The 224,090-nt window shown below is 63.4% G+C and carries 227 protein-coding genes, 2 tRNA genes and 1 other RNA gene (1 of these 230 running past the window's edge); 115 read left to right on the plus strand and 115 right to left on the minus strand.

What is annotated here, in order from left to right; translation table 11 throughout:
• Nucleotides 1–331: 331 nt before the first annotated feature.
• A complete protein-coding gene (locus tag WBR68_RS16505; protein WP_050449203.1) occupies nt 332–808 on the minus strand; it encodes an Lrp/AsnC family transcriptional regulator in 477 nt (158 codons plus the stop codon).
• A 155-nt stretch (nt 809–963) separates the two neighbouring features.
• Here WBR68_RS16505 and hppD point away from each other — a divergent pair, with 155 nt between their 5' ends.
• Nucleotides 964–2,076, plus strand: coding sequence for a 4-hydroxyphenylpyruvate dioxygenase (gene hppD / locus WBR68_RS16510; RefSeq protein WP_050449202.1), 1,113 nt, complete (start codon nt 964–966; stop codon nt 2,074–2,076).
• 112 nt (nt 2,077–2,188) lie between these two features.
• On the opposite strand, the gene msrA is transcribed toward hppD, so the two are convergent.
• The 3 genes from msrA to ilvD all read right to left on the minus strand — a co-directional run bounded on the left by msrA (nt 2,189) and on the right by ilvD (nt 4,822).
• On the minus strand, nt 2,189–2,743 hold the full coding sequence (gene msrA / locus WBR68_RS16515) for a peptide-methionine (S)-S-oxide reductase MsrA (protein ID WP_127183459.1): 555 nt from the start codon (nt 2,741–2,743) through the stop codon (nt 2,189–2,191).
• Between the two features lie 74 nt (nt 2,744–2,817).
• Nucleotides 2,818–3,153, minus strand: coding sequence for a c-type cytochrome (locus tag WBR68_RS16520; RefSeq protein WP_050449200.1), 336 nt, complete (start codon nt 3,151–3,153; stop codon nt 2,818–2,820).
• On the minus strand, nt 3,137–4,822 hold the full coding sequence (ilvD, locus tag WBR68_RS16525; RefSeq protein WP_127183458.1) for a dihydroxy-acid dehydratase: 1,686 nt from the start codon (nt 4,820–4,822) through the stop codon (nt 3,137–3,139). Before ilvD ends, WBR68_RS16520 begins: the two co-directional genes overlap by 17 nt.
• 132 nt (nt 4,823–4,954) lie before the next feature.
• Here ilvD and lgt point away from each other — a divergent pair, with 132 nt between their 5' ends.
• The gene (gene lgt, locus WBR68_RS16530) at nt 4,955–5,743 is read left to right on the plus strand and encodes a prolipoprotein diacylglyceryl transferase (protein WP_050449198.1); all 789 of its coding nucleotides are present in this window, start codon (nt 4,955–4,957) and stop codon (nt 5,741–5,743) included.
• On the opposite strand, the gene WBR68_RS16535 is transcribed toward lgt, so the two are convergent.
• The 4 genes from WBR68_RS16535 to WBR68_RS16550 form a co-directional block, all read right to left on the minus strand.
• Complete coding sequence (locus tag WBR68_RS16535; protein WP_050449197.1) at nt 5,718–6,476, minus strand: SIMPL domain-containing protein; 759 nt, start codon at nt 6,474–6,476, stop codon at nt 5,718–5,720. The genes lgt and WBR68_RS16535 overlap by 26 nt on opposite strands.
• Nucleotides 6,477–6,568: 92 nt before the next feature.
• Nucleotides 6,569–6,753: non-coding RNA, 6S RNA (gene ssrS / locus WBR68_RS16540), on the minus strand.
• A gap of 33 nt (nt 6,754–6,786) precedes the next feature.
• Complete coding sequence (locus tag WBR68_RS16545) at nt 6,787–7,098, minus strand: cell division protein ZapA (protein ID WP_050449196.1); 312 nt, start codon at nt 7,096–7,098, stop codon at nt 6,787–6,789.
• Nucleotides 7,098–7,544, minus strand: coding sequence for a hypothetical protein (locus WBR68_RS16550; protein WP_050449195.1), 447 nt, complete (start codon nt 7,542–7,544; stop codon nt 7,098–7,100). Before WBR68_RS16550 ends, WBR68_RS16545 begins: the two co-directional genes overlap by 1 nt.
• 477 nt (nt 7,545–8,021) lie before the next feature.
• Here WBR68_RS16550 and WBR68_RS16555 point away from each other — a divergent pair, with 477 nt between their 5' ends.
• The 3 genes from WBR68_RS16555 to WBR68_RS16565 all read left to right on the plus strand — a co-directional run bounded on the left by WBR68_RS16555 (nt 8,022) and on the right by WBR68_RS16565 (nt 11,070).
• The gene (locus tag WBR68_RS16555; RefSeq protein ID WP_050449194.1) at nt 8,022–8,486 is read left to right on the plus strand and encodes a tripartite tricarboxylate transporter TctB family protein; all 465 of its coding nucleotides are present in this window, start codon (nt 8,022–8,024) and stop codon (nt 8,484–8,486) included.
• Between the two features lie 13 nt (nt 8,487–8,499).
• Nucleotides 8,500–10,005, plus strand: a complete 1,506-nt coding sequence (locus WBR68_RS16560; protein WP_050449193.1) for a tripartite tricarboxylate transporter permease — start codon at nt 8,500–8,502, stop codon at nt 10,003–10,005.
• Between the two features lie 159 nt (nt 10,006–10,164).
• Complete coding sequence (locus WBR68_RS16565) at nt 10,165–11,070, plus strand: NAD(P)-dependent oxidoreductase (RefSeq protein ID WP_050449192.1); 906 nt, start codon at nt 10,165–10,167, stop codon at nt 11,068–11,070.
• A 71-nt stretch (nt 11,071–11,141) separates the two neighbouring features.
• Here the strand turns inward: WBR68_RS16565 and WBR68_RS16570 are convergent, their stop codons facing one another.
• Nucleotides 11,142–11,771 (minus strand): FMN-dependent NADH-azoreductase, encoded by a 630-nt coding sequence (locus tag WBR68_RS16570; protein ID WP_230694763.1) that lies wholly within the window; start codon nt 11,769–11,771, stop codon nt 11,142–11,144.
• A gap of 200 nt (nt 11,772–11,971) precedes the next feature.
• On the opposite strand from WBR68_RS16570, the gene WBR68_RS16575 reads away from it, so the two are divergent.
• The gene (locus WBR68_RS16575) at nt 11,972–12,907 is read left to right on the plus strand and encodes a LysR family transcriptional regulator (protein ID WP_050449188.1); all 936 of its coding nucleotides are present in this window, start codon (nt 11,972–11,974) and stop codon (nt 12,905–12,907) included.
• Here WBR68_RS16575 and WBR68_RS16580 read toward each other — a convergent pair.
• The 6 genes from WBR68_RS16580 to WBR68_RS16605 all read right to left on the minus strand — a co-directional run bounded on the left by WBR68_RS16580 (nt 12,901) and on the right by WBR68_RS16605 (nt 18,949).
• Nucleotides 12,901–13,830 (minus strand): 2-hydroxyacid dehydrogenase, encoded by a 930-nt coding sequence (locus WBR68_RS16580; protein ID WP_127183455.1) that lies wholly within the window; start codon nt 13,828–13,830, stop codon nt 12,901–12,903. The genes WBR68_RS16575 and WBR68_RS16580 overlap by 7 nt on opposite strands.
• 111 nt (nt 13,831–13,941) lie before the next feature.
• On the minus strand, nt 13,942–15,477 hold the full coding sequence (locus tag WBR68_RS16585; RefSeq protein ID WP_050449186.1) for a tripartite tricarboxylate transporter permease: 1,536 nt from the start codon (nt 15,475–15,477) through the stop codon (nt 13,942–13,944).
• A 6-nt stretch (nt 15,478–15,483) separates the two neighbouring features.
• Nucleotides 15,484–15,912 carry a tripartite tricarboxylate transporter TctB family protein gene (locus WBR68_RS16590; RefSeq protein WP_050449210.1) on the minus strand — a complete coding sequence of 143 codons (429 nt, stop codon included), beginning with the start codon at nt 15,910–15,912 and terminating at the stop codon, nt 15,484–15,486.
• 265 nt (nt 15,913–16,177) lie between these two features.
• On the minus strand, nt 16,178–17,710 hold the full coding sequence (locus WBR68_RS16595) for a sensor histidine kinase (RefSeq protein ID WP_230694764.1): 1,533 nt from the start codon (nt 17,708–17,710) through the stop codon (nt 16,178–16,180).
• Nucleotides 17,707–18,396 carry a response regulator gene (locus WBR68_RS16600; RefSeq protein ID WP_050449185.1) on the minus strand — a complete coding sequence of 230 codons (690 nt, stop codon included), beginning with the start codon at nt 18,394–18,396 and terminating at the stop codon, nt 17,707–17,709. Before WBR68_RS16600 ends, WBR68_RS16595 begins: the two co-directional genes overlap by 4 nt.
• On the minus strand, nt 18,377–18,949 hold the full coding sequence (locus WBR68_RS16605) for an RNA pyrophosphohydrolase (RefSeq protein ID WP_006217428.1): 573 nt from the start codon (nt 18,947–18,949) through the stop codon (nt 18,377–18,379). The genes WBR68_RS16600 and WBR68_RS16605 overlap by 20 nt, the downstream gene beginning before the upstream one ends.
• Nucleotides 18,950–19,014: 65 nt before the next feature.
• Here WBR68_RS16605 and WBR68_RS16610 point away from each other — a divergent pair, with 65 nt between their 5' ends.
• The 10 genes from WBR68_RS16610 to WBR68_RS16655 all read left to right on the plus strand — a co-directional run bounded on the left by WBR68_RS16610 (nt 19,015) and on the right by WBR68_RS16655 (nt 28,056).
• Entirely contained in the window at nt 19,015–20,745 is a 1,731-nt protein-coding gene (locus tag WBR68_RS16610) for a proline--tRNA ligase (RefSeq protein WP_127183453.1), read from the plus strand.
• A gap of 58 nt (nt 20,746–20,803) precedes the next feature.
• Complete coding sequence (gene ybgC / locus WBR68_RS16615) at nt 20,804–21,226, plus strand: tol-pal system-associated acyl-CoA thioesterase (RefSeq protein ID WP_230694765.1); 423 nt, start codon at nt 20,804–20,806, stop codon at nt 21,224–21,226.
• Between the two features lie 2 nt (nt 21,227–21,228).
• Nucleotides 21,229–21,909 (plus strand): protein TolQ, encoded by a 681-nt coding sequence (gene tolQ / locus WBR68_RS16620; RefSeq protein WP_046807611.1) that lies wholly within the window; start codon nt 21,229–21,231, stop codon nt 21,907–21,909.
• Complete coding sequence (locus WBR68_RS16625; protein WP_050449183.1) at nt 21,909–22,370, plus strand: ExbD/TolR family protein; 462 nt, start codon at nt 21,909–21,911, stop codon at nt 22,368–22,370. The genes tolQ and WBR68_RS16625 overlap by 1 nt, the downstream gene beginning before the upstream one ends.
• A gap of 39 nt (nt 22,371–22,409) precedes the next feature.
• Nucleotides 22,410–23,579, plus strand: coding sequence for a cell envelope integrity protein TolA (gene tolA, locus WBR68_RS16630; RefSeq protein ID WP_050449182.1), 1,170 nt, complete (start codon nt 22,410–22,412; stop codon nt 23,577–23,579).
• Between the two features lie 16 nt (nt 23,580–23,595).
• Nucleotides 23,596–24,915 (plus strand): Tol-Pal system beta propeller repeat protein TolB, encoded by a 1,320-nt coding sequence (tolB, locus tag WBR68_RS16635; RefSeq protein ID WP_050449207.1) that lies wholly within the window; start codon nt 23,596–23,598, stop codon nt 24,913–24,915.
• Nucleotides 24,916–24,946: 31 nt separating this feature from the next.
• The gene (gene pal, locus WBR68_RS16640) at nt 24,947–25,447 is read left to right on the plus strand and encodes a peptidoglycan-associated lipoprotein Pal (protein ID WP_050449181.1); all 501 of its coding nucleotides are present in this window, start codon (nt 24,947–24,949) and stop codon (nt 25,445–25,447) included.
• A gap of 85 nt (nt 25,448–25,532) precedes the next feature.
• Entirely contained in the window at nt 25,533–26,219 is a 687-nt protein-coding gene (gene ybgF, locus WBR68_RS16645) for a tol-pal system protein YbgF (RefSeq protein ID WP_050449180.1), read from the plus strand.
• Nucleotides 26,219–27,262 carry a FecCD family ABC transporter permease gene (locus tag WBR68_RS16650; RefSeq protein ID WP_230694766.1) on the plus strand — a complete coding sequence of 348 codons (1,044 nt, stop codon included), beginning with the start codon at nt 26,219–26,221 and terminating at the stop codon, nt 27,260–27,262. Before ybgF ends, WBR68_RS16650 begins: the two co-directional genes overlap by 1 nt.
• Nucleotides 27,259–28,056, plus strand: a complete 798-nt coding sequence (locus WBR68_RS16655; RefSeq protein ID WP_050449178.1) for an ABC transporter ATP-binding protein — start codon at nt 27,259–27,261, stop codon at nt 28,054–28,056. Before WBR68_RS16650 ends, WBR68_RS16655 begins: the two co-directional genes overlap by 4 nt.
• 66 nt (nt 28,057–28,122) lie before the next feature.
• Here the strand turns inward: WBR68_RS16655 and WBR68_RS16660 are convergent, their stop codons facing one another.
• The gene (locus WBR68_RS16660; protein ID WP_050449177.1) at nt 28,123–28,620 is read right to left on the minus strand and encodes a YbaK/EbsC family protein; all 498 of its coding nucleotides are present in this window, start codon (nt 28,618–28,620) and stop codon (nt 28,123–28,125) included.
• 158 nt (nt 28,621–28,778) lie between these two features.
• On the opposite strand from WBR68_RS16660, the gene WBR68_RS16665 reads away from it, so the two are divergent.
• A complete protein-coding gene (locus WBR68_RS16665) occupies nt 28,779–29,588 on the plus strand; it encodes an alpha/beta fold hydrolase (RefSeq protein ID WP_230694767.1) in 810 nt (269 codons plus the stop codon).
• Nucleotides 29,589–29,620: 32 nt separating this feature from the next.
• Here the strand turns inward: WBR68_RS16665 and fusA are convergent, their stop codons facing one another.
• From fusA to WBR68_RS16685, 4 genes are all read right to left on the minus strand, one after another.
• The gene (fusA, locus tag WBR68_RS16670; protein WP_230694768.1) at nt 29,621–31,732 is read right to left on the minus strand and encodes an elongation factor G; all 2,112 of its coding nucleotides are present in this window, start codon (nt 31,730–31,732) and stop codon (nt 29,621–29,623) included.
• A 313-nt stretch (nt 31,733–32,045) separates the two neighbouring features.
• On the minus strand, nt 32,046–32,510 hold the full coding sequence (locus WBR68_RS16675; RefSeq protein ID WP_050449174.1) for a universal stress protein: 465 nt from the start codon (nt 32,508–32,510) through the stop codon (nt 32,046–32,048).
• A gap of 87 nt (nt 32,511–32,597) precedes the next feature.
• Nucleotides 32,598–32,942 carry a TIGR01244 family sulfur transferase gene (locus WBR68_RS16680; protein ID WP_050449206.1) on the minus strand — a complete coding sequence of 115 codons (345 nt, stop codon included), beginning with the start codon at nt 32,940–32,942 and terminating at the stop codon, nt 32,598–32,600.
• A gap of 29 nt (nt 32,943–32,971) precedes the next feature.
• On the minus strand, nt 32,972–34,387 hold the full coding sequence (locus WBR68_RS16685; protein WP_127186243.1) for an aminotransferase-like domain-containing protein: 1,416 nt from the start codon (nt 34,385–34,387) through the stop codon (nt 32,972–32,974).
• A 177-nt stretch (nt 34,388–34,564) separates the two neighbouring features.
• Here WBR68_RS16685 and WBR68_RS16690 point away from each other — a divergent pair, with 177 nt between their 5' ends.
• From WBR68_RS16690 to WBR68_RS16705, 4 genes are all read left to right on the plus strand, one after another.
• Nucleotides 34,565–35,485 (plus strand): DMT family transporter, encoded by a 921-nt coding sequence (locus WBR68_RS16690; RefSeq protein WP_127183450.1) that lies wholly within the window; start codon nt 34,565–34,567, stop codon nt 35,483–35,485.
• Nucleotides 35,482–36,126, plus strand: coding sequence for a LysE family translocator (locus WBR68_RS16695; RefSeq protein WP_230694769.1), 645 nt, complete (start codon nt 35,482–35,484; stop codon nt 36,124–36,126). The genes WBR68_RS16690 and WBR68_RS16695 overlap by 4 nt, the downstream gene beginning before the upstream one ends.
• 99 nt (nt 36,127–36,225) lie before the next feature.
• Nucleotides 36,226–37,113, plus strand: coding sequence for an alpha/beta hydrolase (locus WBR68_RS16700; protein WP_230694770.1), 888 nt, complete (start codon nt 36,226–36,228; stop codon nt 37,111–37,113).
• 100 nt (nt 37,114–37,213) lie between these two features.
• On the plus strand, nt 37,214–37,864 hold the full coding sequence (locus WBR68_RS16705; RefSeq protein WP_050449169.1) for a GntR family transcriptional regulator: 651 nt from the start codon (nt 37,214–37,216) through the stop codon (nt 37,862–37,864).
• Here WBR68_RS16705 and WBR68_RS16710 read toward each other — a convergent pair.
• Entirely contained in the window at nt 37,854–38,384 is a 531-nt protein-coding gene (locus WBR68_RS16710) for a multidrug/biocide efflux PACE transporter (RefSeq protein WP_230694771.1), read from the minus strand. The two genes, WBR68_RS16705 and WBR68_RS16710, sit on opposite strands and share 11 nt — an antisense overlap.
• Before the next feature lie 98 nt (nt 38,385–38,482).
• Between WBR68_RS16710 and WBR68_RS16715 the strand changes: the two genes are divergently transcribed.
• Nucleotides 38,483–39,364, plus strand: coding sequence for a LysR family transcriptional regulator (locus tag WBR68_RS16715; RefSeq protein ID WP_050449168.1), 882 nt, complete (start codon nt 38,483–38,485; stop codon nt 39,362–39,364).
• Nucleotides 39,365–39,382: 18 nt separating this feature from the next.
• On the opposite strand, the gene WBR68_RS16720 is transcribed toward WBR68_RS16715, so the two are convergent.
• A complete protein-coding gene (locus WBR68_RS16720) occupies nt 39,383–40,192 on the minus strand; it encodes a ChbG/HpnK family deacetylase (protein ID WP_230694772.1) in 810 nt (269 codons plus the stop codon).
• 37 nt (nt 40,193–40,229) lie between these two features.
• On the opposite strand from WBR68_RS16720, the gene WBR68_RS16725 reads away from it, so the two are divergent.
• Nucleotides 40,230–40,622 (plus strand): GtrA family protein, encoded by a 393-nt coding sequence (locus WBR68_RS16725; protein WP_050449166.1) that lies wholly within the window; start codon nt 40,230–40,232, stop codon nt 40,620–40,622.
• Nucleotides 40,623–40,655: 33 nt separating this feature from the next.
• On the opposite strand, the gene WBR68_RS16730 is transcribed toward WBR68_RS16725, so the two are convergent.
• The gene (locus WBR68_RS16730; RefSeq protein WP_083447520.1) at nt 40,656–41,756 is read right to left on the minus strand and encodes a glycosyltransferase family 2 protein; all 1,101 of its coding nucleotides are present in this window, start codon (nt 41,754–41,756) and stop codon (nt 40,656–40,658) included.
• Between the two features lie 235 nt (nt 41,757–41,991).
• On the opposite strand from WBR68_RS16730, the gene WBR68_RS16735 reads away from it, so the two are divergent.
• From WBR68_RS16735 to WBR68_RS16755, 5 genes are all read left to right on the plus strand, one after another.
• The gene (locus WBR68_RS16735) at nt 41,992–42,498 is read left to right on the plus strand and encodes a GNAT family N-acetyltransferase (RefSeq protein ID WP_127183447.1); all 507 of its coding nucleotides are present in this window, start codon (nt 41,992–41,994) and stop codon (nt 42,496–42,498) included.
• A 162-nt stretch (nt 42,499–42,660) separates the two neighbouring features.
• The gene (gene gltS, locus WBR68_RS16740) at nt 42,661–43,869 is read left to right on the plus strand and encodes a sodium/glutamate symporter (protein ID WP_050449162.1); all 1,209 of its coding nucleotides are present in this window, start codon (nt 42,661–42,663) and stop codon (nt 43,867–43,869) included.
• Nucleotides 43,866–45,368, plus strand: coding sequence for a TAXI family TRAP transporter solute-binding subunit (locus WBR68_RS16745; RefSeq protein WP_230694773.1), 1,503 nt, complete (start codon nt 43,866–43,868; stop codon nt 45,366–45,368). The genes gltS and WBR68_RS16745 overlap by 4 nt, the downstream gene beginning before the upstream one ends.
• Before the next feature lie 42 nt (nt 45,369–45,410).
• Entirely contained in the window at nt 45,411–45,677 is a 267-nt protein-coding gene (locus WBR68_RS16750; protein ID WP_230694774.1) for a hypothetical protein, read from the plus strand.
• 6 nt (nt 45,678–45,683) lie between these two features.
• Nucleotides 45,684–46,136, plus strand: a complete 453-nt coding sequence (locus tag WBR68_RS16755; RefSeq protein WP_050449160.1) for a YaiI/YqxD family protein — start codon at nt 45,684–45,686, stop codon at nt 46,134–46,136.
• On the opposite strand, the gene WBR68_RS16760 is transcribed toward WBR68_RS16755, so the two are convergent.
• Nucleotides 46,123–46,290: a tellurite resistance TerB family protein gene (locus WBR68_RS16760; protein WP_164741208.1), complete on the minus strand. Its 168-nt coding sequence runs from the start codon at nt 46,288–46,290 to the stop codon at nt 46,123–46,125. The two genes, WBR68_RS16755 and WBR68_RS16760, sit on opposite strands and share 14 nt — an antisense overlap.
• A gap of 61 nt (nt 46,291–46,351) precedes the next feature.
• Here WBR68_RS16760 and WBR68_RS16765 point away from each other — a divergent pair, with 61 nt between their 5' ends.
• Entirely contained in the window at nt 46,352–46,597 is a 246-nt protein-coding gene (locus tag WBR68_RS16765) for a hypothetical protein (RefSeq protein WP_127183445.1), read from the plus strand.
• Nucleotides 46,598–46,623: 26 nt separating this feature from the next.
• Here the strand turns inward: WBR68_RS16765 and WBR68_RS16770 are convergent.
• The 6 genes from WBR68_RS16770 to WBR68_RS16795 all read right to left on the minus strand — a co-directional run bounded on the left by WBR68_RS16770 (nt 46,624) and on the right by WBR68_RS16795 (nt 53,192).
• Nucleotides 46,624–46,698, minus strand: a tRNA-Val gene (locus WBR68_RS16770).
• A 61-nt stretch (nt 46,699–46,759) separates the two neighbouring features.
• On the minus strand, nt 46,760–47,482 hold the full coding sequence (dnaQ, locus tag WBR68_RS16775; RefSeq protein WP_127183444.1) for a DNA polymerase III subunit epsilon: 723 nt from the start codon (nt 47,480–47,482) through the stop codon (nt 46,760–46,762).
• A 3-nt stretch (nt 47,483–47,485) separates the two neighbouring features.
• Complete coding sequence (locus tag WBR68_RS16780; protein ID WP_230694775.1) at nt 47,486–50,602, minus strand: efflux RND transporter permease subunit; 3,117 nt, start codon at nt 50,600–50,602, stop codon at nt 47,486–47,488.
• 33 nt (nt 50,603–50,635) lie between these two features.
• A complete protein-coding gene (locus tag WBR68_RS16785) occupies nt 50,636–51,721 on the minus strand; it encodes an efflux RND transporter periplasmic adaptor subunit (RefSeq protein ID WP_050449157.1) in 1,086 nt (361 codons plus the stop codon).
• A 177-nt stretch (nt 51,722–51,898) separates the two neighbouring features.
• The gene (gene rnhA / locus WBR68_RS16790; RefSeq protein ID WP_050449156.1) at nt 51,899–52,360 is read right to left on the minus strand and encodes a ribonuclease HI; all 462 of its coding nucleotides are present in this window, start codon (nt 52,358–52,360) and stop codon (nt 51,899–51,901) included.
• A 52-nt stretch (nt 52,361–52,412) separates the two neighbouring features.
• Complete coding sequence (locus WBR68_RS16795) at nt 52,413–53,192, minus strand: class I SAM-dependent methyltransferase (RefSeq protein ID WP_050449155.1); 780 nt, start codon at nt 53,190–53,192, stop codon at nt 52,413–52,415.
• A 20-nt stretch (nt 53,193–53,212) separates the two neighbouring features.
• Between WBR68_RS16795 and gloB the strand changes: the two genes are divergently transcribed.
• The 3 genes from gloB to fabI all read left to right on the plus strand — a co-directional run bounded on the left by gloB (nt 53,213) and on the right by fabI (nt 56,367).
• Entirely contained in the window at nt 53,213–54,034 is an 822-nt protein-coding gene (gene gloB / locus WBR68_RS16800) for a hydroxyacylglutathione hydrolase (protein WP_127183442.1), read from the plus strand.
• Nucleotides 54,035–54,041: 7 nt separating this feature from the next.
• Nucleotides 54,042–55,457, plus strand: coding sequence for a transglycosylase SLT domain-containing protein (locus tag WBR68_RS16805; RefSeq protein ID WP_230694776.1), 1,416 nt, complete (start codon nt 54,042–54,044; stop codon nt 55,455–55,457).
• Between the two features lie 124 nt (nt 55,458–55,581).
• On the plus strand, nt 55,582–56,367 hold the full coding sequence (fabI, locus tag WBR68_RS16810) for an enoyl-ACP reductase FabI (RefSeq protein WP_050447163.1): 786 nt from the start codon (nt 55,582–55,584) through the stop codon (nt 56,365–56,367).
• A 43-nt stretch (nt 56,368–56,410) separates the two neighbouring features.
• Here fabI and WBR68_RS16815 read toward each other — a convergent pair whose 3' ends face one another.
• Nucleotides 56,411–56,809, minus strand: a complete 399-nt coding sequence (locus WBR68_RS16815; RefSeq protein WP_050447162.1) for an OsmC family protein — start codon at nt 56,807–56,809, stop codon at nt 56,411–56,413.
• Between the two features lie 158 nt (nt 56,810–56,967).
• On the opposite strand from WBR68_RS16815, the gene WBR68_RS16820 reads away from it, so the two are divergent.
• Complete coding sequence (locus tag WBR68_RS16820; RefSeq protein ID WP_230694777.1) at nt 56,968–57,660, plus strand: tellurite resistance TerB family protein; 693 nt, start codon at nt 56,968–56,970, stop codon at nt 57,658–57,660.
• 52 nt (nt 57,661–57,712) lie between these two features.
• Here the strand turns inward: WBR68_RS16820 and WBR68_RS16825 are convergent, their stop codons facing one another.
• The 3 genes from WBR68_RS16825 to WBR68_RS16835 form a co-directional block, all read right to left on the minus strand.
• Nucleotides 57,713–58,699: a tripartite tricarboxylate transporter substrate binding protein gene (locus WBR68_RS16825; protein ID WP_230694778.1), complete on the minus strand. Its 987-nt coding sequence runs from the start codon at nt 58,697–58,699 to the stop codon at nt 57,713–57,715.
• 9 nt (nt 58,700–58,708) lie between these two features.
• Nucleotides 58,709–59,593 carry a carboxylating nicotinate-nucleotide diphosphorylase gene (gene nadC / locus WBR68_RS16830; RefSeq protein ID WP_050447158.1) on the minus strand — a complete coding sequence of 295 codons (885 nt, stop codon included), beginning with the start codon at nt 59,591–59,593 and terminating at the stop codon, nt 58,709–58,711.
• 82 nt (nt 59,594–59,675) lie between these two features.
• On the minus strand, nt 59,676–60,656 hold the full coding sequence (locus tag WBR68_RS16835) for an NUDIX hydrolase (protein WP_127183439.1): 981 nt from the start codon (nt 60,654–60,656) through the stop codon (nt 59,676–59,678).
• A gap of 177 nt (nt 60,657–60,833) precedes the next feature.
• Between WBR68_RS16835 and WBR68_RS16840 the strand changes: the two genes are divergently transcribed.
• From WBR68_RS16840 to WBR68_RS16855, 4 genes are all read left to right on the plus strand, one after another.
• Nucleotides 60,834–61,064: a hypothetical protein gene (locus WBR68_RS16840; RefSeq protein ID WP_050447155.1), complete on the plus strand. Its 231-nt coding sequence runs from the start codon at nt 60,834–60,836 to the stop codon at nt 61,062–61,064.
• 186 nt (nt 61,065–61,250) lie between these two features.
• The gene (locus tag WBR68_RS16845; protein ID WP_083447380.1) at nt 61,251–61,958 is read left to right on the plus strand and encodes a fimbria/pilus chaperone family protein; all 708 of its coding nucleotides are present in this window, start codon (nt 61,251–61,253) and stop codon (nt 61,956–61,958) included.
• Nucleotides 61,959–62,062: 104 nt separating this feature from the next.
• A complete protein-coding gene (locus WBR68_RS16850) occupies nt 62,063–64,498 on the plus strand; it encodes a fimbria/pilus outer membrane usher protein (protein WP_230694779.1) in 2,436 nt (811 codons plus the stop codon).
• A gap of 32 nt (nt 64,499–64,530) precedes the next feature.
• Nucleotides 64,531–65,142, plus strand: coding sequence for a hypothetical protein (locus WBR68_RS16855; RefSeq protein ID WP_230694780.1), 612 nt, complete (start codon nt 64,531–64,533; stop codon nt 65,140–65,142).
• Between the two features lie 40 nt (nt 65,143–65,182).
• Here WBR68_RS16855 and WBR68_RS16860 read toward each other — a convergent pair whose 3' ends face one another.
• The gene (locus WBR68_RS16860) at nt 65,183–65,884 is read right to left on the minus strand and encodes a response regulator transcription factor (protein ID WP_050447151.1); all 702 of its coding nucleotides are present in this window, start codon (nt 65,882–65,884) and stop codon (nt 65,183–65,185) included.
• Nucleotides 65,885–66,064: 180 nt separating this feature from the next.
• Here WBR68_RS16860 and WBR68_RS16865 point away from each other — a divergent pair, with 180 nt between their 5' ends.
• The 5 genes from WBR68_RS16865 to WBR68_RS16885 all read left to right on the plus strand — a co-directional run bounded on the left by WBR68_RS16865 (nt 66,065) and on the right by WBR68_RS16885 (nt 70,995).
• Nucleotides 66,065–66,784: a DUF1120 domain-containing protein gene (locus WBR68_RS16865; RefSeq protein ID WP_050447150.1), complete on the plus strand. Its 720-nt coding sequence runs from the start codon at nt 66,065–66,067 to the stop codon at nt 66,782–66,784.
• A gap of 184 nt (nt 66,785–66,968) precedes the next feature.
• Complete coding sequence (locus tag WBR68_RS16870; RefSeq protein WP_230694781.1) at nt 66,969–67,670, plus strand: DUF1120 domain-containing protein; 702 nt, start codon at nt 66,969–66,971, stop codon at nt 67,668–67,670.
• Between the two features lie 45 nt (nt 67,671–67,715).
• Nucleotides 67,716–68,420 carry a DUF1120 domain-containing protein gene (locus WBR68_RS16875; RefSeq protein WP_230694782.1) on the plus strand — a complete coding sequence of 235 codons (705 nt, stop codon included), beginning with the start codon at nt 67,716–67,718 and terminating at the stop codon, nt 68,418–68,420.
• Nucleotides 68,421–68,718: 298 nt separating this feature from the next.
• Nucleotides 68,719–69,312, plus strand: coding sequence for a hypothetical protein (locus tag WBR68_RS16880; protein WP_230694783.1), 594 nt, complete (start codon nt 68,719–68,721; stop codon nt 69,310–69,312).
• A gap of 603 nt (nt 69,313–69,915) precedes the next feature.
• Complete coding sequence (locus tag WBR68_RS16885) at nt 69,916–70,995, plus strand: DUF4062 domain-containing protein (protein ID WP_230694784.1); 1,080 nt, start codon at nt 69,916–69,918, stop codon at nt 70,993–70,995.
• A gap of 587 nt (nt 70,996–71,582) precedes the next feature.
• Here the strand turns inward: WBR68_RS16885 and WBR68_RS16890 are convergent.
• Nucleotides 71,583–72,650, minus strand: a complete 1,068-nt coding sequence (locus tag WBR68_RS16890; RefSeq protein WP_230694785.1) for a phage portal protein — start codon at nt 72,648–72,650, stop codon at nt 71,583–71,585.
• A complete protein-coding gene (locus tag WBR68_RS16895; protein WP_230694867.1) occupies nt 72,647–74,398 on the minus strand; it encodes a terminase large subunit domain-containing protein in 1,752 nt (583 codons plus the stop codon). The genes WBR68_RS16890 and WBR68_RS16895 overlap by 4 nt, the downstream gene beginning before the upstream one ends.
• A 161-nt stretch (nt 74,399–74,559) precedes the next feature.
• Here WBR68_RS16895 and WBR68_RS16900 point away from each other — a divergent pair, with 161 nt between their 5' ends.
• The 25 genes from WBR68_RS16900 (at nt 74,560) to WBR68_RS17020 (ending at nt 92,630) form a co-directional block, all read left to right on the plus strand.
• The gene (locus WBR68_RS16900) at nt 74,560–75,417 is read left to right on the plus strand and encodes a GPO family capsid scaffolding protein (RefSeq protein WP_230694786.1); all 858 of its coding nucleotides are present in this window, start codon (nt 74,560–74,562) and stop codon (nt 75,415–75,417) included.
• Between the two features lie 30 nt (nt 75,418–75,447).
• Nucleotides 75,448–76,488 (plus strand): phage major capsid protein, P2 family, encoded by a 1,041-nt coding sequence (locus tag WBR68_RS16905; protein WP_230694787.1) that lies wholly within the window; start codon nt 75,448–75,450, stop codon nt 76,486–76,488.
• Nucleotides 76,488–77,258 carry a phage terminase small subunit gene (gene gpM / locus WBR68_RS16910; RefSeq protein ID WP_230694788.1) on the plus strand — a complete coding sequence of 257 codons (771 nt, stop codon included), beginning with the start codon at nt 76,488–76,490 and terminating at the stop codon, nt 77,256–77,258. Before WBR68_RS16905 ends, gpM begins: the two co-directional genes overlap by 1 nt.
• Nucleotides 77,259–77,351: 93 nt before the next feature.
• On the plus strand, nt 77,352–77,822 hold the full coding sequence (locus tag WBR68_RS16915; RefSeq protein ID WP_230694789.1) for a head completion/stabilization protein: 471 nt from the start codon (nt 77,352–77,354) through the stop codon (nt 77,820–77,822).
• Entirely contained in the window at nt 77,822–78,028 is a 207-nt protein-coding gene (locus WBR68_RS16920; RefSeq protein WP_230694790.1) for a tail protein X, read from the plus strand. The genes WBR68_RS16915 and WBR68_RS16920 overlap by 1 nt, the downstream gene beginning before the upstream one ends.
• A gap of 4 nt (nt 78,029–78,032) precedes the next feature.
• Complete coding sequence (locus WBR68_RS16925) at nt 78,033–78,395, plus strand: putative holin (protein ID WP_230694791.1); 363 nt, start codon at nt 78,033–78,035, stop codon at nt 78,393–78,395.
• Nucleotides 78,392–78,691: a phage holin family protein gene (locus tag WBR68_RS16930; RefSeq protein WP_230694792.1), complete on the plus strand. Its 300-nt coding sequence runs from the start codon at nt 78,392–78,394 to the stop codon at nt 78,689–78,691. Before WBR68_RS16925 ends, WBR68_RS16930 begins: the two co-directional genes overlap by 4 nt.
• Complete coding sequence (locus tag WBR68_RS16935) at nt 78,684–79,490, plus strand: N-acetylmuramidase domain-containing protein (RefSeq protein ID WP_230694793.1); 807 nt, start codon at nt 78,684–78,686, stop codon at nt 79,488–79,490. The genes WBR68_RS16930 and WBR68_RS16935 overlap by 8 nt, the downstream gene beginning before the upstream one ends.
• Nucleotides 79,487–79,909 carry an Rz-like lysis system protein LysB gene (gene lysB / locus WBR68_RS16940; protein WP_230694794.1) on the plus strand — a complete coding sequence of 141 codons (423 nt, stop codon included), beginning with the start codon at nt 79,487–79,489 and terminating at the stop codon, nt 79,907–79,909. The genes WBR68_RS16935 and lysB overlap by 4 nt, the downstream gene beginning before the upstream one ends.
• Complete coding sequence (lysC, locus tag WBR68_RS16945; protein WP_230694795.1) at nt 79,803–80,024, plus strand: Rz1-like lysis system protein LysC; 222 nt, start codon at nt 79,803–79,805, stop codon at nt 80,022–80,024. Before lysB ends, lysC begins: the two co-directional genes overlap by 107 nt.
• On the plus strand, nt 80,008–80,511 hold the full coding sequence (locus WBR68_RS16950; protein WP_230694796.1) for a phage tail protein: 504 nt from the start codon (nt 80,008–80,010) through the stop codon (nt 80,509–80,511). The genes lysC and WBR68_RS16950 overlap by 17 nt, the downstream gene beginning before the upstream one ends.
• The gene (locus WBR68_RS16955; RefSeq protein ID WP_230694797.1) at nt 80,504–80,968 is read left to right on the plus strand and encodes a phage virion morphogenesis protein; all 465 of its coding nucleotides are present in this window, start codon (nt 80,504–80,506) and stop codon (nt 80,966–80,968) included. Before WBR68_RS16950 ends, WBR68_RS16955 begins: the two co-directional genes overlap by 8 nt.
• Before the next feature lie 52 nt (nt 80,969–81,020).
• The gene (locus WBR68_RS16960) at nt 81,021–81,656 is read left to right on the plus strand and encodes a phage baseplate assembly protein V (RefSeq protein ID WP_230694798.1); all 636 of its coding nucleotides are present in this window, start codon (nt 81,021–81,023) and stop codon (nt 81,654–81,656) included.
• The gene (locus WBR68_RS16965) at nt 81,653–82,009 is read left to right on the plus strand and encodes a GPW/gp25 family protein (protein ID WP_230694799.1); all 357 of its coding nucleotides are present in this window, start codon (nt 81,653–81,655) and stop codon (nt 82,007–82,009) included. Before WBR68_RS16960 ends, WBR68_RS16965 begins: the two co-directional genes overlap by 4 nt.
• 1 nt (nt 82,010) lies before the next feature.
• A complete protein-coding gene (locus tag WBR68_RS16970; protein ID WP_230694800.1) occupies nt 82,011–82,928 on the plus strand; it encodes a baseplate J/gp47 family protein in 918 nt (305 codons plus the stop codon).
• Between the two features lies 1 nt (nt 82,929).
• The gene (locus WBR68_RS16975; protein WP_230694801.1) at nt 82,930–83,550 is read left to right on the plus strand and encodes a phage tail protein I; all 621 of its coding nucleotides are present in this window, start codon (nt 82,930–82,932) and stop codon (nt 83,548–83,550) included.
• Complete coding sequence (locus WBR68_RS16980) at nt 83,547–84,896, plus strand: phage tail protein (protein WP_230694802.1); 1,350 nt, start codon at nt 83,547–83,549, stop codon at nt 84,894–84,896. Before WBR68_RS16975 ends, WBR68_RS16980 begins: the two co-directional genes overlap by 4 nt.
• 483 nt (nt 84,897–85,379) lie before the next feature.
• A complete protein-coding gene (locus WBR68_RS16985) occupies nt 85,380–85,754 on the plus strand; it encodes a phage tail protein (protein ID WP_230694803.1) in 375 nt (124 codons plus the stop codon).
• A 306-nt stretch (nt 85,755–86,060) separates the two neighbouring features.
• A complete protein-coding gene (locus tag WBR68_RS16990) occupies nt 86,061–87,242 on the plus strand; it encodes a phage tail sheath protein (protein WP_230694804.1) in 1,182 nt (393 codons plus the stop codon).
• Nucleotides 87,243–87,299: 57 nt separating this feature from the next.
• Nucleotides 87,300–87,815, plus strand: a complete 516-nt coding sequence (locus tag WBR68_RS16995) for a phage major tail tube protein (protein WP_230694805.1) — start codon at nt 87,300–87,302, stop codon at nt 87,813–87,815.
• Between the two features lie 23 nt (nt 87,816–87,838).
• Complete coding sequence (locus WBR68_RS17000) at nt 87,839–88,207, plus strand: phage tail assembly protein (RefSeq protein WP_230694806.1); 369 nt, start codon at nt 87,839–87,841, stop codon at nt 88,205–88,207.
• Between the two features lie 8 nt (nt 88,208–88,215).
• Nucleotides 88,216–88,332, plus strand: coding sequence for a GpE family phage tail protein (locus WBR68_RS17005; protein ID WP_230694807.1), 117 nt, complete (start codon nt 88,216–88,218; stop codon nt 88,330–88,332).
• Nucleotides 88,333–88,335: 3 nt separating this feature from the next.
• Nucleotides 88,336–91,074 (plus strand): phage tail tape measure protein, encoded by a 2,739-nt coding sequence (locus WBR68_RS17010; protein ID WP_230694808.1) that lies wholly within the window; start codon nt 88,336–88,338, stop codon nt 91,072–91,074.
• Between the two features lie 9 nt (nt 91,075–91,083).
• A complete protein-coding gene (locus tag WBR68_RS17015) occupies nt 91,084–91,539 on the plus strand; it encodes a phage tail protein (RefSeq protein WP_230694809.1) in 456 nt (151 codons plus the stop codon).
• Between the two features lie 71 nt (nt 91,540–91,610).
• Nucleotides 91,611–92,630 carry a contractile injection system protein, VgrG/Pvc8 family gene (locus WBR68_RS17020; RefSeq protein WP_230694810.1) on the plus strand — a complete coding sequence of 340 codons (1,020 nt, stop codon included), beginning with the start codon at nt 91,611–91,613 and terminating at the stop codon, nt 92,628–92,630.
• An 11-nt stretch (nt 92,631–92,641) separates the two neighbouring features.
• Here WBR68_RS17020 and WBR68_RS17025 read toward each other — a convergent pair whose 3' ends face one another.
• Nucleotides 92,642–92,935 carry a hypothetical protein gene (locus tag WBR68_RS17025; protein ID WP_230694811.1) on the minus strand — a complete coding sequence of 98 codons (294 nt, stop codon included), beginning with the start codon at nt 92,933–92,935 and terminating at the stop codon, nt 92,642–92,644.
• A gap of 117 nt (nt 92,936–93,052) precedes the next feature.
• A complete protein-coding gene (locus WBR68_RS17030; RefSeq protein WP_230694812.1) occupies nt 93,053–93,460 on the minus strand; it encodes a helix-turn-helix domain-containing protein in 408 nt (135 codons plus the stop codon).
• Nucleotides 93,461–93,610: 150 nt separating this feature from the next.
• Between WBR68_RS17030 and WBR68_RS17035 the strand changes: the two genes are divergently transcribed.
• The 8 genes from WBR68_RS17035 (at nt 93,611) to WBR68_RS17065 (ending at nt 98,923) form a co-directional block, all read left to right on the plus strand.
• Entirely contained in the window at nt 93,611–93,778 is a 168-nt protein-coding gene (locus tag WBR68_RS17035) for a hypothetical protein (protein ID WP_230694813.1), read from the plus strand.
• Complete coding sequence (locus tag WBR68_RS31495) at nt 93,775–94,062, plus strand: ogr/Delta-like zinc finger family protein (protein WP_370641241.1); 288 nt, start codon at nt 93,775–93,777, stop codon at nt 94,060–94,062. Before WBR68_RS17035 ends, WBR68_RS31495 begins: the two co-directional genes overlap by 4 nt.
• Nucleotides 94,055–94,453, plus strand: a complete 399-nt coding sequence (locus WBR68_RS17040; protein ID WP_230694814.1) for a hypothetical protein — start codon at nt 94,055–94,057, stop codon at nt 94,451–94,453. The genes WBR68_RS31495 and WBR68_RS17040 overlap by 8 nt, the downstream gene beginning before the upstream one ends.
• A 79-nt stretch (nt 94,454–94,532) precedes the next feature.
• A complete protein-coding gene (locus WBR68_RS17045) occupies nt 94,533–94,766 on the plus strand; it encodes a hypothetical protein (protein ID WP_230694815.1) in 234 nt (77 codons plus the stop codon).
• 2 nt (nt 94,767–94,768) lie between these two features.
• The gene (locus tag WBR68_RS17050) at nt 94,769–97,477 is read left to right on the plus strand and encodes a toprim domain-containing protein (protein WP_230694816.1); all 2,709 of its coding nucleotides are present in this window, start codon (nt 94,769–94,771) and stop codon (nt 97,475–97,477) included.
• A 2-nt stretch (nt 97,478–97,479) separates the two neighbouring features.
• A complete protein-coding gene (locus WBR68_RS17055; RefSeq protein WP_230694817.1) occupies nt 97,480–97,749 on the plus strand; it encodes a hypothetical protein in 270 nt (89 codons plus the stop codon).
• Entirely contained in the window at nt 97,746–98,663 is a 918-nt protein-coding gene (locus WBR68_RS17060) for a DNA cytosine methyltransferase (protein ID WP_230694818.1), read from the plus strand. Before WBR68_RS17055 ends, WBR68_RS17060 begins: the two co-directional genes overlap by 4 nt.
• Nucleotides 98,660–98,923: a helix-turn-helix transcriptional regulator gene (locus tag WBR68_RS17065; RefSeq protein ID WP_230694819.1), complete on the plus strand. Its 264-nt coding sequence runs from the start codon at nt 98,660–98,662 to the stop codon at nt 98,921–98,923. The genes WBR68_RS17060 and WBR68_RS17065 overlap by 4 nt, the downstream gene beginning before the upstream one ends.
• Here WBR68_RS17065 and WBR68_RS17070 read toward each other — a convergent pair.
• The 6 genes from WBR68_RS17070 to ribD all read right to left on the minus strand — a co-directional run bounded on the left by WBR68_RS17070 (nt 98,910) and on the right by ribD (nt 107,287).
• The gene (locus WBR68_RS17070) at nt 98,910–100,181 is read right to left on the minus strand and encodes a tyrosine-type recombinase/integrase (protein WP_230694820.1); all 1,272 of its coding nucleotides are present in this window, start codon (nt 100,179–100,181) and stop codon (nt 98,910–98,912) included. The genes WBR68_RS17065 and WBR68_RS17070 overlap by 14 nt on opposite strands.
• A gap of 189 nt (nt 100,182–100,370) precedes the next feature.
• Nucleotides 100,371–100,461: transfer RNA gene (locus WBR68_RS17075), tRNA-Ser, on the minus strand.
• A gap of 143 nt (nt 100,462–100,604) precedes the next feature.
• On the minus strand, nt 100,605–102,158 hold the full coding sequence (locus WBR68_RS17080; RefSeq protein ID WP_050447147.1) for a SpoVR family protein: 1,554 nt from the start codon (nt 102,156–102,158) through the stop codon (nt 100,605–100,607).
• Entirely contained in the window at nt 102,155–103,414 is a 1,260-nt protein-coding gene (locus WBR68_RS17085) for a YeaH/YhbH family protein (protein WP_050447146.1), read from the minus strand. The genes WBR68_RS17080 and WBR68_RS17085 overlap by 4 nt, the downstream gene beginning before the upstream one ends.
• A 12-nt stretch (nt 103,415–103,426) precedes the next feature.
• Nucleotides 103,427–105,343, minus strand: coding sequence for a PrkA family serine protein kinase (locus WBR68_RS17090; RefSeq protein ID WP_370641244.1), 1,917 nt, complete (start codon nt 105,341–105,343; stop codon nt 103,427–103,429).
• A gap of 792 nt (nt 105,344–106,135) precedes the next feature.
• A complete protein-coding gene (gene ribD, locus WBR68_RS17095; protein ID WP_050447144.1) occupies nt 106,136–107,287 on the minus strand; it encodes a bifunctional diaminohydroxyphosphoribosylaminopyrimidine deaminase/5-amino-6-(5-phosphoribosylamino)uracil reductase RibD in 1,152 nt (383 codons plus the stop codon).
• A 196-nt stretch (nt 107,288–107,483) separates the two neighbouring features.
• On the opposite strand from ribD, the gene WBR68_RS17100 reads away from it, so the two are divergent.
• Nucleotides 107,484–108,047, plus strand: a complete 564-nt coding sequence (locus WBR68_RS17100) for a cysteine hydrolase family protein (protein ID WP_230694821.1) — start codon at nt 107,484–107,486, stop codon at nt 108,045–108,047.
• Between the two features lie 17 nt (nt 108,048–108,064).
• Nucleotides 108,065–109,027 (plus strand): GlxA family transcriptional regulator, encoded by a 963-nt coding sequence (locus WBR68_RS17105; RefSeq protein ID WP_230694822.1) that lies wholly within the window; start codon nt 108,065–108,067, stop codon nt 109,025–109,027.
• A gap of 41 nt (nt 109,028–109,068) precedes the next feature.
• Here WBR68_RS17105 and nrdR read toward each other — a convergent pair whose 3' ends face one another.
• From nrdR to tyrS, 4 genes are all read right to left on the minus strand, one after another.
• Nucleotides 109,069–109,548 carry a transcriptional regulator NrdR gene (gene nrdR / locus WBR68_RS17110; protein ID WP_050447139.1) on the minus strand — a complete coding sequence of 160 codons (480 nt, stop codon included), beginning with the start codon at nt 109,546–109,548 and terminating at the stop codon, nt 109,069–109,071.
• A gap of 220 nt (nt 109,549–109,768) precedes the next feature.
• Entirely contained in the window at nt 109,769–111,019 is a 1,251-nt protein-coding gene (gene glyA, locus WBR68_RS17115) for a serine hydroxymethyltransferase (protein ID WP_050447138.1), read from the minus strand.
• Nucleotides 111,020–111,347: 328 nt separating this feature from the next.
• Nucleotides 111,348–112,001, minus strand: a complete 654-nt coding sequence (locus WBR68_RS17120) for a YbhB/YbcL family Raf kinase inhibitor-like protein (RefSeq protein ID WP_050447137.1) — start codon at nt 111,999–112,001, stop codon at nt 111,348–111,350.
• Nucleotides 112,002–112,073: 72 nt separating this feature from the next.
• Nucleotides 112,074–113,303, minus strand: a complete 1,230-nt coding sequence (gene tyrS / locus WBR68_RS17125; protein WP_127183409.1) for a tyrosine--tRNA ligase — start codon at nt 113,301–113,303, stop codon at nt 112,074–112,076.
• 256 nt (nt 113,304–113,559) lie between these two features.
• Here tyrS and WBR68_RS17130 point away from each other — a divergent pair, with 256 nt between their 5' ends.
• The gene (locus WBR68_RS17130) at nt 113,560–114,969 is read left to right on the plus strand and encodes a M23 family metallopeptidase (protein WP_050447135.1); all 1,410 of its coding nucleotides are present in this window, start codon (nt 113,560–113,562) and stop codon (nt 114,967–114,969) included.
• 79 nt (nt 114,970–115,048) lie between these two features.
• Entirely contained in the window at nt 115,049–116,182 is a 1,134-nt protein-coding gene (locus WBR68_RS17135) for an anhydro-N-acetylmuramic acid kinase (RefSeq protein ID WP_342490506.1), read from the plus strand.
• A gap of 86 nt (nt 116,183–116,268) precedes the next feature.
• On the opposite strand, the gene erpA is transcribed toward WBR68_RS17135, so the two are convergent.
• The 12 genes from erpA to pmbA all read right to left on the minus strand — a co-directional run bounded on the left by erpA (nt 116,269) and on the right by pmbA (nt 127,590).
• Nucleotides 116,269–116,640, minus strand: coding sequence for an iron-sulfur cluster insertion protein ErpA (gene erpA / locus WBR68_RS17140; RefSeq protein ID WP_006217313.1), 372 nt, complete (start codon nt 116,638–116,640; stop codon nt 116,269–116,271).
• Nucleotides 116,641–116,726: 86 nt separating this feature from the next.
• Nucleotides 116,727–117,476, minus strand: coding sequence for a DUF6776 family protein (locus WBR68_RS17145; RefSeq protein WP_370641242.1), 750 nt, complete (start codon nt 117,474–117,476; stop codon nt 116,727–116,729).
• A gap of 46 nt (nt 117,477–117,522) precedes the next feature.
• Entirely contained in the window at nt 117,523–118,587 is a 1,065-nt protein-coding gene (gene argC / locus WBR68_RS17150) for an N-acetyl-gamma-glutamyl-phosphate reductase (RefSeq protein ID WP_050447133.1), read from the minus strand.
• Between the two features lie 213 nt (nt 118,588–118,800).
• Nucleotides 118,801–119,193, minus strand: coding sequence for a 30S ribosomal protein S9 (rpsI, locus tag WBR68_RS17155; protein ID WP_006217310.1), 393 nt, complete (start codon nt 119,191–119,193; stop codon nt 118,801–118,803).
• A gap of 9 nt (nt 119,194–119,202) precedes the next feature.
• Nucleotides 119,203–119,631, minus strand: coding sequence for a 50S ribosomal protein L13 (gene rplM, locus WBR68_RS17160; RefSeq protein ID WP_006217309.1), 429 nt, complete (start codon nt 119,629–119,631; stop codon nt 119,203–119,205).
• A gap of 318 nt (nt 119,632–119,949) precedes the next feature.
• Entirely contained in the window at nt 119,950–120,660 is a 711-nt protein-coding gene (locus WBR68_RS17165) for an ABC transporter ATP-binding protein (protein ID WP_050447132.1), read from the minus strand.
• Between the two features lie 55 nt (nt 120,661–120,715).
• Nucleotides 120,716–121,504, minus strand: a complete 789-nt coding sequence (locus WBR68_RS17170; protein WP_050447131.1) for an ABC transporter ATP-binding protein — start codon at nt 121,502–121,504, stop codon at nt 120,716–120,718.
• Nucleotides 121,497–122,378, minus strand: a complete 882-nt coding sequence (locus WBR68_RS17175; protein ID WP_050447130.1) for a branched-chain amino acid ABC transporter permease — start codon at nt 122,376–122,378, stop codon at nt 121,497–121,499. The genes WBR68_RS17170 and WBR68_RS17175 overlap by 8 nt, the downstream gene beginning before the upstream one ends.
• A 3-nt stretch (nt 122,379–122,381) precedes the next feature.
• Nucleotides 122,382–123,263, minus strand: a complete 882-nt coding sequence (locus tag WBR68_RS17180) for a branched-chain amino acid ABC transporter permease (protein ID WP_050447129.1) — start codon at nt 123,261–123,263, stop codon at nt 122,382–122,384.
• A gap of 172 nt (nt 123,264–123,435) precedes the next feature.
• Complete coding sequence (locus WBR68_RS17185; RefSeq protein WP_050447128.1) at nt 123,436–124,590, minus strand: ABC transporter substrate-binding protein; 1,155 nt, start codon at nt 124,588–124,590, stop codon at nt 123,436–123,438.
• Nucleotides 124,591–124,850: 260 nt separating this feature from the next.
• Complete coding sequence (locus WBR68_RS17190; protein ID WP_230694823.1) at nt 124,851–125,945, minus strand: TRAP transporter substrate-binding protein; 1,095 nt, start codon at nt 125,943–125,945, stop codon at nt 124,851–124,853.
• A 280-nt stretch (nt 125,946–126,225) separates the two neighbouring features.
• On the minus strand, nt 126,226–127,590 hold the full coding sequence (gene pmbA / locus WBR68_RS17195; protein WP_230694824.1) for a metalloprotease PmbA: 1,365 nt from the start codon (nt 127,588–127,590) through the stop codon (nt 126,226–126,228).
• A 58-nt stretch (nt 127,591–127,648) separates the two neighbouring features.
• On the opposite strand from pmbA, the gene yjgA reads away from it, so the two are divergent.
• The 6 genes from yjgA to WBR68_RS17225 all read left to right on the plus strand — a co-directional run bounded on the left by yjgA (nt 127,649) and on the right by WBR68_RS17225 (nt 132,804).
• Nucleotides 127,649–128,200 carry a ribosome biogenesis factor YjgA gene (gene yjgA / locus WBR68_RS17200; protein ID WP_050447125.1) on the plus strand — a complete coding sequence of 184 codons (552 nt, stop codon included), beginning with the start codon at nt 127,649–127,651 and terminating at the stop codon, nt 128,198–128,200.
• 33 nt (nt 128,201–128,233) lie between these two features.
• A complete protein-coding gene (locus WBR68_RS17205) occupies nt 128,234–128,911 on the plus strand; it encodes an alpha/beta hydrolase (protein WP_050447124.1) in 678 nt (225 codons plus the stop codon).
• Nucleotides 128,912–129,433: 522 nt separating this feature from the next.
• Entirely contained in the window at nt 129,434–130,450 is a 1,017-nt protein-coding gene (locus WBR68_RS17210) for an ABC transporter substrate-binding protein (RefSeq protein ID WP_050447123.1), read from the plus strand.
• Complete coding sequence (locus tag WBR68_RS17215) at nt 130,450–131,262, plus strand: ABC transporter ATP-binding protein (RefSeq protein WP_050447122.1); 813 nt, start codon at nt 130,450–130,452, stop codon at nt 131,260–131,262. The genes WBR68_RS17210 and WBR68_RS17215 overlap by 1 nt, the downstream gene beginning before the upstream one ends.
• Before the next feature lie 3 nt (nt 131,263–131,265).
• Nucleotides 131,266–132,102 carry an ABC transporter permease gene (locus WBR68_RS17220; RefSeq protein ID WP_230694825.1) on the plus strand — a complete coding sequence of 279 codons (837 nt, stop codon included), beginning with the start codon at nt 131,266–131,268 and terminating at the stop codon, nt 132,100–132,102.
• Between the two features lie 9 nt (nt 132,103–132,111).
• Nucleotides 132,112–132,804, plus strand: coding sequence for a cysteine hydrolase family protein (locus WBR68_RS17225; RefSeq protein WP_230694826.1), 693 nt, complete (start codon nt 132,112–132,114; stop codon nt 132,802–132,804).
• A gap of 53 nt (nt 132,805–132,857) precedes the next feature.
• On the opposite strand, the gene WBR68_RS17230 is transcribed toward WBR68_RS17225, so the two are convergent.
• Complete coding sequence (locus WBR68_RS17230; RefSeq protein WP_050447118.1) at nt 132,858–135,299, minus strand: bifunctional acetate--CoA ligase family protein/GNAT family N-acetyltransferase; 2,442 nt, start codon at nt 135,297–135,299, stop codon at nt 132,858–132,860.
• A 119-nt stretch (nt 135,300–135,418) separates the two neighbouring features.
• On the opposite strand from WBR68_RS17230, the gene gltX reads away from it, so the two are divergent.
• Nucleotides 135,419–136,825: a glutamate--tRNA ligase gene (gltX, locus tag WBR68_RS17235; RefSeq protein WP_050447116.1), complete on the plus strand. Its 1,407-nt coding sequence runs from the start codon at nt 135,419–135,421 to the stop codon at nt 136,823–136,825.
• 187 nt (nt 136,826–137,012) lie between these two features.
• On the opposite strand, the gene WBR68_RS17240 is transcribed toward gltX, so the two are convergent.
• From WBR68_RS17240 to WBR68_RS17250, 3 genes are all read right to left on the minus strand, one after another.
• Nucleotides 137,013–138,212 carry an MFS transporter gene (locus WBR68_RS17240; protein ID WP_050447114.1) on the minus strand — a complete coding sequence of 400 codons (1,200 nt, stop codon included), beginning with the start codon at nt 138,210–138,212 and terminating at the stop codon, nt 137,013–137,015.
• A gap of 106 nt (nt 138,213–138,318) precedes the next feature.
• Nucleotides 138,319–138,825 (minus strand): hypothetical protein, encoded by a 507-nt coding sequence (locus WBR68_RS17245; RefSeq protein ID WP_050447113.1) that lies wholly within the window; start codon nt 138,823–138,825, stop codon nt 138,319–138,321.
• Nucleotides 138,826–139,014: 189 nt separating this feature from the next.
• Entirely contained in the window at nt 139,015–139,914 is a 900-nt protein-coding gene (locus WBR68_RS17250) for a LysR family transcriptional regulator (protein WP_050447112.1), read from the minus strand.
• Nucleotides 139,915–140,054: 140 nt separating this feature from the next.
• Here WBR68_RS17250 and WBR68_RS17255 point away from each other — a divergent pair, with 140 nt between their 5' ends.
• Both WBR68_RS17255 and WBR68_RS17260 read left to right on the plus strand, forming a co-directional pair.
• Nucleotides 140,055–140,897 carry an alpha/beta hydrolase gene (locus WBR68_RS17255; RefSeq protein WP_230694827.1) on the plus strand — a complete coding sequence of 281 codons (843 nt, stop codon included), beginning with the start codon at nt 140,055–140,057 and terminating at the stop codon, nt 140,895–140,897.
• Between the two features lie 85 nt (nt 140,898–140,982).
• Nucleotides 140,983–141,948, plus strand: coding sequence for a Bug family tripartite tricarboxylate transporter substrate binding protein (locus tag WBR68_RS17260; RefSeq protein WP_230694828.1), 966 nt, complete (start codon nt 140,983–140,985; stop codon nt 141,946–141,948).
• Nucleotides 141,949–142,009: 61 nt separating this feature from the next.
• Here the strand turns inward: WBR68_RS17260 and WBR68_RS17265 are convergent, their stop codons facing one another.
• Nucleotides 142,010–142,459, minus strand: a complete 450-nt coding sequence (locus WBR68_RS17265) for an Lrp/AsnC family transcriptional regulator (protein ID WP_046806515.1) — start codon at nt 142,457–142,459, stop codon at nt 142,010–142,012.
• 130 nt (nt 142,460–142,589) lie between these two features.
• Between WBR68_RS17265 and WBR68_RS17270 the strand changes: the two genes are divergently transcribed.
• The 5 genes from WBR68_RS17270 (at nt 142,590) to WBR68_RS17290 (ending at nt 152,415) form a co-directional block, all read left to right on the plus strand.
• Nucleotides 142,590–146,096, plus strand: coding sequence for an indolepyruvate ferredoxin oxidoreductase family protein (locus WBR68_RS17270; protein ID WP_230694829.1), 3,507 nt, complete (start codon nt 142,590–142,592; stop codon nt 146,094–146,096).
• A gap of 303 nt (nt 146,097–146,399) precedes the next feature.
• Nucleotides 146,400–149,330 (plus strand): ribonucleoside-diphosphate reductase subunit alpha, encoded by a 2,931-nt coding sequence (locus WBR68_RS17275; protein ID WP_050447109.1) that lies wholly within the window; start codon nt 146,400–146,402, stop codon nt 149,328–149,330.
• Nucleotides 149,331–149,349: 19 nt separating this feature from the next.
• Nucleotides 149,350–150,546 (plus strand): ribonucleotide-diphosphate reductase subunit beta, encoded by a 1,197-nt coding sequence (locus WBR68_RS17280; protein ID WP_127183404.1) that lies wholly within the window; start codon nt 149,350–149,352, stop codon nt 150,544–150,546.
• Between the two features lie 347 nt (nt 150,547–150,893).
• Nucleotides 150,894–151,706 carry a histone H1-like DNA-binding protein gene (locus WBR68_RS17285; RefSeq protein ID WP_230694830.1) on the plus strand — a complete coding sequence of 271 codons (813 nt, stop codon included), beginning with the start codon at nt 150,894–150,896 and terminating at the stop codon, nt 151,704–151,706.
• A 148-nt stretch (nt 151,707–151,854) separates the two neighbouring features.
• Nucleotides 151,855–152,415 (plus strand): YggT family protein, encoded by a 561-nt coding sequence (locus tag WBR68_RS17290; protein WP_050447105.1) that lies wholly within the window; start codon nt 151,855–151,857, stop codon nt 152,413–152,415.
• A gap of 40 nt (nt 152,416–152,455) precedes the next feature.
• Here WBR68_RS17290 and WBR68_RS17295 read toward each other — a convergent pair whose 3' ends face one another.
• The 13 genes from WBR68_RS17295 to WBR68_RS17355 all read right to left on the minus strand — a co-directional run bounded on the left by WBR68_RS17295 (nt 152,456) and on the right by WBR68_RS17355 (nt 163,958).
• Entirely contained in the window at nt 152,456–153,901 is a 1,446-nt protein-coding gene (locus WBR68_RS17295) for a D-alanine--poly(phosphoribitol) ligase (protein ID WP_230694831.1), read from the minus strand.
• A 16-nt stretch (nt 153,902–153,917) separates the two neighbouring features.
• Entirely contained in the window at nt 153,918–155,045 is a 1,128-nt protein-coding gene (locus WBR68_RS17300) for an MBOAT family O-acyltransferase (protein ID WP_050447103.1), read from the minus strand.
• An 8-nt stretch (nt 155,046–155,053) separates the two neighbouring features.
• Entirely contained in the window at nt 155,054–155,206 is a 153-nt protein-coding gene (locus tag WBR68_RS17305; protein WP_127183400.1) for a hypothetical protein, read from the minus strand.
• Complete coding sequence (locus tag WBR68_RS17310; protein WP_230694832.1) at nt 155,203–156,390, minus strand: D-alanyl-lipoteichoic acid biosynthesis protein DltD; 1,188 nt, start codon at nt 156,388–156,390, stop codon at nt 155,203–155,205. The genes WBR68_RS17305 and WBR68_RS17310 overlap by 4 nt, the downstream gene beginning before the upstream one ends.
• On the minus strand, nt 156,368–156,607 hold the full coding sequence (locus tag WBR68_RS17315) for an acyl carrier protein (RefSeq protein WP_050447101.1): 240 nt from the start codon (nt 156,605–156,607) through the stop codon (nt 156,368–156,370). The genes WBR68_RS17310 and WBR68_RS17315 overlap by 23 nt, the downstream gene beginning before the upstream one ends.
• 372 nt (nt 156,608–156,979) lie before the next feature.
• Nucleotides 156,980–157,483: a glycine zipper 2TM domain-containing protein gene (locus WBR68_RS17320; RefSeq protein ID WP_050447100.1), complete on the minus strand. Its 504-nt coding sequence runs from the start codon at nt 157,481–157,483 to the stop codon at nt 156,980–156,982.
• A 205-nt stretch (nt 157,484–157,688) separates the two neighbouring features.
• Nucleotides 157,689–158,630, minus strand: coding sequence for a carbohydrate kinase family protein (locus WBR68_RS17325; protein ID WP_050447099.1), 942 nt, complete (start codon nt 158,628–158,630; stop codon nt 157,689–157,691).
• 12 nt (nt 158,631–158,642) lie between these two features.
• Nucleotides 158,643–159,941, minus strand: coding sequence for a DUF3426 domain-containing protein (locus tag WBR68_RS17330; RefSeq protein ID WP_230694833.1), 1,299 nt, complete (start codon nt 159,939–159,941; stop codon nt 158,643–158,645).
• Nucleotides 159,942–159,968: 27 nt separating this feature from the next.
• Complete coding sequence (gene prmA, locus WBR68_RS17335; protein ID WP_230694834.1) at nt 159,969–160,895, minus strand: 50S ribosomal protein L11 methyltransferase; 927 nt, start codon at nt 160,893–160,895, stop codon at nt 159,969–159,971.
• Between the two features lie 95 nt (nt 160,896–160,990).
• On the minus strand, nt 160,991–162,337 hold the full coding sequence (gene accC, locus WBR68_RS17340) for an acetyl-CoA carboxylase biotin carboxylase subunit (protein WP_050447096.1): 1,347 nt from the start codon (nt 162,335–162,337) through the stop codon (nt 160,991–160,993).
• A gap of 9 nt (nt 162,338–162,346) precedes the next feature.
• On the minus strand, nt 162,347–162,802 hold the full coding sequence (gene accB / locus WBR68_RS17345) for an acetyl-CoA carboxylase biotin carboxyl carrier protein (protein WP_050447095.1): 456 nt from the start codon (nt 162,800–162,802) through the stop codon (nt 162,347–162,349).
• Between the two features lie 90 nt (nt 162,803–162,892).
• Nucleotides 162,893–163,327 (minus strand): type II 3-dehydroquinate dehydratase, encoded by a 435-nt coding sequence (gene aroQ, locus WBR68_RS17350; protein WP_230694835.1) that lies wholly within the window; start codon nt 163,325–163,327, stop codon nt 162,893–162,895.
• Nucleotides 163,328–163,424: 97 nt separating this feature from the next.
• The gene (locus WBR68_RS17355; RefSeq protein WP_230694836.1) at nt 163,425–163,958 is read right to left on the minus strand and encodes a TlpA family protein disulfide reductase; all 534 of its coding nucleotides are present in this window, start codon (nt 163,956–163,958) and stop codon (nt 163,425–163,427) included.
• A 153-nt stretch (nt 163,959–164,111) separates the two neighbouring features.
• On the opposite strand from WBR68_RS17355, the gene mpl reads away from it, so the two are divergent.
• The 8 genes from mpl to WBR68_RS17395 all read left to right on the plus strand — a co-directional run bounded on the left by mpl (nt 164,112) and on the right by WBR68_RS17395 (nt 172,879).
• Nucleotides 164,112–165,482 (plus strand): UDP-N-acetylmuramate:L-alanyl-gamma-D-glutamyl-meso-diaminopimelate ligase, encoded by a 1,371-nt coding sequence (gene mpl / locus WBR68_RS17360; protein ID WP_230694837.1) that lies wholly within the window; start codon nt 164,112–164,114, stop codon nt 165,480–165,482.
• A gap of 25 nt (nt 165,483–165,507) precedes the next feature.
• Nucleotides 165,508–166,110 carry a YqiA/YcfP family alpha/beta fold hydrolase gene (locus WBR68_RS17365; protein ID WP_050447091.1) on the plus strand — a complete coding sequence of 201 codons (603 nt, stop codon included), beginning with the start codon at nt 165,508–165,510 and terminating at the stop codon, nt 166,108–166,110.
• 77 nt (nt 166,111–166,187) lie between these two features.
• Nucleotides 166,188–168,080, plus strand: coding sequence for a ribonuclease catalytic domain-containing protein (locus WBR68_RS17370; RefSeq protein WP_127183394.1), 1,893 nt, complete (start codon nt 166,188–166,190; stop codon nt 168,078–168,080).
• A gap of 211 nt (nt 168,081–168,291) precedes the next feature.
• Entirely contained in the window at nt 168,292–169,188 is an 897-nt protein-coding gene (locus tag WBR68_RS17375; RefSeq protein ID WP_230694838.1) for a TonB family protein, read from the plus strand.
• Nucleotides 169,185–170,048, plus strand: coding sequence for a shikimate dehydrogenase (aroE, locus tag WBR68_RS17380; RefSeq protein WP_230694839.1), 864 nt, complete (start codon nt 169,185–169,187; stop codon nt 170,046–170,048). The genes WBR68_RS17375 and aroE overlap by 4 nt, the downstream gene beginning before the upstream one ends.
• Nucleotides 170,049–170,053: 5 nt before the next feature.
• Nucleotides 170,054–170,779 carry a monofunctional biosynthetic peptidoglycan transglycosylase gene (gene mtgA / locus WBR68_RS17385; protein ID WP_050447088.1) on the plus strand — a complete coding sequence of 242 codons (726 nt, stop codon included), beginning with the start codon at nt 170,054–170,056 and terminating at the stop codon, nt 170,777–170,779.
• A gap of 91 nt (nt 170,780–170,870) precedes the next feature.
• Nucleotides 170,871–172,049 carry an LPS export ABC transporter permease LptG gene (lptG, locus tag WBR68_RS17390; protein ID WP_050447087.1) on the plus strand — a complete coding sequence of 393 codons (1,179 nt, stop codon included), beginning with the start codon at nt 170,871–170,873 and terminating at the stop codon, nt 172,047–172,049.
• Entirely contained in the window at nt 172,046–172,879 is an 834-nt protein-coding gene (locus WBR68_RS17395; RefSeq protein ID WP_050447086.1) for a symmetrical bis(5'-nucleosyl)-tetraphosphatase, read from the plus strand. The genes lptG and WBR68_RS17395 overlap by 4 nt, the downstream gene beginning before the upstream one ends.
• Before the next feature lie 244 nt (nt 172,880–173,123).
• On the opposite strand, the gene WBR68_RS17400 is transcribed toward WBR68_RS17395, so the two are convergent.
• The 6 genes from WBR68_RS17400 to WBR68_RS17425 form a co-directional block, all read right to left on the minus strand.
• On the minus strand, nt 173,124–173,849 hold the full coding sequence (locus tag WBR68_RS17400) for an amino acid ABC transporter ATP-binding protein (protein WP_230694840.1): 726 nt from the start codon (nt 173,847–173,849) through the stop codon (nt 173,124–173,126).
• A complete protein-coding gene (locus WBR68_RS17405) occupies nt 173,846–174,562 on the minus strand; it encodes an amino acid ABC transporter permease (protein WP_050447084.1) in 717 nt (238 codons plus the stop codon). Before WBR68_RS17405 ends, WBR68_RS17400 begins: the two co-directional genes overlap by 4 nt.
• Before the next feature lies 1 nt (nt 174,563).
• Nucleotides 174,564–175,265 (minus strand): amino acid ABC transporter permease, encoded by a 702-nt coding sequence (locus WBR68_RS17410; RefSeq protein WP_050447083.1) that lies wholly within the window; start codon nt 175,263–175,265, stop codon nt 174,564–174,566.
• Nucleotides 175,266–175,292: 27 nt separating this feature from the next.
• Nucleotides 175,293–176,120: an ABC transporter substrate-binding protein gene (locus tag WBR68_RS17415; protein WP_127183389.1), complete on the minus strand. Its 828-nt coding sequence runs from the start codon at nt 176,118–176,120 to the stop codon at nt 175,293–175,295.
• 63 nt (nt 176,121–176,183) lie between these two features.
• Nucleotides 176,184–177,401 (minus strand): aminotransferase class I/II-fold pyridoxal phosphate-dependent enzyme, encoded by a 1,218-nt coding sequence (locus tag WBR68_RS17420; protein ID WP_230694841.1) that lies wholly within the window; start codon nt 177,399–177,401, stop codon nt 176,184–176,186.
• On the minus strand, nt 177,398–178,072 hold the full coding sequence (locus WBR68_RS17425) for an RraA family protein (protein ID WP_230694842.1): 675 nt from the start codon (nt 178,070–178,072) through the stop codon (nt 177,398–177,400). The genes WBR68_RS17420 and WBR68_RS17425 overlap by 4 nt, the downstream gene beginning before the upstream one ends.
• Before the next feature lie 214 nt (nt 178,073–178,286).
• Here WBR68_RS17425 and WBR68_RS17430 point away from each other — a divergent pair, with 214 nt between their 5' ends.
• On the plus strand, nt 178,287–179,177 hold the full coding sequence (locus tag WBR68_RS17430; RefSeq protein WP_050447079.1) for a LysR family transcriptional regulator: 891 nt from the start codon (nt 178,287–178,289) through the stop codon (nt 179,175–179,177).
• Nucleotides 179,178–179,189: 12 nt separating this feature from the next.
• Here the strand turns inward: WBR68_RS17430 and WBR68_RS17435 are convergent, their stop codons facing one another.
• From WBR68_RS17435 to WBR68_RS17460, 6 genes are all read right to left on the minus strand, one after another.
• The gene (locus WBR68_RS17435) at nt 179,190–179,930 is read right to left on the minus strand and encodes a lysophospholipid acyltransferase family protein (RefSeq protein ID WP_050447078.1); all 741 of its coding nucleotides are present in this window, start codon (nt 179,928–179,930) and stop codon (nt 179,190–179,192) included.
• The gene (locus tag WBR68_RS17440; protein ID WP_230694843.1) at nt 179,927–181,264 is read right to left on the minus strand and encodes a dihydroorotase; all 1,338 of its coding nucleotides are present in this window, start codon (nt 181,262–181,264) and stop codon (nt 179,927–179,929) included. Before WBR68_RS17440 ends, WBR68_RS17435 begins: the two co-directional genes overlap by 4 nt.
• Nucleotides 181,261–182,286: an aspartate carbamoyltransferase gene (locus WBR68_RS17445; RefSeq protein ID WP_230694844.1), complete on the minus strand. Its 1,026-nt coding sequence runs from the start codon at nt 182,284–182,286 to the stop codon at nt 181,261–181,263. Before WBR68_RS17445 ends, WBR68_RS17440 begins: the two co-directional genes overlap by 4 nt.
• A gap of 22 nt (nt 182,287–182,308) precedes the next feature.
• Nucleotides 182,309–182,710, minus strand: coding sequence for a Holliday junction resolvase RuvX (ruvX, locus tag WBR68_RS17450; RefSeq protein ID WP_050447168.1), 402 nt, complete (start codon nt 182,708–182,710; stop codon nt 182,309–182,311).
• Nucleotides 182,703–183,290, minus strand: coding sequence for a YqgE/AlgH family protein (locus WBR68_RS17455; RefSeq protein ID WP_050447075.1), 588 nt, complete (start codon nt 183,288–183,290; stop codon nt 182,703–182,705). Before WBR68_RS17455 ends, ruvX begins: the two co-directional genes overlap by 8 nt.
• 148 nt (nt 183,291–183,438) lie before the next feature.
• A complete protein-coding gene (locus WBR68_RS17460; RefSeq protein WP_003814980.1) occupies nt 183,439–183,603 on the minus strand; it encodes a rubredoxin in 165 nt (54 codons plus the stop codon).
• A 162-nt stretch (nt 183,604–183,765) separates the two neighbouring features.
• On the opposite strand from WBR68_RS17460, the gene WBR68_RS17465 reads away from it, so the two are divergent.
• From WBR68_RS17465 to hemL, 3 genes are read left to right on the plus strand one after another with little or no spacing between them, the layout of a single operon-like run.
• Entirely contained in the window at nt 183,766–184,575 is an 810-nt protein-coding gene (locus tag WBR68_RS17465) for a hydroxymethylpyrimidine/phosphomethylpyrimidine kinase (RefSeq protein ID WP_127183384.1), read from the plus strand.
• Entirely contained in the window at nt 184,572–185,237 is a 666-nt protein-coding gene (gene thiE, locus WBR68_RS17470) for a thiamine phosphate synthase (protein WP_050447073.1), read from the plus strand. Before WBR68_RS17465 ends, thiE begins: the two co-directional genes overlap by 4 nt.
• Nucleotides 185,238–185,242: 5 nt before the next feature.
• The gene (hemL, locus tag WBR68_RS17475; protein WP_050447072.1) at nt 185,243–186,520 is read left to right on the plus strand and encodes a glutamate-1-semialdehyde 2,1-aminomutase; all 1,278 of its coding nucleotides are present in this window, start codon (nt 185,243–185,245) and stop codon (nt 186,518–186,520) included.
• Between the two features lie 59 nt (nt 186,521–186,579).
• Here hemL and WBR68_RS17480 read toward each other — a convergent pair whose 3' ends face one another.
• A complete protein-coding gene (locus WBR68_RS17480; RefSeq protein ID WP_127183383.1) occupies nt 186,580–187,347 on the minus strand; it encodes a lytic transglycosylase domain-containing protein in 768 nt (255 codons plus the stop codon).
• A 245-nt stretch (nt 187,348–187,592) separates the two neighbouring features.
• Here WBR68_RS17480 and WBR68_RS17485 point away from each other — a divergent pair, with 245 nt between their 5' ends.
• Entirely contained in the window at nt 187,593–189,383 is a 1,791-nt protein-coding gene (locus WBR68_RS17485; protein ID WP_230694845.1) for a DUF342 domain-containing protein, read from the plus strand.
• A gap of 37 nt (nt 189,384–189,420) precedes the next feature.
• Here the strand turns inward: WBR68_RS17485 and WBR68_RS17490 are convergent, their stop codons facing one another.
• Genes WBR68_RS17490 through WBR68_RS17515 form a run of 6 tightly spaced genes read right to left on the minus strand, consistent with a single transcriptional unit; the run spans nt 189,421 to nt 195,209 of the window.
• Nucleotides 189,421–190,227, minus strand: a complete 807-nt coding sequence (locus WBR68_RS17490; RefSeq protein WP_050447070.1) for an SDR family oxidoreductase — start codon at nt 190,225–190,227, stop codon at nt 189,421–189,423.
• A gap of 13 nt (nt 190,228–190,240) precedes the next feature.
• Complete coding sequence (locus WBR68_RS17495; protein WP_050447068.1) at nt 190,241–190,849, minus strand: cysteine hydrolase family protein; 609 nt, start codon at nt 190,847–190,849, stop codon at nt 190,241–190,243.
• Nucleotides 190,849–191,382 (minus strand): aromatic-ring-hydroxylating dioxygenase subunit beta, encoded by a 534-nt coding sequence (locus WBR68_RS17500; protein WP_050447067.1) that lies wholly within the window; start codon nt 191,380–191,382, stop codon nt 190,849–190,851. The genes WBR68_RS17495 and WBR68_RS17500 overlap by 1 nt, the downstream gene beginning before the upstream one ends.
• A complete protein-coding gene (locus tag WBR68_RS17505) occupies nt 191,373–192,716 on the minus strand; it encodes an aromatic ring-hydroxylating dioxygenase subunit alpha (protein WP_230694846.1) in 1,344 nt (447 codons plus the stop codon). The genes WBR68_RS17500 and WBR68_RS17505 overlap by 10 nt, the downstream gene beginning before the upstream one ends.
• Nucleotides 192,717–192,725: 9 nt before the next feature.
• Nucleotides 192,726–193,970, minus strand: coding sequence for a dienelactone hydrolase family protein (locus WBR68_RS17510; protein WP_230694847.1), 1,245 nt, complete (start codon nt 193,968–193,970; stop codon nt 192,726–192,728).
• Nucleotides 193,971–194,030: 60 nt separating this feature from the next.
• The gene (locus WBR68_RS17515; protein WP_050447063.1) at nt 194,031–195,209 is read right to left on the minus strand and encodes an ABC transporter substrate-binding protein; all 1,179 of its coding nucleotides are present in this window, start codon (nt 195,207–195,209) and stop codon (nt 194,031–194,033) included.
• A gap of 277 nt (nt 195,210–195,486) precedes the next feature.
• Between WBR68_RS17515 and WBR68_RS17520 the strand changes: the two genes are divergently transcribed.
• Nucleotides 195,487–196,473, plus strand: a complete 987-nt coding sequence (locus WBR68_RS17520) for an AraC family transcriptional regulator (protein WP_230694848.1) — start codon at nt 195,487–195,489, stop codon at nt 196,471–196,473.
• Nucleotides 196,474–196,490: 17 nt separating this feature from the next.
• Here WBR68_RS17520 and WBR68_RS17525 read toward each other — a convergent pair whose 3' ends face one another.
• The 17 genes from WBR68_RS17525 to WBR68_RS17605 all read right to left on the minus strand — a co-directional run bounded on the left by WBR68_RS17525 (nt 196,491) and on the right by WBR68_RS17605 (nt 216,537).
• Nucleotides 196,491–196,898: a RidA family protein gene (locus tag WBR68_RS17525; RefSeq protein ID WP_050447060.1), complete on the minus strand. Its 408-nt coding sequence runs from the start codon at nt 196,896–196,898 to the stop codon at nt 196,491–196,493.
• 50 nt (nt 196,899–196,948) lie between these two features.
• The gene (locus WBR68_RS17530) at nt 196,949–197,374 is read right to left on the minus strand and encodes an acyl-CoA thioesterase (protein WP_050447059.1); all 426 of its coding nucleotides are present in this window, start codon (nt 197,372–197,374) and stop codon (nt 196,949–196,951) included.
• 34 nt (nt 197,375–197,408) lie between these two features.
• Nucleotides 197,409–199,049 carry an AMP-binding protein gene (locus WBR68_RS17535; protein ID WP_230694849.1) on the minus strand — a complete coding sequence of 547 codons (1,641 nt, stop codon included), beginning with the start codon at nt 199,047–199,049 and terminating at the stop codon, nt 197,409–197,411.
• Between the two features lie 61 nt (nt 199,050–199,110).
• Complete coding sequence (locus WBR68_RS17540) at nt 199,111–200,280, minus strand: acyl-CoA dehydrogenase family protein (protein ID WP_230694870.1); 1,170 nt, start codon at nt 200,278–200,280, stop codon at nt 199,111–199,113.
• A gap of 2 nt (nt 200,281–200,282) precedes the next feature.
• A complete protein-coding gene (locus WBR68_RS17545) occupies nt 200,283–201,140 on the minus strand; it encodes an enoyl-CoA hydratase family protein (protein WP_230694850.1) in 858 nt (285 codons plus the stop codon).
• Between the two features lie 42 nt (nt 201,141–201,182).
• Nucleotides 201,183–201,974, minus strand: coding sequence for an SDR family NAD(P)-dependent oxidoreductase (locus WBR68_RS17550; protein WP_230694851.1), 792 nt, complete (start codon nt 201,972–201,974; stop codon nt 201,183–201,185).
• Nucleotides 201,971–204,322 carry a bifunctional salicylyl-CoA 5-hydroxylase/oxidoreductase gene (locus WBR68_RS17555; RefSeq protein WP_230694852.1) on the minus strand — a complete coding sequence of 784 codons (2,352 nt, stop codon included), beginning with the start codon at nt 204,320–204,322 and terminating at the stop codon, nt 201,971–201,973. The genes WBR68_RS17550 and WBR68_RS17555 overlap by 4 nt, the downstream gene beginning before the upstream one ends.
• A gap of 928 nt (nt 204,323–205,250) precedes the next feature.
• On the minus strand, nt 205,251–207,824 hold the full coding sequence (locus WBR68_RS17560) for a sensor domain-containing protein (protein WP_230694853.1): 2,574 nt from the start codon (nt 207,822–207,824) through the stop codon (nt 205,251–205,253).
• A 39-nt stretch (nt 207,825–207,863) separates the two neighbouring features.
• Entirely contained in the window at nt 207,864–208,664 is an 801-nt protein-coding gene (gene siaD / locus WBR68_RS17565) for a biofilm regulation diguanylate cyclase SiaD (protein WP_050447053.1), read from the minus strand.
• Complete coding sequence (gene siaC / locus WBR68_RS17570; RefSeq protein ID WP_050447052.1) at nt 208,661–209,038, minus strand: biofilm regulation phosphoprotein SiaC; 378 nt, start codon at nt 209,036–209,038, stop codon at nt 208,661–208,663. The genes siaD and siaC overlap by 4 nt, the downstream gene beginning before the upstream one ends.
• A 40-nt stretch (nt 209,039–209,078) precedes the next feature.
• A complete protein-coding gene (gene siaB / locus WBR68_RS17575; protein ID WP_050447051.1) occupies nt 209,079–209,618 on the minus strand; it encodes a biofilm regulation protein kinase SiaB in 540 nt (179 codons plus the stop codon).
• Between the two features lie 23 nt (nt 209,619–209,641).
• Nucleotides 209,642–211,630, minus strand: a complete 1,989-nt coding sequence (gene siaA, locus WBR68_RS17580) for a biofilm regulation protein phosphatase SiaA (RefSeq protein WP_230694854.1) — start codon at nt 211,628–211,630, stop codon at nt 209,642–209,644.
• Between the two features lie 238 nt (nt 211,631–211,868).
• Nucleotides 211,869–212,573, minus strand: coding sequence for an ABC transporter ATP-binding protein (locus tag WBR68_RS17585; protein WP_050447165.1), 705 nt, complete (start codon nt 212,571–212,573; stop codon nt 211,869–211,871).
• Nucleotides 212,573–213,361 (minus strand): ABC transporter ATP-binding protein, encoded by a 789-nt coding sequence (locus WBR68_RS17590; protein WP_050447049.1) that lies wholly within the window; start codon nt 213,359–213,361, stop codon nt 212,573–212,575. Before WBR68_RS17590 ends, WBR68_RS17585 begins: the two co-directional genes overlap by 1 nt.
• The gene (locus WBR68_RS17595) at nt 213,358–214,323 is read right to left on the minus strand and encodes a branched-chain amino acid ABC transporter permease (RefSeq protein ID WP_050447048.1); all 966 of its coding nucleotides are present in this window, start codon (nt 214,321–214,323) and stop codon (nt 213,358–213,360) included. Before WBR68_RS17595 ends, WBR68_RS17590 begins: the two co-directional genes overlap by 4 nt.
• Nucleotides 214,323–215,243 (minus strand): branched-chain amino acid ABC transporter permease, encoded by a 921-nt coding sequence (locus WBR68_RS17600; protein ID WP_050447047.1) that lies wholly within the window; start codon nt 215,241–215,243, stop codon nt 214,323–214,325. Before WBR68_RS17600 ends, WBR68_RS17595 begins: the two co-directional genes overlap by 1 nt.
• A 130-nt stretch (nt 215,244–215,373) precedes the next feature.
• On the minus strand, nt 215,374–216,537 hold the full coding sequence (locus WBR68_RS17605) for an ABC transporter substrate-binding protein (protein WP_230694855.1): 1,164 nt from the start codon (nt 216,535–216,537) through the stop codon (nt 215,374–215,376).
• Between the two features lie 338 nt (nt 216,538–216,875).
• Between WBR68_RS17605 and WBR68_RS17610 the strand changes: the two genes are divergently transcribed.
• From WBR68_RS17610 to WBR68_RS17640, 8 genes are all read left to right on the plus strand, one after another.
• Nucleotides 216,876–217,370: a MarR family winged helix-turn-helix transcriptional regulator gene (locus tag WBR68_RS17610; RefSeq protein ID WP_050447045.1), complete on the plus strand. Its 495-nt coding sequence runs from the start codon at nt 216,876–216,878 to the stop codon at nt 217,368–217,370.
• A gap of 61 nt (nt 217,371–217,431) precedes the next feature.
• The gene (locus WBR68_RS17615) at nt 217,432–218,472 is read left to right on the plus strand and encodes a hypothetical protein (RefSeq protein WP_050447044.1); all 1,041 of its coding nucleotides are present in this window, start codon (nt 217,432–217,434) and stop codon (nt 218,470–218,472) included.
• Nucleotides 218,473–218,584: 112 nt separating this feature from the next.
• On the plus strand, nt 218,585–219,811 hold the full coding sequence (gene argJ / locus WBR68_RS17620; protein WP_230694856.1) for a bifunctional glutamate N-acetyltransferase/amino-acid acetyltransferase ArgJ: 1,227 nt from the start codon (nt 218,585–218,587) through the stop codon (nt 219,809–219,811).
• A gap of 717 nt (nt 219,812–220,528) precedes the next feature.
• Nucleotides 220,529–221,395, plus strand: a complete 867-nt coding sequence (locus tag WBR68_RS17625) for an ATP-binding protein (protein ID WP_230694857.1) — start codon at nt 220,529–220,531, stop codon at nt 221,393–221,395.
• The gene (locus tag WBR68_RS17630) at nt 221,388–222,350 is read left to right on the plus strand and encodes a Nudix family hydrolase (RefSeq protein WP_050447041.1); all 963 of its coding nucleotides are present in this window, start codon (nt 221,388–221,390) and stop codon (nt 222,348–222,350) included. The genes WBR68_RS17625 and WBR68_RS17630 overlap by 8 nt, the downstream gene beginning before the upstream one ends.
• A 325-nt stretch (nt 222,351–222,675) precedes the next feature.
• A complete protein-coding gene (locus WBR68_RS31500; protein WP_420042482.1) occupies nt 222,676–222,870 on the plus strand; it encodes a DUF7259 domain-containing protein in 195 nt (64 codons plus the stop codon).
• A 3-nt stretch (nt 222,871–222,873) separates the two neighbouring features.
• Nucleotides 222,874–223,536: a TetR/AcrR family transcriptional regulator gene (locus tag WBR68_RS17635; protein WP_050447040.1), complete on the plus strand. Its 663-nt coding sequence runs from the start codon at nt 222,874–222,876 to the stop codon at nt 223,534–223,536.
• A 7-nt stretch (nt 223,537–223,543) separates the two neighbouring features.
• On the plus strand, nt 223,544–224,090 hold the 5' end (the start) of the coding sequence (locus WBR68_RS17640) for an N-acyl-D-amino-acid deacylase family protein (protein WP_230694858.1). 971 nt of this gene lie beyond the right edge of the window; only the first 547 of its 1,518 coding nucleotides appear in the window; its start codon is at nt 223,544–223,546; its stop codon lies beyond the right edge, outside the window.

Raw genomic sequence — 224,090 nt, forward strand, 5'->3', positions numbered from 1 at the left:
TACCGCTTGGCTGCCAGACATCTATCTACTGGTGGCTTTGCGGCAGGCCGGGTAGGTTTCCTTGCGGATCGCCTGCTTGTTGGCCTGTTGCGCTACTCCTGGCTTCGCGGTTCAAAAACTGCCTGAACTGCGAAGGAGCGAGACTATAGCACGGAAATTTCTCACGGGTGATCTTCATGACACCCAATTTGCAAAAAGATGAAGAGTTATGGGGACGATTCCAATTTTTCACGGTGTTGCTACATATTCCGCCTAGGACGCCCATCCGTCTCCGCTGTATGTAGATCCCCCCTATATATAGAGAAGGCACGCACCGTACCCACTCCTGTTATCAAAGCCTGAGCTCAGTCGTCTCCTTGATCTGTTGCAGGGCGAAGAAAGAGCGCATGTCCACCACTGCGGGGTGTCGCATCAAAGTGTCCATGGCGAACCGGGAGAAGTGCGCCAGGTCAGCGACTTGTATTCGAAGTAGATAGTCCATGTCACCGGACATCGCATAGCACTCGACCACTTCCGGCCAGAGCTGCACGTCGCGCGCGAAGTCGCTCATCGGGGCGTGACTGGAGCCGCTGTGCTTGTTCAAGCGGATGTTGACGTACGCAAGCAGGCCGAGCCCCACCTTCTCGGCATTGATCAGCGCCACATACTTCTTGATGAAGCCCTTCTCTTCCAGGCGGCGCACCCGACGCAGGCATGGACTTGGTGACAGCGATACGCGATCCGCCAGCTCTTGATTGCTGAGCCGGCCATCGCGCTGCAATTCAGCCAAAATCCTTAAATCTGTCCTATCAAGCTCGATATCAGACATTTATTGCCCTTTATTTGATTTTCATGGCCATATTATTGCTCAACGTTTGCACTTTTACGCCATATTTGCAATTGTCTGCCCGCCAATCCTTCCTACAATCTTCCTCTAGACTTGAACAACAAGTCGTCCTGAAAACGAAGCAAGGGAGCAGACTTATGAGCAGCGCATTCCAACCCTGGGAAAACCCGATGGGCACAGCCGGGTTTGAGTTCATCGAATATGCCGCGCCGGACCCCGCTGCGCTACGCAAGGTGTTCGAATTACTGGGCTTCAAGGCCATCGCCAAACACCGCCACAAGGACGTCACGCTGTACCGCCAAGGCGGCGTCAATTTTTTGATCAACGCAGAACCTGATTCCTTCGCCCAGCGCTTCGCGCGTCTGCATGGGCCATCCATCTGTGCAATCGGGTTCCGCGTGCAAGACGCGAATGCAGCCTACAAGCGGGCGTTGGAACTGGGCGCTTGGGGTTTTGATTCGCACAGCGGCCCGATGGAACTGAACATTCCGGCCATCAAGGGTATCGGCGACTCGCTGATCTACCTGGTTGACCGCTGGACGGGTAAGGAAGGCCATGGCGGGATTGGTGATATCAGCATCTATGACGTGGACTTCGTGCCGGTGGATCCTGGCAATGCCCAGGCAGACCTGAACCATCGTGGCGCCGGCCTGACGCTGGTGGACCATTTGACGCACAACGTGCACAAGGGCCGCATGGCCGAGTGGTCAGAGTTCTACGAGCGCTTGTTCAACTTCCGCGAAGTGCGGTATTTCGATATTGAAGGCAAGGTCACGGGCGTGAAGTCGAAGGCCATGACGTCGCCTTGCGGCAATATCCGCATTCCCATCAATGAGGAAGGCACCGAGGAGAAGGGGCAGATCCAGGAGTACCTGGACCTGTACCGTGGCGAAGGCATTCAGCACATTGCCATGGCGACGGACGACATCTACAGCACCATTGAGGCGCTGCGCGAGTCGGGTGTGGTGTTCCTGGATACGCCGGAAACGTATTACGAACTCTTGGACCGCCGTCTTCCGAACCACGGCGAAGACGTTGCACGCCTGCAGAAAAACCGCATCTTGCTGGATGGCGCGCCGGGCGGCGGACTGCTGCTGCAGATCTTCACGGAGAATCAGATCGGCCCGATCTTCTTCGAGATCATCCAGCGCAAAGGCAACGACGGTTTTGGCGAAGGCAACTTCAAGGCCCTGTTCGAGTCGATCGAACTGGACCAGATGCGCCGCGGCGTGGTGAAGAGCGTCGAGTAAGAGCTTCCCCGCCAGTGCCCAAGTGCCCTAGCATCGGCACTGGCTTTGTAGCCTCACCTTATGGTGAGGTTTTTTTTGCCCGTTCGAACCGACCCGGGCGTCCACGCGGCAGTTAGCGCTGCAGACGATCCTGGAATTGCTTGCGGAACTTGGCAACCTTGGGTGCGATCACAAACTGGCAATAACCTTGCTCGGGGTGCAGGGCAAAGTAGTTGCTGTGGTAATCCTCGGCTTGCCAGAATTTGGCGGGCGCCAATAGCTTGGTGACGATGGGCGCATCGTAAACCTGTTGCGCCTCCACCTCGGCAATGACCGCTTCAGCTTGCTCACGCTGAGACTCGTTCTGCCAGAAGATTGCCGACTCGTACTGCGGACCGATGTCGTTACCCTGACGGCCCGGCGTGGTGGGATCGTGTGTGGCGAAGAAAACCCGCAGCAAGTCGCTGAAGGACAATTCCTTGGGATCAAATTCGATTCTGGCGACTTCGATATGGCCCGTATCCTTGCCGCACACCTGTTCATAGCTGGGGTTGTCGACATGCCCGCCACTGTAGCCGGGCAACACGCTCTTCACGCCGCGCAGATCGACGAAGACCGCTTCAACGCACCAGAAGCAGCCGCCGCCAAGGACGGCAACCTCGTTGCCCGGGGAGGGTTGTTCTGTCATGGCAATTCCTCATTCATAAAGGGCCGCGCCTTGCAGCCCAAGCCCGGCTTCACGCCGGGGGATCAAGATTAAGACTACTGTTTGGCCGGCGCCAGCGACAATATCCATTCGGCAAGCAGACGGGCATCTTCCTGACTGACATGGGTTTGCGCCGGCATGGGGACCGCCCCCCAGGCGCCGCGACCACCTCCACGTATCTTGCCGGCCAGATAATCCACCATGGCGTCGCCCTGCCCCGCATAACGTTCCGCCACACTCTTCAGCGGCGGTCCCACGCGCTTCACCTCTACCTGATGGCAGGCCATACAGGCCTTGCTCTTGGCCAGATCCAGGCCGGTCGTTTGCGCCTGAACCGCGCCTGCGCTCAACATGCAGGCGGTGGCCGCCCACAGACTAATCTTCAAATGCATCGGTGACTGCCCCACGGCTCGCGGTGCTGGCGAGCTTGCCGAACTTGGCAAGCACACCGCGTGTATAACGCGGCTTGGGCTGGACCCAGGCCTGACGACGAGCCGCCAGGTCTTCGTCGCTGATGTTGAGCTGCAGCAGCAGCTTGTGGGCATCGATGGTAACCGAATCGCCTTCCTGGATCAGGGCGATCGGCCCGCCCACGAAGGCTTCAGGCGCAACGTGGCCGACGACCATACCCCAGGTACCGCCGGAAAAGCGGCCGTCGGTGATCAGCCCTACCGTTTCACCCAAGCCCTGCCCCACCAAAGCGGACGTGGGCGCCAACATTTCCCGCATGCCCGGCCCGCCTTTAGGACCTTCGTAGCGGATCACCACCACATCTCCGTCGTTGATACGCTGGGCCATGATGGCCGTCATGGCGTCGTCCTCGGAATCGAAGACGCGCGCCGGACCAGTCATAACGGGGTTCTTCAGCCCCGTGATCTTGGCGACACAGCCTTCCGGCGACAAGTTGCCCTTGAGTATGGCCAGATGTCCCTGCGGATACAACGCACGGTCCAGCGGCATGATGACGTCTTGGTCCGCGCGCGGCGCATCGGGCACATCGGCGAGCGTTTGCGCGATGGTCTTGCCCGTGATCGTGACGCAATCGCCATGCAGCAGGCCGGCATTGAGCAACAGCTTCATGACTTGGGGGATGCCGCCCGCGCGATGCAGATCGGTGGCAACGTACTTGCCAGACGGCTTCAAGTCGCACAGCACCGGGACACGCTTGCGGATACGCTCGAAGTCATCGATGGTCCACGGCACGTCGGCGGCGTGGGCAATCGCCAGAAAATGCAGCACCGCGTTGGTGGACCCGCCCGTGGCCATGATGACCGACACCGCATTTTCGATGGATTCGCGCGTGATGATGTCGCGCGGACGCAGGTTGCGCCGGACCGCGTCGACCAGCACTCGCGCCGACTCGGCGGCCGAGACGACTTTTTCGTCATCTTCATTGGCCATCGTGCTGGAATACGGCAAGCTCATGCCCATGGCTTCGAAGGCGGAACTCATGGTGTTGGCGGTGTACATACCACCACAGGAACCAGAGCCAGGGATCGCGCATTTTTCAATCTGCTTGAAATCCGCCTCGGGCATGCGGCCCATCGTATATTCGCCCACGGCTTCGAAGACCGAGACAATGGTGAGATCCTTGCCCTTGTAGTGGCCCGGCTTGATGGTGCCGCCATAGACATAGATGCCCGGCACATTTGTCCGCGCCAAAGCGATCATGCCGCCCGGCATGTTCTTGTCGCAACCGCCAATGACCACGACGCCGTCCATCCACTGGCCTTGGGCGGCGGTCTCGATACAGTCAGCGATGACTTCGCGCGAGACCAGCGAATACTTCATGCCCTCGGTGCCCATGGACATACCGTCGGAGATGGTGGGGGTACCGAACACCTGGGGGTTGGCGCTGGACGAACGGATGGCGTCGATGGCTGCATCCGCCAAGCGCTGCAACCCGCTATTGCAGGGCGTGATGGTGGAATGGCCATTGGCCACGCCGATCATGGGGTTGTTGAAATCGGCTTCTTTGTAGCCCAGCGCGTAATACATGGCGCGGTTGGGCGCGCGTGCTACGCCTTCAGTGATGTGGCGGGAACGTTCGTTGTTCGGCATGGTCTGTCTCTCCTGTCGGCCGTCGGGGCGCGGACATGGCGAACGCACCCAGGAAGCTGGCTCGCTTGCATGCATGCGAATCTTCAGTGCTCGCCGGTTATTATCATTCAACTTCATTGTGTCGGGCAGAACATGCTGCAATATCCAAAATTCGACCCCGTAGCCTTGCAGATCGGGCCGCTCGCCATCCACTGGTACGGGCTGATGTATTTGGCGGGCTTCGCCCTGGTGTATGTGCTTGGCCGCCGGCGCATCACAAGCGGGCACACCACATCGCTGAACGTGCGCGACCTGGAAGACCTGATTTTCTATAGTGTGCTGGGCGTCGTACTGGGCGGACGACTTGGATATGTGCTGTTCTACAAGCCTGCCTACTATCTGGCGCATCCGCTGGAAGTGGCGTACTTGTGGCAAGGCGGCATGTCGTTCCACGGCGGCCTGATCGGCGTGATCCTCGTCATGCTTTTGTTTGCGCGGAAAAAGAAGCTGCCCTTTTTCGCAGTCAGCGATTTCATCGCGCCGTTGATTCCGCTGGGCCTGGGGTTCGGCCGTTTGGGCAACTTCATCAATGGCGAGCTTTGGGGCCGACCAACCGATGTGCCGTGGGCCATGGTGTTTCCCGGCAGCGGCGACGGGCTGGCGCGCCACCCATCCCAACTCTATGAGCTGGGCCTGGAAGGCATTGTGCTGTTTGCGCTGCTGTGGTGGTTTTCGAGCAAGCCGCGCCCACTGGGACAAGTGAGCGGGCTGTTCTTGATGGGTTACGGGACGTTCCGCTTCCTGGTGGAATTCACCCGTGAGCCAGACAACTTCCTGGGCCTGCTAGCGGGCGGATTAAGCATGGGACAGTGGCTGTCCCTGCCGATGGTCGCTTTGGGCGCCATCATGTTCAGCCTTACTGCAAAACGATCGTCCCGTTGACGGCGACGCTAACCGTGACGTCTCCCGCTTCCAGCGGGACGTCCGGGCTGTAGCCGCCAGAGGCGTCTTTGGCCATGGCCGCGCCAAGCATGCGCGGCATCGGCACGGGGCCGCCCGAGCCGCCGAGCTCCAGCTTGGACAGGCGGTAACCCGAAAAGCCGAACGCGTTGGCAGCAGCCAATGCACGATCCTTGAACGCTTGGGCCGCTTCTTTCAGCAGCTTGCGCTCTTCGGCTTCACGCGCTGGACGAGACAGCGAAAACCCGATGCTGGAAATAGCGGTCTTGTCCGACAGCTTGGCCGCCAGGGCAGCGGCTGCTTCAAAGTCCTTGGACTCCAGCACGATCTCGCCCTGACCGCGCCACGATGCAATCTTGCCCTTGCTATTCGTGTTGGGCCACACGTTGAAGCCACCCGTGCGGACTTCCACGCCCTTGGTGTCGCGCGCACGCTTGACCACATCGTCCAGCACCGACGTCAACTTCTTGCCGGCGGCGGGCTGGTCAGGCGCCTCAACCTCGGCAGACAAGGAAATGCGAACCGTGTCCTGCTTGACCTCCGACGAGGCCGCCGCTTGCAATGTCATTTCCGGCGAACGGTTCGTGGATTCCGCCATGGCCGGCGCATTGGGCGCCTGCGCCTGAGCGGATGCGGGCTGAACCGCAGCAATGGCGGCCACGGCTGCGCACGCTGCGCCGAGTTTCGTCAGCGAGAAAACAGGGTGTTTGAACATGGACGGGTCCTAGGAGGGAGGACAGAGAGAAAAAGAGGGGGATGGTTGTCGCACCCGACGCGGACCTGCGCTGTTGGCAGGCCCGCTGGGATAGATGCCCCGCCTGTGCCGTCAAGGCCGGCATCTCGAACCCTGAGGTTCAAGGTGGTCGCGTTCCGAAGAGCGTCGGGTTCGTCTACGAGAGACAATCACTCCAGCTCTGCACTCCCGCAACCAATATGCCAAAAGACATAGGTTCAGAGAATGTATGGCCTAGTCACGGACACGGCAGGGACAAACTGAAAATTCTTGAATACAGCGTTATGAACGTTTAGAGCAGTTTTTCCTGACCCGACAAGGCGTCATCGAGTACTGCGTTCATGTCCTCAATTCTACGCTTGAAGTCGCCAACCGCCAAACCCCCTAGCGGACCATCAGGCGCTTTCATGGCGAGCAGCTCGCCAGCGACTTGCAACGCGGCCATGACGGCAATGCGTTCGTTGCTGGAAATCTTGCCGGTTCCCTGGATGCGCAGCATCAGTTGGTCAACGTGGCGCACAGCGGCCATCAGCGTGGGCTTCTCTTCGGTGGAGCAAGCCAGGGAATAGTCGCGCCCTAATATGGTTACGTCTACGCGTTCCATCAGTGTTGCTCTCCAGACGGCGCGCCAGGCAAGCGGGCCAGCACGGCGTCAATGCGCTCGCGAGCCGAGGCGGCGGCCACGCGTAAGCGCTGTAGTTCGGTATCACGGCTTTGCAGGCTACCCTGCAATTCCGATTCGCGGGCAGAGAAACGCGCTTCAAGCGATTGGCGTTCGGCGGATTCTCGGGCAAGCTGCTCGCGCAAGGCGGCCTCAGCCTGCTGGGCTTGCTCAAGCATTGCGGTAACCGCGCCGTCGTGATCCTGAAGCTTGCTTTGCAACGTGGCGATGTCAGCGTCGCGTTCAGCCGCGCGCTGCTTCAGCACACGCTGTTCAGCTTCGAATTCGTTCAAGCGGAGGCGCAACGCATCACGCTCTGCGTGGAGTTGGCGGGTGCGTTGCACCAGTTGCCCGATGCGGGCGGCGAGTTGGTCTAGGTCTTGCAGCATGGGCGCTATCGTAAACCATCCTGAGGTGAACCGGGCCACTTCACGCAAGGTGAGAAACCCGGCAATATTCGGTAGGAAATGCGGTGTTGATTTGGGCGGCGCGAGACTAACCGATTCCGGCAGAACAAGAAAAGCGCCTCCTCCAAAATCCCCGCATCCGGCCGATCTGGCTTTCGCATTTCTTTCTATAAACTTTCACTTAGCTTTCAAAAAGCACTCATTCTTCCTGCGGCGTTACATCTTAGGCTCGGGAGTACCCGAATTCTAGGGAAAACCCCAGGCTTTCACCGAGCTTACAGGGTTTGCAGCATGGCAGGCGTCAATTACCATTCGCCCTTTCAAGAAGCCGCGCCGCCGCTTTCAGAATAACTAATGGCACCCCGAAGTGCCTTTTTTGTGCCTGTCACTCGCCTTTCGGCGAGTCCCATCCGGCTACAAACTTTTTATCTACATGCTGTAAATAGGAGCCAACCAATCATGCAGCTACGCAATCGACAGGACTTCTGGTCGGGGGTGATGTTCATCGCCCTTGGACTGGGATTCGCCTGGCAGGCCAGCAGCTACCAAATGGGTACTGCCGCCCGAATGGGCCCAGGGTATTTTCCTTTCTGGCTAGGCATTGTTCTGGCTTTGCTGGGCGCCATCGTGCTGCTTGGCTCACTTTCCAAGAAAGCCCACGAAACGCATGTCGACAAGTTCGACTGGCGCATCGTCTTTCTCGTCGTGGGTTCCGTGGTCTTGTACGGCTTCATCCTCAAGCCGCTGGGCATCTATCTTTCGGTATTCATCCTGGTTGTCGTCAGCAGCCTGGCCAGCCATGAGTTCAGCCTGAAGGTCGCCGTTGCCAACGCGATCTTCCTCGTGCTGTTCTCGTATCTGGCATTCGTCAAGGGGCTGGGGCTGATTTTCCCGCTGTGGCCGTCCTTTCTGGGCATGAACTAAGGAGCAACCGGTCATGGAATTGTTTGACAACCTATTGTTGGGTTTCTCGGTGGCGTTTACGCCCGAGAACCTGGCCTACGCATTGCTGGGCTGCATTCTGGGTACGCTGATTGGCGTGTTGCCAGGCATCGGCCCGGTTCCCACCATCGCAATGCTGCTGCCGATTACGTATGTGTTGCCCCCGATTGCCGGCCTAATCATGCTGGCCGGCATCTATTACGGTGCGCAATACGGCGGCTCGACGACCGCGATTCTTGTGGCGCTGCCAGGGGAAACGTCCGCGGTGGTTACCGTGCTGGACGGTCACCAGATGGCCCGCAATGGCCGGGCGGGCGCCGCACTGGCCATCGCCGCGCTGGGTTCGTTCTTTGCCGGTTGCGTGGCAACGCTGCTGTTGGCCGCGTTCGCGCCTCCGCTGGCTGAGGTGGCCTTCAAGTTCGGCCCCGCCGAGTACTTCTCGCTGATGTGCCTGGGCCTGGTCGGCGCCGTGGTGCTGGCTTCGGGCTCGCTGCCCAAGGCGATCGCGATGATCATCCTGGGCCTGCTGCTGGGCATGGTCGGCACTGACGTCAACTCAGGCGTTGCCCGCTACGACTTCGGCATTCCCGAACTGCAAGACGGTATCGACTTCGCCATCGTGGCCATGGGTGTGTTCGGCTTCGCCGAAATCATGACCAACCTGGAGCAGAAGGAAAACCGCGTCGACATCACCGACAAGATCGGCACGCTGTACCCGAACCTGCAGGAATTCAAGGAAGCCGCTCCCGCCGTGCTGCGTGGCACGGCCCTGGGTTCGGCATTGGGCATCTTGCCGGGTGGCGGTGCGGTGCTGTCGTCGTTCGCTTCCTACACCCTGGAAAAAAAGATCTCGAAGAATCCGGAACGCTTCGGCAAGGGTCATCCGGCCGGCCTGGCAGGCCCGGAATCGGCAAACAATGCTGCGGCACAGACGTCCTTCATTCCGCTGCTGACGCTCGGTATTCCGGGTAACGCTGTGATGGCGCTGATGGTTGGCGCGATGACGATCCACAACATTCAGCCCGGCCCGCAAGTCATGACGAGCCACCCCGAGCTGTTCTGGGGCCTTATCGCCTCGATGTGGATTGGCAACCTGATGCTGGTGGTGCTGAACCTGCCGCTGATCGGCCTGTGGGTCAAGCTGCTGAAAGTGCCCTACCGCATTCTGTTCCCGGCGATTCTGGTGTTCTGCACGATTGGCGTGTATTCGTTGAACTACAACGCGTTCGACATCTTCACCACCGCCATCTTCGGCATCATCGGCTACGTGTGGTCGAAGCTGAAGTGCGAAGGCGCACCGCTGCTGTTGGGTCTGGTTCTGGGCCCCATGATGGAAGAAAACTTCCGTCGTGCCTTGTTGCTGTCGCGTGGCGATTTCAGCACCTTCGTGACCCGTCCCCTGTCGGCTTCGTTGCTGGCCGTGGCGGCCTTCCTTGTGATCCTGGTGGCGTTGCCCGCCATCCGCAAGAAGCGCGAAGAGACCTTCGTCGAAGAAGAATAAAAAGCGGTCAGGCCGCCCATCGCGGCGCCTTGCCTCTTTCCAAAACCCCTAGGCTTGCCCCAGGGGTTTTTTTTTGATGGGCTCGCCGCCGGCTTTTGGATTGCGTTAAGGTTACTTCCCTAAGATTGACCTTACTCACATTGAGCGGAGCTTCCTGCAATGGCAACGATCGGAACCAAAAACTACGACGCGGTCGTAGCCCAGAAAGTCGCATTTCTCGGCCTGGGTGTCATGGGCCTGCCCATGGCCGGCCATCTGGCCCGCGCCGGGCACGACGTGACGGTATATAACCGTACTCCCGCCAAGGCCCAGGCATGGGTTGCGGAGTTCGGCGGCCGCCATGCGGGCACGCCGCGCGAAGCGGTGGCAGGTGCACAGATCGTCTTTGCCTGCGTGGGCAACGACGACGACCTGCGCAGCGTTGTGCTCGGACCCGACGGTGCGTTTGCAGGCATGGCGCCCGGCGCCGTGTTCGTCGACCACACCACCGCGTCGGCCGATGTGGCCCGCGAACTTTACGCGCAAGCCAAGGGCCTGGGCCTGAATTTCGTGGATGCGCCCGTGTCCGGCGGACAGGCCGGCGCCGTCAATGGTGCGCTGACCATCATGTGCGGCGGCGAAGAAGCGGTATTCGAAGCCATCAAGCCCGTGGCCCAGTGTTTTGGCCGCGCCGTGACGCTGGTGGGCGCGCCCGGTTCGGGCCAGTTGGCAAAGATGGTCAACCAGATTTGCATCGCCGGCCTCGTGCAAGGCCTGTCCGAAGCCGTGGCTTTCGGCCAAGCGGCCAAGCTGGACATGAAGTTGGTGCTGGACGTGATCAGCAAAGGCGCGGCGCAAAGCTGGCAAATGGAGAACCGGGGCGGCACCATGGTCGACGACAAGTTCGACTTTGGCTTTGCCGTGGACTGGATGCGTAAAGACCTGGGCCTGGTGCTGGCGGAAGCGCGCAACAACGGCGCGCGCGTGCCCGTGACCGCGCTGGTGGATCAGTTCTATGCCGATGTTCAGAAGATGGGCGGCGGCCGCTGGGACACGTCCAGCCTGGTGAAGCGGCTACGCGACTAGGCATTCAACATGCCGCAATGAAAAGGCGAGCCACAAGGCTCGCCTTTTTTCTGACACGCGAACAAGGCCGATCAGGCGGCCATGCCGTCTTGCGCCACGCCCAGCACCAGGGCATCGATACGCTGCTTGGCCAGCGTCACGCCTTCCAGCGCAGCCACTTCGCCCATCGCCATGCCTTCGGCGGCGATGAACGTGACATCGTCCATGCCAAGGAAACTGAGCATCTGACGCAGGTAGGGCGTCATCGTGTCGGACGGCGTGCCTTCGGCTTTGCCGCCACGCGCCGTCAGCACGAACACCTGCTTACCCTTGACGAGGCCTTCCGGCACGCCTTCGGGCGTATAACGGAACGTGACGCCGGCACGGGCTACGTGGTCCAGATAGCTCTTGAACTGGGCGGGCAGATTGAAGTTGTATACGGGTACGGCGAACACGATGCGGTCCGCTTGCATCAGTTCGGCAACCAGCGAATCGCTGAGCTCGACGATGCGTTGCTGCTCCACGCTACGGGCCTCTGCAGGGGTGAACAGCGCGCCGGCGGTATTGCCATCGAAGTACGGAATGGGCTGCGCGCCGAGGTCGCGGATTTTCACAGTATCGGCCGGGTAGGCGGCTTTGACGCGCGCCATGAAATGATCGGCCAATCCCGTGCTGTGGGAACGGTTGCCAAGAATCGAGGACAGGATGACAAGGGTCTTCATTGCGAATTTCTCCAGTGGTGGCCTGCCATGAGCAGGCGAGGGATCCGTCAACGCCACGTCCGATTCATAAGGGGTCTCGGACTGGGGCTGAGCGCCGGCTGGCGCTGGCAGATCCCGATTGCATGGCGTCACTGTAGACCGGTTCATTATCAACATAAACCCGGCTATGATGAACTATTCGTTCCAGGAATAGAACAATCATGCAAGATCTAAACGACCTCTACTACTTCTCCCAAGTGGTTGAACAGGGCGGGTTCAGCGCGGCGGCCCGGGCACTGGACATCCCCAAATCCCGCCTTTCCAGGCGAATTTCACATCTTGAGGAAAGCTTGGGCGTGCGCCTGCTGCAACGCACGACACGACGCCTGCGGCTGACCTCGGCGGGCGAACGCTACCTGCATTACTGCCGCGAAATGGCGGCCTCCGCGCGCGCTGCTGACGATGCCATGCGCCAATTGCAATCCGAGCCGGCCGGACCGGTGATTGTCAGTTGCCCCGTCTCCATTGCGCAGGATGTGCTGGCGCCCTTGTTGCCGGAATTCCTGGACGCTTGGCCAGCGATATCGGTGCAGTTGCTGGTGACCAACCGGCGCGTGGACCTGATCCGCGAAGGCGTGGACCTGGCCTTGCGCGTGCGGACCAAGCTGGATACCGACGCCGAACTAGTGGTGCGCCACCTGGGCACGGCGCGTGGCACCTTGGTGGCCAGCCCCGGCTACCTGCAACGCCATGGCACGCCGGACACCCCACAGGACCTGGCATCACATACCACGCTGAGCTTTTCAGACCCGCAAAACGAAGTGCGCTGGCCACTGCGCAATGACAAGGGCGAAGAGCTGCAGATTGAACTCAAGCCGCAACTGTCGTGCAACGATTTCATCGTGCTGACCGAGGCTGCGGTGCGAGGCCGCGGCATTGCCCTGCTGCCCTCCATCGCCACACAAGAGGAATTGCGCCGGGGCCAATTGGTGCAGGTGCTGCCGCAATGGCAATCGCCGGAAGGCATCGTGCATTGCATCTATCCGTCTCGGCGCGGGATGATGCCGGCGGTCAGGACGTTGCTGGATTTTCTGTCGCAACGCCTGCCGTCGATGTATCAGCGGCTGGAAAAGGCCCCAACGCCCCCGGCTCAGTAGCCCCGTGCGCGTTCGACCACACCGGTGATGGCTTCACCGCGCATCAGTTGCGCGACCTTGCCGGCGATTTGCTCGATGCTTTCATCACGCAGCGTGCGCGCGGCGATGTGCGGCGTGACGTGCACGCGCGGATCGCGCCAGAAGGGATGATCGTTGGGCAGCGGCTCGGTGTGGAACACATCCAGTGTGGCGCCGGCGATCTCGCCCTCTTCCAACATTTGAACCAGGTCGTCTTCGACAAGGTGTTCGCCGCGGCCGACGTTGACCAGGTGCGCATCGGGCAGCAATTGCGACAGCGTGTCGCGATTCAGGATGCCGTGCGTGTCGGGCGTCAGCGGCAACACGTTCACCAGGAAGCGCGTTCTGGCCAAAAAGGCTGGCAAGGCGGCTTCGCCCGCGAAGGATTCCACGCCGGGCAAATCGCGCGGGGACCGCGACCAGCCGGCGACGGGATAGCCGAATTCAGCCAGCGTCTGCGCCACGCGTGCGCCCACCTGCCCCAGACCCAGTACGCCAACGGGCCAGTCCGCCTGGCGCGTGCCTTCACGGGTATCCCAGTGTTGGCGCGCCTGCGCCTGATCGAACGCTTCAAAATCACGCGACACACGCAGCAACGCGTATAGCGCGTATTCGGCCATTTGCACCGACATGCCCGCGTCTTCCAGGCGCACGATGCGAACATGCGCAGGAATCTCGGGCATCTTCAGCAGAGCATCAACGCCCGCGCCCAGATTGAACAGCGTCGAGATGCCGGTTTCGTGCTTGAACAGTTCCACGGGCGGGCGCCAGACCAGCGCCACTTCAGCCCCCGAGGGCGGGCCATCGGGGTTCCACACCGAAATGCGGCAGCCGGGCATTGCGGCTTCCAGGCGCGGCACCCAGACATCGGGATCGTGGAGGGGGCAAGCAAAAAGGATATGCATGGTGGCGGTTCTGCAAGGCGTTTTCGAAGCTGCAAGCATGCAGGATGACGCCCTACAAATCAAACGGCCCGGCGTGAAGCCGGGCCGTCGCCGTGACGGCGCAGCGCCCGTTCAGGCGGTTTGCGGGACCTCGGGCTTGCTCTTGTCCTTGCCCTTGCCTTTGCCACGTCGCGCAAAGGCCCAGAGCTGCAAAATGACCAACAAGGCGCTTGCTCCGATGAACCACGCACTGATGGGGCGCTCAACGAACACCGCAAGGTCGCCGCGTGACAGCAGCAGCGCGCGGCGGAAATTTTCTTCCACCATCGGCCCCAGCACGAAGCCCAGCAAGATGGGAGCCACCGAGAACTCCAAGGTCATCAGGATTGCGCCGATCACGCCAAACGCCAACACTTCCCAAATCTGGAAGAGGCTGTTCTGGGTGCTGAACACGCCCACCGCGATGAAGAATAGTGCGGACGGGAACAGGTAGCGATAAGGCACTTGCAGCAGTTTGACCCACACGCCGATCAGCGGCACGTTCAGCACCATCAGCAGGACGTTGCCGACCCAGAAGCTGGCGATCAGGCCCCAGAAAATGTCCGGATGCTCGGTGATCAACTGCGGCCCCGGCTGAATGCCCTGAATCAAGAGTGCCCCCAGAATCAGCGCCATCACCGCGTCACCCGGAATGCCCAGGCTCATCGTGGGGATGAAGTCCACCTGTGTCTTCGAGTGCGACGAGGCCTCCGGCGAGGCCACGCCGGCAATCATGCCGGTGCCAAACTTCTCGGGCGTCTTGGAAATCTTGCGTTCCAGCGCGTAGGCGACGAACGTCGTAATGGTCGGCCCCGTACCCGGCATGGCGCCAAACAGCGTACCCACCGCCGTGCCGCGCACCATAGGCCAGAACGCCGTTTTCAGTTCCTGCCTTGACGGTCGCATGTCCCTAATACGCAGCTTGGCGCCGCTGCCGATAATGGTCATGCGGTTGACGCTCATCAGGAAATCGGCCACGCCGAACAGGCCCATCGAAATAGCCACCAGCTCCAGGCCGTCGGACAAGTCCAGCAAGCCGAACGAGAAGCGGATGGTGCCAGTGTTCACGTCCGTGCCGACCACGCCGCACATCAGGCCGAAGAGCGTCATCGCCACGCCCTTGAGAGGTGAACCGCGCGACATCGTCGCCCCGGCCAACAGACCCAGCAGCATGATCGAGAAAATCTCGGTCGGGCCGAATTTGAACGCCACTTCCACCAGCAAGGGCGAAGCGAAAATCATGACGATGATGCCGACCGACGCGGCGAAGAACGAGCAGATCATCGTGATGCCCAGCGCCGTTCCCCCCTTGCCCTGCTTGGTCAATGGATAGCCGTCAAGGCAGGTCACCGCGTGTGGCGGGTGCGAAGGCAGGTTGAGCAGGATTGCGCCGATGGCGCCGCCATATTGCGAGCCGTAGAAGATACCCGCCAGCATCAGGATGGCGGGCACGGGATGCATGACGTAGGTAAGTGGCAACAGGATCGAAATTGCCGACAAAGCGCCCATGCCAGGCAGCACGCCGATCAGGTTGCCGACCAGCACGCCAAAGAACGACCACACCAGGTTATGCCACTGGAACGCAACCCCGAAGCCATACCACAGGTCCATCAAAGACTGAGAGATCATGGCACTTCAACCCCAACGAAACAGCGGCAACTGCAGTTGCAGCGCCCACCAGAACACGACGACCGCGATCGCGGACATCGCGATCGACAGCAGGATGGCTTGCTTGATGGTGTTCTTGCGATCACCCAACGCCGAGATGAAGACAATGGCAAAGGTGGCCGGCAACAGGCCGCCATACTCGCCCAGCAGCAGAAAGGCCAGGATGCCAAGAATGATGCAGACACTGCCACGCAGGTCGGGCAAGCCGTGGGCATGGCCGTCGCCCGGCGCGGGCGGCGTGGATTCGCCCGAGCGCGCGGAGACCGCGATCAACACGCCGGTCAAGGCAAGCAGCCCGCCCAGCGCGGCCGGAAAAAATCCAGGTCCCATGTGGCTCAATGTGCCGATGTGATAACCGCTGCCGCCGTATATCGCCCCCAACCCGATCAGGACCATCAGCGCTCCGCCGTAGTAGTCCTTTCTGTTGATATTTTTTTGCACTTGCTTCCTCCTTCCGGGTGCAGGACCGTGCTGGCCCTTGATGCGCCGCTCGACACGAGCCTCGCCCGGCCCTTTGCAACGAACCGGAGCGCAGATTACGGAGGGAAGCTGCTAATCCGCTTTCTATGCGCTGTCGCATTCCTGAATCCAGGGGTTATCCCTGACAGGAAAAAGCCGAAGAAAGGGGAAGCAGAGAAAAAATATTGAAAGCCAGGCGGCTTTATTGCTCGCCGTTCAGGTCCACATCCGCCGGACGCGGATACTGCGAGACCGTGGGCGCCAACGGCAGCCACAGCACTGACGCCAAGCCCATGCCGCCCTGCGCGTTGGGTTCGCCGTCACGCAATTCAATATCACCGTCATTGCGGCGGGCATAAGCCCGGGCAATCGCCAGGCCCAGCCCGGAACCTGACGACACCACGGGCTTGTCAGTACCAACCCGCTCGAAGCGTGCAAAGGCCCTGCCGCGCAACACGGGGTCCAGGCCAGGGCCGTTATCCGAAACAGACACTTCGGCACGATTTTCCAGGCGGCTGACCGATACCGTAATGCGCGCGCCCACAGGCGCGTAGTTGATGGCGTTGTGAACCAGATTGGACAGGGCCTCGTGCAGTTCGGCTTCGTTGCCCGACACTGACGCGGACGTTTCCTGCCCCTCTTCAGAGACCGCCTGTACCCAGCCCAGGTCCTGCTGCTTTTCATGAGCCAGGGGCAGGTACTGCAGGACGACTTCGCGCGACACCGCGTTCATATCGAGCAACTGCCGCGGCAACGGTTCCGCCTGGTTGGCGTGGGCCAAGGACAGCAATTGTTCGGTCAGGCGGCGGGTGCGGCCCAACTGGTCGACGATGGCGCGCAAGCCTTCGCGCGTACGCGCGGGATCGCGCTCGCGCAACGCGTACTGCGCCTGCGTCAGCATGATGGCCAATGGCGTGCGCAGTTGGTGCGAGGCGTCGGCCAAAAAATGGGACTGCTCGTCCAGCACGCGGCGATAACGGGCAATGTGATGATTCACGGCGTCGACCAGCGGTGCCACTTCGCTCGGCACGCGCGAGGCATCCAGCGGCGTCAAGTCATCGGGACGGCGGTTGCGGATATCGGCACGCAGCCGGCGCAAGGGCTTCAGCGCCCACGAGACACCCCACCACACCAGCACCACGACCAGAGCCAGCATGCGGGCATCGCGCAGGATTTCCTGGCGCCGCGCGTTATTCTCGGCTTCAATCCGCTTGCCCGTACTTTCGGCCACCACCACAAGCACCTGGCGGTGCAGGCCCTGATAGTAAAGATCGCGCACCACGGCCACGACCCGAACCGGGTCATTGCGGTAGACGCCGTCGTAAAAGACGGGCTGGCCGTTGGAACGCGGCCACGTCGGCGGCCGCGGCATTTCGGGCATGCCCAGGAGGGTCTTGCCCTGCTCTTTGGGTACGGTCGAGTCGTCCGGGATGGGCGGATCTATCTGTTCGATGCGGAAGTACTTGCGCAGCCCCGCCCGGGACTCCAGCATGACTTGCGCGTACAAGGGCGTAGCCACCTGCAGATTGCCGTCGGGCGTGAATTCCAGGCTGCTTTCCAACACGCGGGCGGGTTCCACCAGCGCGCTGTCATAGGCTTCGTTGGTGATCTCGGACAGCGTGCGGTAATCGTTCAGGCTGTCGATAACCAGCAACACCACCACGCCGGGCAGCAGCAAGATGATGAGCAGCGCGCGGATGCCGACGCGCGGCAGCCCGGGGATCCGCAGGCTCACTCAGATTCCGTGGATTCGCTGGCCACGCTTTCCAGCATGTAACCCAGGCCGCGCACCGTCACGATGCGCACGTCACTGCCGGCGAGCTTCTTGCGCAGGCGATGCAGCACGACCTCGATGGCGTCAGGATTGGCTTCGCTATCGTGAGTAAAGACCTTGCCGAAGAGCTGGGATTTGTCGACGGGATAGCCGCTGCGGGTCAGCAGCGCCGCCAGTGCCGCGTGTTCGCGCGGGGTCAGGAATAGCAGCGAACCGTCCAGGGTGAACGCCCGGCTTTCACTGTCGTAGGAAAGCGAACCGCATTGCAAGCGGGGATGCTGGCGACCACGGCTGCGGCGCACCAGGGCGGTCAGCCGCGCTTCCAGCTCTTCCAGGGCGAAGGGCTTGGTCAGGAAGTCATCTGCGCCCAGGTTCAGCCCACGCACCCGGTCTTGCAGCGCGCCCTGCGCGGTCAGCAACAGGACGGGCGTACGGTCGTCGCGGTTGCGCATTTCGCGCAGGACCACCAGCCCGTGCTTGTCGGGCAGGCGCAGGTCCATGACGATGGCATCATATTCGGTGCCGGCCATGAAGGCCTCGGCCGTACGGGCGTCGGCCGCGTGATCCGGGACAAATCCGCTTTGAGCAAGCGCGCGCATCAACCAGGACGCCATGTCCCGTTCGTCTTCAACCAACAATATGCGCATGACCGTCCGTTCCTTCGGGCAAATTCTCTGCTGCCCGCTGCCCATGCACGCGCTGGCGCAGATAGCGGGTTTCGTGATGACGCCGGAAGAGGATCGCCGACAACTCGTTCAAAGCCTGGGTATAGACGTCTCGCTTGAACTCGATCACGGCATCCAGCGGAACCCAATACTGGCTCCAGCGCCAGGCATCGAATTCCGGGTGCTGCGTCGCGCGCAGGCATACATCGCTGTCGCGTCCCACCAGGCGCAACAGGAACCAAATCTGTTTTTGTCCTTTATAGTGGCCACGCCACTCACGCCGGACGAAGTGATCGGGCACGTTATAACGTAACCAATCGCGTGTACGCCCCAAAATACGGACATGCTCGGGCTTCAAGCCCACCTCTTCATGGAGTTCGCGATACATGGCCTGCACCGGGCTTTCGCCATATTTGATGCCGCCCTGAGGGAACTGCCATGCATGTTCCCTGATACGCTTGCCCCAAAAGACCTCGTTTCGACTGTTGACGAGAATGATGCCGACATTGGGGCGGTAGCCTTCGCGGTCAAGCATGGGCCACCCCCACCGAATTCAATACAATTACGGTCGATTATACGTATCTGCTGCCACCTTTAAACATGCGCGCATCCAACTACCACATCAACACCCTCAAAGAAGCCCCTTCCGAAGCCGAAGTCGCCAGCCACCAGCTGATGACCCGGGCCGGAATGATCCGCAAACTCGCGGGCGGCATCTACACCTACATGCCCCTTGGGCTGAAGATCATCCGCAAGGTCGAGGCTATCGTCCGGGAAGAAATGAATGCGTCGGGCGCCATCGAACTGCTGATGCCGGTGGTGCAACCCGCCGAGCTCTGGCAGGAATCGGGCCGCTGGGAGCAGTACGGCGCCGAACTGCTGCGCATCAAGGACCGCCACCAGCGCGACTTCGTGCTGCAGCCTACGTCTGAAGAAGTCATCACCGACATCGCGCGCAATGAAATCCACAGCTATCGCCAACTGCCGCTGAATTTCTATCACATCCAGACCAAGTTCCGCGACGAGCGCCGTCCGCGCTTCGGGCTGATGCGTGGCCGCGAATTCACCATGAAGGACGCCTATTCCTTCGACCGTGACGAAGCCGGCGCCTTGAAGAGCTACGACACCATGTACGCCGCGTACATGCGAATTTTTGGCCGCTTGGGGCTGGAATTCCGCGCGGTGGCGGCTGACACGGGTTCCATTGGCGGCACGCGCAGCCATGAATTCCAGGTCATCGCCGACACCGGTGAAGACCTGCTGGTCTACAACGCCGACACCGACTACGCCGCCAACATCGAGCTGGCCGAAGCCGTAGCGCTGTACCCGACCCGCGGCGACGCCACCCAGGCCATGGCCGACGTCGCCACCCCTGGCGCGGCCAAGTGCGAAGACGTGGCCAAGCTGCTGGGGCTGCCGCTGGAAAAGACGATCAAGTCCATTGTGCTTGCCACCGACGGCGACAAGGGCAAGGTGGATATCTGGCTGCTGCTCTTGCGCGGCGACCACGAGTTGAACGAAATCAAGGCTGGCAAGCTGCCCGGGCTGGCGGGCTTCCGCTTCGCCACGGAAAGCGAGATCGTTGAGTACTTTGGCTGCAAGCCCGGCTACCTGGGCCCCGTCAAGACGGCCAAGCCCGTACATGTGATTGCCGACCGCACCGTCGCCCACATGGCCGATTTCGTCTGCGGCGCAAACAAGGAAGACTTCCACATCCAAGGTGTGAACTGGGGCCGCGACTTGCCCGAACCCGAGCTGGTGGCGGACCTGCGCAACGTCGTCGCGGGCGACCCGTCGCCGGACGGCAAGGGCACACTGTCCATCCAGCGCGGCATTGAAGTTGGCCACGTCTTTTATCTGGGCAAGAAGTATTCAGAAGCATTGAAGGCCACCTTCCTGGACGAAACCGGCAAGCCGGCCGTTCTGGAAATGGGCTGCTATGGCATCGGCGTGACGCGTATCGTGGGTGCGGCCATCGAGCAGAATCACGATGCGCGCGGCATCATCTGGCCGCGCGCGATCGCGCCTTTCGAGGTAGTGATCTGCCCTGTGGGCTGGGGCAAAAGTGAAACGGTGCGTGACACCGCCACCAAGCTTTATGAATCGTTGTTGGCGCGGGGCGTGGATGTCATTCTGGATGACCGCGATGCCCGCCCCGGTGTCATGTTCGCCGAGTGGGAATTGATCGGCGCGCCCCTGCGTGTAACAGTTGGAGAACGCGGCTTGAACGATGGTGTGGTGGAATTGCAAGCACGTCGGGAAACCGAAGCCGCCAAGATTCCGGTAGAGTCCGCGCTTGAAACGGTGCTGACGAAACTCGACACCCTTTAACCCTATAGTAGATACGGACTTCACCGCGTCCCGACCCGCCTCATTGTTTATTTGTACCGTGACCGATCCGAAGTCCAACGAATCCCGCCTGCAGGTCCGTGTCTATTACGAAGACACGGATGCGGGCGGGGTTGTCTTCTACGCCAACTACTTGAAATTCCTGGAACGCGCACGCACTGAGTGGTTGCGCGGCCTGGGAGTCAACCAGTCCGAACTGGCCACCCGAGAACAACGGCTGTTCGTTGTCCGCTCCTTGGACATGTCCTACCGGAAACCGGCCAAACTGGACGATTTGCTTACCATACGCAGCCGGATCACCAAACTCGGCCGCGCTTCGATACACTTCGCGCAGCGCGCGGAACGCGACGGGGAACTGCTTGCCGAGGGCAACATCCAAGTCTGCTGTGTCGATGCCATTCATATGCGGCCGACGGAGTTGCCGGCCGACGTTCGCGCAAAACTGGAATTCATTCAGGAATAACCATGCAAGTCACCAACGACATGTCGTTGCTTTCGCTGATTTCGCACGCCAGCGTGCCGGTCCAGCTGATCATGCTGATGCTGTTGGGCATCTCGATCATGTCCTGGACCTACATCTTCGCCAAGCGCTTGGCCATCAAGCGCGCACACACCCAGACCCGCCGTTTTGAAGACGACTTCTGGTCCGGCGGCGACTTGTCCATGCTGCAACAAGCGGTGGCTTCGCGCCGCGACGAACAAGGCGCCCTGGCCCGCATCTTCGATGCCGGCATGACCGAATTCCTGAAGGCGCGCCGCGGCAATTCCGCCGGTGACGCCACCGCCCTGCTGGACGGCCCGCGCCGCGCCATGCGCGCCGCCTACCAGCGCGAAATGGACGCACTGGAATCGCACCTGAACTTCCTGGCATCCGCCGGTTCCGTGTCGCCGTACATCGGCCTGTTGGGTACGGTCTGGGGGATCATGCACGCCTTCATCGGCCTGTCGAACATGCAGCAAGCCACGCTGGCTTCGGTAGCGCCGGGCATTGCGGAAGCGCTGATCGCCACCGCCATCGGCCTGTTCGCGGCTATTCCCGCCGTGGTCGCCTACAACCGTTTCACGAACGACATCGACCGCATCTCGATCCGTTTCGACAGCTTCGTCGATGAATTCCTGAACATTCTGCAACGGCAGGTGCGCTAATGCCCTCGGTAAGCTCACGCGGCAGGTCCGGCCGCCGCATGAAGGCCGACATCAACGTGGTGCCGTATATCGACGTGATGCTGGTGCTGCTGGTCATCTTCATGGTGACGGCTCCCCTTATCACGCCCGGCCTGATCCAACTTCCCTCGGTCGGGGCAGCTTCGGACGTGCCCGTGAAACCGTTGGAAGTCCAGATTTCGGAAGACGGCAAGATCGCCCTGCGCATGCGCGAGCCCGGCGCCACGATGCAGGACATCGCGCGCCCGGAGCTCGTGGCGCAGGTGCGTTCGCGTATTACCGCTGAAACGCCGGTGGTCATTGCCGCGGACGGCAAAGTGCCTTACGAGACGGTCGTGAAGGTGATGGACGAATTGCGCACCAACGGCATCACCCGCCTAGGCTTGCTGGTGGACCAATCCGCCGCCGGCACTTCCCAGCCCGCATCCGCGACTAAACGCTAACGCGCCGCCTTCCGCCGGCTTGGCCGGCATGCAACGCCCATGACGCCACCCATTATTCGACACCGCAGCGGCCCACCGGCCACCCCGCCTAACAACGACAACCGGAATGCGCTCATTCTGGCCGTGGCGGTGCATTTGCTGCTGCTGGTCGCCTTGATCTTCGGCGTGAACTGGCGCACTGAGGCCCCCGGCCCCGTCCAAGTCCAGCTCTGGGCCGAAGGCGATTCGCCGGACGCTCCGCCGCCCACGCCGCAACCCGAGGCCAAGCCGCAGCCGAAACCCGAGCCCAAGCCGGAACCCGAGCCCGAAAAGGCGCCCGAACCGCCGCCGCCTCCGCCGCCCCCTCCTCCGCCTCCCCCCGAACCCGAGGTTCAGGCGAAGACCGAGGAAGTCGACCCCGAAATCGCCATCCAGGAAGCGAAGAAGAAACGCGAGCAGGAAGAAAAGGCGCGTGAAGCCGCCGAGGCCAAGGAAAAGGCGCGTCTGGAAGAAGAGCGCAAGCAAGCCGAACTAGAAGAGAAGAAGCGCCTGGAACGGGAACGCCAGGCTGCCGAGAAGGCCGCGGCTGCCAAAGCGGCTGCGGAAAAAGCGGCCGCTGACAAGGCTGCTGCTGAAAAGGCTGCCGCAGAGAAAGCGGCAGCGGACAAGGCAGCCGCCGAAAAGAAGGCTCGCGAAGACGCCGCCAAGAAGGCTGCCGCCGACAAGGCCGCGGCTGAAAAGGCGGCGGCAGAGAAAGCCGCGGCCGACAAGGCAGCGGCAGCCAAAGCCGCCGCTGAAAAAGCAGCAGCCGAAAAGGCGGCCGCCGAGAAGGCTGCCGCCGCCAAGAAGGCCGCCGCGGACAAGGCGCTGAAGGAAGCATTCCGCAACGACGCCCTGGGCGCCGCCGGCATGCCGGGTGGCACAGCAGACCGCAATCAAGCGGGCGGTGGACGCGACAACGGCTATGCCGCGAAGGTCCGTGCTTGCATCCTCCCCGGCGTGGCTTACCAGCCTCCGCCCCGCAACGGGTCCGCGAATCCCACCGCACAATACCGGGTACAGTTAGGGACTGACGGGAAAGTGAACGGCGTGAACTTGACCCAATCTTCGGGGAATCCGGCCTTCGACCGCGCAGTCGAAACGGGTATCCGCCGTTGCAACCCCTTCCCGAAGCCCTCGACGGGCGGCTACGACAAGTTCATTGACGTAGTGCACAAAATGTATGATTGACAGGAGATTGATGAATATGACTCCCGCTTATAGCCGACGAGGCTCCCTCCTCGCTCTCTGGCGATCGTATGGGCTAGGTTTGCTGATGCTCGCGTTATGCCTGATGGTTGCCAAGCCCGCCCACGCGCAATTGCGCGTTGATATTTCCGGCACGGGCGCCACGCAGTACCCAGTCGCAATTGCCGACTTTGCCGTCGACGACACCCATGGCCGAGCCCTGGCAGAAGTGATCCGCGCCGACCTGACCCGTACGGGCCAGTTCCGCCTGATCAACGCCGCCGGTTCCGGTCTGAATGTCGACTCCCCCGTCGCCCACGACGATTGGCGCGGCAAAGGCGCCGACTTCCTGGCATATGGCAGCATCACGCGTGGCGCCGATGGCCGTTACGACGTGCGCTACCGCCTGGCCGACACGGTCAAGAAGGGGCAGTTGGATGGCGTGGCGTTCTCGGGCACCGAGCAAGAGCTGCGCCGCGTGGCCCACCAGATCGCCGACCGCATCTACGAGAAGATCACCGGCGTTCGGGGCGTGTTCTCGACACGTATTGCGTATGTGCTGAAGAAGGGCGCCACCTACGAACTGCAAGTGGCCGACGCTGACGGGCAGAATCCGCAGGTTGCCCTGCGTTCGCGCGAACCCATTATTTCGCCGTCCTGGTCGCCCGATGGTTCCAAACTGGCCTATGTAAGTTTTGAGTCCGGCAAGCCTGTTGTGTATGTGCATACGCTTGCCACCAGTGCGCGCGTGCCGGTTGCCAACTTCAAGGGTAACAACAGCGCACCCGGCTGGTCGCCCGACGGTTCCAAGCTGGCCGTGGCATTGACCCGAGACGGGCTGTCGCAAATTTACGTCGTTGGCGCGACGGATGGGTCCAATCCCACGCGAATTACGCGTTCTCCCGGGATCGACACCGAACCGACCTTTACGCCGGACGGGGCTTCCATTATCTTTACCAGTGACCGCAGCGGCGGGCCGCAGATCTACCAGACCGGCTCGACAGGTGGCGACGCACGCCGCCTCACGTTTAATGGTGGTTACAACATCTCACCCCGAATTTCCCCCGATGGATCGACGCTGCTGTACGTTGCAAGACGCGACGGCGCGTTTCGAATCGCGTCGTTGAACCTGTCCACAGGCTCCGAAACCTTGATCACTGATGGTCGTGACGATCAGTCGCCAAGTTTCGCGCCGAATGGCATGCAAGTCCTATACGCCGCCATTCAAAATGGTCGTAGCGTACTTGCGGGTGTTTCGAGCGATGGCCGCGTACGACAGACGCTTTCGGTACTGAACGGGGAAATACGTGAACCGACTTGGGGCCCATTTACCCGATAACACGTGTGACTCTCTTTGCAAAGGAACTATCATGAAGTCGCGCATTGCCAAAAGCCTGACCATTGCCGCTCTGGCCGCCACCCTGGCGGCTTGCAGCTCCGTCCCTCTCGACGATAAAGCGGGTCAGGGCGGAGGCGCTGGCCAAGGATCTTCGGCCTCTGGCCAAATCCTTGATCCCTTTAACCCCCAAAGCATCCTGGCGCAACAGCGCTCGGTGTACTTTGATTTCGACAGCTACACCGTGTCGGACCAGTACCGCGGCTTGGTCGAAACCCACGCCCGCTACCTGGCTTCGCACCAGCAGCAGAAGGTCAAGATCGAAGGCAACACCGACGAACGCGGCGGTGCTGAGTACAACCTGGCCCTGGGCCAGCGTCGTGCAGACGCCGTGCGTCGCATGATGACCCTGCTGGGCGTCAGCGACAACCAGATCGAAACCATCAGCTTCGGTAAAGAAAAGCCGAAGTCGACGGGTACGTCGGAAGCCGACTTTGCTGAAAACCGCCGCGCCGATATCGAATATCTGCGTTAAGCTTTTCGCTTAGTCCAAGAGCCCTACCACGCGTCGGGACGGTCAGCCGGCCGTCCCGACGTTTGTTTTTATACCGGGAATATTTATGCGCGATAACGTTCTGTCCCTGCGTCCTCTGATTGTGGCCACCGGCCTGGTGCTTGCGGCTCTGGCAGCGCCTGCTCACGCTTTTTCCGACGATGAGGCCCGCAAGGCCATCCTGGATTTGCGCCAGCAGGTTCAGCAGCAGAACGAGCAAAGCCAACGCGCCAAGTTGCAATTGGCTGACCAGATCCAAGCCCTGCAGCAGGAAATTGCCCAACTGCGCGACCAGTTGGAACTGGTGTCCCGCCAGCAGCCCAGCGCCCGTCCGGGCGCGCCTAGCAACACCAACCCGCCAGGCGCCTCCGCGGGCGATCCGCAAGAGCAGGCAGCCTATGATGGCGCGATGGACCTGTTCCGCAAGGGCCAGTACAAAGACGCCGCCGAGTCGTTGGCCGCCTTCACCGCGCTCTACCCCAACAGCCAGCTTGCCCCCAGCGCCCAGTTCTATCTGGGCAGCAGCCGCTACGGCATGAAAGACTTCAAGGGCGCCATCGAGCAGTTGACGGCCATGGTCCAGAAGTCTCCCGACAACGCGCGCGCGCCGGACGCCCTGCTGATCATTGCGGGTGGCCAGATCGAATTGAACAACCGCGCCGGCGCCAAGGCCACCTTGCAACGCATCGTGCGCGACTACCCGAACGCCCAGGCCGCCAGCACGGCCAAGAGCCGCCTGCAACTGCTGCAGTAATGGCGAGCGCCGCAAGCGCGGTCAGCGCCTACCGGCACATCGTGCGCCGCCGCGCAGGGCTTATCGCCCTGCTGCTGGCGGCGATTTTCATGGCGCTGCTGATCGACTTCACCATCGGGCCTTCCGGCCTGCCCTGGCGGGATCTTTGGCGCACCTTGACCACGCCCGCTTCCGCCGACGCGACGTACCGTGTGATTGTCTGGGACATCCGGTTGCCCTCCGCATTGATGGCGGCGCTGGTTGGCATGGCCCTGGGACTGGCCGGCGCCGAGATGCAGACCATCTTGAACAACCCCCTGGCCAGCCCCTTTACGCTGGGCGTGTCATCGGCCGCCGCGTTCGGCGCGTCGCTGGCGATTGTTCTGCAATTGGGCGTACCGGGCATTCCCGACGCCTGGCTGATCGCGGGCAACGCTTTCCTGTTTGCGATGCTGGCGGCGCTGTTGCTGGACGTGGTCGCACGATGGCGCGGCATGAACACCTCAGGCGTCGTGTTGTTCGGCATCGCGATGGTGTTCTCGTTCAATTCCCTGGTGTCGCTGGTGCAGTTTCTGGCCAGCGCCGAAGCACTGCAAAGCCTGGTCTTCTGGACCATGGGGAGCCTGTCCCGCTCGAATTGGACAAGCGCGGGGGTCGTGGCCCTGTCCATCATCATTGTCCTGCCCCTGGCGATGCGCCAGTCATGGAAGCTGACCGCGCTGCGGCTGGGCGAAGACCGCGCCGCCAGTTTCGGCGTTGACGTACGCCGAGTGCGGGTGGCGGCTCTGGCGCGCGTAAGCCTTTTGTCGGCCTTAGCCGTAGCGTTTGTCGGCACTATCGGCTTCATCGGCCTGGTGGCGCCGCACATCGCGCGACGGCTATTCGGCGAAGATCATCGCTTTTATCTACCCGGTAGTGCATTGGTGGGCGGCTTGATCTTGTCACTGGCGTCGGTCGTGTCCAAGAACCTGGTGCCCGGCGTGGTCGTGCCCGTGGGCATTGTCACGGCGCTGGTCGGCATTCCATTCTTTCTCGCGGTGATCTTGCGCCGCCAACTGCCATGACACGCGGTGCGGCCTTGAACGTGCATCAACTGAGTGCGGGCTATGCCCGCGACGATGTGCTGCATGCGCTGTCGATTCCGTCGCTGGCCGCGGGCGAAGTCACCGCCCTGCTCGGGCCGAACGGCAGCGGTAAATCGACCTTGCTGAAAGCCTTGGCGGGGCTGGTGCGCACCCGCGGCGGCAGTGTCTTGCTGGACGGGCAGGACCTAAGCCGACTGGGGGTGGGAGAGCGCGCCCGGCATCTGGTCTACCTGCCGCAGAGCCTGCCCGCCGCCGTGCACTTGAGGGTGTTTGAATCCGTGCTGGTCGCTGCGAACGCCAGCCGGCACGCGTCGACGCCTGCATTGGCTTTGACGGACATCGACCATCTGCTGGAGCGACTGGGCATTGCGCATCTTGCGCTGCACTACCTGGACGCGCTTTCCGGTGGGCAGAAGCAGTTGGTGGGGCTGGCGCAGGCACTGATCCGGCAACCCCGCGTGCTGCTCCTGGACGAACCCTTGTCCGCGCTGGACTTGAACTACCAGTTTCACGTGATGCGCCTGCTGAAACAGGAAACGCAGGAACATGGGCTGATCAGCGTCATCGTTCTGCATGACCTGAACGTGGCGCTGCAGCACGCCGATCGGGCGGTAATGATTCAACACGGTCGCCTGCACGCAGAAGGCACGCCGGCCGAGGTGATCACACCGGACTCCCTGGCCGCGGTGTATGGCGTGCAGGGCCGCGTGGAAGCGTGTTCGCGCGGACTACGGCAGGTGCTGATCGACGGGCTGGACGAGCACCCGCGCTGACATCGACGCTTGGCCGATGTGCTTGGCCGATGTGCCTGGCCAAGCACTTGGCCCACATAGGCGTGGTCAACCGCGCTGGGCCACATCCACCACCGGTGCGCCCGTCATGTCGGCAAGTTGCCGCGGCGTCAGGTTGAACACGGCATGCGGATGGCCCGCGGCGGCCCACAGGCTGTCGTAATTGAAGAGATCCGCGTCCAGCAGCATGACAGGTTTGACGGCGTGGCCGATGGGGCACACGCCGCCGATGGCGTAGCCCGTCATGTCGCGCACAAATTTGGCGTCGGCCTTGGCAAGCGCCCCCACCTGCTCCGCCACCTTGGCCTCGTCCACGCGATTCGCGCCGCTGGCAATGACCAACACTGGAGCATCATCGGACGCACGCCGAAAAATGATCGACTTGGCAATCTGCGCCACCTCGCAGCCCAGGCCCGCCGCCGCTTCCGCCGACGTTTTGCCAGTTTGCGGCAGGATCACAACCGGCTTGTCATGCCCGATTTCCAGCAACAGGCGGGCGACGCGTTGGGCGGATTCGGGCAACAGGGCAAGGGACTCAGGGGACATCGTGACAGACTCCATGGATACAAGACGGCAGCGGTGCAGGCGCTGCGTTCGGAAAGCCGACGCTGAGTTTATCAGCGCCGCCCCGGGGCGCTTGGGCAGATGGGACGCCGCCAGTGCCGGGCTAGAATGCGGACCTGGCCTTTCCGCTTTCTTCGCCCATGCGTTCCGAACCTGTCCTGCCCCTGCAAACCGCCCTGATAGGCGGCTACGCCATGTCCTACACCGAATACGGCAGCGGCGTGCCGCTGGTGCTGGTGCACGGGTCACTGTCCGACTGCCGCTACTGGAAGTCGCAGATGGCGCCGCTGGGCAAATCGTTCCGGGTGCTGGCCGTGTGCCTGCGCCGGTATTGGCCCGAGACCTGGGACGGCGAAGGCGAGGGGTTTTCCATTGAGCAGCACGCCGCCGACGTGTTGGAATTCATCGATACCGTGGCGGGCGGCCCTGCTCATCTGGTGGGCCATTCCCGCGGCGGCCGAGTCGTGCTGGAAGCGGCGCTGAGCCAGCCCGATGCCGTACGCAGCCTGACTTTGGCCGACCCGGGCCTGCCGCTGCCTGGCGGCGGCGACGCGCGCGGAGGCTTCCGCCAGCGGGCCTTGACGCTGATCCGCCAGGGCGAGGTCGAGCAAGGTCTGGCGCTGTTCGTCGACACCGTGACCGGGCCTGACACCTGGCAGCGCATGGTGCCCTGGTTCAAGGAAATGGTGCGCGACAACGTGGGCACGCTCTTCGGCCAGGCCGACGAACACCCCGAAGCGCTGACCCCGCAACAGATCCGCACCCTGAAGCTGCCCACGCTGTTGATCGGCGGGGCACTGAGCCCCGCCCCCTACCCCGCCGTGCTGGACGCCTTGTCGGAATGGCTGCCACAGGCGCAGCGCGTGACTGTGGTGGGCTCTTCCCATGGCATGAACCTGGGCAACCCGCGCGCCTTCAATGGCGCCATCCAGGAATTCATCGGCGGCTAAGGCTCAAGCGCTGCGCTACGCTGCGTAGGCGCTCAGCGCCCCGAGCCTTGCGCCGCGATGATCTCCTGCGCCACCTGGCGCGGCGCTTCGGCGTAGTGCTTGAACTCCATCGTGTACGTGGCGCGGCCCTGCGTCAGCGAGCGCAACGACGTCGAATAGCCGAACATCTCGGCCAGCGGCACTTCGGCACGCACGACCTTGCCACCGCCACCCGCAATGTCTTCCATGCCCTGCACCATGCCGCGCCGCGAAGACAGGTCACCCATGACGTTGCCCGTGAAGTCTTCGGGCGTTTCCACCTCGACCTGCATCATCGGCTCAAGCAAGACCGGGTCAGCACGGCGCATGCCTTCCTTGAAGGCCATTGACCCCGCCATCTTGAAGGCGTTTTCGTTGGAATCCACGTCGTGGTACGAGCCGAAGAACAGCGTGGCCTTCACATCGACCACCGGGTAGCCCGCCAGCACGCCCGCGTTAAGCGATTCGCGAATGCCCTTGTCGACTGCCGGAATGAACTCGCGCGGCACCACGCCGCCCTTGATGGCGTCGACAAACTCATAGCCCTTGCCGGGTTCTTGCGGCTCCAGCTTCAACACCACATGGCCGTATTGGCCGCGTCCGCCTGACTGCTTGACGAACTTGCCTTCGACCTCGTTGCAGACCTTGCGGATGGTTTCGCGGTAGGCCACCTGGGGCTTGCCGACGGTAGCCTCGACGTTGAACTCGCGCTTCATGCGGTCGACCAGGATTTCCAGGTGCAGCTCACCCATGCCCGAAATAATGGTTTGGCCGGATTCCTCGTCAGTGCGCACGCGGAATGACGGATCTTCCTGCGCCAGCCGGTTCAATGCGATGCCCATCTTTTCCTGGTCGGCCTTGGTCTTGGGCTCCACCGCCTGCGAAATGACGGGCTCGGGGAAGACCATGCGTTCCAGGATGATGATGTGGCCCGGGTCGGTCAGGGTGTCGCCGGTGGTGACGTCCTTGATGCCCACAGCCGCGGCAATATCACCCGCGTATACCTCGGTGATTTCGCGCCGCTCGTTGGCGTGCATCTGCAGGATGCGGCCCAGCCGTTCCTTCTTGCCCTTGATGGGGTTGTAGACAGAGTCGCCAGATTTCACCACGCCTGAATACACGCGGAAGAACACCAACTGGCCGACGAAAGGGTCCGTCATGATCTTGAACGCCAGGGCCGAAAACGGTTCGTTGTCGGCGGAATGGCGTTCAATCTCGCCGTCTCGTTCGTCGTGGCCCTTGATGGCGGGCACGTCCAACGGCGACGGCATGTAGTCGATGACGGCGTCCAGCATGGCTTGCACACCCTTGTTCTTGAAGGCGCTGCCACACAACATGGGCACGATCTCGTTGGCGATCGTGCGCGCGCGCAGGCCCTGCTTGATCTCGTCTTCCGTCAGGGTTTCGCCCGACAGGTACTTTTCAAGCAGGGTTTCGTTGGCCTCGGCGGCTTTCTCGACCATCTTGTCGTGCCACGTCCGCGCCTCGTCCTGCATGGCGGCGGGAATGTCCACGTACTGGAACTTCACGCCCTGGCTGGCGTCGTCCCAGATGATGGCCTTCATCTTGACCAGGTCGATCACGCCCTCGAAGTGGTCTTCGGCGCCCACGGGCAGTTGGATCGGCACGGCGTCGCCTTTCAGGCGCTCGGCGATCTGGCGCTGCACGCGCAGGAAATCGGCGCCCACGCGATCCATCTTGTTCACGAACGCCAGGCGCGGCACCTTGTATTTGTTGGCCTGGCGCCAGACGGTTTCGGACTGCGGCTGTACACCGCCCACGGCGTCATAGACCATGACAGCGCCGTCCAGCACGCGCATGGACCGTTCAACTTCAATGGTGAAGTCGACGTGGCCCGGGGTGTCGATGATGTTGATGCGGTGTTCGGGGTAGTTGCCCGCCATGCCTTTCCAGAAGGCGGTGGTGGCGGCCGACGTGATGGTGATGCCGCGTTCCTGCTCTTGTTCCATCCAGTCCATCACGGCGGCGCCGTCGTGGACTTCGCCGATTTTGTGGGTAATGCCGGTGTAGAAGAGGATGCGCTCGGTGGTCGTCGTTTTGCCCGCGTCGATATGGGCGCTGATGCCGATATTGCGGTAAAGCTCGATGCGCGTCTTGCGAGTCATGGCCTCTTCCTTGCAGTAACCACTAGGCAGTACGGCAAGCCCGACCGGGCGCTGCCGCGGCGGGCGCCATGCCGCGTTTCGTAGGGGGTAATGCGTAACCGCGCCCGCGCTGATGCGTGAATATTACGCGCCGCGCGCCAAGTTTCAAGCATTGCCACTACGGCCGACCCGGAATCCCGACGTCATGGCTCAGCGGCGCCCCCTGCGCGGCAATGACACGGGCGGCGCCCACAAAAAAGCCCCTCTTGCGAAGAGGGGCTGCGCGCGGCGCGCAGGGCGCGGCGGCGATCGGGTCAGGCGCGAACGCCTTGCCTTACTTCTTGTCTTCCTTGACGCGATACACCAGCACGGCGGTGGTGGCCAGCGACAGCACCTTGGCGGTGACGCTGCCCAGCAGCAGGCGCGACAGACCGCTGCGGCCGTGGCTGCCGATGAAGATCAGGTCGCAGCCGACGTCAGAGGCGGCTTGCACAATGCCGTCAGCCACGTTGAAGTTGGACACGGCGCGCGATTCGGACTTGACCCCGGCGGTATCGGCGCGGTCGGTGATCTGCTTCAGATACTTGTCGGCTTGCTCGGCCGATGCCTTCTCGTAGTCTTCATCGGTAATGGCGTAGGCGGCGGCCATGCCGTCAAAACCAATGGTGGCCGCGAAGGGCTGTGTCACATACAGCGCGACGACTTCCGCCCCGACCGAACGTGCGAAGGAAATGCCCGCGTTGGCGGCTTGGGCCGACAGAGGCGAACCGTCGGTGGGAATCAGGATCTTCTTGAACATCTTGCCTGCTCCTGTTTGAGAGGAATATTTATGCTACCGGAAAGCCACGCGGCTCACATCAATGGAATCCCGCGGGCTTGACGCGCGTCAACCTAATTGCTGGGCGGCGGCGAACAGGTTGGTGCAGCGCGTGCCGGTGCGGCAGTATGCCAGCACGGGGCCCGGCAGGGTGTTGAGCAATTCGGCAAAGCGCACCACGTCCGAAACCGTCATGGCGCTGCCCACCACGGGTTGGTATTCGATCTTCAGGCCAACGGCTTCAGCGGCTTTGGACACATCCGCGGCAGTGGGCTGGTCTGGACCGCCTTCGAAGTCGGGGCGGTTGATGATGACGCTTTTGTAGCCTGCGGCGGCAACGTCGGCCATGTCGTCGGGGCCGAGTTGCGGCGCGACGGCGAAGTTTTCAGTCAGGGGCTTGATCGGTGCGGACATGGCGGTTCCTTCAAATAGATAGCTGCACATTATTGATTGTAGGAGCCGTTTTGCGCGAAGAGTTTTTCCAATTGGGTCCAGATCCCGCGGTCATCGGCAATCGAGACGGAAAAACGCAGCATGGTCGACGGCGCCTGCGACGGTGAAAACAGCGTGCCCGGCGCCAGCAGCATCCCTTGGTCGGCAGCTTCTCGCGCCAGCACCTCGCTATCGCGTCCACAGTCGGCCCAGACGAACATGCCCGCGTTGGGCTCGTGCGGCACCGTCAAACCCAGCTTCAGCAGGCCTTTCAGGCACCGTTGGCGCGCCTCGTCCACGCGGGCGCGGACGCGCTCGATGTGGCGGCGGTATTGCCCTTCCATGAGAATGCGATGGATCACGCGCTCGCCGAGTTCGGGCGAGGTCAGGCCGGCAAGCATTTTAAGGTCGGCCAGTTTCTGCAGGATGTCGGGGTTGGCCGCGACAAAGCCCACGCGCAGGCTGGCGGCCAGCATCTTGGAATAGCCGCTGACCAGGATGACGCGGTTCAGTCGGTCAAGCACGGCCAGTTTCATGGCGCCGCCGGGATGCAATTCACCGTAGGTGTCGTCTTCGACGACCATGAAGTCGTGGCGTTCGGCGATGCGCAGGATGTCGTACGCCACGCCCGCCGACAGTGTGTGGCCGGTGGGGTTGTGCACGGCGCTGTTGATGATGAACAGCTTGGGCTTGTGCTCGGCGGCCAGTTGCTCCAAGCGGCTGATGTCCGGGCCGTCCGGCCCACGCGGCACGCCGATCAAGCGCGCGCCGAACGCGGCCAGTCGGCCAAAGATGACGAACCAGGCGGGGTCTTCGACCAGCACGGTGTCGCCCGGTTTGACCAGGTGCCGCGCAATCAGGTCCAGGCCATGCGTGACCCCGTTGGTGGTCAGCAGATTCAGCTCGGGGTGGGCGGGCACGCCGTCGTTCTGCAGCGACGCCGCAATCTGCTGGCGCAACGGCGCAAAGCCCTGCGGGTGCCCGTAACTGACCAGATGCGCGCGCACTGACCGGCCCACCGCGCGCACCGCGCCAGCCACCATTTCCGGATCCAGCCAGTCGGCCGGCAACAAGCCCGCCCCGCCCGGCATGCCCTGGGCGGCGGTTTCGCGAAACATGCTGCGCAACAGCCAGGCAATATCGATGCGTGCAGGCGGCGCGAGCGACGTGGCCGGCGCGGCGGCCACCGCCGCCAGGGGGCCGCTGCGCGCGCGGACGAAAAAGCCGGCCCCCCGGCGCGACTGCACCAGGCCTCGGGCCACCAGGCGGTCATACGCCTCGACCACGGTGAACCGGCTGACGCCCGACTGCTCGGCCATTTTGCGGATGGAAGGCAACCGCGTCCCCGGACGCAGGCCTTGCTCGTCGATGCGGCGCGCCAGGCCGTCGGCCAACTGCGTCACCAGCGAGGCATCGGCCTGCCGCACGGGCAGCCAGGGAAGAGAGGAAGCGGGGGGAGGTGCAACTGTCATGGGAATTTGACCAGGCCAGTGATTAAAGTGATATGCAAAGGTGTACCGGTACTGTACCGATAACTATGCGTAGAGTGACAGCAATACGGCGCGCCCGCAACGGGTGTGCGCCCTTTGTCTCCCGGTAATCACATGCCCCGTTCCGCTCTCTACCCGCCAGCCCAGGCTGAGTCCGCCGCGCCGCCCTCTGTATGGGAAGGCTATGGTTACGGCTTCCTGGGCGTCCTGGTGTTCTCCCTGACGCTGCCCATGACTCGTCTGGCCGTGGCCGAACTGGCCCCGCTGCTGGTCGGGTTGGGCCGGGCGCTGGTGGCGGCCGTACCGGCCATCGCCCTGCTTTGGGTGACGCGCAGCCGGCGTCCGAACCGGCAGGAATGGCCCGGCGTCATTCTGGCGGCCTTGGGTATTGTGGTGGGTTGGCCGCTGGCGTCGTCGCTGGCAATGCAGACGGTGCCGGCCGCCCACGGGGCAGTGTTCAACGGGCTGCTGCCGCTGTCGACGGCCGCCTTTGCCGCGCTGCGCAGCGGCGAACGGCCCTCTGCCGCCTTTTGGAGCTGGGCGATCGCGGGCGCGGCGTTGGTCACGGTTTATGCGCTGCGCCAGGGTGACGGCACCTTGACCACGGGCTACCTGTGGTTGCTGGTGGCCGTTGTGCTGGGCGGCATGGGGTATGCGGAAGGGGGACGCGCGGCGCGCACGCTGGGCGGTTCGCGCACCATTTGCTGGGCGCTGGCGATCAGCGCGCCCGTCGTCGCCGCGCCCGTCGGCTGGATGGCGGCGCAAGCCGTCTGGCCCAGCGCGGCCGTGGTGTCAGCTTGCGCGTATCTTGCGATCGGATCCATGTTTCTTGGATTCTTCGCCTGGTATCGCGGCCTGGCTGTGGGCGGCATTGCCCGGGTCGGACAAGTGCAGTTGCTGCAACCCTTTCTGACCGTCGTGGCGGCCGCATTGTTGTTTGGCGAATCCGTGGAGGCATCGACGTTCGTCTTCGCCGCTGCCGTGATCGCCGTTATTGCCGGCGGACGCCGCGCCATCGTAAGGACCCAAAAATGAATCTGCTCCCCACCAACTGGGGCGACGTGCCCCTGGCCTCCATGTCGCTGTTGGGGCCGCTGGCCCTGTTTGCGCTGGTCAGCTCGATTACGCCGGGGCCCAATAACGTCATGCTGGCGTCGTCTGGCCTGAACTTTGGCTTTCGCCGCAGCATGCCCCACCTGCTGGGCGTGAATCTGGGGTTCACCTTGATGATTTTCCTGGTGGGCATCGGGCTGGGCTCGGCATTCCAACGGGTACCCGAGCTCTACACCGTGCTGAAGTATGCGGGCGCCGTCTACCTGCTTTATCTGGCCTGGAAGATCGCCAACGCCGGCGAAATGGAAGATGGCGAAGCTCGCGGCAAGCCGTTCACGTTTCTGCAAGCCGCGGCGTTCCAGTGGGTCAACCCGAAGGCCTGGGTGATGGCGGTGGGCGTGGTGGCCACCTATACGCCGCAAAACGGCTTCTTCGCCAATCTGGTCATTGCCACGGTGGTTTGCGGCGTGGTCAACCTGCCCAGCATCGGCGTATGGGTCACCTTCGGCACCGCGCTGCGCCGCGTGCTGCACAGGCCCTGGGCGATCCGCGCATTCAATGTAGGCATGGCGCTGCTGCTGGTCGCCTCGCTGTATCCCGTGGCGCTGGACCTGCTGCGCTGAAGCCCAGGCCGCTGGCGCGCGCGGGGTGTTGACGGCCCCGGCGCATCCGGGAGTATGCTGACGGCGGAACCCAGCCGGCCCGACAGGGTCATATTTTCCATGCCCGCCCTGCCCCGCTTTTCGCCCCGCCGACTATTCATCGCCGCCCTGCTTGCCGCCGCCAGCGTGGTCGGCTGCTCGCAATTGGACTCCTGGCAACGCCAGACGATCTTTTCACCCCAGTCCGAACCACAAACGTGGTGGCGCGAACCTGCCGCCGGCACCGAGGTTTATGACCTGAAGCTGGCCAACGGTGACAAGATTCGCGCGTGGTACCGGCAAAACTCCCGGGCAAACGCGCCCACCGTGCTTTACCTGCATGGCGCGCGCTGGAACCTGAACGGCAGCGCATTTCGCATCGACGGATGGGCGCGCATGGGCTATTCGGTGCTGGCTATCGACTACCGGGGCTTTGGGGCCTCGACGCCGCGCCTGCCCTCGGAAGAAAGCGCGCAGGAAGACGCCATGGCGGGACTGAAGGAATTGGCCCGGCTGCAGCCAGACCCAGCGCGCCGCTTCGTCTATGGCCATAGCCTGGGCGGCGCCATCGCCATCGACCTGGCGGCCCGCCCCGAACAACCCGAATTTGCCGGCCTGATCGTGGAATCCAGCTTCACCAGCATCGGCGCCATGCTGGGCACTTTGCGCTGGGGAAAAGTGCCCGGCGCCGGGCTGTTGGTCACCCAGCCCTTTGATTCGGTGGACAAACTGGCGCGCATGCAAACGCCCATGTTGTTCATGCACGGCACGGCCGACCGCGTCGTGCCGCACACGATGAGCGACGAACTGTTCGCCGCCGCCCGCAACGTGGCGCCGGAGCTCAAGCGCTTGGTAAAAATCGAAGGCGCGTCGCACTCGGGCGCCTTCCGTAGCGGCCCTCAATACGATGCCGCCGTCAGAACCTTCATGCAGGACGCCTCGCGCGCCTATGCCAACAAGGAAGGCTAGGCTCCGCCTTCACGTGCGCCATTTCGCTAGGTTACGATACTGATCGGCGCAAGCTACTGGCCGATAGGCAATGGCGCAAGCCGAAGGAAAGCAACCATTCATGGCAGGAGCAGAGCCCAAGCGGCGCGCCGCGGACGTCGCCTACGACCAGATCGAAAGCATGATCGCCACGCTGCAATTGGAGCCGGGCAGCGCGGTCGTGGAAGCGGATCTGGTTGAGAAAACCGGCCTGGGGCGTACGCCGCTGCGGGAAGCGCTGCTGCGCATGGTGGCGGCTGGCCTGATCCGCCAGGAACCTCGGCGCGGCCTGCGCGTGTCGATGATCCAACTGGCGGACCACATGGACCTGATTCAGACCCGCCGCGCGCTGGAGCATCTGATTGCCGCCAACGCCGCGCGCCGGGCCACACCCGCGCAGCGCAGCCAGATCGTGGAATGCGCGACGCAAATGATCCGCGCCTCGGAAGGCGGCAACCTGGACGACTACATGCACGCCGACCAGTTGCTGGACCACGTCTGCCACACGGCCTGTCGCAACGAGTCGGCGGTGAACGCCGTTGAACCGTTGATCATTCAATGTCGGCGCTTTTGGTACGCCTATCAGCACGAAGGCGATATCGCCGAAGGGGCACGCCGCCACATGGCGATGGCTGAGGGCATCGCCACCGGCAATGAATCCGCCGCCATCAAGGGCGCGGATTCATTGATGGATTACTTGGAGATGTTCACGCGCAAGGTGATCAGCGCGTGATGCTGGCGGCCGCCGAAGGCACGGCGTCTGCGTGCTTGCCCCGGTTCAGCCACTGCATGACGCGAGGACGCGAGCGGTCGTAAGCCAGGTTGTAAAGGAAGGCATAGGGCAGGTAGAACAGCACCAGCGCGATGTCCAGCACGAAAGCTTCCCACAGGCTGATATTGAGCCACCAGGCCGCCAGGGGAATCACGATCAGGATCAGGCCCAATTCGAAGCCGAAGGCGTGAACGACGCGTACGCGCATGTTGCGGGTGATGCCCAGACGGTTTTCCACGCGGTCGAAGCCGGCGTTGTAGATCATGTTCCACACCAGGGCGATCCAGGCGATCACCGCGGTCAACACGCCCATTTCGAACAAGGACTTGCCCATGGCCCAGGCTGCGGCGGGCGCGCACAGGCCGATGGCCAGGATTTCGAACAGAAAAGCGTGAAAGAAACGTTCTTTCAGGGTTTTGCTGCCGGGGTTTTTGCTGCTAGGGGTTTTACTGCTTTGGGCTGGGGTTTTGGGGGTTTGCATCTTGACCCACCTACGGTCGGATTCACGGAACGGTGGCGATTTTCGAGGATTTTTCCGGTACGATAAAGATACTATCCATCGGAAAAACCGATATCACTATGCGCCACTCGCTTGAATCCCTGGCGGCCTTCGCCCAGGTCGCCTCCGAAGGTTCCTTCTCAGCGGCCGCGCGCAAACTGGGCAAAAGCCAGTCCACCATCAGCGAGACCATCGCCAACCTGGAGGTGGACCTGAATGTCACCCTCTTCAACCGCAGCCAGCGGCAGCCCGTTTTGACGGAAGCCGGCCAGGTGCTGCTGGGCCAGGCGTTGCAGGTGCTGGCCGCCAACGACCGCTTCAACCGCAGCGCCAATCAGCTGGCCGAGGGTCTGGAGCCCAGGCTGACCGTGGTGCTGTCGGACACGTTTCAATCAAAGACATTCGAGAATATGCTCAGCCAGATCGACCAGCGCTATCCGGCGCTGCGCTTCGAATGCCTGATTGCCGAATACGAAGACGTGGTGGCGCTGGTGCAGCAAGGCCGCGCACACCTGGGCTTGATGGCTGCACAGGACGACTATCCGCCCGACGTGGCCCACGCGACGCTATCCGAGCTTTCCGAGATCGTGCTGTGCGTGGGCCGCAACCATCCGCTGGCCAGCCAACCCAACGTCGGCACCGATGCGCTTGGTACGGAACGCGAACTGCGCCTGAGCACCTTCGAACTGGACGATAAAGACGCGGCGCCGCCCAACGCAACGTGGTCGGCGCCGGGTTACCTGATGCTGCTGGAAATGGCGAGCCTGGGCTTTGGCTGGGCTGAACTGCCCCGCTGGATGATTCAACGCTTTGGCCGCGAGCAGCTAGTGGAACTGACGGTGCCGGGTTGGCCCCGCCACATCCGCGTTGACGCCGTGTGGTCCACTCGCCGCGCCTTGGGGCCGGCTGGGGCCTGGCTGCTGGATAGCCTGACCCGCGACGCATCCCGGCAGGGTGCTTGACCCCCGCCCCGCCACCATTCAATGCGCGGGTAGCCGAGAGATCCGCACGCCATTGGCGTTCATCCAATCACCGAGCTTCGGGCTGACCAGTACGTCGAACTCGGCGCGGCGCTGGCTTGACATCGGGTTGCCGTCCTGGCTGCGCATGGCGGGATGGCACATCAGCAAGTCGCCGTCGCGCGCGTTGAACAGCCAGTGCTGCAACAGGTCCGCATAACGCCGCTTGCCGCCTTCGAATCCATACACGCCCAGCAGCCGGCGGTTGGTGCGCAACCCATCCCGACTGGCCTGGCGTGCCAACGCGCCCGCGCCCAGCGCCCCGATGAGGCGCGCCTTGATCGATTCCTTGAGTGGAATGCCGCAAAGCATGCCGGGGGCCGTCTGGCGCAACCAGGGTCGATGCGCGCCCTGGCGGCGCTTCAACTGCGACAGCACCTGATCGCGTATGCCCGGCAACTGATGCACGTGCTGATGGCCGTCGACATAATCCGGCACGCGGCCGAACGCGGCTTCAAACGCATCGAACTGCCGATTCAGTTGCGCCTGGACCCAACCCGCATCCAGCCGGCCCGCGTAGGCCTTGAATATCAACGTACCCAAGGAAGGCATGGGCTCGGCTCCGCCATCCAACGATTCGGACAGGTTCACATGCAGCCCGATATCGACGTTGCCATCGCGCAGGCGATGGGCGTTGGCGGCAACCGTGGGCCCCAGCGCCAGGCAACTTACCGCGCTGATCCGGCGCATGTCGGCCAGTGCAATCATGGCTTCATCGATGTCGGCATTCATGCCAAAATCGTCGCCGCAGACAATCACTCGCTTGCTCATTGCATTACCTCAAGTTTCCTGTTCACGCTGGCCATCAATGCGCCCCTTGCTTCACCAAATCAGCCTCTTTGTCGCCGTCGGATGTGCCGCGGCTGCAACCCATTGGGCGGTTGCCGTGGGCTGCGTCGAGGCCGTCGCCATGCCGCCCTTGGGCGCCAATCTGATCGGATGGCTGATCGCCTTCGCGGTGTCGTTCGCGGGACACTATCGGCTGACGTTCCAACACGCCCAGATTCCCTGGACCATAGCAATCCGTCGTTTCTTCTTGATTTCAGCCGTGGGCTTCGTCATCAATGAATCGGCGTATGCGTTGCTGCTGCACACCACCAACATCCGCTATGACGTTTTGCTGGCATTGATCCTGATAGGCCTGGCAGTCGCCACATTCGTGGCGAGCCGGCTGTGGGCCTTTCGCAGACCCGTCACCTGAGCAACGCGCGCCGGGATCAGAAGTGCGCCAAGGTCAGCCGCCGGGCTTGCCGGCGTCCGTGCTGGCGTCCATGGCCCGGCCACGACGTTGCCGCACCACATACAGCGGCCGCCCCTTGACCTCGTCAAAGATGCGCGCGACGTATTCGCCCACGACACCCAGCGAAATCAGGTTCACGCCGGCAAAGAAAAGGACAGCGGTAACGATGGTCGTCCACCCCGAAACGGGGTTGCCTGAATGCAGGTAATCGCCCACCAGATAGGCCGCGTAAGACATCGCCGCCAACGCGAAGACCACGCCGGCCAGGCTCACCATCCGCAGCGGCCAGGTGGTAAAGGCCGTCAAGCCGTCCAATGCCAGGCGAAACAGGCGCAGCCCGCCAAAGCGGCTGTCGCCATGCATGCGCTCGTCAGGGATGTAGGGCAACGCTTCGCCTTTGAAGCCGACCCAGGCGTACAGGCCCTTCATGAAGCGGGTACGTTCAGGCAAGGCGTTCAGCGCGTCCACGACGCCCCTATCCATCAAACGGAAATCGCCCGCGTGCGCCGGCACATCGATACCACGCGCACTGCTCAACAGCTTGTAGAACCAGCGTGCGCCGGATCGCTTGAGCCAAGACTCGTCCTGACGGGTCGCGCGCACGGCATAGACCATTTCCGCACCCGCCGCCCAACGGGCCAGCATCTGTTCGATCAAGGCGGGCGGGTGCTGCAGGTCGGCATCCAGGCTGATCACGGCGTCGCCGATGGCGGCTTGCAGCCCGGCGCTCAACGCGGCTTCCTTGCCGAAGTTGCGCGATAACTGCACATAGCGAAAGCCCGCGTGCTGCGTCCATTCGGCCATCAGCGATTCCGTGGCATCCGTGCTGCCATCGTCCGCCACGATGATTTCCCAGCGTGAGCACAGCGCAGACAGCCGGCCACGCAAGAGCGGCAACAAAACGCGCAGATTCTCTGCTTCGTTCAGGCAGGGAATCACGCAAGAAACACTACTGTCATATGGCACCACGACGGGCGCCACGTCTGGTGCGTTGGCGGACACGACTGCCCCGCCCGCGGACCAAGGTGTTTGCAGCGGGTACGGCTTGGTCAGCGGGCGCTGAGGAATCGGATCAGACCGGAAATGAAGATGCATAAGACGGTGGTCTAGAAATGCAGGGAATGCAATGACGCGAAGTATGGGCGGCGCTGCGTCGAATTTTCATGAAATGCCCCCGCGCGCGCCTGCCCACCGGCTGAAGGCAGCCCCGCAACCGCGTCTATGCGTCCCCGATTCACCACGCCGCGCGACGCGGTGTCCCGCTCCACATCGTTAAAATGCGCGCCAGTTTTCGTCTTTACAGGTTGTTATGCCATACCGAGTCCGACCTATGCTGGCCAGCGACGTGGACGGCATCTTGGATACCCAGGCCCTTGCCTATCCCGACTTTCTGCTGGAAAGCGCTGCGTTCTTTTTGAATCGCTTGCTGCTCGCGCCCGATCACTGCTGGGTGGCTTGCGCGTCAGATGACGACGCCCTGCTGGGCTATCTGATCTCGTATCCCTGGGACGCGGGGTTACCACCCGCGCTGGGCGTGGCGTTGACGGCGCTGCCCGCGCAAGCCGACCACTGGTTCCTGCACGACTGCGCCGTCGCGCCAGCCGCGCAGGGGCTGGGGGTGGGCCGTGCGCTATTGCACACGGCGGCCACGCGCGCCGTGGAATGCGGACTACAACGCGCAAGCCTGGTGTCGCTGGCGTCGGCGGCAAGCTACTGGCACCGCCACGGCTACCGCCCCCTGCCCGCCGCGCCCGATCAAAACGACTTGGCCTTGGCCGACAAATTGGCGGGCTATGGCCCTCAAGCCCGCTACCTGGCGCGCGGCCTCCCGCTGTAGCCGCCCTTTCCCGGACCTTGCAGCGCAAGGCCCGGCGCGTTGCCGCTTCTCATCTATACATCGCGACATCCGCGGTCGTAATATAGGGTCGCAATCCAGTGATGTGGCGGCAACGGTTCCGATAGTCTGACTTGCTGCGCCCCCGCGGGCGCGAAGGTTTATATGATCTCGCTTTCGCCCGTCCAATCTTTGCTAGCGTGCTGCCTGGTGCTTGTCATCGGCCGCGTGCTGACCACCCACATCGGCATCCTGCGCCGCTACAGCATTCCCGACCCCATCGTCGGCGGCCTGCTGTTCGCCATCCTGGCCTACGCCCTGGCTAACTGGGGCGGTGTTTCCGTCTCGATGGAAACCAGCATCCGGCCCACCTTGCTGCTGCTGTTCTTCGGCTGCATCGGCCTGACCGCAAACCTGAAACTGCTGGCCAAGGGCGGCCCCCGCCTGATCGCCTTTCTACTGGCGCTGATCCCTTTCCTGATCCTGCAAAATGCCGTGGGCCTCGGCATGGCCTGGCTGCTGGACATGCATCCGCTAATGGGTCTCTTGGGCGGCACCATCACCCTGGTCGGCGGGCATGGCACCGGCGCCGCTTACGCCACCCGCTTTGCCGACTTCAACAACATCCAGGACGTCATGGCGCTGGCCATGACATCCGCCACCTTGGGTCTGGTGCTGGGCGGCGTGGTGGGGGGCCCGGTGGCGGAATGGCTGATGCGCCGGCACAAGCTGGCCGGCAGCCTGGACCCGCAGGCAGATACCGGCAACAAGGTGCCAGACCTGGCCGAGCCCACGGAACCCGCCACCGCCGGGTCGTTCATCGTGTCGATGACGGCGGCGTTTGTCTGCCTTGTGGTGGGCGGCTATCTGGCGATGCTGGTCGAAGGCGCACCGGTCAGCCTGCCCAACTTCCTGTGGTGCCTGGCCACCGGCGTGCTCATCCGCAACGGCGGTGCGCGCCTGGGCCTGAAGCTGGACGACCGCGCCACCGAAATCATCGGCACCATCGCGCTGTCGCTCTTCCTGGGCATGACCATGATGACGCTGGACCTGTCCAGCGTGGCGCGGCTGGCCGGCCCGCTGGCCCTGATGCTGCTGGTGCAAACGCTGTTCTGCGCGCTCTATGCCGCCTGGGTGGTGTTCCGGCTGCTCAAGCGCGACTACGAAGCCGCCATCATGTCGGCAGCTTTCTGCGGCTTCGGCCTGGGCGCCACCGCCACCGCCATCGCCAACATGCAGGCTTTGACGCGCCGGCACGGCCCCGCGCCGGAGGCGTTCATCGTGGTGCCGGTCACGGGCGCATTCCTGGTCGACATCTTGAACGTCATCGTGCTGACGTCCTTGATCTCCTTGCCGTTCGTGGGAGGGATGTGACCATGTTCAAACGCCTTGTCCTGATCGCGCTCTGCTTGATGCTGGCCGCTTGCGGCCGCGCACCCGACGCCGATGCGCTACGTGCCGACGTCAACACCGCCCTGGCAACCACCTATGGCGAGGGACTGTTCCGCATCACGGACCTGAAACGCCGTGGCTCCGCCGCCGACAGCAATGCGCCCCCGGGCGAAAGCCGCCGTGTGGTGTATTACGACGTCGAACTGACCCTGGGGCGCGACATCGCGTTGGGCGCCTGGGACCAGCCCGGCGCCGCGTCGCTGGTGACCTTGCTGGGCGCGGGGCCACGCAGCATCATCGGCGTGAAATCTGGCGGCAACCAGGCCGGCGACCGTCTGGTGGCCCACGCCAGCGCCATCTATCGCCAAGAGGGCGATACCTGGAAACGCATTACGCCGGCGGGCTTCAAGGCAGCCGAAGCGCCGTCGCTGGACACCGGCGCCCCGCCGCCCGTCACCCGGCGATTGCTGGACGCCCTGGACCAGATCACCCATTCCGTCGCCTACAACGCGTCAAGCACGGCACAGAATGTGGTGCAGCAGGAACTGGAACGCTCGGTCGCGCGCATCAACGGCCGGTTGGCGCGCCTGCAACAAGGCTACCCGCTGGCGGGCGGCCCCGACGGTGGTGAATACGTGGCATTCGCGCGCGCCCTCAGCGCCGTGGCGCGCGCCCGCCAGATCCGCGTAACGCCGCTTATTACTGGCGGCGGCGCCGAGAACATCGCGCTGCTGCGCAGCGGCGACGCGGTGGTGGGGCTGGCGCAAGCCGACACCGCGCGCCTGGCCTATGAAGGCCGTGGCCCGTTCGCCGCGCAGGGGCCATTCGGCAGCTTGCGCGCGCTGGGCAGCCTGTATCCGGAACTGGTTCATATTGTGGTGCGCGATGACCCCGCATTGCAGGGCGTGCGCGACCTGAAGGGCAAGACCATTGCGCTGGGGCCGGAAGGTTCCGCCGTGCGCGCCACGCTGGAGGCCGTGCTGGCCGCCCACGGGCTGCAACCCGGGCGCGACTACACGGTGGCCGACACGCCTTTCGCCACGTCCCTGCCCGCGCTGAATGCCGGCACGGTGGACGCGGCGGCTCAGGTCATCGGCGTGCCCGCCACGCCGTTGCGCGATGCGCTGACCCAGGCGCAGTTGAAGCTGCTGCCCCTGGACCCTGCCGCGATCAAATCGTTGACGGCAAGCAACAGCGACCTGATGCCCTTGGAAATCGCGGCGGGCACGTATCCCAACCAGTCCGCGCCCGTCACCACCGTCGGCACGGCGGCGCTGTTGCTCACTACGGCAAACCTCACCCGCGACGAAGCGCTGGTGGTGGTGCGCGCCGTCTACCAGACCGGGCAGGACCTGCTCGCTGCCGGCTCGACCCAGGGCGCGCAGGTGTCGGTTGCCAATGCGCGACGCGGCCTCAGCGTGCCGCTGCACGACGGCGCCGAGGAAGGTTTGGCGGGGTTGGAGCACGCCAAGCCGCACTGATCGCGGATGCGCTTATGATTGCGCTCCTAATCAGGAATTCCCATGAATAAATTCGACCTCCAAAAAAACCAGGCCTTGAAATTGGCCGGCCAGCTCAAGCAGTCCGCCACCCCCGACCGCTTCGGCGTGGCGTCACAGGCACCCGACCGCCGTGAACAGCGCAAGCTGGATCAGGCGGCCGGCCTGGTGCCGTTTCCGCTGAAGCTGTCGCAGGCGCACGCCGACAAGCTGCGTGCCCTGGCGGCCGAGCGCGGTGTGTCCACGAATGAAATCGTGGCTGAAGTCCTGCAGAAAGCCTTGGGCGAATAAACCTGTATGCACATCTGGGTCGATGCGGATGCCTGCCCCGTAGTCATCAAAGACATTTTGTTCCGCGCGGCGCAGCGCTGGCAGGTGCCGTTGACCTTGGTGGCCAACCAGGCGCTATTCACGCCCCCTTCGCCGCTGATCCGCGCGGTGCAGGTGCCGCGCGGCTTTGACGTGGCCGACGCGCACATCGTCGAACGCGCGGAACCCGGCGACCTTGTGATTACCGCCGACATTCCGCTGGCCGCCGAAGTGCTGGCCAAAGGCGCAATGGCGCTCAACCCGCGGGGCGAGCGCTATTCACCTGAAACCATCCGCGAAAGGCTGGCGGTGCGCGACATGATGGAAGAACTGCGGGCCGCCGGCATCGATACGGGCGGCCCGTCCTCGTTCAGCCAGGCCGACCGCAAAGCGTTCGCCAATCAGTTGGATACCCTGCTGGCGCGCCTTAATAAAAAGTGATGTAGGCCTTGTACAAGATGGTGCCGATGGCCGTGATCAGGCCAACGCCCATCAGGCCCATTCCGATATTGCGGTCGCGAAAGCCGAAACCGACCAACATCATCGCCACACCCGTGACGACAATGATCAATATGGTGTTGTTGTGGGTATACATGGACGTCTCCCAGGCGCCGACAAGCGCCGCTTCCCTATGCACGGACAAGCGCCGTTGAAGGATGCTCTTCCGCGAGTTGCCGCAAAACAATCATAGGGATCTGGGGACACGATGGCGCACAACGGCAAGCGCCATGCTTGCGCCAAGTCAAGAAAACAAAAAAGCCAACCGGTTAGGGTTGGCTTGCTTTGCTTTTTTTTCCTTTCTTTTTTTCTTTCTTCGCTCTCCAGTTTTTCAACTGGTTTGCTGGTTCCAAATGACATTTGGCTTGGGCGGCAACAGCAATGAATTCATGGCAATGAATTGATTCCCGCGCAGCCTTCCAAGGGTCTTTGGTGGGTGGTACAAGTTTCGAACTTGTGACCCCTGCCGTGTGAAGGCAGTGCTCTACCACTGAGCTAACCACCCTGAAAGAGGCGAAATAATAGCATAGATTTAAAAACGTGCGCAAGCGGACTGCGGCGATTATTTACGCCGCCGCCACCGGCGCATCCAGCTTGCGCCACACGCACTCGCCACCCACCGACTTGTCCAGCGCGGCCAGATAGGCGTCATGCTCGGCCAGCTCTTCATCGCTGGCCTTCAACACGATCAGCCCCGACGCGTCAAACTTCGCCAGCACGATGCCGTCGCTGCCCGCGCCATCGTTGTCGTCGACATCGATCAGCAATGCGTCCTGCCCGCGCGTCATGGCCAGCCACACTTCCGCCAGCAATTGCGAGTCAAGCAATGCGCCGTGCAGCGTGCGGTGCGCGTTCGAAATGCCGAAGCGGTCGCACAGGGCGTCCAGCGAATTGCGCTTGCCCGGGAATAGCGACCGCGCGTGCAGCAGCGAATCGGTAATCGTCTCGCAGAATTCCGAGATCGGGCCGCGGCCCGTCTTGGCCAGTTCGGCGTTGAAGAACTTCACATCGAACGCGGCGTTGTGCGCGATCAGTTCCGCGCCCTGGATGAACTCGACGAACTTGTCCGCCACCTCGGCAAAGCGCGGCTTGTCGGACAGGAACTCCGTCGTCAGCCCGTGCACGGCCAAGGCCTCGGGGTCGCTATCGCGGTCCGGGTTCAGGTAGATATGGAGGTTATTGCCCGTGGGCATCCGGTTGACCAGTTCCACACAGCCGATCTCAACGATGCGGTGACCCTGTGCGGGGTCCAGTCCGGTGGTTTCCGTGTCAAAGATGATCTGGCGCATTACTTATTCCGACGCTGCGTTGGCCGAAGACGGCGGCGTGTGGGCACCCGGCGGCTGGGCCGGCGGGTGCTCCGCGCTACCGGCATGGCCGGGTTTCTTGCGTGCGGTGGCAATCAGCGTATAGGCCACCGGCACGACGAACAAGGTCAGTAGTGTACCCAGCAACAGCCCGCCCACCAGCACCCAGCCGATCTGCTGACGCGATTCGGCCCCGGCGCCCGTGGACAAGGCCAGCGGCACGGTGCCCAACACCATCGCCCCCGTCGTCATCAGGATGGGGCGTAGCCGCAGTACGCTGGCCTCGATCACGGCGGTGAACAGCTCCTTGCCTTCGTCGCGCAACTGGTTGGTGAATTCCACGATCAGGATGCCGTGCTTGGTAATCAAACCCACCAGCGTGATCAGGCCGATCTGGCTGTAGATCGACAGCGTGCCGCCCGTCAGCCACAGAGCCAGCAACGCGCCCGTCATGGACAGCGGCACCGACAGCATGATGATGAAGGGGTTGCGCCAGCTTTCAAACTGCGCGGCCAGCACCAGGTAGATGAAGGCCAGCGCCATGGCGAAGACCAGATAGATGCTGCCCGAGGAATCGCGGAACTCGCGCGACTGGCCGTCCAGGTCCGTGATGATGGTGTTGGGCAGCACGTCGCGCGCCACCTGGTGCATGTGCGTCAGCACCTCGCCCAGCGCGTAACCCGGCGCGACCGCCGCATCGATCTTTACCGCTCGCAGGCGGTTGAAGTGGTTCAGCGACTGCGGCGACACGCCTTCATGCACGCCCAGCAGGTTATCCAGCTGCACCATGCTGCCGTCGCGCGCCCGCACGTAGATGCCGGAAATATCCGTCGGGTTGGCACGGTCGCGCGGCGTCACCTGCACGATCACGTCGTACTGCTCGCCCTCGTCCTTGTAGCGCGTGACCTGGCGCCCGCCCAGCATGGACTCCAGCGTGCGGCCCACGGTATCCACGTTGGCGCCCACGTCGGCCATCTTGTCGCGGTCCACCCGCACCCGCAATTCAGGGGTATTCAAGCGCAGGTCCGTATCCAGGTTGAGCAAGCCGGGATACTTGCGCAGTTCGGTCAGGAAGACCTCGGTCAGACGCGCCAATTCCGGGTAGGACGCCTGGCTCATGATGATGAATTCGATCGGCTTGGACCGGGCAGACTGGCCCAGTGACGGCGGATTGGTGGGAAATGCCCGCACGCCGGGCAGGGATGCGAACTGTGGCTGCAACTGCCGGGTGATTTCCTGCTGCTTGCGGCCGCGCTCTTCCCAAGGCTTCAGGCGCAGGATGGCGGTGCCGTCCGTCACGGTGGGAAAGCCCACCGTGACCTGGCTGCCGCTGGCCTCGGGAATATCTGCATAGAACTTCTCGATGCCCAGCATGCTGTCCAGCGTGTAATTCAGCGTGGCGCCTTCCGGCGCATTGACGATGCCGAACACCACGCCACGGTCTTCCACAGGCGCCAATTCACTTTTCACCACCTTGAACAGCACGCCGCTGCCCGCCGCCACCGCCACGCCAATCACCACCACCAGCCAACGATGACGCAACGACGCACCCAGCAGGCGGCGATAGCCGTTGCTCCAGGCGTTAAGCCAGCCTTCGATCAGGTTGTACCAGCGGTTGTGGCTGCTTTGATGGCGCAGCAGCACCGAGCACATCATGGGTGTCAGCGTCAGGGCCACGAAACCCGAGACCAGCACCGCGCCGGCCAGCGCCAACGCGAATTCAATGAACAGCCGCCCGGTGCGGCCCGTGGCAAACGCCAACGGCGCGTACACGGTCACCAGCGTCATCGTCATGGCCACCACGGCGAACCCGATTTCCTTGGACCCACGCAGCGCCGCTTCCTTGCGCGGCATGCCTTCCTCGATGTGTCGGAAAATGTTCTCCAGCACCACGATGGCGTCATCCACCACCAGCCCGATGGCCAGCACCATGGCCAGCAGCGTGAGCGTGTTGATCGAGAATCCGAACAGGTACATCAGCGCGCAGGCCCCCACCAGCGAGACAGGAATGGTGACGATGGGGATGATGCTGGCGCGCAGATTGCGCAGAAAGAAAAAGATCACCAGCACCACCAGGACGATGGCCTCGCCGATGGTGTGGAACACGGAATCGATGGAACGCTCGATGAACACCGACGAGTCGTACGCGATGTTCAGCTTCATGCCCGCCGGCAGCGTCTCGTTCAGCCGCGCCACCTCCTCGCGAGCCGCCTTGGAAAGCTCAAGCGGGTTGGCGGTGGATTGCTTGGTAAGCCCGATATTGATGGCGGGCTTGCCGTTGAAGCGCGACAGTATGCGGTCGTTGGCCGCGCCGATCTCCACCGTGGAAACGTCGCGCAGGCGTACCGGGTAACCCTTCACGTTCGCGACAATCACGTCTTCGAACTGCGCGGGCGTTTGCAGGTCGGTCGATGACACCACCGAAAACTCACGGGCCCGCGATTCAATGCGCCCGGCCGGAATCTCCACGTTCTGGCTGCGCAGCGCGGCTTCCACGTCTTGCACGGTCAAGCCGTAAGCGGCCAGCTTGTCGCGGTCCACGTAGATGCGCATCGACGGCAGGCGTTCACCAAACACACGCACTTCCGCCGCCCCCGGCAGCACGGACAGCCGGGTCTTGATGTAGCGGTTGATGTAGTCGGACGTCTGGATCGCCGAATACGATCCCGCTTCCACCGCGATGTACATGATGGGTTGGGAATCGGCCTCGACCTTGCCGATGATGGGCTCGTCGATCTCATCGGGCAAAAAACGCCGCGCGCGCGAGACTTTGTCCCGCACTTCCGCGGCCGCCGCGTCGGGGTCGCGCGACAGGTTGAACTTGATGTTGATCAGGCTGCGCTCGGAGCGGCTGCGCGAGGTCATCACGTTTACGCCCTCAATGCCGGCCAACTGGTCTTCCAGCGGCTTGGTCACCTGGGATTCGATCACCTCGGGCGAGGCGCCCTTGTAGGTCGTATCCACCGAGACGATGGGTTCGTCGATCTTCGGATATTCGCGCACCGTCAGGCGCGAATACGAGATCAGCCCGATCAGGACAATGATCAGCGACAGAACCGACGCAAACACCGGCCGCTTGATGCAGGTTTCCGAGATACGCATTGCGTCACCGCTAAAAAGAGAGAGGGGCCGCGCTCACGAGCCGCCGCCGACGACGTTGACGGCGGCGCCGTCCGTCACGCGCTGTATGCCCGCCACCACAAGCTGGTCGCCCGCCGCCACGCCGGTCAGGATTTCCACGCGGCCTTCGCGGCGCTCGCCGATGGTGACTTCGCGCTTTTCGGCCTTGCCGTCCCTGACCCGGTAAACGTACTGCGTTTCACCCGACGGCGACAATGCGGCTTCCGGCGCCACCAGCGCCTTGTCCTGATTGAACAGCAACTGCACGCGGGCGAACATGCCGGGGCGCAGCACGGCGTCGTTGTTGGCCACCGTGGCGCGCAGCAGGATGGACCGGCCACCCGCGTCAACCAGCGGGCTGACGGCATAGACTTGCCCTTGGCGCTCCTGCCCCGGCAGCGCATCCAGGCGCAGCGTCAGTTGCTGGCCCACGCGCACCTTGCTCAAGTACATTTCGGGCACGCGGAAGTCCACTTTCAAGGGGTCGATCGCTTCCAGCGGCGCCAGGTCCTGCCCCTGGTTGACGTAGTCGCCCACGGACACGCTGCGCAAGCCCACGATGCCGGCGAACGGCGCCGAAATCGTCATCTTGTCCAGGCGCGCCTGCGCCAGCGCCACAGCCGCCTCCTGCACTTTCAGCGTGCTGGCGGACTCATCGCGCGCCTGCTGGCTGACGAAACCCTTGCCTTGCAATTCCACGGCGCGCCGGTAATGGCTTTGCGCCAGCGTCAGGTTCGCGCGCGCCTGCGCCAGTTCGGCGCGCGGCACGGAATCGTCCAGCCGGACGAGCACCTGCCCCCGGGTAACCGGCTGGCCTTCCTTGAATTCAATGGCTTGGATCCGCCCCACCACTTCCGGCCGCAGCACGACGGATTCATCCGACCGCAAGCTGCCCACGGCGGACAGGCCGCGCGCGAATGGAACTTCCTTGACGGCGGCAACCTCGACCCGAACAGGAGCGGAAGGCGCAGTAACGGGCTGGGCGGCGCTCTGGGTGGGCGGAGTTGGTGCGGGCGCAAGCCATCGCGGCACGAAAACACCCAACGCGGCCCCCACGGCCAACCCGGCCGCAACGGCGGCCAGCAGTACAGCTTTTTTCATGCGCGAATGTGGCTTTGATGCGGCGCGCCCCGGATTCCCCACTTGGACGACGCCGCAGGAACTGGAATGGGGGAAGGCACTGTAGCACCCGAATTTACATACTGGAACAATCCAGAAGCCGGATGAAAGAACTAAATCCGCCTCATCAGGCGGATTTCAGGGTATTCACCGATGCCCTCAGGCCCGCCGGGCCACTTCCACGCCCAGATTCGCCAACTGGTCGGCGCGCTCGTTGCCCTCGTCACCCGTGTGGCCGCGCACCCAGCGCCACGACACCTGGTGCCGCTGCACCTGCTCGTCCAGCGCCTGCCACAGTTCGGCGTTCTTCACTGGCTTCTTCTCGGCGGTCATCCAGCCACGGCGCTTCCAGTTCACCAGCCACTCGGTCATGCCCTTCATCACGTACTGCGAGTCCGTGTGGATGGTGACGACGCAAGTGCGCTTGAGCGCCCGCAGGCCTTCAATGACGGCCATGAGCTCCATGCGGTTGTTGGTGGTCTGGAGTTCTCCGCCATGCAAGGTTTTCTCGTGGCCACCGGCGCGCAGCAAGACGCCCCAGCCGCCCGGACCGGGATTGCCCTTGCAAGCCCCGTCGGTCCACATTTCCACTTTCTGGTCGATCGCTTTGTTGTCCTGCATGGTGCTGCTTTGTAGTCCTTGTTCGTGCAAAGTGAAACGTGCGCTGCCGCTATCAAGAGCGATCGAAGCCGTCGTCCGCCTGGCGGTTGACCACCACGGAAGCGGCACGCGCGCGCTTGGGCTTGGTCTTCCAGGCCGGCCCGATGATACGCATGCCGGCCACGCGCTTGACGGCCGACACCATATACACCGCGCCGCCCCGGCTCCACCAGCGGGCGCCGGCCGGCTCCAGGAAGCCCCAGCGCTGCAACCATTTTTCGCTGCGGCAGGCGGGCGCATAGCAGCCGAACTGGCTCTCTTCGACTTCCAGCGACAGCAGCTTGAACCAGTCTTTCAGGCGCGCCAAAGACACCTGCGACGAGGGCGGCTGCGGCAGCCAGGGTTCCATGCCGGGCATACGCGTGCGCGCGCCCCACATGCTCCAGGGGTTGAAGCCGGAAATCACCACCCGCCCTTCCGGCACCAGCACGCGCTCGACCTCGCGCAGCACATTGTGCGGGTCCTGCGTGCATTCAAAGGCATGCGGCAGGATCAGCAGGTCCACGCTTTGGGATTCGAATGGCAGGGCCTCGGGTTCGGCCAGCACCACCCGCGACTGCCAGTCAGCCACGCTTTCCGCCGACGGGGTTTCAGTGCCCACATAGCCCTTGAAAGGCATGCGGTTGGCGCGCAGCAGATTCATGTCGGCCAGGCCGACCTGCCAGGCATAATAGCCAAACACATCCGCGACAGCCGCGTCGAACTGGGCTCGTTCCCAGGCCAGGGCGTACTGCCCCGGTGGCGTCTGGAACCATTCGGCCAGTTCTACAATCGGCGGAGTTTCTTCTGCCACGTTCTATTCCTTCGAATCTCATGCAAGCCTTGACCGCCCCCGCAGGCGGCCGCGAGCAACATGCCGCGGTCTTGCCTCTACCCGCCTTTACCGACAACTACATCTGGGCCATCGTCCGTGGCGAAAACGCCGCCGTGGTGGACCCGGGCGAAGCGGGCCCGGTATTGCAATGGCTGGAGCAGGAAGGCTTGAGGCTGCGCGCCATTCTACTCACGCACCATCATGGCGACCATGTGGGCGGCGTGCTTGAATTGTCACGCATGGCGGACCTTACCGTATACGGACCCGCCCGTGAACGCCTGCCGCGCTGCGATGTCGCGCTGACCGAAGGCGACCGCGTGGCGCTGCCCGAACTGGACCTGGACCTGCGCGTGCTGGATGTGCCGGGGCACACCGCCGGGCACATCGCTTACACCGGCCGGGCGGCCGGAATAGAACCGGTTCTGTTCTGTGGCGACACGCTGTTTGCCGGGGGCTGTGGTCGGCTTTTCGAGGGAACTCCCGCGCAAATGCATGATTCCTTGGAAAAATTTTCCGTTTTACCGCCAGATACACAGGTTTTTTGCGCGCACGAGTACACTCTAGCGAACTTGCGCTGGGCATTGGCTGTGGATCCCGCCAATCGCACCCTGCTTCAGTGGTATCAGCGAGCCCAGCAATTACGAGCAGAAGGACTTCCCACGCTTCCGTCGACGATCGGCCAGGAACGCGCGACGAACCCGTTTCTGCGTACGCAGCAAGTCGACGTCATCCGTGCCGCAGCCAGCTGGGCCGGACACAATCAACCTACGCCGGTAGAGGTCTTTGCCTCCCTGCGTGAATGGAAGAACGATTTCAAGTGACCGCCTGATGAATCTATCCCGACTCCTTCTGCCGCTCATGGTGGCAGTCCTCGCCGGTTGCGCAGGAACCAAAGCCCCCGACAAAAACCTCACCACCAATTCCCAAGGGCGTTACATCGCCCGGGATACGTCCCGAACGGTTGACCTGACCAACCCGCCGAGCGACGCCTGGGACCGCATCCGCCGCGGTTTCGCCATTCCCAACCTGAACACCGAGCTCTCGCAGCAGTGGACCGAGTACTACGCGTCCCACCCCGAGTCCGTTCAGCGCATGGCCGAACGCGCGGGCAAGTACCTGTACTTCATCGTCGACGAAATCAACCGCCGCGGCCTGCCCACGGAACTGGCGCTGCTGCCCTTTGTGGAAAGCGCCTACAACCCCACCGCCCTGTCGCGCGCCCAGGCTTCCGGCCTGTGGCAGTTCGTGCCGGCCACCGGCCAGCATTTCAACTTGAAGCAGGACTGGTGGCGCGACGAACGCCGCGACCCCATCGCGTCGACCAACGCCGCGCTGGACTATCTGGAAAAGCTGTTTGAAATGCAGGGCGACTGGTACCTGGCGCTGGCATCCTACAACTGGGGCGAAGGCTCGGTGCAGCGCGCCATGGCCAAGAACGAAGCGGCTGGCCAGAACACGGACTACCTGTCCCTGAACATGCCCAGCGAAACCCGCAACTACGTGCCCAAGCTGCAGGCCATCAAGAACATCATCGCCGACCCGCAACGCTACGCGGTGTCGCTGCCCCCCGTGGGCAACACGCCCTACTTCGTGACGGTGCAGAAGAACAGCGACATCGACGTTGAAATCGCCGCCAAGCTGGCCGAAATGCCGCTGGACGAATTCAAGGCGCTGAACCCGTCGTTCAACCGCCCGGTCATCCGTGGCGACCACGGCCCGACCCTGCTGCTGCCGGCCGACCGCGTCGAAATCTTCAACGCCAACCTCACGAACTACAAGGGCGACCTGAGCGCCTGGAAGATCTATCACTCGCGCCGTGGGGAATCCTATGCCTCGATCGCGAAGCGCTTTGGCGTAACGCTGGCCGAGCTGCGCGAAACCAACGACATCAGCTCACGCCAGAAGTCCGCGTCGGGCCAGGCGCTGCTGGTACCCGGCGAACCCGGCAACGGTGGCGTGCAACTGGCGTCGCTGGCAGCGCCAGTGGGCGCGCTGGAGCAGGCGCCGTCCGACAACAAGGCAGCCGCCCCGCGTGGCCGCGCCGCGCCGGCCCCCGCCGCCCGCGTCGCCAGCGCACGCCCCAATGTGCGCACCCACAAGGTGCGTCAGGGCGACACGCTGTTCTCATTGGCCAAGCAATACGGCACTTCGGTCAGCACCCTGCGCGCCTTGAACAACATCAAGGGCAGCGCCCTGAAGATCGGCACGCCTTTGCGTGTGCCGGGCACCAACGCCCGCGGCTGATATTCGCCGCTCGTCAACACAGAACGGCGCCCCCAGTGGGGCGCCGTTTTTACACGTACGCGGAAGCCGCCAAACTCCTTAAAATGGGCGGTCTTTCTGCAGGAAAAAAACTAAAGGAACCATCATGGGCTTTCTCGCCGGCAAGCGCATTCTCGTTACGGGAGTGCTTTCAAACCGATCCATCGCCTACGGCATCGCGCGCGCCTGCCACCAGCAAGGCGCCGAACTGGCGTTCACCTACGTGGGCGACCGCTTCAAGGATCGCGTGGTCGAATTCGCTGCTGAATTCGGCAGCAAGATCGTGCTGCCCTGCGATGTGGCCGAAGACAGCCAGATTGAAGGCGCGTTCACCGAGCTGGCCCAACATTGGGACGGCCTGGACGGCCTGGTGCATTCCATCGGCTTCGCCCCCCGCGAAGCCATCGCCGGCAATTTCCTTGACGGCTTGTCGCGCGAAGGCTTCCGCATCGCCCACGACATTTCGGCTTACAGCTTCGCCGCCATGGCCAAGGCCGCGCTGCCGCTGATGGAAGGCCGCAATGGCTCGGTGCTGACCCTGACCTACCTGGGTGCCGAACGCGTGGTTCCCAACTACAACACCATGGGTTTGGCCAAGGCGTCGCTGGAAGCCAGCGTGCGGTACCTGGCCACGGCGCTTGGCCCGCGCGGCATTCGCGCCAACGGCATTTCGGCCGGCCCCATCAAGACGCTGGCCGCAAGCGGCATCAAGGACTTCTCGTCCATCCTGAAGTTCGTGGAATCGCAGGCGCCGCTGCGCCGCAACGTCACCATTGACGACGTAGGCAACGTGGCGGCGTTCATGCTGTCGGACCTGGCCGCCGGCGTCACCGGCGAAATCACCCATGTGGACGCCGGCTTCTCGACCGTCGTTCCGGGCATGGAAGACTGATTCTTGCCTTGGGCGGGGCGGCTTCCCCCGCCCCACGGCCGGTTCAAGCCGGCCGCGCCACCAGCGTGGACACCTGCACGTCCACGGCCGTCATCAACTTGTGGATCGGGCATTTCTCTGCCACCTTCAGCAGCTCGTCGATCTGGGCGTCCGACAGTTCACCGTGCAACGTCAGTTGGGCGGTAAGGCGGTACACGCCCTTGCGCTCTTCGCTAGCATCGCGCACCACCTCCACATCCACCGACGTCAGGGGCAACCCCTTGCGCTGTGCGTAGACCATCAGCGTCATTGCCTTGCAACCGCCCAGCGCCGTATCGAAATAATCATGCGGATCCGGGCCCTCGCCTTGCGGGTGCGGCATTGCCAGCGGCAAGTCGTGGCCCTCGGCCGTAGCGGTGAATTGCAATGTATTGGGCGCATTCTGGTGGACGCGGATGCTCATGAATTCGATCTCCTGGGTTCGGCATCCGTTGCGGACGCCGCAAGGCCAATTTGTAGCATCCGCCGATGTCACCGACACCTGACGGCAGGCTGAACTTATTTTTGCGCCGTCGGTCGGATATCCCTATCCGCAATTCACGAACTGACTTAGGGGGACGCATGAGCGCCAGACAACTTCTTGATCAATTGCTGCAATCGGGCCAAGGCCTGCTTTCGGACGCCACCAACCGCGTGCAAGGCGCGACGGGCGGCGCTGGCGGCGGCAAGGCTTCGTTCCTGACCGGTCTGGGCGGCGGTGCGCTGGGCGCGGGCGCGTTGGGCCTGTTAATGGGCAGCAAGAAGGCACGCAAGATCGGCGGCAAAGTCGCCATGTATGGCGGCATGGCCGCGCTGGGCGCGCTGGCCTATCGCGCTTATGGCGACTGGCAGCGCAACCAGGCCGGTGGCGCACAAGCCGCGCCCCCTCAAACCCTGGACCGCCTGCCCGCGCCCGAGGCCGAGCAGCACAGCAACGCCGTCTTGACCGCCATGATCGGCGCGGCCAAGGCCGACGGCCACATCGGCCCCGAAGAACGCGGCCTGCTCGAAACCGAATTGGCCAAGCTGTCATCCGATCCCCAAGACCGCCAGTGGCTGGAAACGGAATTGTCGCGGCCGCTGGACCCTGCGTCGGTGGCCCAGTCCGCCAAGACGCCCGAAATGGCCGCTGAAATGTATCTGGCCAGCCTGCTCGTCGTGGACGAGGAAAGCTATATGGAACGCGCCTACCTGGACGAACTCGCGCGTCAGCTCAAGCTGGAACCCGGCTTGAAGGAAAAGCTGGAACAGCACGCCAAGAGCGCGGTCGCCTGAACGGCTGAGAAGGCGTCGGCGCGGCGCCGACGCCATCAAACCCCACGATCTTTCAATCCGCGCGCAGACCGATGGATTCCGTCAACGCCGTATAGCGGTCGATGTCGGCGTTGATCATCGACTGGAACTCTTTCGGTGTGCTGCTGGCGGGCGTAAAACCTTGCTCGCGCAGCGCGGCTTGCGTCTCGGGCCGCCGCACGATCTTCGTCACGGCGGCGTTCAGCTTGTCGACCACCGCTCGCGGCGTGGCCGCTGGCGCCAGCAAACCATGCCACTGGTCCAGCGCGTAGCCCGCAATGCCCGCTTCGGCAACCGTGGGCACGGTGGGCATCAGCGGCGAACGTGCCGGCGACGTCACCGCCAACGCGCGCAGCTTGCCGGCGGCAATCAGCGGCGCCGCGCTGGACGCCGTCACGATACCCATCGCCACCTGACCGGCCGTCACATCTTTCAGCGCAGGGCCACATCCCTTGTAGGGCACTTGCTGCAACACGGCGCCGCTGGATCGCGCCAGCATTTCCCCAGCCAGGTGTTGCGGCGTGCCGTTGCCGCACGACGCGAATGGCAAGGGCTTGCCCGGCACGGCCACGGCCAGTGCATCGCCCAAGGTTTGCAGCGGTGATGCGGCCGGCACCACGAAGACGGACGGCACGAACGCCACGTTGATCACAGCGGCAAAATCCTGCTTGGGCGAAAAATCCAGGTTCCGATAGACCCCCGGATTGATGGCGAATGAACTGTTCACCATCAACACCGTATAGCCGTCTGGCGGCGCTTCGGCCACGGCGCGCGCGCCGATATTGCCGCTTGCGCCGGGCCGGTTCTCGACGATCACCGGCTGGCCCAGCTCTTCCTGCAGACTGGCGCCAATGCGGCGCGCCAGCAGATCGGTGCCGCCGCCGGGCGGAAATGTCACCACGATCGTGATGGCGTGATCGGGGTAGGTGGCGTCGGTCGCCGCATCGCCCGACGGAGAATTACCGCAGGACGCCAGCGGAACCGCGCACAGCGCAAGGCAAAGTCGAAGCAGGTTTTTCATATCGGGCTCTCAGGCGTCCAGGCCAATGTCCAGCACCTTGGCGCTGTGGGTCAGCCAGCCGACGGCAATCTGGTCCACGCCGGTGGCGGCCACCTCGGCGGCGGTCTCGGGGGTGATGCGGCCCGAGGCTTCGGTAACCGCGCGGCCCCGGGCCATGTCGACGGCGCGCCGCAAGTCGTCCAGGCTCATGTTGTCCAGCAACACCACGTCCACGCCTAGCGACAGCGCCACTTCCAATTGCGCCAACGTGTCCACCTCCAACTCGATCTTGACCATGTGGCCCACGCCCGCTCGCGCACGCTGTACGGCGTTGGCCACGCCGCCCGCCAGTGCAATGTGGTTGTCTTTGATGAGCACGGCGTCATCCAGGCCGAAGCGATGGTTGCTGCCGCCGCCCACTCGCACCGCGTACTTCTGCACGGCGCGCAAGCCGGGCAGGGTCTTGCGGGTGCAGGTAACGCGCGCGCCGTAGCCCGAAATGGCCCGTGCAATCGACGCCGTGGCGCTGGCCACGCCGCTCAGGTGGCACAGGAAGTTCAGCGCCACCCGCTCCGCGGTCAGCATCGCCCGGGCGTTGCCATGCAAACGCGCAATCTCGGTCCCGGGCGACAGGTCGGCGCCGTCGCGTAGCGATGCGCTGAACTTGATTTGCGGATCCATGGTTTGAAAAGCCAGGCGCGCCATATCCAAACCGGCCAATACGCCCTCTTGGCGGGACACCAGGCGCGTTTCCGCGACGGCGTCGGCCGGCACGATGGCATCGGTGGTCAAGTCGCCAGCGCGGCCCAGGTCTTCAAGCAAGGCTGCTTGAACCAGCGGCAAGAGCATGACATCCGGCAGAGGCGGAACCGTCAGGCGAAAGGCATTCGAAGGCACTTCGGCATTAATGCTCATTTTGAGTATTTATGAGTTAAAAAAAGGCGCGCAGAGATTGCGCACTAGTTATGCTAAATACGAGCATAAGCCTTGTCAAGCGTCACAAGGTGCGGGACAAGGGCAATTTGCTGCCGGCAATGGCGCGTTCCAGCAGCACGTCGCGCCGGAAACGGAACAGCTTGGCAGGCCGGCCCGCCGTGCCCGTGGCCATCTCGCCGGTTTCTTCCACCAGTGCCTGCTGCTCGATCAGGCGACGGAAATTCTGCTTGTGCAGTGCCCTGCCCGCCAAGGCTTCGACCGCCAATTGCAGTTGCAGCAAGGTGAATTGAGCCGGCATCAATTCAAACACCACGGGGCGGTATTTGATCTTGGCGCGCAGGCGCGCGATGCCGGTCGCCAGAATGCGGCGGTGGTCGTGGCGCATCGGTTCACCGGGCAACACGGCCTTGCCGTCGCCATGACCTCGCCGTGCCGCCTCGGGCACTGCTCCGGCTTCGAACAAAAGCTCGTAGCGCTGCAACACCATGTCCTCGTTCCAGGCGGCGCCGTCCAGGCCGAAGGTAATGGCGGCACGCTGCTGGCGGCGCGTGCGCACGGCGGGGTCGGCGGTGGCCTCACACCATTGCGCCAACCACGGCACGATCAGATCCTCGACCAGCGCGGGCGCGCCGGCACGCCGGTCTTCCCACGGGAAATAACGGTACCAGTCCTGCCAGCCAACCTGTGCCACGCCGGTTTCGCCGGCTTCGCGCGTCAGGCCCAGATAGCTGACCGACATGACGCGCGCACCCGACTCGTCGGATCGATCGCCGTCGGCAAAGGTGTAGAGCTGTTCCACATAGCCCAGCGGATGATGCGTCTGCGTTTCCACCCAGGCGCGCAGGCCCGCCTGTAAAGAGCGATGCGATAGTTCAAACGGCCCGGCCGGCAAGGCGCTTGCGTCATCCGTGGTCAACACGCGCGGCTCGCCGTTGGTCACGGCCACCAGCACGGCGACGAGTTCGGTATGGACGGAGCGTTCGACGGATTCGGTCAAGGATAGATGTCGCGAAGGGGTGGGCAAAGGGGTGAGCAAGCGCATTGCACAGGCCTGGCCGCGTATCGGCGAGGAGCCGGAATTATAAGGTTCCGCTGCTGCAACAGCCCCTTGCAAACGTGACAGGCCAGATGGCTGCGAGCGCGCGCTCAAGGTCTAAGATAAACCGCAGGTACACAGGCGCGTCGCCATCCTGGGACGCCCGCAAGCGGAGCAAGAGCCATGTTGAAAACTGCCCCCGACCCCCAAGCCCCGGCCAACCCCAAGGCCGTTGACCCACGCCCGCCCACCGACCCGCGCAAAGGTACGGAAACGCTACCGATGCCGGATCAGAGCAAGCAAGTGGCAGGCATGCCACGCGACGGACGCGCCATTGCGCAACCTGGAGAACCCGGCGTCATCACGCCCGAGGACGATGTGCTGGATACGTCCTACGAGAACCGCAAAACCTGACGCCGCGCGACGAACGATGATGCGCGGGCCGCTTGACGCGGTTGGCGTGCGGGCCGGACCGGCAACGGTTCGGCCCGCTGCACTTGAACACGCGAAATAGGCGTTCGCCTATATCAGGCGAACGAGCCGGTTTCTACACTGCTACGCTTTCAAGGCCCTTTGGGCCGATGCCTTAGCGATATCTCCATGTTCAAGAACACCTTCCCGCGCATCGTCGCGGCATCTCTATTCGCCCTCCTTTTCCCCGCCAGCCAAGCCCTTGCAATGGGCATTCAGCCTGAAACGTCGGTTGTGCTCGTGCACGAAAATACCGGCGAAGGCACGATCGGCATCAAGAATACGGGTGACGAACCCGTGCTGCTGATCTCCATGATCGAACACATTGCCGAAGACCAAGAAAATTGGGTCATGGTGTCGCCGCCCGCTGCCGTGGTGGCTCCCGGCAAAACGCAGTTGGTGCGCTTTTTGCTCACCCACGACAAGCCGCTGGACGCGCAGCGCATGAAGCGCGCCATCTTCGAAGGCATTCCGCAAACCGGTGAACAGGGCAACAAGCTGCACCTGACCATCAGGCAGGATCTTCCGCTGATCGCGCTGCCCAAGAAGATCGCCAACGACAATGCGCCGTGGCGCTCGCTGCAGTGGACTGTGCAAGACGGCAAGCTGACGGTGCACAACCCCAGCCCCTACATCGTGCGCATGGACCAACGCGTCAATGTGCAGCCGTCGGATCAGGCGCTGATCCTGCCCAAGACGTACGTCTTGCCGGGTGAAACGCTGCAGCTGGTCGGCACAGAGGCCCCCCTGCAAGCCGGACAGTCAAGCGTTCGCCTGTATCCCGCCAGCGTCTACGGCTATCAAGTCTCGTCCTTCGACGCGCCGATCAAAAACTGACGGCATCACTGCCCCCGCGGGGCATCAACACGCTTGGCCATGCTCGCAAGACCCGGCAACTGGGTCTTGCGGGCGTTGCGCGCCGGCTCCACTCGTGGCTTTTCATGTTCTGCAACCGCTTACGCAATGCTCGCGGTGGCGCCTTCGTCGCCGCGAGCCTCCTGCTGTGCCTGCACGGGGCTGCCATCGCGCAACCCGGTGCAGGCGGGTTCGACCTTGAAACCCTGAAAAGCCGCGGCTTGAATCCGGCCATCGCATCGCACTTCAAGAACGGGCCACAATTCATGCCGGGCCAACACACCGTGCACGTGAGCGTCAACGGGCGCAACGTCGGGCGCGCCCTGGCCACATTCGATACCGACGGCAGACTCTGCCTGAGTTCGGAACTGCTGACCTTGGCCGAACTGAAGGTGCCTGAAGCGCAACGCAGCGACCCACAGGCCTGTCCTGACGCATTTCTTCAGGCCTGGCCCACCACCACCATCGCGCTACAGCCCGAACGCATGACCGTGGACATCGTCGCGCCTCCCGGCGCAATGGACCGAGCAGCCACCGCCACGACCTATCAATCGGGGGGACGCGCCGCCATCCTGAACTACGACGTACTGTCCAGCCAGACGCGCCATCTCGGCGGCAAGTCGACATATCTGCAGGCCTATACCGAACTGGGCCTGAACGCGAACGATTGGATCCTGCGCAGCAACAGCACCTATTCCAATAACGGCGGGAAGTCGACGTGGAACCACGTCGATGCTTACGCCCAGCGTACATTGCCCTCTTGGCACACCACCTTTCAGGCGGGGCAAATCAATCTGCGCGGTTCGCTGTTTGCCGGCGTTCCCGTCAACGGCATGCAACTGTTTCCGGAAACCGCATTACAAAGTAGCGAACAGGAAGGCCCGCCCATCACCGGCATCGCCCACACACAGGCCCGAGTCGAAGTCTCGCAGAACGGCATTCCACTGGCGTCCGCCATCGTGCCCCCAGGCCCGTTCACCATGACCGATGTACTGCCCCGCTCATTGACGCAAGACCTCAAGGTTGTGATCCACGAGACCTCGGGCGAAGAGCGTGTGTTCTACGTGCCCGCGGCCGCGTTGCAGGTAGACCGTGTTGGCGCGCCCACTGGATTCACCGGCGGTTTGGGCACGCTGCGCCAAACGGATGCGGGAGGTGGCGGCTCCATGCCGGTCGCGGCGGCCGAATACGGCATCGCGTTGGGCAGGCGCGCCAACATCGCGGCCGGACTATTGCTGACCCAGGACTATCGGTCGCTCGGCGCCCGCTCGGATATGGCTCTGCCCGGCAGCATCCAGGCCGGCGTACAAAGCACTTTCTCGCAAAATTCGCGCACCGGGCGTAGCGGCTCGCAGCACATCGTGTCGGTCTCGGGGCAAGTGCTGCCGGGCGTGTCTTCGAACCTCTCGCTCTTGCGGCGCACCGACGGCTACAGCGAGGTGTTGGACAGCGCCAACAGGCCGACTAGCGGTACGCAGTGGTATCCGCATCTTCGCGAAGACCGTATCAAGCAACAGATCAGCGCAGGGTTGGGCTGGAGCGGATCCACGCTGGGCGGCTTCAATATGAACGTCAGCGAATCCCTGAGTACCCGCGGAAATTCATCGCGTCGCGGCATTTTCAGCTGGGGCAAGAGCTTCGGTCGGGCCAGCGTGTCGCTGTCTTTCGAACGCGACATGGGTTCCAGCCACCGCAATCAGGGCAGCCTCATGTATCTGAACCTGAGCTTGCCCTTGGGCAAGCAAAGGGTCAGCGCGTCGATGCAACGCCAGGACAGCGGCACAAGCTATGGCGTCAATACTGGCGCATCAATCAACGAGCGAAGCAGCTACACCCTCGCGGCCACCACCAGTTCTCACGGCCAGACCAGCTATTCCGGTTCGGTCGGTGTCAATTCGGCCTATACGCATCTGAACCTGGCGGCCAGCAGTTTCAAGGGCGGGTACAGCCATTCCGCACGCATGCGCGGTGGGCTGGTCGGGCACGCACATGGCTTGAGCTTTTCGCCCTACCGGGTGCAGGACACGTTCGCCATCGCATCGGTGGGTGGTCTGTCCGGCATACGCTTGAGCACGCCGGCGGGCAGTGTGTGGACCGACCTCTGGGGCCGGGCCGTCATCCCGTCGCTGCCTGCTTATCGTAACGGGCAGATCCAGGTCGCCACGACATCACTGGCGCGCAACGTGGACTTGATCAACGGCCGCTACAGCCTCGACCCGGCGCGCGGGTCGGTATCGGCCGTGGACTTCAAGGTGGTTACGGTTCGCCGTGCGTTGCTGACCGCCACCTACCCTGACGGCTCGCCGGTGTCCAAGGGCGCGGCCGTGCTGGATGCCAATGGCGTGTTCGTCACGCTGGTGGGCAGCGGCGGCCAGATCTTCCTGCCCGACATGCTGGCAGGGGCCACACCGTTCAGCGTGTCGCCCACGGAAGAAGCGTCGTGCACGCTCGAATTCGACATCGCCGACACACCCGACCTGAACGCGTTGTACGAGCGCACCCAGGCGACGTGCATCCCGTAGCCGCCCCATCCCGCTCATCGCAAAAGGAACCCATGACTCTCGCAAACTCTCGTCTCGTTCGATCGTGCCGGCCCGCGCTGGCGGTGGCAACGCTGCTCGTGACCGCCGCCTGGGCCACGCCCGCGGCGGCGCAAGCATCGCCCTTCCCGCCCATGATGCGCGGAGCAGCCGCGGCGCCGATAGCGGGCTGCATGATGTCATTCGGCCAAGCCACCGTCGACTACGGCAGTTTCACCGCCGGACAACTGACGTTGGACGGCAACCGGCGCTATCAGCTTGAGCCGCGTCTGGTGCCGTTGACCATCAACTGCCCTACTGCCCGCCCCATCGCACTGCGTCTGAACGCCACCGCAGGGCAACATGGCGCCACGAAATTCGCCAGCACCGGCGCGTTGCACATCGTCCTGAGTCACGTCCGGATCGACGGTGATGAAACCCGTCTGGTCAACCCAGACGCGCCTCATGGCGCCCAGCCCCGGATCTCCCTGCGGCCCGGCGACACGGTGATGTTGGAACATGGCCGTGCCGGACGCAGTCTTACCGCCCAGATTGCGTTGAACCCTGAAGTCGCCGATGCCGACGTTCGCGTCGCCGACCAGACGGTATGGTCGGCGACCTTGCAGCTTGAATTGGTGGACATGTAGCGCATGCCCGTTCACCATCCACGCGGTTGAATGCCGGCGCTTACAAAAGCCCGCACAGCTTGAACAGGCCGTTGTCCGTTGTGACCCCCAGCTTGCGATAGGCGGTGCCCTTTTGCGCGCTGATGGTTTTGGGGCTGCGGCCAAACTTGATCGCGATGTCGGAAATGGTCATCCCCGCGAGCAGGCAGCGAATCACTTCACGCTCGCGCCCAGACAACGATGCACCATCCAGCAGGCCGCTTGTCGAGGCGGACAAGGCAGGGTCGGCCGGCGTGTCTCGCGCCAAGGGCTCAATCTGCTCGGTGCTTGCGCCAGACAGCAGGTAAGTCATCTGGGGATCGCAGTAGGTACCGCCCGCCGCCACCTTGCGTAGCGCCAGCACGATTTCCTCTTCGCGCCCGCCCTTGCCCACAAAACCGTGCGCACCGGAACGCAGGGCCAACGCCACCGTGGCCGGATCGTAGAGCGCGGAGAACACCAGAATGCGCGCGTCGGGAAACTTGATGCGCAACATCTTGATCAGCGAAATGCCGTCGACTTCAGTCGGACCTAATGAGTAGTCGATCAACAGCACATCGACGGGTTGATCCACAAGCGTCCGGATCATGTCGCGGCTGGTCTCGAACTCGCCTATGACAAAGATGTCGCGGTTTTGCGACAGGTAGGCGGACATGCCAGCCCGCACCACCGGATGGTCATCCAGGATTGCGATGCGCAACGGATGAAAATTGGATGCTGACAATATGGAATTCCCCGGTAGAGCCCAGATTTTCCACTGTTTCTCGTTGAACGAAAAACCAACGTGGACAAATAGTAACGCAGCCGTTTACACAACCGTAATGAAGATTAGGCGCATGCCTATATCCTAAAAGTCATGCGTTTCCTAGAGTGATTCCTTTGTTCCACCAGAAACTGGATAGTCATGAATCACTCGGTACGCCCCCTGCCCGCTCTGCGATACCTCCTGGCCGCAAGCTTTTTGATCGCCGCCTCCGCCCAAGCCGCTCCCACCGCGGACCTGACAATCACCGGCCGCATCACCCCGCCGTCGTGCAACCTGTCGCTTGACGGCGGAGGCACCCTCGACTTCGGTGAGCACGCATTTAACTCACTCGTTTTCGACGGCACCAAACTTGACTCCAAAACAATTGGCCTGAACATCACGTGCGAGGGCAAGACGCGCGTCGGCCTGCACGTGGTAGACAACCGCGCCAGCAGCAAAGTTCTGAAAGCCTCGTTAAACGTCAATGCATGGGGGTCAAACAACGCCACCATCACCGACGCCTTCATCTTCGGCTTGGGTTCCGTTGCGGGACCCGACAGCACTCAAATTCCTATCGGCGGCTACATGTTCGGCTTCAAGGAAGGCGACGTCCAAGCCGACTTGAACAAAGCCACCGTCCTCTACAGCGCGGACAAACGCACCTGGCTCGCCGAGACCATACAGCGGCAGTTCATCAGCCCCAATTTCACCTACGCCTTCTTCGTGGGTTCGCCAGGTGCCGGTGCCACGCCTGCAGCAGTCGACTCGGTCACTGGCTCGCTTACCGTCACCCCGACGATCAACCGCGCCGCGGCTCTGCCGACCACCGAGGCCATTAACCTGAATGGCAGCGCCACGATCTCGCTGGTTTACCTGTAAGAAGGGTACCGCGGAGGGCGCGCTGTGGCGCACCCTCGCAATCGGGCAAGCCCTTGAAACAAGCGCAGCGTACGGCTGTGCGACCGTTGAAGGCCGCACAGCCTCGCTGCAATTGGGCAACGCCAGAACCAGCTCGTTCGCTGCCTCTCGAGGACGGCATTTGTTGACATCAGGAACGTTCATTATGAAAAATCAATTCTTCGTCGGCGTGGCGTTTGCCACGCTAGCTGCCGCATCGCACGCTGCCGGCAACAGCGATCTCAACGTGACAGGCAAGCTCACGCCGCCAGCATGCAACGCCCATTTTGGCGGCAACGCAACGCTCGACTTTGACTCCATCGTGTTCAACGCCTTGGACAACAATGGGACGAAACTGGGCAGCAAAGACACCGCTCTACAAATCAACTGCGGCGGCCCCACGCGCGTCAGTGTTGTCGCGCTGGATAACCGGGCAGGCTCGGGCATCACGATCCAGGAAGCCCCCAACCTGAACTGGCCGTACCAGAATGACGTGAATGGCCCCAAATATTCCTGGGGGCTGGGTTTTGCAGACGGCAAACAGATCAAGACAGGCGCATTGATTGCATTGATCACCCCGCAGACCACCACGGTCGACGGGGCGGTCCTGACCACAGCGGGAGTGCAGAAGATCCTGGCACGCCCCACAGGCAGTAATAGCTGGTCGGTTGCGTCATCGCATTACTCGCTCAACCTCAGCCCTGACTTTGAATACTCGTTCGGCCCGACAGGCGGACCCGCCGTACCGATTACGAACGCGCAGTTGGCGATCGGGCTCTCCCCCATGATCGGGCAACCATCAACCCTGCCCGCCGCGAACGAAATTCCGCTGGACGGTTCGATCACATTCACGTTGCGTTACCTGTAACCGCGATCCAACCTCACCCGCACGAACCTGCCCCCATTCGCTCACATGACGAAAACCCTGCCACGCCTTTGCGTCGGTCTGGCTCTGGCTGCGGCAAGCACCACGCATGCCGCCACTAACCAGGCCGATCTGGTCATCGGCGGCCAACTCACCCCGCCAGCCTGCAGCATGGGCTTTGGCGGGGCAAGCCCCGTCGACTTTGGCACCCTGCCCTTTCACAGTCTGAACCGCAATGGAACGCTGCTGCCTGAACAGCGTCCACGCCTGGAAATCGCGTGTGGCGGCCCCACGCGCGTCTCTTTCACGGTTCAGGAGAACCGTCCGGATACTGCCATCACGCGTCAGGAAGCCATCGCCAACGACATGCCATGGCCCTATCAAAATCCGCAGAACGGCACGCCTCACGCTTGGGGTTTGGGCCGTATCGACGATGTCAAGATCGGTGCCGTCGTGCTGCTGGTACGTCCCCACGCCACGGTGGTTGACGGCGTCCCGCCCTTCCAAAGTACGTCCATGGTCCTTTCCCGTCCACGCGGCAGCGCAAGCTGGCCTGTTCAGTCCGCCATAGACACCATCAACGTGAATCCGGCGGACGAATACTCGTTCGGCAAAGATGCCACCGCCATGCCCATCACGACAGTATCCGTCAGCTTGGCCGTGACACCCGTGTTGAACGGAACCACTGCCTTGCCGACGTCCAAGGAAATTCCACTGGATGGTTCGGTGACATTCACGTTGCGCTACCTGTAGCCTCGTGGCCCGTGGCCATACAAAAAGGCCCTCGACTTCATTGAAGTCGAGGGCCTTATCGTTTTCATCCCTACCGGATCGGTAGGGATTAGATGGTAATTACCATCAATGTTCTTGGCGGACAGAGGGTCACCCGCACATTCGTCGGCAACCCGCATGAGCCTTACGTTTAGCTTGTACGGGAAATCAAAAATACCCGCCGAAATACCTTCAGAGCATAAGGATAAGTGGGCCACTCACATCGCTACTATCCGCCCTTCGATTGGATAATGACCGCAATTCATTCTGGAGCGGTGTTGTGAGCGACATTAACGGCGCGTTGATCGCGGTGGGCGGAGTAATTTTCGGCGCTATAGCCACCAATTTTTTAGCTGAGGACTACCGCCGCCATCGAGACGGTACCGCGCTCGCAGCAGCAATCGCGGGCGAGCTTGCGGGACATTTCGGAGGGGCCGAAATGCTGAATCCCGCGCTTTGGACGCTTCGCCAAAAGGTAGAGGCGGGCGAACTTCCAAAGATGCCACCCCGCAACACCAGCGAGACGGTGCGCGATCTCATCTACGAGGCGAACGCAGGACGAATCGGCCTCCTGGGAACGGAACATGCTCGCGCGGTCGCTTACGCATATCAGAAGATCGCAGCGTTTCGCCAAGGCTTAAATGTCCTTGTTGACCACTGGAATGGGATGGACAACGAGGAGCGGCTCGGCCGCCTAAATTCCCTGCTCGTCATATTGGATGATGCCGCCGAAAAAGGGGCAGCGACGATTACTGGCCTGGAGGTCTACGCGTCTTCTGGCAACCTCAGAGGATGGCTGCGAACGTTCGCCCTATACCAAGTCGTGGCCACAAGGTTTCACGCGCGGCGTCAGAAGCCACCGACAGCCTTTTAATTTGACGAACCGGGCAACGGCGACGCCCGCGCCGCGCCAGGCGCCGCCGGCATGCACATATTGGCTAGGCTCGGCGGTCCAGAGGCGGGGCAGAAGAGGCGCGCACGTCTGAAACCAGCAGGCAAAAGCGGCGTTTCCAATATTTCGGGAGGGGCTGGGAAAAACCTAACCTTCCTAACCACACATAGCGAACAGCCCGGAGAACCTTTATTCATGCGGGTTTCCGGACTCTCGAAAAACCTAACCTTTTTCTAACCAAAGCCTAACCCGGTTAGGTTTCTATACCCTAACCTTTTAAAAAATAGATATCTATACAAATCAATGACTTACGGATTGGTTAGGATTTAGGTTAGGTGAGGTTAGGTTTTAACCCTAACCAATATTATTTATATAGATCAATGACTTAAATTATGTTTTCGCGCCCGGTTAGGAAGGTTAGGTTTTTCCCAGCCCCTCCCTCAATCTGCGAAAATTCCACGCTGGCCCCGTCAAAGACGCTCGGTCGCAGTCTCCTGTGCCTTGAACCGTCCCACACCTATCAATGTTTGGTAAAGACACAGCAAGCCGCCGGCCGCCTCATGTAGATTGTTTTGCGAATAGGGAATGAAGTTGGAAAAGCGATATCAAATCTTCGTCAGCAGCACCTTCCGCGATCTCGAACAAGAGCGACAGGAGGTGATGCATGCACTTTTGGAGCTGGACTGCATTCCTTCGGGAATGGAGCTATTCCCAGCCGCAGATGAGACGCAATGGAGTCTCATCCAACGGGTTATTGACGACTGCGATTACTACGTTCTGATCCTAGGGGGCAGGTACGGGTCAATCGGCCCGGAAGGCATCAGCTATACGGAGATGGAATATCGGTACGCCTTGTCGAAGAAAAAGCCGACGATTGCGTTTTTGCACCGGGACCCAGGAAAGATAATTGCGGACAACACCGAGGCCACAGCGGAAGGGAAGGCCAAGCTCCAGTCGTTCCGTGAATCCGTAGAGAAGAGGCTCTGCAAGCACTGGTCTAGTCCACAGGAACTCGGATCGGTCGTCAGCCGAAGCCTGATTCAACTAATCAAGTCCACTCCCGCCGTGGGGTGGGTTAGGGCTAATGAGTTGGCAGATCGAGAGGCCACCACTGAACTCCTTAAGTTGCGCCGACAAGTCGAAGAACTACAAAGCGAGCTTGACCGCGCTCGTACATCTGCCCCACGGGGATCAGAGGATCTAGCTCAGGGTGATGAATATCACCAAATTAAGTACGGGTTCCAGACCTACGATCGCCATTTCACCACCCAAAAATGGACCGCCCACTTTAGCGCCAGCTGGAATGAAATTTTTGCAGCTATCGCACCGTTAATGATCCACGAGGCGAGCGACGGAACATTAAGAAAGGCGCTAAACCTCTTCGTTCAACATAAGAACATGGAGCGCCTGGAAAAAACTAAGAAGTTTTCCGGACTCAAGCTGCAAGGGTTCGTGCTTCACCCGGACGACTTCCAAACAGTGAAAGTTCAGCTCCGTGCTCTTGGCCTAATTGCCAAGAACGACAAACCCAGAAGTGTTAAGGACGTCGACACTTATTGGACGCTCACCCCGTATGGAGACGAAGTGATGACCCGGTTGCGCGCCATACGTCGCCAAGAAGAAGACGAATCAACTATCAGCGACGAAGCAACGGCTGAAGACTAGGATTATTGACCCCGGCTACGTGTCGCAAAATTGCGTCGATCCTGCGTCGTTGTGCGTCATGTGGACATCGCGACCAGCGCCCCGCAGAGGCGCGCCAACCCTGGCGCCAAGGGGCGACGCATAGTCGAGTCTTTTCTTGCAGATTTAGCGCGCAGGCGCGGCGGGGGGAGAACTGCGCGCCAGACCTCGCAGCAGGCGAAATGCTGTATATTTATACAGTATTGCGAGACGCCCCATGGACTTCTTTGACCGACCACCACCCGCTCCCCTGCCTGCGGCCCGCATACGCGAGCTGTACGCCCGCAATCCCACCGCTGAGGCGTGCGCTATGGCGTGGGAGATTTGGCGCCTGCAGCGCGTCGTTGTGGCCCTTGAAGCGGGCTTGCGTAGCGCGGCCGGCCTGCGCCACCGTCAGGACATTCTTGACCGCATAGCGGAGCTGCAGGATTACCTGGTGGGAGAGCCGTGCTTGAATGAAGCGCACGCAGTAAAGCCAGGTGCGAAGCGCGGCGGGCAGCGCTAGAGCGCACGGCACAGACGAAAAAAAGCCCCGCATGCGGGGCTGATCGTCATCGAAAGCAGCGCCTTCAGATGAGGGGCGGACGAGTGCCGGCGTCGTCGTCGGTCTCGCCACCGACGACATAGGGCTTGAACTGCATTACCGGCACCCCAAGCCACGCATTCAATTCGGACAGTCTGGCTTGAAGTGGTGCAATCTCGTTGCGCGCGAACACCTGGGCAGCAGGCATCACAGCGCCAAATCCGCCCGTGTTGCCCGGCACGATGCCCATGAGCTGCGGTGGCACGCGGTGGGCCGCGAGCACATCGTCACGGGTGACCGCCTTGATGTTCAAGAATTCATCCTTCGCCGCCACCTCGCTGAGCGGAATAATCTGCATGCCGTCCTTTTTTCCGTTGGGTGAGTGGAGAAACAGATTGCGGAAGTTGCCCCGCCCTTTGGCGTTCTTCAGAGCCGTGCGGATGGAATCCACATCTTCCTGGCTGGCCCCGTCATCGGTGAAGTACATGATGAACCCGGCGTGACTACCGTTGTTGTAGTAGCGCCGCCGGAACAACGTGGCGCTCTCATTCAACCAGGCGCTTTGCAACGTGCTGAGATATTCGGGAAGCCCATAAACCTCCTGATTGATATCGGCCTCGCGCAAATGCCAGACACTGCCAGGTTCGAATGGATGCTCAATGCGCGAGTGCGGCACGAAGAAGTGGGTGCTAGGTTCCACACCTACGCGGGTGAATTTCGCCAGCGAATGACGCAAGCCAACCACCTTTCCCGTGCGACTAAGACGCCGCTCAATGAACGCGTTGCCAAAGGTCAGGAAATTAAGTGCAAGCTCCTTGACCGTGGCTGTGGGCAATAACGGATGCGGAATGTATGTGCTGGCCACAACGTTTGCCTTGAAGTAAATGGCGCTGCTGTGGTGCGTGCTGGCGCGGAAGGACTTGGCCAGGCCTTCAAAACTAACAGGCGGTTCATACCATCGCCCGTTGTCCAAGCACTCCAAGTAATCCAAAATGTCGCGCCGGTCCATGACGGGCACAGCGTCGTCAAACGAAAAGGTGTCCGCAGTCACTCGCGAAGCAACGCCGGCGCTGCGGGCCATTGGGGCGCCGTGATGATCGACAAGGGTACTCATGAATTGATCTCCAAGATTGTCCGGCCTGCGCTATCGCCCGCCAGGGATTCATAATCGAGCGAGTGCATGCACGCCCATGCAAGGTCCGCATGGCTCGTTTCTTTTGCGCGCCCGGCGGTATAGGTCACGGCGTTGCCGCTCGCGGTAACGGTCTTGCGGATAGCCATAAACGCGGCCGCGATATCGTTCATGCCCGCGTCAAACAGAAACCGGCCCGCGCGTATCAGCTCTTGCGCCTTGAGTACAAGACGTGTCTTCACTTCCGGGCTGTAGATGATCTTCCGCACGCGAGGAAAGAACTTTTTCACGAGCTGATAGACACCATGCCCCAGGCCTGTTGCGTCAATCGCAATGTCGACAACGTTGTATTGCTGCATGAGCTTCTTGATGCGGTCGGCCTGGTCCTCAAACTCTTCGCCGCGTAGCTGGTAACGCTCAAGGACGCGAAAGGGACCGCCCGGCTTCGTCGGCAAGGCCATGACGACAAGGCCAGCCGAGTCGCCGGATAGCGAAGGGTCGTAGCCAATGGAGACGGGATGCAGGCCATAACGCCGCAACCCAAACCAATTCACATCCGTCCAATCAACCATGGCATCGACCATGCACGATTGCATGACCTTCAACGGGAACACACTGGCCGTATCGTCAATGAACTCGCACATGAGCAGGTTGGCGAATTCATCTGGGCTGTATTCAAGCCTCAGCTCGTCGATGTCGAAGAGGTTGCAGCCCCCTGCCTCCGCGTCCAGGATGGTGACGATCTGCCGCCACTTCCGATCTGCTGCAAGCATGCCGTCCTTCAAGGTGGCATGGCCGACATCGATGGGCGCGCGCTCGGCTTTCGGACGGCGCTGGTTGAACTGGTCGCCGTTCCAGAGCTTGAAAGCCTCATGTGACATTGAGGACGGCGTACTGAAATACGTCTTGCGGTATTGCTTATGCAGCGCCATCGCGCTGGCGACCTTATTCAGCTCAGTGAAGCGGGGCACCCAAAAATATTCATCGAAATAGAAGTTGCCATGGTGGCCCTGGGCGGTGCGAGCGTTCGTGCCTAGAAATATGAGCTGTGCGCCATTTGGCAAAACGATGGGGTCGCCCTTCAAGTCTACGTCTGCATGCTCACGCGCGAAGGCAATGATGTACTGCTTGAAGACATGCGCCTGGGCCTTCGATGCAGACAGGAAAATTTGATTGCGCCCGGTGGCGATGGCGTCAAGCAAGGCTTCGCGGGCGAAGTACCAGGTCGCGCCAATCTGTCGGCTCTTCAGGATCATGCGGGTGCGTTGATCCGCGTTGCGGTGCCAGACCTTCTGGTAGCCAAAGATCTCGCGCTCGAAGGCCTGCAACAGCTTGGCCGCCTGTTCTTCGCTAATGGCGTTTCGCTCGGCCTTTTTCTTCGGGCTTGCGTTGCGGCGTTCGATATTCGGATTCAGATCCGATTCCCTGCCGCCGCTTTCATACCGGCGCACGCGCGTGGTGCGCTCAAGCTGGCGGCCTAGAAGGTCGATCTCTTTGAAGTCGATGCCTTCCTTGCGGTCCTTAGCGATCAGCGTGGCGAGCCTGGTTTCGAGGCTGCTTTCGATCTTCTGCGCTGCGGTCGCCTCGTCCCATTTATCGCGCGTCTTCCAGCTATGAACCGTCGTGCGCTTCTCACCCAGCTCACGGGCGATAGATGACACGCGCCACCCCATCCAGTAGAGATGTCGCGCGCGGCGGCGAGGGTCGAAAGGTTCCGTGATTTGCAACATGGTGGCCATGCTGCCGGGAATCTTCGCGCGCGCGTGAGAAGGGGTGTTGTCGCTGCGCGATGCACATCCTTACATCGTGGCGCGCACCCGGCACAGCGGCCAACATGGCAACACTGAAAGACCGCCACCACGCACATCAACCACTCAGCGAGATACCCGCCATGAGCAAGAAGTTTTTCCGCATTGCCCAGGAAGGCCAGACTACCGATGGCCGCGTCATCGAACGAAAATGGCTGCACGAAATCGCAGAGACCTACGACCCGAAGAAGTATGGCGCTCGCATCAATCTCGAACACATCCGGGGCCTGCTGCCGGACAGCCCTTTCAAGGCGTATGGCGACGTCTTGGCGGTCAAGGTGGAAGACAACGCCGAGGGCAAGGCGGAATTGTTCGCCCAGCTCGACCCAACCCCGGAACTGATCGCGTTCAACAAAGCGCGTCAGAAGGTCTACACGTCCATTGAAATTGATCCCGACTTCGCGGGAACGGGCAAGTGTGGACTGATGGGCCTGGCCGTTACGGACTCGCCCGCTAGCCTGGGCACCGACTATCTGGCTTTCTGCGCCGGCATCAAAGACCCGGCCAGCAGCCCGCTGGCACATAAGAAGCAGAAGCCCACCAACCTGTTCACCACCGCTGAGCTGGTGGCGCTGGACTTCAGCGCTGAGACGGCTGAAGAACCCGACGAATCCACGAAGACCTTTTTCGGAAACCTGGGCAAGCTATTCAGCTTCTTGAACGGCCAGCAGGTTCCGGCGACGAAGCCCGAACAGACGGCCAGCCTGCCGGCGGGCATGAGCGAATTTTCCGCCGAACTGCGCAAAAACCTGGAAACGTTCGCCACAGCCAAGGACGCCGAAATCAAAGCGGTGCGGGACGACTTGGCGACCTTCAAGAAGAGCGCCGTTTCGCGTGAAGAATTCGATGCGCTGCGCAAGGAACTCGACTCTACCGACCGCAACCACAACAAGCGCCCGACCGCGACCGGCGGTAGTGGTGAAGTCGAAACCGACTGCTAAGCCCAAATTCCCAATTCAGGAGCAACACCCATGCGTAACGAAACCCGCAAGCAGTTTGACAAGTACCGGGCGCGCGTCGCCCAATTGAACGGCGTATCCGACACGTCGGCGTCCTTCTCCGTTGATCCTTCCATCCAACAGACGATGGAGCAGAAAATTCAGGAAAGCTCTGCCTTCCTGACCTCCATCAACATGCCCATCGTCGTGGATCAGATCGGCGAGAAAATCGGCCTGGGCGTCTCCGGCCCCTCGGCCAGCCGCACCGACACAACGACGAAGAGCCGCGAAACGCGCGACATCACCGCCTTCGATCCGAACGGCTACCAGTGCGTCAAGACCAACTTCGATACGCACCTGAAATACGCCAAGCTCGACGCCTGGGCGCGGCACAAGGCCTTTCAGAACATGGTCCGTGACGCCGTGCTGAAGCGCCAAGCCCTGGATCGCATCATGGTGGGCTGGAATGGTACGCACGCCGCCGCTGACACCAGCTTGGCGCAATACCCGCTGCTGCAGGACGTCAACAAGGGATGGCTGCAAAAGATGCGCGAGCGCGCTGCGTCCCGCGTGATTAGCGAAGGCGCCGCATCGGGCAGCAAGGTCCGGATCGGCAAGGGCGGTGACTTCGCCAACATCGACGCCGCCGTTTTTGATCTGGTCACCGCGCTGGACCCGTGGTTTCAAGACGACACCGAGCTGGTCGCAATCGTCGGGCGCGGCCTGCTGCACGACAAGTATTTCCCGCTCGTCAACAACAGCGAGGCCGCCACCGAAAAGGTCGCCACCGACATCATCATGAGCCAGAAGCGTGTCGGCGGTCAGCGCGCTGTCACCGTGCCGTTCTTCCCGGCCGGCACCGTGATGCTCACACGCCTGGACAACCTGTCCATCTATGTGCAGGAAGGAAGCCGCCGCCGCCACATCAAGGAAGCGCCGGAGCGCGATCGCGTCGAATTCTACGAGTCGTCCAACGAAGACTATGCGCTGGAAGACTACGGTTGCTGCGCGCTGCTGGAAAACCTCCAGTTGCTGGACGCGGAAGGCAACCCCATCGGTGAAGGTGGCGAATAATGGCCGGCCTGGTCAAACGGCATCAGATGCGTGTGGCGGCGGCGCTCGCCGCTGCGGCGCGGCCGGCCGATGCCCCCGCCCCGACTTCCGGCCCCTATGAACTGATGATGCATGCGTTGGTGAACGACCGACGGACGCTCAAGTCGGTGCAGTCCATCGAACGCAAGATCGAACTCAAGCGCGAGATGCTGGGCAAGTACCGCGACTATGTGCAGGGCGTGCTGGGCGTTGACAAGGGCGGCCAGGACGATGTGATTGTCACGGTGATGGTGTGGCTGCTGGACACGCTGCAATTTCGTCCGGCGCTGGATATCGGTGCCTACGTGCTGCGTCACGACATCAAGCTGCCTGCGCACTACAACCGCGACGTTGCAACGCTGCTGCTGGATGAAGTCACGGATGCTGTCTTGGGCGGCCGAATGGCGCCAGACGAGCGCCTGTTCGATGAGCTGCTGACGCTCCAAGTGCTCACCGATGACCATGACGCGCCCGACCAAGCCCGCGCCAAGCTTCACCGCGTGATGGGTGAAACCCTCACGCACCTGGCGGGCGACCTGGCCGACGACGACGCCCGCCGCATGGCTGCCGCCGCGCTGCAGCACCTGAACCGCGCCAAGCAGCTCGACGCGGCGGTTGGCGTGGTCAAGCTCATCGAAAAGCTGGAACGCAAGATCAAGAAAGCCGAAGGCGGCGCGCCGTCCCAGGCCGGCGAGGAAGGCCAGCCGCCGACCGCGCCCGCCCGGGGGGAAGATGCGCCGCCCCAGGCATAACCGAGTGCCCCCAACGCACACGGCGGCGCGGGGCTGAAGGTGGGCATTGCCCGACCGGACGCCCCGCCCACCGCCGATCACTGACACGCAGAGATGAGCTTCGTCGCCACCACCCCCAAGCCTGCCAATGAGAGCACCATCGAGAACGATGGTTTCTGGCCTGACGTCAGCCCGTCTGACGCGCGCGCCGCTATGCGTCTGGACGACGGAACCGTGACAGCGGTTCGGCTGCGTCAAGCGCTAGTCACCGCGATTCTCGAAGTGGGCCGAGACCTGGTGGACTGGACCGAGGCACGCCGAGCCGAGGGGTATACGACGCTTGGCGACGTGCCAAGCCGTACGGTCATCGATGGCAAGTCAATGCTGCTGCACAGCTACATGCAAGCCGTCTACTGCTACGCCAAGGCCTCGCTTATCGAGCGCATGCCGGACTACGACGTATCGGCCGCAGGGCAGCGCAAGCAGGAAGCGTTGTCCGATGCGCCGGCTGATCTGCGGCGTGACGCACTGTGGGCAATTTCGCTCATCAAGGGCCGCTCGCGCAGCACGGTGGAGCTTATCTGATGCAAGTGCGCGCGCTCCAAGGTGACACCGTGGACGCCCTGTGCTGGCGGCATCTGGGCACCACGCGCGACGTGGTGGAACAAACCTACGAACTCAATCCCGGCCTGGCCGACCTGGGCGCGGTGCTGCCGCATGGCCAGGTCGTGACGCTGCCGGACACCCCCCCTCAACCATCGGCGGCGCCTGCCGTCAAACTTTGGGACTGATCCAATGGCCGAACCATCGACCGTATCGGGCGCCGTGGCCACCACGCTGGTATCTGGCGCGGCCCTGTCGCAAATTTTGCCCCTCATCGATGCCAACGCCGCCTTTGGCGCGGTCATGGGCGCGGCGCTGGTCGCAAGCACGAAGAAAGACCTCACCGCGTGGAAGCGCTTTGCGTCATTCCTCGTGTCCGGGTTGTGCGGCTACGGCGGGGCGGGTGAGATCGTGGCCCGCGAGCTGGCAAAGGAAACCTTTCTGCCCGCCTTGATCGGTGCCGTCGTCATCGTGCCGCTGGCGTTGAAGCTGCTGGCCAAGGCTCCGGACTTTGACCTAAGCGGCATTTTCCGCGCCTTTGGGGAAAAGAAATGACCGACCTGCACCACACCCCTTCCCTGTCCGCCATAGCCGTTGCCTGCGCCGTCCTGTATGCCCTGACGGCCGGCCGCTTCCTCTGGTATCGGCCCAATGGTGCGCGCCATCGCCGCGCCCTGTCTTGCTTGGCAAGTGTCCTGATTGCGGCCCTTTTGTGCCGCGCGGTAGAAATCCTGCTTCTGCGCTCCCCCGCAAGCGCTTCAGAGCTAGTCATTGCCTGCCTGCTTTGTGCATGCGCCTGGAGCGTGCGCGGCAACCTCGCAGCGCTCGCGCGGGGGGATTCCGATGTCTGACATCTTGCGCAAAGGTGACATTGGCCAGGCCGTGGCCGACCTTCAAGCCGATCTCCGCCGCGCCGGCTATGCCGTGGCGCGCACGTCGATCTATGACGACGGCACACGCGATGCGGTAGTAACGCTTCAAGCGGCCGCCGGCCTGGTCGTGGATGGCGTGTACGGCCCGAAGAGCCGCGCCGCGCTCGCAAACTTCGACGTTTCCCGCATGCTGCGCGAATCCGACCTGATCGCGGCCGCTGAGCGCCTGGGCGTATCCCTGGCCAGCATCAAGGCAGTCAACGAGGTGGAATCTCGCGGGCGCGGCTTTCTGGCCGATGGGCGGCCGGTCATCCTGTTTGAGCGTCATGTCTTTTGGCGGCAGCTCGCTGCCCACGGCGTGGACCCGACCCGGCACACCGAGCGCCCGGCAATCCTGAACCGTCAGCGCGGCGGCTACGCGGGCGGAGCAGCCGAGTATGTTCGGCTGGCCAGCGCCATGCAGATACATGCGGCGGCCGCTCAAGAATCGGCAAGTTGGGGAGCGTTCCAAGTAATGGGTTATCACTGGAATGCGCTGGGCTTCGCAGATATCGAGTCCTTTGTTGCGACCCAGCACCGCAGCGAAGGCGATCAACTGGCCACCTTCACCGCCTTCGTGCTGGCCGACACGGCGCTACACCGCGCATTAAAGGCAAGGAAATGGGCGCAGTTTGCCCGTCTCTATAACGGTCCTGCATACGCGGAAAACCTGTACGACACAAAGCTTGCCCGCGCCTATGCGCGCTTCGCGGGCGAGACGCTGGATGCGGCAACATGAGCGCCATTCTCCGAACCCTGACGCCCTACGCCATCTCCCTGGTGCTGGCCGCGCTTTTATGGTTTCAGCGCGGCCAGATCGAGAGTCAGGACATTGCCCTCAAGGCTTACGGCGAAACCCTCCAGAATCAGGCAAACGAGCTGGCAAGCCTGGCAGACCGGATCACGGGCCAGCGCTTAGACCTGATGCAGTTGGAGCGCACCCAAGACGAGTTTCGCAACGCGCTAGACCTGCGCACGTTCGACATCGAAAGGCTGAAAAATGAAAATCCGGAAGTTCGCAGTTGGGCTGATTCTCTGCTGCCTGATCCTATTGCAAGGCTGCGCGAACGTCCCGCCATCACCGGGGCCGCGGCTTACGCTGAATACCTGCGCACCCGTGACGCCGTGCACCCTGCCGGCGGCAGCGCCCCGCACTGACGGGGACTTGAATCTACAGATTGACCGCGTTGAGGCCGCCTGGGCGATCTGCGCGGCAAAGGTAGACAGCATCATCAAATGTCAGAGCGAGGCGGGCCATGCGCAAAGCCAATGAACTGCGTGAGTACCTGACTAGGCACAACCGCTTTTTGAGCGAAAACCCCGACCGGCTGCATGTATTCGTTGAGCAGGGAAGCGTTGTTAGCACCGCAAGCCGAAACCTGTCGCACGAATACCGATTCACCCTCACCATCGTGGTGACGGACTACGCCGGTCCCACCGATGCCATCATGCTTCCCTTGCTGGCCTGGATTCGGATCAAGCAGCCCGAGTTGCTGGCAAACAAGGATCGACGTGAAAACGCAATCAGCTTTGACGTGGAACTGCTGAATCACGACACGGCCGACGTAGAAATAAAACTGCCCCTAACAGAGCGCGTCGTCGTTAGGACGTCACCCGACGGCGGCGCACTCGTGGTCGAGCATGTGGACGAACCGGCCGACCCGGAAACACCCACCGAACTGGAAGAGATGGAGATCACGATTCCAGGCACCGATCCGATCACAGTCCACGTTCCCGCCTGGCCTCATCCGTATGAGTGACGACTTCAGCGACGTGCAGGCGTGGGCGGCGGCGCTAATGGCCCAGCTCCGACCGGCAGAACGCCGTCGCGTTAACCGTGCGGTCGCGGTGGAGCTTCGCCGTAGCGAAAGCTTGCGCATCGCCACCCAGCAGAACCCGGACGGCACGCCATACGCACCGCGCACCGCCAAGAAGAATCTGCGCAGCAAGGTCGGTGGCATTCGTCGCCGGATGTTCAGCCGGTTGCGCACCGCGCGTTACCTTCGCGTGCAGGCCACCGACACCGAAGCCATCGTTGGGTATACCGGCTCAATCGCGCGCATCGCGCTCGTTCACCAGGAAGGCCGCACCGACCAGCCCGCACCTGGTCAAAAGGCCGTCCGTTATCCGCGCCGCAAGCTGTTGGGATTTACGCGGCAAGAGCGTGAGGCAGTCCTAGACACCTTAGCGCGACACCTGGCAGGACATCAGCTGTAGAACGGCCATATACAAAGCGCGTTCCGTGCGCGCGCGAGGGCAGACCGGCAACATGACCGGTATGAACAGCGCCGCCGAACTATTCCGCCTCATCTCAAACTTGATCCGCATTGGCACGGTCTTTGCCGTTGACCTGAGCGTCCGGCCGGCGAAGGTCCGAGTTGCCTCCGGAGATCTTGAAACCACCTGGTTACCGTGGCTAGAGCTTCGCGCAGGCAAGACACGAACCTGGAATCCGCCGACCGAGGGGGAGCAAGTTATTGTCTTTTGCCCGGACGGCGAGCCCGCCGGCGGCGTGGTGCTGGCGGGTTTGAACTCTGAGGGCGTCCCAGCGCCTTCGGACAGCGAAGCCGAGCACGTCACCGAATACCCGGACGGCGCGCGCATCACCTATGACCACCAGACCGGAAAGCTCACTGCCGTGGGCATCGCAGCGGCCTTAATTGAAGCCAGCGAATCGGCCACCATCAAATGCCCCGAGATCATTCTTGACGGCAATGTCACCGTGACAGGGCTATTGGCCTACCAGGCCGGCATGGCCGGCAAAAACGGCAAGGGCAATAACACCACCATCGAAGGGAACATCACCCACGAAAACGGCGACCTTTCTTCCAATGGCGTTGTTCTTCACAAGCATAAGCACCGCACCGAGGGGTTGGACGCGCTCACCACGGAGCCGACGCGATGAGCTACATGGGCATGAATGCGGTCACGGGCCTGCGCATTACCGGCCGCGACCATCTCGCGCAGTCCATCAGCAAGATTTTGCAAACGCCAATCGCCACCCGTGTGCGGCGACGGACGTTCGGAGCGAAGGCCGCAGACATGATCGACACGCCCACTAACGGCGCGGCCATTCTGCAGTTGTACGCGGCAGCGGCCACGGCTCTGATGCTGTGGGAGCCGCGCTTGCGCGTGCGCTCAATGTCTGTAGAGGTGGACCCTGACCGGCCTGGGCGAGTCGTTTTGAACATCAATGGCGAAGCCGATACGGGAGACCGGATCGAAGACGTATCGGTCGCCACTACGCTGAGCGCCTGACATGGCAAACCCCAACATCATTGACCTTTCGCAGCTACCCGCGCCCGACGTCGTGGAAGCGCTGGACTATGAGCAAATCCTCGAAATCCGTAAGGCCCGCTATCTGGCGCTTTTCGCGCTAGAAGATCAAGACGCCATCGGCAAGGCGCTCGCCCTAGAATCGGAACCGCTGGTTGTCGTTTTGCAGGAGAACGCGGAGCGTGAGGTAATCGTTCGCCAGCGTGTAAACGACGCGGCGCGCGGGGTACTGCTCGCCTTCGCGCGTAAGAGCGACTTGGAACACATCGCGGCCGAGTACGGTGTTTACCGCCAGCTCATCCAGCCTGCGAACCCTGCTGCCGTGCCGCCTGTTGATGCGGTGTACGAGAGCGACGAAGAGCTGCGTGAGCGCGCCCAAATGGCCTGGGAAGGTCTGTCCACGGCAGGCCCGCGCGACGGCTACGTGTTCCATGCCCTGAGCGCTGACGGTTTGGTTGCCGATGCGACCGCGACCAGCCCCAATCCCTGCGATGTGCTTGTCTGCGTACTGTCGCGCAATGGCGACGGCACAGCAGAGTCCGAGGTCCTGGCCAACGTCGCAGCGACACTCAATGAAGAAGACATTCGGCCCATGGGTGACCGCGTGACCGTGCAGTCATCGGAAATCGTGCCGTACCGCGTTCGTGCAGTGCTGCACATGAAGGGCGAAGGGCCAGGCCGTACGGTGGCATTGGACGCCGCGCGTAACGCCTGCGCGGCTTACGTGAACCGTCCGAGGCGCGCAGGCGTGTCCGTGTGGCGCTCCGCCCTCACCGCCTCGCTGCACGTCGAAGGCGTGGATCACCTGGCGCTATTGGAACCGGCGGGCGATCTGGTACTGACGGCCTCGCAGGCGGCCACCTGCACGGGCATTGAGTTGTCCATCGCCGCAGAGGGCTGATATGGCCGAAAAGCCCACACTGCTGCCGCCGGCGTCGACCCCTGCTGAGCGCAGGCTTGCTCAAGTCGGCGCCGACATCGAAAACATCCCTTTGCCCATTCGCTCGCTTCGCCGTGCAGCGACTGCGCCGGCCGCACTGCTGCCCTGGCTTGCGTGGGAGCGGTCAGTAGACCGCTGGGACGATGCCTGGTCCCTAGCTGCTAAGCGCAAGGCGCTAGCGAACTCGTTTCGGATACACCAGATCAAGGGCACCATCGGCGCGTTGCGGCGCGTCGTTGAACCGCTGGGGTATCTGCTTGAGGTGACTGAGTGGCATCAGATGGTGCCCGAGGGCCAGCGCGGGACGTTCCGTCTCACCATCGGCGTTCTTGATGGCGGAATATCCGAGCCGATGTACTACGAATTGGGCAGGCTGATCGACTGCACGAAGCGCCTGAGCCAGCACATGATCGGGCTGGCCATCGCGGTGGAAGTCCGAGCGCCCGTGAATCACGGCATTGCGTCCTATGACGGCGACGAAATGACCGTCTATCCCTACCAACCCCAACCCGTGGAAGTTCAGGGCGGAGTATCCGCCGGCCTGGCCACGCACATCATCGACATTCTCACGGTGTACCCATGACAACGTTTTTTGGAATTCTGACCAAGGTCGGCGAAGCCAAGGAAGCCAACGCCAAGGCGCTGGGCGTCCCGGTTCTCATCACGGAAATGGAAGTAGGCGACGGCGGCGGTGTCTCGCCCACTCCCAACCGCGAGCAGACTGCGCTCATCGGATCGAAGCGCCGAGCGCTGATTAATCGTTCATTCGTGGACCCCAAAAACCCGTCCTGGCTCGTCGTGGAGCAAGTCATTCCTGAAACGGACGGCGGCTGGTGGATTCGGGAGCTTGGTTTGCGTGATGCTGACGGCGATCTGGTGGCGGTGGCCAACTGCCCGCCCACCTACAAGCCGCAATTGGCCGAGGGGTCGGCTCGCACGCAAGTGGTGCGCATGGTCCTGGTGATTACCAGCAAGGCCGACTTCACGCTAAAAGTGGATCCGGCGGTAGTGCTGGCCACACGCGAATATGTGGATGAGGAAGTAGCGCAGCGGCTTGGAAAGAACGAGACTGCCGCAGCGGCCATAAAGCTTGCTACCGCTCGAAAGCTATCCGTCTCGGGCGCCGCAAAGGCAGCACCTAAGAACTTTGACGGCAGTGCGGACGTTGACCTGGTGCTCTCCGATCTGGATATGGACACTGCAACGAAGGGAAAGCTGGCCGTGGTCCGTGGAGGCACGGGTTTGGCCTTAGTGCCGGATGGTCATGTGTTAGTCGGAAAAGAAGATGGAACGCTGCGCACCGCAACAATCGACTCGTTGCTGCCCGTTGGTCGATTTCCGCTCATCTTTTCCATCCTGGCACTGCCCTCGGAGAACGTCGGCCCCATCTTGGTCGCCGAGTGCTCAGAGATCTGGATATGGACCGAGACACAGTACTTCACGGGCTACCGGTCTCCCCTGTGCGGCCGCCCTATTGACGGACACACAGTGACGCCGCTGGCCAACGAGGTGGATGCAGTGGGCGGCCTCTTGCCGAAGGCGGAATATGCGCGGCTGTGGAGCTACGCTCAAGAAAATGGTCTTGTTGTTCCGCAGTCCACCTGGGCCGCAAACATAGGCGCGCACTATTTCGTGGACTACGACGCGAGCCAATTCCGCGTTCCAGACCTGCGCAATATGTTCCGCCGTTTCACTGGAACCGACGCTGATACTGCAAATGCGAGGGTGTTGGGCAGCAGACAAGGTGATGGATTGCGCAGCCATCTGCACACTTTGCCTAATGCCACCTGGGACGCGTTCAGCGGAACCTCGTCGATGGGGTCCGCTAGCGGTTCATCGGGCACTGTTATAAGTCGTTCGACTACGTCCGCTGGTGGTGCTGAAACCCGGCCGGTGAACGTTGCTTATCACCCACGTATCCATGCTTGATGTCTGCCTCACTGCAAATGCGAGAGGCTTGGGAACCTTGCAAGCGCAGGGCCTGCAACAGCACATCCACAACATAGCAAAGCGCATTAGTCCGAACCGTGTAGAGGCGGTTACGGGAACACAAGCCTGGGCCTTGCTGGACGGTTCGGGAATGACAACCGACGCAGCAGGAGGCCCAGAAACACGCCCGGTGAATGCCGCCTACCAACCCCGCATACACGCCTAGCTCAAGCATGGATTCTCGGATGGTAGGCGGCGTTCATGGGTCTCGTCTCGCGGCCCCCAAGGTAGGTCGCGCCGGACCCGTAGCTACTGTTGGAGACACCCGCGTATATCTGGGCGGACCCGATACCTCCGCCAGTTGCCGCCCATGTCTGATTCGATAGCCGGAAGGGGTTGCCATTCGTGTTTACCGACTCGGTCTGCACGCTTCCCATCGCCCTTGCATTTGCAGTGCAAATTTCACCAACAGGAGTAATACGTATGAAAGTTGTGCATCAGACAGATCCCAACGGCTTTTTTCTTCACGAGGTTGGCGCGAGCGAATTGGCGTTATCGCCGGGCGACTTCAATATTCCATTTGGCGCATATGTCGATGCCCCGCCCACTGTGCCCGCCGGCAAAGTCGCGCGCCGTGAAGGGGACCGCTGGGTCGTCGTTGACGACCATCGGAGTACACCGCTTTGGAACGTAGAGACGGCGCAGCCTTACAGCGTAGGTACGAGCGCAACGGTGGACGGGAAAGAGGTTCTGTACCCCGGCTATGGACCCATCCCAGCCTGGTTGACCGTGTTGGAGCCTGTTGCGCTACCGGCCGGCCCGGAAAACCCCGATCTAGCGGAACAACGCCGCGCCTAAGCGCAGGCGGTTTGCGCAGATTGGATAGCCGCGCGGCCTAAGCGAATCTGCGCGAGTTGACGCTTTCCTGACGGACTTCTTGCAAGCTTCTGCGCCAACTCTCTGCCGCGAGGGGGGGGGGGGTGCGGCTTTCCTGATGCGGCGTCGGCTAGGGTGCATGGCAAAAAAAACGAAGTATCCCCTGTGCTGTGTATCCCTCTTAGACAATGCAATCCCCGTGCGCGCGCGAGTGCCAGCCCTCAAACTGCAAGCCATACCCCGCGCATTGAAGAGCGGGATGTCGCTCACCATCAATGAGGGCTTTTCATGGCACTGGATCAATACCACCACGGCGTGCGCGTTGTCGAAGTTGACGGCGGCACGCGCCCCATCCGCACCGTTTCTACCGCCATCGTGGGCCTTGTGGCCACGGCCGAGGATGCGGACCCGGCAACCTTTCCCCTGAATACGCCCGTCCTGGCGACCAATATGGCTGCTGCCGCCGCCAAGGCAGGCACGCAAGGCACGCTCGCGCGTTCGCTACAGGCCATCGCATCGCAGACCAACCCCGTTTCCGTCATCGTGCGCGTGGAGCAAGGCGAGACCGAGGCCGAGACCACATCTAACGTCATCGGCGGCGTGGACCCCAACGGCCGATACACCGGTATGAAAGCGTTGCTCGCTGCCCAAAACTCTGGCCCGAAGGTCAAGCCGCGCATCATCGGCATCCCCGGCCTGGAGAACGCTGCAACCACCGCCGCCCTGGCAGAGACGGCGCAGAAGCTGCGCGGCTTCGGCTACGCCAGCATTACCGGCTGCAACACCATCGAAGAGGCGGCCGCGTTCCGCGAAGGCTTCGGGCAACGCGAACTGATGTTGATGTGGCCGGACTTCCTGGGTTGGGATACGCGCACGAATGCCGAAGGCATCATCACCGCATCCGCCGCCGCGCTGGGCCTGCGCGCAAAGCTGGACAAAGACATCGGCTGGCATAAGGTGCTGTCCAACGTCGCTGTCAACGGTGTCACGGGCATCAGCAAAGACGTTTTCTGGGACTTGCAAGACCCCGCCACTGACGCCGGCTATCTGAACGAGAAGGACATCACCACGCTGGTGAACCGTAACGGCTTTCGTTTCTGGGGTAGCCGGACTTGCGCCGGCCCCGAAAGCCTGTACCCGTTCGAGAACTACACCCGAACCGCGCAAATCCTGGCCGACACGATGGCCGAGGCGCATATGTGGGCCGTTGACGCGCCGCTGCATCCGTCGCTTGTCAAGGACATCCTGGAAGGCATCAACGCCAAGTTTCGACAGCTCAAATCCCTGGGCTACATCATCGACGGCGAGGCCTGGTACGACGAAGAGCCGAACACCAAGGAATCGTTGAAAAGCGGCAAGCTCATCCTCGACTACGCCTATACGCCCGTCCCGCCCCTGGAAGACCTGGCATTCCGCCAGCGCATTACCGACAGCTACCTGTTGGACTTCGCGCAGCGCATCGGCGCCTAACCCCCAAACGGCCGGTGCGGCGCGCGCCGGTCTATCTGAACCTCTGGAGCCAAACAAATGGGAATGCCCAGCAAGCTCAAAAACATGAACGTCTATAACGACGGCACCAGTTATGCCGGTGTCGCCACTTCCGTCACGCTGCCCAAGCTCACGCGCAAGATGGAAGCATTTCGCGGCGGTGGCCTGGGCGGCGCTGTCAAGGTGGACTTCGGCCTGGATGATGACGCGCTAAAGGTCGAATGGACGTGCGGCGGCTATCTCACGCAGATTCTCAAGCAGTACGGCTCGGTCGATGTGGCCGGCGTGCAACTGCGCTTTGCAGCGGCGTACCAACGCGACGACACGCAAGACGTAACGAGCGTGGAGATCATTGTGCGCGGTCGCCATTCGGAGATCGATCGCGGCGAAATGAAGGTTGGCGAGGACACCGAAATGAAGATGGTGACCGAATGCGTTTACTACAAGGAAGTAGTGGACGGCGAGACCCTCTTTGAGATCGATGTCGTGAACATGATTCACATGGTCGGCAGCGTCGACACCATGCAGGCCATCCGTACCGCCATCGGCCTCTAACCCTGAGCATCACTGGAACCATCATGACCGCCACCACCACCACCACCATTACCACCACCGAGCCGCAAGACGCCAACCAACCCGCGCCCGTCATCGACACGGACAACCTGAAATCCGTTGACCTGGACGAACCTATCAAACGCAGCAGCGGCGAAATCAAGCGGCTGCTGATCCGCAAGCCCAATGCCGGCGCGCTGCGCGGCGTGACCCTCATGGCGTTGGTGCAGGTTGATGTCCAAGCTCTGCGCACCGTGCTGCCGCGCGTGTGCGATCCCATCCTGACGCCGGCGGAGATCAACGCCATGGACCCGGCCGACCTCCTCAGCACGGGGGCAACGCTGGCCAGTTTTTTTATGAGCAAGGCGGAGCGGCTGGCTATCCAAACGCCGTAGAGGATGCCATGGCGGATGTGGCCATGGTCTTTCACTGGCCGCCCGCCGCAATGGACCCGATGGATCTGGCCGAGCTGGCCGACTGGCGCGAGCGCGCGCGCGTCCGCCACCAACCCGAGACGTAAACGATGGACAAGGCGCTACAGCTTCGCGTCATCGCGGCCCTGCAGGACAAGCTATCCGGGCCGCTACAGAAAATCAGGAAAACGGCCGGCACGTCCGCGCAGGGAGTCGCCGACCTGCGCGGTAAGCTCAAGCAGCTCACCGCCGCGCAGCGTGAGGTCGGCCAATTCCGCGAACTCACGAGAGGCCTGCAGTCCACGCGCGCGGAGCTGGCCGCAGCCCAGCAGCGTGTCGCCACGCTCGCCCAGCAGATGCAGGGCACCACGGCCCCTACTCGCGCCATGACGCGCGAATTCAGCCAGGCGGTACGTGTAGCGCAACAGCTAAAGGAGCGCCACGGGCAACAGTCCATTGAATTGCAGCGGCTGCGTGACAATCTCAGCCGCACGGGAATTTCCAGCTCCAACCTGGCGCAAGACGAGCGCCGACTGCGCCAACAGGTTGACCAGACCTCACAGGCGCTCACGCGCCAGACACAGAAGCTGCAGGCGGCCGCCAGCCATCAACAGAAGCTTACGGCGGCCAAGGAAAGGTATGGCGCGGGCAAGGCCACAGCCGGCGCGATGGCAGGGACCGGCGCGGGCGCCCTGGCCACCGGCGGGGCAGCGCTGTACGCCGAATCTCGTTTTATCCGGCCCGGCGTGGAGTTTGACGCCAAGATGAGCAAGGTTCAGGCGCTTTCGCGCCAGGACAAGGCCAGTGCGGAAATGAAAGCGCTTCGGCAGCAGGCCCGCGACCTGGGCGCCACAACGATGTTTTCCGCCACCCAGGCGGCCGATGCGCAAGGCTTTCTCGCCATGGCCGGCTTCAACGCCAAGGCAATTCTTGACTCCATGCCCGGCATGCTGTCGCTCGCCAAGGCTGGCGATACTGACCTGGCGCAAACCGCCGATATCGGATCCAACATCCTGACTGGCTTTAAGTTGCCCGCCGATCAAATGAGCCGCGTGGGCGACGTATTGACCGGCACCTTCACGCGCTCCAACACCAGCCTGTACATGCTGGGCGAAACCATGAAATACGTGGCGCCCGTGGCCGCTGGTGTTGGGCAAGACATTGAGACCGTGGCGGCGATGGCCGGCAAGCTGGGCGACGCCGGCATACAGGGCAGCATGGGCGGCACGGCGCTGCGCGCCATCCTGGGCCGCTTGGCCGCACCGCCCAAAGCAGCGGCCGACGCGCTGGACGGATTGGGCATCAGCACCAAAGACGCCGCCGGCAATCTGCGAGATATGCCGGCCATCCTGGAAGATCTGCACAAGAAGACCGAAAAGATGGGCAATGCCGAGCGGGCAGGCATTTTCAAAGCCATCGCCGGCGAGGAAGCATTTAGCGGCCTGCAGGTGCTTGTCGGCCAGGCCGGCACAGGCGATCTGCAGAAATTCGTCGCCACGCTCAAGCAATCGGCCGGTGAAGCGGACAAGACCGCCGGCACGATGGCCAATAACCTGGTGGGCGACCTGGATGAACTTTCCAGCGCATGGGAAGACGTGGGCATTCAGGTTGAAGAGCTACACGATGGAAGCCTCCGTAAGCTGGTACGCGGCCTGGCCGGCGTGGTCAGCAATGTTGGCGAGTGGATGAAGGCCAACCCCAAGTTGGCCAGCGCGCTCACGATGGGCGCCGCCGCCATCGCGGCTTTAATTGCGGCATTCGGCGCTCTCACGCTGGCTATGGCCGCCGTGCTGGGGCCGTTCGTAATGGTGCGCTTTGGGCTTTCCATGTTGGGCATTCAAGGCGGCAGCTTGCTGGGCGTGCTGTTCAACTTGGCCAAAGGCGGCTTTGGCTTGCTGGGCGGCGCCATCATGACCGTGGGCAAGCTGCTTATGGCCAATCCGATCGCGCTGGCGGTCATGGCCATAGCAGGCGCGGCGTACCTGATTTATCAGTATTGGGGGCCGATCAAGACCTTTTTCTCAGGCATTTGGGCTCAGGTTACTGCCACCTTCGACGCCACCATGCAATGGCTGCGGACCACGTTGGCCGCGCTAAACCCTATCCCGATTCTGTCGGTCGCCTGGAATGGATTAACGACCTTCTTCTCTGGCATTTGGGAAAGCGTGAAGGTCGCATTTAACGGCGGCCTGTCCGGCATTGGCGCCCTGCTGGTGAACTGGTCCCCTTTGGGTTTGCTGTACAAGGCGATTACCGGCGCGCTGGGAACGCTGGGCATTGAGCTGCCGGGTAGCTTCACGAAGTTCGGGTCCATGTTGATTCAAGGCCTTATCAACGGCATCACAAGCATGGGCGGCGCGCTCAAGGAATCCATTTCCAACATCGGTACCGGCATCGTCGGTTGGTTTAAGGAAAAGCTAGGAATCCGTTCGCCAAGCCGCGTTTTCGCCGAGATGGGCGGCTTCGTGTCCGAGGGGGCCGCTGTCGGGATCGAAGACCGCCAGCCAGCCGCCGTAAAGGCCGCCCAGGCGCTCGCCGCGTCCGTCGCCATAGGCGGGGCTATGTCGCCAGCGTCCGCCGCACTGGTGCCGTCTACAGCGGTGCTACCGCCGACCGCTGCGATGGCCAGCGACAGTAGCGCTCTGGCCCGGATCGATAGCCGGCCAGCGATGGCATCCGCGGCCGCTGGCAGAAGGCCCATCACGGTCCAAGGCGACACCATCACGATTCAAATCAACGGCACGGGCGCGAGCGCCAACGACATCGCCCGAGCGGTTGAAGAGACGTTGCGCCGCCGCGATAGCGATAAAGCCGCGCGCCTACGCTCCTCGTACCACGACACCGAATAGGACACCGCCATGATGATGGCCCTAGGCATGTTTATTTTTGGCCTACCGACTGCCGCGTACCAGACGCTCAAGCGTCAAACGGAATGGCGGCACCCCTCGAACTCACGGATGGGCGCGGGTCCTGCGTATCAATTCGTGGGCAAGGGCGAGGACACGCTCACGCTGGGCGGGACCATCATCCCGCAGCTTTTCGGCACCACCAGCAGTTTGCGCTTGCTTCGCCGCATGGGCGATACGGGAAAGGCATATGTCATGGTGGACGGCGTGGGCACCGTTCACGGCGCTTTCATCATCACGGGCCTGGACGATGAAAGCTCGATGTTCTTCGTGAACGGAGTGGCGCAGAAGGTCGATTTCACGCTCACCCTCAAATGCGTGGATGACTCTCAGGCGCGGCCGCTGCTTGATGACCTGCAAATTCCGATCGACAAGATGGACGGTTCGATTCTTGGCTGGGGGCTTTGATGGCGATCCAATCGACAGCCGGCCAGGTCAACCCGCGCGCCGAACATCCGACGCCCCTGTGGCGCGTCATCGTGGACGGCAAGGATATGACCGACAAAGTCGCGCCGCGCCTGATGAGCCTTTCGATTACGGAATGCCGATCCGACCAGGCCGACCAATTGGACCTGGTGCTAGACGATGCCGACGGCCGCCTGGCGCTGCCGCGCCGGGGCGCCTCGGTGCGCGTATACCTGGGTTGGAATGGTGCGCGCGGCCTGGTGGATAAGGGCACGTTTGAGGTGGATGAGGTGGAGTTTTCCGGCCCGCCGGACACCATCACCGTGCGAGCACGTAGCGCCGACATGAGCAGCGCGCTCCGCACGCGAGCAACGCGCAGCTTCCACGAGACCACCATCAAGGCCATCGTTGAAACCGTTGCCAAGGCCCACCAGCTCGCGTCGATCGTGGGCAGATTCGGCGATACGAAGATCGCGCATATCGACCAGACCGACGAATCAGATCTTGCATTCTTGAACCGCATCGGGAAGCGTTATGACGCCGTGGCGACTATCAAAGAAGGCAGGCTGCTGTTCATAGCCGTGGGCGCGGGCGATACAGCGAGTGGCAAGGAAATGCCCACCATCGAGCTGACACGCCGCGATGGCGACAGTATCCGGTATCACGTCGCGGATCGGGATTCCTATACGGGTGTGCGCGCATCCTGGCAAGACAAGGGCAAGGCAACCCGCCGTCACGTCCTGGCCGGCGTCATCGGCAACGCCAAGCGCCTGCGCCAGCTCTATGCGAGCGAAGAAGATGCGCTTGAAGCGGCGCGCGCTGAATGGGCAAGGTTGCGGCGTGGCATGGCCACGTTACGGTTTGATTTGGCGTATGGGCGGCCGGAGCTGGCTCCGCAAACGAAGGTGCGATTTGCAGGCATCAAGGAACCCATCAGCTCAACCGTATGGTTGCTGTCGAGGGTCACGCATAAGCTCGACGATAGCGGCCTCACGACAAGCGCCGAGGGCGAGACGATAGAAGCGGCAGACGCACGCAAGACGGACGAGGCCCAGCCTAGCGGCGACCTGCCTGCGGATGAGGACGCGGAATAGCCCGCGCCTCATTACCGCCCGACGTTCACCATCACATTAACCACCAGCTGCACCGCGCCAATCTGGATGTTGTTGTTTCCGGAGATTGTTTGACGCGGTGCAGTTTCACCAGCGAGCTGCAGGTTTCCATCGCCGTCAATGTGTTGCTCATTGGGCAATGGCTCCGATGACACATGCGCATTGCTGGCGTCTTTGGAGCGCTTCAACGCTTCGTAAAGCGTGCTCAACACATCGTCGTTTGGTTGAACCTGGTGAGGCTGATTGAGGATATGAACGTTGGAGTTAGGACCGTGAGGCTTATGCATTTCTTATCTTCCTACTGTGCTTCGCCAGCTCCATACAGACACATGAAACCGGATGCGCCTGCAGCCCTTGCCGGCTTATTAGGGCTTCACTGCCTCCTTTCCTTCACAGTCGAACCCCTACGCAGCTAGTTCCAGCACCAGCGCGACCAACTGATCCTGTGACGGCGCCGTCTGGGCTTTGCTGGCCCGGTACAACGCATCAGCCGCCTTGCGTTTCTTGGCCACGCTCATCTCCCGGCCCGTAGCTTCAAGGGCCATTTCCAATGTCTCCCACGCTTTCCCGTAGCGGTCTAAGTCCGCCTCTAGATCCTGTTGGGACAACGCCCGCGTACCGGTCACGATAAAAGCGACATCTGCACCGCCCTTTGAGACGAGTGCCAAAAACTCCGCATTGGGTACCTGTGCGCCCTTCTCCCATTCGACCTGCGAGCGTTTCGAGGCTCCACCAATTTCCGCGAATGCCTGTTGCGATAGACCCAGGCGTTCACGCTCTTCTTTCAGCCGCTGACCAATCTCAAGGCGCATTTTTATGCACTCCATATATTGACAAGTGCAGATTGCTGCACCAGAATCACACTGTTCCTCATCAAAACACAGTGTAACGCCATGAGACATAGAGATTCATCGTCTAAAGGTGCTAATTCCTGCACCCCGAGAAAGTTGGTTGGGCTGCGCATGAGCACGGAACAGGCCGCTCAGTTGAAGGACTACGCGGCCGCTGACAACCGCTCGATCGCGCAGTTCGCACTCATGATGTATCAGCGCGGGCTTTGCCAGTACGAAGCGGAGCGCTTGGCGCAAGCCCCAGACCGTCGTAAGAACAAGGCGCGGGCGCGAGCATGAATCAACTCGGCCAGCGGTGTCCCCATTGCGATACCTGGGCGACGGTTAGACACAGCGTTGAACTGTCGCCCACCGTCCGCGCCCTTTACTTCCAATGCCGTGCGCTTTTCTGCGGCCACACCTGGAAATCTCATCTGGAAATGGTCTGCACGGTCACGCCGTCAGCCGTCGCCCGTCCTTCGATAAACCTTCCCATATCGCCCAAAAGCGAAAACCTTCGCCTGCTGTCGGCCAGCAAAACTGATCCCCGCCAGCAGAGCATTTTTGGAGACCACGATGCATAGAACAGCCCTTTCCCTGGTGTCGGGGTCCGTTGACTGGAACCGCCCATTCTTGGCCGACCAGGCGCATCAGTTTTTGGCAGTCGAGCTAGAACAGGGTACCCGCCCCGCCGCCTTCCGCGACAACCTATTGCTTGAGCGCTGCACCGCGCACCTGATGGCGGTGGCCAACTGCTCGAAGCGCACGGCCGCGACCCAGGCCGCCCAGGCGATTGCCGAGGTATCGAGTGCCCGCAGCCGCCTCACGTTGGACATGGACCGCAGTACGAGCCATGCCCTTTTTGTCATTGACCGTGCGTCTGGCAGCACTCGCGTGATTTCCGCCGCAGAGCTTGCCGCCATTCTTGAAGCCCACGGCGCCGCACAGGCGTCCCGCCAAGCGCGGACCTTCTAACTCCCCTGCCCCTGCTTTCCGCCTTGCTGGCGGGCGTTCGAGCGCCCGCCACGGGTAACTGTTTTCAAAAGGAATGAATATGCCCGCCATCTCCGTGCATGCCCGCATCGAAACACACATGAACGACGACGAGGTAAAGGCCTTGGCCAAGCTGACCGAATATCTTGTTCGTGGCGCCTATGAACACGGTCAATCCCTCTTTCTTACTGCCGCCGCTGGCAATGCGGCCGTGTCTGGCCACATGCTGACCGCCACCTGCGCTGTCCACGCCGCCGCGATGCGCACCCTGCGCGAACGCAACCTGTCGGCGTAATCATGAAGCCCGATATTCACCGCGAAGTCATGGAGCGCTTGGCGGCTTTCGAGTTCAAGCCGTCAAACGACAAGGGCTGGCTGCGTCAAGGCCGCTGCCCCGCCTGCAACAAGAAAGAGCTGTACACGAACGCTGAGAATCCGTGGGTGCTGCGTTGTGGCCGCCTGAACAACTGCGGGTATGAAGGCCACGTCAAAGACCTGTACCCGGAAATCTTCGATCACTGGTCCACCCGGTACGCCGAAGAAGCCAAGACCAACCCAAACGCGGCCGCAGATGCGTATCTCATGCATGCCCGCGGCTTCGACATTTCCAAGTTGAAAGGCTGCTACACGCAGGAGACTTACCACGACCGTGAGAAGAACATCACGTCGGCAACGGTGCGCTTCCCCGTTGCGCAGTCGTATTGGGAACGCCTGATAGACCAGCCTAGCCGCTTCGGCAAGAAGAAGGCCCGCTTCAAGTATGGCGGCAGCTACATGGGCGAGTGGTGGACGCCGCCCGGGTTCGACATCGCCAAGGTTTCTGAACTGTGGCTTGTTGAAGGGATTTTCGACGCCATCGCGCTCTGGTCAGTCGGCATCCAGGCGGCGGCCCTTCTCAGCTGCAACAACTACCCGAGCGTTGCCTTGCGCGCCGTCGCGGACGCTCGCCCCAACAACTTGCCGCATCTGATTTGGGCACTCGACGGAGATAGCGCCGGTCGCGGCTTCATCCGAAAGTTCTTTGAGCGAGCCAGCGAAGAAGGCTGGACAAGCAAGGCCGCCATCATCCCGCAGGACGGGCGCGTAAAACGCGACTGGAACGACCTTTACCAGCTCGACCGCAATACCGAAGATCCAGCAAAGCAGCGTCTTTCAGCAGAGGGGCGCAAGCTCTATCTGCATCATGGCGCTGTATTGCTGGCAAAGTCCGCTACTGAAAAGGCTTTGCTGCTGTACGAGCACGACAACAGCCGCACCGAGTTCGATTTTGAATTTGGCAAGCGCCTGTACTGGTTCCGCATGGACATTGACGCCTATCAAAAGGCCATGGACCGTATCGGGAACGAGGCAAAGGAACAGCTCACGTCGGAAGAGCTACGCGCGCAGGCGCTGCGCGAGGCTGGCGGAATCCGGCCTATCTCCAATTGCTATCCGACGCCGCTCTACTTCCAAGAAAACAAGCTGACGGACGAGAGCTGGTATTACTTCCGTGTGGAGTTCCCCCACGATGGGCCGCCCGTCAAGAACACCTTCACATCATCCCAGGTTTCCACAGCCAGCGAGTTCAAGAAGCGTCTGCTTGCCATCGCGCCCGGCGCAATGTTCTCCGGGCAAGGCCACCATCTGGACAAGATGATGGAGCGCCGCCTTTTCAATATCAAGCGCGTCGAAACCGTCGATTTCATTGGCTACAGCCGCGAACACGGCGCTTACGTCCTCGGCCGCATCGCGGTCAAAGACGGACATATCTACGAAGTCAATCAAGAGGATTTCTTTGACATCGGAAAGCTGTCCATCAAAAGCCTGAATCAGTCGGTCATGCTTGCAATCAACAACGATCCGAACGAGTACACGACGGGTTGGCTACAGCACATTTGGACGGCCTTCGGCGCGAAGGGAATTGTGGCGGTGGCCTATTGGTTGGGTTCATTGTTCGCCGAGCAAATACGCCAAGCACAGAAGAGCTTTCCGTTTTTTGAAATTGTGGGTGAAGCCGGATCGGGCAAGTCCACCCTGATTGAGTTTCTTTGGAAGCTATTCGGGCGCAGCGACTATGAAGGTTTCGACCCATCCAAATCTACGACCGCTGCACGTGCGCGCAACTTCGCGCAGGTCGCTGGCCTCCCCGTCGTGCTTATCGAGTCCGACCGTGAGACCCTGGGCGACGAAAAATCGCACGTCAAATCCTTCGATTGGGACGAGCTGAAGACTGCGTACAACGGCCGCAGCATTCGTTCCCGAGGCGTGGCCAACGGCGGCAACGAAACCTATGAGCCGCCGTTTCGCGGTTCCATCGTTATTTCGCAAAACAACGAGGTAAACGCGTCCGTACCGATTCTGTCCCGTATCGTCCACATCAACATCGACCGGGCGGGCCAAAACGCGAAGACGCTCGCCGCCGCCGTCGCATTGGAAACCATGCCAACGAGCGCGGTATCCGGTTTTATCCTCGCGGCCACTAAGCGGGAAGCGGCGATCTTGGAGACGATCACCGATCGCTACCAAACGCACCACGACGCCCTCAGCGCCCGTGGCGACTTGAAGATGCCACGCATCGTAAAGTGCCACGCCCAGCTGATGGCCCTCGTGGACGCGCTTCGCCTAGTCGTGAAGTTGTCCGATGAGCAATACACGTCCGCCATGCGGCTCGTCGGCGATATGGCCGCCGCTCGCCAAGTCGTCATCAACGCCGACCATCCCATCGTGCAGGAGTTTTGGGATGCGTATGCGTATCTCAACGGCGATGACGAGTTGCAGCCTCACCTCAATCACTCCTGCGATGACGACGTTATCGCGGTCAACCTCAACGAGTTCATTGAGGTCGCCGCCAATCATCGCCAGCAGGTTCCGGCGCTGCGTGACCTGAAGAAGGTCTTGCGTACCAGTCGCAAATACAAGTTCCTTGAAGTGAAGACGGTGAAGAGCCGTATTCGTCAGCACAGCAGCCAGGCCGGCAGCAACAAGGCCTCGACGGTGTACTGCTGGGTTTTCAAGAAGGGGGCATAGAGATGCAAAAGCCCACCTCTGAACAACTCGCCCAGGCTCACGCCGAATCGGGCCTTCGCGGCACGCTGACGGACGCCATGCGCTCGCCCGTGCTGGCACGCTGCTTGGAAATCACCGCGCTGGCGCTGGCGCACACCCGTGCTGATCGCTACCGCCCGCTGCCGGCGGCGCCGCCTTCAACGCTCGCAATCAAAGCGCAATCCCACCGATTCAACACGCCGCGCCCCGATTTCAAACGTGCCTGCGCGGCAGACAAGGACGAACCACAATGAGAACTGCAATCGACCTCTTCGCCGGCCTGGGCGGCAACACTGAAGGCGCGCGCCGCGCAGCAGTGCGTGTCCTGTGGGCGGGCAACCATTCCCGCACGGCGGTGGATACGCATGCGGCCAACCATCCGGGTGCCATGCACGTTTGCCAAGACCTGCACCAAGCGGACTGGACGCAGGTTCCGGCACACGATCTTTTGATTGCATCGCCAGCTTGCACCGGCCACACGCCGGCGCGCGGAAAAGAACAGCCGCACCACGATGCAGCCCGCTCAACCGCTTGGGCTGTGGTGTCCGCTGCCGAATGTCACCGGCCGCCCTTCCTATTGGTCGAAAACGTTCCAGCCTTCGCAAACTGGCAGCTCTACGGCGCATGGTGCGCCGCGCTCATCACGCTGGGCTACGCCCTGTCGCCTGTAGTGTGGGACGCTGCAGATTGCGGCGTCCCGCAGCACCGCAAACGCATCCTCATCTTCGGCACACGGACCAAGCACCCAATCGAGCTGCCTACGCCGGCAGCGCCGCACCGCGCCATCAGGGATGTTCTCGACTTCGCCGCCGGGAGCTGGTCGGTAATCGACCGGCCGGGCCGGTCCGCCAGGACGCTTGCGCGGGTGCGTGCCGGCCGGCGCCAGTACGGCGACCGCTTTGTAATGCCTTACTACGGCTCAGGTTCAGGACTTACGGGCCGGTCGCTTGATCGACCTATCGGCACGATCACTACCCGCGCGCGCTGGGCGCTTGTTGATGGCCACCGCATGCGGATGCTCACCACGGGCGAAAACTGCGCCGCCATGGGGTTTTCGAGGTCTTACCAACTACCAGAGAGCCAGGCGAAGGCCTTGTTCATGCTGGGCAACGCCAACCCCCCGCCGCTGGCGGAATACGCGATCAATGCGATCAGGAGGCACGCATGAGCGAAGCGAAGAAACCGCGTCAGCGCCGGCTCCTGCCGCCTGAAAAGCTCCTTGCCGGTGCGCTCTACTCATGGACGGAGATTGAGCCATTCGTCCGCGTCAGCCGCGAGACGTGGCGCATGCGCGTCAAGGATGGCACCGCGCCGCCCAAGGTTCCGACAGGAGCGCGAGGGATCAAGTACCGAGGCATGGAGGTGCTGCGCTGGATTGATGACCCTATCAGCTACGAGGCGCCACGCCCATCTGCTAACCGTCGATAGGCATCAGCGGCTCGGGACGGCCCGCCGCGAGCTTTTCCACGTAGTCGGCCCACTGCTGCATGAACGCCACACGCTCGTCCAGAAACGCCGTCCGGTTGTAGGCCCGGCCCAACGGGTCTACAACCTTGTGGGATATCTGCAGCTCCAACACGCGCTCATCGGCCTTTAGGCGTTCGGCCGCAAGCGTGCGTGCAGATGCTCGGAAACCATGCGCGGTCATCTTCTTGGCGTAGCCCATACGCCGCAACGCGACGAGTATGGCCCCCTCCGACAAGGGCCGGTCCGTCTTCCGATTCGACTTAAACACCCACCCGGTATGCTCTGTCGCCGGCCGCAGCGCTTCTAAGATGCTGACGGCTTCTGTGGATAGGGGGACAAGGTGCGACTGCCAGCCAGTCCGCGTGATCTTCGTGTCTCCTTCCGCTCCGTCACGTTCGGCCGGTATCTCCCACATCGGCGCGCCCCAATTCTTGCCGGCCAGGTCGAATTCATCCCAGCGCGCCTCGCGTAACTCAGATGGCCGCTGGAACACCAGGGGCGAGAGCCGCAGGAGCGCCCGCGTCACCAGCTCGCCGCGATAGCTGTACATCTTGCGCAGCAGCTCACCAAAAGCAACAGGGTCCGTGATGGCGGCGAAATGCTGCGTTTTCGGCGTGATGACCGCACCGCGTAGCGCCTGCGTGGGGTCCGCCTGGGCTTTGTTGCGCGCCATGGCATAGCGGAACACCTCTCCGACGAAGCCGCGAAGCCTGCGCGCGGTCTCGGGAGCGCGGGCCTCGACCCGTTCAAGGATGGTCAGTATGTCGGCTGCAGTGATGCCGGCGATGGCCCGCCGGCCGATCCAGGGGAACACGTCCTTTTCCAGCTTGCCAAGCACCTCCTCGACGTAGCCGGCCGAGTTCCCCCGCGCGAGCTTTTTGGCCCACAGTTCGCGGGCCATACCTTCGAAATCATCAGCCGCAGCGGCACGGATGGCGTGCTTCTCCTGTTTGCGTTCGGCCATCGGATCGGCGCCGGCGGCCAGTTGCGCGCGCGCAGCCGCGTGCTTTTCGCGGGCGGACTTCGCAGACACGTCCGGGTACACGCCCAGGGCCATCGTCCGGTCTTTGCCGGCGTGCCGGTAGTTGTAGCGCCAGTAGCGCGTACCGTCGGGTTTGACGAGGATATGCAAGCCGCCGCCGTCGGCCATCTTGTAGGGCTTTTCCCTCCCCTTGGCGGCGCGGATTGCGGTGTCTGTCAGCTTGGCGAGCGTGGCCATATCTCCCCTATGAAAAACGGGTACTTTTTTTGGGTTTTGGCCCCAGGGGGCCGCGATACCCGCGAAAGTACCCGATTTATGAGGTTGCTTCTAGTGGTGCTTACTGGGCAAACCTGGGCAAGAAAAAACCCGCACAGCTAAGGCTGGTGCGGGTTTCAAGGCATTGCTGGGCAATACCGGTACAAATCTTGGCGGACAGAGGGGGATTCGAACCCCCGATACGCTTTTGACGTATACACGCTTTCCAGGCGTGCGCCTTCAACCGCTCGGCCACCTGTCCTAATCGGCAATTTCGTAGGTAAAAAGGCACTACGAAAATTGCGAATCCGCGATTCTAGCAGGTTTCGGCGCAACGCAGCAAGCCGAAGCACAAAGGGGGACGCACCGAGCGCTCTAGCTCAGTGTGCCCCCCCTTTTTACCTTTCAGTGCGAAGACGGCGGTTCCTGCTCGCGATAAGAGCTGACCGTGCCGTCCGGCTCGGTTTCTTCCAGCCTGACCCTGAAGCCCCACAGGCGCGCCAGATGCTTCATCACCTGCTCGGCATCCTCGCCCGCCAAGGGGCGGCCACGACTCTTCAAATGCCGCAATACCAATGAGCGATCCGAATCGCGGTTGAACCGCACCACCTGGATGTCCGGCACCTGGTTGTCGCGGTTGTGCTGCGCGGCCAGCAGACGGCGAATGTCGCGGTAGCCCTCGTCGTTGTGGATGGCGGCCACTTCCAGCTTCGGATTCGACTGATGGTCCGAGATTGCAAACAAGCGGAACTCGCGGATCAGCCGCGGCGACAGGTACTGCGAGATGAAGGACTCGTCCTTGAAATTGCGCATGGCGAAGTCCAGGGTCTTCTGCCAATCGCCCCCCGCAATATCGGGAAACCACTTCCGGTCTTCGGGCGTGGGCGCTTCGCAGATACGGCGGATGTCCGACATCATCGCAAAGCCCAGCGCATACGGGTTGATGCCGCCATAACCGCGTTCGTCAAAGCCGCGTTGGCTGACCACATTGGTATGGCTTTGCAGGAACTCCATCATGAAGCCGTCGTTGACCAGCCCTTTTTCATGCAAGCGGTTCAGGATGGTGTAGTGCCAGAACGTGGCCCACCCTTCGTTCATGACCTTGGTTTGCGTCTGCGGGTAAAAGTACTGGGCAATCTTGCGGACGATACGCACCAACTCTTTTTGCCAGGGCGCCAGCTTGGGCGAGTACTTCTCAATGAAGTACAGCAGATTCTCTTCGGGCTCCGGCGGGAACACCGACGTGTCGGTACGGGTGTCCTTGTCGGTTTCCAGGCGTGGCAACGTGCGCCACAAGTCGTTGTATTGCAGCCGCGCATGTTCCTTGCGCTCGGCCTGGCGCGCGGCCTCTTCCTTGAACGACATCGGCGCGGGCCGTTTGTAGCGGTCCACCCCGTGGTGCGACAGCGCATGGCAGGAATCCAGCAAGGCTTCCACCGCGTCGATACCGTAGCGGTCTTCGCACGACATCACATACTTGCGCGCGAATACCAAGTAGTCCAGCACCCCATCAGCGTCGGTCCATTGCCTGAACAGGTAGTTGCCCTTGAAGAACGAGTTGTGCCCATAGCACGCGTGCGCAATCACCAGCGCCTGCATCGTCATGGAATTTTCTTCCATGAGATAAGAGATGCACGGGTTGGAATTGATGACGATCTCGTACGCCAGGCCCTGCATGCCGCGCCGGTAGTACTGCTCGTTGCGGATGAATTCCTTGCCGTAAGACCAGTGTGGATAGCCGATAGGCAGCCCGGCCGACGCATAGGCGTCCAGCATCTGTTCCGAGGTGATCACCTCGATCTGGTTCGGATACGTATCCAGGCCGTACTCGGCCGCGACCTTGGAAATCGCGTCGTCATAGGACTGGATCAGTTCGAACGTCCATTCGGACCCTTGGGATATCGGCCGAGCGCCGCCGGCCGATCCCGGCTCCACGAGAGCACCCACGATGGCATTCATGCGGTTTCCTTCTTGAACAGGTCATGGAACACGGGAAAGATCTCGCCGCGATCGCAGATGCGCCGCATGACGAAATGCGGCTCCAGCTTCTGTTCATACTCGGCCCACAGGCTGCTCTTGCGAGCCTCTTGCGAGTCGGGAATTTCGATATAGGCGAAGTACCGTGTCGACGGCAGCAGATGCTCCGCCAGAAAGCGCGCGCTCTTGCCCGCGTCGGCGCCGAAAGAATCGCCATCACTGGCTTGCGCCGCGTACACGTTCCACCCCGAGGGCGGATAGCGCTTTTCCAGAATCTCGCGCATCAGCTCCAGCGCGGACAGCACGATGGTGCCGCCGCTCTTGGGGTCGTAGAAGAAGGTCTGTTCGTCGACTTCCTCGGCGTTATCGGTATGGCGGATGAAGACCAGGTCCACGTGCTCGTACTTACGCGACAGGAACAGGTACAGCAGGGTGAAAAAGCGCTTGGCCAAGTCCTTCTTGCCTTCGTCCATGGACCCCGAAACGTCCATCAAGCAGAACATGACCGCGCGCGCCATCGGAATGGCAACCGATACCCGATTGCGGTAGCGCAGGTCCAGGTCGTCCAGGAACGGCACGCGGGCAAGGCGCTCGCGACAGTCCTCGACCTCCTGCTCCAATGTACGGAGGGTTGCGGCGGGCGCGCCCGCTGCTTGGGCTTCGGCCAAGGCTTTTTCAGCGTCTTCAAGATCGGCGCGCGCTTTCACGTTCAGCGCAACGCGACGCGCCAACGATGACTTGAGCGTGCGGCTGATGCTCAACATGCTGGGCGAGCCGGTCGTGGTGTAACCGGCGCGCTGCCACTTCTTCTGGCTGACTTCGCCCAGTTGGTTGCGCGCCAGATGCGGCAGCTCCAGGTCCTCGAAGAACAGGTTCAGGAACTCGGCCCGCGACAAGCTGAAGGTGAATTGATCAACCGATTCGCCTTCGCCAGGGTCGGACCCGCCCTCGCCTTGGCCACCCTGCGGCCGGTCGATGGTGTCGCCCTTGGCGAACTCGCGGTTGCCCGGGTGCACCATCTCGCGATCCCCGCCCGAACCGTGGTGGAACGTGGGTTCGGAAATATCCCGGGCGGGCAGATTGATCTCTCCGCCTTGATCCATATCCTGAATGGAGCGGTCACGGATCATCCCGTGAACCGCCTTGCGGATCTGGTCTTTGTAGCGCCGCAAAAAACGCTCGCGGTTGACGGCGCTTTTATTGCGCCCGTTAAGACGGCGATCGATCAGTGAATTCATGATTCACCTCGCTCAGGAAGACTTCCTCACTCGGAGGTACCACTCGCACAGCAGCCTGACCTGCTTTTCCGTGTAGCCCTTTTCCACCATGCGATCCACGAAGCTCTGGTGTTTCGACTTGTCCTCGGCCGAAGCCTTGGCGTTGAACGAAATCACCGGCAGCAGATCTTCCGTATTCGAGAACATCTTCTTCTCGATCACTTCGCGCAGCTTTTCATAGCTGGTCCAGGTCGGGTTGCGGCCATTGTTATTAGCACGCGCCCGCAGCACGAAGTTCACGATCTCGTTGCGGAAGTCCTTCGGGTTCGCGATTCCAGCAGGCTTCTCGATCTTTTCCAGCTCGTCGTTCAACGCGCTGCGATCGAAGCTTTCGCCCGTTTCCGGATCACGGAATTCTTCGTCCTGAATCCAGCAATCGGCAAACGTGACGTAGCGGTCAAAGATGTTCTGGCCGTACTCCGAATACGATTCCAGGTAGGCGGTCTGAATTTCCTTGCCGATGAATTCCGCATAACGCGGCGCCAGGAACCCCTTGATGAATTCCAGATACCGGCGGCGGATCTCTTCCGGATAGTCTTCGCGGCCGATCCGTTGTTCCAGCACGTACATCAGATGCACCGGGTTCGCGGCCACTTCCGTCTGGTCGTAGTTGAAGACGCTGGACAGGATCTTGTACGCGAATCGCGTGGACACCCCGTTCATGCCTTCGTCCGTGCCAGCGTAGTCCTTGTATTCCTGCAAGGCCTTGGCCTTCGGATCCACGTCTTTGAGGCTTTCACCGTCGTACACGCGCAGCTTGGAATAGATGCTGGAGTTTTCGGGTTCTTTCAGGCGGGTCAGCACGGAGAACTGCGCCATCATGTCCAGCGTTCCCGGCGCGCACGGAGCGGCCGACAAGGAACTGTGGTGCAGCAGCTTTTCGTAGATGCGGACTTCCTCAGACACCTGCAAGCAGTAAGGCACCTTGACGATATAGATACGGTCAAGGAACGCTTCGTTGTGCTTGTTGTTGCGGAAGGTCTGCCATTCGGATTCGTTCGAGTGGGCGAGGATCGTGCCGTTGAACGGAATGGCGGAGAAGCCTTCCGTGCCCTTGAAGTTGCCTTCCTGCGTGGCCGTCAGCAAGGGATGCAGCATCTTGATCGGAGCCTTGAACATCTCGACGAATTCCAGCAGGCCCTGGTTCGCCAGACACAAGCCACCGGAATAGCTGTAGGCATCCGGGTCGTCTTGCGAGTGGCGGTCCAACTTGCGGATATCGACCTTGCCCACCAGCGAGGAGATATCCTGGTTGTTTTCGTCGCCGGGTTCGGTCTTGGCGATGGCCACCTGACGCAGCACCGAGGGGTTCAGGCGCACGACGCGGAATTGCGAAATGTCGCCGTCGAATTCCTTCAAGCGCTTGACTGCCCAAGGCGACATGATGCCCGTCAGGTAGCGGCGCGGAATGCCGTATTCCTTTTCAAGCGTGTCGCCAAAACGCTCCGGATGGAACAGGCCCAGCGGTGATTCGTTGACGGGCGAGCCCTTCAGCGCATAGATGGGATAGCTCTCCATCAGGGCCTTCAGCCGTTCCGCAATGGACGACTTGCCGCCGCCCACAGGGCCCAACAGATAGAGGATTTGCTTGCGCTCTTCCAGCCCCTGCGCGGCGTGTTTGAAGAACGCGACGATCTGCCCGATCACGTCCTCCATGCCGTAGAACTCCTGAAACGCCGGATAGCGCCGGATGGTCCGGTTGGAAAACAAACGGGAAAGACGTGGGTCGTTACGCGTATCCACGACCTCGGGTTCGCCGATTGCCGCAAGCATGCGCTCAGCGGGACTGGCGTACGCCATGGGATCACGTTTGGCGAGGTTCAGATATTCCTCAAGAGAAAGCTCTGACTCCTGCTCTCTTGCATACTGCGACTTGAAGCCTTCGACGATGTTTTGCACGGAAACCTCCTACAACACGCGAAAAATTCACTACGCCTACGTGTCCCCATTGTGCCTAAGTGCCTGCGCAATACTAGTCAAACTCGCATTTGGCATTTCCGGCCAGTTGTTATGTTGCTTTCGCCACACAGCAACCATGAAGCACGATCGGACCCTTATCGTTTAGGCTGCACGCGCCTGACACAAGTTCCGTCAGGGAATGCAACTTACGTGAATAAGTTAACTGGCTCGTCTTCAGCATATTGCTGTGGCAGGCACGCGTGGTGCGACTGCACATGAAATGGACAGCAATGATTTGAAGGGATGAGCGATATCCCGATGGATTCTTATGATTCGAGCAGTAGCCCGATGCGCCCGCCATGCGATGGCAGCGGACGTTCTGAAGAGCGCGTTGCGCTTCGTTCAGCAGCGTGCCGGTTCGGTTGTGAAATAGCGCCGATATCGCGGCACGGGAATCCGTGGTGACGAGGGCGTGTAGCGCGGTTCGGTGATGGCCGTATGCACGGAGCGCCAAGTCATGCGCCTATGCTAAAGCCAATTGACGGTTTTGTGGCAATTCATTTGGCGTAATGATCAAAATCGTAATGCGGGTTTTCAGCAAGGAAAACCACGCAAGTGAATCATTCGCAAACTTGCTGCAATTGCCGTGCCGAACGCGACGCAGGTCATCGCCAACCCGACTTTGCACGACCGCTTTAGCAGCCGTTGAGTCCGAGTGCTAGCACACGCGACCACGCCGCCATGGCCTGTGGCGTACGCTTGTGAAGCACTGCGCCGTGTGGATCAGGCAATTGGCGGCAACGCAACGCGCTGCATCAGCGTGCGCCAAGCGCCTTCCACGCGCGCGCGCAGACGCAGGTCCGCCCCCACCCGGGTGCTCTCGATGAATGCATAGCGTCGCGCGGCATCCAGATGCTCAAGCATCGGCAAACGAACCATGCCTGCGGCGTCACCAAGCAGCACGGGTGCCAGATACAGCAGCAACTCGTCCACGCAAGCCGATGCCACCAACGCCCCGCTCAAGCCCGCCCCGGCCTCCACATGCACTTCATTGAACTGTGCCTGCGCGAACCATTGCATCATGCCGGGCAGATCCACGCGGCCCGCCATCGCGCCCGGCAGCACCACAACTTGCACGTTCTTGTCGGCCAGGCGCGCGGCTTTGGCGGCGTCTTCACGCGCGGTGAAGATAATCACTTCAGCGCCATCGAACAAGCGGGCGGTTTCGGGGATGGCGAACATGCCGTCCACCACCGCCTTGCGCGGTTGGCGCGGCGTTTCAACGTCACGCACATTAAGCAACGGATCGTCTTTCAACACAGTGCCCATGCCGGTCAGCACCACGCAACTACGCGCGCGCCAGCGATGGCCGTCAGCACGGGCTTCGGGGCCGGTGATCCATTGCGACATGCCGTTATGCAAGGCGCTGCGACCATCCAGGGACGCCGCCATCTTCATCCAGACCCAAGGCAGGCCGCGGCTCATGCGCGAGATAAACCCCGCGTTGATCGCCAGCGCCTCTTCGGCGCAGACGCCTGTCGTCACCGCGATGCCCGCCGCGCGCAAACGGGCCAGGCCTTGGCCATTGACCAGCGGATTCGGGTCACCGATGGCCACCACCACGCGCGCCGGCTTTGCCGCCAGCACGGCATCCACGCAGGGTGGGGTGCGCCCGAAGTGACTGCAGGGTTCCAGCGTGACGTACAGCGTGGCGCCCGCCACCGTTTCGTTATGCGCGGCGGCGTCGCGCAATGCGCGGATCTCGGCATGGGGGCCGCCGGGTGGCTGGGTGGCCCCTTCGCCCAGCACCCGGCCATCACGCACAATCACGCACCCCACGCGAGGGTTGGGCGATGTGGTGTAAAGCACGCTTTCAGCCAGCGCCAGGGCGCGCCGCATCCAGAAGATATCGTCGGATTCGCTTGGGGTCGTCATGGCGGAATTGTATGTCTGGCCGCAGGTGTGCGGTGGACCTCCGGGCACTCGCACGGCGTATGCTGGCCCCAAGCGCGCCGGCCACCTGCATGTCCGTTTTGGGCCGGTATGTGGCTTGGGGCGATCTCGTTCAGGACCGATATGTCGCGCAGAATACGTTCGTACCCTTTAAAATCCTTGGCCAGGAGCCCGGAACATGAAGCAAGCACTGATCGTCATCGACGCACAAGAGTCTTTTCGCCACCGTCCGTTTTGGGACGAAGCCGAATATCCCGCATTTCTGACCAAGATCCAAGGGCTGATCGATTCAGCCAGCGCCCAGGGTATTCCGGTGCTTCAGGTGTTCCACAAAAGCCCGTCCGACGACGCCGCCAACCCGTTTTCCCTTGCCTCGGGACACGTCAGGACGCTTGAGGAATTGCGCATTTCGCCCACGGCCGTGTTCCACAAAACCGTACATTCGTCGCTGTATGCACAGGGCGAAGACGGCGCAACACTGCACGACTGGCTGCGTGAAAACGGCATCGAAGGCATCATCGTCAGCGGTATTCGTACCGAACAGTGCTGCGAGACGACATCGCGCCACGCCAGCGACGCCGGCTTCAAGGTGGTGTTCCCGACGGACGCCACGTTGACCTTCGCCATGCAAAGCCCCTCGGGCAAGCACTACACCCCCGCCGAGATCCGGGACCACACCGAGCTGGTGCTGAACGGCCGCTTTGCCCGCATCACCCACGCGGCCGACGCATTGGCCAGCTGAACAAGGCAAAGCCACGCATGGTTCCCGTGTATTTCGTCCTGACGCGGGGCATCGTCCTGCTGGACCTGGCGGGGCCCGCCGAAGCGTTCCGCGTCGCCGAAAAGCGATGCCCGGGAACATTTGAACAGCACTTCTGCGGCCCCACACCTGAAGTGGAAAGTGGTCTACCGGGCTTGAATCTGGCGCGCATCCGGCCATTACCGGCCGCTCTGCCCGCCAACGCGCTAGTCATTATTTCGGGCGTGGTAGACAAGCACACGCGCCTGGACTCGCCGGATGCGCACGCCATCATCGACTGGCTGGCCCTGCGCCACCCCGCGGACCAGTTCACGCTGATGACGGTGTGCGCGGGCGCGTTGTTCGCGGCCTCCGCCGGGCTGACCCGCCAGCGCGAGTGCACCACGCATCATTCTTGCCTTGCGCAATTGGCGGACATCGACCCCAGTGCGCGCGTGCACGACAACCGAATCTTCGTTGAAGACGGCAACCTGGTCAGCAGCGCCGGCATCACGGCGGGCATCGACCTGGCGTTGCATATGGTGGCGCGTCATTGCGGGCCGCGCGTGGCAAGCGAGGTGGCCCGCGACATGGTCGTCTACCAGCGCCGCGCGGGCACGGACTCCGCGCTGTCGCCGTGGCTGGAACACCGCAGCCACATGCACCCCGGCGTGCACCGCGTCCAGGATGCGGTGATCCGCAATCCGGCGGCGCCCTGGTCCGCGCAATCCTTGGCGGACCAGGCGCATACCAGCCCGCGCCACCTGACCCGGCTTTTTCGCGAACACGCTGGCTGTACGCCGATGGACTACCTCTATCAGATCCGGGTGGCGCTGGCACGCGACCTGCTGCGCGAAACGCGATTGGATCTGGAGCGCGTGGCGGAGAAGTCAGGATTTGGATCCGCGCAGCACATGCGCCGGGTCTGGCGCAAGTTCCAGCCGAATACGCCCAGCCTGGCGCGGTCGGCCCCCATGCAATAACGGCGCTGAAGCGCCGTTATTCGCGGGCGCGTGAACCGTGTTTATTCCTTGCGCAGCTTGCCGGGCAGCAGCGGCCCTTGCATTTCGCGGATGGCCTCGACGAATTCGCCAATGTCCTCGAAGCTTTTGTAAACGGACGCAAAGCGAACGTAGGCCACCTTGTCCAGCTTGCGTAGTTCGTTCATGACAAGTTCGCCGATATGTTCGGACGGCACTTCACGCTGGCCGCTGGCCAGCAGTTGTTCTTCGATACGCGCAACCGCCGCATCCACGTCTTCGGTGCTGACGGGGCGTTTGCGCAGCGCCAGGCTCAGGCTGGCGCGCAACTTGACGGGATCGTAGTCGCTGCGGCTGCCGTTGCGCTTCACGATGGAAGGCATGGCGAGCTCAACCCGTTCATAGGTGGTGAAGCGCTTGTCACAAGACAGGCAACGGCGGCGACGACGAATGGCATCGCCCTCTTCCGAGACCCGGCTGTCGACAACCTGCGTTTCGGCATGGCCGCAAAATGGACACCGCATGTGTGTTCCCTATAGGCACGGATAGCAAAATTTGAGCATATTGTAACGACGCTACCCCGGGGAAGCGTCGAGACGGGCTAATTCGTCCCCAATATCATCACGGCTAGGAACGAGGATAGCGCCCGCCGCCCTGAAAGCAAAGGGACGGCACCTTGCGGGGCCGTCCCTTGCGTGTCGTGATCCTTCGGCGGTAAACCCCCGAAGGTTTGTCACCGGATGCTTATTGCTTGCTGTAGACCGGCAGGCGCGAGGTCAGTTCGTTGACGCGGGCACGCACGGCGGCGATGTTGGCTTCGTCGCGCGGATTGTCCAGCACGTCGGCGATCAGGTTGGCGGTGAGTTCGGCTTCGGCTTCAGTAAAGCCGCGCGTGGTCATGGCCGGCGTTCCCAGGCGGATGCCGCTGGTCACGAAGGGCTTTTCCGGATCGTTCGGGATGGCGTTCTTGTTCACCGTGATGTGTGCCTGGCCCAGCACGGCTTCCGCTTCCTTGCCCGTGATGCCCTTGGCGCGCAGGTCAACCAGCATGACGTGGCTTTCGGTGCGGCCGGAGACGATGCGCAGGCCACGCTTGACCAGCGTGTCCGCCAAGACCTTGGCATTCTTGACCACTTGCTGCGCGTAGTCCTTGAAGCTGGGGTCCAGGGCTTCCTTGAACGCCACGGCCTTGCCGGCGATGACGTGCATCAGCGGGCCGCCTTGAATGCCCGGGAAGATGGCCGAATTGATGATCTTTTCGTGCTCGGCCTTCATCATGATGACGCCGCCGCGCGGGCCGCGCAGCGACTTGTGCGTGGTCGACGTGACGAAGTCGGCATGCGGCACCGGGTTGGGATAGGCGCCGCCGGCAACCAGACCCGCGTAGTGGGCGATGTCGACCATGAACAGCGCGCCGTTTTCGCGCGCGATGCGGGCCATGCGTTCGAAATCGATGTGCAGGGCATAGGCCGATGCGCCGGCCACGATCAGCTTGGGCTTGTGTTCCTTGGCCAGTTGCTCAACTTGCTCGTAGTTCAGGACTTCGTTTTCGTCCAGGCCATACGAGATGAAGTTGTACAGCTTGCCCGAAGCGTTGACCGACGCTCCGTGCGTCAGGTGGCCACCTTCGGCCAGGCTCATGCCCAACACGGTATCGCCCGGCTTCAGCACGGCCATGTACACGCCCTGGTTGGCCTGCGAACCCGAGTTGGGCTGCACGTTGGCGGCTTCAGCACCGAAGATCTGCTTCAGGCGATCAATGGCCAGTTGTTCAACCACGTCCACGTATTCGCAACCGCCGTAGTAACGCTTGCCCGGGTAGCCTTCGGCGTACTTGTTCGTAAGCTGCGTGCCCTGGGCCTGCATGACGGCCGGACTGGCGTAGTTTTCCGAAGCGATCAGCTCAATGTGCTGCTCTTGGCGTACGTCTTCCTTCTGGATGGCGGCCCAAACGTCCGGGTCAGCCTTGGACAAGGTGAGGTTGCGGTCAAACATGACGGGGGATTCCTGAGGCGGTAAGAGAGGAGAAAGCAGTGTCGGGTGGGTAAACCCGAAGAATCTGCGTAGTTTACCCCGTCAGCCGGAATCAATTGCCGCCAAAATGCGCCCGAAGCGGGCAAATTTCGGTCGAAGAGCGCGAAAACCACGGCGCCGGCTGCTGGCCGAAAACGCTGCTCAACCCGACTTGAAGAACTTTCATGCAATGGCGACGGAGTGGCAGTGACGACGGCGCCGACGTTGGCCAGCCTCACGGCTGCGCCGCCGGCCCTTGAACGAAAAAAGGGCCGCATTGCGGCCCTATCGAGGTTGCCCGTGACGCAAACTAGGCCTCGGTGGCGCCAATCTGCTTGGGGGCAAGACGCGGGTTGAGCGTGTATGTCCCCGTCACCGACGCCTGCGCCAGCACATGTTTCTGCATGGCGCGCAGCGCGTCTTCGCCCGTGAACGAGCCGTTCAGGTTCAGGCTGCTGACGTCCAGCGCATACAGGGTGAACACGTAGCGGTGCACGATGGAATCGTTCCAGGGCGGGCACGGGCCGTCATAGCCGAAATAATCGCCACTCATGTCGTGGTCGTTGGCGAACCACGACGAGTACGAATTGATACCTTGGCGGGCGTCCATGGGCGCCAGAGGGCCGCCTTTGCCACGGGGCGTGATTCCATTGGAAAAGGCGCCTTCGTCAATCTCGCGCATGTCAGCCGCCAGATCAATAAGCACCCAATGGAAGAAATCAACGCGCGGCAGGTCGGCTGGGACTTCGCGGTCTTCCTGGTTGACATCATCGGGCCGCGACGGCACGTCCGGATCATGGCAGATCAACGCGAACGACTGCGTTCCCGCCGGGACGTTGTCCCAGGAAAACTGCGGGTTGTAGTTATCAGCCAGCGCGACGTGCGATTGCGCATCGATCTTGCCGAACGCATAGCGATCCGGAATCGACTCGTGATCGGAAAAAGACAAACTCGAAAGTTCCATGTCGTGCTCCTTGAAATGCCGCAAGGGCGTACCAGCCCTTGTCCGTTTGCTCAGCGTATCAAAAGTTCGCAATCATGGGTTCAAGTTAACACGCGCGAACTTGCGCTTGCCCACCTGCACCACGTAAGTTCCAACCGGCAATTGCAACGATTTATCTTCGACCCGATCGCCGTTGACACGCACACCGCCTTGCTCCACGTTGCGCTGGGCTTCCGAGCCGGAGGCCACCAGACCCGCCTCGCGCAGCAGCTTCAGAATGCCAATCGGTGCGCCGCCTATGTTCACCTCGGGCATGTCCTCGGGAATGGCGCCATCGCGAAAGCGCGCCTCGAAGGAGGCGAGCGCGTCGTCCGCCGCCTTGGCGGAATGGAAGCGGGTGATGATTTCCTGAGCCAGCATGACTTTCGCATCGCGGGGGTTGCGGCCGCCATCCGTCTCTTGCTTGAGGGCTGCGATGTCTTCCAGCGAACGGAAGGACAGCAGTTCGAAGTAGCGCCACATCAGCGTGTCGGAAATCGACATGAGCTTGCCGAACATCGAGTCGGGCGACTCCGAAATACCGATGTAGTTGCCCTTGGACTTGGACATTTTCTCGACGCCGTCCGTACCCACCAGCAGCGGCATCGTCAGAATGCACTGGGGCTCCTGGCCATATTCCTTTTGCAACTCGCGCCCGACCAGCAGGTTGAATTTCTGATCGGTGCCCCCCAGCTCCAGATCGGACTTCAGCGCCACGGAGTCATAGCCCTGCATCAAGGGATACAGGAACTCATGCACCGAAATCGGGATGCCACCCTTGAAGCGCTTGGTGAAGTCTTCGCGCTCCATCATCCGGGCCACCGTATAGCGTGAAGCCAGTTGGATCATGCCGCGCGCGCCCAGGGGATCGCACCATTCGGAGTTGTAACGGATCTCGGTGCGGGCCGGATCCAGCACCAGGCTGGCTTGCGCGTAATAGGTCTTGGCGTTGGACTCGATCTGTTCGCGGGTCAGCGGCGGCCGTGTGCTGTTGCGGCCGCTGGGGTCGCCGATGGTGGAGGTAAAGTCGCCGATCAGGAAAATGACGTTGTGCCCCAGGTCCTGCAACTGGCGCATCTTGTTCAGCACCACCGTATGGCCCAGATGGATGTCCGGCGCGGTGGGATCCAGCCCCAGTTTGATGCGCAGCGGCACGCCGGTCGCGCGGCTCTTGGCCAGCTTGCGAGCGAATTCGGATTCAACCAGCAATTCGTCGCAACCGCGCTTGGCTATACGCAGATCGGCTTCGACTTCAGGAGTAATGGGGGCTTCAGAGGGAGACATGGCAGGGGGACCAAAGCGGCTTCAGCCGACAAAAAGGTGTAAAAAGTGACGAAAGCTATCGAAAATTCTAGCCGAATCAGCTAGGATACCGCCCAATCATACGCAACTACTATCTATACGCAGTTGCGGTTCGGCCTACCACCCCGTTGTTCACAAGATGCGCGCAGCGCCAGCCCTTGCCCCGGATATCGTGGCGCGCGGGGCCGATCGTGCCACGCACCCTGAGAGCCCAGCCACCTGAGAGGGTATCTTCACGATGAATCGTGGCCTCCACGAACTGGCGAGTAGCATCAAGCGCAAAGTTGCTGCCCTGTTTGCGCCCGTTGAGCCCAAGCCCCATCGCTCGGGACTTTTCCGCCGCACTCTTCTCGTCACCGCAATCGGTCTGTTTGCCGGCGCCGCCGCCTTGGGCATGGTGCAGCAACCCGACCGCTCCGAACTCCCCCCGTCCCGCATCATCCAGAGCATTCTGCCGCTGACCGCCGAGCAAGTCGAAGTCAGCACGCCGAGCGCCGCGCCGTACATCAGCGAAACCCGCATCCGCCCCGGGGACACGCTTTCCGCGGTGCTGCAACGGCTGGAGCTGGACGCGCCCAACCTGCAAAGTTTCCTGACGCACGACGCCAGCGCCCGCAGCATCTATAAGCTGTACCCGGGACGCTCGGTGCAGGCCGCCACGGATGAGCAGGGCAAGCTGATCTGGCTGCGCTACATCCACACGCCCGGCAACGAAAGCGATGGCCAGGTGGTGACGCGCATGCTGCATGTTGCCCCCTCGGGCGATAGCTACAAAGCCGAGGAAGTCACTGAAAGCACCGAGCGCCAGACACGCGTTGCCGTGGGCACGATCAAGTCGTCGCTCTTTGGCGCCACGGACGGCGCCGGCATCCCCGATTCGGTCACCATGCAGATGGCCGACATCCTCAGCGCCAAGATCGACTTTCTGCGCGACCTGCGTCAAGGCGACCAATTCCGCGTGGTGTACGAAGTCCGCTCCCACGACGGCCGCTACGCTGGCGCGGGCCGCGTGCTGGCCCTGGAATTCATCAACGGCGGCAAGACGTATAACGCCGTGTGGTTCAGCCCGGACGAAAAGTCGGGTTCGTATTACGACTTCGACGGCACCAGCCTGCGCGGCGCCTTCTTGCGCACCGCGCTGAAGTTCAGCCGCATCAGCTCCACGTTCGGCATGCGCATGCATCCGATCCACAAGACCTGGACCGGCCACAAGGGCGTGGACTACGCCGCGCCTTCGGGCACGCCGATCCATGCCACGGCGGACGGCACGGTTGAGTTCTCGGGCTGGCAGAACGGCTACGGCAACGTGGTCATCGTGAAGCATCACGGCAAGTATTCGACGCTGTACGCTCACCAGAGCCGCATCGCCGCCGGCATCACCAAGGGTTCCAAAATCTCGCAAGGCCAATTGCTGGGTTACGTCGGGTCCACAGGCTGGGCCACCGGCCCGCACCTGCACTACGAGTTCCGCGTCAACAACGTGCCGATCGACCCCCTGTCGGTGGACCTGCCCGTTGCCCGCGCCCTGGAGCCGGCGGAAGCTCGCGCGTTCAACCAGGCTGTGGCGCCGTACAAGCAGCAAATCCAACTGTTGACGCAGTTCCAGCAGACGCTGCCCGACGCGCTGACCAACGTGGCCAGCCGCTAGACGGCTAGCAATAGCAAACGTCCTGAAAGGCGGCCCGCGCACACTCTGCCGGCCGCCTTTTTTCTTTGTTGAGGCGCCCGTGAACTCCACCGTACCTGTATCGTCCGCCAGCGCGGCGCTTTATATCGGCTTGATGTCGGGCACCAGCGTCGACGGCGTAGACGGCGTGCTGGTGCGCCTGGCCGACACGCAAGCGCCCCAGGTGCTGGCCAGCGCCAGCCTGCCCATGCCCGAGAACTTGCGGCGCGAACTACTGGCATTGAACCGATCCGGCGACGATGAGCTGGCGCGCGCCGCCCTGGCCGCCAATGCGTTGGCCCGGCTGTATGCCCAGGCCGTGGCCGGCTTGCTGCGGGATGCGGGGTTGAGCGCCCGCGATGTGACCGCCATCGGCGCGCACGGCCAGACCGTCAGGCACCGTCCAGAGAGCGGCTATACCGTGCAGCTCAACGCACCCGCCCTGCTTGCGGAACTCAGCGGCATTGATGTGGTGGCGGATTTCCGCAGCCGGGATGTGGCGGCGGGCGGCCAAGGCGCACCGCTGGTTCCTCCCTTCCACGCTGCCATCTTCGGCGCGCCGCAAGGCCGTGCCGTTCTCAACCTGGGTGGCATCGCCAACGTCACGCTGCTTGTGCCTGGCATGCCTGCACGCGGCTTCGACACAGGGCCGGCCAATGTTCTTCTTGACGCATGGTGCCAACGTCATTTGGGCTCGCCCTATGACGCGGACGGCCGCTGGGCCGCCACGGGCCAGGTCGTGGCCCCCCTGCTTGAACAGTTGATCGCCAGCGAACCCTGGTTCGCCCTTCCCGCGCCGAAATCCACCGGTCGCGATCTATTCAACCTGCAATGGCTGGATGACCGCCTTGCGACATTTGACGGCCCTACGCCGGCTCCGCAAGACGTGCAGGCGACCCTGCAACGCCTGACCGCGCGTACGGTTGCCAACGCCATCGACGCGGCTGCCGCACAGACGCAAGAGGTTTTCGTGTGTGGAGGCGGGGCGCGCAACGGCGGCCTGATGCGGGAACTGACGTATTGCCTGCAACGCCCCGTGCATCCGACCGACGCGCTTGGCGTGCCGGCGCAGCAGGTCGAAGCGCTGGCCTTCGCCTGGCTGGCGCAGGCCTTTGTTCAACGCAAACCCGCGGGACAACCCGCGGTGACAGGCGCGCGCGGCCCGCGGGTGCTGGGCGCACTGTATCCGGCATGACGGGCGAGCGTTTCGCGGGAGTGTCAGACCAATGCAAAAAAAGCCCTTCGGCATGCCGAAGGGCTTTTACTTTCCTGCCAGGGCGATTACACCGAGAACGAGGAACCGCAGCCGCAGGTGGTGCTGGCGTTGGGATTGCGGATAACGAATTGGGCGCCTTCAAGGTCTTCCTTGTAGTCGATTTCAGCACCGACCAGGTATTGAAAGCTCATCGGGTCAACAAGCAGTTGAACGCCAGCCTTGTCCAGCACGGTGTCGTCTTCGTTCACGACTTCGTCAAACGTAAAGCCATACTGAAAGCCCGAACAGCCGCCACCTTGGACGAAGACGCGCAGCTTCAGGTCGGGGTTGCCTTCTTCGGCCAACAAATCCTTCACTTTGGCGGCAGCCGAGTCGGTAAATACCAAGGGCACAGGCGGGGCGGCCTGAAGATCGACGGTTTCGGTTACTGCATTCATGGTTCACTCCTGGCCGGATCGGCCATATTTCGGTGAGCGGCAACGGCGCTCGCATGGTGTCACTATAGCGCAGGGCTTGACTAGACTCAAAGTTCCAGTTTGACACTTCGCGAGGCGCGGACGGTTTCGCCTTCGAGGACGCTGACGGTCACACTTTCGGGGACAAATCCCTCGGGAATCGCCAGGATGCCCTGGCTGCGTTGGTACTGATCAAACTGCAAGGCCAGCGATGCGGCTGACGTCGACTCGCCCGTGGCGGTTACCGGGCCAGCTTCGGCCCTCACCTGCATGGGGGCCAGTTCCACCGTAACGGTCTCTCCCCCGAGCACACCGGTGGCCTGAAACCGCAGCGCACCCGCAAAAACAGCACCGCCATTGCGGCCGCTGCGCATCAGCAGCACCTTGTAGCGCAAACCGCCGCCTTCACGGTCTATCTGCACGCCGCGGATATCCACCGACCCTTCCGGCCCAGCGGGCAACAACTGCTCGTAGAACGCCAATTGGTCGCGTACCCGGCCAAGCTCGGCCTGAGCCGTGCGCAACTGGGTTTCGAGCTCTTGGCGTGCCGCGCGCTCGATGACGAGTTCGCCGTCCGCCGTATCCAACTGGCTTTGGGTGTAGCGCAACTGCGCGCCCTGTTGGCGCATGGCTTCGGCTTGCGCCTCGGCCTGCTGCTTGCTGATCACCACTGCGTCCTGCGGCCGTGCTTGCCGCAGCGCGTAGCCGTAACCAGCGGAGCCGCCCACCAACAGGCCGATCAGCGCCCCTGCCAGCATGCGGCGCAGCCCGCTCCTGGAGCGGGGTGGCGGGCTGGGGGAAGCGGAGTCGGCTGGCATAAAGCGCGCAAGGCCGGCAGCATACAGCGCCAGCCCTTGCAAAACATCAAGGCAGAATGGCCACCTGGTCCAGGCCCGTGGACTCGGCAACACCGAACATCAAGTTCATGTTCTGTACTGCTTGGCCCGCGGCGCCCTTGACCAGATTGTCCTGGACGACCAGGACGATCAATTGGTCACCATTGCCCGGGCGGCTGAGTGCGATACGCAGGTTGTTCGACGCGCGCACTGAACGGGTTTCGGGCAGGCTGCCGGCCGGCATGACGTCAACAAAAGGCTCATTGGCGTAGCGCTGTTCAAACAACGCCTGGAAGTCCGTGTCGCGCGCCTCGGGCAAGATGCGGGCGTACAGGGTCGAGAACATGCCACGGATCATCGGCACCAAGTGCGGCACGAACGTCAGACCAACCTTGCCCCCGGCAATCTTCTCCAACTGGGCTACGATTTCCGGATGATGGCGGTGGCCGGCCACCCCATAAGCCTTGAAATTGTCGGACGCTTCCGAAAACAGAGAACCCACTTCCGCCTTGCGGCCCGCGCCCGACACGCCGGACTTGCAGTCGGCGATCAGCGTTTGCGTATCCACCAGCGACTTGCCGCCTTCCAGCAGCGGCGCCAGACCCAACAACACGGTGGTGGGGTAGCAGCCGGGGTTACCGATGACGCGGGCCTTGGCAATGGCGTCGCGGTTCAGCTCCACCAGGCCATATTGAGATTCGGCCAGGATGTCGGGGCAGGTGTGGGGAATCTTGTACCAGCGTTCGAACGTGGGGATGTCCTGCAGACGGAAATCAGCGGCCAGGTCGATGACGCGGGTGCCCGCGGCGATCAGTTCCTGGGCTTGCGCCATCGCAACGCCATGAGGTGTGGCGAAGAACACCACGTCGCAGTCCGTCAACGAGGCCTTTTCGGGCGCGGAAAAGGCCAGGTTCACTCGGCCTCGCAGGTTCGGGTACATATCAGCGACCGGCAGCCCGTCTTCCTTGCGGGACGTGATGGCGGTCAATTCCACGTTGGGATGCTGCGACAGCAAGCGCAGCAGCTCGACGCCGGTATAACCGGTGCCGCCGACAATACCAACCTTGATACGGGTATTCGATGCTTGGGCCATGATAGGTATGAACTCTTCGTAGGACGAAAACAGATTGTATCGCCCGGAGAATACAGGGTTGTGCCGACGCGAGCATCGCGATGGCCATCTGGACTCATCCGACCGGCTTAGATGGGGCGGAGTTCCGCGCAGCAGAAGCTGGCCACCGGAGCCGTAGCTTCATCACCGCCCAAAAAACAAAAAACCCGCCGAAGCGGGTTTTTTGCAGCAACATTAACGCTTGCTGAACTGCTTGCGACGACGTGCCTTGCGGAAGCCGACCTTCTTACGTTCGACTTCACGGGCATCGCGGGTCACAAAGCCAGCTTGCGACAGTGCGGGCTTCAGGGTCGCGTCGTAGTCGATCAGGGCACGCGTGATGCCGTGACGGACTGCGCCAGCCTGGCCGGTTTCACCGCCGCCGTGGACGTTGACTTTGATGTCGAACGATTCCAGGTGGCCGGTCAATTCCAGCGGTTGGCGCACGATCATGCGACCAGTTTCGCGGGCGAAGAAATCGTCGACGGGCTTGCCGTTGACAACGATCTTACCCGTGCCCTTCTTGATGAAAACGCGAGCCACCGAAGTTTTGCGACGGCCGGTTCCGTAATTCCAGTTACCGATCATGGCGTTTCCTTAGATATCCAGCGTCTTGGGCTGCTGGGCGGTGTGCGGGTGCTCGGCACCAGCATAGACCTTCAGCTTCTTGATCATGGCGTAGCCCAGAGGACCCTTGGGCAGCATGCCCTTGACGGCCTTCTGAATGGCGCGACCGGGAAAACGCTCTTGCATTTTCTCGAAGTTCGTTTCGCGGATACCGCCCGGGTACGTGGTGTGGCGGAAGTACTTCTTGTCCTTCGCCTTGGTACCGGTAACGACGATATCGGAAGCGTTGATGATGACGATGTAATCGCCAGTATCAACGTGCGGCGTGAATTCAGGTTTGTGCTTGCCACGCAGACGACGTGCGACTTCGCTGGCCACACGACCGAGGACTTTGCCCTTGGCGTCGATCACAAACCAGTCACGTTGGACTTCATGCGGCTTGGCCACAAAGGTCTTCATGATGGTTCCTAAGAATAAAAAGTTCTTGCTGGCTAGAACGTCTAGCCAGTGTTCTTTCCCCAACTGGGCAAAAGCTGATCAACCGAAACCCAGAATTTTGGTTCGGGTTTTTGCCTTCAGTTTTGCCTTTATCGACGTCCCGCCTAAGCGTTATTACCCGCCCGTGCAATGGTCAAAATGAGGGAAAGCCTGAAATTCTAACACGGCTGCTCAAAAATTGGGCAAGTGAAAAGAAGTCAGGCGGTGGCTGGCCGCAAGCCATGTTGCAGCCAGCGCACATGCAAATCCGGGGACAAAACCCCGGAACGCCAGGCGCGGTCAGGCGCCCAGATACGCTTCAAGCACCCGCGGATGGCCCAGCAATTCGCGGCCCGTGCCCGACAGCGCCATGGCGCCGTTTTCCAGCACATAGCCGCTTTGGGCAATCTTCAGCGCCTGGCGCACATTCTGCTCCACCAGGAACAGGGTCAGGCCGTCGGCATTGATGGCGCGCAGTGATCGGAAAATTTCCTGCACGACGATCGGCGCCAGGCCCATCGACGGCTCGTCCAGCAGCAGCAGGCGGGGCTTGGCCATCAGGGCCCGGCCGATAGCCAGCATCTGCTGTTCGCCGCCGGACAGGTTGCCCGCGATGCCCGTGATCCGTTCCTTCAGGCGCGGAAACAGGTTGAACACATATTCCAGATCGGAACCCACATTCTTCAGGCCCCGGCGGTAGGCGCCCAGTTCCAGGTTTTCCTGCACCGTCATGGTGGTCAGGATTGCCCGGCCCTCAGGCACTTGCACGATGCCGCGCGCCACCAGTTGGTGTGGGGCCAGGTTGGTGATGTCTTCGCCTTCGAACATGACGCGACCGCGCGCCTTGGGCAACAGGCCCGACAGCGCCAGCAGCGTGGTCGATTTGCCGGCGCCATTGGCGCCGACCAGGGCGGTGATTTCGTTGGCGTTCAGGTCCAGATCGATGCCGCGGACGGCTTCGATATGGCCGTAGTTGACCTCGAGCCCGCGGACTTCAAGCATCGCGCTCATTGTGCAACCTCCGCGCAACGCGCTACGGGATTCGTATTGGGAGCGGCCCAGCGACTCATTTGGCTGCCTCCACTTGTTCGGTGTCTTCGTCGTCTTCGCGACCCAGATAGGCCTCGATGACTTGCTCGTTGTTGCGGATCTCGTCGGGGCCGCCGCAAGCGATGATCTTGCCGAAGTTCAGCACCGCGATGCGTTCGCACAAGCCCATGACAAAGCGCATGTCGTGCTCGATCATCAGAATGGTGTAGCCGCGGTCACGAATGGCGAGGATCTCGCGCATGAGTTCGGCACGTTCGCCGGTGTTCATGCCCGCAACCGGCTCGTCCAGCAGCAGCAGCTTGGGCTCGGTGGCCAGCGCGCGCGCCAGCTCCAGGCGGCGCTGTTCGCCGTAGGACAGGTTGTCGGCCAGATCATTGGCCTTGTGATCCAGACGCATCCACGTCAGCAGTTCGTGCGCGCGTTCGCGGGCGCGCTTTTCGTGCTCGCGGTAGGCCGGCAGGCCCAGCAGCAGGCTGGGAAAGCCGTAATTCATGTGCCGGTAGGCGCCGACCACCACGTTTTCCAGCAGCGTCATCTCTTTGAAAAGACGAATGTTCTGGAACGTGCGGGCAATGCCCATGCGCGTGATGCTGTGCGGCTTCTTGCCCAGCACGCTGTCGCCCTGGAACGTGATGGTGCCGCCGCTGGGCGGCAGCAGGCCGGTGATCAGGTTGAACACCGTGGTCTTGCCGGCGCCGTTGGGGCCGATCAAGCCGAAGATGGACCCTTCGGGCACGGACAGGTTGACGTCATGCAGCACATGCAGGCCGCCGAAGCTCTTGGAGACGGAAGAAAGCTCAAGCATGGCGCTTGCCTCCCTGGCCGCCCGAGCCTTGACGCATCCAGCGCTTGAAACGCGCCGGATCCCAGATGCCTTGCGGCAGGAACAACACAATCACCACCAGAATCACTCCGTTGGCGACCAGGCGCAGATCCGCAAAACCGCGCAGCAATTCCGGCAGCACGGTAATGATGAAGCTGCCCAGCACGGGACCGGCCAAGCCGCCGATACCGCCCAGGATGGCCATGGTCAGGATTTCAACACCACGGTCAAAGCCGTATTCATTGGGGCCGATGAAGAAGGTCAGGTGCGCGTTCAAGGCGCCAGCCAGGCCCGCGATCATCGCGCCGGCCACGAACGCCAGCATCTTGTTGGCGCGCACGTCGATGCCCATCAGCCCAGCCGCCGTTTCGTCGCCACGGATGGCGTCGAACGAGCGTCCGATCTTGGAGGCGCGCACACGCCACAGCACGAACAGAACGATCACCACCGCCAGCACCACATGCCACCACTGCGTCAGTTGCGGAATGCCGTTCAGGCCCAGGGCGCCGCCAGTGAGCGATTCGGTGTTCAGGATGGTGACGCGCACCACTTCGCCAAAGCCCAGCGTGGCCATGGCCAGATAGACCCCTGACAACCGCAGTGTCGGCAAGCCGATCAAGGCCGCGACCAATGCGGGCGCAGCCATGCCCCCGGCAAGCGCGACCGAGAACGGGGCGTCGTAGTTCATGGTGAGCAGCGCGGCGGTATACGCCCCGATACCCATGAAGGCGGCATTGGCCATGGCCAGCATGCCGCAGGCCAGGGTCAGCCAGATGGAGAGGGCCAGCAAGGCATTGGTGCCCAGCGTAAGCACCAGGTTGCCGTAAATGGCCCAGAAGTTTTCGAATCCGCTCATTCTTTAAGCCTTGCGTTGAACCACTTTGCCGAACAGTCCTTGCGGGCGCACCAGCAGGATCAGGAACAGCAGGCCGAAAGCCACCGCGTCGCGCATGGTGGAGCCGATATAGGCCACCGACAGCACCTCGGCGAATCCCAGGAACAGACCGCCCAGCATGGCGCCGCGTATGTCGCCCATGCCACCCAGGATGATGACCGCGATGCCCTTGTGCAGCATCGGCTGGCCCATCAGCGGGAACAGCGCGTTCGAGTACAGGCCGATCAGCACGCCGGCCACGCCACCCAGGGCGGCGGCGGCGAACGAGGTCGTGACGAACAGTTTTTCAACGTTGATGCCCAGCAGCCACGCAGCCTTGGGCGATTCGGCGATGGCGCGTAGCGCGCGGCCGAATTGCGTGCGGCGCATCACGTACATCAGCACGGCCATCAACGCGAACGACAGGAAGATGATGCCCAGTTCGATGACGGTCAGGTGCAAGCCCGCGACTTCGATCACTTCTTCGGGCACGGTGCCGTGCGGGAAGCGCAGGTTGCTGGCGCCGAAGATGCTCTGGGCGCCGTTATTCAGGATGATGCCTACACCAATGGTGGCGATCATGGGAATCAAGTGCGGCGCGTTGCGCTTGCGCAGCGGCTTGAGCACCAGGTAGTCGATGATGACCCCAGTGAAGCCAGCGACGAAGAAGGCGGCCATCAGCGCGCCCCACAGGGGCAGGCCGAATTGCTGAACCACGAACAGTGCCGCATAGGCGCCAACCATGAAGACGGCGCCGTGCGCCAGGTTGATCACCCCGAGCACGCCGAAGATCAGCGTGAAGCCCAGCGCGAACAGTGCATACACACAGCCCAGCGACAAGGCATTGACGAATTGTTGTTCGAACATGATGGGACTTTCCAGATCTATGAGGGCCCCATGCAGCGCCCACTGCATGGCCTGACGCCGCCCGCGAAGACGGCATTGCTTTTATGGGGACGGCCCTGCGATAAAAAGCGCCTTGCGGGCTGCCTGACGGCGGTCCGCAAGGCGCATCCCCCCGCGCGGGGATGCGTAGCGCTTACTTCTCGATGACGTACTTGCCGTCCTTGGTCACGCTGACGATCGGCGACTGGTCGGCATCGTAGCCAGCGGGCTTGCCGGCACGGTCCTTGGCTTGGCGGAACTTGAACGGGCCAGTGGCGCCGGTCCAGGTCACAGCGGGCAAGGCGTCGCGCAGGGCCGCGCGGTCCTTGGCCAGTTCACCAGTGATCTTGGTGTTCTTCAGCGCCTGGGCCACGATGTACAGGGCGTCATACGACTGCGCCGCGAACTGGTCGGGCGAACCGTTGAACTTGGCTTTGTAGGCGTCGATGAACTTGACGTTCTCGGGGGCCTTGTTCTCGATGGACCACGGGCTGCCGATCCACAGATTGTTCGATGCGCCGCCCGGGGCCAGGTCGAAAATCTTGACCGAGTTCATGCCGTTGCCGCCGATGACGGGCACGTTCAGGCCCAGTTGACGGGCCTGCACCATGATGGGCGCGCCTTCGGCCAGCAGTGCGGACAGCACGATGGCGTCGGGGTTGGTGCCCTTGATCTTGGTCAGTTGCGCCTTGAAGTCCACGTCGCCCTTGGCGAACGTTTCGGTCGTGGTGACCGGAATCTTCTGGTCTTCCAGGGCCTTCTTGAAGTTGTCGTAGCCGCTCTTGGTGAAGACGTCGTCGTTACCGTAAAGCACGGCCACGTTCTTCAGGCCGGTCTTTGCCTTGACGGTGGAAATGGTGGCCGGCAGCACGTCGGCTTCAGTGACCGAGTTGCGGAACACGTAGTTGCCGATGGACGTGATGCCGTCAGCGGTATTGGACGTGCCAAAGGCAACCGTCTTGGCTGCTTGGGCGACAGGGTCGGCGGCTTGGGCCGAGTTCGACAGCGTCGGGCCGAAGACCATCAGGACGTTGTCTTTGAAGATCAGTTTCTTGAAGACGTTGATGGCTTCTTCTTTCTTGCCTTGTTCGTCTTCAACCACCAGCACCAGCTTGTTGCCGTTGATGCCGCCCGCGGCGTTGATTTCGTCAGCGGCAAGCTGGAAACCGTTGCGAATCGACACGCCATACTGAGCGGCGCCGCCGGACAGGGCTTCCGCCACACCCAGCTTGATGTCAGCCGCGTGCGCAGCCGGGACGATACCGGCGGCGATCAGCGCGGCCAGCAGCTTCTTGGTCTTGGATTGCATGGTTGATACCACCTTAAAGTCTGTCTCGGAATATTGGTAATCCGGGCTGGTGTAATCCCACCGGATTGACGTCATATGCCGCCTAAAGGCGCCATGGTTGCGCGTCAAGACCCGGGATATTACTCCTTTGTATCAGGCCGAAACTCGAATGTGGTTCGAGAAAAGCCCGAAAACCGCCCATTTTTTTGTAAAAAATGCGGTATTACTAGCAAAAACCCTACTTTGCACTGAATGCCATTCGGCCATCGGCGCCCTCCTTGCTACCTGCCAGAAAGCGCCACGGCCACATACTGGCCATAGGCGTTTTCCGTCAAGCGGAACCACGGCATTTCGCTGTCGCGAAAGCCCATGTAACTGTCGTGTATTGCCTTGAACCGCGCGTCTTTGGCGCTCAAGTCCTGATAGACCTTCTGGGTGGCCTCAAAGGCCACGTCCAGGATAGAGCGCGGAAACGCGCGCACTTGCGTGCCGCTTGCCGACAATTGCGCCAGCGTGGCCGGGTTGCGCGCGTCGTAGCGCGCGGTCAGCGATCCATGCGCGGCCAGCGCCGCAGCCTGAACGACCGACTGATAGTGCTTGGGCAGCTTGTTCCACGCTTCGTCATTGATATAGAGCGACAACTGCTCGCCGGGGACGCACCATCCCGGCCCGTAGTAATACTTGGCTACTTTATTCAGCCCAAGTTTGGCGTCGTCATAGGCGCCTGCCCCGGCAATGCCCTGCAGGCCCTCTTTTTCGAAGGCTTCGGCCAGCGGCGCCTGGCTTGCCGGCTGCGGCGCCACTCCCAAGTGCGCCAGCACGTCGGCGGCCAGCCCAGCCATCTGCATCTTCAGGTCTTTCAGGTCGGCCTGGCGCTTGATTTCCTTGGCGTACCAGCCGTCCATCTGCGCGCCGGTATTACCCAGCGGGAAATTGATGATCTTTTCGGGCTTGAAGAGTTCGCGCGTCAGGCGCAGGCCGTCGCCCTCGCTCATCCAGGCATTCATCTGGCGCGCGTTCAGCCCGAAGGGAACGGCGGCGTCAAAACAGAATGCTGGGCTTTTTGCGTAAAAGGCGCGCGAGGAACCGTGACCGCATTCCACCTTGTTGGTGGAGACCGCTTCCAGCAGGTCTGCCGCCGGCACGATCTCGCCTTCGGGGAAATGGCGGATGTTGAATTTTCCGCCCGTGGATTCCGACACGAATTTGCAGAACTGCTCGCCCGCGCCAATGCGCAAGTCCAGCGCGGCGGGAAAGGCCGAAGCCAGACGCCAACTTAACGACGGCATGTCTTGCGCAAACGCAGGCGTGCTGACCGCGGCGCCCGTTGCGACGGCGCCCAGCCCTGCGTGCTTCAAGAATGAACGTCGTTGCATCGCGATGCTCCTGAACAGCAGCTTCTAGGGACTTCGAGCAATACCCGCCGGATATTACACGCTGAGCGCGGGTGGGTGAGTAGAGGAATTCCCGGGCTATGGGGGATGGTTTGGGTGGGAGGGTGGTGATGGGTTTGCGCGTTGCAGGCCTTCATTCTTTTGCCTGCGGTCTCGCGCTACACCCATCCTACGATCGTAGGATGGGTGTAGCGCGGCAAGCCTTGAACAAAAAACAAACCGCCGCCGCGCTAACCCATCATGGCCCCCGCGCGCTGATCAATCACGTACCCGCAATCGCCATTTGCTCGATCAAGATCGAACCCGTGGTCTTCGTGCCGCGCGAAATGGTATCGGCGCCCACCGCTACGATTTGCTGGAACATGTCGGCCAGATTGCCGGCAATGGTGATTTCCTGGACGGCGTGCTGGATCTTGCCGTTTTCCACCCAGTAGCCGAACGCGCCGCGCGAGTAGTCGCCCGTCACGTAGTTGACGCCCTGCCCGATCAGTTCGGTAACCAGAAAGCCCGTGCCCATCTTCTTGAGCATGGCTTCGAAATCGTCGCCACGCTTGGTCTGCGTGGAGCTGAACACCAGGTTGTGCGAGCCGCCCGCGTTACCGGTGGTGGTCATGCCCAGCTTGCGCGCCGTGTAGCTAGACAGGAAATAACCTTCCAGCACGCCCGCCGACACGACGTTGCGGCGGTGGGTGCGCACGCCTTCGTCGTCAAACGGCGAACTGCCCATGGCGCCCGGGATGTGCGGGTCTTCGGTCAGGTTGATGTGCTTGGGGAAGATGGGCTTGCCCAGCGCATCAAGCAGAAAGCTGGCCTTGCGGTAAAGCGCCCCGCCATTGACGGCTTGGGTCAGCGCACCCACCAGGCCCAGCGCCAGCGGGGCCTCGAACAACACCGGAAACTTGCCGGTGCGGATGCGGCGGGCCGACAGGCGCGACAAGGTGCGTTCGGCGGCATAACGGCCGATGGACTCGGGCGAGGCCAGCTTGGCGGGATCGCGTTCAGACGTGTACCAGTAGTCGCGCTGCATGCCGTTGCCACGGCCGGCGATGGGGGCCACCGACAGGCTGTGCCGCGAATAGGGGTAGCCGCCCAGGAAGCCGCGGCTGTTGCCCATCACGAACTGGCCTTCGTAGGTGCCGACGGTGGCGCCATCGGTGTTGGTGATGCGCGAATCGACGTCGCGCGCGGCGCGTTCGGCGCGCAACGCCAGCTCAGCGGCTTCTTCGGTGGAAACCGTCCAGGCGTGATGCAGGTCCAGGTTGGGAAATTCAGTAGCCAACTGATCAGCGTCGGGCAAGCCGGCGGCCGGATCGGCGGCGGTGTGGCGGGCGATGTGCCAGGCGGCTTCGACCGTCTGGCGCAGGGCGGCTTCGGAAAAGTCGGAGGTCGAGGCGGAGCCACGGCTCTGGCCGGCGTAGACCGTCAGGTCCAGCGAGCGGTCGCGCGTCTGCTCAACGGTCTCGATGTCGTTCTTGCGGACCGTGACCGACAGCCCCAGGCTTTCCGAGACTTCCGCCGCCGCGTCCGAGGCCCCGATCTGGCGCGCATAGGCAAGGGTTTGTTCGACGAGTTCGGAAAAACGCGCGTGATTCGCCGCCAGCGGCAGGGATGAGGAGGATTTAACCATTGCTGTCCAATTTGCAGAGACGGTTATCATAGCCAAGTCTGTCATTGCGCAGTTTTCCATGAATTCCCATACTGAAGAAGAATCCGTCGACGACGGTTACGACGAGAACGGCTACGACCGTCCCAGCAAGTCCCAGGTCAAGCGTGAAATGCACGCCCTGCTGGACCTGGGCAAGCAGCTGATCGAACTGTCCCCCGACCGCCTCAAGCAATTGCCGCTGGCCGAGCGCCTCTATGAGGCGATCCGCACAGCGCAGCGCACGACCGGGCGCGAAGGCCGACGCCGCCAAGTCCACTTTGTGGGCAAGCTGATGCGCGACGCGCCCGCTGACGAAATCCGCGCCCAGCTTGATGTCTGGGAAAACGGCTCGCGTGAAGAAACCGCCGCCATGCATCGCCTGGAAGGGCTGCGCGACCGTCTGCTGGACGACGACGACGCGCTGACCACGCTGCTGGCGAAAAACCCGCAAGCCGATGCGCAGCAATTGCGCACGCTGATCCGCGCCGCGCGCAAGGAAAAGCTGGGCAACGCCTCGCTGCTGCAAGGTCAGGAACCGCAAAAGAAGCACTATCGCGCCTTGTTCCAGGCCTTGAAGACCTTGACGCTCTGATTCCCCCTTCCTGAAATTTTTCCCGCGGCCGCCATGAACGCTCCCACTGACCTGCTCGATTGCATCGAGATCGAAACCGCCCCCAACCCCACGCACGCCGTCATCTGGCTGCATGGCTTGGGCGCCGATGGCAACGACTTCGCCCCCATCGTGCCGGAACTGGACTTGCCCGCGGGCCTGGGGGTGCGCTTTGTGTTCCCGAACGCGCCGGTCCAGCGCGTGACGATCAACAACGGCATGGCGATGCGTTCCTGGTACGACATCCTGGTCATGGATCTGGTGCGCGTGGAAGACGCCAAGGGCATCCGCGCGTCGGAAGCCGCCGTGCACAAGCTGATCGCCCGCGAAAATGCGCGCGGTATTCCGACGTCGAACATCGTGCTGGCGGGATTCTCGCAAGGCAGCGCCATGACCTTGCATACGGGGCTGCGGCTGCCGGAGAAACTGGCGGGGATGATGGCGCTGTCCGGGTATCTGCCGCTGGTGGACACGGCCGAGGCGGAACGCAATGCCGCCAATAACGCCACGCCTATCTTCATGGCCCATGGGCAGTACGACCCGGTCGTGTCGCTGGCGCGCGCCGAGGCGTCGTTGGCGGAGTTGAAGCGTTTGGGTTACGACGTGCGCTGGCACACGTATCCAATGCCGCATTCGGTCTGCGCCGAGGAAGTGCGGGACATTTCGGCGTTCTTGAATGACGTGTTGAGGTGATGCTGGGGCCGACTGTCGCGGGGGCTGTGATGGGTTCCGCGCGGTTGGCACTGGTGATTTGCTGCCTGTGATTTCGCGCTTCACCCATCCTACGGGGCTCGACTGCCGTCGGGCTGTGATGGGTTCCGCGCGCTTGGCGGTCGTGATCTGCTGCCTGTGATTTCGCGCTTTACCCATCCTACGGGGCTCGACCGTCGTTCGTAGGATGGGTGTGGCGCGCCCAGATCGCCGCGCGAGCGCCATCCGTCTGCGCGCAAACCCATCAACCCATCCCAACCTTATTCTGTATACCAACTGGTATCCAAGCCCTAAATTCTCCTGGGCTGAACGGCGCTCGTCCATAGAGAAAAACGCCAATCCCAAAATGCTTGTCGCCCTCTTGTATTGAATATAGTATTCGATCCATGCCTTATCGGCCCGGGCAGCAGGTGTTCGGGCTTCCCTGTTGTTGTTGTCGATTCCACCCCATTGGCCGTGCCGCGCCGGGTTTCGGCGTGCCACAAAGACGCAGGAGAAAGTCCCGTGAAATTCTTGCCATTGCCCCGTCTGGCGGGCGCGGCGTTGCTTGCGCTGATCGCCCCGCTGTTTGCCCCCTCGGCCGCTCAGGCCCAAGCCTTGAATCCCCCCGTGAAGGTTCGCTACGAAGAGGTCGTGCGATCCATCCTGTACGTGCCGAAGTACGTGGCCCTGTCGCAGGGTTACTTCAAGGACGCTGGGCTGGACGTGTCGATGAAAACATCGCAGGGCACCGACAAGGGCATGACGGCGCTCTTGTCCGGCAGCGCCGACATCGTGCTGATCGGGCCCGAGGCGTCCATCTACGTGCAGAACAGCGAATCGCCGGTCAAGCCGAAGATCTTCGCGGGCTTGACCGCTACCGACGGCTTCTTCCTGCTGGCGCGCAAGCCGATCGAAAAGTTTGACTGGTCCATGCTCAAGGGCAAGGAAGTCATCGGCTTTCGGCCCGGGTCGAACCCCATCGTGTTCCTGGAAACCGCGCTGCGCAAACATGGCGTAGACCCGAAGAAAGACGTGAAGCTGCTGAACAACATCGGCATTCCGGCCCGTGCCGGCGCATGGATGGCAGGCCAAGGTGAATACGGCATCTTCCTGGAACCCGAGGCCGGTGAACTGGTCCGCAACGGCAAGGGCTACATCGTGGCCTCGGTGGGCCATGAGGTCGGCCAGGTGGACTACACCGTCTTTACCGCCACCGACAAATACATACGCGACAACCCCAAGGTCATCCAGGCCTGGACCAATGTGGTCGCGCGCGCCGAGAAATACGTGAAGGACACACCGGCCGCCACGTTGGCGCCGCAGATCATGACGTACTTCCCGGGCATGGACCAGGGCGCGGTGACCGAAGCCATCGAGCGCTACAAGCAATATCAGATCTGGAAGACGACGCCGCTGGTCACGGCCGAAGCCATGAACCGGCTGCAAGACATGCTGATCGCCAGCGCCGTGATGAAGGACACCGCCCGCGTGAAATACGAAGACGTGGTGGTGGCTGACTTTGCCAACAAGGTGCAGTAATGGGAGCCGCCGTCCACAACCTGAAGCCCGCCACCGCCACGGCGAAGATCGAACTGCGCGACGTGTGCCTGTCGTACTTCACGGCCGAAGGCGAAACCGAGGCGCTATCGAACGTGTCGTTCTCGCTGGCGCCGGGCGAATTCGTCAGCCTGATCGGCCAAAGCGGCTGCGGCAAGAGCACGCTGCTGTCGCTGATTGCCGGGCTGATCCCGCCGACATCTGGCGCGGTGATGATCGACGGCCAAGGCGTGACCAAGCCAAACCCGCGCATTGGCTACATGCTGCAGCAAGACTACCTGTTTGAATGGCGCACGATTCTGGACAACGTGATGCTGGGCGCAGAGATCCAGGGCCGGCGCGATGCGCGCAGCGAGGCGCGTGCCGTGCATCTGCTGGAAAAATGCGGGCTGGGTGCGTTCCTGTCGCACACACCACGGCAGTTGTCGGGCGGCATGCGTCAGCGCGCCGCGCTGGCGCGCACGCTGGTGACCGAGCCCGACGTGATCCTGCTGGACGAACCGTTTTCAGCGCTGGACTCGCAGACGCGCCTGGCCATCTCGGATGAAGTCGTGGACATCCTGCGGCGCGAAGGCAAGACCGTGGTGCTGGTCACACACGATATCGGCGAAGCCATCGCCATGACCGACCGCGTCATCGTGTTGTCGCGCCGGCCCGGCCGGCTGAAAAGCCAGTACCGCATTCACTATGGCGACGGCGCGCGGCCCACGCCCTTCCAGGCGCGATCGCGGCCCGAGTTCAACGTTTACTTCAAACAGCTATGGGACGAGTTGGACGTCCATGTGGAGGGTTGACCCATGAATGCTCCCATCGCCAATACCGTACCGCTGCGCGCCGTGCCCGCGCCCAGCGCCAAATACCTGGACTACCTGCGGCGCGACCGCGCCAAGAAGCGCAACATCCGCCTGACCCAGACCCTGCTGATGGTGGTTTTCCTGTGCGCGTGGGAAATCCTGCCGCGCATGCACATCCTGAACCCGCTGTTGACCAGTTACCCCAGCGCGCTGTGGCCCACCTTTCTTGACCTGTGGACCAACGGCCAACTGGCCAAACACATCATGACCACGCTGTCGGCCACGCTGGTCGGCTTTACCTTGAGCATGGCGATCGGCATCGTGGTGGCCGCGGCGTTGTGGTGGTCCGACTTTCTGTACAAGGTGTTGGACCCCTTTCTGGTGGTGGCCAACGCCATGCCCAAGATCGCCTTCGTGCCGATCTTCTACCTGTGGTTGGGGTCTGACTACGCCGTGTATGGCATGGCCGTCGCCATCGCCGTATTCGTCACCATCATGGTGGTGTACGCGGGCTTTCGCGGCATCGACCTGAACAAGGTGAAGCTTGCCCACACCTTCGGCGCCAGCCGCTGGCAGGTGCTGACCAAGGTGGTGCTGCCCGGCAGCGTGCCCACCCTGATCGCCGCCGTGAAAATGAACATCGGCCTGGCGCTGGTGGGCGTGATCGTGGGCGAATTCCAGTCGGCGGATTCCGGCCTGGGCTTTCTCATCATGAACGGCAGCCAGGTATTCAAGCTGAACATCGTCATGACCGCCATCACCATGCTGGCGCTGATTTCCAGCGTGATGTACATGATCATCTACCGCATCGAAGCCGCCGTGGCGCGGCGCTACGGATAAGGAACCGTCATGGAATTTCCGCAATGGGTACAAGACCGCGTCGTGGCCCGCCAAGGTTGCCTGCATCCGTATGACGAACTGCCCGCCGGCCGTACCGCGGTGGTCGTGATCGACATGCAGCAGTATTTCACCCTGCCCGGCTATCAGGGCGAATGCGCGCCGGCCCGCGAGATCATCACACCCGTCAACCGCCTGTGCGACGCGGTGCGCGCGGCGGGCGGCACGGTGGTATGGGTGCAGACGGCGTCCGACAATGCCGACGCTTTCTGGTCGCACCATCACGGCGTGATGCTGACGCCCGAGCGCAGCAAGCGGCGGCTGGAAACGCTGCGCCGCGATTCGCCGGGCTTTCAACTGCACCCCGATCTGCGCGCGGCCGATACCGACCTGCGCGTGGTCAAGCGCTTTTACAGCGCCATGGCGCCCGGCTCGTCTGAACTGGAACCGCTGTTGCGCGGCTTGGGCGTGGACACGCTGCTGATCGCCGGCACCGTCACCAACGTGTGCTGTGAGTCCACCGCGCGCGACGCCATGATGCGCGACTTTCGCACCATCATGGTGGACGACGCGCTGGCGGCGGTGACGCCGGCCGAGCACGAGCATTCGCTGCAGGGCTGGATGCTGTTCTTTGGCGACGTGCTGTCGGTGGACGAGGTGACGGCGCGGTTGGCGCCCGCCCAGGCCATGCGCAAGACCGCCTGACGGCGAGCGCCGGCCCGTCACGGGGCCGGCCGCGCGCCTTGGCCGTCATAGCCTCAGGCCAGGTCCAGCCACACGCGACGCATCGTCGGGTCTTCCGGATCCGCGTCGTTGGTGAAGCCCAGGCTGGTCATCAGCGCCAGCATGGGCCGGTTGGTCGACAGCACCAGACCGTCGATGTATTCCAGCCCCTGCTCGCGCGCGGCGTCGATCAGCGCCGCCATCAACTGACGGCCCAGGCCACGCCGCTGCCAGTCGTCGCCGATCACCAGCGCGTACTCCGCGCCACGCCCATCCGGGTTGCGCAGGTAGTGGGCAAAGCCCACGATCACCTCGCGCGGATGCCCGCGGTTGGCCGGGTTGGGCACCTGCGTGGCCGCCACCAGCGCCAGTTCGCGGTGATAGTCCACCTGCGTGTAGCGCGACACCATGCGCGGCGTCAGTTCGCGCATCATCGACACAAAGCGCATGTAGCGCGAACGCTCTGACAGCCCACGAATGAATTCCTGCAGCGCGCCCCCGTCCTCCGGACGAATCGGGCGCAGCACCCAGGGAATGCCGTCGTTGAAACGGCGCACATGCACCAGCCGCGTCGGGTACGGGTGGATCGCCATGTGCGGATAGCCCGAGGTCTGCGGCGTTTCGCAGCCGGGCGTCTCGGTCAGCGTCATGCGCAGCCCGCCCGCGCGCAGATGCGTTTCACCAGCGTAGAGCGGGTCGATATCCAGCGATTCAATGTCGGGCAGTTCAGACACCAGTTCAGACACCAGCACCACCGCCTGCTGCAGGGCTTCCGCCGCCATGTGGCCGACGCGCGGCGCCAGCACGCGGCGCCACAGCCGGCTGCGTTCAATAAGCTGGCGGGCAAGAAAGCCATTGAGCGGCGGCAGGTCCATGCCGCGGTCCGACACGGACAGCACCGCGTCTGGCCCGCCTGCGCCAAAGCGGATGACCGGGCCGAATTGCGGATCGCGCTGCACCCGGATCGCCATGGGGCGGGACTCGGGTTCGGCAGAGGCGACGTCCACCGGCATATCGCTTAGCGGCACATAGAACAGGCCCAGCAGCGTGCGGATTTCGGACGTGTTCAGTTCGCGCCGGCAATCTGCCCGCACGCGCGCGATGAGTTCGCGCGCGGCGGTCAGGTCCGGCACATGGCTGGGAGGTTCCTGCGGTTGTGTCTGCAGCAGCAGTTGCTGGTTGTAGTGGTGGGACGCCAGCACGCCGAAGGCATCGGCGGCGGATTCCGGGGTACGGAAGGCGGGCGTGCCCGCGTCGTCCAGCATGCGCCGCAGCGGTCGCATGCCGGCGTCGCCCATGAAGCAACTGACGACCGGCTTCTTGGCCGTGGGTGCAATCTGCGCAAGCTCGCGGGCAACAGCCGGCATATCGGCCAGCGCGTCGGGCGCCAGCAGCACCAGCACGCCGTCCACGCCAATGTCGTCCAGCACCGTTTCCAAAATGGCGCGTATACGCTCGGGCGTCAGCGGCGTGTAGGTGATGACCGGGTTCTGACAGGCCGCGTCCGGCTCCAGCATGGACTCCAGCGCGCGGCGGGTGGTGGGCGCAAGGTCGGCACGCAGCACGGCCGCGTCGGGGCCGATCAGGTCCATCGCCAATTGCGGAGGCCCATTGCCGTTGGAGATCAGCGCCACGCGCCGGCCCTTGGGGCGGCGCGTGTAGCCCAACACCTTCACGGCCGAAAACAGTTGCACAAAGTAGCGCACGCGCACGGCGCCCGCGCGGCGCAAGGCCGCATCGAAAATGGCGTCGGCACCGTCGGCGTCGGACCGGCCGGCCTTGAGCACGATGACCGGCTTCACGCTGGCCGCGGCGCGCAGCGCGCTCATGAATTCGCGCGCCGGACCCACGTCTTCCAGGTACAGCACGATGCTGTCGGTGCGGGGGTCGCTGGCCAGGTAGTCCAGCACCTTGGACAACCCCACCACCGCTTCGTCGCCCAGCGACACGGCGGTGGAAAAGCCGATATGCACGTCTTCGGCCCAGTCCATGACTGCCGCCATGATGGAGCGCGACTGCGCCACCAGCGCCACGCGCCCGGCGCGCGCCAGCACCGGGTGCTGGCTAAAATTCAGGCCGGCGTGCGGCCGCTGCGCGCCGAAGGAACGCGGGCCCAGCAGTTCGCAACGGTTTTCTTCCGCCCAGGCCCGGCACAAGGCCCACGTGCCGCGCGGATACGGGTCCGGTAATTGATGCGGCAGCAAAATCACCGAGCGGGGCGCCAGCGCGGACAGTCGGCGCAGCGTCTCTGGCAGCACGGCCGGTGACACGCAAACCAGGGCCAGATCGGGCCGCGCCCCCGCCGCCAGGCCTTCCAGCGCCACGGGCAGTTCGGGCGCCGCGCCCGGTTCGCAATCCACCACCGTGGTTTTCGCCTTGAGCGCGGGCGACAGCGAACCCGCCGCCGGCAAGGGCCGGTCGGCAACGATCACCAGCGAACTGGGTTCGAACATCGGGGCAAGCGCGTGTCGCAGCATAGGGAGGTGCGCCCTAATCTAAAATACCGTTCATCGTAACAAGACCAGCCCGCCGTCCGCTTGATGTGGACCGTGTCCGACGCCGCTTTGTGGCGCCGCAGCCGCTATCATTGCCCCCTATGACTTCCAACGCCACCTCCCCCATCCGTACCCGCTTCGCGCCTTCGCCCACGGGCTTTTTGCACTTGGGCGGCGCGCGCACCGCGCTGTTCTCCTGGGCGTTCGCACGCCATCACCAAGGCACGTTCGTGCTGCGCATTGAAGACACTGACGTCGAGCGCTCCACGCCGGAAGCCGTGCAGGCCATTCTGGACAGCATGGAATGGCTGGGCATGCAGCCCGACGAAGGCCCTTTCTATCAGATGCAGCGCATGGACCGCTACCGCGAGGTGGTGGCGCAGATGCTGGCCGCCGGCACCGCCTACCATTGCTACAGCTCGCCCGAGGAAGTGGAAGCCATGCGCGAAGCCGCCCGCGCGCGCGGCGACAAGCCGCGCTATGACGGCACCTGGCGCCCGGAACCGGGCAAGACGCTGCCCGCCGTTCCCGAAGGCCGCAAGCCGGTGGTGCGCTTCAAGAATCCCCAGGAAGGCGCCACGTCCTGGAACGACATGGTCAAGGGCACGATCAGCTTCGACAACACCGAGCTGGACGACCTGATCATCGCGCGCCCCGACGGCACCCCCACCTACAACTTCTGCGTCGTGGTCGACGACTGGGACATGGGCATCACCCACGTGCTGCGCGGCGATGACCACGTCAACAACACGCCGCGCCAGATCAACATCCTGCGCGCGCTGGGCGCGACGCTGCCCGAATATGGCCATGTGCCGATGATTCTGGGCCCGGATGGCGAAAAGCTGTCCAAGCGCCACGGCGCGGTCAATGTCATGGAGTACGACAACGAGGGCTATCTGCCCGAGGCCATGATCAACTACCTGGCCCGCCTGGGCTGGAGCCACGGCGACGACGAGCTTTTCTCGCGCGAACAATTGGTGTCGTGGTTCGACACCAAGCATTTGTCGAAGTCCGCATCGCAATGGGATCCGAAGAAGCTGAACTGGGTCAACGCCCACTACATCAAGCAGATGGACAACGCGGAACTGGCCGAGCGCGTGGCTCCGCGCGTGGCGAACCGTGGCGGCCATCCGGAAAAGATCGATCTTCCGGGCGTGATGGGTTTGCTGAAGGACCGTGCCGAAACGCTGGAGCAACTGGCCGACGGCGCCATGCTGTTCTGCGCGCCGTTCACGCCCGCCGCGCCGGAACTGGTCGAGCAACACCTGACGCCTGCCGCGCGCGAGGCGCTGGCTGACTTCGCGCTGCGGGCCAAGGATATCGACTGGACTCGTGAAGCGTTGTCGGCGCTGATCAAGGCGGTGCTGGCTGATCGTGGCTTGAAGATGCCGCAACTGGCAATTCCGCTGCGCGTGGCGGTGACCGGTCAGACGCAGACGCCGGCGGTGGATGCAGTGCTGGCGTTGTTGGGCAAGGAAACGGTGCTGGGACGGTTGGGGGGTATTTAGGGTTTTGGGGCCCTTGGTGGTGCTGGTCTGTTTGGGGCCCCAAGGGTTACGTCCGGTCTTCAGTGGTGTTCTTTTTGGCGCCGCATGGGTTGCGTGGGATCTGCGGCGGTGTTCTATGTAGCGCCGCATGGGTTGCACGCGATCGGCACTAGTGTTCTTTTTGGCACGGGCGCGCGCTTCACCCATCCTACGGGGTTGAGGGTTTGGGGCGGGCTTTCAGGGCGCGGGCGAAGAAGGCGCCTAGTAGGGGGAGCAGGATGGCGGAGCCGCCGAAGAGGGCCGCGGCGCCTATCTCGTCTACGACCGCGCCCGCGAGCGCCACGCCGGCCGCCTGGCCCATGAAAAGGCAGGATGCGAACCAGGCCACGGCGGTGCCGCGCGCTGACGGCACCATCTGCGTGGCGTTGGTTTGCAGCGTGGCGTGCAGCAGGTAATACCCAAAGCCGGCCAACACACTGGCAAGCAGGCTCCACATCCAGACCGGCCCAAGCAGGTACGACAGGAAGGCCACACCCAACACCAGGCCGCCCGCCACCGCCAGGCCACGTTCGCCCAGGCGCTTGAGGATGCGACCGGCCACCACCGTGTAGATCAGCCCGCCCACCGCGTAGACCGCCACCAAGGCGCCCGCGGCAGTCAGCGAAATATCGAAGCGCTCGTGCAGGTAGGACGGCGCAAACGCCAAGGCGCCGAAGACCAGCAGGCCTTCGATGAACACCGTTGCCAACACAATGCGCGCCCAGGGGGTGCCCAACACCAGCCGCGCCTGCCCGACAAAGCCCTGCCGGACGGCGTTGGGGTCCACCTGCGCAAAGCCCGCCGCACGTTGGCGGCGCACTTCCAGATGCAGCAGAACACCAACGACCAGATAACCGACCACCAGCGCGGCGAACGCCCAGCGCCAGCCCACGGTATCGGCGAACAGACCGCCCGCCAATTGGCCGGCTGACATGCCAAGAATGGTGCCGGTCAGAAAGCGCGCCAACGTTGCCTGCCGACGCTCATAAGGCACGTTGTCGCCAATCCAGGCCATCGACAGCGGGACGATGCCCGCCCCTGCCGCGCCTGACACGGCGCGGCACAAGACCAGCATATCCAACGAAGGGGCCAGCACCGCGCCGGCGCTGCCCAGGGCACAGGCCACCGTCGCCACGCTGACGACGCGGTACTTGCCGTAGCGGTCGCCCACCGGGCCGAAGAACATCTGCAACACGCCATACGCCACGGCGAATGCCGTCACCACGCGCGCGGCCTGCCCGGTAGAGGTGCCGAATTCCGCGGCCAGTTGCGGCAGCATGGGATCACAGATACGAAAGGCGCTGGCGCTGACGAAAGCAGCCAGGGCAAGCAACGCGATCGCGCGCGCTTCAGAAGACATGGCGGGCATGGGAAACCGGCGGCAAGGCAAAAGTCGAAGCCCGCACCTTACCGCAGCCAGCCCATCTTGGCTTGGCGGACATAGGCAGTGTCCGCCCCGCGCAACGGTCAAACGGTCAGTAAGGCAGGCGGTAGCCCTGCGGCATGCGGCGCGCGGTAACCAACTGGCCGCCGCTCTTGAGCTCGCGCAGCGTGAGCTTGGCGCGCTCGACCTTTTCGACGCGATAGCGGCTCACGTAGATGGGGTCTTTGGCATCCACGGGTTCGCCGGCGGATTTGGTCGTCTGCATCGTGTAGACGTTGTCGGCCACGGTCCAGCAGCCTGTCTCACGCAAGGCCGGACGCGCCTTGCGGCCGATCTTGAGCAACGACTCATAGGCCATCGTGCCATCGGCGGACAAGACGATCAGCGATTGCAGTTCCCCGCTGACGTCGCGCGGCCGTGTGTTCGACAGCCAGGTCCCGATCATGGGATCACCCGTTTTGGCGGGCACACATGCCACCGGCTTGGGCGGCGCCTCGGGCTGGCCTTCCGTGATGGCGGCGGGCTTTCTGGCCGCGCAACCGGCCAGGACAAGAACGGCGCAGACGATGCTGGCCGAACGCAAATACACACTGCTCATGACTTCCTCAACACGTCTGTCGACGCGGCGCACCGATCAGACCGGCACGTCCTTCGCGCAGCAAACATGACGCACTCTAATGAGCCGCCAGGGAAGAATCAACGACGATCCGCGCCGTGTGCAATTGCGCAACAGTGCATGCCGGAATGCGCCGGTTTTAGGTCTGGAAAGCGCACGAATGCGTTGGTTTCAAGCGACACCGCGCCGGCTTGCAGCGGCTTTGGCGCGCAGCATTTCTTCCATGCGCGCCGCCGCCGGCGACAAACTGCGGCCGGCCAGTTTGGTGATGCCCAGTTCGCGTTCGATGCACGGGCGCGTCAGCGGCACGAACGCCAGCCCGGGCGAATCCGGTGGCACGCCCAGCCGCGCCAGCACGGTCACGCCCACGCCGCGTTCAAGCATGGCCAACAGCGACATCATGTTCGACACGAACACCTGGCGGTCCAACATGAAAGCCGCTTGGGGGTAGTCGGCCAATTGGCGGTGCGCCACGGTGCCCACTAGCGGCAGGTCGGCGATCGCGCGCCAGGTCACCGATTTGCGCGTGGCCAGCGGATGGGCACGGTGGCAGACCAGGCCGAAAGCGTCCCGCAGCAGCGGTTCGAAGGTCAGCCGACGATCCCCCAGCACCGGGCTGCACACCCCCAGTTCGACCTCGCCCGCCAGCACCATGCGTTCCACGCCTTCGGAGTTGTCATCGAACAGCCGTAACGCTACGGCCGGAAAGCGTTCGCGATACGCAGCCACCAGTTCCGGCAGCCAATGCGTGGCCACGGTTGCGACGGAGGCCATCGTCAAGGTGCCCGCGCCATTATTTGCCAGCCCCGACAGCGTGCCGGCAACGCGGTCGTGATGTTCGACCAGTTCACGCGCCAGCGGCAGGCAGTCCTGCCCAAATCGGGTGAGGGTATTGCGATTACCGAGTTCGAACAGCGGCTGCCCCAGGCGCTGTTCCATTTCACGGATGGACAGCGACAGGGCCGGCTGCGAGCGGAATGCCCGGGCGGCCGCGGCGCGGAAACTGCGCAGTTCGGCCACCAACAGAAAGTGCCGGTAATGCGTGATGGAAAGATCAGGTGCAGCGGGCATGGAGGGGCGTCTTCAACTGATTTGTGAAACTTATCAAAGCATAGGAAAAATAAAGTTTTCTGATGATAGGGCGACACTTAAGATGACCGCAAGGCGAACACCGGATGTCGCCCCGTTCGCATAACGAGACATACGACTACATGCCCGCCCCCCGCGCCCAAGCAGCGCCCCCACCGCGCGATCCGCTGGACTTCAGCCTGGTCGACCGACTGCCCAGCCGCCCGGCGGGCCGTGGCCGACTGGTGATCGGCGCACCCTCAATTGGCCACCCACCCGGCCTGCTGTTCGTGCCCGGTGCCTACCACGGGGCCTGGTGTTATGCGCACTATCTGGAGTTTTTTGCCGCCGCCGGTCTGGGCTGCGCAGCGCTGGACGTGCGCGGCCATGGCGCGCTGGCCCAGGACGCGGCATTTGCCCGCGTCGCTATTGCGGACTTGGGGCAGGATGTCGTCAGCGCATTGGATGCGCTGACGGGGCCCACCGTTGTCGTCGGCCACAGCATGGGCGCGTTGCCGGCCTTATGGGCAGCGCGGGCGCGGCCCGTGGCTGGTGTCGTGCTGCTGGCGCCCTCGCCTCCTGGCGATCTGCCCGGCGCGCAGGCCCTGCCACCCGTACCCGAAGATGCCGCGCGGCCGCCCCCCGCCGAGACCGAGATTCGCGCCCGTTTCCTCGCCACCACGCCCGACCGCGACGTTAGCGCCGTATCGCAACGCCTGAGCGCGGAAAGCCCACAGGTGCTGAACGACCGCTATCTGCTGCGCGTCGCGATCGGCGACGCGCCCATCGCCGCGCCGGGTCTATGCCTGGAAGCCGGCCTGGACACGCACGACCGCCACCCGCCCGGCCAGGACGCGGCCATCGCGCGCCGCTACGGATTTACGCACGCGGTGCTTGCCGGGCAGCCGCATTGCATGATGTACGCAGACCAATGGCAAGTCAGCGCATCCGCCATCCTGCGCTGGTATCGCGAGCACATCGGATGAATGCTCGGCCCCACGGACAACTTCACTCACACCGATAACGACAACAACGCGGCGCACCGCGCCAGACCGCCATCAGGAGACACGCATGATCCTTACCCGCACCCTACTTCCCGCGCTGCTCGGCGCGGGCCTGTTGCTGACCGCCCCTGCGCGCGCGGCCGGCTGGCCTGAAAAATCCGTCACGATCATCGTGCCCTCCGCCGCTGGCGGCGCGGCCGACCTGACGGCACGCACGTTCGCGCAATACCTGGGCGAAAAGACCGGGCAAACGGTCGTTGTGGAAGACCGCCCTGGCGCTGGCGGCATCGTCGGCACCAACGCGGCCAAGAATGCCGCGCCCAATGGCTACACGTTCCTACTGTCGACAAATTCGACGCACGCCGCCAATCAATTCCTGTACAAGACCCTGCCCTACGACGCACAGAAGGATTTTCGCCAGGTTGGCATGCTGGGCACATTCGGCACAGTGGGCGTGGTGTCGCCGGACAGCCCCTACCGCAGCGTGCCGGAACTGGTGGCCTACGCCAACAAGCACCCGGGCGAGGTCTTTTTCGGCTACTACAGTTCATCGTCGCAGGTGCCGTCCGAGCTTTTCAAGCAACGCGCAGGCATCAACGTCAGCGGAGCGGCCTACAAGAACATCACCCAGATCATCACGGACCTGCGCGGCAAGCAGATCGGTTTCGCCTTCGTGGACTACCTGACCGCCATGGGACAGATCGACGGCAAGGGGCTCGTGCCCATCGCCGTCACGGGCGCGCAGGCGCATCCGGCCTGGCCCAGCGTGCCGACCATGGCCAGCTACTACCCTGACTTCGTCGTGGCGGGCTGGCTGGGCCTGTCGGCGCCAGCCGGCACGCCGCCCGATATCGTGGACAAGATGAATGCGTACTTGCAGGCCGCGGTCAAGGACGAGGTAACGGCCGGCAAGCTGCGCGCGCTGGGTCTGACCCCGGAATCGATGGACGTGGCGCGCTTTGACGCCTTCGTGCATGAAGACACCGCGCGCTGGAAGGAATGGATCCGCATCTCAGGGATCCAGCCTCAATAAAGAGAGACGCGCGCGGCGCTTTCCCTGACGCTCTCTATATATAGAGAGCGTCTTATATCGATTACAGCGGCAGCCGCTGTTCGTGCTTGATCTCGCGCAGCGCCACGATGGTGCGCGTCTGGCGGATGCCCGGCATGTTGAACAGGAAGCGGTGCAGGAAACGGTCGTACGCTTCCGGGCTTTCCACCAGGATCTTCAACAAGAAGTCGGAATCGCCGGTCACCGCATAGCATTCCAGGATCTCGGGCGCGTCGCGCACCGAACGCTCAAAATGCTCGACCGTATTCGAGGAATGCCGCTCCAGGCTGATCTGCGCGAACATGCAGCCCAGCCCCACCTTGCTGCGGTCCACCTGGGCGCTATAACCCTGGATGACCCCGCTGGCTTCCATCGCCTTTACCCGCCGCCACACCGGCGCGGCCGATAGCCCCACCTTATCGGACAACTGCTGCGCCGAAGCCCGGCCGTCCTCCTGCAAGGCCTTGAGGATGCCGATATCGGTCTTGTCCATCGCTTTGTCTCCTGGTTTTTGTCGAACACGAAATGTTCATTGCGTATTATAGGGATAGCACGATCCAAAAACGCAATAAATCGGATGCTCCACGAACCTATCATGGTGCCAAATACCAGGAGCATTCATTATGGACGGCACTCCCGCCCCCGATCCCCAGTTGGACCTTGACTACCAGCTTGCCGACAACCTCACCCGAGAGTCCGGCCGCATCTTCCTGACGGGGACGCAAGCGCTCGTCCGAATCATGCTCACGCAGGCCAGGGTCGACCGCGAACGCGGCTTGAACACCGCCGGCTTTGTGTCGGGCTACCGGGGATCGCCCCTCGGTGGCGTGGACATGGCGATGTGGAAGGCGAAGAAGGCGCTGGACGCCAGCCAGATCTCGTTTTTGCCCGGCATCAACGAAGACATGGCGGCCACCGCCGTCATGGGCACGCAGCAGGCCGGCGTGCGCGCCGACCGCAACGTCGATGGCGTGTTCGCCATGTGGTACGGCAAGGGCCCCGGCGTGGACCGCGCGGGCGACGCGCTGCACCACGGCAACGCGGCGGGCGCCTCGCGCAATGGCGGCGTGCTGGTGGTGGTGGGCGATGACCACACCGCCGTGTCGTCGTCCATTCCGCATGCCAGCGAAGCGTCGCTGATCGGTTGGCAGATGCCTATCGTGCATCCGACCTCTATCGACGAGTACGAAACGTTCGCGCTGTGGGGCTGGGCGCTGTCGCGCTATGCCGGCACCTGGGTCGCGTTCAAGGCGGTGTCCGAAACCATCGAAAGCGGCCACTCGTTCACGCCGGCCGCCGTGCAGCACTACGACATGCCGGCCGACCCCGACATGCCGCCCGAAGCGCTGGAATATTCCGCGCGTGACTTCCTGTCGCTGGCTGTCGAAACGCGCATGAACCTGCGCATGAAGGCCGTGGCCGCGTTCGCGCGCCGCCACAGCATCGACCGCCTGACCTGTGCCGCGCCGCGCGCCACCGTGGGCATCGTGACGGTCGGCAAGGCGCATCTGGACACCATGGAAGCGCTGTCGCGCCTGGGCGTGGACACCGTTACCGCCAACGCACCGGTGCGTATCTACAAGCCGGGCCTGACCTGGCCGATGGACGGCGAACGGCTGCTGGAGTTTGCGCGCGGGCTGTCGCACATTCTGGTGGTTGAAGAAAAAGGCGCCGTGGTCGAAAGCCAGATCAAGGACCTGCTGTTCAATCTGCCGGAACGCCCCACGGTCATCGGCAAGAAGGGCTTTGATGGCGAAACGCTGGTGCCCTCGGCCGGGCAGTTGCGCCCGTCGCTGCTGGCCCAGCCGCTGGCCGCCTGGTTGACGCGCACCGCCGGCCTGCCGCTGGGCGCGGACCTGGCAGCATTCGAATGCCAATCGGCGTTGTCCAACGATGCCGACGGCATGCGCCGCCGTCCCTATTTCTGTTCCGGCTGTCCGCACAGCACATCGACCAAGGTGCCCGAGGGCAGCCAGGCGCTGTCCGGCGTGGGCTGCCACTACATGGCCGCCTGGATGGACCGCGACACGGGCGGGCTGACGCAGATGGGCGGCGAAGGCGTCGACTGGATCGGCTTGTCGCGCTATACCAAGATGCCGCACATCTTCCAGAACATGGGCGAAGGCACGTATTACCACTCGGGCTATCTGGCGATCCGCCAGGCGGTGGCAGCGCGCGCCAACATCACCTACAAGATTCTGTTCAACGACGCGGTCGCGATGACGGGCGGGCAACCCGTGGACGGCCCGATCTCGGTGCCGCAGATCTGCCAGCAATTGCGCGGCGAAAACGTGGCGCGCATCGTCGTCACCAGCGACGAGCCTGAAAAGTACCAAGGCGTGGATCTGGGCCCCAACATCAAGGTGCATCATCGCCGCGAGCTGGACGCGTTGCAGCGCGAGCTGCGCGAGATTCCTGGCGTGACCGTGCTGATCCATGACCAGACCTGCGCCGCCGAAAAGCGCCGCCGCCGCAAGAAGAACCAATTTCCCGACCCGGCACGCCGCATGCTGATCAATAGCGCGGTGTGCGAAGGCTGCGGCGACTGCGGCGTGCAATCGAACTGCCTGTCGGTGGTGCCGTTGGAAACGCCATACGGCCGCAAGCGCGCCATCGACCAGTCCAGCTGCAACAAGGACTACTCCTGCGCGGAAGGGTTCTGCCCCAGCTTTGTGTCGGTCATGGGCGGCAAGCCGCGCAAGAGCGCGGCGCCCAAGACAGATCAGGAACGCCTGCAACACCTGATCGAACAATTGCCGCAACCGGCCACGCCGTCGCTGGACCGCCCGTATCGCCTGCTGGTCGCGGGCATGGGCGGCACGGGCGTCATCACCATTGGCGCCATCGTGTCGATGGCCGCGCACCTGGAAGGCCTGTCTGCCGCGGTGCTGGACCTGACCGGCCTGGCGCAGAAAGGCGGCACGGTCGTCAGCCACATCCGCTTGGCCCCGGCGGGCGCGCCGGCAGGCCCGGTCCGCCTGGACTGGCAACAAGCCGACGCCGCCATCCTGTGCGACCCGGTGGCCTCGGTGGCGCCGGATTCGCTGGGCGCGCTGCGTCGTGGGCACACCCAAGTCACGGTCAATACCTATGTCGCGCCGGTGTCCGAATTCACCCGCAACCCCGACGCCGCCATGCGACCGGAAGCACTGCTGGCCAAGATCCGTCACGCCGCGGGCGATGCCAACACGGCCGCCATCGATGCACATGAAGCCGCGCTGGCCTTGTTCGGCGACAGCATCCTATCGAACATGTTCATGCTGGGCTATGCGTGGCAACGCGGCGGCGTGCCGCTGTCGCAAGCGTCCATCAACCGCGCCATCGAGCTGAACGGCGTGGCCATCGCGGCCAATCGCGCCGCCTTTGACAGCGGCCGTCTGGCCGCGCACCAGCCTGACGCGCTAGACAGCGCCTTGCGTCCGCGCGCCCAGGTCGTGCAACTGCATGTGCCGGAAACGTTTGACCGCGCCGTGGCTCGCCGCATCGCCGACCTGACTGCATATCAAGACGCCCGTTATGCCCGTGTCTACCAAGACGTCGTCGAAGCCGTCGTGGCGCGCGAACGTGAACTGACGCCCGACGCCAAGACTCCTCGCCTGGCAATGGCAGTGGCGCGCGGTCTGTTCAAGCTGATGGCCTACAAGGACGAATACGAAGTCGCGCGGCTCTACACCGGCGACGCCTTCCAGGCGCAACTGAAGGGTCAGTTCGAAGGCGACTACAGCCTGCGCTTTCATATGGCCCCGCCGATCTTCGCCCGCAAGGACCCGCGCACCGGCGTGCCGCGCAAGATGACGCTGGGTCCGCGCACGATGACGGCACTGAAATTGCTGACGCGTCTGAAGGGCCTGCGCGGCACCTGGTTCGATCCCTTCGGCCATACTGCCGAACGCAAGATGGAACGGGCGCTTGTCGCCGAGTACCGCCAGACCATAGACCAACTTCTTGTAGGGTTGAGCCGGGACAACATCGCGCAAGCAGCTACAATCGCCGGCCTTGCAGAAACCATCCGCGGCTACGGCCACGTGAAGGCTGCGAGCGTCGAGAAGTACCGGACGCAATTGGGTCGATTGATGCAAAGCTATACAGCACCGGCCCCGCGCGACATGCCCCTGCGGAAAACCGCATAAACAGTCGCTTTGAGCCGTGCACTCCTGGGCGCGCCTTATTGGGCGCGCCCAGTGCATTTAGTAACAATCTTTTGTAGGCTTCGTCATATCTTCTTCTTGTTCCAGTAGTTCTCGATCACTAGAATTAGTGTCCAACGAGGGGTGCTACACTACATGTTGTGGTCGCCTAAGCGCTGATTCTCGTCGGCCACGCCTTTTGGACTAAGCCGTCCAAGCCGTTCCGACCCCCTCAAAAGATCACCATTCATACCGGACATGACCGCCGTCATGTCGCTATCTACGCGTTTTCGCACAGGAGCTTCCATGCAGACTACGATCGCCTCTGTGACCCGGCCTTCGGCCGTGCCGCCCTCACAAACCGATTCCCCTGCCGACGCCAATGGCGGGCAATGGGCCAGCTACAACATCATTCGCCGCAATGGCTCGGTGGTCGGGTTTGAACCCAGCAAGATCGCCATCGCCATGACCAAGGCCTTCCTGGCCGTGAACGGTGGCCAGGGCGCCGCGTCCGCCCGTGTGCGTGAACTGGTCGAAAACCTGACCAGCCAGGCCGTGAACGCTCTGGTGCGCAACCGCCCCAACGGCGGCACCTTCCATATTGAAGACATCCAGGACCAGGTTGAACTGGCGCTGATGCGCTCGGGCCAACATGATGTTGCCCGCGCCTACGTCCTGTACCGCGAGAAGCGCACGCAAGAGCGCGCCGCCGCTGCTGCCGCCGAAGGCCAGGAAAAGGCCGCCGCCGCGCCCGCCGAACACGTGCTGAACGTGACCGACGCTGGCGTGCGCCGTCCGCTGGACCTGGCTGAGCTGCGCGCGACCATCGTCGCCGCCGGCGAAGGCCTGGCCGAATTCATCGACAGCGAATCCATCCTGAAGGAAACGGTCAAGAACCTGTACGACGGCATCCCCGTTGACGAAGTGTTCAAGTCCGCCATCCTGTCCGCGCGCGCGCTGGTTGAAAAAGATCCGGCCTACAGCCAGGTCACCGCTCGCCTGCTGCTGCACACGATCCGCAAGGAAGTGCTGGGCGAAGAAGTCTCGCAAGACGGCATGATCGCGCGCTACGCCGAATACTTCCCCACGTTCATCGCTCGCGGTATCGAAGGCGGCCTGCTGTCGCCCGAACTGGCCAACTATGACCTGACCCGCCTGGGCAAGGCCTTGAACGCCAAGCGCGACCTGCAATTCGGCTACCTGGGCCTGCAAACCCTGTATGACCGCTACTTCCTGCACATCCGCGGCACCCGCATCGAACTGCCGCAGGTGTTCTTCATGCGCGTGGCCATGGGCCTGGCGCTGCGTGAAGCCGACCGCGAAGCGCGCGCCATCGAGTTCTACGAGATCCTGTCCTCGTTCGACTTCATGAGTTCGACGCCGACGCTGTTCAACTCGGGCACGCTGCACTCGCAGTTGTCGTCGTGCTACCTGACCACCGTGTCGGATGACCTGGAAGGCATCTACGACGCCATCAAGGAAAACGCGCTGCTGGCCAAGTACGCCGGCGGCCTGGGCAACGACTGGACCCCGGTGCGCGCGCTGCGCAGCCACATCAAGGGCACCAACGGCGAAAGCCAGGGCGTGGTTCCGTTCCTGAAGGTCGTCAACGACACCGCCGTCGCGGTGAACCAGGGCGGCAAGCGCAAGGGCGCGGTGTGCACGTACTTGGAATCGTGGCACCTGGACATCGAAGAATTCCTGGAACTGCGCAAGAACACCGGCGACGAACGCCGCCGCACGCACGACATGAACACGGCGAACTGGATTCCCGACCTGTTCATGAAGCGCGTCATGGAAGGTGGCGAATGGACGCTGTTCTCGCCGTCCGACTGCCCCGACCTGCACGACAAGTACGGCCGCGAGTTTGAAGAAGCCTATATCGGCCACGAAAAGCGCGTCGCCAGCGGCGAGCTCAAGCTCTACAAGAAGATGCCGGCGCTGACGCTGTGGCGCAAGATGCTGTCGATGCTGTTCGAAACCGGCCACCCGTGGATCACGTTCAAGGATCCGTGCAACATCCGTTCGCCGCAGCAGCACGTGGGCGTGGTTCACAGCTCGAACCTGTGCACCGAGATCACGCTGAACACCAACGAATCCGAAATCGCGGTGTGCAACCTGGGTTCGGTGAACCTGGTCGCGCACATGAAGCCGGCTGCCGGTGGTGGTTTCGAACTGGATCACGACAAGATCAAGCGCACCGTCAGCATCGCGATGCGCATGCTCGACAACGTCATCGACATCAACTACTACGCCGTCGAGAAGGCCCGCAATTCCAACGCGCGCCATCGTCCGGTGGGCATGGGCATCATGGGCTTCCAGGATTGCCTGCAAATGATGCGCGTGCCGTATGCGTCGCAAGCCGCCGTTGAATTCGCTGATCGTTCGATGGAAGCCGTTTGCTATCACGCGTACTTCGCGTCGAGCCTGCTCGCCGAAGAACGTGGCCGCTATCAATCGTATGAAGGTTCGTTGTGGTCGCGTGGCATCTTGCCGCAAGACACGTTGAAGATGCTGCGTGATGAACGCGGTGGTCACGTTGAAGTTGATGAATCGAGCACGCTCGATTGGGATACGTTGCGCGCGCGCATCAAACAACATGGCATGCGCAACTCCAATTGCGTGGCAATTGCCCCAACCGCGACTATTTCCAATATCATTGGTGTATCTGCGTGCATCGAACCTACTTTCCAGAACTTGTACGTCAAATCGAATCTCTCCGGCGAGTTCACGGTCGTTAACGATTACCTCGTGCGTGACCTGAAGAAACTCGGTCTCTGGGACGAAGTCATGGTCGCCGACCTCAAGTACTTCGACGGCAGCCTGTCCCGCATCGATCGCGTACCTTCCGAACTCCGCGAACTCTACGCCACCGCGTTCGAAGTCGAACCGAGCTGGCTGGTTGAATGCGCGTCGCGCCGTCAGAAGTGGATCGATCAAGCCCAGTCGCTGAACATCTACATGTCGGGCGCATCGGGCAAGAAGCTGGATGACACCTACAAGCTGGCATGGCTGCGTGGCCTGAAGACCACGTACTACCTGCGTACCCTGGGCGCCACCAGCGCCGAGAAGTCCACCGGTCGCGGCGGCGAATTGAACGCCGTCACTGCTGGTGGCCAATCCACGGCCGCGGCCGTGGGCGCCGCACCTGTTTTGCCGGAACCCGAAGTTCTCGGGGCGGTTTGCACCATGCGGCCGGGCGACCCCGGCTTCGAAGAGTGCGAAGCCTGCCAATAACCGCCTCCGGAGAATTGAAATGATTAATTGGGAAGACGACACCACCGCCACGCAACCTGCTTCCCCCGCCTCCGCGGGCGGCCAGCAGGCTGCGCCCGAAGTCCGGGCGGCGACGGGTGTGTTCGGCGACACCGCCATGCCTACGCCTGCCGCGCCTGAACACGCGGCGGGTCTGGCCGCCAGCGGCGCAGCCACCGCGCAGCGCGTGAAGGTTGCCGACAAGCGCATCATCAACGGCGAAACCGACGTCAATCAACTTGTGCCGTTCAAGTACAAGTGGGCGTGGGAAAAGTATTTGGCCACGTGCGCCAACCACTGGATGCCGCAAGAGATCAACATGTCGCGCGACATCGCGCTTTGGAAGAACCCGAACGGGCTCACCGAAGACGAACGCCGCATCGTCAAGCGCAACCTGGGTTTCTTCGTCACGGCCGACTCGCTGGCCGCGAACAACATCGTGTTGGGCACCTACCGCCACATCACGGCTCCCGAATGCCGCCAGTTCCTGCTGCGCCAGGCATTCGAGGAAGCAATCCACACGCACGCTTATCAATACATCGTCGAAAGCCTGGACCTGGACGAAGCCGAGATCTTCAACGCTTATAACGAAGTTCCGTCCATCCGCGCCAAAGACGAGTTCCTGATCCCGTTCATCGACGCGATCGCGGACCCCCACTTCAAGACGGGCACGCCCGAAGCCGACCAGACGCTGCTGAAGTCGCTGATCGTTTTCGCTTGCTTGATGGAAGGCCTGTTCTTCTACGTGGGCTTCACGCAGATCCTGGCGCTGGGTCGCCAGAACAAGATGACCGGCGCGGCCGAGCAGTACATGTACATCCTTCGCGATGAATCCATGCACTGCAACTTCGGCATCGACCTGATCAACACCGTCAAACTGGAAAATCCGCATCTGTGGACGCCGGCTTTCCGCGAAGAAATTCGAGAACTCTTCCGCAAAGCGGTCGAACTCGAATACGCTTACGCCGAAGACACGATGCCGCGCGGCGTGTTGGGCTTGAACGCACCTATGTTCAAATCCTACCTGCGCTTCATCGCCAACCGTCGTTGCCAGCAAATCGGTATCGAACCGCTGTACCCGCAGGAAGAGAATCCCTTCCCTTGGATGGCGGAAATGATCGATCTTAAAAAGGAACGCAACTTTTTTGAAACTCGCGTGATCGAATACCAAACCGGTGGCACGCTGAGCTGGGAGTAAAGCAGTACGTCATCAGGCCCGGCGCGGGCACGCTCTGCCAACACAGAGCGTCGCGTTCGCGACAGGCTTGATGACGCGCTTCCTGGTCAGGGTGTTTTCGAACACGTAGAACAAGCGGTCGGCGGCCTGTGATCAGGCTGCGACCGGCGCCATTTGAAATGGCTCGCGCCAAAGGAGCGGGGGCCATATCAAATGGCTGTGCCGAATTCATTAGCGCAAACCGTAGTAGCTGTTGCTCGCACAGAACAGCGGCATGCGCCGATGAATAGCCCGGGCACGATTCGCTTTGTTGGCGAGTCGGGGCACGGGTTTAAGTTCTGGGACCCCTGAACCTAAGGAGCATGACCATGGCAACAGCCAAGAAAGCCGTAAAGAAAGCCGCGGCGAAGAAGCCCGCCGCCAAGAAGGCAGTCGCTAAGAAGGCCGCACCGGCCAAAAAAGCCGCTGTCAAGAAGGTAGCTGTCAAGAAAGTCGTCGCCGCCAAGAAGCCGGCAGTGAAGAAGGTTGCCGCCAAGAAGCCGGCAGCCAAGAAGGTCGTCGCCAAGAAAGCGGTAGCCAAGAAGGCCGTCGCTAAAAAGGCAGTCGCCAAGAAGGCCGTCGCCAAGAAAGCGGTAGCCAAGAAGGTTGTCGCCAAGAAGGCCGTTGCCAAGAAAGCGGTAGCCAAGAAGGCCGTCGCCAAAAAGGCAGTCGCCAAGAAAGCCGTTGCCAAGAAAGCGGTAGCCAAGAAGGCCGTCGCCAAAAAGGCAGTCGCCAAGAAAGCCGTTGCCAAGAAAGCGGTAGCCAAGAAGGCCGTCGCCAAAAAGGCAGTCGCCAAGAAAGCCGTTGCCAAGAAAGCGGTAGCCAAGAAGGCCGTTGCCAAGAAGGCGCCCGCCGCCAAGAAAGCAGTTGCCAAAAAAGCAGTTGCCAAGAAAGCGGTAGCCAAGAAGGCCCCCGCTGCCAAGAAGGCGCCTGCCGCCAAGAAGGCTCCCGCTGCAAAGAAGGCTCCCGCCGCCGCCAAGCCGGCTGCTGCCGCCAAGCCCGCCGCTGCCAAGAAGCCTGCCGCGAAGAAAGCCGCTCCCAAGAAGCCCGCAACGCCGCCCTCCACGGCTGCTGCCCCGGGTGCAAAGACCGCGCTGAATCCCGCCGCTTCGTGGCCGTTCCCCACGGGTGGCCGTCCTTAATTCGGACGGTTCGAAGCATTAGCTTCACTAGAGCCGCCTGGCCTTGGCTAGGCGGCTTTTTTGCGTCGCCCCCATCCTCCAAACGCCGCCGCAAACTTTCGACGCAGCGTGCGACAATTGATTCCTCATTTTTTCGGTGATCGCGTCCATGCTCGGTGATATCTTCCGCTTCCTTCTCGAAATCGTGTTCACGCTGTTCGGCGCGGCATTGATTGCCCGCGCCTGGATGCACGCGATCCGCCTCCATGCCTTCAACCCGATTGCGCGCACCATCTACCAGGCGACGAACTGGCTGGTGATGCCGCTGCGCAAGGTCATTCCCGCTGGCAACAAGATCGACTGGACAAGCCTGGTCGCCGCCTGGCTGGCAGCGCTTCTGTACATCGTGCTGATCTGGCTGGTTGCGCTGGGCGCGCTGATTCCCGCCGCGCTGCTGCCCGCCGCCATGGGCTCGGCCCTGATCATGGCCATCAAGTGGGCCCTGAACCTGGTGGTGTGGCTGACGCTGATCCAGGCCGTGCTGTCCTGGGTCAATCCGACGGCGCCGATGATGCCGCTGCTGCAGGCGCTGACCGCGCCCATGCTGGACCCCATCCGCCGCATCCTGCCGCGCACCAGCATCGACTTTTCACCCCTGGTGCTGCTGATCGTGGCGCAGATCCTGCTGATGGTGCTGGCCAATCTGAGCCAGCGCATGATGGGTCTGTAGACCAAGACACGGGGCATCGCGCGCCCCGTTCTTTTTTCCGCTACGCCGGAATCCCGGCGTAGATCTCGACCAGCTTCTTGCGGTCGATCTTGTGGTTGTTCGACATGGGCAATGCCGGGCACGCCACCAATTCCGACGGCACCATATAGGGCGGCAGGCGCTGAGCCAGCCGCGCTTTGCAATCGGCCAAGGCATCGGGCGCCAGAAAGCGCGCATCCTGCTCTTGCGCCACGCCGGCCACAAAACCAATCAGGCGCACCGCCGTGCCATCGGGGCGGCGCAGCACCGCGCAAGCGCCCCCCTCCACCCCCGGCAGGCCGTGCAGCGCTTCGTCGATTTCCGCCAGTTCGATGCGATAGCCGTTCAGCTTGATCTGGTCGTCCATGCGGCCTCGGCAAAACAGCAGGCCGCCCTCTTCCAGTTGGCCCAGATCGCCCGTGCGGAAAGCGCGGCGGCCATCTTCGTGGGTGTAGAGCTTGGCGTCGTTCAGATCAGGGCGGTTGAGGTAGCCGCGCATGACGTGGTCGCCCACGATGCAGATCTCGCCTTCATCCACGATCAACAGGCTGTCTGGCTTGGCGTGGCCCACCGGCAGCGGGTCGTGGGCCGCGAGCACGGCGTCGGTGACTTCGATCCAGGTGGTGGCCACGGTGGCTTCCGTGGGGCCATACGTATTCAGGATGACAGCATCGGGGAAGCGCTGGCGCAGCTTTTTAGCCAAGGCCGCCGGCAGCGGCTCGCCGCAAAACAGGAAAGTGCGCAGCGCGGGCAAGGTGGCCGGGGAAAAATCCCGGTTGGCCAGCTGCTGATGGGCAAACGACGGGGTCGACACCCACACCGTCACGCCATGTTGTGCCAAGCGCGGCATCCACGTGCCGGCCGCCGCGATCTGCTCGCGAGCGTTCAGCACGCAGGCGCCGCCCGCAGCCAGGGTGCCGAAGACCTCGTACATGGACAGGTCGAAGCTGAACGGCGCCTGGTTCATGAATATCGGCGCGTCGCCCAGGCCAAAGCTGCCCCCCATCCAATCGCCCAACAAGCCCACGCTTTCGCGGCCGATCTGCACGCCCTTGGGGTCGCCCGTGCTGCCCGAGGTGAACATGACGTAAGCCAGGCCGCGCTCGGCCAGCATGGCGCCTTCCCCTTCGGTGAACGTGCCGGTGGCGGCGTCGTAGACGGCCGCGGCGCGCACGATCTCGACAATGCGGCGCAGCCGGTCCACCGGATAGATGGTGTCGACCGGCACGAACGGCGCGCCGATCAGCAGCGCGCCCACCATGGCGACAAAGAACGACGCTTGCTTGTGGCCGTAGATGGCCACCGGCACATCCGGGGCCGCGCCGTGTTGGCGCGCGTTCTCCGCCCAGGCGTACGCCTCGTCACGCAACTGCGCCCAGCTCAAAGAGCGGTCGGCGGCGGCGACGGCCAAGGCGTCGGGTGACATTCCGGTATCAACAAACTGGAACGCTTTCAGGTCAAAACGCATGCCGATGCTCCCGGCGTCAGATGGGGCTGCGGCCGCTGAACACGTACAGCGCCAGCGCGGCCAGAATCAAGGTAAGCACGCGGCCCAAAAACCGCATCACCGGGTGCGCCAACGTGGACTGCAAGGCAGGTCGGGTGCGCGCCGCGTTGACCAACAGGTTGTGCCCCACCGAATACGTGCCGAACATCAGGCCGCTGACGATGTAATGCAGCGACAGCCCGTTCCACACCCCCATGGCCAGCAGCGTGGCGAAGATGCCGATGTTCTGCGCCGCCAAACGATGCCGTCCGAAGAACCTGGTCTTGCTCAACGCCTTGTAGATCGGCATGAACACCACGTCGCGCAACCACTCCGACAGGCTGATGTGCCAGCGGCGCCAGAAGTCCTGCGGGTTCAGCGTGGCCAAGGGGTTGCGGAAGTTGATCGGCAAGGTGAAGCCGAACAGCATGCCGATGCCGATCGCCATCGTCGAATACCCGGCGAAGTCGAAGAACAGATACGCGCTATACAGCGAGGCGTTCAGCACCACGCCCGTGAACGAATAGTCGTGCGCATCCAGCGTGGCCAGGCCATAGCGCCAGATCAGCTCGGCCAGGCCGAACTTCTGGATCACGCCCAGCATGATCAGTTCCAGCCCGGTCAGCCAGGTATTCAGGTTCACGCCTTCATAGCCGCGCTTGAGATCCGCCTGGAAATTGCGCCAGCGGTACATGGGGCCTGCCAACAGCGTCAGCGGGAAGAACAGGTAGATGAAGTAGTCCAGCGGCGACACGCGCTCGTTGCGTTGCGCAAACAGCAGCACGTCGATGGCGCGGAAGGTGGCGAACGACAGGCCCAGCATCGCACCCAAGTGCGACACGCCGGTCTTCACCAGCAGCAACGGCGCCATGGTGATGATGACGGCAAGCCAGGTGGGAATGTAGCCGCGGCGCATGGCCCACAAGGCGCTGCCCGACATGGCCAGCAGCGCGATGGGCTGATAGGGGCGCGCCCAGAATACCGCCATCCAGACACCCAGGCAGATCACCCCGATGATGTGGCGATAGCCGATGCGAAACGGCATGCCGAACGAGCGGTACGCCAACAGGCCCAGGCCGCCGCACAGGGCGCCGCCAAAGAAGCTCAAGCTTGCAAACAATTCCATGGCGCGGCTCAGAACTGCTGGTATTGGAATTCGACCTTGATGGGTCCACCGCTGCCCGTGGTGGGTTGTGCCTGCAGCACAAACACCAGGATGACCCCGATGTACAGGCACACATGCCAGAAAAAGCGGCGTCCGGCGCCGTCTTTGCGAAAGAATTTCATCGGGAAAAGTACTCCGCAATGCCTTGGTCGGCCATGGCCCAGCCCAGCTCGGCCAGGTGCATGTCGTCGCGCAGCATGCCCGGTTCGAACGGGATGCTGTAAAGGTCCAGGCAACCCATTTGATAGCGCGCGCACATGCCCGTGATGGCGGCCACCACCGGATCGAAGCGCTCGACATCCAGGATGAGCTTGGGGTTGAACGGTTGAATGACGAAGTAGGCCTTCACCTTGCGCTTTTGCAGCAAGGCCATGACGCGCGACAGATCGCCCAGCTCGGCGCGGGTGATGGGGTCGACGTCGGCGAACTCGTTGCGGGCCGGCGAGTACAGCGGCGCCAGGTATTGCTTGTAGTAGTCGTCGCGTACGTCGTAGGGGTTGTGGCCGCCCAGATTGTGTTCGACCTCGCGCGCCTGATGCGTCAGCCGCCCCCACTGCCCTTCGTTCAAGCGCGCGGCGGACGGCCAGGACACGAAACGATGCGCGGGCACCGACAGCTTGGTGCGCGGGCGGTCAGGCGCGGGGTCCTGGCGGGCATGCCACCACAGCGCCAACTTGTCTTTCAGTTCGGCCGCCTGACCGTTGGCGATCAGCCAGAGCAGACCCCAATTCGCGTTGTCGGTGATCCAGGTCTGCATCTGCTCGCGCGTGCTGGGCTGGTCCCACAGGCGGTCCCAGACCGGGCCGGTCACGTGCTCGGCGAACGCGCTGCGCGGCAACTGGCCGCCCGAGGCGAACCATGCGGGCGACACCATGATCACCAGCCGCGTGTTCGGCGTCAGGGAATCGGCCACGGATTCCAGCACGCTGACAATTCCATAAGACTGGAACATGGCATGGCCATAGGCCAGCGTCGGCATTTTCAGCTCGTCGGGAAAGAAGCGGTAAGGAACGAAACGCAGGTCGTGGCTGGACAGTTCGGACGAGCCCAGCACGACCAGCGTGCCGTCGCTTAGCGCGTTGCCCAGGCGATTCAGGTTGACGTGCTGAGTGCCCCAGTCCGGTCCCAGATTGGGCAGGTAGTTGTTTTTGCCGGCCGTGGCCGACAAGGGTGCGGCGGCGGGCGTCACGATGCGGCTGAGCACATCGTCCGCGCCGCAATACGCGCCAACCGCCAGTGCGACCGCCGTCGCGGCAGCCGCAACGTGGGACAGCAAGCGCGTGTTACGCAGAATGGGCAGCAACATAGCCGGCAAGCGACCGAACCGACTGCAGGATTTCCGCGATTTCAGGAGCCGGGATGCTGCAGCCGTACTCCGACTCAACCGCCAGCGTGATGTCCACGGCGGCCAGGGAATCCACCAGGCCTGTGGCGATCAATTGCGTGTCGGGTGTGACTTTCTTCATGACGATCGACTCGACGATATCGCCGATCTTGGTGTGGAGTTCTTGCTCGGTATACATAAGGTGTGCAGGGCGTCTCGTCGGTGAAACGCCCCCGCTCGCAGGGATTCAGGTGCTTGAGAATATAGAAAAAAGCTGAAGCTCAACTGACGGAGTTCAGCCGTTCAGAACAAGATCAAGACGCACTCGGTTACATTAAAAACCGGCGTTGGCCTCGTTCGCAGGCGCAATCATTGCATTTCGATCGTCGAATCGCCATGGAACTTTCAGGATCCATGGCGCGAAAAGGCCAGGAAAGGCGGCACCTGCGGGTAAATCCTGGGGGATCACGTTGCGGCCGAGCGACATTTGGGCAAAAAAATGGCCCCATCAAAGGGGCCTGTGCGCGCATCGGCGCGGCGACTGAAACGCCCGCATACGCAGGCGTTTGATTTACATCGGGGTGACGCGCGTCGGACCGGCGCCGCTGATCACCTGTACACGCTGGCCCACGCTGATGGGCAAGTCGGCTTCTTGCGCCACGACGCGGGTCTCGCCGTTGTCCAGGCGCACTGTGATTTCGTAGCCGGAATTCTTGCCCACCCGGTTCTCCACGGCATTACCGGCCAGGGCGCCCAAGATGGCGCCGCCCACCGTGGCGATGGTGCGGCCCGTGCCGCCGCCGACGGCATTGCCGGCCACGCCGCCCAGCGCACCGCCGGCCAACATGCCGACACCGCTGGACTTGTCATTCTGGATCACGATGGGGCGCACGCCCGTGACGGTGCCCGTACGAACGATCTGTTCGCGCTGAGCTTGGTCGTAGCTATAAACCCCGCTGGATGCGCTGGGATTCGCGCAGCCGCCCAAGACTGCCATCGACGTCACGACGGCCGCAACGGCCAGCCACCTGCCAGTACGCGGCGTTACCAGGGAAAGAGATTTGCTTTGGTTCATTTGGACTCCTCGATCGGGCACTGCCGACGACGTTGATCATACCGCGCCCGCCATCTTGGCCAGGCTCGGCTGCAACACACTGAAACTCACGGCCAAAGCCAGAAAACACCCGTTGAACGCGGTGGCAACGAGGCCACCGCACAAGACGTTTCAACGAACCTTCGACCGCGCACGAACCAGGCAGTTCCCGTGCGCCGCCCAAGGCTCACGCCGGCAGATGGATGCCGTAAGTAGCGTGCAGCACCGCGTTGATGTCCGCGCGCGACGGCGTGTGGTTCTGCGGCCCGCGCGAGGCAATCTTGATGGCGCCCATGACGTTGCCCAGGCGGCAGCTGTCTTCCCAGTTCCAGCCGCTGGTCAAGCCGTAGAGCAGGCCGCCGCGTTGCGCGTCGCCGCAACCCGTGGGGTCCACCACTTGCGTTGCCTTCACAGGCGCGATGGAAATGGTCTTGCCGCCGGTCATCAGCGTGGCGCCTTCCGCGCCGCGCGTCACCACCACGGCTTGCAGCGTCTGGGCAATATCGGCCATGCTGCGGCCGGTGCGCTGCTCGACAACGCCAGCTTCGTAATCATTCACGGTCAAGGCCTGCGCCATCTTCAGCATGCGTTCGAGGTCGGCGCCGTCGAACAAGGGCATGGCCTGGCCCAGATCGAAGATGAAGGGGATGCCGCGCTGGTGCAGGCGTTGCGCGTGGGCAAACATGCCTTCCTTGGCGTCCGGCGCCACGATGGCCCAGGCCGCGTCCGCGTCGCTCAGGTCGTTGTCCGCCGCGAACGACATGGCGCCCGGGTGGAACGCGGTGATCTGGTTGTCGTCCAGGTCGGTCGTGATGAAGCATTGCGCGGTGAACGTGCCCGGCACCACCTTGACGCGGGAGGTGTCGATGCCCAGGCCCGACAGGCGCTCCATGTATTCGCCAGCGTCTTCGCCCACGGTGGCCACCGGCACGGGCTTGCCGCCCAGCAGATTCATGTTGTAGGCAATGTTGCCCGAGCAGCCGCCATATTCCTTGCGCATGCTGGGCACCAGGAAGGACACGCTCAAGGATTGGATGCGGTCGGCAAGAATGTGCTCTTTGAAGCGGCCTTCGAACACGGCGATCGTGTCGAACGCCATCGAACCGCAAACCAGGACGGGGGTTGCCATGCGTGTCATCCTTTAAGGAAAGAACTTATCAAGTTGGTAGCCATTGACTTGAACGCCAGTCACTTCAATGGGCACGGAAATTTTGAGCTCGCCCGCCGGGGCGAAGGGCCCGCGCAGTTGTTCGGGCGTCAGGTAGTCTTCGGGCTTGAGCACCTTGCGCACCACCACCGTGTCGGACAGGTCCGTCAGGTCCAGCACCAGCGCGGGCCAGTGCTGCGGCTTGTCGTAGCGGTTGCGCAGCACCAGGTTCAACACCAGCCGGCTGCGGCCATCGTCGATCGCGGCGGCGCCCGTGGGCGGCTGTAGCGACGATGATGAAATGGCGATGCGTTCCAGGCGACGCGCATAGCCCACGGTGCAGCCCAACGGCTGGCACACGGTTTCCAGCACCGGGCGCATCACGGGCATGGAGTTGGCGATGTCGGTACGGTAGACGTAAAGCAGTTGCAGGCCCAGGGCGACCAGACCCAGCAGGCAGGCAGAAGCCCAGATCTTGCGCATCAGGCCCCGGCGTTCGCTGCGGTCCTGATCCAGGAACTCGGGCGGAGCACGGCCTACGTCCGTGGCGCTGGAGTAGCGGGTGCGCGCCTCGCCCAGCACGGGCTCACGGTCGTCGTCGCGATCGTCGTCGTGGTCGAGATCGTCGTCGTGGTCGCGCTCATCGGGTGTGTCGCGGTCGTCCCACCTGATGACGGGTTCGCTGTCGCGCGAGGCGATGATGGGCTTTTCGTAGTGGGAATCGGTGCGGAAGTTATCGGAACGGCCCTGATCGACACGGCCATGCGGCGCTTCACGGACTTCGTCTTCCAGGTCGTGATCGTCGTCGGGTTCATCTTCCGGCAGCGTGTCTTCGGGCTCCACCGGGCGGCGTATCGCATCACGCCCACGCAGGACCGCCGGCGGAATCGCGGGCGTAGCCACTGGCGAAATCACAGGCTCGGCGCGTGCGGTAGACGCAGTGGGTGAGATGGGCGCTGTGGGCATGACGGGCGCAACAGGCGCACTGGGAGCCGACTGTGGCGCGGCGGATTCGTCTTCCCAGGGTGGTGTCTGGCGCGGCTCGGCTGACGGGCGCGCCAGCGTCGGCGCCAGCACTGGCGCGGCGGCGGCGGCGGCGGCTGCCGAAGAAGGCGCAGGCGGCACGGATGGCGCGGCGGGCGGCGGCGATCCCGCTTCGGGCAGCAGGCAGGCGCGACCGTCGAAGACGGTGGAGCAGGCGCCGCAGCGCACCAGGCCATTGCGAACGCGAAGCTGGTCAGGCACCACCTTGAACGTGGTGCCGCACTGCGGGCAGCGGGTGGTCAGAGCCATGTGATGCAATCCTGCCGATCCGGCTATTCAGGCCTTCTGGCCGTGCAGGCATACCCAGCCGTCGCGGGCACGCCAGACCGACATGGCAAGCCAGGGCGCGTAAGCCGCGGCCACTTCCTCGGCCTGACGCTCCAGCACGCCGGACAGCACCAAATGGCCGCCCGCGGCAACGCGGCCCGCCAACATCGGCGCCAACACCTTCAACGGATTGGACAGGATGTTGGCGACCACCACCTGGAAGGTGCCGTCAGCCAGCGCATCGGGCAGCATGGCTTGCAGTTCGACGCGGTTGACCTCGGCGTTGTAGGCCGTGCTTTGCACCGCCTGCGCGTCGATGTCGACTGCCAGCGTCGGGCCCGCGCCCAGCTTGCGCGCGGCAATGGCCAGGATGCCCGAGCCGCAGCCGTAATCCAGCAACGTGGCGCCCTCGGGCAATTCGGCTTCCAGCCAGGCCAGGCAGAGATGCGTCGTGGGATGGCTGCCGGTACCGAAGGCCAGGCCGGGGTCCAGTTCGATATGGATGGCGCCGTCTTCGGCGGCAGCCGGGTCCAGGCCGGGCACGTCGGGGTTGTCGCGGTGCCAGCTGGGCACGATCCACAGGCGTTCAGCAATATGGATGGGGCCGAACTGCGATTGCGTCAGGCGCACCCAGTCGGCGTCCGGCACGTCGCGCAGCATCCAGCCTGCAAACAGCGCGGGGTCCAGTTCACCGGCCGACGCGGCCTCTTCCATGATCTGCGTGGGGTCGGCGCCATCGGGCAGCAAGGCCACGACGCGGTTGCGGTCCCAGGCTTGAATGTCGGGCTCGGTGCCGGGTTCGCCGAACAAGGGGCGTTCGTCATCGGTGCCGAAGTCGGCGTCTTCCACGGATACCGACAGCACGCCCGCTTCCAGCAACGCATCCGACAGGGCTTCGGCCTGCGCCTCCAGGCAATGGAGCACGAGTTCACGCATGATTATTCTTCCATCTGGCCATCGGGCCACGGCTCGCGCCGCGGCCCGATGGACCATAAACGTAAAAAGGGGCCGTGAGGCCCCGGGGTCGTCGGTCAGGGACGCTGAGCCAACTTGTTTTCCAGATAGTGGATGCTGGTGCCGCCTTCAATGAAGCGGGCGTCTTGCAGCAATTCACGATGCAGCGGAATGTTGGTGGAAATGCCTTCCACCACCATTTCCGACAGCGCAATACGCATGCGGGCCAGGGCTTGATCGCGCGTATCGCCATACGTGATGACCTTGGCGATCATCGAATCGTAGTTGGGCGGCACGAAATAGCTATTGTAGGCATGCGAGTCGATACGCACGCCAGGACCGCCCGGCGTATGCCAGTTGGTGATGCGGCCGGGGCTGGGCACAAAGCGGAAAGGATCTTCCGCGTTGATGCGGCATTCGATCGCATGGCCCTTGAACGTGATGTCGCGCTGGCGCAGCGTGAACTTTTCGCCCGCGGCGATCAGAATCTGCTGCTGCACGAGGTCAATGCCGGTGATGAGTTCAGTGACCGGGTGTTCGACCTGGATGCGGGTGTTCATTTCAATGAAATAGAACTCGCCGTTTTCAAACAGGAACTCGAACGTGCCCGCGCCACGGTAGCCCATCTTGCGGCAAGCGTCGGCGCAACGGTCGCCAATGCGCTCGATGGCGCGGCGGGCGATGCCGGGAGCCGGTGCTTCTTCGATGACTTTCTGGTGGCGGCGCTGCATGGAGCAGTCGCGTTCGCCCAGCCAGACGGCGTTGCGGCCGCCATCGGCCAGCACCTGGATTTCCACATGGCGAGGGTTCTCAAGGAACTTCTCCATATAGACTTCCGGGTTGTTGAACGCGGCGCCCGCTTCCGAACGCGTCATGGTGACGGCGTTCAAGAGCGCGGCCTCGGTGTACACCACGCGCATGCCACGGCCACCGCCGCCGCCCGCTGCCTTGATGATGACCGGGTAACCGACTTCGCGCGCAATGCGGATGATTTCCTGCGGATCTTCGGGCAACGCACCCTCGGAACCCGGCACCACCGGCACACCCGCTTCGATCATGGCGCGCTTGGCGCTGACCTTGTCGCCCATCAGGCGAATGGTGTCGGGACGCGGGCCGATGAAGACGAAGCCACTCTTTTCGACGCGATCGGCGAAGTCGGCATTTTCGGACAAGAACCCGTAACCCGGGTGGATTGCCTCGGAATCCGTCACTTCGGCGGCCGAAATGATGGCCGGCATGTTCAGGTAGCTGTCACGCGACGGCGCAGGCCCGATGCACACGGATTCATCGGCCAGGCGCACGTACTTGGCCTCGCGGTCAGCCTCGGAGTGCACGACCACGGTTTTAATGCCCAGCTCACGGCAAGCGCGCTGAATGCGCAGGGCGATTTCGCCCCGATTGGCGATCAGGATTTTTTCGAACATTTTCAGCTATCAGCCAATGACGAAGAGGGGTTGACCGTACTCGACGGGCTCACCGTTTTCGACCAGGATTTCTTTGATGACGCCGGACTTGTCGGCTTCGATTTCATTGAGCAGCTTCATGGCTTCAATGATGCACAGCGGATCGCCTTCCTTGACGGTGGCGCCCACGTCGATGAACGGAGCGGCGCCCGGGTTCGGCGAACGGTAGAACGTGCCGACCATCGGCGCCTTCACGACGTGGCCCTGGATGACCGGGGCGGCTTCGGCGGCCGGCGCGGCAGGCGCGGCGGGCTGAGCCACCGGTGCAGCGGGCACGCCGGCTTCGGGCTGATGGTAAGCCACCGGCTGCAAGGTTTGCGAGAACTTGACGATGCGTACCTTGCCTTCGCCTTCGGTGATTTCCAGCTCGGCGATACCCGATTCAGCCACCAGGTCGATCAGGGTTTTGAGTTTTCGAAGGTCCATAGAAGCTGCTTCCCGAGATAGTGTCGGCGGCGTCCCAGCGTGGGGCCCGCGCCGTGTATAAGATGTAAAAGCCGTGAGTTTGGTGCGAGATCAGTGCCGCACTGCGTAACGCAGAGCCGCCTCGTAGCCATCCGCGCCGAGGCCGGTTATAAGGCCTATCGCCAAGTCGGACAGATAAGAGTGATGCCTGAAGGGCTCTCGCTTATACAGATTGGACAAATGTACTTCAATAAATGGGATCGCGACCCCAGCCAGCGCATCGCGAATCGCGACGCTGGTGTGCGTATAAGCCGCCGCGTTGATGATGATGAAGTCCGTGCCGTCTTGCCGCGCCGCCTGAATGCGGTCGACCAACGCACCTTCGTGATTGCCTTGCCAAGTAGTCACCTTGGCGCCCAATTCCCCGCCAAGCAGCTCCAGGCGCTCATTGATCTGGGGCAGCGTCAAACTGCCGTAGATATGAGGTTCCCGGGTGCCAAGCAGGTTCAGATTCGGGCCATGCAATACCAGTATGTTTTGCGCCATGCGCTTGCCAATGAGTGGATTGCCAACGGTGGAATTGCTGGCAAAACAGCCGATAAACCAGCTTTTTACGCCAATTCCTATTATTTGTCCAACAGACTTACGCCTTCAGCCCCGACAGGGTTTTGTTCAGGTCGTCTGGCTGGATTTCTCCCAGTATTTTCCGGTTAATTGCGCCATCAGCATTGAACACGATGGTAAAAGGCAGGCCGCCGCTGGGGTTTCCAAGCTTGCGCAAGGTATCGATAGCGCCTGCCCCGATAACCCAAAGCGGGTAGGAAACTTGCACTTTCTCGACAAATTTTTGCATGTTGGCGGCGGAATCAACGCCAATGCCGACAAAGCGCACATGCGGGTATTTTTTCTGCAGCGCATCCAGTTCGGGCATTTCGCGCACACACGGCGCGCACCACGTCGCCCAGAAATTAACCACCATCGGCTGACCCTTCCAGTTGGCCAGCGACTGCGTCGCGCCGTTCAGGTCGGGCAACTGCAATTGCATGAGTCCGGCGACGGGGTCGCTGGCGTCGGCCGGTGCCGAAGACGTGCGGGGCTTTTGCCCCAGCAAGGTGTAGGCGCCCGCAACCGTGGCGGCCACGGCCACGCCGGCGGATAGAAGTAGGCGTCGATTCATGGCGCGATCATAACCGCTGCCGCTGTTTTACGCGTTGTTGCGGCGTGGCCGGGCGGCCCCGGGTGGTGCCGGCTCGGCGCCCCCGGCTCGGCGCCCCCGGCTCGGCGCCCCCGCTCACCGCTATATATACAATGCCGGACAGGAGAGTTTTCAATGCACCTGCACATTCTTGGCATCTGCGGTACGTTCATGGGCGGCTTGGCGCTGATCGCGCGGGCTGCCGGCCACAAGGTCACGGGTTGCGATGCGGGCGTGTACCCGCCCATGAGCACCCAGTTATCCGAACAAGGCATCGAGCTGATCGAAGGCTTTGGCGCCGAACAGATGGCGCTTGCGCCCGACCTGTACGTGATCGGCAACGTGGTCAGCCGCGGCAACCCGCTGATGGAAGCCATTCTGGAATCGGGCGCGCGCTATGTGTCCGGCCCGCAATGGCTGGGCGACAACATCCTGCCGGGCGCGCACGTGCTTGCCGTGGCGGGCACCCACGGAAAAACCACCACCAGCTCGATGCTGGCCTGGATATTGGAAGCCGCGGGCCTGGCGCCCAACTACCTGATCGGCGGCGTGGCGGCGGACCTGAAAGTGTCGGCCCGCTACGACCCCGCGCGCCGTCCCTTCGTGATCGAGGCGGACGAATACGACACGGCCTTCTTCGACAAGCGCTCGAAGTTTGTTCATTACCGCCCGCGCACCGCCATTCTGAATAACCTGGAATACGACCACGCCGACATCTTCCCCGATCTGGCGGCCATCGAAACCCAATTCCACCACCTGGTGCGCACCATCCCCGGGTCCGGCCGCATCGTGCGCCCGGCCCATTGCGACGCGCTGGACCGTGTAATTGCGCGCGGATGCTGGTCTGAAACCGTCACGTTCGGTCCCGATGGCGCCTGGCAAGCCTCGCCGCCCGATGACGACGGCGCGTTCACCGTGCTGCGCAACGGCGTTGAAGCCGGCACCGTGCGCTGGAACCTCAGCGGCGAACACAACCGCATGAACGCCTTGGCCGCGCTGGCCGCCGCCGAACACGCGGGCGTATCGGCCGCCGACGGCATCGCCGCGTTGACCCGCTTTGCCGGCGTGAAGCGCCGCATGGAACTGCGCGGCACGGTCAACGGCGTCAAGGTGTACGACGATTTCGCGCATCACCCCACCGCCATCGCCACCACCCTGGAAGGCCTGCGCCGCCAGGTCGGATCGGCCCGCATCCTGGCGGTGCTGGAACCGCGTTCCAACACGATGAAGCTGGGCACCATGGCCGCCCGCCTGCCCGATGCCCTGACGGATGCCGACCTGGTGTTCTGCTTCGGCGCGCACAGCGGCAAGCACGCCTTGGGCTGGAACCCGGCGGACGTCCTGGCGCCGCTGGGCGACCGGGCTTCCAGTTACGATGACATCGACGCGCTGGTCGCGGCCGTAACCGCCGCCGCCCGCCCCGGCGACCAGGTGCTGGTCATGAGCAACGGCGGGTTTGGCGGCGTCCACGGCAAGCTGCTGGACGCGCTGCGGGCGCGCGGCTGACCCTCCACTCTTGGACGAGCACGAAATGATCCTCTACCTGCACGGTTTTCGTTCCTCGCCAAGCTCCACCAAGGCCCGGCAGATGGCCGACGCCATGGCCCAGCGCGGGCTCGCCGCGCTATGGGCCTGCCCGCAGCTACCCGCCAGCCCCCGGCAAGCCATTGCGCTGTGCATGGACATTGCCCAACGCCAATTGCAGGGCGCGGACAGCCCCCGCGCGCTGACCGTGATCGGCTCATCGCTGGGCGGCTTCTACGCCACCTGGCTGGCCGAGCAACTGGGTTGCAAGGCCGTGCTGCTGAACCCGGCCGTGGAAGCGGCGCGCGACCTGGCGACCCAGGTCGGCGAGCACCACATGTATCATTCCAACGCGCCGTTCGTCTTTCTGCCCGAATATGTGGACGAATTGGCGGCCATCCACGTGCCTCGCATCACCCAGCCCGACCGGTACTTCCTGCTGGCGGCAACTGGCGACGAGGTGCTGGATTGGCGTGAAATGCGCGATCGCTACCTGGGTTGCCAGCAGCGTATCGTCGAAGGCAGCGACCACGGTTTGTCCGATTTTGAACGTTGGATGCCCGAGGTGCTTGAATTCGCCCTTGGCGGCAAGCAGGTTCGCCCTCAATAATCAGTACCAGGCATCAACACTCTATCTATATAGCTGCGCAAGGCGGCGCGTGCGCGTCGCCCAGGAAGATCCCCACCATGTATGTGTTTTACGAAGATGACGGCAGCTTCAAGGCCGGCAACATCCTGTCCGAGACCGACGCCAGCCTGCAGGTGGAGTCGGAATCGGGCAAGCGCAGCAAAATCAAGCGCGCCAATACCCTGTTCAATTTCGCGTCGCCCGAACCGGCGGCGCTGATGAGCCAGGCCGCCGCGGCCGCCGATGAGCTGGACCTGCAATTCCTTTGGGAATGTGCCCCCCAGGAAGAATTCGACACGCCCTCGCTGGCAACCGACTACTTTGGCCATGCCCCCACGCCCGTGGAACATGCCGCGCTGTTGATGCGCCTGCACAGCGCGCCCGCGTATTTCCACCGCCGAGGCAAAGGGCGCTACCGCCCTGCCCCGCCGGACATCCTGGCCGCCGCGCTGGCCGCGCTGGAAAAAAAGCAGCGCCAGGCCGAGCAGCAACAGGAATGGGTGGACGAGATGGCCGCGGGCCGCTTGCCCGAGCCCATTGCCCAGGTGGCTGAAACCCTGCTGATTCGTCCGGACAAGAATTCGCAGCAATGGAAGGCGCTGGACGCCGCCTGCGCCAAGCTGGGCAAAAGCCCCGACCGCCTGCTGCTGGAACTGGGCGCGTGGCCACATGCGCTGGCCCTGCACAAGCGGCGCTTCCTGGCGGTGAACTTCCCGCGTGGGCTGGAATTCCCCGAACTGGAACTGCCGCCCATCGACCGTGAACTGCCGCTGTCGGACGCCGAGATCTATTCGGTGGACGACGTCACCACCACCGAGATCGACGACGCGCTGTCCGTCACCACGCTGCCCGACGGGCGCCTGCGCGTGGGTGTGCACGTGGCCGCCCCCGGTCTGTCGGTCACCCGCGACAGCGAGTTCGACAAGCTGGCGCGCGCGCGCCTGTCCACCGTCTACATGCCGGGCGACAAGATCCCGATGCAGCCCGACAACGTCATCAAGGCGTTTTCGCTGGACGCGGGCCGCGAAGTGCCCGTGCTGTCGCTGTACGTGGTGGCCGACCCTGAAACGGGCGAAGTCATTGAATCCGAGACGCGCCTGGAACGGGTGGTGGTGCGCGAAAACCTGCGCCACAACATGCTGGACGCGCAGGTCACCGAGGCCAGCCTGGCCGACCCGTCTGCCGATATTCCTTACGGCCACTGGCTGCGTCCGCTGTGGAAGCTGGCGCAGGCGCTGTCGGCGCAACGCGAAAACGTGCGCGGCAAGCCCGAAAACAATTCCCGCGTGGAATACAGCTTCTATCTGGACGGCAACCCCGACGACCCGGACACCCCGGTGCGCCTGGTGCCGCGCCAGCGCAACGCGCCGCTGGACCGCATGGTGGCCGAATACATGATCCTGGCCAACAACCTGTGGGGCGGCCTGCTGCACCAGCATGGCGTGCCGGGCATCTACCGTTCGCAGCAGGCGGGCCGCGTGCGCATGAGCACGCAGGCGCTGCCGCACGAAGCCATCGGCGTGCCGCAATATGCCTGGAGCACGTCGCCGCTGCGCCGCTACGTGGACCTGGTCAACCAATGGCAGTTGATTGCCGCCGTGGAACACGGTGTGTCGGCGCGCCTGGTGGCCCCGTTCAAGCCGCGCGACGCGGACCTGTTCGCCATCATCGGCGCCTTCGACGCGCAATACGCCGCCTGGGCCGAATTCCAAAGCGCCATGGAACGCTACTGGTGCCTGCGCTGGCTCAAGCAGCACGGCGTGACCCGCACCGTTGCGCACGTACTGCGCGACGACCTGGTCCGCTTCGCCAACGCACCGCTGGTGACCCGCGTGGGCGGCATGCCGGAACTGGAACGCGGCACCGCCGTGGAAATCGACATCCTGGGCATGGACGAACTAGGCCTGGAACTGGACTGCCGCTACGTAGGCGAACTCAGCCCGGCCACGTAGGATGGGTAAAGCGCGCAGGGCTTCATGCAACTGAAACACGGCCCCGCGCGCGCAACCCATCAAGCGCCCGTAACCACCCAACGCCCCAGCCCGGCCACAGCGTCAGTGGGTGCGCGACGGCGTGGCCGCCTTGCGGCGTGCCGTCCAAAAGCTGTTACACAGCGGTCGGCCGGCATGGCCGACCGACGCGGACTCGCCTTACAATGCGACCGTGCAACGCCCTGACTCCCCCTCCCCGCTAGGCCGTTACCTGCGGTGGCTGGGCGCTCCCGCCCAGCACTACCTGCGTATCGGCATTGCAATATCGCTGTTGGTGCACGCCGGCGCCCTGGCGTGGCGGTTCGGCGCGCCCGCGCTGACGCGCCCGCCCGTGACCAGCCTGGAAGTGGTGCTGTTGAACGCACGCAGCGAAACGCCGCCCGAGGCGCCACGCGCCCAGGCCCAGAACCAGATGAGCGGCGGTGGCAACGCTGAACGCGGCATGACCACCACGCCGCTGCCCCAGACCGGCGAGTCCGCCGAGACCATCGTGCTGGAGGCCATGCGCCGCCGCCAGGTGCAGTTGGAAGCCGAACAGACCCGCCTGATGACCCAGTTGCGCTCAACGGACAAGGCGGGCGCCGAACGTCAGGCCGTGAACCCGTGGCCCGATGGCGCCGACCTGGGCCAAGACGCCGAAGACCAGGCCAGCGTCATCCAGAATGCGCAGGTCGCCGCCCTGGCCGAACGGGTCCAGCAATACAGCAATGAACCGCGCAAGCAATTCGTGGCCCCCTCGGCCGAAGCCTCGCGCTACGCCGCGTACCTGGACGCCTGGCGCGCCCGCATCGAGGCCATCGGCACCCAGCACTATCCCGACGAAGCCCGGGGACGCATCTATGGTTCGTTGCGCATCACCGTATCGGTGCGTGCCGACGGCAGCATCGCCGACGTGGAAATCGACCAACCGTCCCCACACGCCGTGCTGAACCAGGCTGCGCGCCGCATTGTCCAGTTGGCTGCGCCCTTTCCCCCCTTCCCGCCCGATATCGCCCGCGATACGGACGTGCTGGTCATCACTCGCACCTGGCACTTCGTCAACGACACCCTGGAAACACAAGCTCCATGACCGAGGCGTCCCCTCTTGCCCGCTACGCCGTCATCGGCAACCCCATCGCGCACAGCCGCTCGCCCCAGATCCACACCCTGTTTTCCCAGCAAACCGGCAAACCGCTCAGCTATGAGCGGCTGCTGGCGCCGGTTGATGGCTTTGCCGATGCCGTGGCCGCCTTCGTGGCCGAAGGCGGGCAGGGCCTGAACGTGACGGTGCCGTTCAAGCTGGACGCCTACGCGCTGGCGGCGGGCCATCTGTCCACCCGCGCGCGGCTGGCCGGCGCGGTCAACACCTTGTCCTGGCGCGATGGCGCCTGGCACGGCTGCAATACCGACGGCGTTGGTCTGGTGTCCGACCTGCTGCGCCTGGGCGTGCGCCTGCCGGACGCCGCCGTGCTGCTGGTGGGCGCCGGCGGCGCCGCCCGGGGCGTGCTGCAACCACTGGCGCAAGCCGGCTGCGCGCGCATCCATATCGTCAACCGTACTGCGTCCAAGGCGCTGGAACTGGCCGACGCCTGGCGCGCCAGCGGCGTGTCGCCGCAAACCCAGGTCACGGCGGGCGGGCTCTCGGACGCCGTGCGGCCTGGCTGCTGGAACGTGGTCATCAACGCCACGGCCAGCGGCTTGCAGGATGCCGCGCCGGACTTGCCGCCGGGGCTGTACGCCGATGGCGCGGCGGCCTACGACATGATGTATGGCGCCAGACCCACCGCCTTCATGCAGCAGGCCGAAGCCGACGGCGCCGCGCTGACGGCCGACGGCCTGGGCATGCTGGTGGGCCAGGCCGCTGAGAGCTTTTTCATCTGGCACGGCGTGCGCCCCGACCCAGCCCCCGTGCTGGCGGCGCTGCGCGAGGCCCTTGTGGCCGGACGCTGAGCGGCATGGCGACGCGCAAGCAAGGCCGATCCTGGTTCCGGATCACCACCGGCGTGCTGATGGCGCTGCTGTGCGCGGTGCTGCTTTATCAGTTCTGGCTGTTCGCCCAGGTGGTCTGGTTCAATTACCGCGACCCCGGCAGCAGCGCCATCATGCGCGAAGAACGCTCGCGCCTGCGCGAAGGCAACCCGGCCTTCCAACTGAAGTACGACTGGGTGCCCTACGACAAGATCAGCCGCAATCTGAAGCGCGCGGTGGTGGCCTCCGAAGATTCCAGATTCACCGAACACGATGGCGTCGAATGGGACGCCATCCGCAAGGCCTGGGAATACAACCAAAGGCAGGAAGAGGCAGGACGCAGCAAGATGCGCGGCGGCTCGACCATCACGCAGCAATTGGCAAAGAACCTGTTTTTGTCCAGTTCGCGCAGTTACATCCGCAAGGGCCAGGAATTGGTGCTGACCTACATGATCGAACACGTCATGACCAAGGAACGCATTCTTGAGCTGTATCTGAACGTGGCGGAATGGGGCGTGGGCGTGTTCGGCGCACAGGCGGCCGCACAGCACTATTTCAATACCTCGGCCGCCAACCTCAGCGCCAGCCAGTCGGCCCGGCTGGCCGCCATGCTGCCCAACCCTCGCTTCTACGACAGCCGCCGCAATTCCAACTACCTGAACTCCCGCGTGGGCGTGCTGACGCGCCGCATGCGGATGGTTGACATTCCCTGACACGTAAAAGCGTGCACCGGCATCCTGCCATCCCCACCCTGGGCGGCGGGATTTGTTAAGCTTTCACGTTTAGCGCTCCCCCATCATTTTCATGCGTACCGCCCGTCGCTACCTGGCCCGCGAGATCTATCGCTCTTGTGCAGTGGTCCTTATGGCCCTGCTAGGCCTTTTCACGTTCTTCGCGCTGGTGGACGACCTGGACAACGTGGGCGACAAGTTCTCCATGATGGCCCTGCTCTACATGCAGGCGCTGGCCATTCCCACCCGCTTGTACGACCTGCTGCCCATCGGGCTGCTGATCGGCGCGATCCTGGCGCTGGCCGGCCTGGCCCAGCGCAACGAACTTGTCATCCTGCGCGTGTCTGGCGTCAGTGGCATGCGCCTGTTGCGCATGCTGTGGGTAGTGACCATCCCGCTGATGATCGGCGCCGCCCTGTTGTCCGAATACGTCACGCCCTGGGCCGAGATCAAAAGCGGCGAGGCCAATCTGATGTTTCGCGGCAAGGCCGGCGGCGACCGCCTGAACAGCGGCTACTGGTTCAAGGAACCCACCGCCAACGGCGGCATGCGCATCATCAACATCGCCGAGCTCAAGGGCGACGGCCAGGTGGCCGGCATCACCCTGTACGAATTCAAGAAAGACCAGACCCTGACCGCGCTGTCCACCGCGCCCACCGGCTCGTTCGCCCATGGCGACCTGGTGCTCAAGAACGTATCGGAAACGCGCCTGGATGATGACGCGGCCGACGCTCTGGCCGACGCGCGTCAACCCAAGAACCCGCCCGCCTCGGTGGTGAAGCTGCCCGAGCGCACGGTGGATACGACCCTTAGCGCCGAACGCCTGCTGGCCCGTGTGCTGACGCCCGAGCGCATGTCCATCATCACCTTGTTGGACTATGTGGAGTACCTGCGCGACAACCAACTGCAATATGGTCGACAGGTTGTTGCCCTGTGGCGCAAACTGGCGTATCCCTTCACCCTGCTTGTGATGATCACGATTGCCGCCCCCATTGGCCTGATGCAGACGCGTCGCGGCGGCGTGGGCGCAAAGGTGTTCATCGGCATCTTGCTGGGCGTGGGTTTCTTCATGCTGAACCAGCTGGCCCTGAACGTGGGGATGCTGGGCAAGTGGCCGCCCTGGCTGACGGCCCTGGGTCCGAACATCGGCGCCATGGCGCTGGCGCTGAGCGCCATGAGCTATATGGAATACCGCCACACCATTACCCGCATCGTCCAACAACGTTGGCCTTGGAGCAAGAGTCCCGCATGAACGGCAGTATCTGGATGATCGGCGACGTGCAGGGATGCTGCTCGCCGCTGGATCGCTTGCTGGCCCACCCCGACCTGGTCGGAGATCCCCGCTCGCGCTTCTGGTTCGCAGGCGACCTGGTCAACCGTGGCCCGCAGTCGCTGGAAACCCTGCGTCGCATCATCGACCTGGGTGACCGCGCGACCTCGGTGCTGGGCAACCATGACCTGCACCTTCTGGCTGCCGCCGCCGGGGTGCGCAAGCCGTCCAAGTCGGACACGCTGGACGAAATCCTGCGAGCGCCGGACGCCAGCGACCTGATCAACTGGCTACGTTTTCGGCCCCTGGCGCATTTTGAACAGGGTCACCTGCTGGTGCACGCGGGCACCTTGGCCAAGTGGGATGTGGCCAAGACGCTGGCCCTGGCGGGTGAAGTGCAGGACGCCTTGCGTGGGCCGAACTGGCAGAAGGCGCTGCAGAAGATGTACGGTAACGAGCCGGCCACGTGGAAAGAAGACCACAAGGGCGGCAAACGGATGCGAGTCATCATCAACGCGCTGACACGCATCCGCCTGTGCACGCCGAACGGCCACATGGAGTTCGCCACCAAGGTCACCCCCGGCGCGTGGCCGCCAGGCCTTGTGCCCTGGTTCGACGTCCCCAACCGCGCTACGCGCGACATCACGACGGTGTTCGGCCATTGGTCCACGCTGGGCCTGCTGCAGCGCCCCGACGTCATCTGCCTGGACACCGGCTGCGTCTGGGGCGGATCCTTGACCGCGCTACGCTTGCAGGACCGCAAGCTGGTGCAGGTCAAGTGTTCGCAGTTCCAGGATCCGCTGTCGGAATAAGCTGTACGCGGGATGAAGCGCGGCGGGGTCGATAAAACAACCTCATCCACGAACGCGCACGACCCATCGCGCAACCGCTGCAGATGGGTTCCGGGCGGCCAGCACCGGCTTTCCCAGGCAAACCATCTCGCCCTCCACCCATCCTACGATCCCAAACCGCAGGATCGTAGGATGGGTGAAGCGCGGCAAGGCCGCCAAAAGAACCCAATCCACGAACGCGCGCAACCCATCTCTCCGCAAACACTCAATGCCGAATTTCCGCCAGGAACTTCTGCGCCCGCACCGTTCCCGGCCGGTTAAAAAACGCCTCCGGCGTTCCCGTCTCCACGATCCGCCCCGCGTCCATGAACCACACCCGGTCCGCCACTTCTCGTGCGAACCCCATCTCGTGCGTCACGCACACCATCGTCATCCCGTCGCGGGCCAACCCCTTCATCACCTGAAGCACCTCGCCCACCATCTCCGGGTCCAGCGCGCTGGTCGGCTCATCAAACAACATCACCGGCGGGTTCATCGCCAACGCTCGCGCAATCGCTACCCGTTGCTGCTGCCCACCTGAAAGCTGGGCCGGATACGCCTCGGCCTTATGCGCCAGGCCCACCCTTTCCAGCAACTGCATCGCCCGCTCACGGGCCTCGGCGCGTTTTGCGCGCTTGAGTTGCAGCGGCGCCAGCATCAGGTTTTCCAGCACCGACAAATGCGGGAACAGGTTGAACTGCTGAAACACGAATCCGATATGGCTGCGCAACTGATCCAGGTGCACCTTCGGGCCATAGATATCTTGCCCGTTGACCTCGATCACGCCCTTCTGGATAGGTTCCAGGCGGTTCACGGTACGGATCAGCGTCGACTTGCCCGACCCCGACGGCCCGCACACCACCACCACCTCTCCTTGCGTGACCTCTTCAGTCACATCGGCCAGCGCCTGGTAGTCGCCATACCACTTCTGCACTTGTGAAAATCGGATCATGTCGGCACCACTTTAGAAACAGCCCCAAGCCCGGCGCGCCGCCTGCCGATACGTCGTTCGGTCAGGTGCACCAATGAACTCAGGCCAAAATTCAGAATGAAATACGTCATCGCCAGCAGGCCGAACACTTCAAACGGCTTGGTCAGCAAGACGCTGTTGATCTGGTTGGCGGCGTAGGTCAGTTCCTGCACGCTGATCACATAGGCCAGCGACGTTTCCTTCACCGTCGACACAAACTGGCTCAGCATGCTGGGCAGCATGTTGTAGAGCGCCTGCGGCAAGATCACCCGCCGCATCGTCTGCATGTACGACAAGCCCAACGCCCGGCTGGCCTCTTGCTGCCCCGGCGGCAAGGCCTGGATGCCCGCGCGGATGATCTCGGCCAGGTAGGCGCTTTCGTAGCAGACCAGCGCCACCACCATCGTGGTCGTGCCCGCGACGGGGCGGCCGATGATGATCGGTACAAAAAAGTACGCCCAGAAGATGAACATCAAGAGCGGCAGGCCGCGCACCAGATACACCACCGCCGACGACGGCCAGTAGAAGATGCGGTACGGGCTGATGCGGCCCAGCGCCAGCAGCACGCCGCAAGGCAAGGCCAGCGTCAGGCTGACGGCCGCCAGGCCCAGCGTGGCCACCAGCCCGCCTATCGGGCCGTGCGGATACTGCCCGATCAGAAGCAGCAGCCAATTGTCTTTCAGTATGTCCCACATCTCAGCGCGCCCCCAGCGGACGATAACGTCGTTGCAAGATCGCGCCGCCGCCCATGATCAAGAACGACAGCAACAGATAGATGACCGTCACCACGGCATAGGCCTCAAAGGTGCGGAACGTGTAGTTCTCGATCTCACGCCCCGCCGCTGTCAGTTCCGTTACGCCGATCGCCATCGCCAGGCTGGTGTTCTTCAACAGCAACAGGGTCTGGTTCAGCAGCGGCGGAATCGCGATGCGAAACGCCTGCGGCAGCACCACGCAACGCATGGTGCGCAGAAAGCTCAGGCCCAGCGCGCGCGATGCTTCCACCTGCCCCGGCGGAATGCCGCGCACGGCGCTGCGCAGGTCTTCGCAGATGTAGGCCGACATCACCAGCCCGATCGCGATGCACGACATGATGAATTCACTGCCGTGGCTGTTGAGCCAATCGCTCAAGCCTTGCGGCAGCAACGCCGGCACGCCGAAGTACCAGAACAGGATGTGCACCAGCATGGGCACGTTGCGGTGGAACGCGACATACACCGCGATCACCGCGTTGGCCACGGGCGAGCCCGTCAGGCGGATTACCGCCAGCAGGCTGCCCAGGCAGAACGCCAGAATCCAGGAAAGCCCGGCCAGCGCCAGGGTGGTGATCAACCCCCTGAGCAGCCAGTCCGGGTACTCGCCTTGGAAAATGGCGCTGAAGTCGAAAACGTAGTGCATCGAAAGAGGCTCCAGCGCGTGCGCGCATCAACCCTTGATGGCTTCGATGCGGAAGTCGCGCTTCAGGTTGAACTGCGTGCCCGCACCAAACCACTTGTCGAACAGCTTGGCGGCCTGGCCCGAGGCCTCCATGCCGTCCAGCACCTTGTTCACCTGATTCAGCATGGCGGTGTCGCCCTTGCGCACGCCCATGCCCCAGGGTTCAACAAACAGCGCCGGTTGCAGAATCTTCACGGGCACCGCGCTGCCGGCGGCCTGCTGCTGAAGCTTCACCAGCATCATTTCCGACGCCACAAAGCCGCTGACCTTGCCCTGTTGCAGCGCCAGGAACGCGCCGCTGGGGTCTTTGAACGTCACCGTATCCACATTCGGGATGTTCTTGCGCGCGCCCTGCTCCGAGGACGAGCCACGCACGGCGCTGACGCGCTTGCCCGCCAGGTCGGCAGGCGCCTTCACGTCTTTCTCGGACTCGCGCGCCAGGATCTTCTGCAGGCTCACGAAATGCTGATGCGAATAGTCGATCTGCTTCGCGCGGTCGGGGCTCCAACCCAGGTTGGCGGCCACCACGTCGACGCGGCCGGCAATCAGTTCGGGGATGCGGGCCTCGACGGCGATCAGCTTCAGTTCCAGCGGCACGCCCAGGCTATCCGCCACGGCCTGGCACATATCGACTTCGTAGCCGACGACGGCGCGGGTCTTCGGGTCCTGGAAGCTGAAGGGTTCGGCGGTGCCCATGGTGCCGCAGATGAATTTGCCGCGCGCCTTGATGTCTTGCACGGTGTCCGCATGCGCGGCGGGCGCCAGCGTGGCGGCCAGGCCGACGGCGGCAACGAAGGAAGCAATGGTGGTCTTCATGGTAATTCCCCTTGAATATAGGTATGGGTACTGCCCGTTATGGGTACTGCTGAAAAAGCACGTTCAACGCAGCGCCGCGCAGGCGCTGTTGATACGGCGGCATCCTTCTTCGATGTTCTCCATCGACGTGGCGAAGCTCAGCCGCAGGTAGGGCGACAAGCCATAGGCCGCGCCGTCCAGCACCGCGACGCCGGCCTCGTCCAACAGGTACATCACCACGTCCAGATCGCTTTCCAACACGCGGCCGGCCGGCGTGCGCTTGCCAAGCAGGCTTTCGACCGACGGATAGACATAGAACGCGCCCTGAGGCTCCGGGCAGCGGATGCCCGGCACCGCGTTCAGCAGGGCCACGATGCGGTCGCGGCGCGCGTGAAACACGGCGGCGGCATCGCTGACGCAGCGCTGGTCGGCGGTCAAGGCCACGCGCGCGGCGGCCTGGCTGATGGCGCTGACGCAACTGGTGCTTTGCGAAATCAGCGTGGCCATGGCCTTGATCAGCGGCTTGGGGCCGCCCGCGTAGCCCAGGCGCCAGCCGGTCATGGCGTAGGCCTTGGACACGCCGTTGATCGTCAGCGTGCGGCCCGCCAGCGCCGGCACAACGGCCGCGGGCGAGGCGTGGCGCGCGTCGCCGTAGGCCAGGTGTTCATAGATTTCGTCCGTCATCAACCACACATGCGGATGACGCGCCAGCACCTCGCCCAAGGCACGCAGTTCGTTCGCGCTGTACATGGCGCCGGTGGGATTGCTGGGCGTGTTCAGCAGCACCCATTTCGTGCGCGGCGTGATGGCCTGTTCCAGCGCTTGCGGCGTCAATTTGAAGCCATCGGCTTCGGGGCAGGCCAGCACCACGGGCGTGCCGTCGTTGACCAGCACCATGTCCGGGTACGACACCCAGTACGGCGCGGGGATGATGACTTCGTCGCCCGCCTGCACGGTGGCGGCCAGCGCGGTGAAGATCAATTGCTTGGCGCCCACGCCGACGATCAGCTCGTCCAGCCCGTAGTCCAGGCCGTTTTCACGCTGGAACTTGGCACGCACGGCTTCCAGCAGCGGCTTGGCGCCGGCCGACGCGGTGTAGCGGATGTCGCCGCTGTTCAGCGCGTCGATGCCCGCCTGCACAATGTGCGCGGGCGTGGGCAGGTCAGGTTCGCCCACGGTGAAGTCGATGATGTCGCGGCCTTCCGCGCGCAACTGGTCCACGCGCGTCTTGGCGGCCATGCTGGGCGACGGCTTGATGGCGCGGGCGCGTTCAGCCAGGAAGGCGGTGTCGGCGGCGCTCATGCCAGCCCCTTGGCGGCAAAGGCGGCCTGCATCCAGCTTTGCGTCTTATCGCCCAGGGCGATCTCGGCCATGATGCGTTCTTCCTTGGCCGCATGCGCGTGCGCGGCGGCAATCAGGCTTTCCGCGTCGGACGCGGCAAAGCAGACCAGGCCGTCTTCGTCGCCCACGATGATGTCGCCGGGGTTGACCACCTGACCTCCGATGGACACGGGCACGTTGACCTCGCCCGGACCGTCCTTGTAGGGGCCGCGATGGATGTGGCCGCGCGCATAGCAGGGGAAGCTGTCCGCTTCAAACGCGGCCACGTCGCGGATCGCGCCGTCCACCACCACGCCGGCGCAGCCATGCACTTGCAGGTAGCGCTTCATGATTTCGCCGAGTACGGCGTTGGACAGGTCGCCGCCCGCGTCCACCACCAGCACGTGGCCGGGCTGGATCTGCATCATGGCCTTGTAGATCATCAGGTTGTCGCCCGGGCGCGTCTTGACCGTCAGCGCGGTACCCACGAGCTTGCCGCTGCCGTTGTAGCGGTGCAGGCCCGAGATGCCCTCGCGGCGCGCCAGGTTGTCGCTAAGGTGGGGCGTGACGATGCCGGCAAGCGCTTCAAGAATGGCGGCGGGGGCAACAGGGGAAGCCGGCAATTGGCGGGCGCCGGTAAGGATATTGGCCATGACGATCTGCAGTTCCTGGGTCGGTAGCCGCCGGCAACCCTGTGGATTTTTCAGGATGCAGGCCGGCCGGGTGAACAATCAGATGGCATGTTGCGAGCTTTTCGTTTTCAGAAAAAGGGATTAAATTTCCACGAGCTTCATCAATTTTTGGAATATAGGGGTTAGCCCTAGGCGGAAATTTCGGAATGAACATCCCTATGACGCGGTGTCTGGCATGCTGACGTTCAAGCAGATCGAGGCCCTGTACTGGACCGTCCGGCTGGGCACGTTTTCCGCCTCGGCGCAGAAGCTGCACACCACCCAATCGGCCATCACCAAGCGCATCCAGGAGCTGGAGGCGGACTTCAACGTGGCGCTCTTCGACCGCTCGGGCCATCGCGCCGAACTGACCGCGCGAGGGCACGAGGTCTATGCGCTGGCCGAAGACATGCTGGGCCATCGCGACCGCCTGCTAGTGCGCCTGAAAGGCCAGCACACGCTGACCGGCACCTTCCGTTTCGGCATTACCGAGATCACGGCCATGACGTGGCTGCCCGCCTTGATCCGCCTGCTGCGCGCGCACTATCCGCGCATCACGCTGGAACCGCACATCGACCTGGGGGCCGACCTGCTCAAGCGCTTGCAGGCGGGGCAGTTGGACATGGCGTTCCTGCACGGGGAATTCGCGGAACCGAACTTGCAAGTCGTGGCGCTGCAACGCCTGGAATTCGCCTGGATGGGCAGCCCTGACCTGATCGACGCCAGCCGCATCTACACGCCCGCCGACATCGCGCGCCTGCCGCTACTGCGTCAAAGCCGCGAGTCGGGCTTGAACATGATCTATGACGGCTGGCTGCGGCCGCACACGCCGGACAGCAATATCTTCACGATCAACAGCCTGATCGCCATGGCGGGCCTGACTGCCGCCGGCTTCGGCGTCAGTTGCCTGCCCCGCGATTATTTCGCGGACATGGTCAGCAAGAAGCAGTTGGTGATTGCGCGTACCAGCACCGCGCCGCCGCAATCGGTCTACAGCGCGATGTTCCGCCGTGACGCGGACGTGGCGTTCTGTGAAAGCGTGGCGGAACTGGCGGAAAGCTGCTGCGAGTTTTCCGGCGGGGTGTAGGGGGAAAGGCCTTTACAGCACGCTCAGGATCGCGTCGCGCGCCTGATGCGACAGCTCAAGCCGGGTCGGCAAGCTGCCATCCGGATGCCTTGCCGCCAACACCGGCAGAAACACCACTTCGACGGACAAGCCCGTGGCGCCCAGCACGCGCCACAGATTGGCCACCAGGCTTTCTTCGCCCACGAACGCCGCGAAGCCGTCGCGCTTGCCATCGCGCAGGAAGCGCAAGGCCACGGGTTGAATTTCCACGGCCGCTGAACGCGCCGGTTCGAACAGGCTGGCGTGGAAGGGAAGCAGGTCGAAGCCTTCCGTCGTCGTGCCTTCCGGGAACAGCCCCACCGCGTCGCCCAGCTTGAAGCGGGCCTGCATGGCCTCGCCCATGGCGTGCACCGCGTGGCGTTGGCCGCGTTCGATGAAGAGCGTGCCCGCCCCCGCCACCAGCCAGCCGATCACGGGCCATTTACGGATCTCGCTCTTGGCGACGAACGACGTGGGGCGCGCGGAATTGAGGACGAAGATGTCGATCCAGGAGACATGGTTCGCCACCAGCAGCACCGGCCCGGTCATGCGGGGGTCGCCCCTGAAGCTGACTTTCAGGCCGCAGACCGCCATCAGCGCGCGCGACCACGACCGGTTCAGCCAGGCCCGCGTTCGCGGGCGGATGAAGGGGTAGACGAGCCCCACGCAAAACAAGCCAAATACGATCAGAGGCAGCACCAAGGCCAGCCGTAAGACAAAGCGCAGCAGCTTCAAACTGAGGTCTCCCAGACCAGTTGGCCACCGACCACGGTGGCGCGTACCCGACCGGGCAGCATCATACCCGCGAACGGCGTATGCGGGCTGCGGCTTTGCAGCGCCGTGGGCGTCACCAGCCATTCGGCATCCAGATCCACCACGCAGACGTCGGCGGGCGCGCCCACGCCCAACTGGCCGGCCTGGGCGGCGGGGTTGCTGGTGCTGGTGCTGGTGCCGCTGCCGATACCGCTGAGCACCGCGCCCGGACCCGATGTGACCCGAGCCAGCGCGTCGGCCAGCGGCACGCGGTGGTCGCGCGCCCATTTCAAGGTCAGCGGCAGCAGCAGTTCCAAAGCCGTTGCGCCCGGCGTGGACAGCGGAAACGGCGCCGCCTTGCCGTGCCTGTCCACAGGCGTGTGATCCGAGCACAGCGCCTGGACCAGCCCTTCAGCCAGTGCCGCCTGGATGGCGTCGCGATCACGCTGGCCGCGCAGCGGCGGCCGCAGGCGGAAGTGCGTGTCGAAGAAACCGATATCGACATCGGTCAGGTGCAGGTTGTGCGCCGACACGTCGGCCGTTACCGCCAGGCCTTCGCGCCTGGCCGCGCGCAGCAACGCCAAGCCTGGCGCGGTGGACAGGCGAGTCAGGTGCACGCGCGCGCCGGTGGCCCGTTGCAGTTCGAAGATGGTGTTCAGGGCCACCGTCTCGGCTTGCGGCGGCAGGCCTTCCAGGCCCAGGCGTTCGGCATAGGCGCCGCTGGCGGCAACCGCGCCCTGGGCCAGCCATGGGTCCTGCGGACGCAGCCACAGCGTGTAGCCCAGCCCGCTGGCATAGCGCATCGCGCCCCACAGCACGCGCGTATCCGCAATGCCGTGCTCGCCTTGCGCATAGGCCAGGCAACCCGCTTGCGCAAGCAGGCCCATTTCCGTCAGCGTCTCGCCCGCCAGGCCCACCGTCATCGCGCCCAGCGGATGAATGCGGGGCTGACCGGCTTCCATCTGGCGCGTCAAGGCGTCGACCTTGCCGGGTTCGTCCAGCGCCGATTCCGAATCTGAATCCGGCGGCATCACCAGCCGCGTCACGCCGCCGGCCAATGCCGCGCGCAACTCGGCGGGCGCGAACGCCAGGCCCGTTGCATGGCCAGGCTGCGCCACGCGCGCGGACAGGTCCACCAAGCCCGGCAATACCGCCAGGCCGGTCGCGTCCAGCACGCGATCCGCCTGAAAGCCATCCGGCGCGGCGCCAGCCGCCAGCACGGCCACCACCCGGCCATCGGCAAGAAAAAGATCATGCTGCCCGTCCACCCCATTGGCGGGATCGATCAGGCGGCCATTGGCGATGTGCAGCCTCATGGCGTGTCTCCGGCCAGCACGCTCAGGGCGGCCAGGCGCAAGCGGTCTTCCAGGTCGGCCAACTGCGCCTGCACGGGCGGCAGGGCGGCGGCCACGTCGCCATCCACTTCCACACCCGGGGTCAGCGCGCCGCCGGGCAAGAGCAGCGCATCGGGTTTGGCTGCGGCCAACGCAACGGGTGTCAGCCCATACAGGTGGGCGTATTCGCGCGCGGACGGCAGTAGCGCGCCGCTGATGCGTTCCACCAGCAAGGGCAGCACGATGATGACGTCGGCCGCTTGCAGCCCGTCGTGCAAGCTCGCGCATTCGCGCACGCCCAACTGCGGCAAGCCTTCTGGCAGCAGCGTGCGGGGCGCCACCACACGCACCTCGGGCACGCCCAGGGTCGTCATGGCGTGGATGACCGACCGCGCCAGGCGCGAATGGCGGATGTCGCCCACCAAGGTCACGGCCAGATTCGTCAGGTCCTGCTTGGCGTGCAGCATGGCCTGTATCAGCGCCAAGGCGGGCAAGGGGTCTGCGTGCGAACCGTCACCGGCATTGATGACACGCAGGCCCGGCGCAGCGTGCGCAGCGGCACAATGAGCCGCACCGCTGGCCGCATGGCGCAACACCAGCACGCCGGGCTGCAAGCGCGCCACCGTCTCGGCCAGCGCGTCGCCCACATGCGCGGTGCCGGCAGGCGCGCCTGGCGGGGCATGCACGTCGGGCGCGTGTTGTGCGTGCTGCCCGTTTTGCGCGGTTTGCACATCCTGCGCGTCCAGCACCACGGGCAAGAGCGACAACCGCGTTGCCAGTGCGGCATAGGCGTCGCGATCGGCAAGGTCATCGCCAAGGGATAGAAAAACGGGGCATGGCGCGGCGTGCCCGTCGGGCATCGGAGTGGCCGGGGAACCGGCGTCGTCCGCTGCCGCATAGGCACGCGCGGCGTCCAGCAAGCGCTCGACGTGGCGCTTGGGCAGCCCTTCCGTTGTCAGCAGATGTATGAGTTCGCCGCGGCGATCAAGTTGCGGATTCAGCATAGAAAAAGCCGGGCCAGGCGCGTTACGCCGCAGGCAGGGTGTCGAGATATCGTTGCAGGATAACAGCCGCCGCCATCGCGTCATCGGCGGCGTGCGTGCCCAGAAGGCGTTGCGCTTCCATGCTGGAACCGCGCTCGTCCACCAGTTCGACCGCGATGCCGAAACGACCATGCAGTTGATTGGCGAAACGCCGGCAGCGCGCGGTGGCCGGCTGTTCGCCGCCATCGGCATCCAGCGCCAGCCCCACCACCACGCGGTGGGGCTGCCATTCCTGCAAGAGCGCCGCGATGCGGCCAAAGCGCGCATCGCGGATTTCACTGAAGATGATTTCCAGCGGGCGCGCCTGGCGCGTCAGGGTGTTGCCGATGGCGATGCCGATTTTCTTTTCGCCAAAGTCGAAACCAAGCAGTGTTTCTTCAGGCATGGCCCGCATCGCCCGCCAGCATGACCGGATCAATGCCCAGCAGCTTGAGCGCGGCGGGGTAGCGGTCTTCGGCGGGTACGTCGAAGATGATGTGGTCGTCGGCACCCACGCTGAGCCAGGCATTCTGGCCCATTTCGCTTTCCAGTTGCCCAGCGCCCCAGCCGGCATAACCCAGCGTGACCAGCATGCGGGCGGGGCCATTGCCGTCGGCCACGGCTTGCAGCACGTCGCGCGAGGTGGTCAGCGCCATGGCGCCCATCTTGATGCTGGAGCTGTAGTCGCCGGCGGGCGCGTGCAGCACGAAGCCGCGGTCGGTCTGGACCGGGCCGCCGAAGTAAACCAGCGTGTCTTTGACCGGGCCGATTTCAAGCGTCAATTCGATGCGCTCGAACAAGGTGCCCAGGGTCAGGTCCGTGGGCCGGTTGATGACCAGGCCCAGCGCGCCGCGTTCGGTGTGTTCGCACACGTAGATGACCGAGCCGGCCAGGCTGCCTTCCACCATGCCAGGCATGGCGATCAGGAACTGGTTGGCAAAGTTGGCCGCCTGCGATGCGGCGGATTCGTGATGTTTTTCCGTCATGGCAACCCCTTTGGGTAGTCTGAAAGAACCGTGGACGTCGCACACGCGAGCGTGGCCGTCTTGCCTGGCGGCAGACCGTCTTCGGTTACGTGGGATGGGGTCATGCCCCATCTTACGAGCCCTGGCGGAATGGGTCAGCGGGTCGGGTTCAGATTTCCATCAATTCAAAGTCCTCTTTGCGGGCGCCGCATTCGGGACAGACCCAGTTCGGCGGCACGTCTTCCCAGCGGGTGCCGGGAGCAATGCCTTCGTCGGGGAGGCCGGCCTCTTCGTCATAGACCCAGCCACAAATCAGACACATCCAAGTACGCATAGTTCTCTCTTACATCAAAACCCCACCCGGTTCCCCGTGGCGGGGCAAAGGTGGGGGGCTTCCATTAGAATGGGGACAATCTTACCGAAACCCAATAGGGGTTCCCCTGATTCACCTCAAAATGAATCCGGGTACTCCGCTCAAAGCTCAAGCGCTGTCTACGTGGCCCCCGTTACTCCCCCCCTCGTTTTGGTCTTCGGCCCGTTCGATCCCTCGGGATCCGACGGCTTGCCCGCGGATGCCGTCACCTGCGCCCGGCTGGGCTGCCATGGCCTGGCGGCCGTGACCGCGCTGACCGTGCAGGACACTGCCGGCATCGAAGAAATCCATCCCGTTTCGCCCGACCTGCTGGACGACCAGGCACGCTGCCTGCTGGAAGACATGTCCGTGCAGGCCATCAAGGTGGGCGGACTATACACCGCTGAAACTGCCAGCGTGGCAGCCCAAGTGGCCGCCGACTACAGCCAGGTGCCGCTGGTGCTGCACCTGGGCCAGCGCGCCCCGGTGCCCACCGATGCCGCCGACGAAGACGAGGCCGACGACCTCCTGGCCGCTACGCTTGAACTGGTGCTGCCGCAGACCGATCTGGTGATCATCGAGCACCTGCGCCTGGCGCAGTGGCACGCCGACGGCGACATCGATATCGGGGACGCACCTTCGCCCATGCACGCCCTGGTGGCGGCGGGCGCGCAGTGGGTGCTGGTGCTGGGCAGCCCGCAGCGGCCCGGCCATTTTGCCAATGTGCTGCTGGGCCCCAACGGCCAAACCCACACCTGGCCGTGGCAGACGCCGCCCGACCGCAATGGCGATGCCGGCGGCCTGGCCGCCACCGCCATTACCGCCATGCTGGCGCGCGGGCTGGACATGCCCGAGGCCGTGCGCCAAGGCCTGGCGCACGCCGATGCGTCGGTCGCGGCCAGTTTCCTGCCGGGCATGGGCCGGCGCATTCCCAACCGGATCCAACCGCAATGAAACCCTTGCGCTTTCCTGCCGGCCTGTATGGCGTCACGCCTGAATGGGACGACACCGACCGCCTGCTGCAAGCCGTGCGCAAGGCCGCCGAGGGCGGTATGCGTTCCCTGCAATTGCGGCGCAAGAACGTGCCCGACGCGGTGCGCGCCGAACAGGCCCGCGCGTTGGCGCCGCTGTGCCGCGAGCTGGGCGTGGTGTTCCTGATCAATGACGACTGGCGCCTGGCGCTGGACGTGGGCGCCGACGGCGCGCACGTGGGCCGCGACGACGAAAGCCTGGCGCGCATCCGCGCCGAAGCCGGCCCCGACCTGATCCTGGGCGGTTCCAGCTACGACGACCTGACGCGTGCCCGCGAACTGCTGGACGCGGGCGCCGACTACATCGCCTTCGGCGCCATGTTCGCGTCCACCGTCAAACCCGACACCGTGCGCGCGCCGCTGTCGGTGCTGACCGAAGCCCGCCGCCTGGTCGACGAACGTGATGCGCCCCGCCCCGCCGTGGTGGCCATCGGCGGCATCACGCCCGACAACGCGCCGCTGGTGGCGCAAGCCGGCGCCGACGCCATCGCCGTCATCACCGCCCTTTTCGAAGCGCCCAGCATCCGCGCCGCCGCGGCGGCCTGCTCCGCGCCCTATTCCGTCAACCCTTTACGCAAGCCTTGAACGCCATGTCCCGTAACGAACAGCTTTTTGAACGCGCCTGCCTCAGCATCCCTGGCGGCGTCAATTCGCCCGTGCGCGCTTTCCGCTCAGTCGGCGGCACGCCGCGCTTCATCAAGCGCGCGCAAGGCCCGTACGTGTGGGACGCGGACGACAAGCAGTACATCGATTACGTGGGCTCGTGGGGCCCCGCCATCCTGGGCCATTCGCATCCCGACGTGGTGCGCGCGGTGCAGGAAGCCGCCGTCAACGGCCTGTCGTTCGGCGCGCCCACCGAAGCCGAAATCGAACTGGCCGAAGTGTTGATCTCGCGCCTGCCGTCACTGGAGCAGGTGCGCCTGGTAAGTTCCGGCACCGAAGCCACCATGACGGCAATCCGCCTGGCGCGTGGCGCCACCGGCCGCGCCAAGATCGTGAAGTTCGAAGGCTGCTACCACGGCCATTCCGACAGCCTGCTGGTCAAGGCGGGCTCGGGCCTGCTGACCTTCGGCAACCCCAGCTCGGCCGGCGTGCCGCCCGAATTCGTGTCGCACACGCTGACCCTGGAATACAACAATCTGGATGCGGTGCGCGAGGCCTTCGCCCAGCACGGCGCCGACATCGCCTGCATCATCGTCGAGCCCGTCGCCGGCAACATGAACCTGATCAAGCCCACGGCCGGCTTCCTGGAAGGCCTGCGCGAAGTCTGCACGCAGCACGGAGCGCTGCTGATTTTTGACGAAGTCATGACGGGTTTCCGCGTGGGTCCGCAAGGCGTGCAAGGGCTGACCGGCGTGAAGCCGGACATCACCACGCTGGCGAAAGTGATTGGTGGCGGCATGCCGGTGGGCGCGTTCGGTGGCAGCGTTGAAGTCATGAAGCACATCGCCCCGCTGGGTGGCGTGTACCAGGCGGGCACCTTGTCCGGCAACCCGGTGGCCGTGGCCGCCGGCCTGGCCACGCTGCGCCTGATTGCCGCGCCCGGCTTTTACGACAAGCTGTCGGCGCAAACCGCCAAGCTGGCCCAGGGCCTGCAAGAACGCGCGCGCGCCGCCGGCCTGGCTTTTTCGGCCGATTCGGTGGGCGGCATGTTCGGCATCTATTTCAGCAACACGGTGCCCACTTCGTTCGCCGAGGTCTCCAAGTGCGACACGGCGGCGTTCAATCGCTTCTTCCATGCCATGCTGGACCACGGCGTGCACTTCGCGCCGTCCGCGTTCGAAGCCGGCTTCGTGTCGGCCACGCACGACGACGCGGTGATCAAGTCCACACTGGACATCGCCGAAAAGGTCTTCGCCGCGATGTAAGCGGCTGGGGGGCCCTGCTGGGGGATCCCCTCAAAACCCCACCACCCAGAACGCCCTCCTCAGGGCGTCTTGTACTGTTCGTACAGGGCGGTCACGTCCCTGACATACGCCTGGGTTTCGGCATACGGCGGCACCGCATCGTATTTGCGCACCGCCCCCTCGCCCGCGTTGTACGCCGCCAGCGCCAGGTCCAGCCGGCCAGGGTATTGGTCGATCAGCCGACGTAAATGGCGCGAACCCGCCTTCACATTGGTCGCCGGGTCCACCAGCGCGCGTTCAATATCATCCACCGCCAGCACCGCCGCCGCCGTGGCCGGCATCAACTGCATCAACCCCAGCGCGCCCTTGGGCGAGCGCGCGTCGCTGCGAAAACCGGACTCGATCGCGATGACAGCCGTCAGCAAGGCCCGGTCCACGCCGGAATCCTTGGCGGCCCGCTCGATCAGGCTGTCATGCGCGGTGGGCAGCTTGATCTCACCCCAGCGTTGCGCCCGGGCCGTCGGCGCCAGCGTGGCCAGCCGCGCACCGTCGCCCTGCTTTGGTGCACATTCCAGACAGACCTTGGTGGTGGTGTTACGGCGCCAGGCCGTGCGCGCCTGCGCCCGCTTGTAATGCTTGGCATAGCCCGTGGGCACTTTCATGACCCGCCAGACGCCATAGGGGTCTTTGTAGCGGTAGACTTCGGCGGCCTGTGCGGGGCTTGCGGGCGCCAGCGCCAGCGCACCCGCCACAAGCGCCATCAACATCGCCAAGCCGCCGGTGCGCGCCAACAGGGCGCAAAAGAAGGCGGAGTACGTTGGCGGGTTACCTCGGTGTCGTGGGTCCATGGTTGGGGCTCCGGCGGCGTCCGAAGACGCGTTGGCGAGCCCCTATGCTGCGGCGATCAAATCGGTTTGTCGCTCGGTCCTACGTCCTAGTCCTGACCCCGCCCTGGCCGCCCCCGGAAAACTTCGAAAACATCGGGGACTTACCTAGGGCATACGGCGGACGACTAGGCTAATATGTCGCAATATTTCGTTTATTTACCAAATGATTGAACCTGGCCGCTCGTGCCAGGCTGGGAGAGGCAAAGATGGACGCAGAAAACACGTTGCAGCTGGTGCTGGACGCCAGCACCAACGTCCTGTCGGCAATTTACACGCCCCCGCCGCGCCCCGACCCCGACCCTGCGCCCCCGGCCCCTTCTCCCGCGGCCAGTGCAGCGGATGCGGACAACAGCGGCGACGATGCCCGGGAAGCCGACGCGGACAGCGATGGGGCAGCCCTCCTGGAGGAAGCCCTCCCTGAGGAAGCCCTGGCTGGGGCAGCCCCCATCATCAACACCGACATTCCCAGTTGGGAAACGCTGACTACCGCCGCTGTCGCCCAAGGCTGGAGCGCCGAGGCGCTGGACAACCACGCCGTGCTGGCCTTCATCGACCGTTGCCGCAGCACCGCCGAACCGATTCAGTTTCCGGTCGGCCAGGTGATGGATGGCTCGTTCGAGCTGGAGCTCGACCCCGACCGCATGACCGCGCTGCTGACGCTGCACCCGCCCCGGGGCGGGCAACCCGTCACCCTGGACACGCTGCGCCAGGCCGTAGCCGACCGAGGCATTGTGCATGGCGTGCAGGAACAGGCACTGGCCGAGGCCGTGGAAAAGGGCAGCGGCGACACCGTCGTCATTGCCCAAGGCACGCCGCCCACCCGCGGCACCCCCACCCGTTTCGAAAGCCTGCTGGACCGCCTCAAGCCGCGCGCGCAGGAAATCGACGAACTGGCCCAGGTGGACTACCGCGACCTGGGCAGCCTGCTGCTGGTGTCGCCGGGCACGCCCCTGATGCGCCGGTACCCGCCCCTGCCCGGCGTGGACGGCGTCAACGTGCTGGGCGAACCGGTGATGCCGGAAGAACTGCCCGACACGCCCTTCTCCAAGGACGTAAGCGGCGTCGCCGTGGACCCCGAAGACCCGCTGCTGCTGCGCGCCACCATCGCCGGCACGCCCACGCTGGTCAGCCACGGCGTGCAGGTGAACCCGATGGTCGAGGTAGATGCCGTCAACCTGTCCACCGGCAACATCACCTTTGAAGGCTCGCTGCAGGTGCGCGGCGACATCGCCGCCACCATGGAAGTGCGCGTGACGGGCGACGTGGTGGTCAACGGCACCATCGAGGCGGCGCTGGTGGAAGCCGGCGGCAGCGTCACGGTCAAAGGCGGCATCATCGGCATGGCCGAAGCCTTGCAAGACCCCGCCGCCACCGCGCGCACCGCTCACATCGTCTGTGGCGGCATGCTGCGCGCCAAGTTCATTGAAAACGCCATCATCAGCGCCGGGCAGGACGTGGACGTTGAACGCGAGATCCGCCAGAGCAGCATTGCGGCGGGCGGCAGCGTCAACGTCGGCCCGCCCAACACGCAACAAAGCGCCATCACGGGCGGCCAGATCCGCGCGCTGAACGCCGTGCGCGCCGGCACCATCGGGTCTCCCTCGGGCATACCCACGCTGGTGCAGGCCGGCCTGGATCCGCATGCCGACATCAAGCGCTCGGCATTGACACGCAAGCGCCTGAAGATGAACGAGGAAAAGGCCAAGCTGGAGCAACTGCTGATGTTCCTGCAGGCCAACCCGCAGCGCGCGCCTGGCGACGTGGTGGAACGCGCCCGCAATACCCATATGAAGCTGGGCAGCGACTTGCTGGCGCTGGACGAAGAAGAAGCCCAATTGGTGCGCGACCTGCAACCACTGCACACCGCCACCATCGCCGCCACGCGGCGCTTTTGCAGCGGCGTGAAGATTCAACTCGGCAACAAGATGCAGGAATTCCTGGAAGACCAGATCGGCGGCAAGGCCGGGCTGGAAGAAGGCGAGATCGTCATTCGCTAAGGCCGCGCCCTGCCCTCGCGGGCGGGCGCGCGGGGAATCAAGGCGCCAGTTCCTTGAACCAGACGCGCGGCGAAATGCCGCGGTCTGGCCCCAGGATGGAAAAGCCGCCGTCCACGGGGATGTCCACTCCCGTCATCCAGGACGCCGCATCCGAACACGCAAAGCACACGGCGGCGGCGATTTCTTCGCCCGACCCCACCCGCCCCAGCGGATGAAAGTGCGCCCCCACGGCATCCGCCGCCTGGCGCGAGCCGCCTGACAACTGTTCCACCGACGGCGACCAGGTCCACGCCGGCGACACCGCCAACACGCGCACGCCAGCCGGCGCCAGTTCCACCGCGAAATTCTTGGTGATCTGCAACATGGCCGCCTTGGACGCTGGATACAGCGCGCGCCCCGCCGCGCCGAACTTGCCGCCAGTGCTGCCCATGTTGACCACCACCCCGCCGCGCGGCAGATGCGGCGCGGCCAACTGCGTGAAGATGGCGGCCGACACCAGATTCGTGTCCAGCGTGGCGTGCCATTCTTCGCGGGTGGAGGCCAACCCCCGGTCGGCATACTGACACGCGTTGTTCACCAGGATGTCCAGGCGGCCAAAGCGCGCCAGCGTGGCGTCGATGCAGCGTTGGATCTGCGCGTCGCTGCCGATGTCGGTTTCGCAATAGAGCGCGCGTCCGTCAAGTTCCTGTTCCAGCGCCTGGCCCGCTTGCGCGTTGCGCCCCACCAGCACCACATTGGCGCCGGCGGCGGCCAGGCCACGCGCGATGTCGGCGCCCAGGCCCTGCGTGCTGCCGGTGATGATGGCGGTCTTGCCGGCCAAGCCGGGAAAGCCTGAAAAATCCATGAGTGATCCTTGATCAATGCGGCGCGGCGGCCCAGCGCACCGCTTGCGCCACCGAGCCGGTTTGCGCAATCAGGCGCATGCTGGCCAGCGAGGCCTCGTGCACCGCCGGGTCGGCGGAGGCGCAGGCGTCCTCGGCCACCATTACGTCAAAACCGATGTCGGCGGCGTGGCGCACCGTGCCTTCCACCACGGAATGCGTGGCCACGCCCGCCACCACCAAGCGGCGCGCGCCAATCACCCGCAGCGTTTCTTCCAGCGGCGTGCCGTAGAACGCGCTGATGCGCGTGTGCTTCACGATGAACTCGCGCGGGCTCCCGGCCAAGGGCTGCAAGCCGTCGTAGAACTCGCTGCCCCACTGCCCTTCCGGCACCGCGCCAATGGACGCCACGTTGCGAAAGATGGCGCAGTTGGCCAGCAGGTCGGCGTAGTCCGGACGGAAGGCGATGCGCACATGCACGATGGGGATCGCCTGCGCGCGCGCGCCTTCCAGCAAGGCGGCGGCGCTATCCAACAGACGCTGACGCGCGCCCTTGTCGGCGTCCAGCCCGACGCGGATCTTGCCGTCCGGATGCAGCACGTCGTTCTGATAGTGCAGCGCCAGCACCGCGGTGTCCGTCGTCATCAGACAAACACCTCGAACACGTCATGCACGCCATCGCAATTGACGAGATCGACACGCTTCATGCGGATGCGCCAGCTATCCCCATCGGCCGCCAGCTTGTGCGTGTAGCGGCCGGCCAGTTGGCGGGGTTGGCGCTTGCGCCATTCGGTCATCTGGAAGGCGGAATGCACCACCAGGTTGCCGCCCGCGTCCACGCCTTCCACCTGCACCCCACCCACCAGGCGCACGCTACGCGTGGGCGGCTGCTGCGACCAATTGCGCGGGTGTTCCAGGCGGCGGATGCGCACGTCGCGCAACATGCGGTCTTCCCAGAACAGCGAAATATGGTCATACGGGCTTTGCTGGCCGTGCACGCGCGGCATCCAGTACATGCCGTCTTGCGTCCACAGCGCCTGCCAGTCGTCGTAGCGCCGCTCGTCCAGCAGCCGCGCCTCGCGGTACAGAAACTGCGCGATGCGGTGATAGGCGTCGGCGGGCACCTCGGCGGGTGCCAGGTCGGCCGTGCCGACATCGAAATCCAGGTCTAGCAGCATGCGCCTTCTCCCGTGGCGGGCACGTTCGACGCGGCGCCGGCTTCCATATAGGTCTTCCATGCGTGGAACTGGTTGCGCATGGGCAGTTCGCTGGTGCCGTTGACCGACACCATGCCGTCGGCGTCGCTGCGGTCGCTGCCGTGGTAGCGGTGCATGCTGACCCATTCCCCGCCGCGCGTGGCGTTGCCTTCCTGGCAGCGGTTGTAGAGTTCGATGTCGTCGGGCATGACGTTGGACGACGGCGAGTTGATGACGTTGGCATACAGCATCGCGCGCTTGAACACGCCGTCGGGCGCGCGCTTGCAGCGGAAGGTCTGGATCTCGATCAACGTGCGATCCACGGCAATCGGGCGGATCACGCGGAACTGCTGAAACACCGTATGCGGCGAACCGCTGCCGTAGATGACCGTGTTGTGTCGGTTCATGCCCAGGATTTCGCGGGCGCGTTCCTCGCCATAGGCGGCGGTCAACGTTTCGAAATGCGCGCGCGAGACGGGGTCGCGTTCGGCGGCGCCCGGGTTGAAGATGCCTTCCATATAGCCATGGCCATTTTCGTAGGCGCGCAGTTCCAGCTTTTCCCAGAATTCGTAGGGCTCGCCGTTGCCGTCCATGATGTGCAGCTCAAGCGGCATTTCGCCCATTTCCTTGGCTTCGTCGCGCGCGGCGGCATAGGACGATTCATGCGTAACGCGGGCGTGCATGGTGTCGTGCAGGTTTTCGTAGAACACCTTCCAGTTCGACCGTTGCATCACGCGGAAGATGCCACCCGCCACTTCCACCTCGCCTACCGGCGAGCGGTCGCACAGGTTGTCGATGGACGAGCGCACGCCGCCCAGGAAGTCGACCAGCGCCGGGCCTTCCTTGGCCTGGCTGGCGAACACGAAACCGCGATAGCTTTCCACGCGCGCCAGGCGGCGCATCGAAAACGTGGGGTCGGTGGGGTCGTAGGACGTGCCTTCCAGCCCTTGCTTGAGCGGCACGCCCAAATGGCTGCCGTCCAGCTTGAAGGTCCAGGCGTGGTAGGGGCAGCGAAAGAACTTGCCCACGCAGCCTTCGCCGTCCGCCACCACCTTGGCGCCCTTGTGCGGGCAGCGGTTGTACAACACGTGCACACGGCCATCGGACGCGCGCACCATCAGCACGTCCTGGTCGCCCACGCGGGTGGTGTGATAGTCGCCCGTCTTGGGCACTTGGCTTTCATGACCCACGTAGATCCAGGCGCGGCCATAGATGCGCTGCATTTCCAGGTCGAAGATGGCGGGGTCGGTGTAGACGCCGCGGTGCACGCTGTCGCCGCGCACCATCGCGGACAGTTGTTCGTCGGTGTAAGACATGGGGTGCTCCTACTTGTTCTCGCTGTCTTTCCAGCGTGCCATCAAGGTGTTCGACGGCAGGGTTTCGTCCAGCAGCTTGGCCGCGGTTTCGCGGCCGGCCACCGGCAACCCGGCAGGGTCCAGCAAGCCCACCTGCACCAGCACACTGGCCTGATCCCAGTAGATATGCTCGTGGTAGAGCTTGTCGCCCCGGAACTTCACGACGGCGATCAGCGGAATTTCCACCGGCCGGCCCGTGGGCGCCACGCCGGGCAGCATCCAGTCGATCTCGGTGGTGTGCGTGAAGCAGAACAGCAGTTCGTCCACGATCTGCGTGGCGCCCACCGTGCGAGACAGCGGAATCAAGCGCGTGTCGGGCGGGTTGCCGTTGACGAAATGGTGCTGGTAGAAGCGCGACAGTTCCTTGTGGCCCACGCCGCCCGTCATGGTGGGGATGTGGTTCACATAGGGTTCGGCCACCATCGTGGCCATGGTGGCAGCCACGTCGCGCGTGCCGAATTCGTATTCGCAGTGCTTGTCCCACAAGTACGAATAATCGAACTCGGGCCCGATGGCGCGTTGCAGCGCGGCCATGCTGCGCTGGTGCGCCATCAGTGCCGACGGCTTGTCGTAGTGCTCGCCGCCCGTGCGGGCGAACGCATGGTCCATGCCGGGGTACACGTACAGTTCCACGCCGGGCTTGCCGCTCAGCGCATCCAGGATGCGCTGACGCGCGGCGGGCGGACAGAAGCCGTCCTGTTCGGCTATGTGCAGCACCAGGCGGCCGCGCAAGTTGGCCGCTTCGTCCAGGCTGTCTTCGATGCCCACGCCGTAATAGCCCACGGCCACGTCCACATCGGTACGGCAGGCGGCCAGATAGGCCAGCTTGCCGCCCAGGCAGTAACCCAGCACGCCAACGCCGCCCTGTTGCTCGGGCAGTTCGCGCAGCAAGGCGATGGTAGACGCGATGTCTTTCAAGCCCTGCTCAACGTCAAAGCCCTTGTAAAGCTCGAACGCGCGCGGCATGTCGGCCGGACCGTCGGTCAGTTGAATGCCGGGCTGCTGGCGCCAGAACAGGTCGGGCACCAGCACCACGTAGCCCTCTTCGGCCAGCAACTGCGCGGCACGGCGCATGAAGTCGTTCACGCCGAAAATTTCCTGGCACAGCACCAGCCCAGGGCCATGGCCCGAGGCGGGCACGGCCAGGTAGGCGCTGAATGTCTTGCCATCGTGCGAGGGAACAGTCACCTCGCGCGTCGTGATGTGTTGGGTCATTCGGTTCTCCTGTGTTGCTTGATGCCTGATGCAAGACGCCCGCTGCGCGTGGCCTGCCGCCTACTTCATCTGGCAGGTGGCGGCGAACGGGTCCTGGTACTGGGTCAGCACCGTGCCCGACAGCTTGTTGGCCAGCTTGCCGTCCGCGCCCGCTTCCACGACGCGCAGGTAGTAGTTCTGGATGGGGTATTGGTTGCGGTTGAACTTGAAGTCACCCCGCACCGATTTGAAATCCGCGCGCCGCAACGCCGGGCGCAGCGCGTCGGCGTCAAGCTTGCCGCCCGTCTGCCGCACGGCGCTGTCCAGCAGCATGGCGGCGTCATAGCCTTGCGAGGCGTACAGCGTGGGCGTGCGCTTGTAGGTCTTCTTGAAGTCTTCAACAAACTTGCGGTTCGCGGGGTTGTCCAGGTCAGCCGCCCATTGCGAGGTGTTGCGCATGCCGGCGATCGGCGCGCCGACGGCGGCGATGGTGTCCTCGTCGCCCGAGAAGCCCGGCGCCAACAGCGCGATGTCCTTGGACAGGCCCGCGCCATTGAACTGTTTGATGAAGTTCACGCCCATGCCGCCAGGCAGGAAGAAGAAGACCGCATCCGGCTTGCTGGCGCGCAGGCGCGAGATTTCAACGCCGTAGTCCAACTGGCCGAGCTGGGTGTAGATCTCTTCGGACAGGCCGCCCTTGTACAGACGCTTGAAACCCTTTAGCGATTCGCGGCCGCCCGGGTAGTCGGGCGCGATCAGCGCCACGCTCTTGTAGCCCTGGTCCGTGGCGTACTTGCCCATGGCGGCGGGAATGTCTTCGTTCTGCCAGGCCACCGCGAAGAAGTTGGGGTTGCAGCCCGCGCCCGCGTAGTTTTCGGGGCCGGTATTGGTGCTGAGGTAAATGGTGTCAGACTGCAAAATGGCTGGCATCACGGGCAGCAGCACGTTGGAAAACACGATGCCCGTCATGACGTCGACGCGGTCACGCTTGAGCAGCCTTTCCACCGCCTGGCGGCCCGTGTCCGCTTTTTGCTGGTCGTCGGCCACCACGACTTCGGCGGGCAACCCGCCCAGCTTGCCACCCGTATGCTGCAGCGCCAGATTGAAGCCGTCGCGGATCTCGTTGCCCAGCGCGGACCCCGGTCCGGACAAGGTTGTCAGCATGCCTACCTTGATCTTGTCAGCCGCCGAGGCGCTGGCCACGGCAGAGATACAGACCAGCGCCGCCAGCGCGCGCCGGCTCCAGAGATGTCGATTCATGGGCCACCTTCGATTCTGCCGCCAGCCGCGCTGGCGGAAAGCTGACAGATCCCGTCTGCCGTCGGTACACGCATGCCGCCGATCAAAGTCGCCAAGCTTACGCGCCGTGACGACGCCCTCCAATAGCAAAGGGCCTGCTGGCTAGCGTATGCCGTGCAGGCGCGCCGCTCTATCCGAATACGCGCAGTCTTATCCGGGATTCACTTAATTCCAAAGCCTGGACAGTTAATTTATTCTGGGCTGCTGATACGGGAGCGTTCCCGTCCCGGAGGCACCCATGCACGGCTGGTCCCGACTCGAACTGGCGCCGCTTTTCAAGCGGCGCGTGTTCAGCTCCACCCAACAGGACGAAACACGCACTCGCGTGTCGGAAGCGCTGAAAGAACACCGGCTGACCTGGAAGGCGGGCCGCGTGGACGCCGAACTGAACCGGGGCCGGTTCGGCTCGCTAACGGTCTGTACCTTGCGCTACGGCGCCGAAGTGCATATCGAACCCGACCGCCTGCAGGACTTCATGCTGGTGCAAGTGCCGCTGCGGGGCCGCGCGCGCATCGAGTGCGGTGACGATTACGTGGACGCCCACCCCGATTGCGCCGCCGTCATCGCGCCCAACCGCCCGCTGCGGCTGCACTGGGAAGCCGGCTGCGAACAACTGCTGCTGAAGATTCCGCGCGGCAAACTCGAAGCCATGGGCCGCCGCGCCTTTGGCGATGCCGCCACCCTGGCGCTGGACTTCAGCCCCGCCCTGCGGCTGGACAACCCGGTGGGCGCGGCCTGGCGCAGCATGGTCACCAGCATGATCCACCTGCTGCCCACGCTGGACGACGGCGCGCGGCGCCCGCCCGCCGCGTGGTTGGAACACCTGGAAGACACGCTGGTGCTGCACCTGCTGTACAACCAGCCCAATAGCTGGCAAGCGCAGGCGGGGCACGCCCAAGACCTGCCGCGCCGCCTGACGCTGGCGGAATCCTATATGCGCGAGCACCTGTCGGCCCCGCTGACGCTGACGGACATCGCCCGCCACGCCGGCGCCAGCGCCACCGCGCTGACCCGTTTGTTCCAGGAACACCGCGACACCACGCCCATGCTGGCGCTGCGGTCGCTGCGCCTGGACACCGCCAGGCAGAAGCTGAAGACGAACGCCCACGCCAGCGTGACCGAAGTCGCGCTGGGCGTGGGGTTTGGACATCTGGGAAGGTTCTCGGAGTACTACCGGGAGCGGTTTGGAGAACTGCCGCGCGAGACGCGGCGTGGGCAAGGGTAAACAGCGCCCCGCCGCGATCAGGCCGCCGGCACCACCGCCGTCACTTCGATTTCCACCTTGGCGCGGTCCTCGACCAGGTCCGCCACTTCCACCGCCGTCATCGCCGGGAAGTGCCGGCCGATGAATTCGCGGTAGTGCTTGCCGATGGCCGGATACGCGGCCACATAGGCGTCCTTGTCGGTGACGTACCAGGTCATCCGCACAATGTGTTCGGGCTTGGCGCCGCCTTCGGCCAGGATGGCGACAATGTTCGACAGCGTCTGGCGGACCTGGTCCGCCAGGTCATCCGATTCGAATTGCTGCTGTCCATTCCACCCCACCTGCCCGCCCACGAACACGAGCTTGCTGCCCACCGTCATTTCGGTAAGCACACCATTCGAATAGCCCCGGGGCGCCATCCAATCCGGCGGTTGCAGAATCTTCATAACGTCTCATCCTATTTATAAAAAACAAACGACAGGGTGGTCTCGCGGCCTTACGCCGCGGGAACCAGATAAGCCTGCATGCGTTCCCGCAGGTCGGCAGGCATGGGCATGGACTTCATCGTCCGTAAATCCACGGTCACGATCGTCAGCGTGGCCGACAAGCGCAACTGTCCGTCCGGGCCTTCGAAGCGCACCAGCGCCTTGAACGATGCGCCGCCAATGCGCTGCACTTCAAGCGTCTGGCGCAAGCGTTCATGCCAGCGGCTGGGCGCGCTGAAATCACAGGTGACCGAGGCCATCGGTGTACCGATATGCCGATCAACATGCAGCGCATGAAACGGCAGGCCCATGCCTTTGTCGAACCATTCCTCGACAAAGTCATTGATCATCTCGAAATAGCGCGGATAGAAGACAATGCCCGCCGGGTCGCAATGACGGAAGCGGACTTCTACCTGGCTGGTGAAAGCTGCGGACATGATGATTTCCTGATTACTTATCTGAACATCCGATTCAAGCCATCTGGCGCAGCGCAAAGCGTTGCAGCTTGCCCGTTTCGGTACGGGGCAGCGTGGCCACGAATTCGATGGCGCGCGGATATTTGTACGGGGCGATGCTGGCCTTCACGAACGCCTGCATATCGGCCACCAGCGCGTCGCTGGGCGCAAAGCCCGGCTTGAGCACCACGAAGGCCTTGACCAACTGGCCGCGCTCGTCGTCCTGCGCCCCCACCACGCCGCATTCGGCCACCGCTTCGTGGCGCAGCAACGCGTCTTCCACTTCGGGGCCGGCGATGTTGTAGCCCGCCGAGACGATCATGTCGTCATTGCGCGCCTGGTAGTACAGATAGCCGTCGTCGTCCTGCATGAAGGTGTCGCCCGGCAAGTTCCAGCCCTGCTGCACGAAGCGGCGCTGACGGTCATCCGCCAGGTAGCGGCAGCCCGTGGGGCCCTTGATGGCCAACCGGCCCACCGTGCCGTTGGGCACGGGCTGCATGTCGTCGTCCACCACCTGCGCCACATAGCCGGGCACCACCTTGCCGATGGCGCCGCGCTTGACGGCTTCGGGCGGGCTGGACACGAACACGTGGATCATTTCGGTGCCGCCGATGCCGTCGATCATTTCGATGCCGCTGGCCTCTTTCCACAACTGGCGCGTGGCGTCCGGCAGCGCTTCGCCGGCCGACACGCTTTTCTTCAGCGACGACAGATCAAATTTGCCGACCAGCGCGGCCATCTGGCGATAGAACGTCGGTGCGGTAAAGACGATGGTGGCGCGGAAGTCCTGGATCAGTTCCAGCAGGCTTTCCGGCGACAGCTTTTCGGCCAGCACGGTGCTGGCGCCCACGCGCAAGGGAAAGCACAGCAGGCCGCCCAGGCCAAACGTGAAGGCCAGCGGCGGCGTGCCGCAGAAGATGTCGTCGGGGCCGGGCTTGATCACATGCTTGGGGAACAGGTCGCACATCGCCAGCACGTCGCGATGAAAGTGCATGCAGCCCTTGGGCGAACCCGTGGTGCCGCTGGTGAAGGCGATCAGGCAGACGTCGTCGGCGGCGGTGTCGCAAGCCGTGAAATCGTCGGGCTTGGCGGCGGCCAACGCGTCCAGCGCATCGGGCGCGGCGTCGTTGAAGACCATCACCTTGGTCAGCTGCGGGCAGTGATGCTCGTGGCCAGGTTCAACGCAGAACCCGGCCTCTTCCTTCAGGCGCGCATCGCACAGCACCGCCTGGATCTGGGCCTTCTCGATGATCTGCTTGAGTTCCTTGGCGCGCAGCAGCGGCATCGTGGGCACCGTCACCAGGCCCGCCTTGATCGCGGCCAGCCAGGACGCCGCCATCATCGGGTTGTTCGGGCCGCGCAGCAGCAGGCGGTTGCCGGGCACCAGGCCCATGTCTTCGGTCAGCACGCGCGCAATGCGGTTGGTCAGTGAGGCCAGTTCGCGATAGGTCATCGTGGCCTGCTTCTCGCCATCGCGCCAGCGCAGCGCCACGCGGTCGGCGAAGCCGCGTTCAGCCATGGCATCCACCAGTTCAACGGCGCAGTTGAAGCGCTTGGGGTAGGCCACGTCGGGGCCATCAAGCAGGAATTCAGGCCATTGATCGCCCGGGGGTAGATTGTCCCGGGCGAAGGTGTCGGTGTGGGCGGATACTTCCATGAAATTCCCCTTGCTTGTGCGGTGTGGTTTGCTGTGCTGACGGCGAGAGCTCGATGGCCCTTTACGCCTTCAGCAGTTCACGGGCGATGATCAACTTCTGCACTTCGGTGGCGCCTTCGTAGATACGCAGCGCTCTGATTTCCCTGTAAAGCTTCTCCACCGGCATCCCCGACACCACGCCCGCGCCGCCAAACATCTGCAAGGCGCGGTCGATCACGGTCTGCGCCGATTCAGTGGCCGTCATCTTGGCCATCGCGGCTTCGCGCGTGGTGCGCAGCTTTTGCACGTCGCGCATCCACGCGGCGCGATACGTCAGCAGCGCCGACGCGTCGATGGCGGTTGCCATGTCGCCCAGCGCCGCTTGCGTCAGTTGCAGGTCGGCCAGCGTCTGGCCGAACATGCGGCGCGACTTGGCGCGCGCCAGGCCTTCATCCAGCGCGCGGCGGGCGAACCCCAGCGCGGCTGCCGCCACCGAAGCGCGGAAAATATCCAGCGTCATCATGGCCAGCTTGAAGCCCTGGCCCGCGTCGCCCAGGCGGTGCGAGGCCGGGATGCGGCAGTTGTCGAAGGTGATGGTGGCCAGCGGATGCGGGGCGATGAGTTCGATGCGTTCACTGACCTCGAAGCCCGGGGTGTCGGCATCCACCACGAAGGCGCTGATGCCGCGCGCCCCCGGCGCTTCGCCGGTACGGGCGAAGACCACGTAGAAGTCCGCGATGCCGCCGTTGGAAATCCAGGTCTTGGCGCCGTTCAGCACGTAGTGCTCGCCGTCCAGCTTGGCCTCGCAGGCGAGCGCGGCCACGTCCGAGCCCGCGTCGGGTTCAGACAGCGCGAAGGCGACGATGGCTTCGCCGCGCGCCACACGCGGCAGGTAGTGCTGGCGCAGTTCGTCAGAGCCCATCAAGGAGATGGCGCCGCTGCCCAAGCCCTGCATGGCGAAAGCAAAGTCCGCCAGGCCTTCGTGGCGGGCGAAGGTTTCACGCAGGATGCAGACGGCGCGGGAATCGACTTCCGGCAAGGCGCCGCCCCAGGCGCCGCCCGGGCCGCCCGCCACCGCGTAGCGCAGCCAGCCGGCCTGGCCCATGGCCTTGACCAGTTTCTTGCAGGCCGAGTCGGCGTCGTGATGGTCGACATCCCCCAAGGACGCTTCGCACCAGGCGTCGACGTCGTGCGCCAGCTTGCGGTGCGCGTCGTCAAAAAAGGGCCAGTCCAGCCAGCTTGCGTCACGCATCATCAGTTCCCCTCGAAGACGGGCTTTTGCTTGGCCACGAAGGCCTCGTAAGCGCGGTGGAAATCGCGCGTCTGCATGCAGATGGCCTGGGCTTCGGCTTCGGCCTCGATGGCCTCGTCCACGCCCATGTTCCATTCCTGATGCAGCAGCTTCTTGGTGACGCCGTGCGCGAAAGTGGGGCCGGCGGCCAGTTGCGCGGCCAGCGTCTGCGCGGCTTCGGCCAGTTTGGCGGAATCGTGCAGCGCGTTGAAGAAACCCCAGCTTGCGCCTTCGTCAGCCGTCATGGCGCGGCCGGTGTACAGCAGTTCAGAGGCGCGCCCCTGGCCGATCATGCGCGGCAGCAAGGTGCAGGCGCCCATGTCGGCGCCGGCCAGGCCCACGCGGGTAAACAGGAAGGCGGTGCGCGCGGCGGGCGTGCCCAGCCGCATGTCGGCGGCCAGCGCCACCATGGCGCCCGCGCCCGCGCACACGCCGTCCACCGCCGCCACGATGGGCTGGGGGCAGGCGCGCATGGCCTTGACCAGATCGCCCGTCATGCGGGTGAAGTCCAGCAGTTCGGGCATGCTCATCTTGGTCAGCGGGCCAATGATTTCATGCACATCACCGCCCGAGCAGAAGTTGCCGCCCGCGCCCGTCACCACCACCACCTTGACGTCGGTGGCATACACCAGCGAGCGGAACAGGTCGCGCAGTTCGGCGTAGGAATCGAACGTCAACGGGTTCTTGCGTTCGGGCCGATTCAGCGTGACCGTGCCGATCTTGCCGTCGGCCGACACCTGCCACAGGAACGTCTTGGCCTGATAGCCGGCCAGCGGGCGCTTGTGGTGCTTCATGGTGTGCTCTTCGGACTGGGTGCTCATGGTGTCTCCGTTCTTTATCCAGGGGTTGATGGGGCGCCGGGCTTAGCCGGTCATCACTTCGCCGCCGTCCACGGCGATCGCCTGCCCATTGACCGAGGCAGATGCTGGCAGCGCCAGCCAGGCCACGGTCTCGGCCACTTCGTCGGGCTGCACCAGGCGGCCCTGGGGGTTGCGCTCGGCCAGTTTGGCGCGGGCGGCGTCCGGCGTCATGCCGGTTTTTTCCACGATGTTGGCAACCGCGCCGCGCACGATGTCGGTTTCGGTATAGCCGGGGCAGACGGCGTTCACGGTCACGCCCTTTTGCGCGGTTTCCAGCGCCAGCGAACGGGTCAGCCCGATCACGCCGTGCTTGGCGGCGCAGTAAGCGCTGACATAGCCGTAGCCGATCAGGCCGGCGGTGCTGGCCACGTTGATGACGCGGCCCCACTTGGCTTGCAGCATGCCGGGCAGCGCGGCCTGGATGCAGTGAAACGTGCCGGTCAGGTTGACGGCAATCATCTGGTGCCAGAGCGCAGCGTCGGTGCGGTCAAAGCGTTGGCTGACGGCTTGGCCGGCGTTGTTCACCAGCACCAGCACCAGGCCGAATTCGGTTTCGGCCTGGGCAAAGGCGGCGCGCACCGAGGCTTCGTCCGCGATGTCGGCGCTAACGGCCTGCACCTGCCCCAGGCTGGCCAGGCTGTCGGCGGCGGCATCCAGCGCCGCGCCATCACGGCCCAGCAGCGTGACGCGCGCGCCGCGCGCCAGCAGCGCCCGCGCGCTGGCCAGCCCGATGCCGCGCGCACCGCCCGTCACCAGCGCGTGGCGACCGTCCAAGGGTTGCGCAAGACTCGTCATTTGATGTCCAGTTGCGCCATGGCGGCGGCGCGTTCGAAGTTGGTTTCCAGTTGGCGCTTGCCCGCGAAATACTGGCTGGGCCAAGCAATGTCACGGTAACCCACGCGGGCGGCTTCGCGCAGCGTCCAGGACGCGTCGGCCAGGTGGGGACGCGCCAGGGCGCAGAGGTCGGCACGGCCCGAGGCGATGATGGCGTTGGCGTGGTCGGCTTCGAAGATGGCGCCCACCGCAATGGTGGGGATGCCCGCTTCGTTGCGCACGCGGTCGGCGAACGGGGTCTGGAACATGCGGCCGTAGACGGGCTTTTCTTCCTTGCTGACCTGGCCGGACGAGCAGTCGATCATGTCGGCGCCGGCGGCCTTGAAGTAGCGCGCGATTTCGACGGCGTCATCAGCGGTGATGCCGCCTTCGACCCAGTCGCTGGCGGAGATCCGCACCGACATGGGCTTGTCTTCGGGCCAGACGGCGCGCACGGCCTTGAATACTTCCAGCGGATAGCGCAGGCGGTTTTCCAGGCTGCCGCCGTATTCGTCGTCACGGTGGTTGGTCAGCGGCGAGATGAAGCTGGACAGCAGGTAGCCGTGGGCGCAGTGCAGTTCCAGCCAATCAAAACCGGCCTGCTCGGCGCGGCGGGCGGCGGCAACGAAGTTGTCGCGCGCGTCGTCCATGTCGGCGCGTGTCATGGCGCGCGGCGTTTGCGACACGCCTTCGATGTACGGCAAGGCGGAAGCCGACAACAGCGGCCAATTGCCTTCGGCCAAGGGGTGATCGATTTTCTGCCAGCCCAGTTGCGTGGAGCCCTTGCGGCCGGCATGGCCCAGCTGCACGCCGATGCGGGCGTCGCTATTGCCATGCACAAAATCCACGATGCGGGCAAACGCCTGCGTCTGCTCGTCGTTCCACAAGCCGGGGCAGCCCGGGGTGATGCGGCCGTCCGGCGACACGCAGGTCATTTCCACCATGACCAGGCCGGCGCCGCCCATGGCGCGCGCACCCAGGTGCACCAGGTGGAAGTCGCCCGGCACGCCGTCGGTGCAGGAATACATGGCCATGGGCGACACCAGAATGCGGTTCTTCAACCGCACGCCGCGTGCCTGGTAGGGCGTCAGCATGGGGATGGCGGGGCGCTGGCCGGCGGCTGCCGGTGCGCCGGCGCGTTCGGCGATCCAACGCTCAAAGCCTTCCAGCCAGGCCGGGTCACGCAAACGCAGGTTTTCGTGCGAGATGCGCTGCGAGCGGGTCAGCAGGGAATAGGCGAATTGCTCGGGTTCCAGTTCGGCGTAACGCTCGACGTTTTCGAACCACTCGGTGGAGTTGCGGGCGGCGTTCTGAATCTTCAGGACCTCGACGCTACGCACTTCCTCGTAGTGCTTCAAGCCCGCTTCAACGCTGCCTTCGGCGCCGCTCAGGCAGCGCGCGAGTTCGATGGAGTCTTCAAGCGCCAATTTGGTGCCGGAGCCGATGGAGAAGTGCGCGGTGTGCGCGGCATCGCCCATCAGCACGACAGGCACGCGGCGCTGGCCGCGCGCGGTGTCCAGCGTGTTCCAGTGCACCCAGGTGTTGCAGATGACGCGCGGGAAACGAATCCAGATGGCGGACCCGCGCAGGTGCGTGGCGTTGCTGATCAGCGCATTGCCGTCCAGCCAGGGCGCGAACAGTTTTTCGCAGTAGGCGATGCCTTCTTCCTGGCTCATCTGCTCGATGCCGGCAGCCTGCCAGGTTTCCTCGGGCGTCTCGACGATGAAGGTCGACATGCCGTCTTCGTAGCGGTAGGCATGCGCCTGGAACCAGCCGTGTTCGGTCTGGACGAAGGCGAAGGTGAAGGCGTCGAACACCTTCTTCGTGCCCAGCCAGACAAAGCGGCAGCGGCGCTGGTCGATGTCGGGGTGGAAGGTGTCGGCGTAGCGGGTGCGGACCTGGCTGTTGATACCGTCGGAGGCAATGACGAGGTCGGCGTCGTATTCGCGGGCGATGGCCTGGTCATCCTGGACGAAGTTTTCGAACACCAGCTTCACGCCCACGTCTTCGCAACGCGCCTGCAGAATGTTCAGCAGCTTCTTGCGGCCAATGCCGATAAAGCCGTGGCCGCTGCTGCGGATGCTGCGGCCCTTGAAGTGGATGTCGATGTCATCCCAATGGTTGAACGCGTCGCCAATGGTCTGAGCGGAAACGGGGTCTGCCTCGCGCAGGTTCTGCATGGTGGCGTCGGAGAACACCACGCCCCATCCAAAAGTGTCATACGGACGATTGCGTTCGATGACGGTGACGTCGTTGGCGGGGTTCTGCAGTTTCATGAGCAGACCGAAATACAGGCCGGCGGGACCGCCGCCGATGCAGACTATTTTCATTGCCGTAACGCTCCGAGGTACGCGACAGTCGCTCATTTATCGGGAGCGAGGCGCCGCGGATATTTAGGTCTGGATAGTTTAGGCTTGAAATATATACCTGAAGCAAGGGGTTCGCAAATGGGGGAAAGCTATTAGATGGGATTGAAATGGGGGACGCTTTGGTGGCGGGGAAGAGATGGGTTACGTGCGCTGGGCACCGCCATTCGCGGGGAGGCCTTCCCGCACTTCACCCATCCTACGTAGGATGGGTGTGACGCGCACACATGAACAGAAGAACAACGCCCTCAAGCGCGCGAACCCATCAGCGGTGCCCCGCCCCGAGACAACGCGCGACGCGGCCACGTAGGATGGGTGTGGCGCGCACACATGAAGAGAAGAACAACGCCCTCCAGCGCGCGAACCCATCAGCGGTGCCCCGCCCCAAGACAACGTCCGACGCGGCCCGTAGGATGGGTGTGGCGCGCACACGTGAAGAGAAGAACAACAGCCCCCAGCGCGCAAACCCATCAGCGGTGCCCCGCCCCGAGACACCGTGTGACGCGGCCCCGTAGGATGGGTGCGGCGCGCACAGATGAACAGAAGAACAACAGCCCCCAGCGCGCGAACCCATCAGCGGTGCCCCAACCCGAGACAACGTGTGACGCGGCCCGTAGGATGGGTGCGGCGCGCACACATGAAGAGAAGAACAACAGCCCCCAGCGCGCGAACCCATCAGCAGCGCCCCGCCCCAAGACAACGTCCGACGCGGCCCCGTAGGATGGGTGTGGCGCGCACACATGAAGAGAAGAACAACAGCCCTCCAGCGCGCGAACCCATCAGCAGCGCCCCAACCCAAGACATCCCGTCAGCGGAGATGGGTTACGTGCGATCGGCTTCTGCGTTCGCGGGGTCGCCTTCGCGCCCTTCACCCATCCTACGAGACGTATTCCTACCTACCCCGCAGCCACTCCTCCAGTTCCTCTGCCGGCAACGGCGGTGAAAACAGGAACCCCTGTCCCGCCGCGCAGCCCTGCTCGATCAAGAACCTGCGCTGCTCCTCATTCTCGACCCCTTCCGCCACCACCGGCAGGCTCAGGCTTTCCCCAATCCTTATGACGGCGCTGGTCAGTGCCCGCGCCGCATCGTCGCTTTCCAGGCCCTGCACGAAACTGCGGTCCAGTTTCAACTCATCCACGATCAAGCGCCGCAAGTGCCCCAGGCTGGAATACCCCGTGCCGAAGTCATCCATCGACAGCCGCACCCCCAGCCGATGCAGTTCGGCGATGGTGCGCAGCGTGCCGGCCGTGGCGTCCAGCACCACGCCTTCGGTAATCTCCAGCATCAAATCCGCTGGCAGCAAGCCGAACTCGGCCAGGGTCGCCGCGATCATGCGTGGCAGGTTCAGGTTGTGGAAATTCGTCGCCGACAGGTTCACCGACACCGACGGCACCCGCAACCCGTTGTGGCGCCAGATCGCCAGTTGCGAACACGCCTCGCGCAGCGCCCAGTCGCCCAGGTCGCCGATCAGGCCGCATTCCTCGGCCAGCGGCACGAAGCGCGCCGGCGAAATGTCGCCCAGCGTGGGATGACGCCAGCGGGCCAGCGCCTCCACCCCATACAGGCTGCCGTTCTTCAAGCCCACCTGCGGCTGATAGTGCAAACGCAGCGCCTTGGCTTCCAGCGCATCGCGCAGCGCCGCTTCCAGGGCCAGGCGTTCTTGCGCCTGGCGGTTCATTTCGGCACTGAAGAACGAAATGCGGTTGCGGCCCGCCGTCTTGGCCTGGTACATGGCCATGTCCGCGTGGCGCAACAGGGTATCCATGTCGCGCCCGTTCTCCGGGAACACGCTGATGCCGATGCTGACCGACGGGTTCAGTGTGATGCCGCCCACCGAGAACGGCTGGGCCAATGCCACCAGCACGTGCTCGGCGGCCGCGGTCAGACGGCCATGTTCAAAGTCCGGCATCAGCATCACGAACTCGTCGCCTGACAGGCGGCCGACGATGTCCGACGCGCGCGCCAGGCGGCGCAGGCGTTGCGCCACATCGCGCAGCAGCGCATCGCCCACGGGATGGCCCAGCGTGTCGTTGACCTGCTTGAAACGATCCAGGTCCAGGAACAGCACCGCCACCCGCTTGCGATCAGGCTCGGCGCGCGCAATCGCCTGCTCGGCTTGCGCCAGCAGCAGGTTGCGGTTCGGCAGGCCCGTCAGCTCGTCATAGAACGCCAACTGGCGGATGCGGGCGCGCGCCTCCTCGCGTTCCAGCGCCAGCGCGCACAGGTACACGCACACGTCGACCAGGCGATGATGGAAATCATCAGGCAGGCGGCGTTCGCGGAAATAGAAGCCGAAGGTGCCGATCACGCGGCCATCGCTGGACTTGATGGGCGACGACCAGCACGCCTTGATGTCGTCCGGCAAGGGCAGATGGCGGTACTCGTCCCACAGCGGATCGGTGGCGATGTCCGGCACGATGACCGGGCGGCCCAGAAACGCCGACGTGCCGCAGGCGCCCACTTGCGGGCCGATCTTCACGCCGTCCAACGCGTTCGAATAAGCATCCGGCATGCTGGGCGCGGCCAGGTGTCGCAAATGGCCGGTGTCATCCACGCGCAAAACCGTGGCGGCCACTTCGGGCGCCAGGCGCTCGACCTCGCGGCACACCATGTTCATGACCTCAACCACCGAGGCCTCGTTGACCATGGCCTGCAGCACGCGGCGCTGTAGCACCTCATGCACCTTGGTGGGCGTGATGTCGGTCAGCACGTCAACGATATTGACGAGCGTGCCACGGTCGTCAAAAACCGAATTGGCCATGACCGACACCCACAGCGGCTTGCCGCAGCGGTCATAGACCAGCACATCCTTGTGGAAGCCTTCGCGGCAGGCAATGCGGCGGTCCAGCTCTTCGCGGGTGCCGCCGTCAGGGCGGCCGCCGGCAAGCAACTCGCCCAGTTCCTGATGCAGCGCGTCACCGCGCGCAAAGCCCAGCATGCGCTGGAACCCATCGTTCACGTAGACGATGCGGCCGTCAGACCCGGATACCGCGACCGCGTTGCCGGTTTCGTTGATGCCCAGCAGCAGCAGGCGGATCTCTTCCTGGCGTTCGGCGTCGGCGATGGATTTGCGAGACACGACCGACACGCGGGCGGTCACACCGTCATCGCCTGCCATGGGCAGATAGGTGGCTTCGATCCACAGGCTGGCGCCGTCTTGCGCGCGGTAGCGGCAGGTGCCCGAAAAGTGTTCACCACGACGCAGGCGGGCCCACACTTCCTCGCCACTGGCGATGCCCTTGCCTTCGTCCATGCTGTCGCACAGCATGTCATGGCGTAGCCGCAAGGCCTCCTCAAGGGTGTAGCCCATGGCGGCCAGGAAATTGGCGTTGGCGTTCAACAGCACGCCGTCCGCATCGAAATCAAACAGCAACAGCGTCCGGTCCATCGACGCCAGGTAATTGTCGGCCTGCCACGCGGCGCCCTGGGGGCCCGCGCTTGAAACGCTTGCTTGAGTGTCAAGCATAAGGGGCTCCATACCGGAATACAGCTGTTCCGGTTTCATTCAGCGCTTGGGAAAACCAAGGGCGACGCGATCGCGTCCGTCCTGCTTGGCCAGATACAGCGCCTGGTCAGCGCGGCTCAGCGTTTCCGAGAAGGTTTCACCCAACTGGTGATGCGCCATGCCAATGCTGACCGTCAGCCTCAATACGTCGTTTTCGCCCGCCGCCACCACCAGCCCGCGCACGGCGCCAACCAGTCGGTCCATCACGCCCTGGGCGGCTTCGGGTTGGGTGTTGGGCAGCATCACCAGAAATTCCTCGCCGCCCCAACGGCCGCACATATCGTATTCACGCAGGCTTTCGCCCAGCACGCCCGCCAGTTCGACCAGGGCGCGGTCGCCCGTTTCGTGGCCGTAACGGTCATTGACCGCCTTGAAGTGGTCCACATCCAGCATGGCCACCACAAAGCTTTCTCCGCTGCGCGCGGCGCGCTCGACTTCCTGCTTGATCATGTCCATCAGTGCGCGTCGGTTAAGCAAGCCGGTCAGCGGATCGCGGCTGGACGTTTCCGCAAGCGCCGTGTTCAGGTCGCGCATCATGTTCTGGTAGTGGTCGGAGATGCGCGCAATGCGCGTCAAGCGCCGCAGTTGGCGCTCGAACTGGTCGCACAGGCCCAGCTCTCGCTCGTGCGCCATGGATTGATAGGCGTCCGACAACTGGGTGATGCGCTGAATCCGCGCCATCTGGTCCGCCGTATGCCGCCACAGCGCCTCGAGCGCTTCGCGCAGCGGGTGTCCGGCATGAGCGGGGTCAGCCAGCAGCTCAGTGATGCGGCGATCCAGGTCGGCGGCGCCCGGCTTCATTCGCGGCCAACCACCGAGAACGGAAAGGTGCAGTCTTCCTTGAATTCCTCGGCCAGCTCGCCGACCCGTTCATTGCGCTTGTCGTAGAACCAGGTGACGCTGACTTCGCGACCTTTGCAATGGGCCGCTTCGAGCTGGTCAAAGATGTCCATGACGGACTTGATGCTGCTGGTGTTGAGATACAGCAGCTCCAGTTCCAGGCTCAGCGGCGCGGCCGAACCCAGCAGATAGGCTTCGACCCATTCAATGACCGGGCCGAACAGTTCAAAGGAATTCTCGGGATAGGAGTCGCCGCGCATCGCCAGCACGCCGGCGGCGACGTCGGCGGTGATGGCGGGCGTGGACTGCGTCCCGGGAATGTTCAGGTCTTTCATCAGATACTCCGAAAATAATTCTTTGATGCGCGCGGAGCCTTCAGATCACAACGCTCAGGCTGAAGAACGCCTTGCCTTCGTGCGCGGTGGGCGTCAGGCTGGCTTCCAGCGGAGCGCCGGCGCGCCGCGCAATATCGATCAAACCCAAGCCCGCGCCCGAGGCAACGCCCTGGGCGCGCGGCTTGTGCAACTGTGTCTTGTATTCGGCCTTCAACGCCGCCTTGTCCAGCGCGGCCAGTTCGCGGATGCGGGCGACCAGCGCGTGGCCATCGTCGGACTTGACCAGGTTGCCCGCCGACACCACGTAGCGGCTTTCGTCGCGGCGGCCGATAACGACCGTGGCGCTGGCCTCGGCATCGCCATTGGCGGCGGCGTACTGGCGGATGTTCTGGATCATTTCGATATAGACCGAAAAGACGTCCATGGCTTCCGCGGGGCGCGCATGTTCCGCATTCAGGTAATTCTTGAGCGCGTTGCCGATTTCTTCGATCAGGCTGCGGGAGATCGGCCCGTTAAAGCAGAGCAGGGTGCGGTTCTGGTTGAACCGTTCACCCAGCGCGTAGAGATCGGAGGCATTCATAGGGGTTACCGCCCTGATAACGATTATTCGAAACGGAAAGACAACAGGGTGATGTCGTCACGTTGCGGACGGCCCCCCTGGTATTCGGCCAGCGCCTGCGAAAACGCGGCGGCCTGTTCAGTTAACGGCCGGCGCGCGTGTCTCTTGAGCATTTCCGCAAAACGGGTATTGCCGAATCCAAAGCCGTGCTCGCCGCCCGCCTGGTCCAGGAAACCGTCGGTGGCCAGGTAATACGTCCAGCCGGGCTCCAATTGCACGTCGATGTTTTCGTAGCGGCCGACCCGCTTGTCACCCAGCGCGCGCTTGCCGCCAGGTATTTCACGCAAGGTCTCGCCATCGCCGGCGTACAGGCTGATCTTGGCGCCCGCATAGCGCAGGCGCTTGGATTGGCGGTCAATATATACCAGGCCCGCGTCGGTATTGGTGGCCAGCGCGCGTGGCAATTGCGCATCCGCAAGCATGGCGCGAATGGCGCCGTCGGTACGGGTCAGGACGCCGGCGGGATCGGCGGGGCCGACCTCGGTGATCGCCAGATCAATGGCGGCGCGCGCCAGCATGGTCATCAGCGCGCCGGGCACGCCGTGGCCCGCGCAGTCCATGATGCCCAGCAGGCAGTTGGCGCCGTCGGAGCGGAACACGTAGAAGTCACCGCCCACCACGTCGCGCGGCTTCCACAGCACGAAATGGTGCGCGCCCAGCGACTGCGTCAGTTGGCGGTCGGGCAGAATGGCGCGCTGGATCAGGCTGGCGTAGTCGATGGAGTCGCCAATTTTCTTGTGCGCGGCGGCCATGGCGCGGTTGGCGTCTTCCAGCGCCGAGGTGCGTTCGCGCACCTTGGTTTCCAGTTCGGCCGTGTGCTGGCGGACCTTGTCGGCCATGACGCCGAAGGCGCGGCTCAGGTCGCCAATTTCGTCCTGGCCGCCCGGCGGCAGGCGCACGTCGTAGCTGCCGTCCGCAATGGCGCGGGCTGATTGCTGCAGGCGGCGCAAGGGGCGCAGCATCAGGCGTTCAATGGCGTAGCCGAAGCACAGCAGCATGGCGGCAAACAACACCACCAGGCCAATAGCCGCCGGCCACAGCCAGCCGGTGTCCAGCACGCGCGCGGCGCCCAGGTCCACCATCGTCAGCACGTGCCAGTGCAGCTCGGGCATATACGCCACCGCCACCAATTGGCGCGTGCCGTCCATGCTGACCCACGCCGTCTGCACCGATTGCGGGTCGGCCTGCGCCGCGTGCATGGCCGAGCGCAGTTCGTCCTGCCCAGGCCCCGCGTCCAACAGGTTGAACACGCGCCCGCGATCCGCCGCGCCACCGCCCGCGCCGGAGTTGTAGGCGATCAATGAGGCGTCCATGTGCGCCTGGATGGCGCCGTCTTCGTCCACGATGATGGGGGTGACGCCGGGCTGGCCGCTGTTGACGAATTCCCGCAGGAAGCCGCCCACGTCCAGACCCGCGCCGGTCAGCCCCACCACCTTGTTGCCGTCGCGCACCTGGACGTTGATCCACACTTTGGTGGTCTTCAGCTTCAGGTCGGGGTTGACGTTGATGTTGTATTTGGCCGGCGACTTCAACGACGCGTAGAACCAGCCGTCGTCAGCCGCGTTGGGGCTGAGCGTGTAGCGCGGCGCTTCGGACAGCGGCTTGTCGTCGTTGAAGTAGTAGTTTCCGGTGGCGGCGCTGGCGATGAAGTAGGCGCGCCCGAGCAGGTCGCGCCGGTAGCCATCGGCTTCGCGAAAAAACAATTCGCGCGCGGCCGGGTCACTTTCATCGCGCAACCAGCGGCGGGTGACTTCGCTGTCGGCCAGGCGCAAGGACAAGGCCAGTTCGCGGGACACCGGCGCCAGAATGCGTTGCCGGTTCAACTGCGTGAAGTTGTCGGCAAAGGCGCGTCCGAAGTGGTCCCTGACCCCATCCAGCACCATCCAACCGATTACCGCCGCGGGCGCCAGGGCGACCACGCACGCCAACAACAGCGCCATTAATGATTTTTTGCGCAAACCCCATTTCGCCATGCGAAGTCTTCCTGACAGCTTGATAAGACGTACTTGCGTAACGTGCGTGCCCGCTCGGTAGGCACGCGATGGGCCTGGCGGGACAAGTGTAGAGAACAGCCGGGGCAATTGAAACAGGTGCAAACATCAGGATGCGGGCTAGACACCCTGTGTTTCAACGCAGCAATGAAAATGGCGGTTTATTGCGATTTATATCTAGTTTTTCTTTCGCTCACCCGCGTGTTTTGCGGCTTTATTGCTACACGCCCAGATAGCGTTCCCACAGGCCGCGGTCGGCATCCAAGGCCTTGGAGTCACCCGTCCAGACAACCTTGCCGCGCTCCAGGATGACGTGCTGGTCGGCCAGGCTCAGCAATCTTTCAACATATTTATCGATGACCAGAATGGTCTGGCCTGCTTGGCGCAGGCGCGCCAGGCAAGCCCAGATTTCTTCGCGGATCTTGGGCGCCAGGCCTTCAGTAGCTTCGTCCAGGATCAGCAGGCGCGGGTTGGTGACCAAGGCGCGGCCGATGGCCAGCATCTGCTGCTCGCCACCTGACAACTGGTTGCCCATGTTGCGGGCGCGTTCGCGCAGGCGCGGAAACAGATCGAACACGCGGTCCGGCGTCCAGGGTTCACCAATGCCGGGGTTGCGTGCCGCGGTAAACGCCGTCAGGTGTTCGCGCACCGTCAGGTTGGGGAAACACTGCCGCCCTTCCGGCACGATGGCCACGCCAGCGCGGGCAATGCGGTCGGAGCTCCAGCCGCTGATGTCCTGATCCGCGAAATGGATCTTGCCGCCACGTAGCGGTAGTTGCCCGAACAACGTGCGCAGCAGCGTGGTCTTGCCCATGCCGTTCCTGCCCAGCAAGGTCACCACCTGGCCGGCGCCAATCTGCAGGTCCACACCAAACAGCACCTGGCTGGCGCCGTAGCCGCTTTCGGCGGATTCGATGGTGAGCATCATGCGGTCTCCTCGTCGCCCAGGTAGGCTTGCCGCACTTCCGGATTGGCGCGGATTTCGTCAGGGGTGCCGGTGGCGATGACACGGCCATACACCAGCACCGACAGGCGGTCGGCCAGGCGGAACACCGCCTGCATGTCGTGTTCGACCAGCAGCATGGCGGCGCGGCCACGCAGGGTTTCGATCAGTTCGGTCAGGCGCACGGTTTCGTCCGGCCCCATGCCGGCCATGGGTTCGTCCAGCAGCAGCACGCTGGGGCGCGCGGCCAGGGCCAGCGCGAACTCCACCTTGCGCTGTTCGCCGTGCGGCAAGGTGCCGGCCGGGCGTTCCAGCAGGCTGGCGTCGATGGCGCATTCCCGCGCCAGTTCGCGCGCCTGCTCGTACAGCGCGGTCTGGGCGGTGCGCGGCGACCAGAAGCGGAAGCTGCTGCCCGCGTGCGCCTGCACCGCCAGCACCAGGTTGTCCAACACGTTGGACTGCTTGAAGATGTTGGTGATCTGGTAGGACCGCGACAGCCCGGCCGCCACGCGCTGGTGCGCGTTCATGCTGGTGACGTCGCGCCCGCCCACGGTCAGCGTGCCGGAGTCCGCCGCCAGCGTGCCCGACAGCAGATGGATCAGCGTGGACTTGCCGGCGCCGTTAGGGCCGATCAGGGCGTGAATTTCGCCCGGGTTCAGGGTCAGCGACACGTTGTCGGTCGCGACCAGGGCGCCAAAGCGGCGTACCAGGCCGGTGGCCTGCAAGGCCGGCACGCCCGAGTTGTTGTTGGTGTTGGATGCCAAGCTCATGATCCCACCTTGCCGGATTGGGCCACGGCGCGTCCGCCGAACATCGGGCCGAACAGGCCGACCAGACCGCGCGGCGCGCCAAACACCACGCACAGCAGCAGCACGCCCAGGGGCAGGTGCCAGTATTCGGTCCACATGCGCAGCACTTCTTCCAGCGTCAGCATCACCACCGCGCCGGCCACACCGCCCCAACGCAGGCCGATGCCGCCCACCAGCACCATGATCAGCAGGTTGGCCGACTGGGTCCATTGCATCAGGTTGGGCGAGACGAACAGGTTGTGGTTGGCCAGCAGCGCACCTGCCAGGCCCGCCGCCGCGCCACTAAGCGTGAAGGCAACGAGCTTGATGCGGTAGACCGGATAGCCCATGGCTTCCATGCGCGATTCGTTTTCGCGGATGCCCTGCAAGGCGGTACCGAAACGCGAGGACACCACGCGGCTGAACACCCACATCAACACCGCGAACAGCACCAGCACCAGGTAGTAGAAGCTGACGTCGTTGGCCAGGTCGATGCCGGGCAGCGTGGAATAGCCGGGCAGGTTCAGCCCGTCTTCCCCGCCGTATTGGCGCAGCGAAATGAAGATGTAGTACAGCATCTGCGCGAACGCCAGGGTGATCATGATGAAGTACACGCCACGGGTGCGCAGCGAAATCGCGCCCGTGATTGCCGCCAGCACGCCCGCCAGCACCATGGCCACCGGCCAGACGATCAGCGCCGACGTGATGCCCGACATGGCCAGAATGCCCACGGCGTACGCACCCGCGCCGAAGAAGGCCGCGTGCCCCAGCGCCACCATGCCGCCATAGCCCAGGATCAGGTTCAGGCTGGTCGCGGCCAGTGCGTAGATCAGCACGCGGCGCACGAAGGAAATATAGAAGTCCAGGTCCAGCGCCGGGGCCACCAGCGGGAACGCCGCCAGCGCCAGCAGCAGGATTACGGTCCAGATTGTGCTTTTCATCATCAACCCCGCGCCGGAAACAGGCCAGAGGGCCGGAACACCAGCACAGCCGCCATCAATACGTAAATGGCGATGGCGGCCAGCGTCGGGCCGACGCTGGAAGCCACGGCCGGCGAAAAAATCTGGCGCAGCAGCATGGGCAGGAAGGCGCGCCCGGCGGTGTCCACCATGCCCACCAGCAAGGCGCCCACGAAGGCGCCTCGAATGGAACCGATGCCGCCGATGACGATGCACACCAGCACCAGGATCAAAATATCTTCGCCCATGCCAAGCTGCACGGCGGTGATCGGCCCCAGCAGCGCCCCGGCCACGGCGGCCAGCATGGCGCCCAGCACGAACACGCCCAGGAACAGCAGCGGCACGCGCACGCCCATCAGCGTGGCCATCTGGCGGTTGGACGCGCCGGCCCGCACCAGCACGCCGGCACGGGTGCGGGTCACGAACCAGTACAGGCCCGCGGCGGCGGCCACGCCGAACACAATGATCATCAAGCGATAGGCGGGATACAGCAGGTCGGGCATCAGGCGCACGGGTCCTGACAGCATGGCCGGCATGTTCAGCATGACCGGGGCAGGCCCCCAGATCATCTTGACCAGGTCATTGGCAATAAGAATGACCGCGTAGGTGCCCAGCACCTGCGCCAGGTGGTCGCGCAGCGCCAGGCGGCGGATCAGCGTCAGTTCCAGCACCACGCCGACCAGGCCGGTGGCGACGGCCGCCACCAGAACGGCGGCGGTGAATGAACCTGTGCGCTGCATGGTTTCGGCGGCGACATAGGCGCCGGCCATGTAGAGCGAGCCGTGAGCCAGATTCATGATGTCCATGATGCCGAAAACCAGGGTCAGCCCGGCCGCAATCAAAAACAACATCAACCCAAACTGCAGACCGTTCAGCAATTGCTCGACGATCAGCGTAAACGTCATGAACACTTCCCCCTGCCGCGTACCTTGCGAGCGGTGCGCGTGCGATTCAAACCTACATTGGACGGCGGCCCGCGCCGGCCGCGTCCGGCATTACCGGAAACACGGCGGGCGCGAGCTTGGGCGTCTTACCTCAGAGCATGCACTCGCCGACGTAGACGTCCTGGTACTTGTCGAACACCTTGCCCACCAGCTTGTTGGTGATGCGGCCGCTGCCGTCCTTGTCGACGACGCGCAGGTAGTAGGCCTGGATCGGATAGTGGTTCTTGCCGTAGGTGAACTTGCCGCGCACCGAGGGGTAGTCGGCCTTTTCCAGCGCGGCGATGACGGCCGCGCGGTCCGAGGCCTTGCCGCCGGCCTGCTTGACGGCGGCGTCCATGGCCATGATGACGTCATAGGCCTGGGCAGCGTACACCGACGGGTAGCGGCCGTTGTATTCCTTGCGGAAGGCGTCCACGAACGTCTTGTTCTGCGGCACGTCCAGGTCATGCGCCCACTGCGCCGTGTTGTACATGCCCAGCATGGGTTCGCCCACGGCCTGGATCACGTCTTCGTCGGCCGAGAAGCCCGGGCCGATCAGCTTGACGCTTTGCGACAGGCCCGCCGACACAAACTGCTTGACGAAGTTGATGCCCATGCCGCCCGGCAGGAAGATGTAGACCGCGTCCGGCTTGGCCGCGCGGATCTGCGCGATTTCGGCGGCGTAGTCGATCTGGCCCAGCTTGGTGTAGACCTCGTCGCCCGGGGCGATCTTGTAGCCGCGCTTGAAGCCCGTCAGCGCGTCCTTGCCCGCCGGGTAGTCGGGCGCCATGATGAACATTTTCTTGAAGCCGCGGTCGGCGGCAACCTTGCCGGCCGCTTCGTGGAAGGCGTCGTTCTGGTAGGACGTGCCGAACCAGTAGTTATTGCATTGGGCGCCGGCAAATTGGCTGGGGCCGGGGTTGTTCGACAGGTACGGAATCTTGGCGGCGAACAGCGCGGGGCCCACGGCCAGCGCCACGTTCGAACCGATCGGGCCCGTGAAGAAATCGATTTTTTCGCGCTGGATGTAGCGCGTGACCAACTGGCGGGCCTGGTCCGGGTTGCCGCCCATGTCAGTCTGAACGAATTCGGCGGGCTGACCGCCCAACTTGCTGCCCAGTTGCTTGATGGCCAGATTGAAGCCGTCACGCGCTTCGGCGCCCAGCGCCGAGAACGGGCCGGAAATGTCGTTGGCGATGCCGACCTTGACGGCGTCAGCCATGGCTACGGCCGGCACCAGTGCGGCGGCGGCGATAAGGGAAGTGATCAAACGCATGGTGGTGTGCTCCGTGCGCGAGCCCGCGCAGAGGGTGTTCTTATTGAGGGTGCGATTCGAATGACTTCTATGCCCGGCCTGCCGGCGCCAGTGCGCCGCCGTCAAACACGTGCTTGCAAGCCTGAGCTTGCCGCCCCACCATCCCCCTTGTGCTGCACAGGGAAAGCTGGCGCGGTTCATAGTTTAGGTTTAAAGTATTCTTCAAAACAAGACTAGGGTTTTTACCAGCCCTGGGTTTACACCAGCCCTTCCATCAACGAAGACCGTATCGACGAAACGCCTGGTACGACGCTCGCGCGACAGTACCCGACATCTCGCCGAACCTCAAGAAAACGCCGATGACTGACGCTCCTGATCTCGAATCCCGCGCCGCGCCCGACGACCACCACGCGCTGCGGTTATGGCTGCGCATGCTCACCTGCGCCAATCTCATCGAAGGCGAAATCCGCAGCCGCCTGCGTAACGAATTCGACACTACCCTGCCCCGCTTCGACCTGATGGCGCAACTGCAACGCGCGCCCAAGGGCATGAAAATGGGCGAGCTGTCGCGCCACATGATGGTGACCAACGGCAATATCACCGGCATTACCGACCAGCTTGAAAAAGAGGGGCTGGTGGTGCGCACCAAGGTGGAATCCGACCGCCGCAGTTCGCTGATCAAGCTGACGCCCCAGGGCAAGAAGAGCTTTGCGCGCATGGCGCGCGCGCACGAGGCCTGGGTCAAATCCATGTTTGGCGAAATGCCGGAGTCCACCCGCAATGCGCTGTTCCAGGCGCTGGGCGAACTCAAGCTGCAAGTGGTGGCCACCCGCTCGGAATCCGCCAAGACCTGACCCCGCCGCACCTTGCCGCCAGGGCTGAAAACCGCATGCGGATTGGCGCATAATTGCCGCCATGATTCCGGTTTCTCTTCCTGGCGGTAATTTCTACGTGCTGATGGTGGCCTCGCTGGCCTGCCTGGCCACCTTGCTGACTTGGCTGGCGGTCCTGGCCACCACGCCCAGCGCGCGGCACTGGCTGGGCGACCACCGGCGCGCTGGCACGATCCTGATGACCATTCTGACGCTGGTGGGCGCCATTTTTCCTTATCAGCAGCTCAGTGTGTGGTTCACCGCGCAGCGTGACGCCCAGGCCGACGCCGGCCGCAAGACGACGCTGACCGAGCCCACGCGGCTGGCCGGCGTGGACATGCCCGCCGGCACCGTGCTCAGCCTGACGCAGCCAGGCGACTTGGCCTCATTCGACCGCGCCGTCTTCCCCGACACGCAACCCGCCGCCATCGACGGCCTTGCCGCCACCCACCTGTTCCGCTACGCCGCCACCGCTAAGCAACCCGAAACCCTGTCGGTAGAAATCGCCCGTGACCAGGCGCAGGAAGGCTGGCTGTGCGCGCATGGGCACCGGCTTGAATTCGTCTTGCAAGGCGGCAAGCCCCGGTTTGCCAGTTGCCACCTGGCCGTGGGTAACACGCTGGACCAGCAAGCGGTGCCGCCCGGCGCCTGGCTGAAGGTGGACGAGTCCGCGCGCGGCACGGCCCCGGACGCCAGCGCTGGCGTGCCGCGCTGGCTGCTGCGCACCGAAGGCAGCGACGCGATGGACTTGCGCCAACTGCCCTTGCTGAAGGTGGACATGCGGCTGGACGGCCAGCGCCGCCTGCTGGGTTTTGAAGGCCTGCTGGCCCGCGACACCACGCTGGGCCCCATGACCTACCCGCCCGGCACCCGCGTGCTGACCGCCAACCCCCGCCTGCCCGGCGCCCAGCCCGGCGACCTGCTGTTTTCGCCATCGCGCGGCCGCTCGGCGCGACGCGACGGCGGCGAAGACGTGGCGGCCGGCAGTTCGGTGCTGCAAGCGCCCGACGGCACGGTGCGCAGCGTGCTCAGCAACCGCGAGGCCGGGGTGCTGGACGTGGCCGCCATGCGCATGGCCCCCTGAGCCGTCCCCTGAAAGATCCCTGCTCCAAAGCGGTGGGATAATACTGAGCTTTCCCCCGCGCGCCGCCTAGCCTGGCGGCGATTTTGTCCTGCCTACTCATAGAGACGAAGTCATGGCCGTTAATTTGCAGATCCCCTCCGAGTCCGAAATTTTTCCTGTTGCCGGTGTTGAAATCGGCGTCACCGAGGCCGGCATCCGCAAAGCCAACCGACGTGACCTGACCGTGTTCCGTCTGGCCGAAGGCGCCAGCGTGGCGGGTGTGTTCACGCGCAACCGCTTCTGCGCCGCGCCGGTGCAGGTTTGCCAGGCCCACCTGGCCGCCGGCGGCCCGATCAGCGCGCTGGTCATCAACACCGGCAACGCCAACGCTGGCACGGGTGAAGAAGGCCTGAAGAAGGCTCGCGACACCTGCGACGCGCTGGGTAAGTTGCTGGGCGTGCCGGCTGCGCAGATTCTGCCGTTTTCCACCGGCGTCATTCTTGAGCCGCTGCCGCTGGACCGCCTGGTCGCCGGCCTGCCGGGCGCCATCGCCAACCTGGGCGCCGACCACTGGTCCAGTGCCGCCCACGGCATCATGACGACGGACACGCTGCCGAAGATCTCGTCGGCCAAGGTGCAGATTGACGGCAAGACCGTTACCTTCACCGGCATCAGCAAGGGCGCGGGCATGATCCGCCCGAACATGGCCACGATGCTCAGCTTTTTGGCCACCGATGCCGGCATCGCCCAGCCGCTGTTGCAGAAGCTGGCGGTGGAAATCGCCGATGCGTCTTTCAACCGCATCACGGTTGACGGCGACACGTCCACGAACGATTCCTTCATCATCGCTGCGACTGGCAAGTCGGGCGTGACCGTCAACAGCGAGTCCGACGCCGCCTACGCCGCCGTGCGCGAGGCACTGACCGCCGCCGCGCTGGAATTGGCCACGAAGATCGTGCGCGACGCCGAAGGCGCCACCAAGTTCATGACGATCCGCGTGGAAGAAGCGGGCACCACGGAAGAAGCGCTGAAGGTCGCGTATGCGGTGGCGCATTCGCCGCTGGTCAAGACCGCGTTCTTTGCCTCGGACCCCAACCTGGGCCGCATCCTGGCGGCGGTGGGCTACGCGGGTATCGACGATCTGGACGTGTCGAACATTCGCCTGTGGCTGGACGATGTGCTGGTGGCGAAAGACGGCGGCCGCAATCCGGATTACCAGGAAGCCGACGGCCAGCGCGTGATGAAGCAGGCCGAGATCCAGGTGCGCATCGCGCTGGGCCGCGGCACGGTGGCGGACACGGTGTACACCTGCGATTTTTCGCATGAGTATGTATCGATCAACGCGGATTACCGTTCGTAAATTGATGGGGCGCGAGCCATTTATTTGGTGGGGTGCCCGCGATATAGGTTGATGGGTTGCGCGCGATCTTAGGCGGTGTTCTTCTTGAAGCGATCGCGCGCTTCACCCATCCTACCCCGGGACAACCGTCGTACGACGGGACGACCATCGGACGGTGGGACGATCATCGCAAGGTTGGAAGGCCATCGAACGATTGGACGACCATCGAACGGTCGGACAACCATCGCACGGTTGGACGACCATCGAACGATTGGACAACCATCGCACGGTTGGACAACCATCGCACGGTTGGACGACCATCGAACGATTGGACAACCATCGAACGATTGGACAACCATCGCACGATTGGACAACCATCGCACGGTTGGACGACCACCGAACGATTGGACGGCCGTCGAACGATCGGACGACCATCGAACGATTGGACAACCATCGCACGGTTGGACGACCATCGAACGATTGGACAACCATCGCACGGTTGGACGACCATCGAACGATTGGACAACCATCCCAAGGTTGGACGACCATCGACCGATTGGACGGCCATCGCACGGTTGGACGACCATCGTAGGATGGGTGCCGCGCGGCAGGCTGCCGCCAAAAACACAAGCGCCAAACGCGCAAACCCATCAAGCAGCGCCCGAACTCCAACCAAAATCATCCACAGCACAACCGCGACCCACAACAACCGCCCCCACGCCACCCAAGGATGCAGACGTGACCGCAACCGAATTTTCCACCCTGATCCAGCGCGCCGAGCGTGTGCTGGCGCAGCTTGAGGCCTTTCTTCCGCCCGCCACGCCCGAGATCGACTGGAGCGCGCATGCTTTCCGTTGGCGCAAGCGTGGCTCGCGCGGCTGGCTGGACGCGGTGCGTCACGTCGCGCGCATCGACATGCAAGACCTTCAGCACATCGAGCGCCAGAAGGCCACCATCGACCGCAACACCGTGCAGTTCCTTGAGAACAAGCCGGCCAACAACGTGCTCATGACCGGCGCGCGCGGCACCGGTAAAAGCTCCCTGGTCAAGGCCATGCTGGCGGCCTATGGCGAGCGCGGCCTGCGCCTGATCGAAGTCGACAAGTCCGACCTGGGCGACCTGCCCGACATCGTTGAAATCGTCGCCGCGCGCCCCGAACGCTTCATCGTGTTCTGCGACGACCTGTCGTTCGAAGAAGGCGAACCCGGCTACAAGGCGCTGAAGTCCGTGCTGGACGGTTCCGTGTCGGCCTCGGGCGACAACGTGCTGATCTACGCCACGTCCAACCGGCGCCACCTGATGCCGGAATACATGAGCGAAAACCTGCAAGCCAAGCACCAGCCCGATGGCGAAATCCATCCGGGCGAGACCGTCGAGGAAAAGATCTCGCTGTCGGAACGCTTTGGCCTGTGGCTGTCGTTCTACCCCTTCAAGCAGGACGACTATCTGGACATCGTCTACCACTGGCTGCGCGAGCTGGGATGCCCCGAAGCGCAGATCGAGCCGTCGCGCACCGAGGCGCTGCAATGGACCATCGAACGCGGCTCGCGTTCGGGCCGGGTGGCTTATCAATTTGCACGCGATTGGGCGGCCCGCCATGTCTGAGAAGATCGTTGACGTTGCCGCCGGTTTGATCCTGCGCCCCGACGGCATGCTGCTGCTGGGCCAGCGGCCCGAAGGTAAACCGTGGTCGGGCTGGTGGGAATTGCCGGGCGGCAAGCTGGAGCCGGGCGAAACCGTGCTGGAAGCGCTGGCCCGCGAACTGCAAGAAGAGCTGGGCATCCGCGTGACGCAGTCGCGGCCCTGGGTGACCTACGTACACGTTTATCCGCACACCACCGTGCGCCTGGCGTTCTGCCACGTGACCGCGTGGGAAGGCGAGCCGCAAGGGCTTGAGAACCAGCGCCTGGAATGGGTGGCCCCCGCCAACGCAGCGTCGGTCGGCGATCTCTTGCCCGCCACGCTGCCCCCCTTGCGCTGGCTGCAACTGCCCACTACCTACGGCATCAGTTCGATCGGCTCGCGCGCGGGCGTGGCCGCGTTCCTGGGCCGGCTGGACGCGGCACTGGCGCGCGGCGTGAAGCTGGTGCAATTTCGTGAACCGCAATGGCCGGACGGCGCAAACGCAAGCTCGCTGCACGAGGTCTTGCAGCAGGTGATCAAGCGTTGCCACGCCGCCGGTGCGCGCGTGCTGGTCAATAGCGCACACCCCGCCGCATGGTGGAAGGAAGCCGACGGCGTGCATTTGCGCACGGCGGATGCCGCCCGCCTGCATGCGCGGCCCGAACTGCCGGCCGGCGCGCTCGTCGGCGTGTCCGCGCACGATAATGCGCAGGTGGTGCACGCCCGCGAACTCGGCGCCGACTTCGCGGTGCTGGGTCCGGTGCTGGACACGCCCAGCCACCCCGGCGCGCCAACGCTGGGTTGGGAAGGCTTTGTTGCCGGCAACCGTGATGCGGGCATCCCCGTGTTCGCGTTGGGCGGCCAGTCGACCACGACCGTGTCGCACGCGCTGCGCCATGGCGCGCACGGCATCGCCGGCATTCGTGGCGTGATCTGACACGCACCTTATCGTCAGCCGGCTGCATCAAGACGCCGCGTTCCGTGCTTGCCACGGCGCGGCGTTTTTACATTCCGATTGCGCTTCGATTGCGCTTGGTTGCGTTCCGATTGTCCGCCGCTCGCGTACCCCTTGCCCTTCGGCTGCATTGCCCATGCGCCGTCGCCGCATTGCCCCTAGGGAAACTCCCCCCTTGCTGCCCTCTGGCCGAAAGCAATACCTTGGAGCCCTTAATGTGACCACGTAGTCACATGACATCTGAACCACAGTCGCTGCACCCTCTCTTTGTCGTCGTCCCTACAACAAGGAAGTCCAGCATGGACGCATTCTTGCCGAGCAATCCGACCCTTCATTGCCGCGTACGCCAAGGCGTGCGAATGTCGCCTATCTGGGCAGCGAAGTCTGGCAAGATGGCAGGCGTATCGGCCATACCGTCAGCGAACTCATTGCCGACCTGGCTGACGGGCGAGTGACCGGCGTGCCGGACCCCGCCCGCTCCCTCATCCTCATGAAGGAATAGGCCATGTCCCGCCGCGAAAATACCGAACGACTGATCTTGCAAGCGCTGGAAGCCCAGATTCTGGAAACCGGCATGGGCGGGGTGGGCATCAACGCCATCGCCAAGCGCGCAGGGGTCAGCAAAGAGCTTATCTACCGCTACTTCGACGGCATGCCGGGCCTGATGCTGGCCTGGATGCAGGAACAGGATTTCTGGACACGCAACCCCGGGTTGCTGGCGGAAGATGAGTCCAGCCAGCGCACGCCCGGAGAACTGGTGCTGTCCATGCTGCGCGCGCAGATCGACGCGCTGGCCGGCAATGAAACCCTGCGCGAAGTGCGCCGCTGGGAACTGATAGAACGCAACGAGGTGTCGGCCCCCCTGGCCGAACGGCGTGAACGCGCGGCGCGCGGCTTCATCGACCGCGTGGACGGCCTGGCGCCCGACGTGGACATGCCCGCGATGGTCAGCGTGATGCTGGCCGGCGTGCTGTACCTGATGCTGCGCGGCAAAACCGAATCCCACTTCCTGGGCGTGCCGCTGCGCACGCCCGAAGGCTGGGAGCGCATCAGCGGTGCGCTGGAACACCTGGTGGCGCATGGCTTTCCAGACCCCTTGAATACCGAATCCCTTGCCACCCTGGAGGCGCGGCGCGGCAAACCGCCAGCCGCCGATCCCCCAACCTGAGCCCTACATGCCCGCGCATCCCGACCCGCAGGAATACGACATCATCATCACAGGCGGCCAGGTCGCCGACGGCTTGGGCGGACCGGCCCGCCGCGCCGACATCGCCATCAATGGCGAGCGCATCGCGGCCATCGGCGACGGCGCGCAATGGCGCGCGCGGCGCCGCCTGGACGCCACCGGCAAGGTGGTGTCGCCGGGCTTCATCGATTGCCATACCCACGATGACCGCGCGCTGCTGGGCACGCCGCTGATGCGGCCCAAAGTCAGCCAGGGCATCACCACCGTGGTCACCGGCAACTGCGGCATCAGCCTGGCGCCGGTGCGCACGCCGGGCGACGTTGTGCCGCCCCCGCTGAACCTGCTGGCCAAGCACACGGGCGAACTCTACGCCCGCATGCAGGACTACGCCGACGCGCTGGAAGCCACGCCCGCCGCCGTCAACAGCCTGGCGCTGGTGGGCCATTCCAGCTTGCGCGTATCGGCCATGGACCGGCTGGACCGCCCCGCTGACAAAGGCGAGATCGCCACCATGCGACGCGCGCTGGACGAGGCCA

The organism is Achromobacter sp. JD-1 (assembly GCF_038594925.1).
In the GTDB taxonomy this organism is placed as follows: Bacteria; Pseudomonadota; Gammaproteobacteria; order Burkholderiales; family Burkholderiaceae_B; genus Achromobacter; species Achromobacter spanius_C.

Coding starts and splice junctions, on each gene's coding strand:
- tyrS (WP_127183409.1), bottom strand. CDS start 113,303: ATGTCTCCCTCTGAAGCCCCCATTACTCCTGAAGTCGAAGCCGATCTG.
- ribD (WP_050447144.1), bottom strand. CDS start 107,287: ATGACGACCCCAAGCGAATCCGACGATATCTTCTGGATGCGGCGCGCC.
- WBR68_RS17305 (WP_127183400.1), bottom strand. CDS start 155,206: ATGAAATTCTTTCGCAAAGACGGCGCCGGACGCCGCTTTTTCTGGCAT.
- WBR68_RS17485 (WP_230694845.1), top strand. CDS start 187,593: ATGGACGCAGAAAACACGTTGCAGCTGGTGCTGGACGCCAGCACCAAC.
- WBR68_RS16600 (WP_050449185.1), bottom strand. CDS start 18,396: ATGCGCATATTGTTGGTTGAAGACGAACGGGACATGGCGTCCTGGTTG.
- WBR68_RS17260 (WP_230694828.1), top strand. CDS start 140,983: ATGATCCTTACCCGCACCCTACTTCCCGCGCTGCTCGGCGCGGGCCTG.
- WBR68_RS17240 (WP_050447114.1), bottom strand. CDS start 138,212: ATGCCCGCCATGTCTTCTGAAGCGCGCGCGATCGCGTTGCTTGCCCTG.
- WBR68_RS17510 (WP_230694847.1), bottom strand. CDS start 193,970: ATGACCCAACACATCACGACGCGCGAGGTGACTGTTCCCTCGCACGAT.
- WBR68_RS16850 (WP_230694779.1), top strand. CDS start 62,063: ATGTTCTGCAACCGCTTACGCAATGCTCGCGGTGGCGCCTTCGTCGCC.
- WBR68_RS17405 (WP_050447084.1), bottom strand. CDS start 174,562: ATGTGGGACATACTGAAAGACAATTGGCTGCTGCTTCTGATCGGGCAG.
- WBR68_RS16605 (WP_006217428.1), bottom strand. CDS start 18,949: ATGCTTGACCGCGAAGGCTACCGCCCCAATGTCGGCATCATTCTCGTC.
- WBR68_RS17560 (WP_230694853.1), bottom strand. CDS start 207,824: ATGCTTGACACTCAAGCAAGCGTTTCAAGCGCGGGCCCCCAGGGCGCC.
- WBR68_RS17015 (WP_230694809.1), top strand. CDS start 91,084: ATGATGATGGCCCTAGGCATGTTTATTTTTGGCCTACCGACTGCCGCG.
- WBR68_RS16875 (WP_230694782.1), top strand. CDS start 67,716: ATGACGAAAACCCTGCCACGCCTTTGCGTCGGTCTGGCTCTGGCTGCG.
- gltX (WP_050447116.1), top strand. CDS start 135,419: ATGACTTCCAACGCCACCTCCCCCATCCGTACCCGCTTCGCGCCTTCG.
- fusA (WP_230694768.1), bottom strand. CDS start 31,732: ATGACTCGCAAGACGCGCATCGAGCTTTACCGCAATATCGGCATCAGC.
- WBR68_RS17170 (WP_050447131.1), bottom strand. CDS start 121,504: ATGCTTGAGCTTTCTTCCGTCTCCAAGAGCTTCGGCGGCCTGCATGTG.
- WBR68_RS17145 (WP_370641242.1), bottom strand. CDS start 117,476: ATGCCAGCCGACTCCGCTTCCCCCAGCCCGCCACCCCGCTCCAGGAGC.
- WBR68_RS17085 (WP_050447146.1), bottom strand. CDS start 103,414: ATGAATTCACTGATCGATCGCCGTCTTAACGGGCGCAATAAAAGCGCC.
- WBR68_RS16555 (WP_050449194.1), top strand. CDS start 8,022: ATGCAGCTACGCAATCGACAGGACTTCTGGTCGGGGGTGATGTTCATC.
- WBR68_RS17490 (WP_050447070.1), bottom strand. CDS start 190,227: ATGGATTTTTCAGGCTTTCCCGGCTTGGCCGGCAAGACCGCCATCATC.
- WBR68_RS17035 (WP_230694813.1), top strand. CDS start 93,611: ATGAGCACGGAACAGGCCGCTCAGTTGAAGGACTACGCGGCCGCTGAC.
- WBR68_RS17615 (WP_050447044.1), top strand. CDS start 217,432: ATGATTCCGGTTTCTCTTCCTGGCGGTAATTTCTACGTGCTGATGGTG.
- WBR68_RS16985 (WP_230694803.1), top strand. CDS start 85,380: ATGAAAGTTGTGCATCAGACAGATCCCAACGGCTTTTTTCTTCACGAG.
- WBR68_RS16815 (WP_050447162.1), bottom strand. CDS start 56,809: ATGAGCATCCGCGTCCACCAGAATGCGCCCAATACATTGCAATTCACC.
- tolA (WP_050449182.1), top strand. CDS start 22,410: ATGACGCCACCCATTATTCGACACCGCAGCGGCCCACCGGCCACCCCG.
- dnaQ (WP_127183444.1), bottom strand. CDS start 47,482: ATGCGCCAGATCATCTTTGACACGGAAACCACCGGACTGGACCCCGCA.
- WBR68_RS16885 (WP_230694784.1), top strand. CDS start 69,916: ATGAAGTTGGAAAAGCGATATCAAATCTTCGTCAGCAGCACCTTCCGC.
- WBR68_RS17540 (WP_230694870.1), bottom strand. CDS start 200,280: ATGCGTGACGCAAGCTGGCTGGACTGGCCCTTTTTTGACGACGCGCAC.
- hppD (WP_050449202.1), top strand. CDS start 964: ATGAGCAGCGCATTCCAACCCTGGGAAAACCCGATGGGCACAGCCGGG.
- WBR68_RS17555 (WP_230694852.1), bottom strand. CDS start 204,322: ATGAAAATAGTCTGCATCGGCGGCGGTCCCGCCGGCCTGTATTTCGGT.
- WBR68_RS16855 (WP_230694780.1), top strand. CDS start 64,531: ATGACTCTCGCAAACTCTCGTCTCGTTCGATCGTGCCGGCCCGCGCTG.
- WBR68_RS16725 (WP_050449166.1), top strand. CDS start 40,230: ATGCGCCCCTTGCTTCACCAAATCAGCCTCTTTGTCGCCGTCGGATGT.
- WBR68_RS16580 (WP_127183455.1), bottom strand. CDS start 13,830: ATGCATATCCTTTTTGCTTGCCCCCTCCACGATCCCGATGTCTGGGTG.
- WBR68_RS17130 (WP_050447135.1), top strand. CDS start 113,560: ATGAATCGTGGCCTCCACGAACTGGCGAGTAGCATCAAGCGCAAAGTT.
- WBR68_RS16965 (WP_230694799.1), top strand. CDS start 81,653: ATGAGCTACATGGGCATGAATGCGGTCACGGGCCTGCGCATTACCGGC.
- accB (WP_050447095.1), bottom strand. CDS start 162,802: ATGGACCTTCGAAAACTCAAAACCCTGATCGACCTGGTGGCTGAATCG.
- WBR68_RS16545 (WP_050449196.1), bottom strand. CDS start 7,098: ATGGAACGCGTAGACGTAACCATATTAGGGCGCGACTATTCCCTGGCT.
- WBR68_RS17530 (WP_050447059.1), bottom strand. CDS start 197,374: ATGTCCGCAGCTTTCACCAGCCAGGTAGAAGTCCGCTTCCGTCATTGC.
- WBR68_RS17065 (WP_230694819.1), top strand. CDS start 98,660: ATGAGCGAAGCGAAGAAACCGCGTCAGCGCCGGCTCCTGCCGCCTGAA.
- WBR68_RS17430 (WP_050447079.1), top strand. CDS start 178,287: ATGCTGACGTTCAAGCAGATCGAGGCCCTGTACTGGACCGTCCGGCTG.
- WBR68_RS17080 (WP_050447147.1), bottom strand. CDS start 102,158: ATGAATGCCATCGTGGGTGCTCTCGTGGAGCCGGGATCGGCCGGCGGC.
- WBR68_RS17585 (WP_050447165.1), bottom strand. CDS start 212,573: ATGCTCACCATCGAATCCGCCGAAAGCGGCTACGGCGCCAGCCAGGTG.
- WBR68_RS17495 (WP_050447068.1), bottom strand. CDS start 190,849: ATGACGACGGACACCGCGGTGCTGGCGCTGCACTATCAGAACGACGTG.
- WBR68_RS16520 (WP_050449200.1), bottom strand. CDS start 3,153: ATGCATTTGAAGATTAGTCTGTGGGCGGCCACCGCCTGCATGTTGAGC.
- WBR68_RS16925 (WP_230694791.1), top strand. CDS start 78,033: ATGGCCGAACCATCGACCGTATCGGGCGCCGTGGCCACCACGCTGGTA.
- WBR68_RS17205 (WP_050447124.1), top strand. CDS start 128,234: ATGAACGCTCCCACTGACCTGCTCGATTGCATCGAGATCGAAACCGCC.
- gloB (WP_127183442.1), top strand. CDS start 53,213: ATGCAAGCCTTGACCGCCCCCGCAGGCGGCCGCGAGCAACATGCCGCG.
- lysB (WP_230694794.1), top strand. CDS start 79,487: ATGAGCGCCATTCTCCGAACCCTGACGCCCTACGCCATCTCCCTGGTG.
- WBR68_RS16690 (WP_127183450.1), top strand. CDS start 34,565: ATGCCCCGTTCCGCTCTCTACCCGCCAGCCCAGGCTGAGTCCGCCGCG.
- WBR68_RS17635 (WP_050447040.1), top strand. CDS start 222,874: ATGTCCCGCCGCGAAAATACCGAACGACTGATCTTGCAAGCGCTGGAA.
- WBR68_RS17300 (WP_050447103.1), bottom strand. CDS start 155,045: ATGGAATTGTTTGCAAGCTTGAGCTTCTTTGGCGGCGCCCTGTGCGGC.
- WBR68_RS17275 (WP_050447109.1), top strand. CDS start 146,400: ATGCAGACTACGATCGCCTCTGTGACCCGGCCTTCGGCCGTGCCGCCC.
- WBR68_RS16895 (WP_230694867.1), bottom strand. CDS start 74,398: ATGTTGCAAATCACGGAACCTTTCGACCCTCGCCGCCGCGCGCGACAT.
- lgt (WP_050449198.1), top strand. CDS start 4,955: ATGCTGCAATATCCAAAATTCGACCCCGTAGCCTTGCAGATCGGGCCG.
- WBR68_RS17590 (WP_050447049.1), bottom strand. CDS start 213,361: ATGAGCTTGGCATCCAACACCAACAACAACTCGGGCGTGCCGGCCTTG.
- tolQ (WP_046807611.1), top strand. CDS start 21,229: ATGCAAGTCACCAACGACATGTCGTTGCTTTCGCTGATTTCGCACGCC.
- WBR68_RS16765 (WP_127183445.1), top strand. CDS start 46,352: ATGCTCTTCCGCGAGTTGCCGCAAAACAATCATAGGGATCTGGGGACA.
- WBR68_RS17520 (WP_230694848.1), top strand. CDS start 195,487: ATGCACGGCTGGTCCCGACTCGAACTGGCGCCGCTTTTCAAGCGGCGC.
- WBR68_RS17320 (WP_050447100.1), bottom strand. CDS start 157,483: ATGAACCAAAGCAAATCTCTTTCCCTGGTAACGCCGCGTACTGGCAGG.
- WBR68_RS16560 (WP_050449193.1), top strand. CDS start 8,500: ATGGAATTGTTTGACAACCTATTGTTGGGTTTCTCGGTGGCGTTTACG.
- WBR68_RS16995 (WP_230694805.1), top strand. CDS start 87,300: ATGGGAATGCCCAGCAAGCTCAAAAACATGAACGTCTATAACGACGGC.
- WBR68_RS16665 (WP_230694767.1), top strand. CDS start 28,779: ATGCGTTCCGAACCTGTCCTGCCCCTGCAAACCGCCCTGATAGGCGGC.
- WBR68_RS17030 (WP_230694812.1), bottom strand. CDS start 93,460: ATGCGCCTTGAGATTGGTCAGCGGCTGAAAGAAGAGCGTGAACGCCTG.
- glyA (WP_050447138.1), bottom strand. CDS start 111,019: ATGTTTGACCGCAACCTCACCTTGTCCAAGGCTGACCCGGACGTTTGG.
- WBR68_RS17535 (WP_230694849.1), bottom strand. CDS start 199,049: ATGGAAGTATCCGCCCACACCGACACCTTCGCCCGGGACAATCTACCC.
- nrdR (WP_050447139.1), bottom strand. CDS start 109,548: ATGCGGTGTCCATTTTGCGGCCATGCCGAAACGCAGGTTGTCGACAGC.
- WBR68_RS17500 (WP_050447067.1), bottom strand. CDS start 191,382: ATGCTGCTAGACCTGGATTTCGATGTCGGCACGGCCGACCTGGCACCC.
- WBR68_RS16720 (WP_230694772.1), bottom strand. CDS start 40,192: ATGAGCAAGCGAGTGATTGTCTGCGGCGACGATTTTGGCATGAATGCC.
- WBR68_RS16935 (WP_230694793.1), top strand. CDS start 78,684: ATGTCTGACATCTTGCGCAAAGGTGACATTGGCCAGGCCGTGGCCGAC.
- siaD (WP_050447053.1), bottom strand. CDS start 208,664: ATGAAGCCGGGCGCCGCCGACCTGGATCGCCGCATCACTGAGCTGCTG.
- WBR68_RS17460 (WP_003814980.1), bottom strand. CDS start 183,603: ATGCGTACTTGGATGTGTCTGATTTGTGGCTGGGTCTATGACGAAGAG.
- gpM (WP_230694788.1), top strand. CDS start 76,488: ATGGCCGGCCTGGTCAAACGGCATCAGATGCGTGTGGCGGCGGCGCTC.
- WBR68_RS16590 (WP_050449210.1), bottom strand. CDS start 15,912: ATGGTCCTGATCGGGTTGGGGGCGATATACGGCGGCAGCGGTTATCAC.
- mpl (WP_230694837.1), top strand. CDS start 164,112: ATGCACCTGCACATTCTTGGCATCTGCGGTACGTTCATGGGCGGCTTG.
- WBR68_RS17525 (WP_050447060.1), bottom strand. CDS start 196,898: ATGAAGATTCTGCAACCGCCGGATTGGATGGCGCCCCGGGGCTATTCG.
- WBR68_RS16780 (WP_230694775.1), bottom strand. CDS start 50,602: ATGCGTATCTCGGAAACCTGCATCAAGCGGCCGGTGTTTGCGTCGGTT.
- WBR68_RS17410 (WP_050447083.1), bottom strand. CDS start 175,265: ATGCACTACGTTTTCGACTTCAGCGCCATTTTCCAAGGCGAGTACCCG.
- WBR68_RS16760 (WP_164741208.1), bottom strand. CDS start 46,290: ATGTATACCCACAACAACACCATATTGATCATTGTCGTCACGGGTGTG.
- rnhA (WP_050449156.1), bottom strand. CDS start 52,360: ATGCAGGACAACAAAGCGATCGACCAGAAAGTGGAAATGTGGACCGAC.
- WBR68_RS17330 (WP_230694833.1), bottom strand. CDS start 159,941: ATGGCTCTGACCACCCGCTGCCCGCAGTGCGGCACCACGTTCAAGGTG.
- WBR68_RS17105 (WP_230694822.1), top strand. CDS start 108,065: ATGGTTCCCGTGTATTTCGTCCTGACGCGGGGCATCGTCCTGCTGGAC.
- msrA (WP_127183459.1), bottom strand. CDS start 2,743: ATGACAGAACAACCCTCCCCGGGCAACGAGGTTGCCGTCCTTGGCGGC.
- WBR68_RS17480 (WP_127183383.1), bottom strand. CDS start 187,347: ATGGACCCACGACACCGAGGTAACCCGCCAACGTACTCCGCCTTCTTT.
- WBR68_RS17050 (WP_230694816.1), top strand. CDS start 94,769: ATGAAGCCCGATATTCACCGCGAAGTCATGGAGCGCTTGGCGGCTTTC.
- aroQ (WP_230694835.1), bottom strand. CDS start 163,327: ATGGCGCAAAACATACTGGTATTGCATGGCCCGAATCTGAACCTGCTT.
- WBR68_RS17550 (WP_230694851.1), bottom strand. CDS start 201,974: ATGACGAGTCTTGCGCAACCCTTGGACGGTCGCCACGCGCTGGTGACG.
- WBR68_RS16900 (WP_230694786.1), top strand. CDS start 74,560: ATGAGCAAGAAGTTTTTCCGCATTGCCCAGGAAGGCCAGACTACCGAT.
- WBR68_RS17165 (WP_050447132.1), bottom strand. CDS start 120,660: ATGAGCGCGATGCTTGAAGTCCGCGGGCTCGAGGTCAACTACGGCCAT.
- WBR68_RS17315 (WP_050447101.1), bottom strand. CDS start 156,607: ATGTATACCGAGCAAGAACTCCACACCAAGATCGGCGATATCGTCGAG.
- WBR68_RS16970 (WP_230694800.1), top strand. CDS start 82,011: ATGGCAAACCCCAACATCATTGACCTTTCGCAGCTACCCGCGCCCGAC.
- accC (WP_050447096.1), bottom strand. CDS start 162,337: ATGTTCGAAAAAATCCTGATCGCCAATCGGGGCGAAATCGCCCTGCGC.
- WBR68_RS16865 (WP_050447150.1), top strand. CDS start 66,065: ATGAATCACTCGGTACGCCCCCTGCCCGCTCTGCGATACCTCCTGGCC.
- thiE (WP_050447073.1), top strand. CDS start 184,572: ATGAAACCCTTGCGCTTTCCTGCCGGCCTGTATGGCGTCACGCCTGAA.
- hemL (WP_050447072.1), top strand. CDS start 185,243: ATGTCCCGTAACGAACAGCTTTTTGAACGCGCCTGCCTCAGCATCCCT.
- nadC (WP_050447158.1), bottom strand. CDS start 59,593: ATGAGCATTAATGCCGAAGTGCCTTCGAATGCCTTTCGCCTGACGGTT.
- WBR68_RS16715 (WP_050449168.1), top strand. CDS start 38,483: ATGCGCCACTCGCTTGAATCCCTGGCGGCCTTCGCCCAGGTCGCCTCC.
- WBR68_RS16845 (WP_083447380.1), top strand. CDS start 61,251: ATGTTCAAGAACACCTTCCCGCGCATCGTCGCGGCATCTCTATTCGCC.
- WBR68_RS17605 (WP_230694855.1), bottom strand. CDS start 216,537: ATGCGTTTGATCACTTCCCTTATCGCCGCCGCCGCACTGGTGCCGGCC.
- WBR68_RS16660 (WP_050449177.1), bottom strand. CDS start 28,620: ATGTCCCCTGAGTCCCTTGCCCTGTTGCCCGAATCCGCCCAACGCGTC.
- WBR68_RS17220 (WP_230694825.1), top strand. CDS start 131,266: ATGAATGCTCCCATCGCCAATACCGTACCGCTGCGCGCCGTGCCCGCG.
- WBR68_RS17610 (WP_050447045.1), top strand. CDS start 216,876: ATGACTGACGCTCCTGATCTCGAATCCCGCGCCGCGCCCGACGACCAC.
- WBR68_RS16575 (WP_050449188.1), top strand. CDS start 11,972: ATGCAAGATCTAAACGACCTCTACTACTTCTCCCAAGTGGTTGAACAG.
- WBR68_RS17630 (WP_050447041.1), top strand. CDS start 221,388: ATGTCTGAGAAGATCGTTGACGTTGCCGCCGGTTTGATCCTGCGCCCC.
- prmA (WP_230694834.1), bottom strand. CDS start 160,895: ATGCGTGAACTCGTGCTCCATTGCCTGGAGGCGCAGGCCGAAGCCCTG.
- siaB (WP_050447051.1), bottom strand. CDS start 209,618: ATGAATGCCTCCGATCTCTACGCGCTGGGTGAACGGTTCAACCAGAAC.
- WBR68_RS17055 (WP_230694817.1), top strand. CDS start 97,480: ATGCAAAAGCCCACCTCTGAACAACTCGCCCAGGCTCACGCCGAATCG.
- yjgA (WP_050447125.1), top strand. CDS start 127,649: ATGAATTCCCATACTGAAGAAGAATCCGTCGACGACGGTTACGACGAG.
- WBR68_RS17415 (WP_127183389.1), bottom strand. CDS start 176,120: ATGAAGACCACCATTGCTTCCTTCGTTGCCGCCGTCGGCCTGGCCGCC.
- rplM (WP_006217309.1), bottom strand. CDS start 119,631: ATGAAGACCTTTGTGGCCAAGCCGCATGAAGTCCAACGTGACTGGTTT.
- WBR68_RS16870 (WP_230694781.1), top strand. CDS start 66,969: ATGAAAAATCAATTCTTCGTCGGCGTGGCGTTTGCCACGCTAGCTGCC.
- WBR68_RS16750 (WP_230694774.1), top strand. CDS start 45,411: ATGAATAAATTCGACCTCCAAAAAAACCAGGCCTTGAAATTGGCCGGC.
- WBR68_RS16755 (WP_050449160.1), top strand. CDS start 45,684: ATGCACATCTGGGTCGATGCGGATGCCTGCCCCGTAGTCATCAAAGAC.
- WBR68_RS16570 (WP_230694763.1), bottom strand. CDS start 11,771: ATGAAGACCCTTGTCATCCTGTCCTCGATTCTTGGCAACCGTTCCCAC.
- WBR68_RS16585 (WP_050449186.1), bottom strand. CDS start 15,477: ATGATCTCTCAGTCTTTGATGGACCTGTGGTATGGCTTCGGGGTTGCG.
- WBR68_RS17040 (WP_230694814.1), top strand. CDS start 94,055: ATGCATAGAACAGCCCTTTCCCTGGTGTCGGGGTCCGTTGACTGGAAC.
- WBR68_RS17185 (WP_050447128.1), bottom strand. CDS start 124,590: ATGCAATCCAAGACCAAGAAGCTGCTGGCCGCGCTGATCGCCGCCGGT.
- WBR68_RS17100 (WP_230694821.1), top strand. CDS start 107,484: ATGAAGCAAGCACTGATCGTCATCGACGCACAAGAGTCTTTTCGCCAC.
- WBR68_RS31495 (WP_370641241.1), top strand. CDS start 93,775: ATGAATCAACTCGGCCAGCGGTGTCCCCATTGCGATACCTGGGCGACG.
- pmbA (WP_230694824.1), bottom strand. CDS start 127,590: ATGGTTAAATCCTCCTCATCCCTGCCGCTGGCGGCGAATCACGCGCGT.
- WBR68_RS17440 (WP_230694843.1), bottom strand. CDS start 181,264: ATGAGGCTGCACATCGCCAATGGCCGCCTGATCGATCCCGCCAATGGG.
- WBR68_RS16840 (WP_050447155.1), top strand. CDS start 60,834: ATGTTGAAAACTGCCCCCGACCCCCAAGCCCCGGCCAACCCCAAGGCC.
- WBR68_RS17365 (WP_050447091.1), top strand. CDS start 165,508: ATGATCCTCTACCTGCACGGTTTTCGTTCCTCGCCAAGCTCCACCAAG.
- WBR68_RS16505 (WP_050449203.1), bottom strand. CDS start 808: ATGTCTGATATCGAGCTTGATAGGACAGATTTAAGGATTTTGGCTGAA.
- WBR68_RS16950 (WP_230694796.1), top strand. CDS start 80,008: ATGCGCAAAGCCAATGAACTGCGTGAGTACCTGACTAGGCACAACCGC.
- erpA (WP_006217313.1), bottom strand. CDS start 116,640: ATGAATGCAGTAACCGAAACCGTCGATCTTCAGGCCGCCCCGCCTGTG.
- WBR68_RS17420 (WP_230694841.1), bottom strand. CDS start 177,401: ATGAGCGCCGCCGACACCGCCTTCCTGGCTGAACGCGCCCGCGCCATC.
- WBR68_RS17005 (WP_230694807.1), top strand. CDS start 88,216: ATGGCGGATGTGGCCATGGTCTTTCACTGGCCGCCCGCCGCAATGGAC.
- gltS (WP_050449162.1), top strand. CDS start 42,661: ATGATCTCGCTTTCGCCCGTCCAATCTTTGCTAGCGTGCTGCCTGGTG.
- argC (WP_050447133.1), bottom strand. CDS start 118,587: ATGGCCCAAGCATCGAATACCCGTATCAAGGTTGGTATTGTCGGCGGC.
- WBR68_RS17175 (WP_050447130.1), bottom strand. CDS start 122,378: ATGAGCGGATTCGAAAACTTCTGGGCCATTTACGGCAACCTGGTGCTT.
- WBR68_RS17400 (WP_230694840.1), bottom strand. CDS start 173,849: ATGATCCGATTTTCACAAGTGCAGAAGTGGTATGGCGACTACCAGGCG.
- WBR68_RS16785 (WP_050449157.1), bottom strand. CDS start 51,721: ATGAAAAAAGCTGTACTGCTGGCCGCCGTTGCGGCCGGGTTGGCCGTG.
- WBR68_RS16960 (WP_230694798.1), top strand. CDS start 81,021: ATGACCGGTATGAACAGCGCCGCCGAACTATTCCGCCTCATCTCAAAC.
- WBR68_RS16680 (WP_050449206.1), bottom strand. CDS start 32,942: ATGTCCGCACCGATCAAGCCCCTGACTGAAAACTTCGCCGTCGCGCCG.
- ilvD (WP_127183458.1), bottom strand. CDS start 4,822: ATGCCGAACAACGAACGTTCCCGCCACATCACTGAAGGCGTAGCACGC.
- WBR68_RS16655 (WP_050449178.1), top strand. CDS start 27,259: ATGACACGCGGTGCGGCCTTGAACGTGCATCAACTGAGTGCGGGCTAT.
- WBR68_RS17230 (WP_050447118.1), bottom strand. CDS start 135,299: ATGCTGCGACACGCGCTTGCCCCGATGTTCGAACCCAGTTCGCTGGTG.
- WBR68_RS17265 (WP_046806515.1), bottom strand. CDS start 142,459: ATGGACAAGACCGATATCGGCATCCTCAAGGCCTTGCAGGAGGACGGC.
- WBR68_RS16955 (WP_230694797.1), top strand. CDS start 80,504: ATGAGTGACGACTTCAGCGACGTGCAGGCGTGGGCGGCGGCGCTAATG.
- WBR68_RS17600 (WP_050447047.1), bottom strand. CDS start 215,243: ATGACGTTTACGCTGATCGTCGAGCAATTGCTGAACGGTCTGCAGTTT.
- WBR68_RS17270 (WP_230694829.1), top strand. CDS start 142,590: ATGGACGGCACTCCCGCCCCCGATCCCCAGTTGGACCTTGACTACCAG.
- WBR68_RS16990 (WP_230694804.1), top strand. CDS start 86,061: ATGGCACTGGATCAATACCACCACGGCGTGCGCGTTGTCGAAGTTGAC.
- siaA (WP_230694854.1), bottom strand. CDS start 211,630: ATGGCGAAATGGGGTTTGCGCAAAAAATCATTAATGGCGCTGTTGTTG.
- WBR68_RS16710 (WP_230694771.1), bottom strand. CDS start 38,384: ATGCAAACCCCCAAAACCCCAGCCCAAAGCAGTAAAACCCCTAGCAGC.
- WBR68_RS17310 (WP_230694832.1), bottom strand. CDS start 156,390: ATGTTGCTGCCCATTCTGCGTAACACGCGCTTGCTGTCCCACGTTGCG.
- WBR68_RS17225 (WP_230694826.1), top strand. CDS start 132,112: ATGGAATTTCCGCAATGGGTACAAGACCGCGTCGTGGCCCGCCAAGGT.
- WBR68_RS17295 (WP_230694831.1), bottom strand. CDS start 153,901: ATGCGTTTTGACCTGAAAGCGTTCCAGTTTGTTGATACCGGAATGTCA.
- WBR68_RS16695 (WP_230694769.1), top strand. CDS start 35,482: ATGAATCTGCTCCCCACCAACTGGGGCGACGTGCCCCTGGCCTCCATG.
- WBR68_RS17280 (WP_127183404.1), top strand. CDS start 149,350: ATGATTAATTGGGAAGACGACACCACCGCCACGCAACCTGCTTCCCCC.
- WBR68_RS16550 (WP_050449195.1), bottom strand. CDS start 7,544: ATGCTGCAAGACCTAGACCAACTCGCCGCCCGCATCGGGCAACTGGTG.
- WBR68_RS17000 (WP_230694806.1), top strand. CDS start 87,839: ATGACCGCCACCACCACCACCACCATTACCACCACCGAGCCGCAAGAC.
- WBR68_RS17190 (WP_230694823.1), bottom strand. CDS start 125,945: ATGCAACGACGTTCATTCTTGAAGCACGCAGGGCTGGGCGCCGTCGCA.
- argJ (WP_230694856.1), top strand. CDS start 218,585: ATGGCCGTTAATTTGCAGATCCCCTCCGAGTCCGAAATTTTTCCTGTT.
- WBR68_RS16820 (WP_230694777.1), top strand. CDS start 56,968: ATGAGCGCCAGACAACTTCTTGATCAATTGCTGCAATCGGGCCAAGGC.
- WBR68_RS17515 (WP_050447063.1), bottom strand. CDS start 195,209: ATGAATCGACATCTCTGGAGCCGGCGCGCGCTGGCGGCGCTGGTCTGT.
- fabI (WP_050447163.1), top strand. CDS start 55,582: ATGGGCTTTCTCGCCGGCAAGCGCATTCTCGTTACGGGAGTGCTTTCA.
- mtgA (WP_050447088.1), top strand. CDS start 170,054: ATGGCGACGCGCAAGCAAGGCCGATCCTGGTTCCGGATCACCACCGGC.
- WBR68_RS17250 (WP_050447112.1), bottom strand. CDS start 139,914: ATGCCCGCTGCACCTGATCTTTCCATCACGCATTACCGGCACTTTCTG.
- aroE (WP_230694839.1), top strand. CDS start 169,185: ATGACCGAGGCGTCCCCTCTTGCCCGCTACGCCGTCATCGGCAACCCC.
- WBR68_RS17255 (WP_230694827.1), top strand. CDS start 140,055: ATGCCCGCCCCCCGCGCCCAAGCAGCGCCCCCACCGCGCGATCCGCTG.
- WBR68_RS16920 (WP_230694790.1), top strand. CDS start 77,822: ATGCAAGTGCGCGCGCTCCAAGGTGACACCGTGGACGCCCTGTGCTGG.
- WBR68_RS17395 (WP_050447086.1), top strand. CDS start 172,046: ATGAACGGCAGTATCTGGATGATCGGCGACGTGCAGGGATGCTGCTCG.
- WBR68_RS17120 (WP_050447137.1), bottom strand. CDS start 112,001: ATGGAACTTTCGAGTTTGTCTTTTTCCGATCACGAGTCGATTCCGGAT.
- WBR68_RS16835 (WP_127183439.1), bottom strand. CDS start 60,656: ATGCGCTTGCTCACCCCTTTGCCCACCCCTTCGCGACATCTATCCTTG.
- WBR68_RS17215 (WP_050447122.1), top strand. CDS start 130,450: ATGGGAGCCGCCGTCCACAACCTGAAGCCCGCCACCGCCACGGCGAAG.
- ruvX (WP_050447168.1), bottom strand. CDS start 182,710: ATGCCTGAAGAAACACTGCTTGGTTTCGACTTTGGCGAAAAGAAAATC.
- WBR68_RS17425 (WP_230694842.1), bottom strand. CDS start 178,072: ATGGCCAATATCCTTACCGGCGCCCGCCAATTGCCGGCTTCCCCTGTT.
- WBR68_RS17060 (WP_230694818.1), top strand. CDS start 97,746: ATGAGAACTGCAATCGACCTCTTCGCCGGCCTGGGCGGCAACACTGAA.
- ybgF (WP_050449180.1), top strand. CDS start 25,533: ATGCGCGATAACGTTCTGTCCCTGCGTCCTCTGATTGTGGCCACCGGC.
- WBR68_RS16980 (WP_230694802.1), top strand. CDS start 83,547: ATGACAACGTTTTTTGGAATTCTGACCAAGGTCGGCGAAGCCAAGGAA.
- WBR68_RS17505 (WP_230694846.1), bottom strand. CDS start 192,716: ATGTCTTACACCGACGAACAACTGTCCGCGATGGTGCGCGGCGACAGC.
- WBR68_RS17595 (WP_050447048.1), bottom strand. CDS start 214,323: ATGATGAAAAGCACAATCTGGACCGTAATCCTGCTGCTGGCGCTGGCG.
- WBR68_RS17455 (WP_050447075.1), bottom strand. CDS start 183,290: ATGACGGAAAAACATCACGAATCCGCCGCATCGCAGGCGGCCAACTTT.
- tolB (WP_050449207.1), top strand. CDS start 23,596: ATGACTCCCGCTTATAGCCGACGAGGCTCCCTCCTCGCTCTCTGGCGA.
- WBR68_RS16565 (WP_050449192.1), top strand. CDS start 10,165: ATGGCAACGATCGGAACCAAAAACTACGACGCGGTCGTAGCCCAGAAA.
- WBR68_RS16705 (WP_050449169.1), top strand. CDS start 37,214: ATGGCAGGAGCAGAGCCCAAGCGGCGCGCCGCGGACGTCGCCTACGAC.
- WBR68_RS16825 (WP_230694778.1), bottom strand. CDS start 58,699: ATGAAAAACCTGCTTCGACTTTGCCTTGCGCTGTGCGCGGTTCCGCTG.
- lptG (WP_050447087.1), top strand. CDS start 170,871: ATGCGTACCGCCCGTCGCTACCTGGCCCGCGAGATCTATCGCTCTTGT.
- WBR68_RS17025 (WP_230694811.1), bottom strand. CDS start 92,935: ATGCATAAGCCTCACGGTCCTAACTCCAACGTTCATATCCTCAATCAG.
- WBR68_RS16890 (WP_230694785.1), bottom strand. CDS start 72,650: ATGAGTACCCTTGTCGATCATCACGGCGCCCCAATGGCCCGCAGCGCC.
- WBR68_RS16905 (WP_230694787.1), top strand. CDS start 75,448: ATGCGTAACGAAACCCGCAAGCAGTTTGACAAGTACCGGGCGCGCGTC.
- siaC (WP_050447052.1), bottom strand. CDS start 209,038: ATGAAAGACCTGAACATTCCCGGGACGCAGTCCACGCCCGCCATCACC.
- WBR68_RS16610 (WP_127183453.1), top strand. CDS start 19,015: ATGCGCGCATCCAACTACCACATCAACACCCTCAAAGAAGCCCCTTCC.
- WBR68_RS17325 (WP_050447099.1), bottom strand. CDS start 158,630: ATGGCAACCCCCGTCCTGGTTTGCGGTTCGATGGCGTTCGACACGATC.
- WBR68_RS16805 (WP_230694776.1), top strand. CDS start 54,042: ATGAATCTATCCCGACTCCTTCTGCCGCTCATGGTGGCAGTCCTCGCC.
- WBR68_RS17010 (WP_230694808.1), top strand. CDS start 88,336: ATGGACAAGGCGCTACAGCTTCGCGTCATCGCGGCCCTGCAGGACAAG.
- WBR68_RS16735 (WP_127183447.1), top strand. CDS start 41,992: ATGCTGGCCAGCGACGTGGACGGCATCTTGGATACCCAGGCCCTTGCC.
- WBR68_RS17070 (WP_230694820.1), bottom strand. CDS start 100,181: ATGGCCACGCTCGCCAAGCTGACAGACACCGCAATCCGCGCCGCCAAG.
- WBR68_RS17370 (WP_127183394.1), top strand. CDS start 166,188: ATGTATGTGTTTTACGAAGATGACGGCAGCTTCAAGGCCGGCAACATC.
- WBR68_RS16915 (WP_230694789.1), top strand. CDS start 77,352: ATGAGCTTCGTCGCCACCACCCCCAAGCCTGCCAATGAGAGCACCATC.
- WBR68_RS16625 (WP_050449183.1), top strand. CDS start 21,909: ATGCCCTCGGTAAGCTCACGCGGCAGGTCCGGCCGCCGCATGAAGGCC.
- WBR68_RS16650 (WP_230694766.1), top strand. CDS start 26,219: ATGGCGAGCGCCGCAAGCGCGGTCAGCGCCTACCGGCACATCGTGCGC.
- WBR68_RS16930 (WP_230694792.1), top strand. CDS start 78,392: ATGACCGACCTGCACCACACCCCTTCCCTGTCCGCCATAGCCGTTGCC.
- WBR68_RS17245 (WP_050447113.1), bottom strand. CDS start 138,825: ATGAGCAGTGTGTATTTGCGTTCGGCCAGCATCGTCTGCGCCGTTCTT.
- WBR68_RS16535 (WP_050449197.1), bottom strand. CDS start 6,476: ATGTTCAAACACCCTGTTTTCTCGCTGACGAAACTCGGCGCAGCGTGC.
- WBR68_RS17045 (WP_230694815.1), top strand. CDS start 94,533: ATGCCCGCCATCTCCGTGCATGCCCGCATCGAAACACACATGAACGAC.
- WBR68_RS16730 (WP_083447520.1), bottom strand. CDS start 41,756: ATGCATCTTCATTTCCGGTCTGATCCGATTCCTCAGCGCCCGCTGACC.
- WBR68_RS17545 (WP_230694850.1), bottom strand. CDS start 201,140: ATGAGCACCCAGTCCGAAGAGCACACCATGAAGCACCACAAGCGCCCG.
- rpsI (WP_006217310.1), bottom strand. CDS start 119,193: ATGATCGGTAACTGGAATTACGGAACCGGCCGTCGCAAAACTTCGGTG.
- WBR68_RS17445 (WP_230694844.1), bottom strand. CDS start 182,286: ATGCTGAATCCGCAACTTGATCGCCGCGGCGAACTCATACATCTGCTG.
- WBR68_RS16975 (WP_230694801.1), top strand. CDS start 82,930: ATGGCCGAAAAGCCCACACTGCTGCCGCCGGCGTCGACCCCTGCTGAG.
- pal (WP_050449181.1), top strand. CDS start 24,947: ATGAAGTCGCGCATTGCCAAAAGCCTGACCATTGCCGCTCTGGCCGCC.
- WBR68_RS17285 (WP_230694830.1), top strand. CDS start 150,894: ATGGCAACAGCCAAGAAAGCCGTAAAGAAAGCCGCGGCGAAGAAGCCC.
- WBR68_RS17355 (WP_230694836.1), bottom strand. CDS start 163,958: ATGAATCGACGCCTACTTCTATCCGCCGGCGTGGCCGTGGCCGCCACG.
- WBR68_RS16675 (WP_050449174.1), bottom strand. CDS start 32,510: ATGTTCAAGAAGATCCTGATTCCCACCGACGGTTCGCCTCTGTCGGCC.
- WBR68_RS17180 (WP_050447129.1), bottom strand. CDS start 123,263: ATGTTCGAACAACAATTCGTCAATGCCTTGTCGCTGGGCTGTGTGTAT.
- WBR68_RS17290 (WP_050447105.1), top strand. CDS start 151,855: ATGCTCGGTGATATCTTCCGCTTCCTTCTCGAAATCGTGTTCACGCTG.
- WBR68_RS16700 (WP_230694770.1), top strand. CDS start 36,226: ATGCCCGCCCTGCCCCGCTTTTCGCCCCGCCGACTATTCATCGCCGCC.